Genomic DNA, 220,219 nt, shown 5'->3' on the forward strand with positions numbered 1-220,219 from the left:
ACCGGGTGCTCGGCGTGCTGGAGCTGGCCTCCTTCACGCCGTTCGGCGAGGTGCACCTCGACTTCCTGACGCAGCTCGTCGAGACCATCGGCGTGACGATGAACACGATCATCGCCAACTCCCGCACCGAAGACCTGCTCACCGAGTCGCAGCGGCTCACCCGCGAGCTCCAGGAGCGCTCCGACGAGCTGCAGCGCCAGCAGGAGGAGCTGCGCAGGTCCAACGCCGAGCTGGAGGACAAGGCGGCGCTGCTCGCCAAGCAGAACCGCGCGATCGAGATCCAGAACTTCCAGATCGAGCAGGCCCGCCGCACGCTGGAGGAGCGCGCCGAGCAGCTCGCGGTCTCCTCGCGCTACAAGTCCGAGTTCCTCGCCAACATGTCCCACGAGCTGCGCACCCCGCTCAACAGCCTGCTCGTGCTGGCCAAGCTGCTGACCGAGAACGCCGAGGGCAACCTGACCTCCCAGCAGGTCGAGTTCGCCCGCACGATCCACAGCGCGGGCTCGGCGCTGCTGCAGCTCATCAACGACATGCTCGACCTGTCGAAGGTCGAGGCCGGCCGGATGGACATCCACCCGATCCAGGTGTCGCTGCCGAAGATGGTCGACCTGCTGGAGGCCGCGTTCGCGCCGCTGGCGCAGGACAAGGGGCTGTCGTTCAGCGTGGAGGTCGAGCCGGACGTCCCGAAGGAGCTGCGCGCCGACGAGCAGCGGCTGCAGCAGGTGCTGCGCAACCTGCTGTCGAACGCGGTGAAGTTCACCCCGCGGGGCGAGGTGAAGCTGCGCGTCGCCAAGGCGCCCGTCGGGGTCGACTTCGACGACGACACCCTGCACGACGCGCATGACCTGCTGGCCTTCCACGTGGTCGACACCGGCATCGGCATCGCGCCCGACAAGCGCGACGTCATCTTCGAGGCGTTCCGGCAGGCCGACGGCACCACGAGCCGCAAGTACGGCGGCACCGGCCTCGGCCTCGCGATCTGCCGTGACATCGCCCGCCTGCTCGGCGGCGAGATCCACGTCGACAGCGAGCTGGGCAACGGCAGCACGTTCACGCTCTACCTGCCGGCCTCCTACACCGGCCCGCTGACCGCGACCGACGGCGGGGCGGCGCGCCGGCAGCTCATGACACCGCCGAGCGACGAGCCCGCCGCGGCGGCGCCCGAGCCGCCGATGCCGCTCGACATGCCGATGCCGGAGCTGGTCGAGCCCCCGATCGAGACGCCCGCCCAGTGGCAGGGCGACGACCCGCTGAACGGCGCCAAGATCCTCATCGTCGACGACGACATCCGCAACGTCTTCGCGCTGACCAGCGTGCTGGAACGACACGGCTCCACGGTCGTCTACGCTGAAAACGGTCGGGAGGGGATCGAGCAGCTCGAACGGAACGAGGACGTCGCGCTCGTGCTGATGGACATCATGATGCCGGAGATGGACGGCTGGGCCACGACCTCGGCCATCCGGCGCATGCCCCAGTTCGCTGATCTGCCGATCATCGCGCTGACCGCCAAGGTCATGCGGGGTGATCGCGAGAAGAGCATCGCCTCGGGCGCCTCCGACTACGTTCCCAAGCCGGTCGACGTGGACCGTCTGCTCGAACGCCTGCGCGGCTGGCTCAGCCGTGGGCGCGGACCCGCGTCCGACTCGTCAGCATCACCAGCCGAAGGGTCGTGATCTATGTCGGATCGTGCCAAGATCCTCCTGGTCGATGACCGCGAGGAAAACCTGATCGCCCTCGAAGCCATCCTCAGCTCGCTCGACCTGGTGCCCGTACGCGCCCGGTCGGGCGAGGAGGCGCTCAAGGCGCTGCTCAACACCGAGTTCGCGCTGATCCTGCTCGACGTGCGCATGCCGGGCATGGACGGCTTCGAGACGGCCGCGCACATCAAGCGGCGCGAGCGCACCAGGAACATCCCGATCATCTTCCTGACCGTGGTCGACAGCGCCCCCGACTACGCCTTCCGCGGCTACGCGGCGGGCGCGGTCGACTATCTCACCAAGCCGTTCGACCCGTGGGTGCTGCGGGCGAAGGTGTCGGTGTTCAGCGAGCTGTACAACATGAACAAGCGCCTGGCCGAGCAGGCGGCGCTGCTGCGCGACCGGGTGAGCGGCGAGCTGCCGCCCGGGGCCGGAGACCACGCGTCGGTGCTGCCGGAGCTGTCACGCCGGCTGACGGCCGTGGAGGACGAGCTGGCCCGTGTCCGCGAACTGGCCCGCAAGACCCAGGACCCCGCACTGGCCGCCCCCCTTGGAGACCTGGCGGACCGCGTCAACCACCTCCGCGCCGCCTTCGACGCCCTCTCCTGACGCGTGCGCCCACCGCCCCACCTCAGGGGGCGGCCGGGCGCGTGGTGGAGCGCGGCACCTCTCCGGATTCCGGGGTCCCGCTCACGGCCGCACATCCCAGAAGCGGTACGCGCACCATCGGCAGCGCGACTGCCCTTCCACGGCACGCACCGTTCCGAGCGCTGACAGCCGCGTGCACAGGGAAACGCGCGGCGCGGTGGGTGGAACCACGAGGCGGCGTGCCGCAAGAGCGCGGACGGCGAGGCAGACGGGTGTCCGGCTGGGTGAGGGTCAGTTGCGGGCGCGTTCCAGCGCGTCCCAGAAGCCACGGCGGAGGGCGTGGCGAACCTCGTCGTGCAGGAGGAAGTCGATCGGGAGCGAGGAGCCCTGAAGAAGGCGTGCCTCCAGGTCGGACGGCATGCGGGGTTTGCGCGCCAGCACCGCCTCCAGCCACAGCGCCGGGGCGTCGCGGGCCACGGACTCGCCGAAGTCGTGTCCCTCCCGGTGGGCGGCCTTGACGGCGTCGGCCAGAGTGGTGGCCCCCGCCGTGGCGGCGGAGGGAGGGACGACCGGGGCGGGCTGCGGCCCCGTGTACGGCCCCGGCTGCGACGGCTGGTAGGCCCCGCTGTTCGACTGCTGGTACGAACCCGCGCTGGACGGTGAGGAGAACTGGCCGGTGCTGGGCGACTGAGCCTGCACGGGCCCGGTGACCGGCGCCGACGACGGCGCGTTGGTCTGCGGCTGCTGCAGCTCACCCTGGTAACCGCTGTACGACGGCAGCGCCGGAGGCGTGGACGGCTGCCCACGCAACGGCCCGTCGGCGTCGGACCCGCCGGGCAACTGGCCGTTCGCTCCCGACACCTGGCCGTTCGCGTGGGACCCACCGTAGGAGGGCACGTTGCCGCCGGGTGACGCCGAGTTCGCGCCGGACCCGCCATAGGAAGGCGCGGGTGACGCCGAGTTCGCGCCCGACCCGCCGTAGGACGGCGCGGGTGACGCCGAGTTCGCGCCCGACCCGCCATAGGAAGGCGCGGAGGACGGTGTGTTCGCGCCGGACCCGCCGTAGGAGGGAACGTTCGCGCCCGACCCGTCGGATGATCCAGCGCCGGACCCGCCGTACGAAGCCGAGCCGGACCCGCCGTACGAAGCCGTGCCGGAACCGGCGGAGGACGGTGTGTTCGGCCCGCCGTACGACGGCGAGTCAGGGCCCGAGCGCGGCTGGGCCGCCGAGGAGGAACCGGCCGCGTGACTGCCGGTGGACGACGGCGCCGGCGGCAGGGACGGCTGCGCCGCAGGCAGCGAGTGGGTGGCCTGGCCGTTGCCGATCGGCTGGTGGTGCCCGTTGGACGCCTCGGAGACGCCGGTGACCAGGCTGACGTACGGCCGCAGGTGGGGTGCCCCCAGCTCCACGAGGTCGTCGCACTCCTGCCGCAGCGACCGCGACACCGCCCAGCTGCCCTCGGCCGCGATGTTGATGACGGTCACCCGGATGCCGAGGTCCTGCGCGTCGCAGACGACCTGGGCGAGGTCCTCGTCGCCGCTGACGACGACCGCGTCGCAGATGGCGTTGTTGCGGGCGAGCGTCATGAGGTCGCGGTGCACCTGGGCGTCGACGCCCTCGCGCCGCCCCGGGCGGATGCGCGACAACCGCAGCTTCAGGCCCGGAATGTCGGCGAGCGCGTCGTGCTCGGGAGTGCGGCGGCCCTCGACCGTCGCTTCGTACCAGTAGCAGCGCAGCAGCGGCAGCGCGGTACGCTCACGCGACAGGTTGGTCATTAACTGGAGCAGCCCCGGATAGTCCCAGGACACCGCCTCGCGATGACGTGTGCCGTGTACGGCCAACGCCCCGTCAGCCAGCAGATAGCCAGCGTCCACGAACAGCGCACAGCGATCCACTGACACCGCCCCTTTCCTGATGGTCCGACCTTGCTGGCTCTGCACCGTCAGAGACCCGGACTCGGCGGCCCTCTCTCAGGGTAATGAAAGCGGGTGATCGTGCGAGGGTTAATCCCGACGATTCGACCCTCACGCACCGAGCCGCCAGACCATTCAGGCCGACCGTACCAGTTTGTCCCGTTATTGGTCACTGCCGGGCTCGCACGCTCACGGCGGCCGCGCCGAACAGCACGACGTCCTTGTTCGTGGCGATCGTGAGGCCGGGATCGACGCCCAGCTCGGCGCTCACCGTGTCGACGTCGACGCCGAACGAGAGCTCCCTCGCGCCGCGCGCCGAGCCGTCGAAGACGTTGGACGCCTCGCGGTCGCCGCCCGACGGGGTGAGCGGGCCGGAGCCCAGCGAGACCTTGTCGCCGCCGAGGTCGGCGTCGCCCTCCCACGTCACCAGCTCGACCCGCGCGGGCGAGGCGGCCGGCCGCAACCCGCCCAGCGGTACGTACGCCCGCCGCCCGACCACCGTGCCCCCGTCGAGCACCACCGCCTGGCTGTACGGCTCCGCCGGATCGGTGACCACCAGCACCAGGCTCCACCCGGCATGGCGTGCGACCCCCTCCACCATGGGCACGTCGGCCGCCCACCACGTGCCGTCGGCGCGTACGCCTCGGGCGAGCTCGCTCACGTCGGCGAACGCCTGGTAGACCGGCCCGACCGGCAGCTCGCGCACCTTCACCTCGCTGGGCCGGACGGTCAGGTAGGTGCGCAGCCCCGGCGGCCGGACCCTGATCGGCCCCGCCTCCGCGCCGGTGGCCGACCAGTAGAGCCCGGCCCACACGACCTCGCCGCCCTTGGGCACGGACAACACCGCCGAGCTGGAGGACTCGGTGAAGGGGTGGTCGTCGCGGTCGAGCGCGAGCATCGGCCACAGGTCGTTGTCGCGCTGCTCCCCCTCGCGCCGCCGCGCCTCGCGGCAGCCCGCCTGCTCGTCGGGGCAGCTCAGCAGCGTGTTGCCGATCGCCCGGACGGCCACGCTGCCCTCGGTGGCGAACCTGGCGGGCGCGCCGGTCGCGCGTACGCCCTGCTCGGCGCGGGCGCGAAGGCGCAGGGGGCCGGCGGTGACGCGGACGACGGGGCCCGCGGCCTGCGGGGCCGCGCCGGACACGAGCACCCGCAGGTACACGGCCGTGGCCCGCCCCGCGGCGAGCGGCTCCCTGGCACACCGGGCGCCGCGACCGGACGGACGGCACTGCCAGCCGTCGACCGTGCCCACCGCGCCGGAGACGGCGGCGCCGGGCCCGCGCAGCACGGACGGGACGAACGTCACCCCCGGCGGCAGGTCGACGTGGGCCGCGACCTTCGCGCTGGCCGCCTCGCCGTGGTTGCGCACGCGGATGGCGACGATGCCGGGCCGGGCGCGGACGAGCGAGCCGAGCGGGTCGATCGTGACGCGCAGCCGCGCACCCACCGGCCTGGCGGACGTCGCCTGCCGGTCCTTGCCGCCGGGCGCCGGCACCGGAGAGGGCTCCTCGACCGGCAGCGGCACGGGCACCGGCACGGCCGACGGGGCCGGCAGCGCGATCGGCGGCCCGACCGACGGCTCGGCGACCGGCTCCGCGTCGGACCACCACTGGACGCCCCCGGCCACGGCCACCGCCAGGACCGTGCCGCCGGCCAACACCGCCTGCCAGCGCCGCGGCGCCCACCGCAGCCGCCGCAGCGCCCGCAGCGGCCGACCGGCCGCACCGCCCGGGCCCACCGCCCTGGCCAGCGCCGCCACGTAGCCGCTGAACAGGGGCCCGGCGATCAGCGGCCCGACGATGACGCGCAGCCCGCGATCGACGTCGGTCACCTCCAGCAGCACGCCGTGGCACTCCTCGCAGGCGTCGACGTGCTCGTCGAGCGCCTTGGCCTCGCGCCGGGCCAGCCCGCCGCGCACGTAGTGGCTCATCCGGCCGAGCACCGTGCGGCACTCCGGCGGCGTATCCGGCCGCAGATACAGCCGTACGTACGCCTGCCGCAGCCCTTCCCGCGCCCGGTAGGTCAACGCGGCCACGCCGTTGGCCGACAGCCCGAGCATCGGCGCCGCCTGCGCCGGCCTGGCGCGTTCGACCTCGGCGTGCCACAGCACCGCCCGCCACCGCTCGGGCAGCGACAGATAGGCCCGGGCGATCGGCGAGTGCTCCAGCCCGGCCAGCGCGGGATCGACGAACGGCGCCGTCGGGTCGTACCGCTCGATCTCGCCCGTGGGGTGGGCGGCGATGCTGGACCGGTCGTGCACCGTGCGCCGCACGATCGTCAGCAGGTACGTGCGGAACGCCGACTCGGGGCCGCCGCCCCGGCACACCAGGTCGAGGATCTTCGTGAACGACTCGGCGACGACGTCCTCCACCTCGACCCCGCTGACGAGCTGCCTGGCCATGGCACGCGCGGCGGCCACGTGGCGCTCGTAGAGCTCGCCGTAGGCAGCGGCGTTGCCCGCCTGGACCGCGTGGAGCAGATCGGCGTCGCTTTGCGGAGTTTCGGCACTCATAGTGACCTAACGATGACGCGGGGTTACCCGGGTCATCATTCCGCAGTCATCGCCATGGCTAAACCGCGAGCGCGTCTTTACCTGTGGGATGCGGCCGTGACCAGGACTCTAAGCTTGGTGCCATGACGGATCGCGACAACCTGCTGGCCGAGATCAAGAAGAAGGCCATCGTCCACGGCAAGGTCACCCTCTCCTCGGGCCAGGAGGCCGACTTCTATCTCGACCTGCGGCGCATCACGCTCGACGGCGTGGCGGCGCCGCTCGTCGGCGGGGTGATGCTCGACCTGACCGCCGACCTCGACTACGACGCGGTGGGCGGGCTCACGTTGGGCGCCGATCCGGTGGCGGGCGCGATGTTGCACGCGGCGGCCGCGCGCGGGCGGGCGCTCGACGCGTTCGTGGTGCGCAAGGCGCAGAAGGCGCACGGCATGCAGCGCCGCATCGAGGGCCCCGACGTCAAGGGCCGCCGGGTGCTGGCCGTGGAGGACACCTCGACGACGGGCTCCTCGCCGCTGACGGCCGTGGAGGCGCTGCGCGAGGCGGGCGCCGAGGTGGTCGCCGTGGCGACGATCGTCGACCGGGGCGCACGCGAGCGCGTCACGGCGGAGGGCCTCGAGTACCGCTGCGCGTACACGCTGGAGGATCTCGGCCTGTAACAGGCCGCTCAGTCGGGGGCCCGGACGGTGAAGGACTCGCGGGCGCCCTCCTCGCCGGGCTCGCGGAGCGTGCCGTTCTCGGTGACGTGGACGGTGCTCGCGTCGGCCAGCACGACGTCGAGCTCGGGCTCGTGGAAGCTGACCTCTTCGCCCCTGCTCATGTCACGGTGCTGCAGCACGTCGCCGCCGGGCACGCGTACGGTGACGAGCGGGCAGGTCTCAGCCACGCACTCGATGCGCACGGTGGGCTCCTGAGCGCTCTTCTCACTGGCGGGCGCCGTGGCCGGTTCACTGGCGGGAGCCGAGGTGCGCTCGCGTGCGGGCTCCGATTCGCCGAGCCTGCCGAGCACCTCCCGGCCGCCGATGACGAGCAGCGTCACCGCGGCCCCCACCGCCAGGACGGCGAGGGCTAATCGGGCAAGACCCATCGGTTCTGACTTGTGGCGTCCCACAGGGGGCAGCGTAGCGGGTGAAGATCGACCCGGGGGGTCAGAGCGGAGTGTCGGTCCCGGTCGGGACGCGCGCCGACACCGCCGCCCGGCGCTTCTTGACCACCTCGACGAGGATCGGGATCAGCGAGACGAGGACGATCAGGAAGACGCCCGGCAGGATGTACGTGTCGATCTGCTTGGGGTCGACCTGGTGACCGAGGAGGTTGCCGACCAGGATCAGGCCCTCGACCCAGACGACGCCGCCGACGACGTTCCAGAGCAGGAAGCGCTTGGCCCTCATCTCCAGCACGCCGGCGACGGGGTTCATGAACGTACGGACGATCGGCACGAACCTGGCCAGGATCACCGCCTTGGCCGGCCCGAACCTCTCGAAGAACTCCTCGGCCCGCAGCACGTGCTCCCGCTTGAACAGCCGCGAGTCGGGCTTGTCGAACAACCTGCGGCCGAAGCGCGCGCCGAGGAAGTGGCCCAGCTGCGCGCCGGCGACCGCGCACAGCGGCGTGCCGATGAGCAGCACGGGCAGCGACAGCGGCGTGATGCCCATGCCCTGGGCGACGGACGACGAGCTGAAGATCCCCGCGGCCACGAGCAGCGAGTCACCCGGCAGGAAGAACCCGAGCAGCAGCCCCGTCTCGGCGAAGATGATCGCGAGAACGCCGACGGTGGCGAACGCCCCCAGAAGGGTCAGCCACCAGGTCGGATCGAGGAGATTCACCAGCCAGTCCACGGCCGCGAGACTATCCCGTGGCCGTGAGCAGGCCCGGGACCGCCCCGGCGCGCGTCGGCTCTACCACATGGGGTAGACACTCGGAATACTGGGCCTGGCCCCAAGCCGTAACTTCTCAGGGAGATGATCATGCCCATTGCGACTCCAGAGGTCTACGCAGAGATGCTCGACCGGGCCAAGGCCGGCGGATTCGCCTACCCGGCGATCAACGTGACGTCCTCCCAGACGCTGAACGCCGCCCTGCGCGGCTTCGCGGAGGCCGAGAGCGACGGCATCGTGCAGATCTCCACCGGCGGCGCGGAGTTCCTCTCGGGCACCACGGTCAAGGACATGGTCACCGGCGCGACGGCGCTCGCCGAGTACGCGCGCGTGGTGGCCGCCAAATATCCGGTCACCGTGGCGCTGCACACCGACCACTGCCCGAAGGACAAGCTCGACGGCTACATGCGGCCGCTGATCGACATCTCGCTCGAACGCGTCTCCAAGGGTCTCGACCCGCTGTTCCAGTCCCACATGTGGGACGGCTCGGCCGTCCCGCTGGACGAGAACCTGCAGATCGCCAGGGAGCTCCTGGAGAAGTGCGCGCGGGCCCGCATCATCATGGAGATGGAGATCGGCGTCGTCGGCGGCGAGGAGGACGGCGTCGTCGGCGAGATGAACGAGAAGCTCTACACGACGGTCGGCGACGCGATCGACACCGCCGAGGCCGTGGGCCTGGGCGAGCACGGCCGTTACATGCTGGCCGCCACGTTCGGCAACGTGCACGGCGTGTACAAGCCGGGCCACGTCAAGCTGCGCCCGAGCGTGCTGAAGGACATCCAGGAGGCCGTCGGCGCGAAGTACGGCCAGGACAAGCCCTTCGACCTGGTCTTCCACGGCGGCTCCGGCTCGTTGCTCGAGGAGATCCACGAGGCCATCTCGTACGGCGTCGTCAAGATGAACGTCGACACCGACACCCAGTACGCCTTCACCCGGCCGATCGCCGACCACATGTTCAGGAACTACGACGGCGTGCTCAAGGTCGACGGCGACGTCGGCAACAAGAAGACCTACGACCCGCGTTCGTACGGCAAGGCCGCGGAGGCCGGGATGGCCGCCCGTGTCGTCGAGGCGTGCCAGAACCTGAAGAGCGCTGGGACGAAGATCTCATAGCCACTTCGGCGGCCTGGCGGGTATGACTGGTGCTATGGAAAACCTTCTCGCCGGGCCGCCCCCGACGCATCTGCCGGAGCTGCCCGAGGCCAGGGAGTTGCTGGACTCCGGAGTCAAGGCCGCCGACGTGGCCGCCCGGTTCCCCGCCTACCCCGCGGCCTGGGCCGCGCTCGCGGAGGAGTACTTCGCCCAGGGCCATGCCGTGACCTCCTACGCCTTCGCCCGCACCGGCTACCACCGCGGCCTCGACCAGCTCCGCCGTAGCGGTTGGAAGGGCCACGGCCCGATCCCGTGGGAGCACGCGCCCAACCGCGGGTTCCTGCGCTGCCTGTACTCCCTGGCGCGCGCGGCGCAGGCCATCGGCGAGAAGGACGAGGCCGAGCGCTGTCTGCAGTTCCTGAAGGACAGCACGGAAACGGGTTACGACGCGCTGACCAAGGGTTAGCCCTGAATGACCACGTTCGGGTAGTCTCTCAACGCAAGAGCCCCTGTCGCACTTGCGTCAGGGGTTTTCGTTTTGTGCTCGGGAGACTGAACCATGCCGGCTGCCGTTCTCGTGGGTGCCCAGTGGGGCGATGAGGGCAAGGGCAAGGCCACCGACCTGCTCGGTGGCGACGTCGACTACGTCGTCCGCTATCAGGGGGGCAACAACGCGGGTCACACCGTGGTCATCGGTGACCAGAAATACGCGCTGCACCTGCTCCCCACGGGGATCCTGTCGCCGGAGGTGGTACCGGTCATCGGCAACGGCGTGGTGATCGACCCTGGCGTGCTGCTCAGCGAGATCGACGGGCTGGCCGCCCGCGGCATCTCCGCCGAGCGGCTGCTGATCTCCTCCAACGCGCACCTGATCATGCCCCACCACAAGGCGCTCGACAAGGTGACCGAGCGTTACCTGGGCAAGGCCAGGATCGGCACGACCGGGCGCGGCATCGGGCCGGCGTACGGCGACAAGATCGCCCGGATGGGCGTGCGGGTGCAGGACCTGCTCGACCCGGGCATCCTGGCCAAGAAGATCGAGGTCGCGCTGACCGAGAAGAACCAGGTGCTGACCAAGGTCTACAACCGGCGCGGCATCGAGCCCGCCGCGGTGCTGGAGGAGTACCTCGCCTACGCCGAGCGGCTCAAGCCGCACATCGCCGACACCTCGCTGGTGCTGTCGAAGGCGCTGGACGAGGGCAAGTTCGTGCTGCTGGAAGGCGGCCAGGGCACGCTGCTCGACATCGACCACGGCACGTACCCGTTCGTCACGTCGTCCTCGCCCACGGCGGGCGGGGCGTGCGCCGGGGCCGGCATCCCGCCGAACCGGCTGACGAAGATCATCGGCATCCTCAAGGCGTACACCACCCGCGTCGGGTCGGGGCCGTTCCCGACGGAGCTGACCGACGAGATGGGCGAATGGCTGCGCCAGACCGGCGGCGAGTACGGCGTCACGACGGGCCGCAACCGCCGCTGCGGCTGGTTCGACGCGGTGATCGCCCGCTACGCGACCCGCGTCAACGGCGTCACCGACTACTTCCTCACCAAGCTCGACGTGCTGTCGGGGCTGGAGAGGATCCCGGTGTGCGTGGCGTACGAGGTCGACGGGGTGCGGCACGACGAGATCCCCATGACGCAGACCGACTTCCACCACGCCAAGCCGATCTACGAGGAGCTGCCCGGCTGGCAGGACGACATCACCGGCGCCAAGTCGTTCGATGACCTGCCGCGCAACGCGCAGGCGTACGTGCGGGCGCTGGAGGAGATGAGCGGGGCGCCGATCTCCGCCATCGGCGTGGGCCCGGGCCGCGATCAGACCCTGGTGATCCGCTCGCTCGTCTGAGCCCGGTGGGCTCTGCGGTATTCGGTGGGTGAGCAGCCCACGTGCCGCTTGAACACCCCGCGGAAGGCCTTCGCGCTCTGGTAGCCGGAGCGCGTGGCCACCGCCTCCACCGGCAGCGCCGACGACGTCAGCAGCGACCGGGCGTGCCGCATGCGCAGCCCGGTGAGCTGGCGCAGGAACGTCGTCCGGCGTTCCGCGGCGAACAGATGGGCGATGTGGAACGGGCTCGCCGAGACGGCCTGAGCCACGGTGGTCAGCCGCAGGCCAGGGTCGGCGTAGTGGGCGGCCATGTAGCTCTCGGCCATGGTCAGGATGTCGCGGGCGGACGCGGGGATGAGCCGCGTCAGGATCTCTTCCACCCAGATCCGTAAATATGAGCGTTCGTGGATGGAGTTCACCGCCACGAGCTCCGAGATCGGCAGCCGGGCGCAGGCGTCCACCCAGTCGGTGCAGCCGCTCGCCAGCCTGCGCCGGTTGACCAGGTCCACCACGAACAGCAGCTCCCCGACGAGCCACCGGTGCAGCGTCGCCGGGTCGAGGTCGCGCTCCTGGCTGCAGCGGTCGACCCAGCCGGCCAGCAGGGCCGCCGCCGCCCGGCGGTCGCCGGCGTGCACGGCCCGCGCCAGCTCCGGCTCGATCCGCACCGGCGGCCCACCCTCCGGGCGGTCCCCCTCCGGCGCCGTGATCACCCGGTCGCCGCCCAGCACCAGCTTGTAGGCGTTGGTACGGCGCGCGTCCCGCTCCGCCTCGGCCAGGAGCCCGGGGCGTCCGAGGCTGACCGTGGCCGTCAGCTCCCCGGCCCGCCCGATCCGGGCGCGTACGTCCTCGGCCAGGGTGCTCGCGCGGTCCATGAGGCGGCGGGGGTCGGGCCCGGTCAGGACGACCAGCCACTCCTCGGGCGGCAGCGCGACGCAGCCGGTGACCTCGCGGATCGCACGGTCGGCGCGCTCCAGCTGCGTGCGCGCCCACTGGGATCCGCGGGCCCTGGACAGCGCCATGTAGTCGTCGATGTCGACGAGCACACCAACCGCGTACTCCATACGGCCAAGAGTAACGCTGGTTTAGGCAGACCGAAATACCACTTCGTTGACGAGTGTGCCGACTCCGGCCACGGTCGCGCGCATGACGTCGCCGTGCTTCAGCGGCGCGATCCCGGCGATGGTGCCGGTCGCGATGAGGTCGCCGGGCAGCAGCGTCATGCCGTCCGACAGGTCCGCGATCAGCCTGGGCACGCCGAACACCATCTGCTTGGTGTTCGCCCGCTGGCGTACCTCGCCGTCCACCTCCAGCGTCAGCTCGACGTCGTGCGGGTCCGGCACCTCGTCCACCGTGGCCAGGTACGGCCCCGCCGGAGCGAACGTGTCGAACCCCTTCGACTGGTCCCACGGCTGGTTGCGGGCGATGTTCGTGAGCTGCAGGTCCCTGGCCGTCATGTCGTTGAGCACGGTGTAGCCGGCGACGGCCTCCCGCCAGCGCTCCTCCGGCAGGTCGCGGGTGACCGAGCCGATCACCACGGCCAGCTCCACCTCGTGCTCCAGGTGGCGGGTGCGGGCCGGCGCGATCACCGGCCGACGGTGTCCGGTCAGCGCGGACGGCGGCTTGAAGAACAGCACCGGGTCGGGCGGCACCTCCAGGCCGCTCTCCTCGGCGTGCGCCACGTAGTTGAGCGCCAGGCAGCAGACCTTCGTGCAGTTCGCCACCGGCGGCTCGAACAGCACCTCGGCCTCCAGGAGCAGCTCACCCGCCGCCGCCCACCGCCGGTCCGCCTCCTCGGTCAGCCGCTCCAGCCCGTAGTGGCCGAGCATCGCCACCGGGTCGTCGCCGCCCTCCAGACCGGTCAGGGGCAGCAGTTCGCCGCCCGGCCGCCAGGCCACCACTTCCACCGGATCGGCGGCCGTCCGCCGTACACGCCCGAGAAACATGCCTCAAAGCCCACCAGCGGCGGGTGTACGGCCACAAGGCCCCTTCCTTGCGATGCCGACCCCGTCCTTGCGGACTTGCTCGCCGGTCGCTTGTGGGCGGGCCGCGCGCGCCGCTTGGATGGGCGCCATGACGCGGACCTTGGACGCCAGCAGCAACATGTACGCGGACGCGCGGCGCTACCTCGCCGGGGGCGTCTCCAGCGACGCCCGCCGGGTCGACGGAGTGCCGCTCTTCGTCGACCACGCGAAAGGCTCGCGCCTGTGGGACGTCGACGGCAACGAGTACGTCGACTACGTCCTCGGCCAGGGCCCCTCGGTGCTGGGGCACTGCCCGCCCGAGGTCGTGGAGGCGGTGGCCGCGCAGGCCGCGCGCGGCATGGCCTATTCCGCCCAGCACGCCGCCGAGGTGCGGGTCGCCCAGCGCCTGTGCGCGCTGGTGCCGTCTGCCGGGCGGGTCCGGTTCAACACCGTCGGCTCCGAGGCCGTGCACGCCGCGCTCCGGCTCGCCAGGGGGTACACCGGGCGCGAGGCGATACTCAAGTTCGAGGGCCACTACCACGGCTGGCTCGACCCGGTGCTGTTCAGCGTGCATCCCGCGCTCGACGCGGCCGGCCCGGCCGACGCGCCGGCGGCCGTCCCCGGCACGGCGGGACAACAGCGCGGTCACTCCGACGACCTCGTCGTCTGCCCCTGGAACGACGTGCCCGCGCTGAGCAGGCTCATGGAGCAGCACGCCGGGCGGCTCGCCGCGGTGATCATGGAGCCGGTGTTGTGCAACACGGGCGCCATCGAGCCCGACCCCGGCTACCTGGAGGAGGTCCAGCGCCTGTGCCGCGAGCACGGCACGCTGCTGATCTTCGACGAGATCATCACCGGGTTCCGGCTGGCCCCGGGCGGCGCGCAGGAGCACCTGGGCGTCACGCCGGACCTGTCGGTGTTCGGCAAGGCGATGGCGGGTGGCATGCAGGTCTCCGCGCTCGTGGGGCGCGCCGACGTCATGGACCACATCTCGACCGGCAAGGTCGCGCACGCCGGGACGTTCAACTCCCATCCCGTGGGCATCGCCGCCGCCGAGGCCACGCTGCGCGTCCTCGACGAACGCCGCGACGAGGTCTACGGCACCCTGTACGCCCGCGGCGCCGAGCTCATGGAGGGCCTACGTTCCGCCGCCGCGAAGGCGGGCGTCCCGATGCTGGTGGACGGCCCTGGCCCGGTGTTCCAGACGTACCTCACCGAGGCGTCGTCGGTGCGGAACTACCGGGACTTCGCGGCCACCGACCGGGCCGCGATGACCCGGCTGCACGCGGCGCTACTCGACAGGGGCGTCAACATGGTGCCGCGCGGGTTGTGGTTCATGTCGGCCGCCCACACCGAGGCCGACGTCGCCTTCACCGTCGACGCGTTCGCCGACGCGCTTGGCACGCTTTGACCGCTCGGTGGAGATCACCAGCGCTACGCCGACGAGGATGATCAGGCCGCCCGCGACGACCTGGATCGTGACGGGCTCCGACAACACCAGCGCGCCGAGGGCTACCGCGACGGCCGGGTTGACGTAGGCGTAGGTGGAGACGAGCGAGATGGGTGCGTGGCCGAGCAGCCACGCGAACGACGTGAAGCCGATCAGCGAGCCGACCAGGATGAGGTAGACCAGGCCCGCCCACGAGCGGCCGCTGATCGCCGTCAGGTCGAGCCGCTCGCCCGTGACGAAGCCGAGCAGCAGCAGGCCGAGGCCGCCGGCGAGCATCTCCACGGCGCTCGTCGCGAAGGCGTTGGCCGGCATCGCGATGCGGGCCGACAGGAACGAGCCGACGGCCCAGGTCAGCGCGCCGAACAGGATGATCACGATGCCGACCGTGCTGCCCGCCTCACCTCCGGTCAGCGACAGCGCGGCGACCCCCACCAGGCCGACGAGGACGCCGGCCAGCGTCAGCGGCTGCGGCCGGTCGCGTACGGCGAACCTGAACACCACCAGCCACAGCGGCACGGAGGCGACGAGCAGCGCGGCCAGGCCCGTCGAGATGTGCTGCTCGGCCACGGCCACCATGCCGTTGCCGAAGGTCAGCAGCAACAGCCCGACCAGCGCGGCCCCGAAGAACTGCCGGCGCGTCATCCGGAACGCCTCCCGGCCGGAGCGCACCAGGAGGAACCCGCCGAGCAGCGCGGCCGCGGTGAAGAAACGCATGGCGCCGGAGAACATCGGCGGGATCGTCTCGACGGCGAGCGCGATGGCGAGATAGGTGGAGCCCCAGACCACGTAGACGATGGCGAGAGCTCCCCAGACGGCGGGAGTCACCTTGGCGTCAGGGGCGTTAACGGTCATGACTCGTGACAGTAGCGCCGCGAGGTGACAGTTCGCCGGTCGATTTCAGACCTTGAGATGACGAGGCGGCATACGCGGCGTACGAGCCTCGGCGAGAGGGACCCTCACCCGTGCCCGGCCGGGCCGCCGAGCACGGCCACAGGGGCATTTCAGGGGCGCGGAAGAGGTGTCCGGGAAGCGGGCACCGGAACGGATGTGGTGCCCCCGTCCGAATCGCGTCGATCGGGGGCAGCGGAGAACATACCCCTCTCCGCCCGCGTCAACCAACACGTTGACAAAAGTCAGTGCGATAGCTCCCCGAGGGCCCGCCGTCCTTCGGAAGGGGGAAGACAGGACGGCGGACCCGGAACGGGGCGGCGGCTCGTCAGCGTGGACCGAGCTTCTCCACGATCAGCCGGTAGAGCTGCCGGGGCCGCCCCGGCTGAGGCGTGCGGTTGGGCGGTAGCGGCCACGCGAGCCCCTCGTCAACCAGCGTGCGCAGCAACCGCCGTGCCGTACGCGGCGTGACGCCCAGCATCTTGCCCGCGCCTTCGGCGTCGACGACCGTGTCGCCGCCCTCCAGCTTGGCCGCCAGCCGGGCCAGTACCTCGACCCCCTTGGGCTTGAGCGCCGTCGCGCCCGTGGGTGGCATGCGGGGCGCCGGGATGAGCGCCCGGCCCTCCCTGTCGACCGCGAAGCCCTGCGCCTGCTTGCCCGCCTGGGTGCGGGCCAGCGCGGCGCGCGCGTGCGACTCGGCGTCGTGGGTGGTGCGGCCCATCCCGACGCCGACCTCGACCGCGAGGCCGAGCTCGTCCCTGATCCGGCCCGCGAACGGCAGCACCCTGAACCCGTCGGTGGCCGCCGCGATGGATCCCCGCGTGGCCGTGACCAGGTAGCTGTGATCGTCGATGGGCCAGACCGTCGCGTTGATCCGGTTGGCCTCCTGGACCAGGAGCCGGTGCAACGACAGCCGCAGTTCGTCGCGCCAGTAACGCGGCGCGGCCCGGCGTACGGGTTCGCGCAGCGTCGGGACCTCCACGAGGACCACGGTGAGCTGCGACTCCTCCAGCCGGTGGTGCGCCCCGAGCAGCGCCGCGGTGTGCAGCGCCGTACGGACCGCCGCCGACGTCGGCCTGATCCTGATCGCCGGCACGCCGGATGCGTGCAGGCGTTCGGCCACCGCGGGCAGGCACGTCAGGGCTCCTGTCGTGGCGCCCTGCCGCACCAGCCGTTCGTGGTAGGCCGCGATCGTGCCGGTGGCGCCCGGCTCGTCGCGGCTGTGCACGTCGGAAGCCGGGATACCGAGATCGGTGTACGCCTCCTCCACGTCCGCCCGGCTCACCACGTCGATGCTGACCCGCTGGGGGTCGATGCGCGTGTCGATCGCGGCCTTGGCCAGCGCCGCCACCAGTGCTGCTCCGCCGAGTTGCACGTACGTCGCGGGCATCGTCAGCACACCTGATCGCCGGGCCAGGTCGTAGGGGACCGGGCTGGCGAACAGACATGCGTCGACGCCGGGACCGAGCCGCGTCACCTTGTCGGGGGCCTCCTGCTCATCGCGATAGGCGGCCGCAACAAGGCGACACGGCAGCGGCGCCGCGGCATGACCCATCAGCATCACCCGCTCGACCAGGTCGTGGGGTCCCACCACGCCAATGGTGAGGTCCGGTGTCATGGCGCCCGGGCGTGACACTCGGGGAGTTTCTTCGGCCCTCTCGACCAATGTTCGTCCCATCCTGCCGTCCGTTGCAGTGCTCTCTTTTGGAACGATCGCTCGCGGGGGCCGTAATGTCACGCCTGACTTTTCCGGAAAGTCGTTCTAGTTGACCGCCCGAGAAGATGTCCTAGCAGCTCAACGCGGTTTTTCTCGCCTTTTTCAGTGCTCGGAAATCTCTCGTGTAATGTCCGCGCCGAGTGCACGCATTCGCGCTGCAAGATGTGCGTGGCCGCGGTCGATGAGGTATCCGGAGTCGATCACGGTCTCGCCTTGGGCCGCCAGGCCGGCGAGCACGAGAGCGATGCCCGAGCGAAGGTCGTGGGCGGTCACCTCGGTGCCGGTCAACGGCGTGCAGCCGCGGACGATCGCCCGGCTGCCGTCGACCTCGACGTTGGCGCCCATCTTGTTGAGCTCGCCGGCCAGGGCGAACCTGCCGTCGAAGATGCGCTCGTGGATGTAGCTGGTGCCGTCGGCGAGCGCCGCGACGGTCATCATCGGCGACTGCAGGTCGGTGGCGAAGCCGGGGTAGGTGTCGGTGATGATGTTGATCGGCCGCAGCGGGCCCTCGCACCGGACGTGCAGCACCGCGCCCTGGCTCTGGAACTCGACGCCCATCTGCTCCAGCTTGTAGCGCACGACGCCGAGGTCGAGGCCGGTGCCGACGAGGCTGAGCTCGCCGCCGGTGATCGCCGCGGCCATCGCGAAGACGCCGGCGTCGAGCCGGTCGGGCATGACGGTGTGCTCGACCGCGTGCAGCTCGTCGACGCCCTCGACGGTGATGAACCCGGTGCCGCCGCCGCTGATGCGCGCGCCCATCTTGGTGAGCATGTCGATGACGTCGAGCACCTCGGGCTCCAGCGCGGCGTTCTCGATCACGGTGGTGCCCTTGGCCAGGGCGGCGGCCATGATGAGGTTTTCCGTGCCGGTGTGGGACGGGGTGTCGAGATAGAGGGTGGCGCCGGTCAGGCCGGAGGCCTTGACGTGGATGACGGTCTCGCCCTCGTCGACGATCGCGCCGAGGCGCTTGTAGCCGAGGTAGTGGAAGTCGAGGTTGCGGCTGCCGAGGTTGCAGCCGCCGACGCCTTCGACGATCGCCTCGCCGAGGCGGTGCAGCAGGGCCGGGGTGAACAGCACCGAGCCGCGGAAGCGGCGGGCGATCTCGGCGGGCAGCACGGGGCTGCTCATCCGGGAGGCGTCGATGACCAGCGTGCGCTCTGACTCGTGCAGCTCGACGTACGCGCCGACGGCCTCGGCCAGCTCGACCGCGCGGCATACGTCTTCGATGATCGGCACGTTGCGCAGGACGGTGCGGCCCTTGGGGGCGAGCAGAGCCGCACCGATCATGGGAAGCACGGCGTTCTTCGCGCCCTGGATGAACGCGGTTCCACGCAGTGCGTTGCCACCGCGCACGCGGTAACGGACCATTCGTGCGGCTCCTTGGAAATCAACGGTGAGGCTCGATCGGGCCAACAGTAGCCGCTCACACCACCTGGCCCAGCCGAATCATCCGCTAAAGGGAGCCCCCGTGATGCGTTCATACGCTTCCAGGTATCGCTGCCGCGTGCGCTCTACCACTTCGTCGGGAAGGCGAGGTGGGGGGTTTCCAGAGGATTTGTCCCATCCAGATTCGGGCGAAAGTAGCCAATCGCGCACAAATTGCTTATCAAAGGAATGCTGGGTGCGGCCCGGACTCCATTCGTCGGCCGGCCAGAACCGCGACGAGTCGGAAGTGAGAACCTCGTCGCCCAGCGTCAGCACGCCGTCCGCGTCCCAGCCCAGCTCGATCTTGGTGTCGGCCACGATGATGCCCCGCTCGCGGGCGATCTCCGCCCCGCGCATGTAGACGGCCAGCGTGATCTGCCGCAGCGCCTCGGCCGTCTCCGCGCCGACCTCCGCGACGACCCGTTCGTACGCGATCGGCTCGTCGTGCTCGCCCATCGGCGCCTTGGTCGACGGCGTGAAGATCGGCTCGGGCAGCCGGGAGCCGTCCTCCAGCCCCGGCGGCAGCTGCACGCCGGAGACCGCGCCCGTCTCGCGGTACTCGTTGAGCCCGCCGCCCGTGAGGTAGCCCCGGGCCACGCACTCGACCTGCACCATCCGCAGCGGCCGGCACAGCACGCTGCGCAGGTCGTCGCCGGGGGCCACGACGTGGTTGGGCACGACGTCCTTGAGCTGGTCGAACCACCACAACGACATCTGCGTGAGGATCGCCCCCTTGTCGGGGATGTCGGGCTCCATCACGTAGTCGAAGGCCGACAGACGGTCGGAGGCGACCATCAGCAGCAGGCCGTCGTCGGTCTCGTAGAGGTCTCGCACCTTGCCGGAGTGCACGTGTCTCATCGGGCGATGTCCGTCCTGTGGTGGGAGCCGCGCAACTCGATGCGGGCGGCGAGATCGTAGGCGGCCTGGCGCGCGCTCTCCTGGTCGGGCCCGTGGCCGACCACGCTGAGCACCCGCCCACCGTCGGAGACCACCTCGCCGTCCTTCCTCCTCGTGCCGGCGTGCAGGACGTACGCGTTGTCCGCCGCCCGCGGCCCCCTGATCACGTCGCCCTTGACCGGAGCGGCGGGGTAGCCCTCCGACGCGATCACCACGGTCACGGCCGAGCCCGGCTTGAAGACCGGGTCGAGGCCCAGCTCGCCGGTCGCGCAGGCCATCAGCAGCCCGCCGAGCGGCGTCTCCAGCCGGTCGAGCAGCACCTGCGTCTCGGGATCGCCGAAGCGGGCGTTGAACTCGACCACCTTCGGCCCCTTCGCGGTCAGCGCCAGCCCCACGTAGAGCACCCCCTGGTACGGCAGCCCGCGCCGCCCCAGCTCGGCGATCGTCGGGTGCACGACCTCGCGCATGACCTGCTCGGTCAGGCCCTCGGGCGCCCACGGCAACGGCGTGTAGGCGCCCATGCCGCCGGTGTTGGGGCCCTCGTCGCCGTCGAGGGCGCGTTTGAAGTCCTGAGCGAGCTGGAGCGGCACGGCCGTGCTGCCGTCGCAGAGCGCGAACAGCGACACCTCGGGCCCGTCGAGGAACTCCTCGATCACCACCCGGTCGCACGCCCGCGCGTGCGCCAGCGCCTCGGCCCGGTCGGTGGTGACGACCACGCCCTTGCCGGCGGCCAGCCCGTCGTCCTTGACGACGTAGGGGGCGCCGAACTCGTCGAGCGCCGCCGCGGCCTCCGCCTCGGTGGTGCACGTCATGGACCGGGCGGTCGGGACGTCGGCCGCCTGCATGATCTCCTTGGCGAACGCCTTGGAGCCCTCGATCATGGCGGCCCCGCTGGACGGCCCGAAGCAGGCGATGCCCGCCTCGCGGACCGCGTCGGACACCCCCGCGACGAGCGGCGCCTCCGGCCCCACCACGACGAGATCGATGTGCAACCGGGCGGCCAGCGCGGCCACCTGCCCGGGGTCGAGGGGATCGACGGGGTGCACGGTGGCGACCTCTTCGATGCCCGGATTGCCTGGGGCGCAGTGGAGCTCGCTGACCTGGGGATCGAGCTTGAGTGAACGGCACAGGGCGTGCTCACGCCCTCCGGAACCAATGACTAGAACGCGCACGCGCTCCATTCTCGCAGGCCCGCCGCACGCCACCCGCCCAGGCCGCCCGTACAGCACGGGATGCCGGAATAAGCGACAACCTTTGTGGAGTTCCACCTGAGCGCACCTCTCCCGACGAGTATCGTCGGATCCGTTCACCCGCCCGTGGTAAGTTTGGGCGGCTTTGCGGCGTCTCTTAGCGATTGGAGGTGGTCCGGGATGAAACCTGGTGATCCCAGCAGTACGTGGTCCGTCACGTACACCCCAGTTACCCCCGACCACTCCAATCCGGCAGCCTGATCGTGCCTCCACGCATGTTTGTTCGATTGAGGTGATTTTTTCATCGCGCGTGGAGCGTGCCAGGTCGGGCGGAAAGGGACTGCCATGCGCTCGTCCACGCTTTTCCGTCGCATCAACCGCCACCCCGTGCCGTCGCGTGCCGCTCACCAGCTGACCAAGCCGTTGCGAGATGTCCGGCTGCCCCCCGTCGACTCGGTCGTCGAGTTCGGCGCCTACGTCGAGGGCAGGAAGGTGAGCACCCCCGGCATCGCGGAGGCCCTGCGCCTCGTACGCGAGCACAACAGGGACGCCGAGGGCCCCAACGCGTTCGTCTGGGTGGGCCTGCACGAGCCGGCCGCTCCCGAGGTGGAGTGGCTGTCCGGGGTGTTCGGCCTGCACCCGCTGTCCGTCGAGGACGCCGTCAAGGCCCACCAGCGCCCCAAGGTCGAGCGGTACGGCGACTCGCTGTTCATGGTGCTGAAGACCCTCGCCTACCTCGACCACGGCCCGTCCGACGGAGAGATCATCGCCACCGGCGAGATCATGGTCTTCCTCGGCGTCGACTTCGTGGTGACCGTGCGCCACGGCGCGCACTGCCCGCTCACCATCGTCCGCGAGCGCCTCGAAGGCGACCCCAAGCTGCTGAGGCGCGGTCCGGCGGGCGTCCTGCACGCCATCGCCGACCACGTGGTCGACCAGTACCTGCAGGTGGCCGACCTGATGCAGCTGGAGCTCGAAGAGGTCGAGGCGACCGTGTTCGCCGACGTCAGCTCCCGCGACATCAACCGCATCTACCAGCTCAAGCGCGAGATGCTGGAGATGAAGCGGGCCGTCACGCCGCTGCTGTCGCCGTTGTCGGCGCTCCCCCAGCGCCGCGTCATCCCGTCGGAGATGCGCGAATACTTCCGTGACGTCGGCGACCACCTGTCGCGGGTGTGCGAGCAGGTGGAGTCGTCCAATGAGCTGTGCAGCTCGATCCTGCAGGCCGCGCTCGCCCGCTCCAACGCCCTCGCCAACGAGGACATGCGCAAGATCTCGTCGTGGGTGGCCATACTGGCGGTGCCCACGATGATCGCCGGCATCTACGGGATGAACTTCGACTTCATGCCGGAGACCAAGCAGGTGTGGGGCTACCCGGCGGTGCTGGCCGTCATGGTGACGGCCTGCGTACTGCTGCACCGCGGCTTCCGCCGCAACGGCTGGCTCTGAAGGTCAGACGCCCACGGGGCGCAGCGGGGCGACGGGCTCGGGGAGCTCCAGGCCCCGCTCGCGCCAGAGCTCGCGCATCCGGTCGGGGTAGTCGGTGACGACGCCGGCCACTCCGAGGCCGAGCATCCGGACCGCGAGCGCGGCGTCGTTGACCGTCCAGACCGCCACGTCGAGCCCGGCGGCGGCCGCCCGCGCCATGAACCGCTCGTCGACCATGACGTGCTCGGGCGAGAGCGTGGTGGCCCCGGCCTCGCGCGCCGCGGCGGGCACGTCGTCGCCCACGCCGTCGTTCCAGTGGAGGGTGTCGGGCTCGATCAGGGCGAAGCGACGGGTGCCGGGGGCGAGCCGGGCCGCGTGGCCGATGACGCGCCAGTCGAAGCTGAGAATCGCGGCGTTGCCGAGCCGGCCGTGCTTGTCGAGCTCCTCGACCACCATCTCGGTGAACATCGCCGGGTCGGCCGTCAGCTGCGGCCGGGTGGGGTCGGACTTGAGCTCGACGTGCAGGCGCACGCCCTCGGCCTCGTAGGCGTCGACCAGGCCGAGCACCGCGCCGAGCGTCGGCATGCGGGTCTCGGGCATCGGCACCTGCGTCAGCGCGAAGGGGTCGTCGGGGTGGCGCGGCAGGCGTACGCCGACGTCGAGCGTGCGCAGCTGCGCCAGGGTGAGGGCGTTGATCGGCTTGCCGACGTAGGGGTAGAGCGGGTCGCCGGCGTGGACCGGCCCGCGATCGGCGCTGGTGACGGCCGAGACGGTGAGGTCGTGCGTGAGCACGAGACGGCGGTCGGCGGTGAGCGCGACGTCGAGCTCGAGCGCATGCACGCCCAGCTCCATCGTGCGGCTCATCCCCGGCAGAGTGTTCTCGGGCCACAGGCCGCGAGCTCCTCGGTGACCATGAATCTCAACGCGCACACCGAGGACCCTACCGGGCGCGGGGCGCGTCAAGGCAGTGCCACGCCGCATCCTTTTTATCCTGGTATGCCCCGTCGGCGAATTTAGGGCAGACCATAGGCTGTCCTCCGTGACGGAGGTTCTCAAAACCGCCCATTCAATGACAGTCCAGGCATGGGTCGATGGCTGGGTCGTCTCCCGCCACACCCCCAGGGCCGTACGCGAGCCGTGGGGGCTGCGCGTGGACGTGGGACTGCCGGGGCACGTGGCCCGGCACATCGTGCCCTGTCCGACGCCCGAGCTGCTGGCCCGCCTGACCCGGGCCGTCACCGCCCCCGGCACCTGGCTCAAGCTCTGCGGGCCCGCCGAGGCGGTCGCTCCCCACCTGCCGCCGGCCTGGTCGGTGAAGGAGCAGGAGTACATGATGGTCACGCGTTCGTTGTCGCGCGCCCTGCCGCGCACTCCCGCCGGTTACGTCCCGGCGGTCACCACCCGGGCCGGCGTCACGGTCGCGCGGTTGCTGACGGCGGGCGGCGAGGTCGCCGCGCGGGGCCAGATCGCGCTGGCGGGCACGACGGCGATCGTCGACCAGGTGGAGACGGCGGCCGGGCACCGCCGCCGCGGCCTCGGCAGCGTGATCATGAAGACCCTCGAGGCCGCCGCGGTCTCCCGGGGCGCCCGCAGCGGCGTGCTGGTCGCCACGGACCAGGGCCAGGCCCTCTACGCCACCCTCGGCTGGACCCTCCACTCCCTGGTGACCCCCGCCCTCCTCGCCTGACCCGCCGGCCCGTCGCAGGTCAGCCCGCGATGAGGCGGTACGGCTGGCGGGGGCGGCCCGCCTGGGCGGACTTCACCGGGGGCAGCGCCCAGGCCAGGCCCTCTTCCACCAGGTTCTGCAGCACCCGTCGCGCGCTCCGCGGCGCCACACCCAGGATCTCCGCGACGATCTCCGCGTCCACGACCATGGCCTCGGGATCCTCGCCGAGCGTCTGGACGAGCCGGTCCCTGATCTTGACCGCCTTGGAGTCGGCGGGCTCGCGCACGACGTCGGCCGGCCCCCGCCGGCGCATGGGCAGGGACACCGCGTTCCCATCACTGTCGATCATGAACGCGGCCGCCGCCTCCGCCGCGCGGGCGCGTTCGAGCGCCGTCACGGCGTTCGCGTCGGCGTCTCTGGCGGTGTGGCCGAGCCCCAGACCGACCTCCACCTCCAAGCCGACGTCGGCCCGCACCCGGTCCATGAACGGCGCCACCCTGAACCCGTCGGTGGCCTGCGACAGCGCACCCACCGTGGTGGTCACCACGTAGGTGTTCTCCTCGCGCGGCACCACCGTGGCGCCCATCAGCCGCGCCTCGGCCAGCAACGCCCGGTGCAGCCGCAGCTTGAGCTCCTGCTGCCAGTAGTTGCCCGGACCGGAGTGGCCGGGCCGGACGGAGGCCGCCAGCGACACCAGCACGATCGCGAGCTGCGCCTCCTCCAGCCGGTTGCCGGCGCCGAGCAGCGCCGCGGTGTTGATGGCCTGCCGCAACGTGCTCGTGGACGGCATCATGCGCAGCACCGGCACCCCGTCGGCCTCCAGCCGGGTGGCGACCGTGCGGACCGTGGTGAGTGCGGCGGTGGTGGCGCCCTCGCGGTGCAGGCGCTCGTGGAAACCGATGAAGTCGCGCACGGAGTCGGGCTGGAGGTATTCGGACACGTGCACCGCCGACATGGGCACGCCGATCTCGTCGTACGCCTCGGCGACCTCGTCGGGGACGATGGAGTCGATGCTCACCCTGGCCGGGTCGACGCCGTGGGCGAGCACGCCGCGCAGCAGCGTGGCGTACAGGCCCGACCCGCTCACCGGGACGAACGTGGCCGGGACGCTGATCTCGCCCGACTGCCGGGCGAGGTCGTATTGGAGCGGTCCGGTGAACAGCACGGCGTCGATGCTGCCCATGATCTTGCTGAGCTTCTCGTGCGTCTCGTTCTCGCCCGCGTGCGGCGCGCCGACGAGCCGCAGGGTGCCGGCCGTCGGCAGGGTCGCCCCGATGTGCACGATCTGCTCGACCAGATCATGAGGACCGACCACACCGATCGCGATCTTGGATCGAAGCCGCTCCACGTCACGCCCCTCGTCCGCCGAGCAACCCGGTGACGGTCCCCCCGAGCACCGCTGCTCTTTCCTCTTCCGTGAGTTGTGAGAACAGTATGCGGCCCAGCGACATCCGTAGATCGATGAAGGGGAAGTCGGAGCCGTACACCACGCGGTCCTGGCCCACCTCACGCACCATCCGCACGATGTCCGCCCCCGAGTTGTACGAGCCGCACACCTCCAGGATGACGCGTTCGTGCCGCTTGGCCACCTCGATGGCCTGGTCGATGCCGAGCGGCGTCACCCCGGAGTGCCCGGCAAGCACGGTCACGCCGGGATGGCGCGCGGCCACCTCGTCCACGTGGTGCAGGTCGTTGTACGGCGAGCCGCTGTAGGTGTGCGTGAGCACCGGGAACCGCGACGCCGCGGCGAACTCCCACACCGGCGCGTAGCGGGCGCCGGTGAGCGGGTAGTCGTGCAGGTCCGGATGGATCTTTATCCCGGCGAACCGGGGATCGTCCCCCCAGCGGGCCAGCTCCCCCTCCGGGTCCTGCCAGGGGTTGACCGTGAGGTAGCCGCTGAAGCGGTCGGGGGCCTGGTCGACGATCGCCGCCGTGGCGGCGTTCCCGGCCGCGGCGTCGAGCTGGATCGCGAGATGACTGGAGAGCACCGCGTGCGCCACCCCGCACCGGTCCATGACCCGCAGCATCCCCGCCGGGTCCGGGTCGGGGATGAAGAACACGCTGTACGGCCCCGCGTGGGCGTGCGCGTCCACGATGCGCGTCACGGTCTGCGGCCGCCGTTCCCACACCGCCTGTGCCAGCCGGTTCATGCCGCTCTGACCTCCTGCCCGATCAGCCGGCGGAGGTTGCCCCCGCCGATCGCCGCCACCTGGGCGTCGTCCAGCTCCGACCAGAGCAGCCGGGTGACCGCCTCCGCCGGATCGCGGTACGGCGCCCCGGTGCCGAAGACGAACCGGCCCGCTCCGAACCGTTCGACCAGCCATTCGAGCCCTCGGTGGGAGGACAGGTCGGCCAGTCCGACGTACACGTTCTGGGCGCGGTCGAGCACCCCGGCGATCTGCCGCAACATCCGGTATCCCGCGCCTCCGACGACGATGCGCAGCCGCGGATGCGCCCGCGCGACGGCCTCCGCGACCGGCCAGCCCGCCTGCCCCGCGTCCACGAGCAGCGGCAGCCGTACGGACGACAGGGCGTCCAGCACGGGGGCGACGTCGGGGCCCGCGAGGTCGTAGCCGTGGTCGGCGGGGAAGGCGCGCACGGCGCGGACCCCGGCGGCCACGGCGGCCTCGGCGAAGCCGGCGCCGATCTCGCCGCAGGTGTCGGGCAGCAGCACCCAGCACGGGCTCAGCCTGGGCTCCTCGGCGACGAGGCCGAGCAGCCCGCGGTTGCCGCGCGCGGGGTCGTGCAGCCAGGAGGTCATGTTCGTGACGAGTGCCCCCGAGACGCCGACGCGGTCCATGGCGGCCAGCAGCTCGGCCGCTGTCCCGCCGCCCACGTCGCGTCGCGGGTGGCGGCCCAGCATGGCGTCCGCGTCGATCAGGACCGGCAGGTCCTCACTCATCGCCGCCCCAGTGCTGGGAGCTCTCCCCCCGGCTCCAGCCGTACGCGCTGAACGTGTCGGTGGTGCCGTCGATCGTGACGCCGGACTCGGTCACGGTGACCTCGGGCGGTTCACCGTGGAAGGGGACGATGGCGACGGTGAACCTGCCGTCGCGTCTGCGCAGTCCCAGCGAGTGGATCTCGCCGTACTCCGCGGTGCGGGTCCGCTGGTCGGGGATGCGGGCGGGACCGTTCCCGTGGACGACCTCGTCGGGCGGGCCGGCCGGGACGACGAGGACGCGCCCGCTGACGTAGCCGGAGCCGTGCGGCCGCCACGGCTCCAGGCCGTGCAACTGCCAGATCGCCTCGGCGTCGATCGTGTCGGTGACCAGCCAGTACGACGGCTCGTCGCGGACGAAGACGATCCTGCGGTCGTGCCGCCGCGCGTAACCGTGGTGGTGGCCCGCGAAGACGTCGGCGTGCTCGCCCGTCACGAACAGGTCGAGCTCGGCCCGCCGGTCCTCGGTGTAGTCCTGGCCGGGCACCAGGAGCGTGTTGTGGCCGCGGGTGGCCTGGTACCAGTCGTAGTAGCCGGGGTCGTCGTACGACGGCGGCCCGCCGGCCTCCCAGGCCAGCGGCCCGTCCCGGTCGGCCAGCACGAAGTCGAGCGCGGCGTGGTGGCTGTGCGGCTCCAGCTCGTGACCGACGTACGGGCCGTAGTTGACGACCGCGTACAGGCCGGCGCTCCGCATGACCGCGTACGCGCTGGCGGCCAGCAGGTGGGAGCCTTCCGGCACGGCGACCTTCGGGCCCTTGGCGAGCAGCTCCGCCGGCCACACCACGCCGCTGTCCTGCAGGTGCGGGACCCAGCCGCCGGGCGCCTCCAGCGCGGCCAGCCACGCGTGCATGGCCGCGACCTTGGGATGCTCCGCGATCTCCGGGTCCAGCGCCACCGCGCGTTGCAACGACTCCAGGACCATGACGTGGTAGCCGGGCGAGCGCTCGTGGTGGCCGCCGTCGGCGCGCACGTCGCGTTCGAGGTGGTCGAGGATGCGCGCCCGCGCGACCCCCGCCCACGAGGCGGCCTCCGGGAGCTCCGGATAGAGGGTGGCGGCGTGCAGCAGCTCGCAGGCGCAGACGAACTGCCAGTTGCCGTGCCGGAACTCGTCGTGCTCCTCCGCCGCCCAGCGGGCGCCGCCGATGACGGTCTTGAGCATGCGCGCCCAGCACCCGTCGCTGAGCGCGGGCTCCTCGGCGAACACCGCGAGCGCCGCGTTGACGTGCATCGAACGGGCCCAGACGCCGAGGGAGTACCAAACGACGTCGAGCCCAGGCCAGTCGCCCTCGACCTGGTCCCTGGTGTCGTACCAGCGGGTGAAGAGGCGGTCCCACTCCTTGGCGTACACCGGGTCGCCCGTGCGGGCGTAGGCGGACACCAGGGGCATCATCCAGCGCAGGTAGTGGAAGCCGTACAGGCGGGAGCGGCCGCGGCTCCTGTCGAGGAAGTCGACCTCCTGGCCGATGAGGGCGTCCGCCGCCTCGACCTCGTCCCTGCCGAGGTCCCACAGCGGCTTGGGCCGGCGCCAGTGGCGGGTCTCCGCGACGCCGGCGGCGCCGAGCGCGGCCAGCAGGTCCTCGTCGCTGATGTGCCGCATGCGCGTCTCGTGGACGTGCGGCGGCTTCTCCACGTACGTCACAGCGTCACCGGCCGCCCGGTCCTGGCCGACTCGTGCGCGGCGGCGAGCACGGCGGTCACCTGACGGGAGCTCTCCACCGGGATGAGCGGCTCGGCGCCGGTGCGGGCGCAGTCCACGAAGTGGTGGATGGCGTCGCGGTAGGCGCCGGCGGGCTGACCGTGCACCACGCGCTGCAACATGTTGCGCGGGTAGCTGTAGGCCTTGGCGGTGGCCACCTGGATGTTCTCCTTCTGGCGGTCGAGCTGGATCACGCCGTCCTCGCCGGCGACGGTGACGTAGCTGTCCACCGTGGTGGGGAAGGTGTTGGGGTAGATCCAGGCCGACTCGAAGGTGGCGACGGCGCCGCGGCTGTAGCGCACCTGGATCTGCATCGCGTCGGGGGTGTCGATGCCCATGCCGCGCAGTTTCCCGTGGCGCGCGGTGGCGAACACCTCCACCGCCACGTCGTCGTACAGCCAGGTGACCAGGTCGATGTCGTGGCTGGACAGGAACCACGCGCACGTCGTCCGGTCCGCCCAGCCGATCATCTCGGTGGGGACGTAGATGGTGTCGTTCTTGCGCGCGTAGCCGACGACGGGCTCGCCGATCAGCGCCATCTGCTCCTTCGCCTGCGCGTACGCCGGCACCCAGCGGTGGTTGAACAGGCACATCGCCACCACGCCCGCCGCCCGGATCGCGGCGACGGCCCTGTCGGCGTCCGCCACGGTGGTGGTGAACGGCTTCTCCACCAGGATGTGCAGGCCGGCCTCCGCCGCGGCCACCATCACGTCGGCGTGCAGGTGGTCGGGCGTGGTGACCGACACGGCGTCGACCGTGCCGGAGGCGATGAGCGCGTGGTGGTCGGGGTAGACGGCGGCGTCGCCGAGCGGCCTGCGCGAGACCGCGGTGACCTCGGCGTCCGGGTGCGCGGCCAGCACTTCCGCGTGGCCGCGCCCCATGATGCCGGTGCCGACGATGCCGACCCTCAACTTAGGCAGCAAGGGCTTGGTTCCATTTCTCTTCGGCTGCGTCGAGCGCTTCCTGCGCGCTCTGGCTTCCCTGCAGGAAGCCCCTGACCTCCTCCAGGAAGTACTCGCCCAGCTCGGCGTCCTTGTCGGTGCCGAGCGGCTTGTACTGCAACTGGGGCAGGCCCTTCACGATCACCTGGCGGGCGGTGGCCATCGGGTCGCCGCCGGCGGCCTCGGTGAAGAACGGGTCCTTGGTCGAGGAGATCGTCGAGGGGTAGATCGGCACGATCTTGCAGAAGGCGAGCTGGTTGACGCCGTTGGTGAAGAACTTGATGAACTCGGCGGCGGCCTTCTTGTTCGTCGACGCCTTCGGGATGGAGAACGCCTGCTGCGCCAGCAACAGGTAGCCGCCGGCGTTCATCTTCACCGGCTCGGTGACGGCCAGGTCGTCGTAGACGTCGGGGGCGTTCTTCTGCGTGTTGAGCAGCTCGGCGGCGTTCGCCATGGGCTTGAAGGCGACCTGGCCGTTGTCGAGCGACTGCGGCAGCGCGCGGACGTCCTTGGAGATGGCGCCGGGCGCGATGCCCTTGCCGTCGTAGCTCTTCTTGAACTTCTCCAGCAGCGTCACGGCCTCGGGCGTGTTGAAGGTGGCCGTCTTCCTGTCGGCCGACAGCGGCTCGATCCCGTAGTAACGCAGCACGTTGACGTCGGGGATGCTGTTCATGCCGTGGACCTCGGTCTCCTGGTAGACCTGGTCGGCCAGCGCGAGGGCCTCGTCGAAGCTCGCGGGCGGGGCCTTCTCGTCGAAGCCGGCCTTCTCGACGACGGACTTGCGGTACATCGCGACGGGGGCGCCACCGTTGTACCACGGCACCGCGTAGAGCTTGCCGTCGAAGCGCAGCGGCTCGACCAGGTTGGGCTGGAAGTCCGCGAGCGCGGCCTGGTCGAAGTAGGCGTCGAGGGGTTCGAGCGAGGGCGTGAAGCGGCCCAGCTCGACGGAGTTGACGTTGACGGCGTCGGGCACGTCGCCGCTGGCCACGGCGGCGAGCAGCTTGGTCGCGCTCTCGGCGCCGGGCACGTCGACCCAGTTGACCTTCACCTTGGGGTGTTGCCGCTGGTACTCGGCGATGAGGCCGGTGATGTAGTCGCTGTAGTTCTTCTTCAGGTTGATCGTCCAGAACTCGACCTCGCCCTCGAAGGGCTGGCCGGCCGAGGCGGTTTGGGGGGCGCTGCTCGTGGTGGTGCCCGGCACGCATCCGGTGGCGAGGGATAGCGCGAGCGCACATGCCAGTAAGGCTCGACGAGACATGGACGAAACCTCCTCTTAATATGGCCGTCCTTTATCTCACTTTCGGCAGCGTGACAGTCTTTCGCAGTATTCGTCAATAGCCGGGCACTCTTGACCTGACTGGGCACCGATTATACGCTCCCTCCAAATTATGGCCGTCCCTTATCACTGCTTAGGATGGCACTAAGGATGTGATGCCTGTGGCCGCCACCCGGATGCCCGGACAGCGGTGGTACACCCCCTATCTGTTTGCGCTGCCCGCCCTCGTCCTGTTCGGGGTGTTCTTCGCCTGGCCGGCCGTCACCGCCATCCAGCTGTCGGTTCTCCACTACGACGTGGTCTCGCCGCCCACGTTCGCCGGGATGGACAACTTCACCCGCATGCTCGGCGACGAGCGCTTCTGGAAGTCGCTGCTCAACTCGCTGCTCTTCCTCATCGGGATGTTCCCGCTGCTCGTCGTGCTGCCGCTGCTGCTCGCCGTCCTGGTCAACCAGAAACTGCCGGGCATCAGGACGTTCCGGATGCTCTACTACCTGCCGGTCGTGACCTCGATGGTCGCCGTCGGCGTGGCCTGGGAGTACGTCTTCCACCAGCAGGGCGTGCTCAACTGGATGCTCACCGCCTTCGGGCTGCTCGACCAGCCGATCCAGTACCTGCTCGACCCCTTCTGGGCCCTGCCCGCGCTGGTGCTGGTCGAGGGCTGGAAGAGCATGGGGTTCTACATGATGATCTATCTCGCCGGCCTGCAGACGATCCCCACCAGCCTGTACGAGGCCGCGAAGGTCGACGGCGCCGGCGCCTGGGTACGGCTGCGCCGCATCACCGTCCCGCTCATGGCGCCCTACATCGCGGTGGCCTTCACCATGGAGATGCTCGACTCCATGCAGGCCTTCACCTCGATCTACGTCATGACCAGGGGCGGCCCGCAGGACGCCACGCTCACGCTCGGCTACTACATCTGGTCCGCCGCGTTCGAGCACTACGAGATGGGCTACGCCAGCGCCATGGGCCTGGTGCTCTGGGTGCTGATGATCGGCATGGCCGTGCTCAACCACCGGGTCAACAAGGGACAGGCGGTGGTCGCGTGATCCTGCGCAGAGCCGGGACGTACATCCTGCTGACGGCGATCGCCCTCGCTTTCGTCGGGCCGTTCCTCATCCTGCTGTCGGCCGGGCTCAAGCCCTCCCACCAGGCCGTCTTCTCGTTCCCGCCCGACGTCATCCCCAGGCCGCCCGTGCTGGACTGGGTGATCGAGGCGTGGACGGCCATCCCGTTCCCGCAGTACATGTGGAACTCGGTGATCTACGTCGCGATCACCGTGCCGGCGTACCTGATCGTGTCGGCGTTGTGCGCGTACCCGCTGGCGCAGATGCGGTTCAGGGGACGCAACCTGATCTTCTTCGCCATCCTGTCCACGATGTTCCTGCCCAGCGAGGTCATGCTGATCCCGCGCTTCATGGTGGTCTCGCAGCTCAGCATGGCCGACACCTTCGCGGGGGTGATCCTGCCCGGCATCCTGTCCGCGTTCGGGATCTTCCTGCTCCGCCAGACGTTCGCCGGGGTGCCGCGCGAGATCGTGGACGCCGCCCGCACGGACGGCTGCCACGAGCTGCGCATCTTCTGGCACGTCATGCTGCCGGCGGCCAGGCCGACCCTGGCCATCCTCGCCATCTTCGGCTTCATCTCGGTCTGGAACAGCTTCCTGTGGCCGCTGGTGGTGCTGAAGGACTCCGCCAAGTATCCGATCGCCCTGGGCGTCGCCTACCTCGCCGGCATCACCGGCACCGACGTCCGCTCCCTCGCGGCCGGCACGATCCTGTCGATCGTCCCGGTCGTGGTCGTCTTCATGCTCATGCAACGGCACGTTCTCGAAGGAATGCGCGGCGCGGTGAAGGGCTGACGCCCGCGCGGAAGGAGAAGCACCCGATGTTGACACGCAGGCAGTTCGGCTTAGGAGCGCTCGCCGCCGGCGCGCTCGCCCTGGCGCCGGCCACCCGGGCCCTCGCCGACGGATACGACTACACCTCCCGCGAGACCTTCGACCATTTCGACCGCACCTGGTACGCCGGCACCGGCGGGGAGCAGGCGGCGGGCACCAACGAGCACGGCGGGCTGGCGTGGGGCCAGTCCTACGCCCTGGCCGGTTTCGTCAGGATGTACGAGACCTACAAGGACACCCACTACCTGGACCGGGTGATCGAGACCGTCGACCAGATGCTGGCCAACCGCGACTCCGAGCGCGGCGTCACCGACTACAAGGGCCGATCGCTGCCGGCCTGGCGCGCCATGCATCCGTACACGCTGGGCAAGGTCACGCTGAACGACGCCGACGGGCGGCCGGCGCTGGAGGTGCGCAGCGCGGTGAGCTACGCCGACCTGACCACCGTGACCGTGCGCTCGGGCACGTCCGAGGGGCGGTTCACGCTGGAGGTACGCGGCAGGACCGGCACCACGTCGACCTTCGCCGACCTGACCATGGACCCGGCCTCGCCCGACTTCGCCCCCGACCGCATCCTGGCCGCGTATCCGTCGTCCATGCTGGTCACGGCCAAGGCGCTGGGGGCCGGGGTGCCGGCCGCGGGCAGCACGCCGCTGGTCTCCCAGCCGGTGGTCTTCACGGTGCACACCGGGATGATCACGTGGGGCATGGCGTCGTTCGCGCGGGTGGTGTTCGGGACGCCGACGCTGCGCTCTGTCCCGAAATATCGTGCGAAAGCGGAGGAATACCTTCAGGCGGTGCGCGACGCCGCCGCCGCGCACGACGACGAGTGGCGCCAGACCGACGACGGGTACGGCTACTTCGTCTGGAACAAGGGCACCCCCCTCGCCTACGACGGCACCGAGCAGCCGACCAACCAGTTCCTCGCGCTCGGCCAGACCTACGCCGAGATCTACGCCGCGACCGGCGACCGCTTCTACGGCGACCGGGTGCGGGCGCTGGCGCGCACGTTCGCCCGCGAGCTCAAGCCCAGCCCGAACGACGCCTACACCTGGTCGTACTGGCCGACGTTCGGCCACACCTACCGCGGCTTCACCAAGAGCCAGGAGATCTCCGAGTTCACCCCGTCGGGCAACGGCGCCCGGCAGATCGAGGACCTCAGCCACGGCGCCATCGACGTGGAGTTCGCCGTCCTCGCCTTCCGCAACCAGCTCGGCTTCAACGGCGCCGACATGGTCCGGCTCGCCCGCGCCTACACCAGGAACATGGCCACCACCGACCCGCAGGGGGTGCCGACCACGACGCTGCGCGTGGACGGCACCGGCGGCTTCGCGGCGGCCGGCCAGTATCTGCAGGCGCCCCGCTGGATGGCCCTGGCTCCCTGGGACGAGGCGCTGCACCCGCACGCCCTGTCCGTCTACGTCGGCCGTGATCTGCAGGTCGACCAGGGCTCCCACCTGCTGGGCGTGGCCTATCTCAACTGGGGCGCGCGCCGCTGACGCCGGCGGGCCCGGGCGCTCAGCGCGTGATGAGGCGGTACGGCTGACGGGGGCGACCCGCCTGCGTCGGCCGCACCGGGGGCAGTGCCCAGGCCAGGCCCTCCTCCACCAGGTGTTGCAGCACCCTCCTGGCGCTCCTGGGCGCGAGGCCGAGGATCTCGGCGACGGTCTCGGCGTCGACCACCACGCAGCCGGGGCCGAGCCGCTCGACCAGCCGGTCGCGGATCCTCACCGCCCGGGAGCCGGGCTCCCTGGCCCCCCGGCGTCCGGGCTCCCTGACCGTGCCGGGGCTGCCGCCCGTGCGAGCGCCGGCACGCCCGTGCGCGGGCAGCGGCAGCGCCACGCCGTCGCCGTCCACCAGGAACGCCGCCACCCCCGCGGCGCGGGCCCGGTCGAGCGCGGTCGCGGCGTGGGCGTCGGCGTCCCTGGCCGTGCCGCCGAGACCGAGGCCGCACACCACGTCGAGACCCACGTCGGCGCGCACCCGGTCGACGAACGGCGCCGTCCGGAAGCCGTCGGTGACCCGCGACAGCGCCCCCGCCGTGGTGATCAGGGCGTAGGCGTGCTCCTCGCGCGGCACGACCGTGGCGCCCATCAGCCGCGCGTCGGCCAGCAGCGACCGGTGCAGCAGCAGCCTGAGCTCCTGCTGCCGGTAGTCGCCGGCATCGGCGGGGCCCGGCCTGGCCACGGGCGACACCAGCGCGATCGCGATCTGCGACTCCCGCGCCCGGTGGCCCGCACCGAGCAGCGCGGCGGTGTCGATGGCCCGGCGCACCGTGCTCGCGGCGGGGGTCATGCGCAGCACCGGCACCCCGTCGGCCGTCAGCCTGGTGGCGACGGTGCGGACGGTGGTGAGGGCCGCCGTGGTGGCGCCCTCCCGGTGGAGACGCCCGTGGAAGCCGGCGAAGCCGCGCACCGAGTCGGGCCCCAGGTATTCGCGGACGTGCACGCCCGCCGTGGGCAGGCCGATCTCGTCGTACGCCTCGGCGACCTCGGCGGGCGCGATGGAGTCGATGCTGACCCGAGCCGGGTCGACGCCCTGCCCCAGCGCGCCGCGCAGCAGCGCCGCGTAGAGCCCGGCCCCGCTCACCGGCACGTACGTGGCCGGGACGTCAAGCTCGCCCGCCTGCGTGGCCAGGTCGTACTGGAGCGGGCCGGTGAACAGCACCGCGTCGACGCTGCCGGTGATCTTGCTGAGTTTCTCGTCCTGGGAGGCGCTCACCAGCCGGAGCGTCGCCGCCGTCGGCAGGCCCGCACCGACGTGCACGATCCGCTCCACCAGATCGTGCGGGCCGACCACCCCGATGGCGATCCTCGATCGCAGCCGCTCCACGGCACGCCCCCCGAGACCGTTCCTCAGCCGTTGCGGAACGCGTCCGCCGCCCGGAGCAGGACGTCGTTCGCCTCCGGGGTGCCGATCGAGACGCGGACACCGTCGGGCGGGTACGGCCGCACGGCGACGCCCGCGGCGGCGCACGCGTCGGTGAAGGCGAGCGTGCGCTGCTCGTCGTCGAAGCGCAGCCAGACGAAGTTCGCCTCGGTCGGCGGGACCGTCCAGCCCTGCTCGACCAGCGCCTCGCGCACCCGCGTGCGCTCCTTGACGACCTGCTCGACCCGCTCCAGCAGCTCGTCCTCCGCCTTCAGCGAGGCGATGGCGGCGGCCTGGGCGAGGTGGTTGACGGCGAACGGCACGATCGTCTTGCGGACGGCCGCCGCCACCGGCTCCTGCGCGATCATGTAGCCGACGCGCAGCCCGGCCAGCCCGTACGCCTTGGAGAAGGTGCGCAGCACGACCACGTTGGGCCGGTCGCGGTAGAGGGTCAGGCCGTCGGGGACGTCGGCGTCGCGCACGTACTCGTGGTAGGCCTCGTCGAGCACCACCAGCGTGTGCTCGGGCACCCGGTCGAGGAACTCCGCCAGCTGCGACCGGCGCGCGGCGACGCCGGTGGGGTTGTTCGGGGTGCAGACGAACACGATGCGGGTGCGGTCGGTGATCGCCTCGGCCATCGCGCCGAGGTCGTGCTCCTCGCCCGCCAGCGGCACCCTGACCGACGTCATGCCCGCCAGGTCCGACAGCAGCGGGTAGGACTCGAACGACCGCCAGGCGTACACCGACTCGGTGCCGGGATCGGCGACCGACGTGAGCAGCTGCTGCACGATCGTGACGGACCCGGGGCCGAGCGTGACGTGGCCGGTCGGGACGTCGTGGCGCTCCGCGATGGCCTCCATCAGCCGCATGCTCGTCGGGTCGGGATAGCGGTTGACCTCGCGCGCCGCTTTGGCGATCACCTCGACCACGGAGGGCAGGGGCTCGTAGGGCGACTCGTTGGAGGACAGCTTGTACGACCGCCCGCCGGCCGGCGCGGCCACGGACTTGCCCGGCTTGTAAGGGGCCACGGTGTCGAGGATCTTGCGGAAACGAGGCATGGCCTAACCATAAAAGGAGCGGCTCGGTGCGGCATCACCCAGGTGGGCCGCGGGCCCGGGTCAGTCTCTGAGGCTGCGCAGCATCGGCGGGTGGAGCAGCTCGGCGGGGCCGCGGCGGTAGAGCTTGGCGGGCCGGCCGCCGTCGCGGGTCGTCGTCTCGCCGGTCTCCACCAGGAAGCCCTCGGCCTTGGTGACCTTGCGGTGGAAGTTGCGCGGGTCGAGCCGGCGGCCCCAGACGATCTCGTAGACCCGCCGCAAATCGGCCACCGTGAACTCGGGCGGGCAGAACGCCGCCCCCAGCGAGGTGTACTCCAGCTTGGCACGGGCGCGTTCGATGCCGTCGAGCATGATGCGGCGGTGGTCGAAGGCCATGACGGTCAGGGCGTCGACCGGCTGCCAGCTCATGTGGGCCTTCTCCGAGGCCGGCAGGTCGGGGGCGAGACCGAGGTAGGCGACGCTCAGCACGCGCTGGCGGGGGTCGCGGTCGGGGTAGCCGTACGTCTGGAGCTGCTCCAGGTGCACCGGCGCCCCCGGGAGGCCGGCGCGCTCGGCGAGGATGCGGTGGGCGGCGGCCGGGAGGTCCTCGTCGAGCTGGATGAAGCCGCCGGGCAACGACCAGCGGCGCAGGAACGGCGGGCTGTCGCGCCGCCACACCAGGGCGCTCAGTGCCTGGTTACGGACGGTGAGCACGACCAGGTCGACGCTGACCGGGACGCTCGGGACCATGGACGGCACGTTACACGGACCTCCCACCACCGGCGAACCACGCGATCAGGCGGCTCAGGTGAGGATGCGGACGTGTAACGGCTCGGTGCTCTCCTGGCCGGACGGCAGGCGCACGCTGATCCGCACCCACTCCCCGGTCTGCACCTGACTCCAGTCGAACGGCACCCACGCGGTCGCCATGCCCTCGGGCAGCTCGCCCTCGATCGGGTTCTCGTCCAGCCAGCCGACGGACGCGACCACCAGCTCCTTCGTGCCGCCCGACCACTGCAGGGTGACGGTGCTGTCCTTGAGGTTGTAGCCGCGCACCTCGACGCCGTCCTGGACGTCGCGCGGCGTGCGGATGGCGTCGACGGCGATCGGCCGCTGCCAGTCCCGGAGGATCTCCGTCTCCAGCGACGGCTCGCCGCAGGTCATGAAGTCGCTCCACATGTAGGAGACGATCTTCTGGACGTATCGCCCGGCCATCGTCACCGCCTGGTCCAGGCGCTTCTTGTCGGTCTTGCCGCGCGTGCCCGTCGGGGCGCACGGCCGGTCGCCGGACGGCTCGAACGCCTCCACGTTCGCCCACAGCTGCACCTGGTATCCGGCGTCGAGCAGCTCCTGCCGGGCCGCGGCCATCTCGCGGTAGTAGTCGCGCGTGGACCCGTGGTAGGCGGTGTCGTACGTCGCCTCGCCCACCACCGGCCGCAGCCGCTCGTCCACCTCCTGGTCGCGCTCGTCGGGCCAGAACAGGCCGACCTTGCCGGTGCCCCGGCTGTCCTGCGGCGCGATGATCCCGACCCCGGTCTTCACCAGGGCCTTGAACCCCTCGGCAACCTGCCGGGGCGTCCGGCCGAAGGCCACCCGTTTGCGCGCGTCGAGGTAGGGGCTGATCAGGATGGGCTTGCCGGGGAGCTCCTGCTCGACGATCGTGTGCTGGTCGGAGTAGACGTCCAGCGTCGGATTGTCCGCCAGCGTCTCCGACATCTGCACCTCGAACGGCTGGTAGACCCCGCCGAGCGAGGGGCGGTCGGCGAAGCGCACGCCGTAGTCCTGCAGGATGCGCCGCGTCAGCGTGGTCAGCGTGCCGAGGTGGCGCGGCTCGGCCTTGGTCGGCGTCCTGGAGTCGCGGGGGGCCAGCGGCAGCGCGGGGAAGACCCGCATGCCGAACTGGTCGCCCAGGTCGAGCAGTTCGCCCAGGCTGTCGTTGGGCGAGCCGGCTATGAGGATCATGTCGTACGAGTCGGGCTTGCCGGTGAAGTCGCAGGTGGCGTCGTCGGAGCCGTCGGGCTGGGTGAGCAGGCGGTAGTAGATCCGCTTGCCGATCGGGATGGCGTGCTCCATCTCGGGGCAGCGGAACACGTCCGGGCCGAACGACTCGTCGGTCCTGTAGACGTACATGCGGCCGATCCGGTTCTTCGGATTGGCCTCCTTCAGATCACGCATGGCGGCGTCGTGGCAAGTCAGGCCGTCCTCCTCGCACGCCTCGTAGAGGGGGTCGACGGTGCCGTCCTTGGCCAGCACCTCCCCGTCGTCGGAGACCGTGCGGTACTGCAGGCCCCAGCCGATCCGGATGATCGTGTCGCCGCCGACGCGGTGGATCTCCTGGAGCTGCTTGCGCCAGGTGCACGGGTTGGACGTCGGGGTGATCCAGTAGCCGGTGACGGCGTAGGGGGCGGCCTCACCGGTGTCGAACGTTCCACAGGGGTCGGTGAACTCGCTCACCCGAGGGGTCGGGAACGTCCTCGACGGCGTCGGCGCCGCCTTGGAACCGGCCTCCTTCGCGGGCTCGTCGGACGAGTCCGGCAGCACGATCATCACGGCGGCCACCACGGCCGCCACCACCGCGCCCACGACCAGGAAGAGCCAGCGCACGTTCAGGAAACCCAACCGCCCTCGTGTGATTCAGTGCTTGACCCCGGCCCAGGCCTCCAGCTGGGAGACGAACCGCTTCGCGGAGTTGGGCCAGTGATGGTTGGCGCGGGCGGCCGCGTAGCCACGCGCGCCCTGGGCCTGCCGCTCGCGTACGTCGTCGCGGAGCGTCAGCACGGCCTGCGCCACCGCCTTCGGGTCCTGCCAGGGCACCACGACGCCGCTCTCGTAACGCTCGATCAGCTCGACCGCGCGGGGCGACGGCGTGGTGATGACGGGGATGCCGTGAGCCATGTACTCCACGATCTTCGTGGGCATGGAGTGCCGGTAGTTCGGCTCGTCATGCAGCAGCGACAGCCCCGCCAGCGCCCCGTCGAGCCGCTTGAGCGCCTCGTCGTTGGGCATGAAGTCGCGCCACTCCAGCAGGCCGTCGTGCACGGCCTGGTTGAGCATCGGACGGCTCTGCTGGTCGGCGTAGCCGATCAGCTCCACCGTCACGCGGTACGGCTGCAGCAGCCGGGCCACCTCGACCGCCTCGAACACGCCCCTGGCCCTCGACAGCCAGCCCAGGTAGACCACGCGGTCGTCGCCCGGGGGCGTCACCGAGTCGGGCACCCAGGTCTCGTTCGGCACGATGAGGTGGGCGTGCTTGAACCGGCCCGCGTACGCGGTCTCGGCCAGCAGCAGGTGCATGTGGCGCTCGGCGGTGCCCTCCAGCAGCCGGGCGAGGAAGCGCACGGGCGGCCGCAGCGGCGCCGGCAGCCACGGCTTCAGCGACAGCGTGGCCGGGGTGTCCTCGTGGACGTCCCACACCACGGGCGGCCTGTTGCGCACGCCCCACACCGCGAACAGCAGCTCGGGGTCGTGGATGAGGACGAGGTCCACCTTGTCGCGCATGCGCTTGAACAGCCGGCGCGCGGCCCACACCGCGGCGACCCGCTTACGCTGGGCGGCCCGCGGGAGATCGACGCCGGTCACCCACGGCCGGGGGACGACGCCGTGAGCCGTGTAGGACGCGGCGTACGTGACCTCATGACCGGCATCCACGAGGGCACGGATCTGCCTGTGCAGAATCCTCGCGTCCTCGGGGTTATGCACCACCGTCATGACGAGCACGTGCACTGCGCGCAGCCCTCCGTCGCTACAGCCGCTCGACGCGTTCACCCTCGGCGAGGACGCCGCGGGTGTCGAGCACGAGCCTGGCCTTCGCCTCGACCATGTCGAGGTCGAAAGCGGCGTGCTGCTGCAGGAGCAGCGTCACGTCCGCGTTGATCACGGCCTCGGCCAGATCCTCCTCACGCGGCACCGGGGTGCCGTCCACCGACCACTCCTTGACGTACGGATCCACGAACGAGAGCTCGGCGCCCAGCTCCAGCAGCGCACGCGCCACGGGAAGAGCTGGGGTCTCACGCTCGTCGGCGATGTCCGGTTTGTAAGTGACGCCGAGCATAACGACCTTTGCGCCGTTCACGGGCTTCTTATGCCGGTTCAGCAGCCGCTGCACTCGGTTGACCACGTACGAGGGCATCCGCTCGTTGATCTCCTGGGCCAGCTCCACGAACCGGAACGGGTAGCCCAGCTTGCGCACCGTGTACGACAGGTACGACGGGTCGACGGGGATGCAGTGGCCTCCGACGCCCGGCCCCGGCAGGAACTTCTGGAAGCCGAACGGCTTGGTCGCGGCGGCCTCGATCGACTCCCACAGGTCTATGCCGAGCTCGTCGCAGAAGATCGCCATCTCGTTGACGAGGGCGATGTTGACGTGCCGGTAGGTGTTCTCCAGCAGCTTGGCCATCTCGGCCTCACGGGTGCCGCTGACCGGCACCACCTGCTCGATGAACTGCCCGTAGAACGCCTTCGCGCGGTCCCGGCAGGTCGCGGTGTAGCCGCCGACGACCTTGGGCGTGTTGCTCAGGCCGAACTTGGGGTTGCCCGGGTCGATCCGCTCGGGCGAGAAGGCCAGGTGGAAGTCCTCGCCGGCGACGAGACCCGAGTCGCTCTCCAGCGCCGGCCTGACCACCTCGTCGGTGGTGCCGGGCCAGGTGGTCGACTCCAGCACGACGAGCGTGCCCTTGGTGAGGTTGCGCGCCACGGTGCGGGTGGCGCCCTCCACGGCCGACAGATCGGGACGGTGGTCCTCGTCGAGCGGGGTGGGCACGCAGATGACGATCGTGTTGCTCCTGCTCAGCACGGACTCGTCGAGCGTGGCGCTGAACCCGTTGGCCAGCATGTGATCGAGGTCGGCGTCGGTCAGGTCATCGATGTAGGACTGCCCGGCGTTGAGTGCCTCGACCTTGACGGGGTCGACCTCCACGCCGACGACCCGCAGACCGGCAGCCACCGCCTCCTTGGCGAGCGGCATGCCGACGTAGCCCAAACCGATGACAGCCAAGTCGATTTCTGTCACAGCTGTGCCTTTGGGAGCCGGAAACAACACTTCATGGTCGCAAAGGTTATCTCAAGTCCACCTAGCTCACGCCTAATGCGACCGAACCCGTCATGAGAGACAGACAACATGGAGGTCAACGATCCGTAAGCGATCGGTAGAGAGCTCGGTAGGTTTCGGCGACGCGGCTCCACGTGCGCTTCGCCGCGACCTCCGCGCGCCCGGCCTCGCCCATCTCAGCGCGCCTGGCGGGGTCCTCCCGGAGCCCGGCGAGCGCCTTGGCGAGCGCGGCCGGATCGCCCGGCGGCACCAGCAGACCGGCGCCGTCCGAGCCGACGAGCTCGGACAGGGCGGGCAGATCGCTGAGCACGACGGGCTTGCCGAGCGCCATCGCCTCAACGGGTTTCAATGGCGTAACGAGTCGGCATACGCGCAGATCCTCGCGCGGGCAGGCGAAGACGTCGATCGCGTCCTGGGCCTGCAGAGCCTCGTCGGGGCCGACCCGGCCGGGCAGGATCGCATCGCGCAGGCCCAGCTCGTCGACCAGCTCCAGCAGGTTCTCGCGCTCGGTGCCGTCGCCCACGATGAGCACCCGCACAGGCGTGTGGTCGTCGCGCAGCAGTGCCGCCGCCCGCAGCAGGGTGGCGAACCCCTCGTAGGCCACGATGCTCGACACCGACCCGACCACGAGCTCGTCGTCGCCGATCCCGTACGCGCGCCGGAACGACGCTCCGTCGTAGTCGGCCGTGAGCAGGGAGTCGTCGACGGCGTTGGGCGCCAGGTGGATCTTCTCCCTGGGCACGCCGCGTTCGACGATCTCGGTCGCCATGGTCTCGGCCAGCGTGACGACCGCGTCGGCCTCGCGCATCAGGAACGCCTCGCGCTCGCGCTGGAGCAGGTGACGCTGGCTGCCGACCCTGATCGGGTCACGCGAGGCCCAGGTCTCCTCCAGGAAGCCGCGCACCTCGTAGACGAACGGGGTGCCCGTGCGGTCGCGCACGGCGTGGGCGATGGAGCCGTTGCGGTGGTCGGTGGCGGCGTGCAGGATCTGCGGGCGCAGCTCGGTCACGATCCTGGTGACCGCGTCGGCGCCCCTGATGATGCGCCCCTGGGTCTCGAACGGCATCTCGCCGTGCCCGTCCGGCAGCAGCCGGTGGTAGGGGATGCCGTCGATCTCCTCGTACGGCGCCGCGTCGGCGTGCCCCTGCAGCATCGGCCAGCCCCAGCTGGTCACCACGTGCGGGTCGATGCCCGCGGCCTTCTGCGAGGTGACGATGCGGTGGGTGCGCACGGTGTAGCCGGCCTGCGTGTACGGCAGCGCGTTCGTGACCACGTGCAGGACGCGGTCCTTGACCCGGCTGAGGATGGCGACCTTGGGCGCGGGCGGGATCGGGTCGGGGCTGATCGCGGCCAGCTCACCGCGGTAGTAGGCCGCCCTGCGCTTGACGAACGGGTATTTGGTGTGCGCCTCGAGCAGCTCGGCGGCCTCAGTGACGCGACCGGCGTCCCAGGCGAGCTTGGCGTCGTTCCACGGGCCCTTGACCACGCGCATGCCGAGCTTGCGGACGATGCGCCGCGCCCGGCGGGCGGTCGGCCAGGCGACGCTGCCCACGACGGGACGCAACCGGGGCGGGAGCGCCTCGGCCGCTGCCTGGGCCACGCGGACCGGGTCGGACTTCACCTTCGTCGCGACCACGCGGGAGACGATGATCGGGTGCCGGGCGAAGCCCTTGAGGAGCCCGGCGACACCGGCGCGGGCGGACTTCGCGGAAACCCTGCCGGGGGCGCGGGGGGAGTCTTGACGACTGGCGTCGGATGCCACGCCGTGACCGTACCATAGGCAACGTTTTTCCCCTTCCGCTATGAAAGGCGAGGTCAATGAGGGAGAACCCCCTGGTCCTGCACGTTCTGGGAGCTCGTCCCAATTTCGTGAAAGCGGCCCCGGTGGTGCGAGCACTCGGTGAACTCGGCGTGCGGCAGGGCATCATCCACACCGGTCAGCACTACGACGCGCTGATGTCCGACGTGTTCTTCGCCGACCTCGGCCTGCCCGAGCCGATCGCGAACCTCGGCGTCGGCTCCGGCAGCCACGCCAAGCAGACCGCGGCCCTCCTCGTCGGCCTGGAGGAGGTCGTCCAGGAGCACGAGCCCGACCTCGTCGTGGTCTACGGCGACGTCAACTCCACGCTGGCCGCCATCCTCGTCTGCGCCAAGCTCGGCGTCCCGACCGCGCACGTCGAGGCCGGTCTGCGCTCGTACGACCGGGGGATGCCGGAGGAGGTCAACCGGGTCGTCACCGACGCCCTGGCCGACCTGCTGTTCGCGACCTCGCCGGAGGCCCTCGCGTACCTGGCCGCAGAGGGCGTGCCCGCCGCCAAGGTGCACCTCGTGGGCAACCCCATGATCGACAGTCTCTTCGCGGCGCTGCCGTCGCTCGACCCGGCGCCCGTGGTCGAGCGGCTCGGCCTGCCGGCCCGCTACGCCGTCGCGACGCTGCACCGGCCCGCCAACGTCGACACCGCCGAGGCCGCCAAGGAGCTGGTGGACGCGGTGCTGGAGGTCTCGCGGCGGGTCCCCGTCGTCGTGCCGATCCACCCGCGCGGCAAGGCCCGGCTGGCCGCGGCCGGGCTCGTCGACGGCGAGACGGTCAAGGTCGTCGACCCGCTGGGCTATGTGGACTTCCTCTCCCTCGTGCGCGGCGCCGCCCTGGTGGTCACCGACTCCGGCGGCGTGCAGGAGGAGACGACCATGCTGGGCGTCCCGTGCCTGACCGTCCGGCCCAACACCGAGCGGCCGATCACGGTCACGCACGGCACCAACCGCCTGGTCACGCCCGCCCTCCTGCCCGCGGCGGCGGACAAGGCGCTGGCCGACGGAGCCGTCACGCCGGCCGGCGAGCTGCCGGTGCTCTGGGACGGCAAGGCCGGGCCGCGCATCGCCACGGTGATCTCCGCCTGGCTGAAGGGCGACAACCTCGCCCCTGCCTCTCAGGCCGAACGCCAGGAATAGCGGCCGAAACCGCCGTACTATGACATACCTCCGCTAAGCGATAGGCGTATCACCATGGCCGAAACCCCCGAAGAGCCCACTTTCCAGCGGCTCGGCCCCGTCAACTGGCTGCCCGAGGATCGCAAGCTCGTCGAGCGGTACGAGGCGGAGCTGCGGGAGCTGCGGCGGCGGCTGGAGATCGCCGAGGCCAAGGCCGCGTACGCGAGCTGGAAGCTGGAGGCCACGCAGGCCAAGCGGACGTACAAGCTGGGCGAGGCCCTCGGCTCGAAGAGTCCGGGGAAGATCGTCGAGGCGGTCCGGTCGAAGCAGAAGGCGCCCAAGCCGCCCATCCCCGTCACCGAGGCGATCGAGGCGGCCAACCACCGGCCACCGCTGGTGGAGGTGCCGCCGGTGAAGTGGCCGGCGGGGCCGGTCAACCGGCCCGACCTGAAGGTCGCGGTGATCCTGGACGACTTCTCCAGGATGGCCTTCCGCTACGAGTGGGACCAGATCGAGTTCGGGCTCAAGGACTGGCCGGAGATCTTCGCGGAGAAGCGTCCCGACCTGCTGTTCTGCGAGTCGGCCTGGCACGGCAACCAGGGCCGCTGGCGCTATCAGATGACCGGCACCAACGCCCCGAAGGAGCCGCTGCGCGACCTGGTGGCCTGGTGCAGGCAGGAGGGCATCCCGACGGTCTTCTGGAACAAGGAGGACCCGCCGAACTTCGACTTCTTCATCGACACGGCGAAGCTGTTCGACTACGTGTTCACCTGCGACGGTGACATGCTGCCGAAATATCGGGAGATTTTGGGACACGACCGGGTGGACGTGTTGCAGTTCGCCGCCCAGCCCCGCGTGCACAACCCGATCCAGCAGAACAAGGGCCGCCTGCACGACGTGGTCTTCGCCGGAATGTACTTCCGCGACAAGCACCCCGAGCGCCGCGAGCAGATGGAGACCGTGCTCGATCCCGTCAGGGAGCTCGGCCTGCACATCTTCGCCCGCAACGGCGAGGTCGACGAGAAGTACGCCTGGCCGGAGAAGTACCGGCCGCACATCGTGGGCGAGCTGCCCTACGACCAGATGCTGGCCGCGTACCGGATGTACAAGGTCTTCTTGAACGTCAACTCCGTGCTCGACTCGCCGACCATGTGCGCGCGGCGCGTCTTCGAGCTGTCGGCCTGCGCGACCCCCGTCGTGTCGGGGTGGTCGCGGGCCATCGAGGAGACGTTCGGCGAGCTGCTCCCGATCGCGCGCGAGCCGATCGAGTCGTACAACCAGGTGCTGCACCTGCTCAACAGCCCCGAGCTGCGGGCCAGGATGGGCCACCTGGCGATGCGCGAGGTGTTCGACAAGCACCTGTTCTCCCACCGGGTGGACCAGATCCTGCAGGACCTCGGCCACCGGGTCGAGCCGCGCTCACGGTCGATCTCGGTCGTGCTGCCCACCAACCGCGCCGCGCAGATCGAGCACGCGATCTCCTCGGTGGCCAAGCAGCTCCATCGCCCGCTCCAGCTCGTCATGGTGCTGCACGGCCTCGACATCGACCCGGTCGTGGTCGCCGACAAGGCCCGCATGGCGGGCATCACCGACGTCGTCGTGCTGCCCGCCGACGCCTCGCTGTCGCTGGGCGCCTGCATGAACCTGGGCATCGCCGCCGCCGAGGGCGAGCTGATCGCCAAGATGGACGACGACAACCTCTACGGCGAGCACTACCTGTCGGACCTGGTCAGGGCGTTCGACTACTCCGACGCCGAGCTGGCCGGCAAGGGTGCGCACTACGCGTACTTCGAGGGCGGCAACACCACGATGCTGCGCCTGCCCGGCCTGGAGCACCGCTACTCCTGGCTCGTGCAGGGCGGCACGTTCCTCGGCAAGGCCGACCTGTTCCGCTCGTACCGCTTCGCCGACATCACCCGGGGCGAGGACACCCACCTCGTACGGCGGCTGAAGGAGGACCGCGTCAAGATCTACTCGGCGGACCGCTTCAACTTCGTCTACTGGCGCAGCGCCGACACCTCGATGCACACCTGGCAGGCCGACCACATCAAGCTGACCAGGAACGCTCAGTTCGCCTTCGTCGGCCGCCCCGATGACCACGTGCTCATCTGACGAGCGCTAGGCGGTCGCCTTCGCCAGGTTCTGGTCGGCGAGGCGGGCCAGCTCGTACAGGCCCTGCGGCTTGACCTGCTGTCCGACCACGAGCATGCTCATGACCACCGCGCCGCGCCTGATCATGACCGAGCCGATCTGGGCGTTGTTCTTCTCGCCCGCGGCCGTCGTGAGGTAGGCCTGCGACTCGTCGCCCTTGACCGGCATCTTCAGGGTGCGCGTCCGGTAAGTGACTTTCGTGCCGCCGACGTCGGCGGTGTAGCTGGCGCACTGCTTCGGCAGCGGCGCGGGGAAGGCCGGCGCCGGGAGCGACACCACGGCCTGCGTGATCGAGCCCCGGTCGGCGGAGAACGCGACCACCGCGGCGGGCGACTTCGCGACCTCGGGCCTGGCGGCGTCGAGCTGGGCGGCGCCGGCGCACTCCGGGCGCTCGGCCTTGGCGTGCCGTAGCGCCTCCATCCCCTGCTGCGTCGACTTGAGCGAGCCGAACGCGCCCACCTCGGGGCCGTACGCGATGCTCATGCCCTTGGGCACCGGCAGCAGGGCGGCGCGCAGCTTCGCGGTCTCGGCGGCCGACGGCTGGGCCGGGGTGGCCGAGGCGGCGGGTTCGGGAGCTTCTCCCGAGGAGCATCCGGCGAGGACGAGGGTGGTCAGAAACACGCCGGAAACAGCCTTGCGCATGGCTTCTCCAATTCGACTCTGGCGGCTCACTCTTGCGGCATTGTGCAAAACGCTAGAGGACACGGAGAGTAACGGGCTGGACAACGCCGCTATTCGCGTAATTCAACGGCTTCACGAACGATTTCCGTTTTGGCGTGCTTATTGCCGCACTCCACGCGGCGACTCGCCTGCTCGAAGCCGTCCCCGCCCTCCTGCCGCTCTCCCTCCATCCCGTGCGACAGAACGGCTTGTCGGGGCGTTCTCCGCGGCGGACTGTAAAGGCGGATGTCAGAAACGACAGGGCATTCCTCGTAACAGGTCACGCAAAATGTCGTCGAACCGCTGCGCGTCCATGCGCGGCTTTTCGCCCGGGCTGCTGATGATCGCGCCATGAGCTTGACTCCGCGCGATCTCGGGCTGGATCGCCCCATTTCTCGCCGGGATCTCTTCGACGGGATCGCCCTGGCCTCCCTCGGGAGCGCCCTTGGGCCCGTGCCGGCGGCGAGGGCCGCGTCCACGCCGTTCGCCGTACGAGGGGACACCGCCGAGGCGCTCAGTGTGCCGCACGCGCTGCGGGACGGCCGTTTCTGGGAGCACGCGGGCGCGCCCGAGCCCACCGGGGAACGCTACGACCTCGTGGTGGTGGGCGGCGGGCGCGCCGGGGTGAGCGCGGCCAACGGGTGGCTGCTGCGCCACCCGTCGGCGCGCGTGCTCGTGCTCGACAACCACGACGAGCTGGGTGGTCCGCGCCCGCCGGTGCGGGCCGCGGGGCCCGACGCCGTGATGTGCGACGCGGAGAGCTTCGGCGCCGACACCCTGGTCACGACGGCCTCGCCCGGCTGGATCGGCAGGCTGCCGATCGCCGAAGCCGCCCGGCGGGACCTGCTCAGGTTGCACGAAGAACCGCCCGACTGGTTCCCCGGGCTGAGCGCGGAGGCCAAGCAGGAGCGGCTTGCGGAGCTGACGTACTCGCGGTTCCTGCGGGAGGTGTGCGGGGCGCACCCCGACGTGGAGCGGTTCTGCCGGACCATGCCGAGCCGCGACTGGGCCTACGACGCCCGGGCGTTCGGGGCGATCGACGCCTGGGGCACCGGTTACCCGGGGTTCGGCGGGCTGGGGCTCGACCGGGACAAGCCGTCCCGCTACAACTCGCCCACCGTGCGGCGCGACTGGCACGGCGAGGAGCCCGCCGCCGCTCCCGCCCTCGACGGCCGGGCGCTGCTGCGCCTGTCGAGCCCGGTCGTCTCGGTACGCGACGGCGTCAGCGCCGCCACCGTCGGCTACTTCGACGGCGACCGGGTCGGCACCGTCGAGGCCGGGGCGGTGATCCTGGCGTGCTGGAGCGCGGTCGTGCCGTACCTCGTGCCGGAGCTGCCCGAGGAGCGGCGGCGGGCGCTGCGGCAGGTCGTCAGGGTGCCGGCGCTGCACACCACCGTACGGCTGCGCGACCCGGGGGCCTGGCGGCGGCTCGGCGTCGAGCGGGTGCGCTGGACGGGCGCGTACTGGTGCGCCACGGAGTTCGCGCCGCCCGACTCCGTGCGGCTGGTGGCCACGCCGTGCCGGTCGGAGCTGGGGCCCGACGCGGGCTCCGCGGCCGGCCGGCGGGAGCTGATCAGGACGCCGTACGACGTGCTGGAGCGGACGATCCGCGACCAGCTGGCCCGGCTGCTCGGGCCGGTCGGCTTCGACCCGGCCGGGGACATCCTGGAGATCACCGTGAACCGGCGGGGGCACGCGTACCCGCCCGAGCACTGCCGGCCCTGGCACGCCTACCACCCCGACGGGCCGTTCCCGGCGGACGCGGCCCGCGGGCCGTTCGGCAGGATCGCCATCGGCGGCTCGGACTCGGTGCCGGCGGCCCGCGCCGACGCCGCCGTGCTGGCCGCGCACAGGGCCGTGGCGGAGCTCGCCCGGTGAGCACGGGGAGCTCGGGAAGCACGGGAACTCCGGGCAGCTCGGGAAGCACCGTGAGCAGCGTGAGACGGCCGTGGTTGCGGATCTTCCTGACCGGGCTCGTCCTGTGGGTGGCCAGCGTGGTCGTCACGTCCTGGACGCTCAACCCCAACCTGGTGCCGACCGTGGTGCTGCTCGGCAGCTTCCTGGTCCCCGTGACGTTCGTGGCCTGGGCGTACGGGCAGGGCCGCTCCCCCACCGTGACGGTGGAGCGGATGTTCGTCGCGTTCGTGGTGGGCGGCGTGCTGGGCGTGCTCGGCGCCTCGCTGCTGGAGAGCTGGCTGGTGCGGCCGTCGATCGTGATGTTCCTGCTGGTCGGCCTCATCGAGGAGGCCGCCAAGCTGGCCGCGCTGATGGTCGTCACCCGGCACGCGGTCAAGCGCTCGATCCGCGACGGCGTGGTGCTCGGCGCCACCGTCGGCTTCGGCTTCGCCGCCTTCGAGAGCGCCGGGTACGCCTTCAACGCCCTGTTCACCTCCCACGGTCTGTCGCTGGGCCAGCTCGTCGAGACCGAGGTGCTGCGCGGCATCCTGACGCCGGTGGGGCACGGCCTGTGGACGGCGATCGCGGGCGGCGCGCTGTTCGCCGCGGGCGGACGGCTCACCGGGCCCGTGCTGCTCGCCTACCTCGGCGTCTCGGTGCTGCACGCGCTGTGGGACTCGATGAGCGCCATCGCGATCGCGATCACTCTGGTGCTGACCGGGCGGCCGTGGCAGTTCGCGCAGCTGCGGATCGGCCGGGTGCCGGACGTGACCGCCTGGCAGGTGCACGTCTACACCGTGGTGACCTGGTCGGGGTTCGTGGTGATCTCGCTGGTCGCGCTGGCATGGCTCTGGGGGACCCTTGTCCGGGATCGCCGCCGACGGCAGATGTCGTCCCAATAATCACGGTAATGAACGCCTTGCTCCCACTGCGCCGGACACTTAATCGGTGCTAGTCTCCTGTGCGATCTTCCGGAGGTGTATTTACACAAGGTGTGGAAATGCCCCCGACTCGAGGTTGGGACATGGGCTCGCGAAACCGGTCAATTCGGTTCAAGATCTTCTTATTGCTGCTGCTACCCCTCCTGTCTCTGAGCGCGCTGTGGGGTTTCGTCCTGAACCTCACCATGGACGACGCCCGGTCCCTGCTCCGCGCGAACACCCTCTACGAGACACTCGGTGTCGCCTCCACCGACCTGGGATTGCAGCTGCAGGCGGAAAGGGTCCGCTCCGCCGAGACGCTCGCCACGCGTGAGCTCACCGAGGTGCTCGGCAGCCAGCGCGCCCGCACCGACCAGTCCGTCGCCGAGTTCGAGCACGCCGTCTCCGAAGCCGGCGACGCCGTCGGCGACGACCTGCGCGCCCCGCTGGACAACCTCCGCACCTCCCTCGGCCGCCTCGCGTCGATCAGGGACGACATCGACACGGGCGGCGGCTCGCGCCTGTCCGGCCTGCACGCCTACAACCGCCTCCTCGACGCGCTGTTCCTGCTGTCCGACGACCTGGTCCCCGTCTCCGACCTGGCGATCTTCCAGCAGGCGTCGTCACTGCACACCATGGGCCTGGCCAGGGAGTACATCGCCAGGGAGCACGCCCTCGTCGTCGGCGCGCTGGCCGACCGGCGACTGAGCGAGGCCGAGACCACCGCCTTCGCCGAGTACGCCGCCTCCAGGAAGTTCCTGCACGCCCGCGGCCTGGCCGGGCTCGACGTGCCGCTGCGCAGGCCGTACGAGGAGGTCTTCGCGAGCGAGCCGTTCATCGTGTTCACCGCCATGGAGACGCGCATCGTCAGGACCGGCACGACGCCCGCCGCCGACGCCTGGCAGCAGACCCTCGACGACCTCTCCTCCCGCCTCGACGACCTCGGCGCCGACACCGCCGGGGCTCTGGCCGACCGTACGTCGGAGGCCGCCACCGGCACCATGGTCAAGATCGCCGTCGCCGGCGGCCTCGGTTTGATCGCGGTCCTCGCGTCGATCATCATCTCGGTACGCTTCGGTCGACGCCTGGCCGGAGAGCTGGCCGGGCTGCGTTCCGCCGCGGTGGAGCTGGCGCAGCGGCGGCTGCCCGACATCGTGGCGCGGCTGCGCAGGGGCGAGGACGTCGACGTGCGGAAGGAGGCCAAGGCGATCAAGGTGCGCGGTTCCGCTGAGATCACCGACGTGGCCAGGGCCTTCGGCTCCGTGCAGCGCACCGCCGTGAAGGCGGCGGTCGGCCAGGCCGCGCTGCGCCGCGGGGTCGGCCAGGTCTTCCTCAACCTCGCCCGGCGCAAGCAGGGCCTGCTGCACCGCCAGCTCGGGCTGCTCGACCGCATGCAGCGGCGCACCCACGACCCCGACCGGCTGGAAGAGCTCTTCCGCCTGGACCACCTGACCACCCGCATGCGGCGGCACGCCGAGAGCCTGATCGTGTTGTCGGGCGCCGCACCGGGGCGGGCCTGGCGCCGGCCGGTGCCCATGATCGACGTCGTCCGGGCCGCGGTCGCCGAGGTGGAGGACTACACCAGGATCGCCGTCACGTCCATGCCGGACGGCGCGATCGACGGCGCCGCCGCGGCCGACGTCACCCACCTGGTGGCCGAGCTGGTCGAGAACGCCACCATCTACTCGCCGCCCGACACCATGGTGCAGGTGCGCGGCGACCGGGTGAGCAACGGCTACGCCATCGAGGTCGAGGACAAGGGTCTCGGCCTGTCGGCCGCCGAATACGGCCAGGTCAACGCGCTGCTGGCCGCACCGCCCGAGTTCGACCTGGCCGACAGCGACCGGCTCGGCCTGTTCGTGGTCGCCACGCTGGCCGGGCGGCACGGCGTCAAGGTGCAGCTGCGCCGCTCGCCCTTCGGCGGGACGCTGGCCATCGTGCTGGTGCCGCGCGCCCTCATGGCCGAGACCACAGAAACCGCCGAGCCCGGCGAGCCCGCGCAGACCCGCGAGCCGGGCAGGACGACCCAGAACGGCGACGGCAAGGCGGTGCTGCCGAGCCGTACGCGGAAGAAGGCGCTCGCGGTCGTGTCCTCGGGCACCCACGCCGGGCTGCCCAAACGGGTGCGACAGGCCCACCTGGCGCCTCAGCTCAGGGAACAGCAGCCCGAGCCGGAGCAGGAACAGGCCGAACGCTCTCCTGACGAGGTACGCGACCTGTTCTCCGCGTTCCAGCGGGGAACCCAACGCGCCAGAGAAGAAGCCTCCGAGGAGGGGCCCATGAGTAAGGGGGACGCATGAGTGTGCCGACCACGAACAGCGGCGAGCTGAACTGGCTGCTGGACGACCTGGTCACCCGGGTCGCCGCCGTGCGCCAAGCGGCCATCCTGTCGACCGACGGCCTGGCCGTCGGATATTCGAAAGGACTGTCCCGCGAGGACGCCGAGCACCTGTCAGCGGTGGCGGCCGGTTTCCAGAGCCTGGCCCGCGGCACCGGCCGCCATTTCGGCGGCGGCGACGTGCGCCAGACCATCGTGGAGATGGAGTCGGCGTTCCTGTTCGTCACCGCGGCCGGCCAGGGCACCTGTCTGGCCGTGGTCGCCGACGCCACCGTGGACGTCGGCCACATCGCGTACGAGATGGCGATGCTGGTCAAGCGCGTGGGCCAGCACATCACCACCAATCCACGCGCAGGGGCGTCATGAGCGATCGCCCGCAGTGGTTCGATGAGGAGGCGGGACCGGTCGTCCGGCCCTATGCTCTCATCCGCGGACGCACGCGCTCTTCCGGAGACGCGTTCGACCTCGTGGCGACCGTGCGCGCGATCGGCGACCCGCCGGACGACCTCGGTCCCGAACAACGACACATCCTGCGGGCAGCTCAGAGCCCGATCTCGCTGGCCGACCTGGCCGTCGAGCTCGACCTGCCCGTCGGCGTCGTCCGGGTGCTGCTCGGCGACATGCGTGACCACGGTCTCATCTCGGTGACGTCGCCCACGGCAGGAGGGGCGCGGTCGAATGAGCGCATTCTCAAGGAAGTGATCAATGGACTCCGTGCTCTCTGAGGACCCCGTCGCGCTCAAGATCCTGATCGCGGGCGGGTTCGGCGTCGGCAAGACCACCCTGGTCGGATCGATCAGCGAGATCAGGCCGCTGCGCACGGAGGAGGTGCTCTCCGACCGCGGGATCGGGATCGACGACCTCGACGGCGTGGAGTCCAAGACCACGACGACCGTGGCGATGGACTTCGGCCGCATCACGATCCGCGACGGGCTGGTCGTCTACCTGTTCGGCACGCCCGGCCAGGAGCGGTTCTGGTTCATGTGGGACGAGCTGTCCTACGGCGCGCTCGGCGCGGTCGTGATAGCCGACACCCGGCGGCTCACCGACTGCTTCCCGTCGGTCGACTACTTCGAGCAGCGCGGCACGCCGTTCGTCGTGGCCGTCAACTGCTTCGACGGCGCCGACCAGCACAGCGTCGAGGACGTCCGCATCGCGCTCGACCTCGACGACGACGTCCCGGTCATGCTCTGCGACGTGCGCCGGCGGACCTCGGCCAAGGAGGTCATGATCGCGCTGGTGGAGCACTCCCTGCGGACGCTGACCTCGGCCAACTAGAGCGCGCGCAGGCCGTTGATGACCTCGCGGAGCAGGCTCTCCGACGGGGCGGCGGCCTTGTCCCGCGGCGGGCGCACCGTCACCAGGCCGTGCTCCAGCACGTCCCCCAGCAACACCCGTACGACGCCGACCGGCAGGGCCAGATCCGAGGCGACCTCGACCACGGGCCTGGCCTTGCCCGCGACCAGGTTCAGCAGCCGGCGGTGCTGAACGCTCAGCTCGGCCTTGGCGGAGACGGGCGAGCCCGTCGAGACGACGGTCGCCAGCAGGTCGACCTCGGCGGAGGCGGACCTCGTACGCCCGCGTGCGACCGCGTACGGCCGCACGACGGGCCCCGCCTCCTCGTCAACCCACTCGTGCTCGCGGCTCACTGTTCAGATCCCCCATCCTGGTCGCTGTCCTGCCGCCCGCGTTGCCAGCCTGACTGGAGCGAGGAGAGCAGTGCCCTGGCCTCCTCCGGCGTACGTTCCTCGGCCGGCACCGCGGGCGTCGGCGCCTGCTTGAGCCGCTGCGACAGCCCCGTCTGCCGTTCGCGGCGGGGCAGGCCGGCCTGCTGCGGCACGGCCTGTCCCTGAGCCTCGTTCTGGGCCTCGGTGTCCACGAGGTTCTGGACCTGCGCGGCGGCCCGCCTGCTGGTACGGATGCGGCGGGGCAGATCGCCCGGTCCGGTGGTCTCGGCGTGGACGACCGACACGGAGATGGGCGTCAGGTCCATCGGCTGCGTCGGCGGCGCCATCAGCTCCACCAGCTCGGCCGGGACGAGCACGATCGCCGTGGTGCCCCCGTACGGGGAGGGCTTGAGCGTCACCTTGACGCCGTGCCGGGCGGCCAGCATGCCGACCACCGCGAAGCCCAGCCGCTCGGTCTGCGCCGGGTCGAACTCCGGCGGGCTGGCCAGGCGGGCGTTGACGGCCTTGAACGTGGCCTCGTCCATGCCCAGGCCGCGGTCCTCGATCTCGACCGCGAAGCCCCTGCCGACCATCTCGCCGCGCACGGAGACCTCGTTCTCCGGGGACGAGAACGACGCGGCGTTCTCGATCAGCTCCGCGAACAGGTGCATGAGGTCGGCCACCGCGCTGCCGGGCACGCCGACCTCGGGCATCGGGTAGACCCTGACCCGCGTGTACTCCTCCACCTGGGCGGCGGCGCCGCTGAGCACGTCCTCGACGGGGATGACGCCGCGCCATCTGCGGCCCGCGGAGCCGCCCGACAGCAGCACCAGGCCCTCGGCATGGCGGCGCATGCGCGTGGTCAGGTGGTCGAGCTTGAACAGCCGCTCCAGCGCCTCCGGCTCCTCCGTCTGGTGCTGCATCTCGTCCAGCAGCCTGAGCTGGCGCTGCAGCAGCGACTGGCTGCGCCGGGCCAGGTTGCGCAGCGCCTCGGAGACGCCCTCGCGGAGCCTGGCCTGCTCGACGGCCGCGTCCACGGCCGTGCTCTGCACGCTGTCGAACGCCGCCGCCAGGTCCGCGACCTCGCTGGTCGGCTTCTCGCCGACCTGGATGGGCGGGGCCTCGGCCGCGATGTCCACGGTCTCGCCCTGGCGCAGCTTCGTCACGACGTCCGGCAGCCGGACCTCCGCCAGCTCCAGCGCGCTGCGCCGCAGCGCCGCCAGCTCCTCGGCGAGCCGCCGGCCGACGCGGATGGAGACGACGACCGAGAACGTCACCGCGATCAGGCCGATCAGCCCGGCCAGGACGGCCCGCACCACGATGCCCGTGCCGGCCGGCTCCATCCTGGCCAGCAGCTTGTCGCCGGTGCCGTGGACGGCTTCGCGCAGCTCCGTCTGCACCTGATCGGCGATGCCCCGCCACAGGTCGACGTCCATCGGCCGGCCGCCGATGTAGCCCTCCAGGAGGTTCTCCATGGTGACGTAGCGGGGGGAGTAGTACAGCTTCTCGAAGGGGGTGCGCAGCTCGGCGTCGAGGTTGGCCAGGGCCTTGGGGAAGAGGTACGTCCTGGTGCCGTCGATGCCGGCCAGCAGGTGGACGTCGCGCATGCCGGCCCGGCCGTTGGAGGCGATGACCAGGGCGTGCTCGCGGGCGAGCAGCTCGCGTACCTCGTCGGCGGCGATCAGGCCCTGCGCCTGCAGCGACAGCTCCAGGTCGGTGCTCATGGTCAGCCGGGAGTACAGCAGGTGGATCTCATCGGTGATCTTGGCGTACTCGGTGACCAGGTCGCCGGGGGTGAACTCCCGGTCGTCCACCTTGGCCCTGATGTCGGGCAGCCGGTCGACCGCCTCCAGCACGGTCTGGAGCTGTTTGCGCATGTCGGGGGTCAGGGCCGCACGGGTGTCCGCCGACTCCGCGTGCTGCCGCAGCGTCGTGCCGGTGGCGTCCACCGAGGCCCTGGCCCGGCCCAGCGTCTCGGCGTCGTCCTGGACGCCGGCGATCCGTTCGGCCGAGGCCAGGCGCTCGGCCTGCAGGTTGGTGACGAGGTCTTCCGAGGGGTCGATCACACCGGTCCAGATCGCGTCCACCTTGAACAGGTTGAGCGCGTCCCCCAACGTGGTGCTCGCGGCGAAGCCCCAGAGACCGATCAGGGAGACCAAAGGGATGACGAGCAGCGTCGAGATCTTGAATCTGATGGATCTGCCCGATGCCATGACACCTGCTCCCGGATAGAAGATCGCGGGAGAGAATAGCACCCAAACTACTGGTTTTAAGATCGACTAGCGATAAATCTGTGATATGTCGGGAAATTTGCGGTTGTTGTGGTGCTTGCGGCGCTCTGTCGCCACGTGACTCTGACCAGCCACGCGGCCAGCACGACGAGCAGGGCCACCTCGGCGCCGAGGAGCAGCCGCTCGACCAGCCCGATCAGCACCCGGTCGCCCGGCAGGGCCACGTACGTGATCGCCAGCAGGCCGAACCCGCCCGCCAGCGCCACCCACTCCACGACCCGCGCCACCGGCTTCCACACGGCGTCCGCGCCCAGCCTCGGCACCAGCAGCGCGCCGGCGGCGGGCAGGCTCACGAAGGCGGCGACGGAGACGTACCGGTGGATCTGCGCGGCCAGGTCGAGATCGTGGCCGATGGGTGTGGTCGGGATCACCGCGGCCACCACCAGGGCGCCCGACCACACCATCAGCAACCGCTCCGGCATCCCCCGTACGGGCGCCCCCGCGGCCCGCAGCCCCGCCAGCAACACCAGCGACCCGATCCCGAGCACCGCCATCGCCACCTCCGTGACGCCCCCGCGGTCGGCCACGGCGTACTCGCTGACGGTGACGTTCATGGGGTCGAGGTAGGGGTCGGGATCGAACTGCCCGACCAGCACGCCGACCACCGAGAACAGGATCGAGGCGCAGGCGATCAGGGGGAAGAGCCTCTTGACTGCGGTCATGCGCCCACTCTGTCGCCGATCACCCCGGTCTCACATCGGGCCCCGCCCCCGACCGATCCCTGACCGAACCCTGACTCTCTCTCCTGCGTCTTCCCTTATGAACTCTCCCGCTCCCCCGCGGCTTCCCTTACGGACTCTCCGCCCACCTGCGGCACCGCACGGACCTCTCCCCCTCGGCGGCGTCCTTCCTTTACGGCGGAGCCCGGTGGGCACCACCCACCGACGCGGCTGACCGACCCTCCAGGGAGACGCTCACCGGCCTCACCGCCGCCCCCGCCGCGACGACGCCCCCTTGACCGCCTCCGGGGTTCTGGCGCGCGGTGTCGGATCGTGGCTGCCCGCCTCCTAGGAATATGGCGGCCTGTTCGTGTTCCCGGCGCGGGACGAGGCTGGAGCCGCCCCTGAAGTCGATCAGGGGCGCGCACAACCGACTCATCCGAGGAGCACGCCATGGGCATCACCCTGGACTGGAACCAGCCGGGCGGTGAGGAGGGACGTCATGAGATGCGATTTCCTCTCGTCGGTGGTCGAGGGCTCAGCGGGCGTCGTCGCATGCGGTGGCGACGGACTTGGCCTGCCAGGCGGCCAGGTCGTGCAGGAGCTGGGCGATCGTGACCTGCCGGCGTTCGACGGCGTCGCGGCCCAGTGCCAGGTGCCCCGGCAGCTTGTCCTGGCAGGTGACCTCGTAGATCAGCGCGGCGCCCTTCACCGGGTCGCCGAGCTGGGCGTGGTTGGCCTCGCCGGCCCAGTCCAAGGTGTCGTGGGCGGGAGTGCCGTCGTAGGCGTCGATGCGCTGGGAGGCGATCGACAGCGAACTGGTGTCGAGGAAGTCCGTGCGGAAGACGCCGGGCTCGACGACCATGCACTGAATCCCGAACGGCGCCAGCTCAGCCGACAGCGCTTCGCTGATGCCGGCGACGGCGGACTTCGTGGCCGCGTACATGCTCACTCCGGGTTCGCCCTCGAACCCGGAGCGGGACCCGATGTTGACGATCTTGCCGCGGCCCGCGGCGCGCATCACCGGCAGGACGGCGCGGGTGAGGTTGATCAGCCCGAAGACGTTGAGGTCGAACAGGGCACGCGCCTCGCCGTCGGTGATCTCCTCCAGCGCGCCGAGCAGACCCCGGCCCGCGTTGTTGACCAGCACATCGATGGTGCCGAAGCGCCGGACGGCCGCCTCGACGGCTCGGTGGACGTCCTCGCCGCGGGTGACGTCGAGGGCGACACCGAGCACCCGGCCGGACTGCCGGAGGTCCGCCGGCAGACCGTCCGGGTCGCGGACCGCCGCCACCACGGCATCGCCGCCCGCCACGGCGGCGCGAGCGATCTGCAGGCCGAGGCCCCGGGAGGCGCCGGTGATGAACCACGTGGACATGTGCATGCTCCTTCGTACTGATGAGAGAAAGGACCGGAGCTTGGTCGCGGGGCATGTGCCGCCTCCCGGCCCGATTTCCACTGAACCAGCGCTGAGCAGCGAAAAAGGCCCTCAAAAGGGCCTAAGCGATCGGGGGAAGAACTGGGCCACCCTCACGAACCGTCGCCCCCCGAGAAGAAGCGAGACTGGGTGGTATGGATCGTGACCACACCAGCAGCCCGCTGGCGGCCTTCCTGCGCTCGGCCCGCGCCCGGCTCAGCCCGCACGAGGCCGGACTGGACGAGCCGGTGCTGGGACGGCGCCGCGTGTCCGGACTGCGGCGCGAGGAGCTGGCCAGGCTGGCCGGGGTGAGCGTCGACTACTACACCCGCCTGGAACAGGGCCGCAGCCGCAGCGCCTCACCCGAGGTGCTCGACGCGCTGGCCACCGCCCTCCACCTCGACGACGCCGAACGCGAGCACCTGCACACCCTCGCGCGCCCGATGCCCGCCCAGCGCCGACGGCGCCCGCGTCCGCAACGGGTCCACCCCGCCACCTGGCGGCTGCTCGACACCCTGGAAGCAGCGTGCCGGCCCGCCTTCGTTCTCGGCCGCCGCCTCGACGTCCTGGGCCACAACCGGCTCGCCGGACGTCTCATCACCGACTTCCGCGCCCTGCCCGCCGCCGAGCGCAACCAGGCGCGCTTCGTCTTCCTCGACCCCCACGCCCGCGATCTCTACGGGAACTGGCCCGCCGTCGCCGCCGACACGGCCGCCATGCTCCGCCGTGACGCCGGCCGCCACCCCGACGACCCCGCTCTCGGCGCCCTCATCGGAGACCTGTCGATCCACAGCGAGGAGTTCCGCCGCTACTGGGCCGACAACAAGGTCCACCAGCGCACCACCGGCAGCAAGGACTACCACCATCCCCTCGTCGGCGATCTCACCATCACCTACCAGGCCCTCACCCCGGCCGACGACCCCGACCAGACACTGTTCGTCTACGACACCGAACCAGGCAGCCCCTCAGAGCACGCCCTCCGCCTCCTCGCCCAGTGGACCGACCGCATCCCTGCCGACGACGCCCATCCCGGCTCGCCAAGCGCCCCAGCCGCCTCCCGTCCCCCCAACGGCACACCTCGACCGTGAATCGGCCACTCGTCGAGGCCGAGCTCGACCGTCACATGCCCGAGCGCGCGAAGATGCGCCCCGGCGACACCGACGAGTTCCGTACGGCGTGGCCGTCCTGGAGCGGCGGGCGCGGCACCGGTGGGAGCCGCCCTGGGACGAGGTCCGTCCAGGACGGTGGGCGCCCACAGACGAAGGCACCCTGCACCGGTGCCTCACCGCCCTGGACGCAGCGTCTGGAGCTCCACGACGGGCAGGCAGTCGCCGCCCGCCTGCCCGCGTGACCCGTCGCCGACGCGTGGCCGCAGCGGGCTCCGGCGGTTGATCTGCCGCCGGGCCCGACGAGCGGGGCACGGTCAGTCGAGGATGTTCTGGGTGGCGCGGGCGTAGCGGGCGCGGATCTCCGGCAGCGCCTCGCCCTCGTACCTCTCCGTCTCCTCCGAGCGCCACTCCGGCGTCGTCACCAGCGTGGCGGCCTGGAACGCGGCGCCGTTGGCGACGTACTCGGCAGGCGGCGGCACCATGATCGAGACGCCGAAGATCGTCGGGGCGATGCGCCGCACGGCCTCCGAGCGGGCCGCGCCGCCGATCAGCAGCACCCGCTCCGGCGTCAGCTTCAGGGCGTCGAGCCCGTCGGCCAGGCCGCACAGCATGCCTTCGACGGCCGCCCGCGCCAGGTGGGCCGGGGTCGAGGTGGCCAGCGTGAGCCCGTGGAGCGAGCCCGTCGCGGTCGGCCGGTTGGGGGTGCGCTCCCCCTCCAGATACGGCACCAGCGTGAGCCCGCCGGCCCCGGGAGGCGCCTGCAGCGCCAGGTCGCTCAGCTCGCCGAGCCCGACCCCGGCGATCCGCGCGGCGGCGTCGAGGACGCGGGCCGCGTTGAGCGTGGCCACCAGCGGCAGGAACCGCCCCGTCGCGTCGGCGAACCCCGCCACCGCGCCCGTCGCGTCGGCGCTCGGCGACGGCGCGACCGCGAACGCCGTGCCGGACGTGCCGAGCGACACCACCACGTCACCGGGGCGCGCGCCCACGCCGAGTGCGGCGGCCATGTTGTCACCCGTGCCCGGCGCGATCAGCACCGCGCCCGATCCCCCGGCCACCGCCGCGGCAGCCTCCTCGGCCGGCCCGAGCACCCGGGGCAGCAGCGGCGCCGTCCCGAACGCGACCTTGAGCAGGTCCGTACGGTACGCCCCTGTCGCGGGCGACCAGTAGCCCGTACCCGAGGCGTCACCCCGGTCGGTCACCAACTGGTCGAGCGGCGGCCGCGGCGCGTCCTGCCACGCCTCGACCCCGAACGGGATCCCGGAGGCCAGCGCGCCCATCAGCCGCCACGTGAGCCAGTCGTGCGGCAGGCACACCGCCGCCGTACGCCGCGCGTTGCCGGGCTCGTGCTCGGCCAGCCAGCGCAGCTTCGTCACCGTGAACGAGGCCACCGGCACCGAGCCGACCGCGTCGGCCCACGCCTGCGGGCCGCCCAGCTCCGCGACCAGGTCGTCGGCGGCCTTGGCGGAGCGGGTGTCGTTCCACAGCAGAGCCTCGCGGACGACCTCGCCGGACTCGTCGAGGCACACCATGCCGTGCTGCTGGCCGGCCACGCTCACGGCCGCGACGCCGTCGAGCCCGCCCGCCTCCTCGAAGGCCCGCAGCAGCGCCGTCCACCAGTGGGACGGGTGAACCTCGGTGCCGTCGGGGTGTGGGGCACGGCCCTGCCGCACCAGTGCGCCCGTCTCCGCTTCCCGAATGACGACCTTGCAACTCTGCGTGGAGGAATCGACCCCAGCGACAAGCGTCACGGACGTACTCCTAACAAGTGGCCCAGCACCAGCCGGATGGAATGCCAGAAATGGTATCCGCGCCCGACACGTCCCCACAGCCCCGTGGGACCGGATGGAGGCGATTGTCCGTTGCAGTGGAAGCTGTCGGTGCTCGCGTCGGCGTTCCGGCTGAGTGGTCGGATCACGCTGTCGATGCCGATCTTGGTGGTACGGCGTCCTCCGGAGCGGAAAACTCCGTGTCCGGCCCCGTTCCATGCAACCCGCGTCCGGGCCGGCGGCATCTCCTCTGGTGTGAAGCCATCTATCTGGGAGTCCCATGAGCCTTGATGAGGAGTACACCGCCTATGTGAGAGGCCGGCTGTCCTGGTTGCGGAAGATCGCTTACTCGTTGTGCCAGGACTGGCACCGCGCGGACGACCTGGTACAGACAGCGATAACGCGGCTCTACGTCAAATGGCGCCAAGCGCGGGCGGCAGACGACCTCGACGCCTACGTACGGGTGATTCTGGTCCGGGTCTTCCTCGCCGAACAGCGAAGGGGGTGGTTCTCGCGGGTACGGCTGACGTCCGCGACATCCCACCAGCCGCTCGAAAGCGGTGACCGGGACATGGCCATGGACATCCACCGGGCCCTCGCCGCCGTCCCTCCGCGCCAGCGCGCCACCCTCGTACTGCGCTTCCATGGCGATCTGAGCGTGGAGCAGACCGCCCACGCGCTGGGCTGCTCCACAGGAACCGTCGCCGTCCGCCACAGCCACACCACGGCCCACCTACAAGGGATTCGCGGAGCTGAAGAGGAAGTATCCCCCCAAGGGAAGGATCGCCTCTGTGCCACCGCTCGTCATGTGGCTGAGCGACGCGCCCCGCAAGAACGAGCTCATGCTGTGCGAGAGCGGGCCGAACGGTGGCTCCTGCGCCGGATTTCCTCCACTCGCCCCCGACGAGTTCGCCCGCACGCAGGGCAAGCTTCGCGGTACAGACGTCTGGTTCGGCGTGGCCAAGGACAACGTTCACGGGGTGACGGCTGTCACCGAGGAGGGGGCGAAGCTTCCAGCGAACCTCACGCGAAGTGTCGGAGCGGGGCTCGGGCTGTGGGCCGTGGAGTATCCCTCGGGAGCCGACGTGCGAAGGATCGTCGTCACCGGCGCAAGAGGGGAGACCCTGGAGCGGATCCCGGCCCGGTGACGAGCCTGACGGTCCGTCTCCGGATCGGGTCTCGATGGCCCACCGACAACACGACTGAGCGACTGCGCCTGAAACCGCCGGATCAGGATGACGTGAACGACAACGTCATCCGTCAGGGACAGCGATCGTCAGGGGAGGGTGGGGCACGCCTCGATGCTCCCCTGACGATCAGAGGTTCACAAGCCCGAAGGATCGCGCCCCACGCTGATCTCCTCGGCGATCTTGCGGATCTCCGTCACCTCGAGGCCGGGAGCCTTGGGCAGTTGGCGTTGCAACGCCTCCATCACCACGGGCACGGGCTGACCGGCGAACCGGCCGGCGATGCCGTGGACCGCCCTGAACAGAGCCTCATCGGTGTCGTGCATCGGCCTCTCTCCTTGGTCGGGTACCGGCAGAACGCTACGGCCTGCGGGCGACACTTTCACCGCTTCGGCTCCCGCGTGTTCCATGCCACCGGGCAAAACCGGTAGCCGCTCTCGGCGAAGTAGTTGAACGCTCATATAGTTGAGTCCGGGGATTCCGTCGAAAGGGGCAACCATGCCTGTCCAGCGACTCAACCACGCGGTCCTTTACGTCCGCGACGTGGAGCGCAGCGTCGCCTTTTACCGCGAGGCGCTCGGCTTCGAGGTCGTCATGGGCATGAAGGGCGCGGCGTTCCTCCAGGCCTCCGGCTCGACGAACGACCACGACCTGGGCCTGTTCCAGATCGGCGAGGACGCGGACCCCTCGCCGGCCGGCCGCACCTCCGTCGGCCTCTACCACCTGGCGTGGGAGGTCGACACCCTGGCGGAGCTGGAGCGCGTGGCCGCCAAGCTCACCGAGCTGGACGCCCTCGTCGGCGCCTCCGACCACAGCACGACCAAGGCGCTCTACGCGCGCGATCCCGACGGGCTGGAGTTCGAGGTGTCGTGGCTGGTGCCCGCCGCGCTGCTGACCGACGAGATCATTGCCGGCCGCACCCGCATCCGCCCGCTCGACCTGGACGCCGACAAGCAGCGGTACGGCGCCACCACCCGGGGCGGCATAGGCGTCTCCGTCCCGGCCTGAAGTACCGTGGAGGTATCGACCCCTCCGTCCGCGGAGGACTCCACGGCTGACTTCCACGGAGAACGGTCATGCCAAGCGATCCAGATCACGTGCTCGACGCCATCGACGGCGTCGTCGACGAGTGGGAGACGCTGAGCGCAGACGCCATGCGCTGGGCGCCTCCGGAGAACAAGAGCCCCACCATCCTGACCGAGGTGAGCGAGATCTTCGGTCCGCTGGTCAGCGCGTTCTCGCAGGCGTTGCGCCCCGTGGGTGACGCCGTGGAACGCGTGATCGAGTCGTTCGAACGCGACGACGACCGGCGGCTCTAACCGGTGGTGCGCCGGCGCCGGGCCCGGCGCGGGTAGGCCTTCGCCGTCTCGGCCAGGCGGGCGGCGTGCTCAGCCTGCTTGCGCCAATGGCCGTAGGCGTCGCCGCGCTGGGCCAGCCGGTCGAGCTCGCTCATGGTCGCCAGCGGGATGAACGCCGGCTCGGCGTCGCGCCACGGCGTGCCGGGCAGCGGCATGAACGTGTGGGTGTGGATGCGCGCGCCCAGCTCGGCCAGGTCGCCGGCCAGCTGGAGCGACTGCGCCTGGTCGTCCTGCGACTCGCCGGGCATGCCGAAGATGAAGTCGACGTTGGGCCGGAAGCCGTGCTCGACGGCGATCCTGACGGCGTCGCGTACCGGAGAGGTGTCGTGGCCGCGCCCCGAGGCGGCCAGCACCCGGTCGGAGCCCGACTGGGCGCCGATGATCAGGTTGTCGTTGGCGACGTATCGTTTGAGCAGCCGCATCGCCTCGGGCGTGACGTGCTCGGGGCGCACCTCGGAGGGGAAGCTGCCGAAGAAGACGCGGCCGTGCGGCGGCAGCTCCTCCTTGACGCCCGCCAGCAGCTCCTCCACCTTGCCGAGGTCGGGGTCGGGCCCGGGCGAGCCGTACGAGAGCGAGGTCGGGGTGATGAAGCGCACGTCGCGCAGCCCCCTTCCCACCAGCTCGCGCACGTGGGCGCGGACACTGGCGACCGACCGGTGCCGGAACTGCCCGCCGAACATGAACGGCGTCTGGCAGAAGCGGCACGTGTAGCGGCAGCCGCGGGTGATCTCGATCGGCCCGCTGCGGCCGGCGAACGACGGGAAGGCGTCGAGCGGCAGCTGCGGCGCCGGACGGGTGCGCAGGGCGACGCCGTCGGCGTCCTTGATCGCCAGGCCCGGCACCGTGGTGAGCGGCTCGTCCTGCCGCAGCGCGCGGACGAGGGAGACGATCGTCGACTCGCCCTCGCCGATGCCGGCGAGATCCCAGCCGGAGTCGAGGACCTGCTGGGGCTCGGCGGTGGCGTGCACGCCGCCCGCGATGTGCAGGCCGCGCCCGCCGCTCAGCTCTCTGACCACGGCCAGCTCGGCGGCCATGGCCTCGGCGTCGGGCGAGTAGAACGACCAGAGCACCAGCACGCGGTCGGCGTCCGTGGCGAGGATGTGGCCGGCGGTCTCCTCGGCGGTGGTGCCGAGCCGCAGCTCGTGCTCGACCCCCGCCGTGTCGAGGGCGGCGAGCAGCGCATGGACGCCGTACGTCACCGCCTTGCGATATCGGACCACCACACAGACCGCCAGTGCCACGTCCGGCAGCGTAGCCGAGGCGGCCGACTAAATTTGACCTCATGATCGGACTGGGGACGTTCATGCGCCACGTCCACGAGCTCATGGACGGCGCCATCGCCGAGGTCTACGCCGAGCACGGCCTGCCGGAATACCGGCCCCGCTTCTCACCCGTGGTCCGCACGCTGGTGGCGCACGGCCCGATGTCGATCGGCGACCTCGCTCGGGCCATCGGCGTGACCCATTCGGCGGCCAGCCAGACCGTGGTCCAGATGCGCCGCAGCGAGTTCGTCATCCTGGAGAAGGGCTCCGACGCCCGCCACCGCATCGTCCGCCTCACCGCCAGGGCGGAGGCGGCGCTGCCGCTCATCGAGGCCGAGTGGGCGGCCACCGAACGCGCGGTGCGCGAGCTGGACGCGGAGCTGCCCGTGCCGCTGGCGCAGGTGCTGACGGCCGCGGCGGAGGCGCTGGAACGCCGTCCTTTCCGCGCGCGCATGGGGCACATCGAGCTTTAGACTCGCTGGTATGACCTGGCGACATTGATGCATAACCAGGGGCCGGCGCGGGGCGCGCGGGCCTCCGAGGCGACGCGAACTCGGAGTCCCCACTCGTCCCCCTGGAAGGCCTCATGCTTGTCGCGTCGCTTTACGCTTATGCGTTCCTCAGTGAGTTCATCCTGCTCTACCCGGTGTACACCCTGCTGTTCACCGACACCGGGCTCTCGGTCGCGCAGACCTCGTCCCTGTTCGTCATCTGGTCCGTGACCGGCATGGTCCTGGAGGTCCCGTCGGGCGCGTGGGCCGACGCGGTCTCCCGCCGCCTGCTGCTGTTCCTGGGCCCGCTGCTGGCCGGTCTCGGCTTCGCGGTGTGGCTCCTGTTCCCGTCCTACTGGGCCTTCGCCCTGGGGTTCGTGCTGTGGGGCGCCGAGGGCGCGCTGGTCTCGGGCGCGTACGAGGCGCTGTCCTACGAGGAGCTCGAACGGCGCGGCCAGGCCCACCGGTACGCGGGCGTCATGGGCCGGGCGACCTCGCTCGGCCTCGTCGCGAACGCGGCGGCGATCGCTCTGGCCACCCCCGTCATGGCGGCCGGCGGGTACCCGGTCGTGGGCGTGGCGAGCGTCCTGGCGTGCGTGGCGTGCGCCTGCACGGCGCTGACGCTCCCCGAGCACCGCTCGCGCGGCGCCGCCGGCGAGGGCCGCTACCTGGCGGTGCTCAAGGAGGGCGTCACGCTGGCCCGCGCCGACCGCCGGGTGCTGCACGCGGTGCTGCTGGTGGCGTTCGTGACGGCGATCTGGGGGGCGCTGGAGGAGTACGTGCCGTACCTCGGGGTCGAGGCGGGCGTGGCCAAGACCGCCATCCCGCTGGTGATCCTCCTGGTGTGGCTCGGCGCCACGGCGGGCGGCCTGCTGGGAGACGCCGCGCAGCGGATGCCGCCGCGCGCGTACGCCCTGATGCTCGCGCTCGCGGCGGCGGCCATGACGGCGGGGGCGCTCAGCGGGCATCCTGCCGGGTTCGTCCTGATCGCCGTGGCGTTCGGCGGGTTCCAGCTCGCCGGGATCCTCGCCGACGCGCGGCTTCAGGAACGGATCACCGGCTCGGCGCGGGCCACCGTGACGTCACTGGCCGGGATCGGCGGCAACGTGGTGACGCTCGGCGTGTACGCGGCCTACGGGGCGGCCTCGCCGTACGCCTCGCACGGGGTGACGTTCGCGCTGCTGACCCTGCCGTACGTGCTGGTCGCGCTTTTTTCGATGAGTTCCGGACGGCGGCGTGGTCTGCACATCGAACGAGAGAAAGGAATATCGCCATGACCCGACCCGTCCTCGGCGGCCTGCTGCTGTCCAGCACCGACCCCGAGCGGCTGCGCGCCTGGTACGTCACCGCCCTCGACCCGGAGCAGAACACCGACGTCGGCGGTTACGGCGTGCTGAAATTCGGGGAGGTCTTCCTGTTCATCGACACGCGCGCCGACATCGGGGACAAGAACCCCGAACCCGGCAGGATGATCATGAACTTCACCGTGGACGACGCCCAGGCCGTCGCCGCGCGCATGGAACGCGCGGGCGTCTCGTGGCTGGCCGAGCTGGAAGACCGCGACGGCAGCCTGTTCGCCACCGCGATCGACCCGGACGGCAACTACGTGCAGATCATCCAGCTCAGCGAGGAACACCTGAAGGAGATGTAGACGATGTTCGCGACGACGAAAGCGTTCAGCGGGTTCTCGGTCGACGACGTCGCGGCCGCGACCGCGTTCTACGGCAAGACACTCGGCCTGCGCGTCTCGGAGGAGCACGGGATGCTCACGCTCCATCTCGGCGGCGGCGCCGACATCCTCGTCTACCCGAAGGGCGACGCCCACGTGCCGGCCGCGTTCACGGTGCTCAACTTCCCCGTCGACGACATCGACCGGGCCGTGGACGAGCTGACGGCGCGCGGGGTGCGCTTCGAGCGTTACGAGGGCTTCGCCCAGGACGAGAAGGGCATCGCCCGCGGCGACGGCCCACCGATCGCGTGGTTCACCGACCCGGCGGGGAACGTCCTGTCGGTCCTGCAGGAGTGACCCTCTACGGACGGCCGCCCGGCGGCGATCGACCAGGTCGCCCGCCGCCGGGCGGCCGTTCGGATGATCCAGCAGCCACCCGGCGAGCGGCCCGGACCCGGGCAGCAGCGGCATACCGCCGGCGAACGTGCTTCGGCGTCGTACAGCCGGGAGAGCACGGTCGTACACTGGCCGACCATGAGCGCCGCGCACGAGGAGCTGCACCGCCTGGTGGATCGGCTGTCGCCCGCCCAGGCCCGCCGCCTCCTGCGGTGGGCCGAGACCGAGCTGGCCGGCCTCCCGCACGACGGGCCCGTACGCCGCCGCCTGTCCATTTCGGGCATCGGGGCGTCCGGTGACGGCCATCTTTCCGAACGGGTCGAAGATCTGCTGGCGGAGCGGTTCAATCGGTCGGTGTGACTGCTGTTCTTCTTGATACAGGACCGTTGATCGCGGTGGTCGATCGCGACGACGAGCATCACGTGTCGTGCGTCCGGCTGCTGCGAACGCTCGACGGACCGCTGCTGCTCCCGTCCACGGTGCTGATCGAGGCCGGTTGGATCATCGACCGGCACCTGGGGGCGTCCGTCCACGCGGAGTTCCTCGACCAGGTGACCGACGAGTTCGAGCTGGTCAACCTGATCCCGCAGGACGTCCACCGGATGGCCGAGCTCGTGCAGCTCCACAAGGGCCTCGACTCGGCGGACGCGTCCGTCGTCGCCATCGCCGAACGGCTGTCGGTCACCCACATCGCCACCCTCGACCATCGCGACTTCTCCCAGATCCGCCCGCGCCACGTCCCGTCCTTCACCCTGCTGCCGGACGTACCCTCGTCCTGAAGTGGTGGCCTCTGATCGCCGCCGGCGCGGCGGGGGCCATCACGGCCCGGCCACCGTCTGCGCCCCGAGCCCGCTGGAAGGCGTCGACGTCGTACTCACCGCCCGCCGACGACCGCACCCCTCTGGTGACCGCCTTCCGGGAACTCGCCCAATCCCGCCTCGACCACCGCACCTGATGTTCGGCGCGTCATGACCCCCATATCGGCCTGTGCATAATGGGCGGATTGCGTCCCGCAACGGACGGATCCCGGCCCGCTTCCCCCCGATCGGTGGACCCCTTGCGCATCCCCCCGCGACCGTCCCCTGAGTGGTCCTTCAACCCGCCACCGGGATGGCCGACCCCGCCTCCGGGCTGGGTCCCCACGGCGGTGTGGAGCGGCCCCGAGCCGGGCTGGCCCGCGCCACCGCCCTACTGGTCGTGGTGGACGAGACCGGAGCCCTGGGCCGCTCCACCCCGCTCCGGCCAGGCCACGGCATCGCCCTCCGCGCAAGCCCGCAGCACGGCCATGTGGACCCACCTCGGCGCCCTGCTCCTCGACGTCGGCGGCCTGCTCACCTGCGGCGTCAGCTCGCTCCTGCTCTGGATCCCGCCCCTGGTCATCCTGAACGGCCCCAGCGGCACGGACCCCTTCGTCCGGCGCCACGCCCGCCAGTCGCTCAACTTCGCCTTCACGGAGCTCATCGCGGCCGCCGTCCTCGTCATGACCGTCTACACCAGCGGAGGGCTCGGCGCCCTGCTCGCCATCCCGCTCGTCCTGGTGATCTGGATCGCGGCGATCGTCTTCCGCATCCTCGCCATCACCACCGCCACCCGAGGCACCCCGTACGACTACCCCGTCTCCATCCCGTTCCTGCGATGAGAGACCCGGGCATCAGGCGGCGATGGGAACATCCTCGATCCGGCAGCCGGCGACACGAGGCCGGGTCCGCGCGACGGCGCGCCGACGAAGTGGCTGCGCCGAACGGGATCGAGCGTCTCGTCTCGCCACCCCGCCCATGAGGCTGTCACGTGGTCGACTTCCCCTTGGCTCTCCAGGAGAAAGACGCAGGCGTAGGGGAGATCGACGCTCGGGGTGAGGCTCTTCATCGCCGGTCACTGTGCGGCAGCTCCGTTCCGGGCGCCACATTCCCCTGGCGACCATGACGGCATCGGGTCAATCCGGAACCGCCACGGGCGGTACGACCTCGATGACGCGCGCTGTTCCGGCGGGTGGTCGCATCTCGTGCATGGTGATCAGGTCGCCGGGCGCGAGGTGTCGCCAGTGCTCGAAGGTCAGCGGCAGCAGGCGCACCGGCCTGCGGTCCCCCGGTTCCAAGGGGTCACGGCCCTCGACCCAGACGACGGCGATGTCGAGCACGGGTTCACCCCGAGGTGTGCGACGGCCGAGGTCCCACATCGGGCGCAGCACTCCGCGGCACGGCACGGGTCTCGTGCGCCCTCCCGCCTCGGGGCTCATGAGGCGCAGCTCGGCGAGAACGGCGCCATTGCGCGCCTCGCAATACCGCCATTCGCACCACTCGGCGTCGCTGTGCAGCCACATCCGGCGTGCCGCGCCGGCCAGCAGGCTCCAGAACTCGGGCGGATGAGCATGCGCGTCGCCCAGGTCTTCGAGCAGGAGCAGAGCCGTCTCCCATTCGTCGTGCTCCAGACACTCCAGAACGTCGGCCGCGCTGACGCCGGCGTCGGTCCGGACACCGGGAGGGCAGAGCAGAGCGGCCTTGTGCAGCGGGAGGTCCACGGTGTGATGGTGTCCGGCCACGGAGGAGTCACGCGTTTCCCGGGATGACATAACGCGTATGTGGAGCTCGCAGCCATTCGGCGCTGATTTCCTCGCCCGTGACTCGCCCGACGATGACAAGGCACGTCGTGATCATCTGCGCGACGGGGGAACCTTGAGCCCCCGGCATCTCCCAGTCCGGCTCCAGCGCCAGCCCTTCCGTATAAGGAGACAGGGCGGCAGGAATCATCGTCATGGCGGAATTCACCACGACATCCGCGTCCTGGGCGTAGTAGACGCGGTGGCCGCTGCCGCCGCTCCATCCGACGCCGATGGCCCGGCCCCCGTCACGGGACAGGGATTCCAACGCCCAGGGCTCCACCGCGTCCGACCACTGCAGCTGCAGCGTCAACGTCCAGGCGCCGCACTCACCGATCAGCAGGATGCCGTCGTGGTCGCCGGGTATGTTCTCGCCCTCGAAGCCAACAGGGAGATCGGCGAGTGTCACCTCGGTCGCGCTGCCGGGATCGGCGCCGAGCCGGCGGGCGACCTCCCCTACGCCGACTCCTTCGGTCCACACGGCCGCCAATCCGTCGATTGCCGGCCAGTGGGATTCGAGCAGGTCGTACAGCTGCTGCCGCGAACTCATCAGCAGTGCGTCCTTCCTCCGGACGAAGAAGCCGGAAACTTCTCGCTTCTTCGATCATCCCAGCCTGTCGACCAGACGAACCAGCTGAAAAGGATCACGAGTTCGGAGTGTGATCATGGCATTGACGTCTTTGGGTCCGGCGTACAACCGTCTGTGGTTGGCGACGGCGTTGTCCAACCTCGGTGACGGAATTCGCATGGCGGCTCTGCCGTTGCTGGCCGCCGCGATGAGTTCGGACCCGGTCGTGGTGGCCGGCGTGGCCATCGCCGGGCAGAGCCCGTGGTTGATGTTCGGGTTGTTCGCCGGAGCCATCGTCGATCGTTATGATCAGCGCCGCCTGACGACCCTCGTCGACGTGGCGCGTGTCCTGCTGCTGCTCGTCCTCGTGGCCGCACTGGCTCTCGGCTTCGCCACCATCGTCCTGGTGTACGCGGTGGCGTTCGCGTGCGGCGTCGGAGAGACCCTGCGCGACACGGCGACCGCCACGCTCCTTCCTCCCCTGGTCAAGGACGCCGACCTCGATCGAGCCAACGGCGGCCTGGTCAACGCCGAGGTGGCGGGCAACGAGCTGGTCGGGCCACCGCTGGGCGGCTACCTGTTCGGTGTCGCGATGGTGCTGCCGTTCGCCGTCAACGGCAGCACGCTGGCCTTGGTGGCGGCGCTGATCTTCAGCCTGCCGGATGTCTTCGCGAAGAAGGCCCCGCCCTCCGGGGCCAGGACACGGATATGGGCTGACACGCGTACGGGCCTGCGGTGGCTGGCGCGTCATCGGCGACTGCGCGCCCTCGTCATCTTGGGCGGCCTGTTCGCGTTGATGGACAGCATCTGGTTCCCCATTTTCGTGCTCTACGTCGACCAGGTCCTCGCCCTGCCCGCGTGGGCCTACGGCGCCCTCCTCGGCGTGGGCGCCATAGGTGGTCTGGCCGGCGGCTTTCTCGCCGCACGCGTCACGCGCGTGATCGGATCCACGGCGGCTCTGACGGGCTGTCTCGTCTGCGCCGCCGCCGGACAACTGATGCTCGCCCTCACCACGTCAGTCCCTGTCGCCGCCGCCGGGCTGGCCGCCACGAGCGGCGCGTTCGGCGTGTGGACGGTCGCGGCCCGAACGCTCCGCCAACGGCTCACACCACCTGAACTGCTGGGCCGAATCAGCAGCGCATCGATGACCATCGTGATGAGCACGGCTCCCGTCGGCGCTCTCGCCGGCGGCCTCATCGCGACCGGCTGGGGACTGACCGCACCGATCCTGATCGGCGTGCCCGCACTCGCAGCGGCTGCGCTCGTTTGCTACCTGACATTCCGCGAGCATGGATGACGGCGACCCGCGCGCGAAACCGACTTCCAGGCAGCGAACCACAGTCGACGGTCAGAGAAGCGCCGGCTCCACCCTGCCGGTGAACCGGCCGCCCACTTGGTTTGCCCATCCAGGAACGATGGCCCGGCTGTGCCCGGACACCAGGTCGTCGAGGTACGGGAGAGCGGCCCGCACCCCGCCCGTGAGCAACTGATATCGGCGTGGGCGGCGCTGATTACAACATAATGCCTTTCTGGTATCCACGGGTCGATGACACCAGGATGAACGGCCATTTCCGAGAGGTATTAAGGAAAACGCACACTATGCTCCGGTGTGATGTCTTCCCTGCATGTGAATAGCTTGTCCTGCCGATAGGCCGAAGCGCCCTGACCGGCCTGCGAATTCCCAGCGACGCCCGCGCTCATCAGCGTGCCGGCGGATTGCACGACCCTTCTTGCGTACCGATGACTAGCAAGAAAGACCATCATGGAGCAGAAAATCACTCTGCGCGTCGACGGAAAAGAGCGCACGCTCACCATTGACACGCGTACGACATTGCTGGACGCACTGCGCGAACGCCTCGGCGTCACCAGCCCCAAAAAGGGCTGCGACCACGGGCAGTGCGGGGCGTGCACGGTCATGCTCGACGGCCGGCGGGTGACCAGTTGCCTGGTGCTCGCGGTGGCCAACGACGGTGCCGAGGTCGTCACGGCCGCCGGTCTGGCGCATGGCGACGACCTGCATCCCGTCCAGCGGTCGTTCATCGCCGAGGACGCCTTCCAGTGCGGCTACTGCACGCCCGGCCAGATCGTCTCCGCGGTCGCGATGCTGCGCGAGGCGGAGGAGGGCTGGCCGAGCGTGGTGAGCGAGGACCTCGACGCCGACCGGGTCGTGCTCGACCGCGAGGAGATCGCCGAGCGGATGAGCGGCAACCTGTGCCGGTGCGCGGCGTACGTCAACATCGTGTCGGCGATCGAGAAGGTGGCGCGATCATGAAGCCTTTCGCCTACGAACGCCCCGTGGACGTGTCGTCGGCGGTCACGACGGTGGCCGGCCGCCCCGAGGCGAGCTTCCTCGCGGGCGGCACGAACCTCGTCGACCTGATGAAGATGGAGGTGCTGACGCCCGAACTGCTGGTCGACGTCCGGCACCTCGTCTCCCGTCGGATCGAGACGCTGCCCGGGGGCGGCCTGCGGATCGGCGCCGGTGTGTCCAACAACGAGCTGGCCGCCGACCGGCGGATCCGGCGCCGCTACCCGGTGTTGTCCCAGGCGCTGCTCGCGGGGGCCTCGTATCAGCTGCGCAACCTCGCCACGGTCGGCGGCAACTTCCTGCAGCGCACGCGCTGCCCCTACTTCCGCGACGTCACCATGCCGTGCAACAAGCGGGAGCCCGGCACGGGCTGCGCCGCCCGCGACGGTCACCAGCGCGACCTCGCCGTCCTCGGCGCCTCCGACTCCTGCGTCGCCACGCATCCGTCCGACATGGCGGTGGCCATGGCCGCGCTCGACGCGGTCGTCCACACCGTCGGGCCTGCCGGCGAGCGGTCGATCCAGGTCAACGAGCTGTACCGGTCGCCGGCCGACGGGCCCGAGCGCGACACCGTGCTGGAGCGCGGCGAGCTCATCACCGCCGTCGAGCTGCCGGCCTCGCCGGTGGCGGCCACGTCTCGCTACCGCAAGGTGAGAGACCGCGCCTCCTACGCCTTCGCGCTGGTGTCCGTCGCCGCCGCGCTGGAAGTGCGGGACGGCTCCGTGACCGAGGTGCGCCTCGCTCTCGGCGGCGTGGCGCACAAGCCGTGGCGGGCGGCCACGGCCGAACGCGCGCTGCTCGGCCGGCCCGCGACCGAGGCGAACTTCCGCGCCGCCGCCGAGGCGGAGCTGGCCGCAGCGCAGGCGCTGGCGGGCAACGCGTTCAAGGTGCCGCTCGCCCGCAACACCGTCGTCAGCATGCTGCGCACCCTTACGGAGGAGGCATGACCAGCGTGAACGAGACCAGCGAGCCTTCTCGCCGAGCCGTGCTCAAGGCCGGGGTCGGCGGTCTGGGCGCCGCCATGTTGCCGTCCATGGCCGAACCGGCCCACGCCGCAGGCCCGGCCACGGTTCCGACCGCCGTGGGTGGTGGCGCCCCCGGCGGCATCGGCGCGGCGCTCAAGCGCGTGGAGGGCCCGCTGAAGGTACGCGGAGCGGCCACGTACGCCTTCGAGTGGCCGGTCGAGAACCCGGCTTACCTGTATCCGCTGCTCTCCACGATCGCCTCCGGCCGGATCACCGCGGTCGACGCGGACGACGCGCTGGCCGAGCCCGGCGTGATCGGCGTGCTGACCCATATGAACGCTCCCCGACTGGCCTGGGCCGACGAGCCGGAGGTCGCGCTCCTGCAGTCGGACAAGGTCGCCTACCACGGGCAGATCGTCGGCGCGGTCATCGCCGACAGCATCGAGACCGCTCGGTACGCGGCCGGACTGGTCAAGCTCGAGTACGCCACGGAACCGGTCGACGTCGACCTGCGGGCCGACCGCGACGACCTCCGCAAACCCGAGCACGCCCAGGGCTTCGGCCAGCTTCCCGGGGACCTCATGAACGGCTCGCCCGCCGACACGGCCGTCGGCGACTTCGCGGCCGGGATGGCCTCGGCGGTCCACCGGGTGGACGCCACCTACACGACCCCCGTTCAGCACCACAATCCCATGGAGCCGCACGCCGCCGTCGCTGCCTGGACCGACGACGAGATCACGCTCTACTGCGGCTCGCAGGGCGTCTCCACCCCTCAGGAACTGCTGACGAGGGCATTCGGACTGCCGCCGGGGCGCCTGCGGCTGATCTCTCCGTACGTCGGCGGCGCGTTCGGCTCGAAGGACTTCTCCGCGCTGTGGGGCACGCTGGCGCTCATGGGTGCGCAGCTCGTCCCCGGCCGGCCGGTGAAGCTCGCCTTCACCCGGCAGCAGATGTTCACGCTGGTGGGCCACCGCCCGGCGTCCATCCAGCGCGTCCAGCTCGGCGCCGACGCCGCCGGCACGCTCGTGGCGATCTCGCACGACGCCGTCCAGGAGACGGCCAAGGCCAAGCAGTACGCCGAGCAGACGGTGCAGGCCAGCCGGTCCATGTACGCCGCGCCCAACCGGCGGACGAGCACGCGGATCGCCCTGCTGGATGTCCCCGTTCCGACGATCATGCGTGGTCCCGGTGAGGCCACGGGCATGTTCGCGCTGGAGTCGGCGATGGACGAGCTCGCCGTCAAGCTGGGCATGGATCCGATCGAGCTCCGCCTCCGCAACGAGCCGGAGACCCATCCGGAGACCGGGCAGCCGTTCTCCAGCCGCCACCTGGCGAAGTGCTTCGAGGAAGGCGCCCGCCGGTTCGGCTGGAAGCACCGTGACAAGAAACCACGGGCGCGCAGGAAGGACGGCTGGCTGATCGGGACCGGCGTGGCCGCCGCGACCTACCCGTCGCCCCGCCTGCCAGGTAGCACCGCCTCCGCCCGCCTCGACAAGAACGGCCGCTACACCGTACGCATCGCCGCCGCCGACATCGGCACCGGCACCTGGACGACGCTCGCCCAGATCGCCGCCGAGGCGCTGGGCGTCCCCATCGACCGCGTGACCCTCCAGATCGGCGACTCCGCATACCCGCGTGCGTCCAGCGGAGGCTTCTCCTCGGGCATGAACAGCTGGGGCACGACGATCTACGCGGCCGCACGCGCCCTGCACACGGCCCTGGACGAGAACGGCGGCGCGGTCCCGCCCGAAGGACTGCAGGTCACGGTCGGCATGCCCGACGACCCGAAGCTGAAGCAGTACGAGTTCGGCAGCTACGGCGCCCAGTTCGCCGAGGTCCGGGTGCACGAGGACACCGGCGAGGTACGCGTGCCGCGCCTGCTGGGCGTGTTCGACGTGGGCCGGGTCATCAACCCGGTGACAGCCCGCTCGCAGTTGCTCGGCGGCATGACCTGGGGCCTTTCCATGACGCTGCACGAGGAGACCGCGATCGACCACCGCTACGGGAACTTCGTCAACAACGACCTGGGCGGATACCACTTCGCGGCCAACGCCGACGTGGGCTCGATCGAGGTGCACATGCTGGGCGAACGCGACTCGCACATCAACCCGATGGGGTCCAAGGGCGCGGGCGAGATCGGCATCATCGGCACGGCGGCGGCCATCGCCAACGCGGCCTACGACGCCACCGGCATCCGCGTCCGCGACCTCCCTCTCACCCTGGACAAGCTCCTCCGTTGACCATGGGAGTTCGCTTCGACGCCCGGGCGCTCCATATGCCACGGGAAAAGCCCGCCAGCCGCAATCTCGACAAGACCGCGCAGCATGGAGGTCGCCGTCAAGTGATGACCACCTCAGCGACGAAGCCATTGACGGAACGGTCGTCGTCCGATGCCGACAAGAACCCGGCTGCGCAACCATCGACATAGCGACCGGAAATGCAAATCGGCCATTAGTCGACGACTTTCATCCACAACGACATAACTCGCGACCAGTACGAGGAGGAACCTTATGGATTTCCCCCAGCCCCTCGGACGACACACCGACAGTGTCGCGTCGCACACCCCCGCCCGAATGGCGCGCCGGACCGCTGCGGTAGCCGCCGGCCTGATCCTGACTTCGGCGCTGGGGCTGCACACCGACGTGGCCCAGGCGCACCCCGGCCACCCGGGGCGTTCCACAGAGCCGACACCCGGCGCGACCGCGCCGGTGTACACCCACGGCTGGAAGCCGCTGAAGCCCATAGCCGGCGGCCCGCGGCAGGAGCACAGCGTCGCAACGATCGGCAAGGACGTCTACATTGTTGGCGGCATTCGGCCCGACGAAGCCGGTGGGGTCACCACCGTCCCCGATGTGGAGGTCTACGACACCCGGCGGAACACCTGGCGCCGGGCGGCTCCGCTACCGGTGGCCATGAACCATCCGAACCTGGCGGCGGTCGGCGGCAAGCTCTATGTCCTCGGTGGCCTGTCCGGCGGTGCTTCTTGGCAGGCGCTGCGCGACAGCTATGTCTACGAACCCACGAAGAACACGTGGACCCCGCTGCCCCCGATGCCCGAGGGCAGCGAGCGAGGGAGCGCCGCCGTAGGCGTGTACGGCACGCGCATTCACCTCGCCGGCGGCATGCGCACCCTGACCCCCGGCCCCGGCGGCCTTCAGGACACGGTGGCCACGGTCGACACCTACGACATCACCACCGGTCGCTGGTCCAGCCTGCCTGACCTGCCCGAGGCCCGCGATCACGTGGGTGGCGCGGTCATCGACCACACCCTGTACGTGCTCGGCGGCCGCGACCGAGGCCAGCTCAATGTGCGTGACACCGTCTACTCCCTCGACCTGCGCGGCGGCCGGTGGGTCGAACGCGCCCCGATGCCAACCCCGCGTGGCGGTATCGCGGCCGCCGCCGTCAACGGGGTGATCTACACCTTCGGCGGGGAGGGCAACGTGGTCGACGGCGTGCACACCGTCTTCGACCAGACAGAGGCCTACGACACCCGCCGCGACCGGTGGCTGCGGTTGGCCCCCATGCCGGTGCCACGACACGGAACCGCAGCCGCCACTGTCGGGGACACCATCTACATCCCCGGCGGAGGCAACCGCGCCGGCGGCGCCCCGATGGATGTCAACGACGCCTACCGTCCCAGCATTCGCTGAGCCCATGGCCCTGGTGCCGGTCCACGGACCGGCCGGTACCAGGGCCGACAGAGGGAATGCCTGACTCGGCCGCGAACTCGGCAGTGAAGACGCCCATGACATCGTCGGTACCGAGGTGGCAGACCTCGGTCGGCGGCCATTCCGCCGGGCTCCCGACGGCCATCCACACGGCCTTCTCCCACGAGCACAACCTGATCGCGTCCGGAGGTCGCTCTCCGGGTCTTGGGACCAGGCGATATCGACGCGGGTGAGTTTTTCTGCCGACGAGGCTCGACCAGCGTGGGCGATCGGTCACGTCCACCGCCGCCGACCTGCCCGGCTCCTCGATCATCCGCAGGTGAGCGGTCATCGGCTCAGGGAAGACTTCAACCCCGAAGTGGTCGAAGCTGCTGCTCCACCGCTTTTCTGCTGTCCACGACGCCGTTGCTATGACGCCTCGAAGATCAATAGGGCCTCTCCCGAGCTCTTGGAGAGGCCCAGTAGACCCGGCATCGATGACTTCCGGGCGCCAGCGCCGTCTGAAGCACTGACGACAGGCCACAGAGGCCGCGGCCACGCGCGCTGCGGCCCGGGACACGCACGTCCCCTAGCAAGCACGGCCCCCAGACGACGCGAGACCACGGAGTTCTGATCATGAGGAAGCTGATAGCGACAGTGTTCAACTACTCCCTCGACGGCTTCCTCGCCGACGAGGGCACCGAATTCTGGAAGTTCTGCTTCGACCTGCCCGAGAACCGTGAGCCCGACACCCCTGCGCATCTCGACTTTCTCCAGAGCGCGTACGCCCACCTCATGGGTCGCACCGCTTACGAGAGCATCGCCGAGTCCATGACGACGTCCACCGACCACCCGTTCGCCGACATCCTGAACGCCGGGCGCAAGGTCGTCTTCTCCCGGACCCTGAAGACGGCCGACTGGGCCAACACCACTATCGCCGCTGGTGACACGACAGAGGAGATCGACAAACTCAGGCTGGACGGCGACGGCCACATCGTGGTCTGGGGCGGAGTCAGCCTCTGGCGGTCGCTCATGCGGCTCGACCTGATCGACGAGGTCCAGCTGAGCATGTTCCCCTACGTTGCGGGCGAGGGCACCCGGCTGTTCGACGGCGTCCCCAAGTCCTACCAGCTCGACCTGGTCTCCAGCACCGCCTCCAGCAACGGGATCGTATATCTGCAGTACCGGCGACACCGCTAGCCCAGCGACCGGACATGCACAACGAGCGGCAGTCCGCGAGCCCCGCCACCAGTCTGAGCGTTCACGACCCGACTCGAACCAACCAGCGACGCCGGCGGCATCGCCGCGATCGACAGCGGCAAGTAGACACCGAGGCTCAAAGCCCATTACTCCTCGGGGCATTGCCCGCGTTTCCGGTGATCCAGGGTGAGGAGCGAACCCTGCGTACGGTGTCCAGCCATGTAGTGGCGATCGTGGTGCGGCGGCGTGGCACGTTTCGGCCGGTACGGCGGGCGGCACGCGGTGCCCGGCCCGGCATCCCGCCGCCGTCCGGGATCGGCCCCCAGGCCGCACGCCCGGACGGCGGGCGGGCGGAGGACCGGGGGTACGGCGGCGCGCCGCGCCGCCGCTCGACAACGCGAGGCACACCGCAGCCACCCTGTTGATAGAGCAGGGCGTCCACATCCGAGTCGCCCAGGAGATCCACGGCCACACCCGGGTCACCACCGAGCGCTACACCCACGTATCCACACCTCTGATGCGCGATGCGGGGGAACGGCTGGCCTCCGCTCTCTGGGGAGATCCGTAGGCGTTGCAACTAAGACTGCAACCATGGCGCCCGTGAAGATCAGAAAGGTCCTCTCCCCGAGTTCGGGAAGAGGGCCCTTCGCCTGCGGAGGATCGGGGATTTGAACCCCGGATGGCCGGTAAGACCAAACCGCATTAGCAGTCCCCTAAAGGCAATGACCGACCATTGCCGAACAAGATCCTCTGTTTCTAATCCTGCAGCTCACAACGGTTTACCAATGCCATTTATGACCGCCCAAGACTGACGATTGCCGGTCTTTATGGTCCGGCAATGGTCCGGCACGCTATCGTCATGGTCCACAACGAAAGCGGGCCCGCCCGGTGCGCGAACACCTGACGGACCCTTGATCATCACCTGTGACACCAGGAGGACGATCCAATGCCGCAGTTTACTGCGATGCCGAACGCTGCCGTCGGCACTTGCCGGCCATGGTGCGCCGATCACGTCGACGCCACCCCGCGCGGCCGCCAGGCCGACCCGGCCGACCAGCTGTGCCAGCGCATCCGGACCTCGCCGGCGTACGGCGAGATCCTCATGACCCACAGCGCCGGGCAGGGCACGACCATCGCGCTCTACAACACCCGCGAGGAACTCACCCCGGCCGAGGCCGAGCAGCTGGCGCACGCACTGCTGCAGGAGGTCGCAGCCGCCCGCGCTGCCAGCTCTGGCTGCCCCAGTCCCGGGCAGCACGTGGGCGCTCCGGGGCCAGCCCATAAGCTCGGCGAGTGCTGACCTTTGCATTCGACGTCGGAGAGACCATCGTCCGTGACGACCGCTACTGGGCTTCCTGGGCTGACTGGCTCGGCCTCTCCCGCCACACGGTCTCCGCGCTCGTGGGCGCCGTGGTGGCTCAAGGGCGGGACAACGCAGACGCCCTTCGCTTGCTGGTCCCTGGCATTGACCTCGACGCCGAGTATGCAGCTCGTGAAGCGGCCGGCCGCGGCGAGCGCATCGAGGAGGAAGACCTGTACCCGGACGTGCGTCCGGCACTGGCTGCGCTGCGAGCAGCCGGGCACCGTGTGCTCATCGCCGGCAACCAGACCGCCCGCGCCGGCGAGCTCCTGCGCTCCCTTGATCTGCCGGTCGACGGGATCGCCACGTCGGGCGAGTGGGGCGTCGCAAAGCCTGGCCCTGCGTTCTTCACCCGCTTGACCGAGTACGCCGAGACTACGCCGGACCGGATCGTGTACGTAGGCGACCACCCGGCAAACGACGTCACGCCCGCCAAGGCCGCCGGCCTGCAGGCCGCACACATCCGCCGCGGGCCATGGGGGCACCTGTGGGCCGAGCACCCGGTCGCCGCCGCGGCCGACTGGCGGATCAACACGCTTACCGAGCTGACCACCATCTCGGGCTAACTCTGGGCAGGTCAGTGACCAGCTCGCTACAGTCCGAGAAGAGCCTCGTACTGGAGTCCTCATGCCCTCAGCGCCTCACGGCGGGCTAGGCCGGCGCATCGCCTATTACCGGAGCGTCGCCCGTCTCACGCAGCAGCGGTTGGCCGACGCCGCCAGCATCCACATCGGCACACTGCAGAAGATTGAGCGCGGAGCCCGGGGCGCCAGCGACAGCATCGTGGAGTCGATCGCCGCCGCCCTCGGCGTCGACCCGTCTCTGCTCATGGCGGACCGCGCCCAGGCCGGCTCTCGCATCCACGCGGCCATCCCCGCCATGTCCGCAGCCATCGCCGCCTACGACGTGCCCGATGACGGCCCTGTCCGGCCAGTGCCGCAGCTGCGCGACGCCGTCACCGAGGCCGTGACGTGGCGGGTGGGCGCCCAGTACGTGCAGATCGTCCGTCGCATGCCGGATCTCCTCAGCGAACTGTTCCGTGCCCTGCAGATCGCGCCTTCCGAGCAGCATGCGGAGATCGCTCGGCTGACCGCGTCAGCTCTGCGAAGCGCCGACGCGGTGGCCTACAAGTTCGGCGCCTACGACTTGAGCGCGAGACTCATCGACCTCATGCGCTGGGCCGCCCAGCAGGCGAACGATCCGATCCTCTCGGCCGCGTGCGCCTACGTCCGCACGGAGACCTTCTTTGCCGCCGACGCCCACGGCCAGGGCCTGCGTGCTCTGGTCGCCGCCATCGACCAGGCCGCGCCGCCGGCCGATGTGACAGCCACAGCCGCGCTCGGAGCGCTGCACATGCGCGAGGCCGTCATCGCCGGTCGCGGTGGCGACGTCGACGCCGCAGACCTGCACCTTGCCGAGGCCCGCAGGCTCGGCGACCAGGTGCCAGAAGCGGTGTACGCGGGCACTGCCTTCGGGCCTCACTCCGTACGCATCCACGAGGTGTCCGTCGCCGTCAGCCTGGGCAGCGAGCACGTCAACCGCGCCCTCGAGATCGCACGCGAGTGGGCGCCCCCGGGCGAGCTGCCTGCCGAACGACGCTCCGGCTTCTACATCGAGCTGGCCCGCGCCCAACTCTGATCGTGGCTCCCCGACGACGCGTTCGAGAGCCTCAAAGTCGCCCGGAAGATCGCGCCACAGCACACCCGCGATCATCGCTGGGTGCGTGAGGACGCCGCGACGCTGCGCCGGCTGAAGCGCGCCGACGCCGAAACCCTCACCAGCTTCGCCGAATGGTGCCACGCCACCTGAGGTAACCCACGCTGGGTCACTTACATCGGCGCAAGCCCTGCACCATCTGGACTGTCACGACGACGGCCACAGATGGGATCGCTCATGACGACGTCAGTGCCGCCTGCGCCGATCCCCGTGCGCGACACGATCAGCATTGCGCGCCTGCACGGCTTGGCCTGCTTGTACTGCGGCGCAGTGAACAAACTGCAGCCCGCCGGCGAGGTGCTGCACCGAGGTCGGTCCTGGCCCGTCGTCGCCTGCGACACCCACGTCCATCGCTCTGCGCCCCTGGACCGGACGACGTCACCGCCGGCCCAGGGACTTGATCAGGAAGTGAGGTCCTGACCCATGACCGACCATATCTCTGGACACCGGGACGGCCGATGAGCGTTCAGGCCGACGACGTCCTTTTCGCCTGGTCCGCACGTGATCACAGTGGCGAGGGTTCATGCGGTGTCACGGACGAGCCCGGGCTCGCCGAGAAAAGGCTGCACGCCGCACTCGACGCCCTCCGTCCCGGTGCTGTCGGGGTTGTCGAACTGGTGCGTCTGGACTGGGACGCCCGCCAGCCGTCCTATGTGCACGGCGCCGTTGTTCTTCGGTCCCGCCGCAAGGCACGAGGGCCCGGGATCTCCGCCGTGGTGATCGGCCGTGGCTGAGGTTGTGGAGAATCAGCGCGACCGTCTGCTGCATGCGCTGGAGATGACGTATCCCGGCTGGAACATCACCGTCGAGGACGGTTGGTGGATCGCTGAGCTGTGCGGGCCGCTGACGCCGCAGCTGTCGAAAGCTGGCGTTGTCCTGTACGTCAGGCGCACTGACGGCGTGGCGCTCGGCGCCGCGCTGTCACAGCAGGCGGCCCGGCGGCACAGCGTCGGACCCTGCACCTTCGTATAGCGGCCCGGTCGGGCGGACGGCCCCCGCCCGCGTGCGCCTACCCCATGGATACCGCCGGGCCGGGGCCGCTCCAAACGTCCGGCCGGGATTCCCACGTCCCGGCCGGACCAGGCCCCCCGCGACGCTTCTCCGGGCGATGCGGGGGGCCGCCCCACAGATACGCCCCTCACCGTCCCGTTCCTGTCCCTGTCCCTGTCCCTGGAGACCATCGTGATCAGCGCGACGAACGAGTACGTGCACAGCGACGTTCATGAGACGGTCGCGCACCACCTGGGCGACGGCCGGTGGGTTGTCTCGGACATGCCCGGCCTGCTCATCGACCGGCCCGCCGCCATCCGGCACGTCATGTGGAAGGAAATCGAGAGGGGCAGACAGATCATGTACGAGCAGGCCCGCGAGCCGTTCACACCCGAGAGAGCCCGCGCGAAGGTTCAGGCGCTGCTGGCCGAGGCCCGAGCGGTGCTCGCGGTCGGCGGCCCCGTAACCGACCCGTGGCTCTCGGCCCGCATGGACGAGGCGAACTATCGACGAGGTCCTCGTCGGTGCCCCTTGATGCTGCGATCACAGGGGAGGCTACGCCGCCTTACCAGGGCCAGGGCACGGCCGAGCAGTCGGCTGGGCGCAGTTGTCCCTTAAACCCGCCACTCGTAGATCTAGTGTCCGATATAGCAATTCGGGTCTTTGGGCAACAATTGCCCTAATCTCCGACTGCGCGAAATTCGGGAAGGGTACTTCATGTCTGGGCAGGTATCTATGCGAGCGGAAAGCTGTAAAAGTGCAGCAGAACCGCGCATGCATTGACTTCCTAGCCAGACAGGAGGAAATAGCATGGCGAAGCCGATCTTCGCATCATGGGCGCATGGCGTCAGCGCCGAAGTGGAACCGCCACATGATCCCGCCGGACACGATGTGCCCATGCAGCCCGTACTGAAGACGGGGGGTGGCGTAACCTTCACGATTCCGGCCAACACAGGCGTATGGGTTCACATGCCGGTTGCGAGCCCAGTTCATATTCCACAGAATGGCGAGAAGCGAGCCCAGGTCGGAAAGGTGATGCTGCTTTTCGATGCTCGCCAAACGAGTTCGCTCATGCAGATCAAGGTCCATGACGGAGCGTCTCCGGTATGGGACAGCTGGGAAGCGCTCGGGAAAAAGGATATCGCAGTGAGCGGCGAGCATCTGCGGCTCGGCGACGTCAACAGCTTCTTCCCGGGCGATAAAGACGTCCATGTCGGAATCAACATCGCCGCACGCTTTGCCGGCGGCGAGATTGACAGTGCGGTCTACATCGCCGGCTTCGGTGCGGACTTCGTCTACCCACAGTAGATACTCGCCGCGAAGGGGGTGTGAGCCGTACAGCTCACACCCCCGTCGTTTAGCTTCTGCGCCGGCTTTACGCCTCCGAGGTACAGGCCCGCACCCCGATAAGGGGTCAGGTACGCCCTAAGGCGCCCGCTGCTGGCGAGCCTTCGTCTCCTAGCCGATCACAGGATCGCGTTCGCGCAGGTCAGTGTCAAGCATCGCCGCCGGGCATGTCGGCCGACCCGCCTCCGTTGAGCAGCGCCAGCACATCGCCGATCCGGTAGAGCGGCCGGCCGATATCGTCGGCGCCGCGTGAGACGATGCGGCCGCGGTGCGCGTAGCCGCGGATCATGCTCGGCGTCAGGCCCGGCCGGAACGCGTTCAGGGCACGGGCGATCTCCGTAGCGGTGCCGAGGTGATCGGCCACCTGCCGCAGCAGCCACCGCTCCCGCGCCGTCGCGCTGTGGGTGGCCCCGCACGACCGGCACCGGAAGAGCCGGTCACCATGCCGCACATACAGGTCAGCCTCGCACTCGTCGACGCCGCACGGCCCGGCGTACCAGGTCGCCGGCGGCCGGTCGATCGCGCGTCGAGCCTGCCGGATCGCGTCGCCCAGCTCGTCGATCGCCTCGACGAGCGCCTGATGTCCGAGCAGCGCGGCCCGCTGGCGCAGCAGCCACCGCGCCAGGCCGGCCAGCGTGTCCGGTGGGTGGGACGCGGCCGCGGTGCGCCCACGTGCACGACGCATGGTGGCAGACGCGGCACAGCGGCCCGACGCGGGTCTCGTCGACCGCCAGCGTCCGATACCAGCCGACCAGCGCCGAACGCAGGACGCTCATCGCCTGGCGGGCGCGCTCGTCGTACGGCAGCGGCGCCCGCCGGACGGTGAGCCCCACCGGCCTCAAGAGCGAGTCATCCTGGCGGACGGTCGCGCTCGACAGCGCGAACATCGCCCTGTTGTCGAGCTGGCGGGCGCAGCAGGCGCGCGAACGCCTGGCGGCCGGCGCCGACTGGGTGGACACGGGACTGATCTTCACGACGCCCGAGTGGGGAGGCTCTGCCTGAGGAGTACGTCTCCGAGCGATTCGCCGCGATCATCGCCGCTGAGAAGCTGCCGCCGATCCGGTTACATGATCTCCGGCACTGCGCGGCCACGCTCATGCTCGCGGCCGGCGTCGACATGAAGGTGATCAGCGCGACGCTCGGCCACTCGCGCCACAGCTTCACCGCAGACGTCTACACGTCCGTGGTTCCGGATGTCGCGGCGGAAGCGGCCGAGGCGACGGTGGCGATCATTCCGCGGGCCGGGAGAGCATGATCATTAGCGGAATGGTCCGGCAATGGTCCGGCATGGGTCAACTGAAGATCAAAGAGCCCTTCCCCGGAATCTCGGGGAAGGGCTCTGACCTGCGGAGGATCGGGGATTTGAACCCCGGATGGCCGGTAAGACCAAACCGCATTAGCAGCTCGGATCTCGACCGTCCCGGTCGGTTCCACCTGGACCAATACGCTTGACCGGTCCATTCGGAACGGCATGGGACAGCGGTGAACTGCAACCCGAACTGCAACCCGACCCGAGGGCCTCAACCGTCGTAGTCTTCGAACTCCCACTCTCCGATCCGGCCGATCTTCTTGGCGAGTTCGCCCATGTCGGAGCCTCCAGCACTGCTATCCGGTTGCTCAGCCACCTGGCCACCTCGGCGGGATACAGCTCGGGCACGAAGAGCCAATGGCGGCCGATGAGAAAGGGATGCTGCTGCAGCTGATCGGCGAGGGCCGATGGGGTGCAGACGGTGAGCTGAAACCGTTCCTCGCCCGGCTGGCCACGTCGGTCTCACCTGACACCGGATGTCGGTCTCGTTCGACACCAGCATCGATGGGGGGCGTGCCGGGTGTCGATGTGCGTCGGCACCGGGGGTAACGCGGCAGTACCAGTCCTGACTTATATAAGTCGGATCTGGTACTCTTCTGGTTCGTGCACGCGTTCGACATTCTCGGCGACCCGGTGCGCCGGCGCATTCCGGAGCTGCTCGCCGAGGGTGAGCAGACCTCTGGGGCGATCACGGACGTGATCCGGGCTGAGTTCGCACTGTCCCAGCCGGCTGTTTCCCAGCATCTTCGCGTTCTGCGTGAGAACGGGTTCGCGTCGGTCCGGGCCGAGGGGGCTCGCCGGTTCTATGCCGTCGACCCGACGTCGCTAAGCGAGGTTGACGTGTGGTTGGACCGGTTTCGCGGGTTCTGGGATCAGCGTCTCGATGCCCTGGGCACTGAGTTGGCCCGAGGCAGGCGTGCATCCCGGTCCCGGGCTGGCCAGCAGCCTGACACGGCACCGACGTCGGCAAGGCCGATCCGCCAGTGAAAGGAACATGACATGAAGGACGTGCTGGACGAACTGGCCGCTGCGCGCCGGACGATGGGCACAGCGACCCTGCCCGCCGGTGACGCGTACACGATGGAGTTGCGGCGTCGCTACGACGCGCCGGTCGACGACGTGTGGAACGCCATCACCGACCCTGAGCGGCTGGGCCGTTGGTTGAAGTCGGTCACCGGAGACCTGCGGCTCGGCGGGTCGTTCGAGTTGGACGGCGGTGAGCACGGGGAGATCCTCCGGTGCGAGCCGCCGCGTCTGCTGCGGGTGTCCTGGCTCTTCGGGCCGGACGCCGACGAGTGGCCGGGCACGAGCGAGGTCGAGGTGCGCCTGTCCCCGGGCCCTGCCGGGGACACCGAGCTTGAACTGGTCCATGCAGCGGCCGTCGGGGAGCCCATGTTCCCGACCTACGGCCCCGGTGCTGGCGGTGTGGGCTGGGACCTGCATCTCCTCACCCTGACCCGGTTCCTGGCAGACGGCGAGACCCTCGATCACGAGGAGTTCCAGACCTCGCCCACGGGGCGCGAGTTCGTGCGGCGCAGCGCTGCGGCATGGGGCGAAGCTCACCTGGCCGCCGGTGGCGATCCGGATCACGTGGCGGCCGCCGTCAAGGCCACCACCGCGTTCTACGCCCCCGGAGGGAACGCTTGATGAAGTACACCACCTCGATCGAGATCGCCCTGCCGCGGGAGAAGGTGCTCCAGATGCTCGCGGACCCGGCGCACATGCCGAAGTGGCTGCGGGGCCTGGTGCTGCACGAGCCGGTGGACGGAGCGCACGGCCAGCTCGGCACCACCTCGCGAGTCGTGTTTCAAATGGGGAAGCAGAGGATGGAGGCCACCGAGACCATCACGCGCCTGGAACCTGAAGACCTGCACGCCATCCCCAGTTCTGTCGTCGTGCACTACGACCGCGAGATCGCCGGCGAGGGCATGTGGCAGGCCCAGCGCGACCGGCTGATCGCAGCCGGTCCGGACACCACGCTGTGGGAGAGCGAGAGCGAATTCCGGTTCGACGGATTGCTGGTGCGACTGGTGGGGCTGGTAATGCCTGGCTCTTTCCGCAAGCAGTCGCAGCAGCACATGGAGGACTTCAAGGCGTTCGCCGAGCACGGGACGGACGTCCGCCAAGGGACGAACTGATCTGCCACTGAGTTGGGTCTGAGCATCATGGCTCGCGCACCCACCTCACGCGTCGACCTGTACGCCGCGATCCGACGCGACGCCAAGGCGGGGTTGTCCAAGCGCGCTCTGCAGCGCAAGCACGGTGTCGGGGAGAGGATCCCGGCTTGACCGTTACCGGGATGTCATCGACGGCTGGCTGCGAGACGACCTCGACGCACCGAGGAGGCAGCGGCACACCGCGAAGAGAATCTTCGATCGGCTGCTGGACGAGCACGACGCTGCCGGGGTCGTGTCGTACGGGATGGTGCGCGACTACGTCGCCACCCGACGGCGTGAGATCCGCATCGAAGCCGGTCGGGAGCCGGCGAACACGGCAGGGGCGGGTGATCAGTTCTCTGAGAGCGTGTTTGAGAAGATCATCATGGGCGTCGACCGTAGAGATAGAGCCGCTCACCAAGGACGAGGCTCGGCGCATCCTGGATGTGGCAAGAAGCCGCAGGAACGGTGCCCGCTGGTGCGTGGCCCTGGCTCTCGGCCTGCGCCAGGCTCTCGGCCTGCGCTGGTCGTACATCGATCTGACGACCGGCGAGATTCGGGCATGGTTCCAGATCCAGCGGGCGGAGTGTGGCAGCACGGCTGCGACGATCCACACGCCTGTGGAGAGAAGTGGCACCGGAAAGCCTGTAAGAAGAACTGCAAAGATCATCGGCATCTGCGGACCTGCACGGCGAACTGCAAGAAGCGCGCCCACACCTGCTACAGACGTCCCTGCCTGAAGGACTGCACCAGCCATGCGGACAAGTGCCCCAAGCGGTCCGGTGGCGGCCTCGTCCTCCGGCAACGCAAGGGCAAGAGCAAGCTCACCCTCCAGTGTCCACCCGCGCTCCTGGCTCTCCTAACGGCCCACAAGAAGGTGAAGGCGAGGGATCGGTGGACCGACCATGACTTGGTCTTCACGACGCAGCACGGCGGGCCGATCGAGCGTACAGAGGACTGGAAGCAGTGGAAGTCCATCCTCAAGCAGGCCGGCGTACGAGACGCCAGAGTGCACGACGCACGGCACACCGCCGCGACCCTGTTGATAGAGCAGGGCGTCCACATCCGCGTGGTTCAGGAGATCCTCGCCACACGCGGGCGACCACGACGGAGCGCTACACCCACGTGGCGACTCTCCAGATGAGGGACGCCAGCGACCGCATGGACGCGGCCCTGTGGGGCTCGGCCTGAGGGGCAACTGCAACCCGAACTGCACCCCTGACGCCTCAGGAACGACGAAGGCCCTCGACCCGACGAACGGGCGAGGGCCTTTCACCTGCGGAGGATCGGGGATTTGAACCCCGGATGGCCGGTAAGACCAAACCGCATTAGCAGTGCGGCGCCATAGACCTGACTAGGCGAATCCTCCTGGAAGCCTTTGGTGGCTCAGGACAGAGTACCGGCCTTCTGGCGAGGCGGCAAAGCGATCGCGCCCGCCGCCTTCGCCAGGTGTCATCAACAGCCTGTGGGTAACCACCTGTGGATGAACGCCCGCCCAGCTGAGACGGGCTTTCTGGCTGTGGATAACTCAGGCGGCCGGGTTGGCCTCGCCCTCGATCTCGATCTTGATCTTCTTGCCCACCAGGACGCCACCGGTCTCCAGGGCCTGGTTCCAGGTCAGACCGAACTGCTCGCGGTCGATCTCCGTGGTGATCGAGAAGCCCCACACCTGCACGCCCCACGGGTTGGTGCCGACGCCGCCGTACTCGACGTTCAGCTCGACCTCCTTGGTGACGTCGCGGATGGTCAGGTCACCCACGACGGTGAAGTCGCTGCCCGAGTGACCGACGACGCGGGTGGTCCTGAAGGTGATCTCGGGGAACTTGTCGACGGACAGGAAGTCGTCGCTGCGCAGGTGGTTGTCGCGGTCCGGCATGCCGGTCTCGATGGTGTTCGCCTGGATGGTGAGCTCGGCGCTCGACTCCAGGGGGTTCTCGCCGACCGTGACCGAGCCGCTGAAGCCACCGAAGTAGCCGCGCACCTTCGTGAACATCATGTGCTTCGCGACGAAGCCGATGTGCGTGTGCGTCACGTCGATGTTGTACGTGCCGGGGGCAGGGACGGTCAGGTTCTCCCAGGTAAGGGTGCTCATGGGGTTCTCCTCAGGGGAAGTCGGCTCAGTTGGATGTCTGCGGCAACAACTTTCTACACGAGGAATATTCCCCCCGTCAACCAACGTCGGGTACGCTGTGGATGTGCTGAACTTGGACGACCCCCGGCTCACCGCCATCGGACTGCTGGTTGAGGTGCATGCAGGCTTGATGGACAGGTTCCAGCCCGTTCTCAACGACGCCGGCCTGTCGGAGATCGACTTCGAATGCCTCATCCGCCTGGCCCGTTCCTCCGGTCACCAGCTGCGCATGAGCGACCTGGCCGCCCAGACCGGCCTGTCCACGAGCGGGGTGACCCGAGTCGTCGACCGGCTGGAGCGCGACAACCTGGTCGTCCGCGAGGCCTGCTCCACCGACCGCCGGGCCTCGTACGCGACCCTCACCCCCACCGGGCTGGAACGGCTCGAGACCGTCCTGCCTCAACACCTGGAGGACATCGACGACTGCTTCACCGGCCAGTTGGAGGGGCCCGAGCTCGAGCGGTTCCTGGCCAGCCTGCGCAAGATCCGCGCAGTCGTCCGCCCCTGCGCCACCGCCGGCGCGACCGGGGACGAGGTCAGCGCGGCAGACCCAGCGCGCTCCTGAGCTTGGCCATCGCGCGCGAGACCGTGCTCTTCACCGTGCCGACGCTGATCCCCAGCGTCTTGGCGATCTCCGGCTCCGTCATGTCCTCGTAGTAGCGCAGGACGATCGCGGCCCGCATGCGCTCGGGCAGCTCCTGCAGCGCCCGTTCCAGCGCCTCCTGCACCTCGGAGGTCACGTCAGCGGTCGGCGCCGCGTGGCCGGCGGCCACCTCGGGCAGCTGGTCCGACGGGTACTCCTCCAGCTTGCGCCGCCGCCACTGCGAGATGTTGATGTTGACCATGGCCCGCCGCACGTAGCCGTCCAGGGCGTTGCGGTCCTCGATGCGGTCCCAGGCCAGGTACGTCTTGGTCAGCGCGTTCTGCAGCAGATCCTCGGCGTCCAGCGGGTGCCCGGTGAGCTGGTGCGCCGCACGCAGCAGGGCAGGACCGCGCGTCAACACGTACTCGCGGAACTCGTCTTCCCGGCCGGTGGTCTGCATCGTGGCCAGAATCGCAGCTTGATGCCCCTTTGGCCCCGAACCACAATTCAGGTTTCGGCCCGCCCACGACAAAGGTCCGTCTAGGTCGGTGGCGGTTTGTACGCCGCCGGGAGTGAAGTCCCTTCCCCCAGGATGCGTATTTTGCTCTCGTCTGGGCCGCTAAGGTGTGGGCCGCCCCCAAGTCGTGTGAATCTGGTATCCGACGAGGGAGGGGCGGATGGGGTATCCGAGCGTTGAGCGCCGCCGGGTGCTCGCGGCAGCCGCACTCGGACGCGAGAGCGGCGTCGAGGGCCCTGACCCGGGCAGCGGCGAGCCCCTGCGCGCGGTCGTCGGCGAGATCCTCGACGTCAGCCCGCACCTGATGACCATCGAGACCCCCGACGGCGCCCAGGAACGGCTGGTCATCGCGCCGTGGGCCACGGCCTGGCACGGTGGCGACACCGCCCCGGCCGACCTGCCCGTCGGCGCCATGGTGATCATGCGGACGCTGCGCGACGGCCGGGTCGTCGATCGCGTCTGGGCCGACACCACACGCCTGACCGGCACCATCCTGTCCGTCGAGGGCCGCAGGGACCTGACGGTCGAGCTCGACTCCGGCCCGCACCGGGGCCACCGTACGATCGTCATCCCCTACCGGGCGTCGGGACGGCTCCAGGTGCGCCATCCCAAGTTCGAGCCCGGCTACCTGTTCGACGCGATCGGCGTCCGGCGCGACGGCGCGAGCCTCGCCCTGCTGCCCGCGACGTCACAGCCCGCCTACCCGGCGCGTTCTGTGCCGCCCCCGCCACCGGCGTACGCGGGGATGCAGTCGCGCATCGCGGGCACCGCCACCTGGTCGGACACGTTCGACGAGGAGGAGCGGGGCGCGGCGTACCCCATGCTGGAACGTTCTGACACCGGCTGCACCCAGGTCGGCGTGTCGTGCGCGGGCCTGCCGTACCTCGCGGTCGGGTCCCTGCTTCAGGTGAAGAACGTCTGCTCCGACCGCACCGCCAACGTGCCCGTGGTGGCGTGCGGATGTCTGGCGGGGCGGTTCTGCGACCGCTGCGTCGAATGCGACACCTCTCCGCGGGGCCGGATCGCGGAGCTGTCGCCGTCCTCCTTCGTGGAGCTGGGCGGCGACCTGGTCAAGGGATGCTTCAACGCTCAGATCGGATTGGGGTGACACGCGCGTGCTGACCTCGCAGCTCCCGCTTCTGATCGTGCTGCTCGTCCTCGGCACGATCGCCAAGGTGTCCACCGTCGTGTCCGGGCGCGAGCCCGGCGCGCTGTCGCGCCTCGGACCGGCGGTGCTGGTGCCGGGGCGCATGCAGGTCCCGGCGTTGCTGGCGTGTGCGGTCGGCGAGCTGGCGCTGGCGGCCGGGCTGCTGGTGACGACACATCCGCTCTTCCGGTGGGGGACGGTCGCGTTCTTCGCGATGTCCACGTACGTGCTGCTGGAGCTGCGCAGGCGGCGGCCCGACGCGGGCTGCGGCTGCTTCGGCGAGGTGAGCTCGGCGCCCGTCGGCGTGCGGTCGATCGGCAGGACGGTCGTGCTGACCGGGATGGCCCTGATGACGGTGTGGGCGCCGGTGACCGGGTGGGCGGCCGTCATGCGCCCCTCGTGGATGTACGTGGCCGCCGGGGTGGCGCTGCTCGCCCTGCTGTCGCCCGAGATCGAAGAGCTGGTCGACCGGCTGCGTTACCGCGCGCCGTGCGAGCAGCGGCCGGGGCCGGCCGAGTCGGTGACGCTGGCCAGGCTGCGTTCGAGCGGCACCTGGCGGGCCTACCAGGCGGAGCTGGCCACCACCGAGCCGTACGACAGCTGGCGCGAGCTGTGCTGGCGGTTCTTCGCCTTCCGCAACCGCGACGAGGACGATGTGGTCTTCGCCGTCTACCTGAGCGGGCGGCGCCCGGCGGTGCGGGTCGCGGTGGTCGGCGGGGCGGACAGCGGGTCTCTGCCGCAATATACGTCCGTATCGGCCTGACGCTAGACAGGCCGATACTTCGATCGACAGGCAGCGCGATACAGCTCTATTGGGCTGTCTAGCTTCCCCACTAGACAGCCCAATAGAGGTCTAGGGGCGCCGCTCAGACGGGCTGAGCGCGCAGGAATTTCCCGAAATGCGGCACCGTGAACGCGATCAGGCCGCGCTCGGCGCTGTAGATGAGCCCTTTCTTGATGAGGCTGTCGCGGGCGGGTGAGAGGCTGGACGGCTTGCGCCCGAGGGCGTCGGCCACCTCGGAGGTCGGGACCGGCTCGTCGCCGATCTGGGCCATGGCGTGCATGTAGTCGCGCTCGGCCGGCGTGGCCCGCTCGTAGCGGCTGCCGAAGAACCCGACGGCGAGCTCCTGCTCGGCCTCCGGCGCGGAGACCTTGACGTCTTCGATGGTGATCGGCGTACGCGGCGCGAGGTCCCAGGCGACCTTGCCGTACGCCTGCACGAAGTAGGGGTAGCCGTCGGCCGCCTCGTAGAGGGCGTCGAGCGCCTCCCGGGTGAACTCGACGTCTTCCTCGCGCGCCGGCAGGATCAGCGCGAGGTCGGCCGCCTCCCGGTCGAGCTTGTCGATGCGGGCGTAGCGGAAGAGCCGCTCGGAGTAGCTCTTGCTGGCCGACAGGACGCTCGGCAGGTGCGGCAGCCCGGCGCCCACCACGATCAGCGGCCCGCCGGTCTGCGACAGCTCGTGGCAGGCGGCGCAGAGCGCGGAGACGTCGGCGGGCGGGACGTCCTGCATCTCGTCGATGAACAGGGCGATGCCGACGGCCAGGTCGGTGGCGACGGCGGCGGCGTCGACGAACAGCTCGGTGAGGTCGATCTCCAGGTCGCCGGAGTCGGCGCGCCCGCGGCTGGCGGGCACCTCGATGCCGGGCGACCAGTGGGAGGTGCCCTTGGCCGCCGCCGGATCGCGCATGGCGAACGCCTTGAGCACCCCGAGGAACTCCTCGATGCGCTCGGGAGCGCGGTGGCGGGGAGCGAGCTCACGGATGGCCATGTGCAGCGCCGCAGCCACGGGACGCCTGATCGACTGGTCGGGCCGGGCCTCGATCTTGCCCGTGCCCCACAGCCGCTGCATGGCCATGGACTTGAACGTGTTGAGCAGGACGGTCTTGCCGACGCCGCGCAGCCCGGTCACGACCATGCTGCGCTCGGGACGCCCACGGGCCACCCGCTCCAGCACGACCTCGAACTGCTGCAGCTCACGATCGCGCCCGGCGAGCTCCGGCGGACGCTGCCCGGCGCCGGGGGCATAAGGATTGCGCACAGGGTCCACGCTCTGCGACTCTATTGCCGGATATAGCGGCCGTCTTAGATTTGGGAAGAAAGCGCTACGGCGTGTCCGAGCAGGGGCGGTCGCGAGCACCGTCATCGAACACACCCCTCTCCACCAGGCCGAACCCTTGTTCGAGTCGGATGCCTACGACTGTAGCGCGGACTCGAACACCCATGCGATGTTTTCGGGTAAAGATCTTTGCAACAGCCCGGCTCCGCCGAGCGTCTCGGTGATGTGGAGTTCGAGGATTTCGTGCGGGCGCGCGGCTCGGCGCTGCTCCGGTACGGCTACGTGCTCACCGGCAACGCCGACGACGCGGCCGACCTGGTGCAGGAGGCGCTGCTCAAGCTGAGCGACGCCTGGCGGCGGGTCCGCAACAAGGACAACCCCGAGTCGTACGTACGCACGATCATGGCCAGGCAGCACGTCAGCTGGTGGCGCAGGCGGCGCAGGGAGCACCTGACGGACGACGTTCCTGAGGGCTCCTACACCGACGAGCACGCGTTCGGCGAGCTGTGGAAGGAGCTGGCGGCGCTGCCGCGCGGGCAGCGCGCCGTGATCGTGCTGCGCTACTACGAGGACCTGCCGGACCAGGAGATCGCGCAGATCCTCGGCATCTCCCGCGGAACGGTACGCAGCCAGGCGTTCCACGCGCTCAACGCGTTGCGCGTCAAGCCTGCGGTGTTCGAAAGGGGACGGGCGTGAGGACAGAGGACGAACTGGTCGGGGCCCTGCGGTCGGCGGCCGACCGCGCTCCCGGCGACGAGAGCCTGCTCGCGGCGGTCGCGCGCCGCAGACGGCGCAGGACCCGCCGGCGGGTGAGCGCGCTGGCCGCCGCGGCGGCGGTGGTCGTGCTGGGCATGGGGGTCAGGGCCGTCGTGTGGGGCCCGGCCGAGGTCGACTCGGTGGCCCCGGCCTTCCTCGCGACCCGGTCACCGGTGGTGCCGCCGCCGACCGGTGTCGGGTCACCGCCCACCGTCACGGTGGCACCGCCCCCGCAGCCGGTCGGCACCGTGCCGCCGCCTACCGCGTCCGTGCCCGTGGAGGAGCTCTGGCCGGGGGCGTACCTCACGATGCCGGCGCGGGACGCCGACGGCCGGACGCGCCGTCCGGTCATGGGGCTCAGCACCTCGGAGGTGCTGCTCGCCGCGTCCGGGCCGGGCGAGAAGAGCAGCCGGCTGGAGGTGTACGACTCCGTCACGGGCGAGACCCGCGTGGTCACGACGCCCTGGACCGACGGTCCACTCGTCCAGGTCGCCGCAGCCGACGCCGAGCACCTCGTCTGGACCTCGTACAGCGAGAAGGACGGCACGGGCTTCCGCCGGATCTGGGCGGCCCCGCTGCCCGGCGAGGCGAAACTGCTCGCCACGCTCAGCGGCCCGGGGACCGACATCGACATGATGCAGCTCGACGGCGACCACGTCACGTGGTCGGAACGCTCCCGTGGCGGCGTGTGGCGCCTGCCCCTCGCAGGCGGCACCCCGCAGAGGCTGCCCGGCAGCGACGGCCTGCACCTGGTCGACTGGCCCGTGGCCGGCGACGTGGCCGCCGACCCCGGACCGAGCGTCCGCAACCAGACGCTGATCGCCGACCTGGACGGCGGCACGAAGACGGCGGTGGCCGTGCCGCCGGGCGCGAAGGGGCTGCGGTGCGCCCGCACCTGGTGCACGGGACACGACGACAAGGGTGGCTTCCTCCAGCGCTTCGACGGCACAGCCGTGACCCGCCTCGACGCCCTGGGCGTCTCGAAGACCTTGGCCCAGGCTCCGGCGCTCGACCGGTTCGTGTACGTCGCCGGCGGCGTCTACGACATCGCCACCGGAAAGGTCGCCTCGATCGACGCGGTCGACGGCGCCTGGTTCGCCGACGGCGGCGCCCCGGGACCCGGCTCGATCCTCTACTGGGAGAACGAGCGCGGCACGCTGGAGGTCCTGAACTTGGCAGCCGTCCCGCCCGCGCAATAGCGTTTCCGGCCATGCGGACCTTCGCGAATGTTCAGGAGCTCAAGGCGGCCGTCGGCGAGACGTTCGGCCCGACCGAGTGGCGCACCGTCACCCAGGAGCAGGTCAACCTGTTCGCCGACGCCACCGACGACCACCAGTGGATCCACGTCGACGTGGACCGCGCCAAGGAGGGCCCGTTCGGCGGCACCGTCGCCCACGGGTACCTGACGCTGTCGTTGCTGCCGGCGCTCATGTTCTCGCTGGTCAAGGTCGAGGGCATCGCCATGGGCGTCAACTTCGGCCTGAACAAGGTCCGTTTCCCGAGGCCGGTGCCGGTCGGCGCGCGCATCAGGGCCGTGGGCGAGCTGACCGACGTCAAGGGCACTCCTGCCGGCTACCTGTCCAACCTCAAGATGACCGTCGAGATCGAGGGCGAGAGGCGCGCCGCCTGCATCGCCGAGACGCTCGTCCTGTACGTCCCCGCCGAATAGATCTCTCCGGCGTGCGGCAGAAGCCGGCCTCACGTGATCCCTGGCCTCGTGGAGGAATTCGACGAGCCCGCCCAGACCCGGGGCGACGCGCTTCTCCGGTACGGCCACGTCCTGTCCGGCGCCATGGAGGGCGCGGCCGGCGCCGGTTGCCGCTCAGCGTGTACACGCAGGGGCCTTCGGCGGCCGTCGTGTACGACCTGGGCACGGGGCGAGGGCCGGGGTCAGCGCGTCAAGGCGCGTGGCGGCCGGCGGCCGTCACAGGATGATCGCGGCGAGCGCCGCCAGGCCGATGAGTCCGAGGTAGGCCAGCACGAGCCGGGTGTCCCGGAGGAAGCACTTGCTCCGGGTCAGTCCGGCTCGCCGCGCCTTCCAGTACCCCGCGAACCCCAGCGCCGCGAACCCGAGCACCGCCCACGGCCCGAGCAGCCAGGCGAGCAGCGCGACGGTCGCGTACACGCACAACCGCAGCGGGTCGTACGGCTCCTGCTTCATGCGATCACCCTTCCTGGCTCCGCGGCCACCGCCGACAGACGCTGGCGGGACAGTTGCGGCCAGGCCTGCACGGCGCAGAACGGCGCGCACTGGTCCTGCTCCGCCCGCGTGCCGACGTGCACGCAGCATTGCGTGAGACGTTCCTCGATCATCGTGGAGACGTCCATGAACGGCTTGATCGTCAGGCGCACCACCCGCTCGCCCAGCATCCGCCGGAGCTTCTTCCTGCGGCCCGGCAGGGCCGCGGAGGCGAGGGTGAGCAGGGTGGAGACGCCGAGGTCGCAGTTCTCGCAGATCGTCCGCCACAGGTCGCCGATCTGCGGGTGCGACAGCGACGACTGCTCCGACAGCAGCCCGAGCAGCGACTCCTGCACGGCCAGGCGCAGCTCGCGCGGGATCTCGCTGTCGGCGATGCGGTTGGAGACCAGACCCAGGTGCTCTTTGAGGCGGTCGTGGCCGATCAGCCCGGTGAGCGAGCGCCACTGCCCGCCGTCGTCGCGGATGAGGTAGCCGACCGAGCAGCAGTGCGGGTGGGAACAGGGCAGGGCGGTCAGGTCGCGCCAGGTCACCAGGCCGCCGGTCTGCGGGCCGAGGCGCTTGAGCACGCCGGTGTGGGTGAGACGGTCCATGGGGTCGATCGCCCCCGACCTGCCCGAGCCGAACTGCGGCTGCAGCGACACACCCCCGACGTAGGGGGTGTCGAGGGCGAGGCGTACGACGTCGCCGATCTCGCCGTCGTTGACGCCCTGAGCCGCGGTCATGACGAGCGTGGTGAAGATCTCGCGCTCGGACAGGCGGCGCAGGGCATCGGACTTGAGACGGGTCAGGTCGCCGCCGCGGTGGTGGCGGGAGGCGTCGGCGCTTCCGTCGTACTGGAGGTAGACCTCGACGCGCTCGCGATGCTCGGTGAGGAGGTCGAGCAGTGCGTCGTCGCGGGCTACGAGGACGCCGTTGGTGTTGATCAGGATGCGGGTGACCGGGCGGTCGGCGAGCTCGGCGAGAAGGGTCTTGAGCTCGGGATGCAGGGTGGGCTCGCCGCCGCTCAGCATGAGGACGTCGAGCTTGCCGTTCTCGCGTTCGAGGCGCTGGTCGACGTTCGCGAGGATGTCGGGCACGGGGACGATCCCCGTGAGGTCGGGTGAGCTGTCGGCGAAGCAGGTGGGGCAGCGCAGGTTGCAGGCCTCGGCGATGTCCTCCAGGAGGATGCAGGTGTGCTGCGTCTGCATCTCGGGCAGGCCGCGGAGGTAGGCGGCGGGGATGGGATCGTAGTTGCCGGCGAGGTCCGGGAGGTGCCGCTTGGTGGGGGCGGTCCACTCTTCCAGATATTCGAGGATTTCTGGATCTTCGTCGTACAAAGTGCGGATAAGTCCGTGTTTGCGGCAGCCGCGTTCCAGCCACACGCGGCCGTCGCGCTCGGCCAGGTAGCCGCTCAGCCGTTCGACCTGCTCCAGGTCGGCGCCGTGACACTGCGGGCAGAACGCGTTGACGTACCGGAGAATGCGGTCGCCCCGCAGACCCATCCCTGCGCTCATGTCATGACCTTTCGCCGAAAGAGGGGTTGGTAGTAGCCGCGCCGCCAGCCGTACCCGAGCCTGACGGTGAGCAGCAACATCCCCGGGATGAGGAACCACTGGGGGCGGGTGAGGTCGAGCCAGACGGTCTCGTTGGCCCTCGTGAACTCGACCAGGAAACGGAACACCGCGTACGCGGCCACGTACAGCGTGAACAGCTCCCCCGGCTGGGTGAGCCGCCGGCGCGCCCACATGAGCGCGGCGAAGGCGGCGAGCTGGAAGAGGATCTCGTAGACGAACGACGGGTGCATGGCCTGGCCGGTCAGGCAGCCGGGGCATTCGGGGGTGGTGGGCGGGGCGTGCACGCCCCACGGCAGGTCGGTGGGGCGTCCGGGCGCCTCGGTCAGGTGGCAGCCGATCCGCCCGACCGCCATGCCGAGCGCCACCGCGGGGGCGAACAGGTCGCCGGTGCGTTCCTTGTAGCCGATGATCCGTTTTGCGACGAGCACGCCGACGTACGCGCCGGTGAGGCCGCCGAGGATGCTGCGGGAGCCGTACAGCCACAGGTCCTGCGGATCGAGCGTCTCCAGCCAGCCCGCCAGCCGCATCCCGATCGCTCCGCCGACCAGCGCGCCGGTCACCGCGACGAGCGACTGCTCGTTGAGCGCCCCACGCCTTCTGGCCTCCCGCACGAACACCACGGACGCCACGAGGACGCCCAGGCCGACGAAGATCTCGTGGTAGGGCATCAGCCGTACAGACCCGGGTTGAGGCCGGTGCAGAACCCGACGGACACGATGGACCACGTCGCCCATCCGATCATCAGCCCCAGCCCGAGCCCCCGCGTCCAGGACCCACGGACGAAGCACAGGACGATCCCGGCGACGGGGCCGACGACGATCAGGACGACCGCCATGAGAAGGGCGGGGGAAGGACCGTCGCCGGTCCAGCTCATGCCGCTGGCGAGGACGGCTACGACGAGGATGACGTTGAGCACGCTGTAGAGCCCGAGCCCCGCGAACAACATCCCCACCAACGCCTCGGAGCGCCCCTTGGCGGCCGGCCCCCCACCGGCCCTCGGCCCATAGGGGGCATCCCCACCGAACCCCGAACCCCTCGCATCCGAACCGAAGGTGCGACCTCCCTCAGAGGGTGACTTCATCCCATACGGCGCGTCGCCCCCCAGGCCCGGATCACCTCCAGAAGACGCATACGACCCAGCCCGCGAATCACCCCGACTGGCCCCATACGACCCCACACCCCCCGGCCCAGAACTTCCCGAATCCTGACCGAAAGGCCGATCGGCCCCAAACGGCGCATCAACGCCATAGTGCGACTCACCCCCGAACGACCGCCCGAGGCCATGGGTAGGAGTGGCCCCGGACGACGGCCTGGCATCGTAAACCGAGTCGGCCCCGGACTGCGACCTGGCACCGTAAGCCGAGCCGGTCCCAGACGACGGCCTGGCTTCGTAAGCCGAGCCGGCCCCGGACGACGGCCTGGCTTCGTAACCCGAGCCGGCCCCGGACGACGGCCTGGCTTCGTAACCCGAGCCGGCCCCAGACGACGGCCTGGCACCGTAAACCGGATCGGCCCCGGACTGCGACCTGGCGCCGTAGGACGGGTGAGCCCCTGACGAGGGATTCGGGTCATAGGACGGGTTGCCCCCGGGCGACGGATCCGGGCCGTGGGGCGGGTTGGCGCCACGCCCATGTTCTCCGCGAGGCGGATTGGCACCCAGCCGTGGCTGCACGTGGGGGGCCGTCGGCGCGTAAGGCGGCCGCGCGTCCGACGGCCCACCGTAGGGCCACTGCGGCCGAGCCTCCTCCCCCCGCTGCGGCTCCCCCACCTGCTCGTACGACGCCTCCGCCCGCCCACGCGGTTGCCCCGCCACCCCATACGACCGCTCCGACTGCCCGTACGACGGCTCCGGCCGCCCATACACCTGGCCCGGCGCCATATACGGCCGCTCCGACTGCCGGTGTGGCAGCTCCGACCCCTCATACACCTGACCCGGCGGCCCGAACGACCGCTCCGACTGCCCGTACGACGGCTCCGGCCGCCCATACACCTGGCCCGGCGGCCCGTACGGCCGCTCCGACTGCCGGTGTGGCGGCTCCGACCCCTCATACACCTGGCCCGGCGGTTCGAACGTCGGCTCCGACTGCCCGTACGTCGGGCCTTGCCCGAATGCGTTTGACCGCTCCGACTGCCCGTATAGGTCGGGGCGACTCGGCGGCCCCTCCAGCCGACCGAATTCTTCCTGCGGCTGACCAGGCCGCCCTTGTGCTTGACCGGGTTGCCCCTGCGGCCGGAGCTGCGCCTCGCGTGACCCGCCAACCTGCTCAGGCGCCCGGCCTGGCCCCTCGCCCCTCGCCCTCGGAGGCGCCTGGCTGATCGTCGGATACCCGACCGGCGGCAGGAAGGTCGGCCGCGGCGACGACCGCCCCGAACCAGAAGAACCGGGACCAGCAGACCCTGAACCTGAAACCGCCGAATCGCCAGCCCGCGGACCCAGCGATCCAGAACCCTCCGAACCAGCGAGCCCCGCACCAAGCGACCCAGGACCACGCGAGCCCGAAACACCCGACGCGGGCTCACCCGAATCCGAATCCAAACTCGAACCGGGGCCTCCCGAAGCCTCTGAACCGTGACCGCTCGGGCCGGAGTCGCCCGAAGCCCCTGAACTGGGACCGCTCGGGCCGGAGGCCACCGAACCACCTGGACTCGAACCACCTGCACCCGCACTCGAACCCGTGACTGCATCCCCCTCGGCCCTCCGCACGTCAGAGGGTTCCGAGGCGGAGGGCGCGGGTGGCGGGGTGACGGATTCGCCGGTTGGCGGTGGCAAGAACTCCGGCCTCCCGACCGGCATCCCGACCGGCCCCGACCCAGGTTCCTCCGGCGACGACGACGGCGAGCACGGCGAAGAGGACGACGGCGGAGGGTCCGGCGGTCGCGGCGATGTGGTCATGGACGCGGTCTACTCCCTGGTCGCGATCAGGCTAGGGACCGAGGATCGACATTCGATCAACGGCTCCGATCCATCCCCTGCCCGCGCCGACAACCGGCGAAATGCCAGACACCACACCTAGGTGTACATCTCCGGATTAATCCCCGTACAAAACCCTGCCGACACGATCGACGCCAACGCCCACCCGATCATCAACCCCAGCCCCACCCCCACGGACCAGGACTTCCGCAGCACCACGAGCACCACCCCGGCGACGAGCCCCAGCAGCGCGAGAAAACCCGCGGCCACCCCGATCGCCACCGTGGACTGCAGGCTCAGGGCGACCAACCCGACGAGCACGTTGACGACGAAGTACGCGAAGAGCCCGGCGAACGCCGTGCCGACCACCACCCCCGTCCGACGAGGCGGTTCAGCAGGCCCAGAAGGCGGCGAATGACTCACGAGGCACACACTACGGGCCTATATCCCCTCCGAATAGTAATCGGAGTAGTAAATCGCCGCCTGCACCCGGCTCCTCAATCCGAGTTTGTTCAGCACCCGGCTGACATGCGTTTTGGTCGTCGCCTCGGCCATCTCGAGCTCCCTGGCGATCTCGGCGTTGGACATTCCACGCCCGATGCACGCCAGCACCTCACGCTCCCGAGGCGTCAGCCCGTCCGGATCGGCGACCGCCTCTCGACGTACGGGAGCGCCCTCGGCGAACGCCGCGATCAGCCTCCGCGTCACGCCCGGCGAAATGAGCCCGTCCCCGCGCGCCACCACACGTACCGCATGAACCAGCGACTCGGCATCGGTGTTCTTGAGCAGAAATCCCGCCGCCCCGGCCCGCAACGCCCCGAACACATATTCGTCGACATCGAACGTCGTCAGAATCAGCACATCACAAACTCCCGCCAGCTCTTTGGTGGCCGAAATGCCGTCGAGCCGCGGCATGCGCACGTCCATCAACACGACGTCGGGTCGCAGCTCACTGGCCATGGCCACGGCCTGCTCACCGTCGCCGGCCTCGCCCACGACCTCGATGTCATCGGCGCCGTCGAGGATCAGCACGATCCCGGCCCTGACCGCCGCATGGTCGTCGGCCACCAACACCTTGACGCTCACTCACCACACCTCCATCAAGCCCGCTCCTCCACCGCGGAGGCCCGCTCCACGTCCCCTGGCTCACGACGCGCTTCGCCACTCGTGCGCCGGCCACGACCTCCGTCACCGACCCCGAACACCCACGTCGCGCCTTTGGACGCCCGCGCCTCGGTCGTCTCCTCAGCCGTCGGGAGGTCAGCCAGAACCCGCCATTCATCGCCGCTCTTCCCCGCCTCGAAAAGCCCGCCGACCAGCGAGGCCCGCTCCCGCATGCCGATCAGCCCGGCTCCCGCCCCGGGCAGCCCGGTCCGCCGCTCGCGGAGCGCATTCACGACCCGGACCAGAACCCGTTCTTCCTCATAAGAAACGAGCACGGAAACCGGCGACTCCCCATGCTTGAGCGCGTTGGTGAGCGCTTCCTGCAGAATCCGATAGCCCGCAAGATCGACGGATGCCGGCAGCTCGCGTACCGTGCCCTCGACCCGCACGTCGGCGGCCGGCCCGGCCCGCCGCACTCTTTCGACCAGCGTCTCGACGTCGGCGAGGCGAGGCCGCATCGCCCCTGCGCTCCCCTCCGCCTCGTCGCCCTCCTGCCGCAGCAGGCCGATCATGGCCCGCATCTCGGCCATGCCCTTGACGCTGTTCTCCCGTACGGATTCCATGACCTTCCTGACCGTCTCCCGGTCGAGATCCTTACGGGAGAGCGCGGCCGTGGACTGGATGGCGATGGCGCTGAAATGGTTGGCGATCATGTCGTGGAGCTCGCGCGCCATCCGTGTGCGTTCGGCCGTGACGGCCGCCTGCCGATCCAGCTCGGCGAGCCTGGCGACCTGCTCGGCCCGCGCGCGTTCCACCGCCGCCCGGTCGCGGTGCTCGCGCAGCACGACGGCGGTCGTCACCGGCGTGACGAGCACCAGCCCGGCCTGCACGCCCGCGACGGCCAGCACCCGCCAGTCGGACGCGACGAACCCCGCCACGGCCCCGGCCGCCACCGCCAGCACGGATGTGACGCCGAGGAGTATCCGAGCGAGGGGCGCCGGCCCGTAGAGCGCGGCGGCGTACAGATTGTCGGTGAAAATGAGGACCGTGCCGAGCGACGGCCCCACGAAGCCGTCCACCACGATGGCGAGCACGCCGAGCCCCAGGGAGCCCAGCGGAGCCCGTTGCCGCAGCAGCACCCCCACGCAGGTGATCGCCAACGGCACCCCGAGCACCCACATGGGAACGTCACGGTGGAGGTAGGCCCCACCCGCGATCAGCACCGCTCCCACCGCGAAGGCCAGCACAGCCCACAGCACGACCCGGTTCATGACCCCATCCCACCATCTCCGGGCCGTGCTGCACTCCTACGAACGTCCGCCTGTGGATACACCTTTCGATGTATCCACAGGCTGGAGAACTGCCGGGCGAGACGCTCATCCCTGACTCGCCGATCAGAGATCTCGCCCCGCCGGCGATCTTTCTTACCTCCGCGGCGGATAAACCTCCACCCGGAACGGCGGCCTCCGTTTCGCGCTGTCGCCCACTCGTTGCAACCATGTGCTCACAGAAAGTGGGACTCCGGCGCCTCCAGAGCCGACCCCCTCCCAACTGCCGCAAAGGTAGGAGTACGTGAACATAGAGGCCGAGATTCGCGATCTGAAACTCCGTATCGCGGCCCTCGAAGCCGACGTCCCTCCCGGCAGCGGAACCTCCGCACGCCGCAGGGCTCGAACGCGACGTAGGCACACCATTCCGGCACACAACTGCACCCGTCAGGAGGACCCGCCCGCCGGCACCCTCAGAGCGCCGGCCCGCGGCGACGACCTGAGGGCCCAGATCAGATTCCTCCAAGCCGAGGTGAACGACGACCTCTCGGCCCTGAACGTCGAGATCGGCGGCTTCCGGCGCCAGGCCAACGACCACTTCGCCTCAGCCCACCACACGGCCCGGGCGCACCACGACTCCCTCCACCGCGCCCTCACCGACCTCACCCACCTGGTCGAACGCCTCATGACCCGCCTGGACGCCTGACCGCCGGGCGACCCGATCCACCCCGGCCACCCCCGTCGAGGGCATCCGCCCAGCTCACCGCCTCAACCCTCCGCCATCACCCAGCCAAGATCGCCCCCACGACCTCCCGATTGCCGTTTCTGGTTCGAGGCACTCGCAGAAACCCGCTATGCTTGCTTAAGCACCGAGCGGCCGTAGCTCAATGGATAGAGCATCTGACTACGGATCAGAAGGTTACGGGTTCGACTCCTGTCGGCCGCGCACAGCACCAAGGCCCGCTACCAGGGAAACCTGGAGCGGGCCTTTTGGTTTGTCCGGATGATCTCGCTGACAGGGCCTGCTCGCCGATGGCCTCGGCGAGGATGCCGGCCGCCGGGGCTTCCGCCGTACGCACCGCGTGGGCGTTGACCCGGCGTGGCCGAGGCTGGCCCCTGCCTGATCCGCCTCGTGCCACGGGGTCCGGTCAGGGCCCCGTGGCCAGCTGCGCAGGACGACATCGGATCAAGCGGCGTCGAGGGCCTCGGTGATCTTGCGGGCCATCTCCGTCATGGTGGGGCTGGGCTCGCCCTGCTGGGGGCGGGAGGCTGCCGCGACGGCGACGATGACGGTGCTGCGGAAGTTGTCGGCCTCCGCCGGTGACTGCTTCTTGAGCAGGCTCATGGCTGCGGTCAGGGCCGGCAGCACCTGGTCGGCGAGGTCGGCGACGGTCTTGCCGTACTTCACGCCCTTGGGGGCCTTGGCGAGCACGTGCCCGACCGGGCCGGTCGCGGAGGTCAGGGCGATGGAGCCTTCGGTGGCGACCTTGTGGGCCGAGCCGGCGGCGCCGGCGGCGGACATCAGGGAGACGGCGCCCCACGCGGCGGTCCGCAGGGTGAGCTTGTCCTGGTCGGTAAGGGTGACGGACATGGTGGTGTGCTCCTTCGAGTTGAATGACGGACGGATGGTGGAAAGCGCTGACGGCCGGGCGTCTCGGCCGGTCGGGTTCGTGGGTTGGGGCGGGTCTACCGGGCGCGGGCCTGGTGTCAGTCGTCGATCGCCTGGTAGAGCGTGGTCCAGAAGTCGTTCATCAGGTGCGCCGGACTCGGAACGGAGTAGCCGAGCTGGCAGAGCAGGATTCCGGTGAGCTGGTTGGCCGGATCGGCGTAGGCCGAGGTGCCGCTGCCGCCGTCCCAGCCGAACTGGCCGATCGGCGCGTAGTCGCCGCGGTAGGTGCGCACCGCCGTCCCGAAGCCCCAGCCGCCCTGCTGGCCCTGACCGAAGGAGATGTGCACGTTGTTGACCGCCATGGCGGTGCGGGGGGCGTTCTGTTCGGGGGTGAGGCGGTTGGTGGTCATCAGCTCGACGGCGGGCCGGGACAGGATCCGCCTGCCCTGGTGGGTGCCGCCGTTGAGGAGCATCTGGAAGTAGGCGTGGTAGTCGTCGGCGGTGGAGACCAGCCCGCCACCGCCGCCCTGGAACGCCGGCGGCCGGCTCCACCGTCCGTCCTTGGGCTCGTCCCAGGTGAGGAACTCCCCGGTCTGCGGGTCGGGGGCGTACAGGGTCGGCAGCCGGTCGATCTTGTCAGCGGGGACATGGAAGCCGGTGTCCTTCATGCCGAGGGGCTCGAAGATGCGCTCACGCAGGAACTCCTCGAACGACTGGCCGGTGACCCGGGCCACCAGCACGCCTACCAGGTCGTTGCTGATGTGGTACTGCCAGCGCTCGCCGGGCTGGTACTGCAGCGGCAGCGCGCCCAGGCGGCGCATCCACTCGTCCGGCCCCGGCTGCGGCTCCGGCCCCGAGGGGGTGAGGTTCTGCTCGAAGATCGCGTTCATGATCGGGGTGCCCAGCGAGGTGAAGTCCATGCCGAGCCCGAAGGTGGAGGTCAGCACGTCCCGCACGGTGATCGGCCGGCGCGCCGGAACGGTGTCGTCCAGCGGGGCGTCGGGCCGCGTCAGCACCTGCCGGTCGGCCAGTTCCGGCAGCCACGCATCCACCACGTCGTCCAGTCGCAGCCGGCACTCGTCCAGCAGTACCATGGCCGCCGCGATCGACAGTGGCTTCGACGTGGAGGCCATCCGGAAGATCGTGTCCCGGCGCATCGGCGCGCCACCGTCATGGCGCATCGTCCCGATCGCTTCGACGTGCGTCTCACCGCCCCGGCTGACCAGGGCGACCAGCCCGGGAATCCGCTTGGACTCGACATGCCGTGCCAGCACCTCGCGCAGTCTGCGCAGCCCTGCTTCGGAGAAGCCGCTGTTGTTTTGCACCATTATGAAGCTCCTTGCCGTTAAGCGTTCGATCTGCGAAACCCGTCCCGGCTTGACCTCTTTGGCCGCGGCGAGCCGTTCATGTGCTCCACCATCGCCGACCGCGCTGATACCGGGCTGTCACCGTCCTGACGCCGCAGCTGACACGCGACGGGAGGCCGCCCGCTTGGTCCGCGACCTCGGCCCACCGGAGCTGTGAAGGGAGCATCCGCGACATCGTCCCTCGCCCGGGAACCGCACATCGGCCGCACCGCACAGCGACTGGCCAGGCCCGGAAACCAGCCGGTCGTCCAAGATCCACGAGCCGCTGTTCAGTCGTAGGATCTGCATATATGTGGCGTTGTCGCCGACCGGACATTGCGGTAGGGAGTTTCCGTGAACCAGTCCGTCCCGTACGACAAGCAGGAACAACTGCAGCAGATCCAGAGCGGCCTCATGCAGAACGAGCACATCATCGCCGTCTATGACGCCATCGGCGCGGGAACGGGATTTCTGGGACTCACCGACCGCCGTGTGATCATCCAGGACAAGTCCTTCATCGGCAAGACGGTCGCGACCAGCATGTGATCGCGACCGTCTCCCAGCGCTGACGCCCTCGCGACCTCGGCCGAACGACCGGCCGCGACCCCGCCATCACGGAGAAGCCTCAGATGCAACAGCGAATGACCGCCCTTGTCGCTGAAGCTGGGTATCGCACTGACGAACCGATCGTGGTCGGGACGCAGAAGCACGGGTCTGTCATCCAGCTGGCCCAAGGGCTGACGGTCACGACGCCTGCCTACGTCGCGTCGCTGTCGAAGCAGATGACCGCGGCCTGCGCGGCGCTGCTCGCCCAGGATGGTGCTCTGGACATGGAGTCGCCTTTGTCGCGGTGGCTGCCCGAGCTACCGGCATGGGCCGAGAGCATCCGTCTGCGGCACCTCGTCCATCACACGGCGGCTCTCCCCGGTGATGCCCAGATCGACGCCATCATCGGGAGCGGTACGGACCGGACCGGCGCAGGCGTCATCGAAGCACTCACCCGGTTCCCGAGCCTCGACCATCAGCCCGGAGCTCAGCACGTCTATTCCAACGCCGGATACGTGTGCCTGGCCGCCGTCGTGGAGCGAGTGGCCGACCAGCCGCTGCCCGATCTGGCGCAGCATCGCCTCTTCGCTCCGCTGGCGATGACCGGCACCCGTTACTGGCGAGGACCCGAACCCAGGCCCCCAGGGGCTGTGCCGCTCGTCCCCCCGCATCCGGCCCCACTGTCCCTTGGCGACGGAGGGGTATGGAGCACCCTCGGCGATCTGCTGCGATGGGGCCAGGCGCTCAACGCCGACGAGCTCGGCATCTCCACTCTCATGGAGACTCCGGGACGCCTCGATGACGGAACGCCGATCGACTACGCCTGGGGCATCGGCGTCCGATCACATGCCGGACACCGGGTCTTCCGTCACGGAGGAGGCTGGACAGGGCTGCGTGCCCAACATGCCCGAATACCCGACCTGGGCCTGAGCGTGGCTCTCGTCGCAACGAACGACCACACCGAACGCCGGGTCACACTCCTGAACAGCCTTCTCGATGAGGTGACGAAACCAGCCGCGACTAATCGTGCTGCCGGCGCACCATCTCGGTGATCCAGATGGGCGCGAACGGAGACGTGCAGCCCGGGGAAGTCGGGTAGTCCTTGAGCACCTGCAGGCGCTCACCGATGTCGAGAGCACGGGCGCGGTGCTCGGCGTGCTCGATCCCGATCTGAGCCAGGCAGTTGTTCATCGCCCACTGCAGGCGATCCGGGGCGTCTTTCATCTCCGCCTCGATGACGTCGAGCAGTCCCGCGAGGTCGAGGCCCTCGGGCTTCCTCGTCACGCGTTCGGCGGTCAGCGCCCAGCCGGCGCTCGCCACCGCCGGATCCGGATCGGCGAACCAGACCAGGCGCAGCTCTTCGGCGTGCGGGTTCTTCTTCACCACGTAGTTCACGAGCCAGTCGTGCACCTTGGGTGTGCGTGCCTCGCGCACCATGACGTCCAACTCGTCACGCTCGAACGCCTTCGGGCGGCAGATCAGGAGCGCCAGCAGTCTCGCCGCGGTGTCATCGGTCTCCCAGAGCCGGCACGCGAGTTCCTGCTGCGTCTTCAGCCGCTTCGCGAGCGCGCGCAGCTTGCTGAGGTTCACACCGTGATCGTCACCGTGTTTCTCGTTCACCTCGCGTATCCGCGGGTCCTCGAGCGCGGCCAGCTCGGCCATCACCTCGGCCACCGTCGTCTCGGCCACCTCAGCCTCCTGTCGCTTACCTGCGGATGCAGCCTACGGCGGAAGTCGGCACGCTGTCGTACACACCGGTTCGCCGGCCACCTTGGGAAGGGTAGGGCAGGGGTCTGACAGCCGTGGGATGCGTGGGGCATCCCACGGCGTCCGCCGAGACGGCGTCAGACCGGCACGGGGCCGGGGTCAGAGGGTGAGGACGATCTTGCCGCGGGTCCGGCCTGTCGCGCTCAGGCGCCACGCCTCGGCCGCCTCGGCGAGCGGCAGTGTCTTGTCCACGTGAATCGTCATCTTGCCCGCGTCGATGAGCTCGGCCAGGGTCGCCAGGTCCGCCGCGTCGGGGCGGACCCAGATGATGTGGCCGCCGTGCTCCTGGACCCGTCCCGCGGCGATGGACACCACACGATCGGCGCGCCGGGCCAGCGCCAACGACACGTCCACCGCCTCGTCACTTCCGACGAAGTCGAGGGCGGCGTCGACGCCTTCGGGCGCCAGCGCGCGTACCCGGTCGGCCAGGCCCTCCCCGTAGGCGACCGGTTCGGCGCCCAGTGAGCGCAGGAAGTCGTGATTGCGCTCGCCGGCGGTGCCGATGACGCGGGCGCCGAGCGCCGCCGCGATCTGCACGCCGAGCGATCCCACACCGCCGGCCGCCGCGTGGACCAGTACGGTGTCACCCTCCGTCACCCCGGCGCGCTTGATCGCCTGGTACGCGGTCAGCCCGGCCAGCGGCACCCCCGCCGCCTGCTCCCAGGTCGCGGAGGACGGCTTCCTGGCGAGCATGCGCACGTTCGCCGAGACGAGCTCGGCGTAGGTGCCGTTCTTCGCCCAGTCCTTGCGCGCGTAGCCGTAGACCTCGTCGCCGACCGCGAACTCCGGGGAGTCGAGCCCGACGCGTTCGACGACGCCGGCCACGTCCCAGCCGGGGATCAGGGGGAAGCCGGTCTCCATGATGGGATCGAGATAGCCGGCGGCGAGCTTCCAGTCCACGGGATTCACGCCCGCGGCCTTGACCCGGATCAGCACCTCGCCGGGCGCGACCTTGGGCTCGGGAAGGTCGACGACACGGAGATCGTCCGCCGAACCGAACTTATCCAGAACGACCGCTTTCATATCGATGAACTCCGCTCTGCTGTCATTTCCGGCCCCGTCGTTCGACACGACCGGACACCGCCTGGCCAGCGTATGTGCTGGAGCGGATCAAGCAACGGAGCGGTGCGGGGTGACACCCGGGAACAGCTCGCCGAAGCCCATGCGGTCGAGGAACTTCTCCTGGGCCTCGAACAGCGCGTGGTTGAGCTCCTCGACGCCGGCGTCGGTGAAGTCGACCACGCTGCGGAAGGGCCGGGTGCCCGAGGGCAGGGCGAGGATGCGGGTGATCTCCTCGGCGACGGCGACCGGATCGGCGTCGGCTCCCTGGAAGAGGGTCTCGGTGGCCTCTTCGTTCCGGTCCACCATGTCCCCCAGAACGGCGGCGTAGTCCTGCGCGACCCGGGTGTCGCCGGCGTGGTCGGCGTTGGGGAAGTGCGAGGTGCCCTTGGTGAACGGGCCCGGCATCACGATGGTCGTCTCGATGCCGAACCGGCCGACCTCGTACCCGGTGACCTGCGCCAGGATGTCGAAGGCCGCCTTCGAGGCCACGTACGGGCCGAGGACCGGCGGCACCATGACGGAGGATGTGCTGCCGACGTAGAGCAGTGTGCCGTAGCGGCGGGCCCGCATGTGCGGCAGCACCGCGCGGTTGACGCGCTGCGCGCCGATGACGTTCACGTCGAACAGGCTTGTGACGTTCTCGGCGGTGAACGCCTCCACGTAACCGACGAACAGGTGGCCGGCGTTGTGGACGACGGTGTCGAGCCGTCCGGTGGTGTCGATGACGGTCTTGACGGCGTCGTCGACGGATGCCTGGTCGCGGACGTTGAGCTCGACGATCCGCAGGTCGAGCCCGTCGCGCCGGGCGAAGTCGAGCAGCTCGCGCGCATGGGCGGCGTTGCGTCCGCCGGGGTCGCGCATGCTCGCGTGGACGGTGTGGCCGGCGGTGGCCAGCGCGCGGGCGGTGAGGTTGCCGATCCCGCTGGAGGCGCCGGTGATGAGGACGACTGAGGACATGTTCTGCTCCCTGGTTCGAGGGCGGGCCACCGCCGTGGCGCGCGGCGGCCCGCCGGGCGTTCAGTTGCCCGTGGTCAGCACCATGCGGAAACGGACGTCGCCGCTGACGGCCCTGGTGAAGGCGGCGCCGGCCTCTTCCAGCCGCGCCTGCTCGGTCCACGCCCGCACGCCGGTCTGCGCGGCGAACCGGAGGGTGTCCTGCGTGTCGATCGAGCTGCCGGAGAAGTGGCCGTAGACCCGCTTGCCTCCGTGGCCGAGCTGGAAGATCGACGCTTCGACCTTCTCCATGCTGAGCCCGGCGAGCACGAGCTCGCCGTGCAGCCCCAGCCCGTCGATGGTCGCCGACGCGGCCGCGGCCGAGGAAACCGTGGAGAGCACGACCTTGGCCCCGCCGAGCGCCTGCAGCTCCTTGGCGACGTCGGCGGTGCTGTTGTCGATGTAGTGGCTCGCGCCGAGTCGCCGGGCGAGCTCGGCCTTGTCGCCGCGCGCGATGGCGACCGTCTCGAAGCCCATCTTCGCCGCGAACTGCACACCGAGGTGGCCGAGCCCGCCGAGGCCGAGGACGGCCACGGTGTCGCCGGGCCGCGCGGCACTGCGGCGCAGCGCGTTGAACACGGTCATGCCGGCGCACGCGAGCGGAGCCGCCTCGGCGGCCGTCAGCTCGTCCGGGACGGCGGCCAGGGCCATCGCCGGAACGACGACGGAGTCGGCGAAGCCGCCAGGGTAGCTGACGCTCGGGACCTGCAGTTCCTCACAGTAGATCGCCTCACCGGTACGGCAGGCGTAGCAGTGGCCGCAGCTTCCGCCGTACCAGCCGACGGCCACGCGGTCGCCGACGGACCAGCCGGCCACGCCCGGCCCGACGGCGTCGACACGGCCGGCGATCTCGTGACCGAGGGTGAGAGGAAAGGTCACGCCCGGGAAGTGGCCGGAGCCGACCAGCATGTCCGAGTGCGTGCAGATGCCGCACGCCTCGACGGTGACGCGGACCTGGTTGACGCCCGGCTCGCGTACGGGCTGCTCGACCAGGGTGAAGTCGGCTCCGGGCGCGGCGAGCCGCATCTGCCGGTTGACAGTGATGGACATGGATCCCCCATGGTGGTCGGTGTGAAGCGGGGCGGCGTTGCCCCGGCGACACCATCGTCAGCCGCCGGCCGGACGGGAACCAGGCTCTGCCAGAGCGTGGGTACGAGGCGGCTGCCACACCACGAACCGCCCTGTCAAGGCTGGTGGCTGGGCTTGACGAACCGTGGCTAACCGGCGGCCATGGGTGTTTCCTGGTAGTGACGTAAGGAGGGGCGACATGGATCAGAAAGAGTTGTCCGACTTTCTGCGGAAGCGGCGTGAGGCGCTGCAGCCGGAGGACGTCGGCCTGCCCCGCGGGCGACGCCGGCGCACTCCCGGGCTGCGCCGCGAGGAGGTCGCCGCGCTCGCGGTCATGTCCCCCGACTACTACAGCCGGCTGGAGGGCGGCCGGGGGCCGCAGCCGTCGGAGCCCATGCTGACCGCCATCGCGCGGGCACTCCATCTGACCCTGGAGGAACGCGACTACCTCTTCCTGCTCGCCGGCCACGGCATACCGGCGCGGTCCACGCGTACGGACCACATCAATCCCGGGCTGCTGCGCATCCTCGACCGGCTGGAGGACACTCCGGCCATGGTGATGAACCGGCTCACCGAGACGCTCATGCAGACGCGGGCCCATGTGGCCTTCGACGGCGACCACAGCCGCTACACCGGTCAGGGACGCAGCGCGATCTACCGGTGGTTCGCGGGCGACGACGACCGGGCCAGGTATCACCCGTCCGCGTGGGACCTGCACAGCCGCACTCTCGCCTCCATGCTGCGCTCCGTGCACGCCGTGGACGGCCCGGCCTCACGGGCCGGAGCGCTGGTGCGCACGCTGCTGGGCACCAGCGAGGAGTTCCGCCGTCTGTGGGAGGGCCACGAGGTCGGCGTCACGCACACCAACGTGAAGCGGTTCCGGCACCCCGTCGTCGGTGCGCTCGAACTGCACTGCCAGATTCTGAACGACTCCGACCAGCAGCAGACGCTGCTGGTCTTCACCGCCACCCCGGGAAGCGAGAGCTACGAGAAGCTCCGGCTGTTGTCGGTCATCGGCAACCAGCAGCTCGCTGGGGAAGCCCCGGCGCCCGTGCACGGGGTGCCCACCCTCTGATCGGGCCACCAGCGGCTGCTCGGGGAGTCCGGTCAGCCGCACCCTTCCTCACCTACGACGACCTGCGGAAGACCGTCCTGGAGCAGTTGGGCGCGAGTACGCGTCAAGCCGCCCACGAGCCGGTCGCGCCGCTGACGCGAACCGGCCCGCGAGAGCCGTGCGGCGGCTCAGTTCGCTGACAGCGGGACCTCGACGCCGCTGAAGGTGTTCGCGGACGCGTCCGCCACGGTGACCGGGCCGTCGGTCCGGATGCCGAAGTGGTCGTTGCCGAACGCGTTCCCGCTGACCTTGATCGTCAGAGGGTCCGCGGACGTGACGAGCACACCGGTGGTCCGATCCCCCTTGGTGTTGTTCGTGCCGATGGTGTTGGCGCCCCCGATGACGTTGCCGGTGAAGTCCTGGCCGGCGGCCAGGCTGCGCACGCTCACCCCGGCGCCGGCGTTGCCGCTGAGGATGTTGCCGCGGACGATGTTCCCGTGCACGGCGCCGCCGGCCGCCGACGACGTCAGGGTCACCCCACCGCCCCCGTTGCCGGTGACGGTGTTCGTCTCGACCGTGGTGCCGTACACCCCGGCCTTGCCGCGGCCGGCGAGGAGGATGCCGTCGCCGAGCGGGTTGTCCTGCACGGAGTTGCCGGCGACCACGTTGTCCGCGGCCGGCCCCGCCTCGTCGCTGATGACGATTCCGGCGGCGTTGCCGCGGCTGGCGTTGTTCACCGCCTTCGAGTGGGAGCTGCCCATGAGGTGGATGCCGCCCCGGTTGTTCAGCACCACGTTCCCGACGACGGAGACGTTGTCCACGCCCCTGACGAGGATCCCGTCGCCGGCGGCGTTCTGCACGGTGAAACCGGCCACTGTGACGCCGGGGGCGCCGATCTCGATGCCGTTGGGCCGGCCGGTGGCGTCGATGACGACGTTGCCGTTCACCTCCAGCGAGAGCGGCTTGGTCACGGCGACGCCCTCCTTGTAGGTGCCGCCGCAGACGACGACCCGGCCGCCCGAGGCGACCGCGCGGACGGCCGGGTCGATCGAGCGGAACTTCGCGGTGCCGCAGGAGGTGTTCGCCCCCGTGTCGGTGCCCGTCTGCGACACGTACACCGTCCGCGGAGCGGGAGGCGCCTGCGGGAGGGAGAAGGCGTACAGCTTGTCGTTCGAGCCGTCGAACGGGAAGCCCATGGCGAGCGTCTGGTAGCCGGAGCCCCAGTAGAGCGAGCCGTCGACGATCGCCGGGCCGCCGACCACGGAGCCGCCGCTGGGGAAGGCCCACTTGACGGTGCCGGTGGCGCCGTCGAGCGCGTACATGTTGTCGCCCTCAGGGCCGAAGGTGCCTCCGTACAGAACGCCGTTGGCGGCGGAGACGAAGCTGAAGACGAGCCCGCCCTGCGGGTCGGCCGTCTGCCAGAGGATCTTGCCGGTGGCGGCGTCGAGGGCCGCCCAGAAGCCCGCCTTCGTCGTCGTCTTCACGCCGGTGGCCGAGGTGATCGTGGTCTCGATGCCGTCGGAGTTGGTGACGGCGGCGTAGATGCGGCTGCCGTCGGTCGCGGAGCCCCACTCCAGACCGCCGGCCAGGCCGCCGGGGCCGACCACCGTCCGCCAGACGATCTCACCGGTCGCCGGGTCGAGCGCCCAGTAGATGCCGCTCTTCTGGCCGATGCCGAGCAGGTCCCTCGACTTGCCGTCGATCACCGTGGTGAACAGGTTGGGCGCCGACCCGAAGTCGAAGTCAGGGCCGAACTGCTGGTCGCCCGTCCACGTGTCGGCCGTCAGGGTGTGCGTCGCCCACCTGATCGCGCCGGTCTTCCCGTCGAAGGCGATGACGGCGTCGATGTGGTTGTCGGGCGACGGCTGCTCACAGCCTGTCTCGTCCGGCTCGGCGCACACGCCCTCCGGGGTCGTGTAGTTGTTGCCGGTGGCGGCGTAGACGAGCCCGGTCCTCTGGTCGACCGCCGGGGTGCTGCCCCAGACCGCGCCTCCGGTGTAGCCCTCCGGCACGGTGTACGTCTTCCACAGCAGCTTGCCGGTGGCCGCGTCCAGGGCCACCACGCTGCCCCGGAAGGTCGGCTCCTCGGGCAGCGCCTCCGACTTGGAGGAGACGCCCACGTACACGACGCCGTCCGACACCACCGGAGAGCCGGTGATCATCGCTGCGGGGGTGTCGTCGACGACGGTGCTCCAGCGCCGCTCGCCGGTGAGCGCGTCCACGCCGAAGATGCGCGCGCCCGACAGGGTGGGGCTCTGCAGCCCGCCGTCCCCCAGCACCAGCAGGCCGTTCCAGTACGCCGGGCCCGACCGCGACACGTCCCCCTTGACGCCCGTGTAGTCGCTGACCGGTCTGGTCCACAACGCGCGGCCGGTGGCCGCGTTGACCGCGCTCAGGTTCCCGCCCCAGTCGGGCGCGTAGACCACGCCGTTGACCACGGCCGGAGAGGCCGAGACACTTCCCTTCGCCGTGAACGTCCACCGGTTGCGCAACGTCCCCACGTTGGCCGGCCCGATCGCGGTCTCCGTCGCCGCGTAGTGGGTGTTCCTGACGTTCTGCCCGGCGGACGTCCAGTCCGCCACCACGGGAACCCCGCCGGCGGCCGCTTCGGCGGCCCCCGGCAGTGCCACGGCGGCCCCTGCCAGCGCCAGGCCGGCGGCCAGCCTGCGCAGCCGCCCTCGCCGGGCACGGCTCGTTGTCGTCACTTGTGCTTCCCCCTCAAGATCATGCGACTTGCGGGAGGTAGTAGAGCGCAAAGGTGGGCGAAATATCCGCGTATTTCTACCTTGTAGAGCCCATGACCTCCGTCACGGAACCCAGGGGCGGGCGGGAAGCGCCGTCTCCTCCCCGGCCTCCACGAACCAGGCGTTGCGGTCGGGAAGGACGCTCACGACGTCGTGCAGCCGGGTGCCCACGTAGTGGAGGGCGACGCCGTCTTCCGTGGCGTAGCCGGCCGGGAGCTTCCCTTCGCGGACGAACCGGCGGAAGCTCGACCGCCGGGGCTGCTCGCCCAGGTCGTCGTGGACGCCGTTGCTGAACGGCAGGAACCCCAGCCCGTCGTCCAGCGCGTCGAGCTCGTCGCCGAAGGAGTCGGTGACGCCGCCCCGGTGCCAGCAGAGGCTGCCCGCGCTCTGGCCGGCCAGCACGACACCGTTCTCCCAGCACTCGCGCAGGATCTCGTCGAGCCGGTGCGCCCGCCAGACCGCGAGCAGGTTCACCACGCTCCCGCCGGAGACGAAGATCACGTCCTGGGCGAGGAGGTGGGCCCGCACGTCGGCCACGTTGGGCTGCGTGAACAGCTGGAGGTGCGACAGATCGGCGCCGAACGTCGCGGCCCGCGCCTTCCAGCCGTCGATGTACTCGCGCGAGTCGCCGACCGCCGTCGCGACGAGGCACACCTTGGGCCTGCGCACCTCGGCCAGCCGCATGGCCTGCCAGATCTGCACGCCGACGTGCCGGAAGCCCTCCGGCGGATACAGCACCCCTGAGCAGGCCAGGATCTGCGGCTCCCGGCTCACGGAAGGAGCGCTTCGACGAGCGAGGCGGCGGTGGCCCGCAGCCGCTCGGGGTCCTGGTAGACGCGTTCCATCACGACGATGCCGCGCGTCATGGTGATCAGTACGCGCGCCGCCTCCTCCGGCGGGATCGCGAGCCGGGCGCGGGCCTCCTCGGTCGAGATCCGTTCGCGCAGCAGCCGCTCCATGCCGTCGATCAGCTCCCGCAGCGCGCCGCGGATGCGCTCGCCCTCGGCCTTGGTGTCGATCGCGGTCTTGGTCGACAGGCAGCCGCGGGTGGGCACGCCCGTGGTCATGGACGTGATGGTGAAGTCGAAGAAGTCGCGCAACGCCTGGTCGACGTCGGGATGGGCGAGCGTGCGGGCCACCTCTCCCAGGAACTCCTCGGCGTAGCCCTCGAAGACGCGCAGGAACAGCGTCTCCTTGTCGCGGTAGGCGTTGTAGAGCGAGCCGCGCAGCACCCCGGAGGCCGTCGCGATGTCCTGCATCGAGGTCGCGCCGTAGCCCTTGAGCCAGAAGACCTCGCGGGCGCGCTCGAGGGTGCGCCGTTCATCGAATTGCCGCTGTCCGACCATGTCATCGAGCCTATGACTTGTTTGACACACTCGTCAAAGTATGTAAGCCTGACAAGTATGTCAAGGGTGTCAAAGATGCCCTGTCAGCTGGCCGTTCGCCCTTTTCAGGAGCCTCCTATGAGCTCTTCCCATCTTGATCTGCAAGGCCGCCGCACCCTCGTCACCGGGGCGGGCAGCGGCATCGGTCGCGCGCTCGCGCTCGAACTGGCCGCCCGCCACGGCCACGTGGTGCTGGCCGGCCGCCGCCCCGGCCCGCTCGCCGAGACCGCCGCCCTGGTCACCGAACGCGGCGGCACCGCGCACACGATCACCGCCGACCTCACCGCCGAGGGCGAGCCCGAGCGCGTGGTCCGCGAGGCCGCCGCCGCGCTCGGCGGCCTCGACGTGCTGGTCAACAACGCCGGGAACGTCCGGGCGGCGGCGCTGGAGGACATCGACGTGGCCGACATCGAGGCCATGATCCGGCTCAACCTGCTCGCCCCGATCCTGGCCACCCGGGCGGCGCTGCCGTACCTGCGGGAGGCCGGCGCGCGGCACGGGAACGCCGCCCTGGTCGGCATCGCCTCGGCCTCCGGCCTGGTCGGCACGCCGTTCTACGCGCCGTACGCGGCCACCAAGGCCGGGCTCACCCGGTTCGACGAGGCGGTCCGGCGCGAGCTGTACGGCAGCGGCGTGCACGTCGCCACCGTCTACCCGGGCCCGGTCGACACGCCCATGATGGCGACCACCCAGGCCGGCGCGGACCTCGGCTACGACCTGCGCCCCGTCGACGCGGTGGCGGCCGAGATCATGCAAGGGCTCGAACGCCGCCAGATCGACATCAACACCCAGACGCCGGAGCGTCGCAAGATGGAGGAGCTCAACGCCCGCGACCCGCTGGCCCTCGACGCCTCCATCGGCTCCAGGCTGGGCGAGCTGCGCGCCGCCGTCAGCACGCACCGCAGCATCTAGACAGCGCCGCGACGTTCTGTCACCATTCGAGACATGATCACGTTTGGAGGCGGCGCCGCCTCTCTCCGGTGAGCGCCATGGTGCGGCACGAAGCCGCCGCTATCCGCGAACAATGGCTGGGCCGCGCGCTCTCGACGCGCCCCACCGACCGTCCCGCCGCCGAGGCGGCCATCTCCGGGCTCTACCGCCTGATCGGCCTGTCCCCGCCGCGTTTCCACTGGGTCGCCTCACCCGCGGCCGCCCTGGAGACGATGCCACCGGGGGCGGCCCACTCCGAAACCGTCCAACGCCTTGACGCCTGGCCGGTGCCGACCCGGCTGCGCGCGCTCAGGGCGGAGCTGTGCGCGGGCGTCGACCTGCGGATCGAACGCGAACGGCAGCCGGTCGTCCAGGAGCTCCACCGGCTCCTGTGGCTCCCGCTCGGCCGGTCGATCGACGCCTGTCTCCTGCCGGCACTCAACCCGAGGACCGGCCGCTGGTACGAGGCCCAGTCCGTCTCCTGGATCGCCCATTACGACGCCCTGCGCCGTGTCGCGGGGGTGTCGTTCACCGCCGCGCAGCTCCGCGTGTTGGCACTGTGGGCCCGCGCGGCGGCGTCGTGCCACTGGTGGTGGCCCAGGCAGCACGTCTGCGTCGTCTCGGAACGGCCCGTCGCCCTGCACACGGAGGAGGGTGGCGCCCGCCTGCACAACCCGGACGGCCCCGCCCTCCGGTACGCCGACGGCTGGCGGATCCACGCCCTGCACGGCACCCGGGTGCCCGGCTGGGTGCTCACCGATCCGACGCCCGAACGCATCGCCGGCGAGCCCAACGTCGAGGTCAGGCGGAGCGCGATCGAGCGCCTCGGCTGGAGCGCGTACGTCGAGCTGGCCGGGCTGCGGCTGGTCGCCTCCGCCCCCGACCCCGGCAATCCGGGCTTCGAGCTGCGGCTCTACGACACAGGCGGGAGCAGCAGGGTGCTCCTGGCCGTCAACGGTTCACTCGAACGTGACGGGAGCCGCAGGCAGTACGGCCTCACCGTGCCCCCGTACCTCGGCGACCCGGTCGCCGCCGCCGGCTGGACCTACGGGTTGTCGGCCGATCAGTACTCCCGGCTCCTACGCAGAACCTGAAGGTGATCACATGACTGACATGTCCGTGCTCGACCAGGTCGAGCAGTCGTTGCGCATCCCCGTCCTGGAGGGCCTGCAGGCCCAGGGCGACCTCATCGTCATCCCGGTCCCCGGCCCGATCGACCCGCCCGGCGCCCGCTGGGTCCGGGTGCCCCCGGAGGGCGTCGAACTGCTGCGCGGCGGCGCCGGCGGCAACACGCACATGCTCGTCGCCGAGCCGGGCACGTGCCGATGGACCCCGCACCGGGCCGACTGGCAGGACCTCGGCGTGTTCACCGCCTCGGCGGAGGTCTATCTGCTGCACCCGGAGCACGGCGCGCTGGGCTGTGCCCCCGGCACGTATGTGGTGCGGCGCCAGCGCGAGCACGAACGCGGCGGCTCCCGGCTGGTGGCCGACTGAGGTCAGCCGAGCCCGTGGGCCTGGGCCAGCAGCTCGGCGGAGCGGATCCCCGCCTTCCTGTCGGGCGAGGAGAAGGCCACGATCAGCTCGTCCGCCCCGGCGTGCCCGGCGAACCAGTCGATGTACGCCTTGACCTCGTCGGGGTCGCCCACGGCGGAGTATTTCGCCATCTGGACGATCTGCTGACCGGCCGGCGACTCGAGGATCATGTCGGCCTCCTCGGTCGTGAACGTGCGCCCCCGGCCGAGGAACCGCGTCACCCGCTGCCGCTTGGAGGCCAGGAACTGCTCCTGCGCCTCCTCGCGGGTGTCGGCCGCGATCACGTTGAGCGCCGCGATGACGTACGGCGCGTCGAGCTGCGCCGACGGCTTGAACTCACGCCGGTAGAGCGCCACGGCCTCCTCCAGCGCGCCGGGCGCGAAGTGGGAGGCGAACGCGTACGGCAGGCCGAGCGCGGCGGCGAGCTGCGCGCCGAACAGCGAGGACCCGAGGATGTACAGCGGCACGTCGGTGCCCTTGCCCGGCGTGGCGTGCACCCCGGGGATCAGCGTCTCGCCCGTGAGGTAGCCCTGCAGCTCCAGCACGTCCTGCGGGAAGGAGTCGGCCGACGACGGGCTGCGGCGCAGCGCCCGCATGGTGTTCTGGTCGCTGCCGGGGGCCCGGCCGAGGCCGAGGTCGATGCGCCCGGGGTGGAGCGTCTCCAGCGTGCCGAACTGCTCGGCGATGGTCAGCGGCGAGTGGTTGGGCAGCATGACGCCGCCCGCTCCGAGGCGGATCGTCCGGGTGTGGGCGGCCACGTGGGCGATGAGCACACTGGTCGCCGACGAGGCGATGCTGTCCATGTTGTGGTGCTCGGCGTACCAGATCCGCAGGTAGCCCAGCTCCTCCGCCCGCTGGGCCAGCGCCACGCTCGCGGCGAAACTGTCACCCGCCGTCTCGCCCTCGCCGATGAACGCCAGATCAAGGATGGACAGCGGCAGAGCCATGTGTACGCGCCTTTCGCAGAGCCGGTTCGACCTGGCATATGCCAACAGCAGCGGACACGCCCTTATTTCACGCCGTCGGCCAGGCACGCCTCGAAGACGGCGGTCAGGCGGTCGACGTCGGACGGGGTGGGCTTCTGGGGCCCGACGCGGCGGCGCATCGCGCCGATGCCCAGGAAGACCGAGGCCGCCATGCGGGCCCGCGAGGGCGCGTCGGGCCCGGTGAGTTTGTCCTCCAGCGGGTTGAGCACCGCCGTGATCATCCGCTCCCTGGCCGCTCCCTGCACCTCCGGGTGGCCGGCGAAGCGTTCGAGCGTGCGCAGGATCGGGCTCTCCGGCGGGTGCTGCATGCGCTCGGCCGCCCATTCGGCCAGCCGGCGCGGCAGGCAGTCGCTGTCACCCTCGAAGAGGGTGGCGAAGGTCGGCTCACCCTGCAGCACGGCGGCGAACAGGCCGGCCTTGGAGCCGAAGTAACGGCCGACCAGCGCGATGTTGGCGTCCGCCGCCGCCGCGATCATGCGCACGGTCACCTGTTCGTAGCCCTGCTCACTGAACAGCTCGCGGGCGGCCTGCAAGATCCGCTCCCGGGTGGCCTCGCGGTCGCGCGGCCTGGCCTCCGTCACCTGGGGACTCATGCCCGCACTCTACTCAACGAACCCCGACTTACCGTGCGGCTAGTAAACGGGCGTATACTCAACTCGGATAATTTTGCAAGAAGGGGATGTGGTGTCTTGGTAGCCCAAGCGCAGGCCGCATCCCCCGCGAAGCGGCAATACACCCACCGCGAGATCCTCGAGGTCATGTCCGGGCTCATGCTCGCGATGCTCACGTCGATGATCTCGACTTCGGTGGTGGGCACGGCACTGCCGACGATCGTGGGGGAACTAGGCGGTCAGGACCAGTACTCATGGGTCGCGAGCGCGACCATGCTGACGATGACGGTGTCCACGCCGTTGTGGGGCAAGCTGTCCGACCTGTTCGGCCGCAAGCTGCTCTTCCAGACCGCTCTCGGCCTGTTCGTCGCGGCGTCCCTGGTGGCGGGCCTGTCCCAGAACATGGGACAGCTGATCGCCGCCCGTGCCGTCCAGGGCCTGGGTGTCGGTGGCTTGTCGGCTCTGTCGCAGGTGATCCTGGGAGACATCGTCTCCCCGCGCGAACGCGGCCGCTATTCCGGCTACATGGGCGCCGTGTTCGGCATTTCCACCGTGGCGGGGCCGCTGCTCGGCGGCTTCATCGTCGACGCCAGCTGGCTGGGGTGGCGATGGTGCTTCTACGTGGTGGTGCCGTTCGCCGTGGTGGCGTTCCTGGTGATCCAGAGGGTTCTGCGACTTCCCCCGGTCAAGCGGAACACCTCGATCGACATCTGGGGTGCCACGACCATCACCGCCAGCGCGAGCGGGCTCATGCTGCTGCTGACCCTGGGCGGCAACGAGTTCGAATGGAACTCGTTCTGGACGTACGCCCTGTCGGCCTTCAGCCTGCTCATGCTCGCCGGTGCGGTGTTGTCGGAGCGGACCGCGCGTAACCCGATCCTGCCGCCGCGGCTGTTCCGCAACCGTACGTTCGTGCTGACCAGTGCCGCCTCGCTGTTCGTCGGCATGGCGATGTTCGGCGCGATGATCTACCTGCCGCAATACCTGCAGATCGTCAAGGGCCTCAGCCCGACCAACTCGGGCCTGATGACGCTGCCCATGGTGTTCGGGCTCTTCCTGTCCGGCGTGATCTCCGGCAAGATCGTCACCGAGACCGGCAAGTGGAAGATCTTCCCGGTCATCGGCATGTTGCTGGTGGCCCTGGGACTCTTCCTGCTGTCCCGGCTGCACGTCGACTCCAGCCAGTGGGTCATCGGCTTCGACGTGGCGGTCCTCGGCGTCGGGCTCGGCATGTCGATGCAGATGCTCATCCTGGCCGCCCAGAACGGCTCGGAGATGCGCGACATGGCGGCCACCACGTCGGGCGTGTCGTTCTTCCGGTCGCTCGGCGGCGCCGTCGGCGTGGCGGCGTTCGGCGCCATCCTGAACAACCGTCTCAAGGACGAGATGGCCGAGATGCTCAAGGCCGCGCACATCGCGGTGCCCGGCGGCGGCTCGGACATCAAGCTCGGCAGCCCCGACGCCATCCAGCACCTACCCGGACCGATCAAGAACATCGTGCTGGAGTCGTTCACCCGGGGCCTGGAGACCGTGTTCATCGTGGGCGTGCCCATCGCGCTGCTCGGTTTCCTGGCCGCGCTCTTCCTGAAGGAGCTGCCCCTGCGCGGCGGGAACACGCCCACCGCGCCCGCGCCGAAGCCGCTCAGCAAGGACGACCTGGTCCTGGCCGGGCTGCTGCTCGAACTCATCGCCCAGCGCGTCGAGCGGGTGAACGGCGAGCGCTCCGCCCTGCTCACCGCGGTCGCCAAGATGGCGCCGCCCGACGATCGCCCCGAACGCGAACGGGCCTGGACGGTGGCGCAGACCGTCCTGCGGCCCACATCACGGGCGCTGATCGCGCAGGCTTCGCCACCAGAAAAAGACCTCGTATCAGGAGGAATCTCGTAATGATTCGCAAGTTCGTAGGCGCGGTCGCCGCAGCCCTGGCCGTGCTGGCCGGACTGTGGCTGATGATCGCACCCTTCGCCCTCGGTACGCAGCCCGAGGACGCCGACTGGACGAACGCCACCCAGACCGAGTTCTTCACCGGTCTCGGCGTGGCCGTCGTCGGCCTCGTGGGCGTGATCGCTTTCGTGCTGGCCATTCACGAGACCTTGGTGGTGCGCGGACTGGTGGTGCCGAAGCCCAAGGCGGAGCCGGAGCCGGAGCCGGAGCCCGAGCCCGTCCCCGTGCAGCCGCAGGCGTCCTCCGCCGAGCTGGCCACCCTGCTCGCGCCGCTGGTCGAGGCGCTGCGTGAAGACTTGAACACCCCCTCGCGCCCCGGCGGCGAGCACCGCCAGAACGGCAGGGGGTCCCTGGTCGGAGTGGAGGAGACCCGATGAGAGCCAAAGTGGGCATCACCGCCCTGGTCCTGCTGTTCCTCGGCGGCCTCTGGCTGGTCGCCGCGCCGTTCGCGGTCGGCTACCAGCCGCGCGGCGACGAGTACGCCGACGCGACCGTCAACGACCTGTGGGTCGGCGGCGCACTCGCGGCGCTCGGGTTCGTGGCCCTGGTGATCTACGCGGCCGACGTGCTGCGCGAACTGGCCTCCCGCGGCAAGCACGCGGACGTCTGACCCGGGAAGTGCCGTGTTCGGCATCGGCGAGGACCCCCGGTGGGAACCGGTGTCAGGCCGGCGCCCCAGTGGGCGGTTCGAGATCGGCAAGGACGGAGCCGGCCTGCTCGTCGTGGGCTTCGACGGATCGGGCCCGAGCCGCAACGCGCTCGCGTACGCGGCCGGGCTCGCCCGCCGGGACGACGCCGCGCTGCTCGTCGCCTTCGTGGAGTCACTCAACAGCGCCACACTGTGGTTCTTCGCCGGGTCGCCGGTCATCCCCGACTCGGCCACCGACCTGCGCGACGACCTGCGGGAGGAACTACGCGGCGCCGCGGTCCCGTGGGCGTTCGTGAGCATGCGCGGTGAGGCGGCCCGCGAGCTGGAGACGCTGGCGAGCACGTACATGGCGGACGCGATCGTGGTGGGGCGCTCGCGTTCGCCGTGGCGGCACTCGGTGGCCGCCACCCTGGCCAAACGGGCCCGTCGTACGGTGCTGATAGTCCCTTGACCTGGCCGGACGTCGCATATGGTGGCTAGATGAAACGTACAGCCGCCCTGGCGTTCGCGGTCATCGCGTCCGTTGCGTGCGGCGCGGCGGGTCCGGCCGCCGCACCACCCGCGACGGCCGCGCCCGCGGCGCCGCAATCACCGACACCCGAGCCGACCACCGGCTCGCCGACCACCGCGACGCCGAGCCCGACGGCTCCGCCCACGTTCAGCGCGAAGGTCTCGCGGGTCTCCCGCGACCGGCTGCCCTACTCCTGGCGGCCCGGCTGCCCGGTCCATCACCGGGATCTGCGCCTGGTCACACTGACCTACTGGGGCTTCGACGACAAACCGCACACCGGCGAACTGGTCGTACGCGAGAACGTCACCGACGACATCGTCACCGTCTTCAGGAAGCTCTACGACTGGCGCTGGCCGATCTATCAGATGAAGCTGGTCGACGCCTTCAAGGCCGACGACTACGACTCCATCGACGCCAACAACACCTCGGCCTTCAACTGCCGCCAGGCGACCGGTTCGACCAGCTGGTCGAACCACGCGTACGGCGAGGCCATAGACATCAATCCGCGGCAGAACCCCTATGTCACCGCGGACGGCGACACCGCCCACGACAATGCGAGAAAGTTCACCAAGCGCCCGGCAAAGGGTAAAGGTGTAATCAACCCGGGTGACAAGGTGGTCAAGGCCTTCGCCCAGGTCGGCTGGGAGTGGGGCGGCTACTGGTCAGGCACCAAGGACTTCCAGCACTTCAGCAAGGGCGGAGGCTGAGAGGAACGCGCTCATGGCTGTTCAGGACGGCGACGGCTGGACCGAATGCGCCCAGGGCCACCGGCACTGGGGCGTCCACGGTGCGTCAGGGCTGCTGCTCGTACACCATGACGAGGTCGGCATGCCGTACGTGCTCATGCAGAAACGCTCCTGGTGGAGCCACCACGGCGGCACCTGGGGGCTGCCCGGCGGAGCACGCGACAGCCACGAGGACGCCGTGGCCGGCGCGCTGCGCGAGGCCCGCGAGGAGGCCACGCTCGGCGGCGACGGATTCCGGGTGCAGGGCGTCTACCTCGACGACCACGGAGGGTGGGCGTTCGAGACGGTGATCGCCGAGTCGGACGAGCTGCTCGCCGCCGCTCCCGCCAACAGCGAGAGCACCGAGATGCGCTGGCTGCCGCTGCCCGAGGTCGCCGAGCGCCGCCTGCATCCGGGGTTCGCCGCCAGCTGGCAGCACATCCAGGGCGCCCTCAAGCCGGAGACCATCGTGCTCGACGTGGCCAACATCGTCGGCGCGCGGGCCGAGCACGGCTGGTGGCGCGACCGGCTGGGCGCCGCCACCCGGCTGCTGCGCGACGTCGCCGGGCTACGGCTGGAACACCCGGTGCTGGCTCAGTGGTATCCGCGAATCGTGGCGGTCGTGGAGGGCGCGGCCAGGACCGCCCCCGACGTGCCCGGCATCCAGGTCGTCGCCGCCACCGGCAGCGGCGACGATGCCATCGTCGACGTCGTACGCCGGGCCAAGCCGTGGGAGCGCGTCCTGGTCGTCACCGCCGACAGGGCGCTGAAGGAACGCGTCGCCGAGCTGGGCGCCGAGACCGCCGGCCCCAAGTGGCTGCTGGCGAAGCTCGGCTGACCGTACCTCCTCGCCACCACAGCCGCTATCGTGGTTTCCGCACACGGGAGGGTTCGCATAGTGGACGAGTGCAGCCGCCTTGAAAGCGGCCAGGTCAGCGATGGCCTCGTGGGTTCGAATCCCACACCCTCCGCTCACTCGCGCAGGGCGGTGAAACCGTCCCCCACGCTGGCGGCCAGCTGCAGGTAGGCGTCGCGCGTCGCCTCCTGGAGGCGGTCGAGGTCGATCTCCGCGCCCTCCTCCAGATGCGGGTCGTACGGCACCCGCACCACCGCGCGGCACCTGGCGGCGAAATGGGCCTCCAGCTTCTTGATGTCGACCGCGGACTTCGACCGGGGCCTGACGCTGCACAACACCACGGTGGCGTTCTTCACCAGGTCGCCGTAGTGGTGGGCCTCCAACCAGTCGAGCGTCGCCGAGGCCGCCCGCGCGCCGTCCACCGACGGCGAGCTGACCAGCACGATCTGGTCGGCCATGCCGAGCACGCCGCCCATGGCCGAATGCAGCAGGCCGGTGCCGCAGTCGGTGAGGCAGATGGAGTAGAAGTTCTCCAGCACCTCGGCGACGGCCTGGTAGTCGGAGCCGCTGAACGCCTCCGAGACCGACGGGTCGCGATCTGAGGCCAGCACCTCCAGCCGCGAGGGCGCCTGCGAGGTGAACGCCCTGATGTCGACGTACCTCTTGACCTGCTCGCGCTCGTTGAGCAGGTCGCGCACGGTGGCCGAGGTCTCCAGGGCCAGCTTGTCGGAGAGCGTGCCGCGGTCGGGGTTGGCGTCGACGGCGATCACGCGGTCGCCGCGCACCTGTGCCAGCGTGGCGCCCAGACCGACCGTGGTGGTGGTCTTGCCCACGCCGCCCTTCAGGCTCAGCACCGCGACGCGGTGGTGGCCGGTGGTGACGGGCGTGCGGGCCCTGGTGATCAGCTCGCGCCTGCGGCGCACCTCCGGCGGCTCGCCCGGCTTGATCCAGCCACCGGACGCCTTGTAGACCATGCGCCGCCACCCCTTGGCGGGGGCGTTGCGGCGTCCGCGCAGGAGGGTGTCGGGGTCGAGGCTGTCGACGGTCGGCCGGCCGGTGACCGGGGGGCGCGGCGGTGCGTTGAACACGTGGACCGGGGCCGGTCGGTGGCGCGGCGGCGTCGGCGGGATGTCGCGGTCGGCGGGCCGCCACTCGGGCTGCTCGCTCGCCTGCGGACGCTCACCCGGCCGGGGCCGCTCGCTCGCCTGTGGACGCTCAGCGGGCCGTTCGTGCAAACGCTCGCCCGGCCCCTCGTGCAGACGCTCGCCCGGCCCCTCGTGCGGGCGTTCGTGCGGGCGTTCGGACGACTCGGTCGGCTCCAGAGACTCGACCGGTCGCGGACGTTCCTGCGCCTCCATCGGCTCGGGCCGCTCCTGCGGACCCGTCCAGTCCGTCCCACCCTGCGGGCCTGTCCACTCCGGCCGCTCCTGCGGGCCCGTCCACTGCGGGCTCGCCTCCGGGCTCGACCACCGCGGGCGCTCCTGCGGCGGCTCGGGCCACGGGGAACGTTCGCGCGACTCGGGCTCCGGCGCGGCGGCGCCCGGCCAGTGCGGCAGGTCGGTGCGCGGCAACGTCTCGGAGGCCTCCGCCCACTGCGGCGGCTGCGACGGCTCGGCCGGCCGCTCCTGCTCGGGCTCCGGCTGCTCCGGCCACTGCGGGACGCGCGGCTGGATCTCATCCCGCGAGGACCGTTCGCCGTCGTCCCCGGACGGCTCCTCATCCGCCCGCGCGGGCTCGTCGCCGAACCACGACGGCGGCGCCTCGGCGGCATCCTCCGGCTGCTCGGCGGCGGGCTTGGGCGGCGTGAACGACAGCCGGTAGGTGTCGGTGTCGTCGGGCCGCGGCAGCGGCTTCAGCGGCGCGAGGAACGCGTCGTCGGACGAGCTCCGCGGCGGGAGCTCGTCCCTGGCGACCGCGCGGGTCTCGTCGGCGTCCTCGGCGACGTCGTCCCCGGCGTCCCGCCCGGTCGCGTGCACCGTCTCGTGCCCGGTCGCGTGCACCGTCTGGTGCCCGGTCTCGTGCGCGGGGTCCTGTGCGGTGTCGTGCACGGAGTCGGCCGCGGCCCGGAACAGCGGCGGGGGCGGCGTCTCCGGCGGGGTCACCAGCCGCCAAGGATCCTTGGGGTACGGCGAAGCCACCGGCTCGTCCGCCGACGCGGAAGAGGCGCCGACGGAGACGGGCGTCGTCTCCTCCGTCTCCTTGATCGCGTCGAGCCAGGCCAGCTGTTCCTCGAGAGATTCTTCTCGATCGTGTCTTGCCACCGTGTTCCCCCTCGGGTGGGTCTAAAGGGGCAGCAAATACCTTGCAGGGTAACGCCATCACTTACCGTGCAGCCCGGCAACTCACCACTTCTTTGCCCGGCTACCGTGGTTCGCATGCGAGCCATTGAGATCGCCGAGCCCGGCGGACCTGAGGTGCTGAAGTGGCGCGAGGTGCCCGAGCCGCGCGTCGAACGAGGAGACGTCCTCATCGAGGTGACCGCCTCGGCGGTCAACCGCGCGGACGTCCTGCAACGGCAGGGGTTCTACGACCCCCCTCCCGGTACGTCCCCCTACCCGGGGCTGGAAGTCTCGGGGGTGGTGGCCGAGGTCGGGGCCGACGTCGAGCAGTTCAAGCCGGGTGACGAGGTGTGCGCCCTGCTCGCCGGCGGCGGTTACGCCGAGCGCGTAGCGGCGCCCTGGCAGCAGGTCATGCCGGTGCCGGAGCGCGTGCCGCTGCGCGAGGCCGCGGGCCTGCCCGAGGTCGCCTGCACGGTGTGGTCCAACGTCTTCATGATCGGCCGGCTGCGCAAGGGCGAGACGCTGCTCGTGCACGGCGGGGCCAGCGGCATCGGCACGTTCGCCGTCCAGCTCGCCAAGGCGCTCGGCGCCCACGTCGTCACCACCGTCGGCTCGGCCGAGAAGGCGGAGCGGGTCAGGGCGCTGGGCGCCGACGAGGTGATCAACTACCGCGAGGAGGACTTCGCCGACAAGGTACGCGCCGACGTCATCCTCGACATCATGGGCGCCAAATACCTGGCGGGCAACGTCAAGGCGCTGAAGACCGGCGGCCGGCTCGTCATCATCGGCCTGCAGGGTGGCCGCAAGGCCGAGATCGACCTCGGCGCCATGCTCGCCAAGCGGGCGGCCGTGCACGCCACGACGCTGCGCGCCCGTCCGGTCGACGACAAGGGCGTCATCGTCCGCAGCGTCGTCGACAACGTCTGGCCGCTGGTCGGGGCGGGTGCCGTGCGTCCTGTGGTGCACGCGGAGGTGCCCATGGCGGACGCCGCCGAAGCACACCGAATGTTGGATTCCGGAGAACACGTCGGCAAGATCCTGCTAGTACGGTGAGTGTTATGAATGCTGAGGACAACAACACCCCCCACATCGTGGTGGTAGGCCCTGACTTCCAAGGTCAGGGCGATGACGGCGAGGAGGATCGCTCGGTCACCAACCTGGTCGAGCAGCCCGCCAAGGTGATGCGCATCGGCAGCATGATCCGGCAGCTTCTGGAGGAGGTCCGCGCGGCCCCCCTCGACGAGGCCAGCCGCAAGCGGTTGAAGGAGATCCACGAGTCCTCCATCAAGGAGCTCGAGGACGGCTTGGCGCCGGAGCTGGTGGACGAGCTGGAGCGCCTGTCGCTGCCGTTCACCGAGGACAACGGCGCGCCGCCGAGCGACGCCGAGCTGCGCATCGCGCACGCCCAGCTTGTCGGCTGGCTCGAGGGGTTGTTCCACGGCATCCAGACCACGCTGTTCGCCCAGCAGATGGCCGCCCGTGCCCAGCTCGAGCAGATGCGCAGGGCGCTGCCCGGTGTGGCGCAGGGCGACGAGCAGCGCCCGCCGCACGGCTCCGGCCCCTACCTGTAGAGCTCCTCGATCACCCGGGCGACGCCGTCGTCGTCGTTGGTCGCGGTCACGTGATCGACGGCCGCCAGCACGTCGGGGTGGGCGTTGGCGACCGCGTACGACGTGCCTGCCCAGCTCAGCATGGGCAGGTCGTTCGGCATGTCGCCGAAGGCGACGCTCTGTGCCTGCTCGATCGCGTGCTCCGCGGCGAGCGCGGCCAGAGCGGTCGCCTTCGTCACGCCCTGGGCGCTCATCTCGACGAGCCCCCTGCCGGAGGAATGGGTCGGGGTCACCAGGTGGCCGACGAGCCCGTGCACCATGGCCAGCAACTCGTCCGGGCCCATGGCCGGGTGACGGGCCAGCAGCTTGGCGCACGGACGCCCGGTCAGCGAATCGCCACCGGACACCGCGGCGAGCAAATCTGACTCGTGCGCAAAACCGGCTTCGTACTCGACCGAAAATGCCAGATCCGGCACGTTCGCTCTTAGCTGAGCGACCACTTCCTCGAGCACCTCCACGGTGATCAGGTGCGATTCCACTATCTGTTCGCTATGGAGGTCGTAGACCAGCGCTCCGTTCGCGCAGATGGCGAGCCCGCGGTGGCGTACGGCGCCCGCGACGCCGCCCATCCACCGGGGCGGACGCCCGGTCACGAACACGAGCATGCTGCCGGATTCCTCGACCTGGGCGAAGGCGGCGGCCGTACGGGGAGACACGGTTCCGTCTGTGCGCAAGGCGGTTCCGTCGAGGTCGGTGGCCACAAGACGCGGCGGGGGAAGGCTCTGCATAACAGGTTCCAGTTTGCCTGGTGATGCCGCATGACAGAAATCTTCGTAGGGACGGGAACACCAACGCGCCAGAATGGTGTTAGATGTGATGGCGTTGTATTAGCTGATCCCGTAGTGAAAACCAGCATGACTTTGTCTGAGCCACCCCGGGTGCTTGCTGTACGACACACCGGGACTCACGAGGTGTGGGTCCCATAGATTCATCATCCTGAGGGAGAGCTTTTATGGCTCAGGGAACCGTCAAGTGGTTCAACGCCGAGAAGGGCTTCGGCTTCATCGCCCCGGACGGCGGTGCGCCGGACGTGTTCGTGCACTTCTCCGAGATCGTCGGCAGTGGCTACCGCAGCCTTGAAGACGGCCAGCGGGTCGAGTTCGAGATCACGCAGGGCCAGAAGGGGCCGCAAGCCTCTCAGGTACGCGCCATCTGACCTGTAGTAACGGCAAGACAGACCGGAGTTCGCGGCCAGCGGGCTCCGGTCTTTGCATGTCTCGGACCGGTCACGGCCCGAACCGACCGCCGCGGCGGGCCGTCAACCTCTGCATGAGGTACGCCTGGTTATGCCACCCCGTGACCGTGGCCGGGGTGGTCGTGCTCCTGATCAACGACCATCTGCTCAAGCAGACCTGGCCCGGGTTCGTCACGGGCAAACTCAGCGACGTGGCCGGGCTCCTCGTGGCCCCCGCCCTCCTGGCGCTGCTCCTCCCCCGCCGCGCCGATCTGGCGGCCACCGTGCTGACCGGAGTGGTCTTCGCGCTCGTGAAAACGACGGAGACGGGCGCGGACCTCGCCTCCCAGGTCTGGACCTTCGTGGGCGGCCCTTCGCGCGTCCTGGCCGACTCCAGCGATCTTCTCGCCCTGCCCGCGCTCGCCCTCGCCTGGTGGGTACGCGGGCGCGGCACCGGCCCGGACCGCCGGCACGTGATGATCGTCACGATGCCGCTGGCCGTCCTCGCCGTCACCGCCACCTCCGCCGCGCCGGGCCACCCCACGGCCGTCGCCGTGGAGGAGCACGACGGCCGGATCACCGTCCGCACCGACGCCTCGTCCGCCTGGCTCTCCGAGGACGGCGGCCGCACGTGGAACCCCACCTCAGGCGCCGATGACGGCAAGGCGCCGCGGACCGCCCAATGCGTGCCGTACCAGGCCACGCGGTGCTACCGGGTGGCCGCGAACCGGATGGCCGTGGAGCAGTCGGACGACGGCGGCCACACGTGGCGCCCGTCGTGGGCGGCCTCCCCCGACGAGCTCGAACGGCTCAGCAGACAGTACGGACCCCACGACAGGCTGGAGTCCGTGGCCCTGGCCGTCCAGCACCGGCCGGAGGGCCACGTGGTGGTAGTCGCGAACGGCGCGGACGGCATCCTGGTCCGCGACGCGTCAGGCGATTGGCGGCGCGTGGGCCTGCCCGGCGCCGAGCCGCCCGAGGTGGACCTGGCCCTGGAGCGGGACGTGGCGCTCTTCCTGGCCGCCTGTGTGCTCTTCGGCGGGGTCGGGGCGGGTCTGCGCCGCCACGCGGGCGTCTACACCGGCTTCGCGGCCGCCGCCTGCGTGTCCGTGCCGGTGGTCGCCGGCGACCCGTTCGACCCCGGGGGGTTCCCCGCCGACGTGGCCGGCTTGGGCGGGCTTCCGTTCCTCGCGGCCTTGCTCGCGCTCCCGGTGAGCGGCGCGGTGTGCCTCGGGTCGGCGATCGCCGGACGGGCCCGCGCCGTGCCGGTCGCCGTCGGGACGCTGGGCGCGCCGCTGGTCTACCTGAGCGTCTACACGCCCTTCCAGGGCTGGGCGCAGGGCACCCCGGACAGCCATGCGGCGGCCACGGCGCTCGCCGTGCTGCTGACCGCCGTCGTGCTGCTGGCGGGCGCCGCCCTGGTCAGGAACGACGCCCGCCGCGCTCACTTGGCGGGCACGAGCACGTCGAGCCCCACGTAGGGGCGCAGCGCCTGCGGGACCACCACGGAGCCGTCGGCCTGCTGGTGGTTCTCCAGGATCGCCACGATCCAGCGGGTCGTGGCGAGCGTGCCGTTGAGCGTGGCCAGGTGCTGGGGCTTGCCGTCCTTGTCGCGGTAGCGGACGGCGAGCCGCCGGGCCTGGAACTCGGTGCAGTTGGAGGTCGAGGTCAGCTCGCGGTAGCGGCCCTGGGTCGGGATCCACGCCTCGCAGTCGAACTTGCGCGCGGCCGACATGCCGAGGTCGCCGGCCGCCGTGTCGATGACGCGGTAGGGCACCTCGATCTTGGCCAGCATCTCCTTCTCCCAGGCGAGCAGGCGCTGGTGCTCCTCGTGGGCGTCTTCCGGACGCACGTAGGAGAACATCTCGACCTTGTCGAACTGGTGGACGCGGATGATGCCCCGGGTGTCCTTGCCGTACGAGCCCGCCTCGCGGCGGAAGCAGGACGACCAGCCCGCGTAGCGCAGCGGCAGGTCGCCGCCGTCGAGGATCTCCTGGGCGTGGTAGCCCGCCAGCGACACCTCGGAGGTGCCGACCAGGTAGAGGTCGTCATCGGGGAGACGGTAGATCTCCTTGTCGTGGGCCACGTGGAAGCCGGTGCCCTGCATGGTCTCCGGCTTGACCAGCACCGGAGTGATCATCGGGACGAACCCGGACTCGATGGCCTGCTGCATCGCCATGTTGAGCAGGCCGAGCTGCAGCCGCGCGCCGACGCCCTTGAGGAAGAAGAACCGCGAGCCGGACACCTTGGCGCCGCGCTCCATGTCGATGGCGCCGAGCGCCTCGCCGAGCTCCAGGTGGTCTTTCGGCTCGAAGTCGAACGCCCTGGGCTCACCGTGCGTCTCGAGCACGACGTAGTCGTCCTCGCCGCCGGGCGGGGCGCCCTCCTCGACGAGGTTGGGCACGCTCTGGAGCAGCTGGTCGAGCTCGGCGCCCAGCTTCTCCGCCTCGGACTCGGCCGCCTTGACCTGGCCCGCGAGGTCCTTGGCCCGCTGGAGCAGCGCGGCCTTCTCCTCGCCCTGCGCCTTGGAGACCGACTTGCCCATGCTCTTCTGCTCGGCGCGCAGCGACTCGAACGAGGTCAGCGCCGATCGGCGACGCTCGTCGAGGTCGAGCAGCGTGTCGACGACGGTGTCGTCCTCGCCGCGGGCACGCTGCGACGCCCGTAGCCGGTCGGGATCCTCACGAAGGGTACGCAGGTCAATCACAAAGAAAAGGCTACCGGCGTACCGACGCGCCCCGCCCCCCTATTACCCCCGCGACACATCCGTGATCCCGGCGCGCCGCCGGCAGGGGTGACCGGTCAGGCCACGGACAGACGGAAGCTGGAAAGGTTCCCCCGCCTGTCGCGCACGTGGTCGCCGGGTTGTGTCTCAGACCTGGCCGGCGCGGACGCGCGCCAGCCAGTCGCCCGCCTGGGCGAACTCGGCGTCGGTCGTGCCGCGCTTGACCTGCGGCGCGATGCCGTCGGCCCGCGGATAGCTGCCGAGGAAGCGCACCTCGCCGGCGATGCGGTGCAGGCCCGCCAGGGCGTCGCCGACCCGCGCGTCGGCGACGTGGCCCTCGAAGTCGAAGTGGAAGAAGTAGCGCCCGATGCCGTCGCCGGTCGGCCGCGACTCGATGCGCGTCAGGTTGACCCCGCGTACGGAGAACTCGGTCAGCATCTCCAGCAGCGCGCCCGGGTGGTCGTCGGCCAGGAAGACCACCAGCGAGGTGCGGTCGGATCCGGTCGCCTCGGGCAGCGGCCCGCCCGGACGGCACACCTTGACGAACCGGGTCACGGTGTCGGTCCTGTCGCCGATGTCGGAGGCCAGCTCCACCAGCCCGTAGTGCTCGCCGGCGATGGGCGCCGCGATGGCCGCGTCGTACGGCGAACCCGGCAGCGAGACCTCCTGGGCCGCGGCGGCCGTGGAGGGGGCGGCCACCACGACGGCGTCGGGCAGCTCGCGGGAGACGTAGGCGCGGCACTGGGTGATGGCCGCGGGATGCGTGTAGACCCGCTTGATGTGCGGCATCTCGGTGCCCGGCCTGGCCAGCAGGGAGAACCGCACGGGAAGCAGCAGCTCGGCGTTGATCATCAACGGCTCGCCCCACGCGAACTCGTCGAGCGTCGTGGTGATCGCGCCCTCGACGGAGTTCTCCAGCGGGACCACGGCGCCGTCGGCGTCGCCCGCGCGGGCGGCGTTGAGCGCGGCGCTCACGGTGGCGCACGGCAGCCGCTCGGCGGCGGGGTCGAGGAGCCTCAGGGCCTCTTCGGTGAAGGTCCCTTCCGGTCCGAGATAGGCGAGTCTGGGCATGGGTCCAGAGTAACCGCAGGTCGGGGGCGCATGTCGCCGTTTTCGCCCTACAGCGTCCTGGAAATACGGACCGTTTCGGTCGGCACACCCTTCTGCCGGCCGGTCACCCTTCAGGAGAGCCGGTCACGCGCCGCGGATCGTCGCCCAACCCCCTGGCCTCACAGCGTCTCGGCCGCGCGGCAGGCGACCACCGGTCCGAGGCCGAGCCTGGCCGCCCGTACCGCCTCTTCCTCCTCGGGGGACAGCGGTTCCTCGCCCTTCCCGCCCACCACCGGGCGCACGTACGTACGGGTCTCGCTGCGGCCGTTGATCGAGGTCAGCACGATTCCGTCGCCCAGGCCGTTGATCATCGCGATCGAGAACGACAGCCGCCCGGTCATCTCCGCGAGCGCGTCGTAGCGGCACACCGCGACGTCCCTGACGGCCTTGAGGTCACCCGGGGCCTCGGAGAGCTGCCGGGCCAGCATGCGCCGGCCCTCCTCCACGGTGGCCCTGGCCTCCCGCAGCGCCAGGCAGCCGATCAGCACGCCGCTGACCCCGATGACGAGCCCCACGATCAGCCATACGGTAATGAGCACAGCACGCAGGGTAACGTCCCGGTCAAGCGATCTGCCGCCGTTTCGGCAACCAGGACACCAGCAACCACACCAGGGCGAGGGCTCCCAGGCCGTACCCGTTCTGGACGATCTTGCCCAGCACCAGGCTGACCCCCGGGATGTCGGCGGCCCTCAGCGACACCCCCCACCACGGCACCGGCAGCACGTAGTACAGCCACACGCCCGCCGCCACGCGCAGCCGCACCGGGTCGCGGCCGTCGCCGACGATCGCGGCGAGCACCACGACCACCCAGGCCAGGTGGTGGATCCAGGCGACCGGCGAGAGCAACACCGCCATGAGCCCGACGAGCGCGACCGCGGTCATCGGATCGTCCTTCTCGTACGCGTCCCGCGCGCCCCGGAACCCGTACCAGGCGACCGCCGCCACGAGCGCCACCCAGATCGCGGTCGTCAGCAGGTCGGGCCAGTACAGCCGGATCAGCATGCCGCGCATCGACTGGTTGGTGGTGGCCGCGTTCGCGCCCAGACGTTCGGGGTCGAGCAGCGCCGAGAACCAGAAGCCGGCCGCGTCCTGCGGGATCACCGCGAACGGCAACAACGTGAGCACCGCCGCGGTGAACGACGCCATGAAGAACGTCCGCCACTGCCGCGTGACCAGCAGGTAGATCAGGAAGACGCCCGGCGTCAGCTTGACCGCCGTCGCCAGGCCGATCAGGAACCCGCGCGGCCACCACGGCTTCCTGGCCACGCAGTCGGCCAGGCACAGCGCCACCAGCAGGATGTCCACCTGCCCGAACCGCACCTGGTCCCTGATCGGCATCAGGTACGTGCACATCACCATGAGCACCGCGAACACCCACGGCGCGTACGCGCGCATCGCGTCCCTGCGCAGCGTCTCCCGGAACGCGAACCCCACGGTCACGGCCAGCGCCGCGAAGATCCCGGCCGTCCACACCCACTGCGCCGTCTCCCACGACATCTTGGCCAGCACCACGGCGATCATCGCCGCGACGGGCGGATACGTGAACGGCAGTAACTGCGGCGCCGGGGTGACGTAGTCGTACAGCGGCCGTCCTTCGAGCAGCATCTGCCCGCCGGTGCGGTAGACGTCCAGGTCGACCAGGCGCTGGTCGTCGGGGTTGGTGAGCCACATGTGCACGAGCGGTGCCGCGGCCGCCACCACGACGAGCGCCGCCACCGCCCACGCCCACCACTGCCGCCGTCTCACCTGCACCTCGCCACTTGTCACGATGTGGGACGTTACCGTGGCTGTTGTCGATCGAGGGCAAACACCGGGGGTCCCACCATGCCGAACGCCACACCGTACCCGTCCGAGGGACGGCACGGTCGGCACCCCTCCCACCTGCTCACCACCCTCGCCCTCATCCTCACAGTCCTGCTCGTCCCCGCCGCACCGGCGCTCGCCACCACGGCTACGGGCGACAACCCCCACACGACCGCGCTTCTTCACGCTGCCGGCCCCACGACCGACAGCACACCCGCGGCCGGACGTACCGCCGGCGGCACGCCGGCCGCCGCACGTGCCGGGGGGACCTCGGCCGGCGAACGTGCGCCGGAAAGGCGGGTGGCGTTGATCGGGGTGCCCGGGCTGGAGTGGAGTGACCTCGATGAGGCCGGCACCCCGGTCTTGTGGCGGCTCGTCGGGCAGGGGGCCTCGGGGTCGTTGTCGACGCGGGCCGTGCCGCCGCCCGAGCGCGGGATCACCTGTCCGACCGCCGGCTGGCTGACCGTATCGGCGGGGCAGCGGGCCGGGACGGAGGTGCGCGGCTGCCCTGAGCCCCCGGTTCCCCAGGCGTCCGGCGAAGGCGCCACGGTCCCGGGCTGGGCGGCGATGGCCGCGTACCAGGCCGAGACCGGCTACGACGCGCGCATCGGCACCCTCGGGCAACTCGTCGCGGACAACGGCGGCAAGGTGGCGGCCATCGGCCCGGGTGCCGCCCTGGCCGCCGCCGACAAGGCCGGAAATATCGCCAAATACGCTCCCACTCCCGAGGCGCTCACCGACCTGACCCCGTACGACCTGATCGTCTTCGCCGCCGACGACCTCGCCGACGCCTGGTTCCGCCGCCCCCACGACGAGTACGGCGTCCCCACGGCCCTCCCGGCGCCCGAGCGCCGAGCCGCGGTGGCCGAGGCCGACCGCCGGATCGGCGCCCTGATCGACCGGCTGCCTGCCGGCACCACGATCCTGCTGGCCGGCGTTTCCGACGTCACCCCCGACGCCCACCTCCACGTGGCGCTGGCCACCGGCCCGTCCGCCGCAGGACAGCCGTTCCCGTACGGCCACCTCACGGCGACCTCCACCCGCCAGGACGCGCTGGTCACCATCACCGACCTCACCGCCACGACCGTCCAGCTCCTGGGCCTCGACGCGCCACGCGAGGTCGTGGGCCGGCCCTGGCAGGCGGGCGGCCCGGCACCGGGAACGCCGTCCGCGACGGTGACCGAGCTGGCCGACGCCGACCTGGCCAGCAAGGTGCTGCGCGAGGTCCGCGGCCCGTTCTTCACCGTCCTGGTGACGGTCCAGCTGGTGTTCTACGCCCTCGCCGCCCTGGCCCTCCGCCGCCGCCGTACGACATCCGCCCCCACGAACCGCGAGGAGCCCACCGCAACAGGAGCCGCCGCAGAACCGGGACCCGGGACGACCGCCCGGGACACCCACCCCGCCGGACCCGGTGCGACGGCCGACGCACAACCCGCCGGAACCGGTGCGGCAGCCGACGCGCGACCCCCCGGAACGGGGACAGAGGGCACGGCGGGCGCTTCCACGGTGCTCAAGTCGGTCCAGGCCGTCGCGGTGGTCAGTGGGGCGACCGCGATCGCGACGTTCCTGGCCCAGCTGGTGCCCTGGTGGACCTTCCCGGTGCCGATGCTGTCGGTGATCGTGACGATCCTCGCCATCGCCGGCCTCATCACCGCCGTCGCCTTCGCCGGCCCGTGGCGTGCCCACGTGCTGGGCCCGTTGACCGTGGTCGCCGCCGTCACGTCGCTCGCCCTGCTGCTCGACGTCATGACCGGCTCCACTCTCCAGGTGAACGCCGTGACCGGCTACGAGCCCGTGACCGGCGGCCGCTTCTACGGCTTCAGCAACATCGCCTTCGCCGTCTACGCCACCGGCACGATCCTCGGCCTCGCCGGAGTGGCCCAGTGGCTGCTCGGCCGGGGCGTGTCCAGACTCGTGGTCGTCACGGCCTGCGGCGCGTACGGCGCCTTCGCCGTCTTCGCCGACGGATGGCCGTCGTGGGGCGCGGACTTCGGCGGTGTCCCGGCCTTCGTCGTCGGCCTCGCCGTCTTCCTCATCCTGCTCTCCGGCAGACGCGTCTCCCTCCTACGGCTGCTGCTCGTCGGCCTGGCCGGGGCAGTGCTGGTGGGCGCGTTGTCGGTGTTCGACTGGCTGCGCCCTGACGACCAGCGCACCCACCTGGGCAACTTCGTCCAGCAGATCATCGACGGTCAGGCGTTGACCGTCGTCGGCCGCAAGTTCAGCGCGATGATCGGCGTGACCGTGGGCAACCTGCCGCTGACGCTGCTCTCGCTGGTCGCGCTGGCCTTCCTCTTCCTGGTGCTGGCCCGGCCGTCGCGCTGGGGCGCCTCGGCGCTCGGCCAGGCCTACGCGCTGGCCCCGACGCTCAGGGCGGGCCTGTTCGGCGCGCTCACGTGCGCGTTCGTCGGCTTCCTGATGAACGACTCCGGCATCGCCATCCCCGCTATGGCGTTGACGGTCGCGGTGCCGCTGACGCTGGCGGCGTGCGTACGCGCCCTGCAGCTCGCCACGCCCACACCACCAGCGCCACCGTCAGGGCGAGCAGCACCCAGGCGAGCTGAGGCCTGACGACCTCCCTGAGCCAGGCGAGGTCGACGGGCTGGCCCTCGACCCGGGCGGGCAGGTACGCCAGCGACAACACCATCAGGTGCGCCACCACGAATGCGTCCACCGCCGACGCGCCCACCAGCGCCAGCAGCCCGAGCGCCAGCCCGTCGTACCAGGGCAGCACGTACGGCGTCGCGAACACGTACGCCACCACCAGCCCGGCCGCCACCACCGGAGCGCCCAGCCCGGCCCCGTCGCGCCGGGAGGCGAGCCGGAGCAGCGACCACGCGACCAGCGCCAGCACCAGCAGCGAGCCGACCTGGATCTCCCCCCGGTAGGCGCTTCCGGTGCCCACGATCGACTGCAGCCACCCCTGGACGAGCTTCCAGAACGACGCATGCGAGATCGACTTGGACGTGCGGGTGATCGGCGCGATCGCCTCGGGCCCGACGATCGCGTATCCCACGACCACGACCGCGACCGCGCACCCGGCCATGAGCGCCAGCCTCCCCGGCCGCCGCCGCAACTCCCAGGCCGGCCCGAGCGCCGCGAGCCCGGCGTTGACCTTGACCGCCACCCCGAGGCCGAGCAGCACACCTGACCCCACGGGCCGGCTCCTGGCCAGCAGCGCGGCGACCATGCAGGCGACGGCCAGGGTGTCGACGTGCATGCCGGCGACGAGCTGGTAGAGCAGGAGGGGATTGGCCGTCCACAGCAGGGCGGCACGCAGGCGGCGGACCGGGTCGTCCCGGGTGAACCGGTCGATGAGCAGCCCCGTCACGATGAAGGCGGCGGCGTTGAACAGCGCCAGCACGAAGATCGTCAGCCGCACCGAGTCGCCGCCGGCCCAGCTGGCGACCGCCTGCAGCGCGGTGGCCACGGGCCCGTACACGCTCGGCTCCTCCCGCCACGGGTCCTCGACCGCGTCGGCGACGGGATCGCCGGCCAGGTCGACCGCCCCATGCGTGTACGGGTCAAGGCCGAGCGTCACCATCCGGCCGTAGGCGGCGTAGTTGAGATGATCACCGGACCCGGACGGCGGCAGAAAGGCGAGCACCCCGGCGACCGCACATCCGGCGGCCACCAACCACCGCGCCGGCCCCGAGTCACGCGACGAACGGCCCGGCAACCCTCCGGACGGGCCACGAACACCGGCCAACGCACCCAGCAGGCCAAGCCCGCCGATGACGATCGCCACCGCCGCCATCCCCACCACAAGGTACGGATCGGGATCGGCCCCCAAGGAGTACGGAGGTTGCCGGCCGGGCCCGCTCAACGCGGGCACCATCGCCGACGGCCCCAGCAGCCCGATGAGGATCGTCAGCAGCATCGACGCGCCGATCGCCACCATGGCCGCCCCGACGAGCCGGCCACGCGCCCGGGGGTGCCGCGTCTCCGAAGTCACCGCACGATTCCAGCACACCCACAGGCCCTCTCACCCCACCCTGTGGACAACCAGCACCCCGCCGCATCAGAAAGCCTCGCTCGCCCACACCCTGTGGATGACCAGCAGCGGCGCCCGCACCTGAGAAGACTCCCCGCGCCGCAGGTCCACGCCTGTCGGCGCGAGGAAATTCGTGTTCCGCTCGTGATCCGCTGCGATCATGATCGCTGACCATGAAAAGGACGATCACGATTCTGGCGGCCTGCAGCGCTGTACTGGCAGCCGCCGTTCCCACGCAGGCGGCGTCCAAGGAACCCGTCCGAGCGCTGGAGGCCAAGCTGGCGCCCGGACACGGCGTGCGCTTCACCGGAACGACCACCTTCGGCGACGGCACCGAGGAGCGTCCGGTCCAGAAGCGCAAGGGAACCTTCGCGTTCGGCAAGAAGGGCGTCGAAGCCTTCGACGTCACGACCGAGCGTGATCAGCTGCGCGAACGGGTCATCAAGATCGGCGGCATCGGCCACTTCTGCGACATCGATCCACACGGGGCACCGAAGGGCAAGATCTGGTACAGGTACCCCCGAGCGAAATTCGGGCTCGACGAGCAATTCTCGTTCTACGGGCAGGTCATCAGCCCAGCCGAACCGGCGACCTTGTCCGCTCTGATCGAGAACGGAGACCTCAGCGCCGACACGATCACCGGCACGATCACCGTCGCAGAGCTCAAGAAGGTCTCGCCCTGGTTCGCCCTCTCGATGGCGAGCGAGCTGGGCGGCGGCACGGAGATCTCCTACACGCTGACGCTGACGTCGGCGAACCTGGTCAGCAGAGTGGAGAGCACGTACAGACTTCCGGATCACCGTGTGGTCCACGAAGACGATCAGGGCATGACCGTTCACGCCGACACCCGCTACAGCGGCTGGGGCGACAAGGTCTCGATCAAGGCGCCGGATCCGGACACGGTGGGCGACAAGATCGAGGGCCTTCCCAGGCTGCCGGGTTCATACAAGCTGCGATCCTGCCAGGCGACCTGAGCAACATGCCGAGCGCGGGGTGGGGTGCGTCAGCGTTTGGGCAGGAATTTGTCCAGGTTTCGGACGACCACCGGCTCGCGTACGGCCAGAGCGCGGGCGACGTCGCGGAGTTGCCTGGCCCGGTGGAGCTGGGCGCGCCAGTCGGTGCCGGTGGCGCGATGGGCCATGTCGACCTCGACCTCCACCACGCGGAACCCCTTGCGCAGCAGGTCGATCGTCAGCGCCGTCTCCACCCCGAACCCGTGCGCCAGCGGCCGGGCCGCCTCGAAGGCCGCGCGGGTGAGGCAGCGCTGCCCGTTGAGTGGCTGGGCGGCCTCGAAGCCGGTCGCCCTGCGGATGCCCTCCTTGGACAGCCGGACGACTAACCCATGGCCGCCGAGCTTCACCCTGGTGGTGAACATGGCGATCGTCATGTCGGCCGCTCCCGAGCGTACGGGCTCGATGAGGGGCGCCGCGGCCTGGGCGGTGTCGCCCAGGTCGGCGTCGAGGAAGAGCAGGTGGCGGGAGACGCCGCCCTCGTCGAGGAGACGTACGGCTTCGGCGCCCGTCTCCATCGCCGCGGCCTTGCCCCGGTTGCGGCTGTGGCGCACCACGCGGGCTCCGGCCGCGCGCGCCACCCTGCCCGTCTGGTCGGCGGAGCCGTCGTCGACGACCACGACGAGGCCGACGCCGGGAAGGGCCGCCGCCGCCGTCACCGTGGCCGCGATGCGGTCGGCCTCGTTGGCGGCCGGGATCACGACCGCCGTGTCGCCGTTGCCGCTCATCGTCGCCCTACCTCCGCCCGAAGACACCTCGTCCATGATCCCGCAACTGTCACGACTTCTCGCTGATGAGGAACTCCTTCGGCACCTCGTCGTGCACGGTGAAGACCGAGTCGAGCCCCGTGACCTGCAGGATCTTGCGTACGGCCGGCCGTGGCGCGGCCACTTCGAGCGCCCCTCCCCGTTCCTTCATCCGCTTGAGCGCGGACAGCAGGACGTTCATCCCCGTGGAGTCGCAGAAATCCACGGAGGACATGTCGATGACCACCCGGCTGGGCCCGTCCTGCAGCAGCCGAGTGAACTCGGACTGCAGGTGGGGCGCCGTATAGAGGTCGATTTCTCCGGTGATGGCAACGAGTGCGCACCCGGCTTGTGATCGAGTCGAGACCTTGAGCTCCACATGGGCAGGCTAGCGGCGCGAGCGCTTCCGGTCACGTTGTCACGCCGATAGGGGAACGGCGGGTTTTTGTCCGGCGTTTGGGCTCCAAGGGAACGGAGAGTACGCGAAGCTTGACAGCGTGACACCGGAACCGGCACCGCTTCACGGCGAAGGAGGGGCTGGGGCACGCCCGGCAGGCCCCGGATCGATGAACGCAGACAGACCCGAAGATCCTCAGCGCCAGGGCCTCCGCGAACTCCTGGAGACCATCCTCGTCCACACAGAGAAGGCCACGTCATGGCATGACCAGGCAGCGCGCCTGCGTGGCCTGGTCAACCGCGACGGCTACGTCCCCGTCCACGCCCGGCTCCAGATCGAAGACCTCGAGTTCCTCGCCGGGGCGCGCACCGAGCTGCTCAGGTTCGCCGAGCTCGGGCTCAGGCTGCTCGACCTCCACCAGCCACGCGACGCGGGGGGCATCACGAGCGACGCGGCCCACCCCATCCTGCGGTGCAGGAGCTGCATGTGGCGCTGGCCCTGCCCGACATTTCGTGCAATGTCGGAGTCGTTCGGCACGCCACGCGACCTGCCCGACTCACTCCAGGAGAGCGCCTGACCCGCCCAGCGGCAGCCGGATCTCGAACCGGCACCCGGGCCCGTCGTTGACGACGGCGATCTCACCGTCGTGCGCCTCCACGATGCCCTGCGCGATGGCCAGGCCCAGCCCGGCCCCACCGTCGGCGGTCGGCGTACGCGCCGCCTCCCCCCTGAACGCCACCTCGAACACCCGCGGCAGGTCCTCCTCGGGGATCCCCCCGCAGCAGTCGGTCACCGACAGGCAGGCCTTGCCGTCGTCCACCCCGGCCCGCAGCACGACGGTCCGGTCCGACGGCGTGTGCCTGATGGCGTTGACCACCAGGTTGCCGAGGGCCCGGCTCAGCGCCCCCGCGTCGGCCTCCACCGGCACCGCGGGAGACGCCTCCGCCGTGAGCACGACGCCCTTGGCCCGGGCGAGCGGCTCGGCGCCGGCCAGCGTGTCGGCGACCAGGTCGGCCAGCCCGATCCTGGCCCGCGACAACCGCAGCGCCCCGGCGTGGATCCGCGACAGCTCGAACAGGTCGTCCACCATCCCCGACAGCCGCTCCACCTCCAGCTTGATCTGCCGGTGGTAGCGCCCGACGGTCTCGGGGTCGGTCACCACGCCGTCCTCGAGCGCCTCGGCCATGGCCCGCATCCCGGCCAGCGGGGTGCGCAGGTCGTGGCTCACCCACGCCACGAGCTCCCGCCGCGCCCCTTCCAGGGCCTGCTCGCGCGCGTACGCCTCCTCCAGGGCGTTGGCGATGGTCTGCAGCTCGGCGGGCAGCCCCCGCGGCGCGGCGAACGGCATGTCGCGTACGGCGGCCACCAGCCGCCTGCTCTCCCCGACCACCCGCTTGGACAACACGAACGCCACCCCGAGCCCCACGAGCCCGCCCACGGCGACGACGCTCAGCACGAAGTCCTTGATCGGCCCTTCGATGATCATCTTCATGATGATCGCCACGACGCCGGCCAGCGTGGCGGCCACCGCGACCACCACGACGACGGCCAGCATCACGCCGATGGACTTCGTCCGCAGCCGGCCCATCACCCAGATGCCGGCCAGCGCCACGACCAGCCCGAGCCCGGCCGTGACGGCCACGACCGTCGGCAGCTCCCCCGCGGCCACCGCCGGCGGCATGGCCATCAGGAAGCCCCTTCCAGGGGCTCGTACCGGTAGCCGACCCCCCACACCGTCACGATCCTGCGCGGCGCGGTCGGGTCGGGCTCGATCTTCTCCCGCAGCCGCCGCACATGCACGGTCACCGTGGAGGAGTCGCCGAACGACCACCCCCACACCTGGTTGAGCAGCGCCGAGCGGCTGAACGCCTGGCGCGGGTTGCGCATGAGGTAGGCCAGCAGGTCGAACTCCCTGGCCGTCAGCAGCACCTCGGCCGCCCGTAGGCGCACCTCGTGGGCGCCGACGTCCACCACCAGGTCGCCGTCGCGCAGCACGCCGGTGCCGCCGGTGACGGAGGCCCCGCGCGCCCGCCGCAGCACGGACTGCACGCGCAGCGCCAGCTCGCGCGGGCTGAACGGCTTGGTCACGTAGTCGTCGGCCCCGGTCTCCAGCCCGACCACCCGGTCGATCTCCTCGCCGAGCGCGGTCAGCATGATCACCGGTACGGGCCAGCGTTCCCGCAGCTTCCTGCACACCTGCAGGCCGTCGATCTTGGGCAACATGAGGTCGAGCACCATGAGGTCGGGCGGGCTCGCCAGCGCCCTGCGCAACGCCTCCGCGCCGTCGCCCACGCACTCCACCTCGTGCCCGTCGCGTTCCAGATAGCGCGCCACGACCTCGGAGACGGTGGGATCGTCGTCGACGACCAGGATGCGGGTGTTCACCTCTTCACGGTACGGCCGGGTCAGGCGAAGGTGACGAAGACGTCATTGCTTCGTAAGCCTCACAGATCATGCCCCGAGGACGTACGGTGGCGTCATGGGTAGAGTCGTCATGCTCGTCATCGGGGCCGTGCTCGGCCTCTTCGTGCTGTTCACCTTCGTCATTCCGATGGTGATGTGGTTGCTCAAGATCGCCTTGATCGTGGGTGTGATCGCTCTGCTCGTCTTCGTCGCGGTCACCGTGATCAGCAGGTCGTCGCGCTCTTGACGCAGTTCCTGTTCGATCCGTGGCTGCTCGGGATCACCATGATGGCGATCCTGCTGCTGGTCACGTGGGCGGCCGTGTCGCTGCCCGTCCCCGGCGGGGAGTCCGCGGGCTTCCCGCTGGCCTACGCGCGCCGCACGGCCTTCCTGCCGCGGCGCGATCCCGACGCGGCGGGCCGGCCGCGTCCACGAGCTCCCTAGCTCGGCCCCGCTTTCGCCGAAAAGCGGGGCTCCTCGCGTGAGCCCCTTTCCCACGGACCGAGGAACCAGGGCTCATGATCGATTCTCTTGTCACGCTCGTCTTCACGTTGTCCGGCGGCGATGCCGCGCTCGGCATCGTGCTGTTCACGCTGGCCGTACGGCTGGTGCTGCTGCCGCTGAGCGTCCGCCAGGCCCGTGCGGCGAAGATCCGCGAACGGCTCGCCCCGAAGCTGCGGAAGCTGCGTGAGCGCCACGGCCGAGACCCGCAGCGGATGTCGAAGGAGCTGTCGGCGCTCTACGCCGCGGAGGGCGCCTCGCCGTTCGCCGGGTTCCTGCCCGCGCTGGCGCAGCTGCCGTTCATGTGGCTGATGTACCGGGTGGCCACGCATCCGACGGCGCTGGCCGGGCACGACCTGTTCGGGGCGCCGCTCGGGCAGCAGGTGGCAGGGCTGGTGGCGCATTACGGTCTGTTCAGCACCCCGGTTTTGGTCTTCGGCGTGATCGTGGCGCTGGTCGCGGCGGTGGCGTGGCTGTCGGCCCGGCAGATCAAGGTGACGGAGGAGCAGCCGGAGCTGATGCGGCAGATCTCGAAGCTGCTGCCGTACGGGGCGGTGGTGGCGACGCTGGTGCTGCCGCTCGCGGCGGGGCTCTATCTGCTCGTCTCCACGGCGTGGGCCACAGGCGAGCGGGCCGTGCTCGCTAGCCGGCCTCTCTGAGTGCCGCCACCTGCCCGTTCATCGACTGCGCCGGGGCGGGCAGGATGGCCCAGACGGTGGTCGTTTCGCCATCGTGCCTGACCCCCCAGCTCTCCGCCACGTACTCCACGATGCCGAGCCCCCGGCCGCCGAGCGACGAGAGGGTCGGGCGGCCCGCCCTGGGCTCGGTCGCCGCACCCCCGTCGCTGACCGCCACCTCGATGTGGTCGTCGCTCCGCAGCCAGGCGACCCGCACCATGCCCGACGGCAGCGGATGCGCGTGCCGCAGCGCGTTGCTCAGCAACTCGCTCACCACGAGCACCGCATCATCGATGGCGGTGGAGAAGACCCCATTTTCCTGCAGGTCAGTGCTCAGACGCTGGCGGGCAACGGCGACGCTGGACGGCGCGTACGGCAGCAGCACCACGCTTGACACACCCACCTCCCCGTTCACCTGTGCCCCCCGCGGGAACACTCCCCGGTACGACCGAAATGCCCCGTTACTCAATCCCAGAAACCGCATCTCGATCACAGCTTGTACACATTGGACGATAGGTCAGCTCAACTGTGACCACCTCGTTACCGCATCGGTGTGTCGGATCGGATAGTGGAAGCGCATCTGAGAACGAGCCGCATCCTCGTGCCACCCCCCGGTCGCGGATGAGCACTGACATCTCCCCCCTGTGCTCTGGCCAGGCTGCGGACGATGTAGAGACCGAGCCCAACTCCACCAAACCTTCTCCTGTCCCCGCTGTCCACCTGCACGAAACGCTCAAAGATACGCTCTCGGTCAGGTGGGGCGATACCGACTCCCTCGTCGTCCACCACCACGACGACGTCGCCGGCTTCGGGCCAGGCCGCCACGCTGATCAGCCCGCCCTTCGGCGAGTACTTGAACGCGTTCTCCAGCAGCTGCCCGAGCACGATGTCGGTGGCCAGCGCGTCCCCCAGCACGTACGGCAGCCCGTCGGGCACCAGCACCTCGACGCGGTGCCGGTCGGACAGCTCGGGCAGCCCCAGGGTGGCCCCCTCGATCCGCTCGGCCAGGTCGAACGCCTCCATGCGCACCTTGAGCTCGTCGGCCCCGGCCCTGGCGCCCAGCAGCAGGTGGTCCATCAGCTCGCCCAGCGAACGCGACCGCTCGGCGATCGTGCGCACGGCCGAACGGCGCTCGCCGTCGCTCATCTTGTCCCAGCGCGCGTCGAGCGTGCCGGCGAAGCCCCGCACGATCGTGATCGGCGTGCGCAACTCGTGGCTGGTGGTGGCGAGGAACAGGTCCTTGGCCTCCTCCAGCTCCTTGGCCGCGGTCACGTCGCGGAAGTCGACGACCAGCTCGCCCGTCTCCTCGATGCGGGCGCCCACGACGTCGAGCCAGCGTCCGCTGTCCAGCTGGTAGGTGACCTTCTCGCCCACCTTGGGCAGCGGGAACGGCGGCGGGCCGCCGACGACGGCCTCGGCGGGCAGCCCCGTCAGCCCTGCGGCGGCCGGGTTCCAGCGCACCACGCGCCCGTAATGGTCGAGCAGGGCGATGCCGTCGGCGCTGGCGTCGAACACGGCCCGTTCGTGCGCCCGCTGGCGTACCGCCTCCTGGTAGGCCACGGCGTTGCCGACGGCGATGCCCGCGTGGCCGGCGAGCAGCTCCAGCAGCTCCAGCTCCAGGTGTCCGGGGATGCGCCGGGCGAACAGCGCGTACAGAGCGCCGTACGGCCGGCCGCCGACGGCCGCGAGGCCCAGCGCGATGGTGTGCAGGCCGTCGAGCCGCGCCCACACCAGGTCGTCCAGCCCGTCGGACTCCAGCAGCACGGTCTTGCCGGTGCGTAACAGCTTGTCCACCAGGCTCGTACGCAGGTCGGTGGTGATGCCCCTGAGCGCCTCCGGCAGCCGGTACGTGCTCACCAGCCGCAGGCGTTCGCCCTCGATGAGCACGAACCCGCCGGCGTCCGCCCCGGTCAGCTCGGTGAGGCTGGCCGAGATCCGGTCGAGCACGGCGGGCAGCTCCAGCTCGGAGTTGATGTCGCCGACCACGTCGGTGAGCCGGCGCACCAGCCTGGCCCGGCGCGCCATCCGGTGCCGGGCGAGCTCGTCGGCCCGCGCCGGGTGGTGCACGAAGACGTACCCGGCCACGGCGCTGCCGAGGCGCAGGGCGCCGATGTCCACGCGGACGTCGAGCACCGTGCCGTCGCGGCGCAGCCGCTTGGTGTGCAGCGACACGGGCTCGCCGGTGCGTACGCGCTCCAGCACGGCGTTGTGCTCGGCGGTCAGCTCATCGGGCACGATCGGCGCCCGGCGCCCGAGCATCTCCTGCGCCGGGTGGCCGAACATGCGCTCGGCCGCATCGTTCCACACCAGAACGGTCTGGTCGCGGTCGAGCGCGACCACGGCGTTGGGTGAGCTGGCGAGCACCGCGCGGGCGATCTCCTCGTCACTACCGGCCCATTGGTCCCCCACACCTCCATAGTGCCCGTGGCGCGGTGGGTGCGTCGGGCGATCCGTCCGATACGCTGCGGTCACGGTGATTCTCGACGGGTGGGGAGGGTGAGGGGAATGTCGAGTTCCGATCTCGATGCCCTGCTACGGGTGACCTCCAGCACCTATCGGGGAGTGAGGCCGCCCGCCATCGCGTTCGGCGCCTATGACGGCGCCGTGGGCCGGCTCGTGCTAGCGGTGACCGGCAAGGGCATCGCGGCCTGCAGCTTCGAGGCGGAAAACGATGTGTTCGAGCTGATCAGCAGGCATATGGGCGATTCCATCGGGCCCGACCCGCGCCGGCTCGACCCGGTGCGCAGAGAGCTCGACGCCTACTTCTCGGGCCGGCTGCGGGCGTTCGCCACGCCGGTCGACCTGACGCTCGCCACCCCGTTCGCTCGTACGGTGCTGCAGAAGACGATGGCCGTCCCCTACGGCACCACCACGACGCTGGAGGAGATCGGCGAGAGCATCGGCCGGCCGCGCGCGCTGCGGGCGATCGGCAACGCGCTGGCCTCCAACCCCGTCTGCGTGATCGCCCCGTGTCACCGGGTGGTGCGCGCCGACGGCTCGCTCGGCGACTACGCCGGAGGCGCGGCCGCCAAGCAGCACCTCCTCAACGTCGAGCGGCGCGTCTCAGCGGGCAGCTGAGCGGCGCTGCCGCACCAGGCCGATCACGGCGGTCACGAGTGCCGCGACGACCGCGCCGCCGAGGGCGCCGTTCATCCACGGCTCGCGGGTGAAGCCGATGGCATCGCGCAGGCCCGCCCAGATCTGGTCCCACCCGGCGACGGTCGGGGTGGAGGTGGTCAGCCAGTACGCGACGAAGCCGAGCGCCCACGGCACCAGCATCGACCAGCGCGAAGGCGCGTCCTCGGCGGTGTTCCACGAGCGGGAGCCGCCGAAGAGGAAGTACTCGACGGCGAGCACCGCGAACATCGGCACGAACACCGCCCCGATCACGCCCAGGAACGCGCCGTAGGAGTTGACGTCCACCACCAGGGCGATGCCGACGGTCAGCACGCCGATGGCGACGGAGAAGACGCGCCGGTCCACGCGCGGCATGAGGTTCTGCAGCGACATGGTGGTGGAGTAGACGTTGGCGAACGACTGGTCGGTCTCGCGCAGCGTCAGGACGGCGAAGAACAGCACGCCCAGCGGCACCGCGACGAACGTGCCGAACACCGACGTCGAGTCGGCCGCCACCGCCTCGGCTCCCGCGATCGCGACCGCGTACACGCCGAGGCCGAGGCAGGCCACCTGGGCCAGCGTGTAGCCCCCGACCACGCCGGTGAACGCGGCCTTGCTCGACCGCGAGTGCCGGGCGAAGTCGGCGGCCATCGGCACCCACGACACCGACAGCGCGATCACGTAGTCGACCGCCGGCGCGAACGCCTCCCACGAGCCGCCCGTGTACGGGGGCGCGTCGGAGATCATGTGCCAGGCGAACCAGAGCATCGAGATGATCACCCCGATGGTGACGTACCGGCGCAGCACCCGGATCGCGCCGAGCGGCCAGATCGTCAGCGCGGTGGTCAGCACACCCGCCACGATCACCCACGCCTCGTACGGGATCCCGCCGAACATCGCGTTGGCCGCCTTGGCGATCACCCACAGCTCGAAGGCGCCCCAGCCGAGCATCTGCACGATGTTCAGCACCGTGGGGACGTACGACATCCTGGCCCCGAACAGCCCGCGCAGCAGCACCATCGCGGGCTGTCCCGTCCGGGTGCCCGGGATGGCCGACAGGCCGACCATGGCGGTGCCGATCAGGCTGCCGATCACGGTGGCGAGGAGCGCCGCGCCCAGCGAGAGCGGGACGCCGTCGAGGGGGTCGATCAGGAACAGCGCCCCGGAGAAGCCGAGCAGGCTGACCCCCAGGTTGGCCCAGAGCGCACCCTGGTCGAGCACGCCCAGCGTCTTCGGCGGCCGTCCTTCGAGGGTCAGGGGGACTTCTTCGACGCCGTGCGTCATCGCACACTCCCTACGCCGGCATTACCCGGACAGGTTCGTGCGGTCGGCGACAGCGCTCAGTCGCCCTCTCAGCCTGGTAAGCCCCAAGCTCCCGCGTTGACAGGTATGGCAAAGCCAGGATCAACCCGGCTTTACGCCCCCATGATGCCCTAACCCTTCACCAGACCGCCAGACCGCCCCTCGACGGAGCGGGCCAGGGTCAGCGCGGCGCCCCTCTCCCGGGCTCAGGCGACGAACGGCGGCTGGCCGGTCTCGCTCTCCATCGGACGGCTCGCCGCCTCCCACGACTGCATGCCGCCCGCCACGTTGACCGCGTCGCGGCCGAGCTGGTTGAGCCACGCCGCCACCTGCATCGACCGGCCACCCACCCGGCAGACGACGTAGACCGTGCGGTCGGCGGGGACCTCGTCGAGGCGGCCCTGGATCTGCGTCATCGGGATGTGGACGGCCTGCGGCGCGTGCCCTGCCAGCCATTCTTCCTGCTCACGGACGTCGAGCAGGTAGGCGTCGTCGGGGAGGGCGTTGGCCTCGATCTCGGGAACGGTCATGTCTCCATCATCTCGCGCCGCGCGTCGTAGTCGGCACGCGCCGCCGCGATCTCCCCCCGGTGCTCCTCCGTCCAGGTGACCAGCGCCTTGATGGTCTGGTGCAACGTACGGCCGAGCGGCGTCAGCGCGTAGTCGACCCGTGGCGGCACCACGGGGTGGACCGTGCGGGTGACCAGGCCGTCGCGTTCGAGCTGGCGCAGGGTGACGCTGAGCATGCGCTGGCTGACGCCGTCGATCTCGCGGCGGAGCTGGGTGAAGCGCAGGCTCTGGCAGTCGAGCAGGGCGATGACCAGCAGCGACCACTTGTCGGCGATGCGGTCGAGGATCTGCCGGACCTCGCAGTCCTCCCGGGTGTCCCACTGACGGGCGTCGTAGTCGTCGTCCACGGTGCTTTCGCAGTAACTGAGTGACCTTAAAGTGCCGTCTTCCACGACATTTCATACTGGCCCATGATGTGGACGGTTACAAGAGATAACCGACCTGCCGAAAGGTAACCGTGATGCCAGTTTCTGCCCGTTCTTGGGGCGTACTCGCTGTTCTGTGCGGAGCCATCTTCCTTGAGGGCATCGACGTGGCCATGCTGAACGTCGCCCTCCCCTCCATCCGGGCCGACCTGGGGCTGTCCACCGGCATGCTGAGCGGCGTCGTGAGCGCGTACGTGCTCGGCTACGGCGGGTTCATGCTGCTCGGCGGCCGGGCGGCCGACCTGCTGGGCAGGCGGCGGATGTTCCTGCTCTGGCTGGTGGTCTTCCTCGTCTTCTCCGGGCTCGGCGGCTTCGCGGACGAAGGGTGGGTGCTGCTCGTGGCGCGGTTCGTCACGGGGGTCGCCGCCGCGTTCATGACGCCGGCCGGCCTGTCGCTGATCACCACGACCTTTCCCGAGGGCCCGGTGCGCAACCGGGCGCTGCTGATCTACGCGGGGACGGCCGCGGGCGGGTTCGCGCTCGGCCTGGTGATCGGCGGCCTGCTGACGGCGTTCGGCTGGCGCTGGGTGTTCTTCGCGCCGGTGCTGATGTCGGCGGTGATCCTGGCCGCCGCCATCCCGTTGCTGAGGAAGCCGGACGGCGAACGGCCCGCCGCGGGCGGGTTCGACCTGACGGGCGCGGTCCTCGTCACGACCGCGATGATGCTGCTGGTCTACGGCGTCGTACGCCTGGAGCACCCGGCCGACGGGTGGCCGCTCACCGTCGCCGCCTTCGCGGGCGGGCTGGCGCTGCTGGCGGCGTTCGTCGCCGTGGAACGCCGCGCCGCCCATCCGCTGGTGCGCCTGGGCATCTTCAGGTCGAAGGCGCTGGTCCGGGCCAACGTGACGGCCGCCCTGCTCACGGCCTCGTTCTTCGGCTTCCAGTTCCTGGTCACGCTCTATTTGCAGGAGTTGCGCGGCTGGTCCACCATCCAGACCGGCCTGGCGATGCTGGCCGCCGCCGCCGACGTGGTGCTCGCCCCCATCCTGACCCCGTGGCTGGTCAACCGGTACGGCAACGCCAAGGTCGTGTTCGCCGGCCTGCTGTCGGGCCTGCTGGCCTACGCGCTCTTCCTCGGCGTCGGCCTGGACTGGGTGTACGCCGCCATGCTGCCGTCGATGCTGCTGATCGGCCTGATGTTCGCCTTCGTCTACGGCCCGCTCACCATCGTGGCCACCGACGGCATCGCCGAGCACGAGCAGGGCCTGGCCGGCGGTCTGATCAACTCCTCGTTCCAGTTCGGCGCGGCGCTCGGGCTGTCGGCGGTGACGGCGGTGAACGTGGCCGCCCTGGGCGCGGCGACGGGCGCCGAGGCCGGGCTCGCCGCCATGCGGGCCGCTCTGGTGGTGCCGGTGACGGCCACACTGCTGGCCGCCGTCATCGCCGCCGTCGGCCTGCGCGCGCGGGCGCGCGCCGCGGAGCCGGTGCCCGTACGGGCCTGACGACGCTACTTGAGCAGCCGGGACAGGCGGCGGTCGGCCAGCGGCTTGCCGCCCGTCTGGCAGGTGGGGCAGTACTGCAGCGAGGAGTCGGCGAACGAGACCTCGCGGATCGTGTCGCCGCAGACGTCGCACGGCTGGCCCGTGCGGTTGTGGACGCGCAGGCCCGACTTCTTCTCGGCCTTCAGATCCTTGGCCGCGAGACCCTGGGCGCGCTCGACCGCGTCGCGCAGGGTGGTCACGATGGCCTCGTGCAGGTCGGCGATCTGCGCGTCGGTCAGCGTCGCGGCGATCTTGAACGGCGACATCTTCGCGGCGTGCAGCACCTCGTCGGAGTAGGCGTTGCCGATGCCCGCGATGATCTTCTGGTCGCGCAGCAGGCCCTTGATCTGGGTGCGGTTGCCGCCGACGATGCGCTTGAGCGCCTCGACGGTGAAGGACTCGTCGAAGGGGTCGGGGCCGAGGGCGGCGACGCCTGGCACATCATCCGGATTTTTCGTGACATAGACGGCGAGACGCTTCTGCGTCCCCGCCTCCGTCAGCTCGAACCCCGGCGCGAGCCCCTCCTCGTCGGGCGCCAGCCGTACGCGCACCGCCAGCGGGCCCTTGCCCGGGCGGACGGGCTTGGCGCCCGAGAGGTCGTCGCGCCAGCGCAGCCACCCCGCCCGGGCCAGGTGGATGACCAGGTGGAGACCGTCGCAGTCGAGGTCGAGGAACTTGCCGTGCCGCGTCACACCGGTGATCGTCAGCCCGCCGAGCGCGGTCACCGGCGGGTCGAACGTCTTGAGCGCCTGGATCGCGACCACGTCGACGCCCAGGACCGTGCGGCCCACGGCCCGCTCACGCAGGAAGTGGGTGAGCGACTCCACTTCGGGAAGTTCCGGCATGTCCCCAGAGTACGACCGTTACCGGGGCACGTCCCAGAACGCGAGCTCGTGCGCCATCCCCTCCGTGAACAGTGCCTCCGCCCGCTGCGGGTCGGGATCGGCCTCGTCGATCATCTGCCCGATCCGCGCCGCCAGCGCCGCGAACCCCGGGTCGGCGTACGTGTCCACCCAGGCGCGGTAGCGCGGCTCGGCGGGCGGGTTCTCCGCCAGGATCCGCCCCAGGTTCGAATATCCCCACATGCACGGATACAGCGCCGCGAGCCCCTCTCCGTACGACGCCGCCGACTCCAGCAGGAACCCCGTGTACGCCGCGCACGCCGGCCCCTTCACCGCGCCCTCCAGGTCGGCCCCGAACTCGGCCGACATGCTCCGGTGCAGGCTGAGCTCGTCGTGGTACGTCGAGTGCGCCAGGTCCACCAGGTCGCCCAGGTGCGCGTCCGGCGCCTGCCAGGCCAGCCGCGCGAACACCCGCACGTAGTCCAGCAGGAACAGGTAGTCCTGCTCCAGCCACGACCGGAACACCGGCTCGGCCAGGTCGCCGCGGGCGATCCCGGCGACCGTCGGGTGGTCGAGCTGGGCCTGGAGCAGCGGGCGCCCGATCGCGTGCAACTTCTCCGAAATGGTCATGCCTGGGAGGTTAATGTCGAAGCATGATGGTGACGATCGCGGAAGAGCTCCTCCTGCTCGCCCTCAGCGAGGACAAGGGCAAACCCCTCGTGAGCACGGCGCAGCTCGACCCGGCCCTCGCCGGCGCGCTGCTCGCCGAGCTGGCCGTCCGGGACCGGGTGGAGCTGTCGAACAAGAAGGTGACGGTGAAAGACCCGTCCCCGGTAGGCGACGACGAGCTCGACGCCGTGCTGTCCCGCATCGTCGCGCAGGAGAAGGAGAAGAGCCCGGTCTGGTGGGTGCAGAAGCTGCAGGCGGGCAAACAGCGCCGGCGTCTGCTGTCGAGGCTGGCGGCCTCGGGCGTGTTGTCGGAGGAGCGCGGCAAGGTGCTCGGCGTCTTTCCCGTCACCCGCTGGCCGGAGGCGCATCCGGGTGTCGAGGCCGACGTCAGGGAGCGGGTGTCGGCCGTGCTGGCGGGCGCCGCCCCTGACACCCGCACGGCCGTGCTCATCTCGGTCGCCAACGCGGCGAGCATCGTCCGCAAGGCGTTCCCCGGCGCCGACAAGGCCCGCGTCAAGGAGATCGCCGAGGGCGCCTGGGCGGCGGACGCGGTCGCCAAGACCATCGCCGCCGCCACCGCCGCGGCCATGACCGCGGTCATGGCCGCCACGGTCACCACCGCGGCGAGCTGAACGGGGGATGGGTCGCGCGGCGCGGGGCCGCGCGGCCCCGGTCAGGTGGCGTCGAGAACGTCCTGCGGCACCGGCTTGTCCTCCTTCAGGGCGTTGAAGATCGCCAGCGCCTTCGTGCGGTCCCACTTGACCGCCGTGCCGCCGCCCGGGATGACCTCGTTGCCCCCGAACGGCACCACCGTGGTCACCGGGCTGTCGCCCATCGCGAGCCCCAGCGAGAGCATGTTGAACGCCCCCGTGCCGGAGTCGACCTCGACCGCGTCCGTGGCGCTCATGGCCAGCGGGATCGAGGTGAACGGGTTGAGCAGCACCCCCGGGCTGGCGGCCTTCTTCACGACCGCGCCGAGGAACTGCCGCTGCCGCTTGGTGCGTTCGAAGTCGGGCAGCGCGCCGCCCTTGCGGGTGCGTACGTAGCCGAGGGCCTGGGCGCCGGTGAGCTCCTGCGTGCCCTTCTTGAGCTTCAGACCGGCCTTGGGGTCGTTGACGGCGGCCCGTACGTTGATCTCGACGCCGCCGATGGCGTCCACGATGTCCACGAAGCCGGCGAAGCCGATCTCCATGTAGTTGTCGACGTGCACCCCGGTGACCGTCTCGACGGTGCGGACCAGCAGTCGCGGGCCGCCGATGGCGTAGGCGGAGTTGAGCTTGTCGCGCCCGCGGCCCGGGATGGTGACGGCCGAGTCGCGCGGCAGGCTGACCAGCGTCGGCCGGTCACTGCCCTCGGGGATGTGCAGCAACATCATCGAGTCGGTGCGCTGGCCGGCGGCCCGGCCGGTGGCCAGCTTCCTGCGCTGCGCGGCCGTCAGGCCCTTGCGGCTGTCGGAGCCGACGAGCAGCCAGTTGGTGCCCGGCGTGTCGGCCGGACGGCCCTCGTAGTCGTCGAGCACGCCGTCGATGCCCGCCAGCCTGGAGTCGATCCAGAAGAACATGCCCACCGCGGCCACGAGCAGCACCACCACCAGCCCGGCGATGATCTTCACGATGGTTCCGCCCGACACGCGCTTACGCGGCCCCCGCGGCTCCCTCGGCTCGTCCCGCCGCCCTCTGAGCGGTTTGACGGGCCCACTGCCCGAGCGCTGCTTGCCGTACACGCGCGATCGGGCGCGCGACGGCTCGCCCGGCGGCGGCTCGGGGACCTGGGAGGCGGCGGGGAGCTTGTGCGTGGGCGCCCCCGGCCCTCCCGACGGCATCCGGTGCGCGGGCGCACCCCCCGAACGCAGGCCGTCGCCGGGCCGCGGTGGCAGCGGGCGGCCGTCGCCCGGCGAGCGCATGGCTCGCGTCCGGTCGTCCTCAGACACTTCGCCTTCTCCCCTTCGCTTTGTCATAGACGCTACGTCCAAACCCCAGCAGTGAAGACGCTCGGCCAAGGTTTTGCCACGGAAAAGTACGCGGAACGGGCGGACTGTGACCCCGGAAACATAGAGGCCACCCCCGTCGTTACGGTTATGGACGACCTCTATCGAAGGGATGATCGTGTCCGCTCCGGACCCGTGGAGTCTTTGCCCGTGCTCAGGCACGGGTTCCTCTGAGGGCTCACTGCGGTGAGCGCCTATCTCGGGCTGCTGGCCCTTATTCTCCTCACAGCCGCGACGGGCTACTTCGTCGCCCAGGAATTCGCCTTCGTCGCCGCCGACCGCGGGATCCTGCGCGAGCAGGCCGCCGCCGGTGACGCCGCCGCTGAGAAGGCCCTGCGGGTGACCTCCCGCCTCTCGTTCATGCTCTCCGGCGCACAGCTCGGCATCACCGTCACGGCCCTGCTGGTCGGTTTCCTGGCCGAGCCCGCCATCGCCGTACTCGTACGCCCCTGGCTGACCGACATGGGGCTGCCCGACTCCGTGATCACGGGGCTGTCCGTGGCCATCGGCGTGTTCGTGGCGACCGTGGTGCAGATGGTGCTCGGCGAGCTGGCCCCGAAGAACCTCGGGATCGCCAGGCCCGAGCGGGTCGCCAAGTTCCTGGCCGGCTCGACGCTGGTCTACCTCGCCATCGCCGGCCCGGTCATCCGGATGTTCGACTCCGCCGCCTCCGGGCTGCTGCGGCTCGTCGGCATCGAGCCGGTCGAGGAGGTGGAGCACGGCGCCACGCCCGAGGAGCTCTCGCGCATCATCGCGGAGTCCAGCCGGGCGGGCGAGCTGCCGCCGAAGCTCTCCGAGCTGCTCGAACGCGCCCTGGAGTTCGGCGACCGCACGGCGGAGGAGATCATGGTCCCTCGCCCGCGCGTGGTGACCCTGCGCGACTCCCAGACCGTCTCCGACCTGCTCGACGCCATGCGCGAGTGCGGCCACTCCCGTTTCCCGGTGCTCCGGGACGACGGCGACGTGGCGGGCGTCACGGGCGTGCGGGAGCTGCTCGCGGCCGGCGTGGACCGCGGCCCGATCAGTGCCGTCACCCGCCCCGCCCTGCTGGTGCCCGACTCTGTCCCGCTCCCGGCGGTCCTCGACCGCATGCGGGTCGCCAAGGACGACATCGCCTGTGTCATCGACGAGTACGGCGGCCTGGCCGGCGTCATCACCATCGAGGACCTGGCCGAGGAGCTGGTCGGCGAGCTGGTCGACGAGAACGACCCCGAGCCGGCCGGCGCGGTGGAGCACCCCGGCGGCGTCTGGGAGGTCCCGGCCCGGCTCCGGCTCGACGAGGTCGAACGCGCGACGGGTGTGGCGTTGCCGGAGAGCGACGACTACGACACCCTCGCCGGTCTCGTCCTGGCCAGGCTCGGCCGCATGCCCAACCCGGGTGACACGGTGACCGTGCCGCTCGCCCCCGACTCCGACCCGTTCGCCGAGGACGAGGAGGAGCACATGGCGCAGCTCACGGTCATGTCGCTCAACCGCCGCGTCCCCGAGTGGGTGCGGGTCGCCCCGGTCCAGCAGCACGCGGAGGCGCGCCGATGAGCCTGATCATCCTCAGCGTCGCGCTGCTGCTCTTCAACGCGCTGTTCGTGGCCGCCGAGTTCGCCTTCGTCTCCTCGCGGCGCCACCGCCTGGAGGAGATGGCGACCGGCGGCAACCGCATGGTGAGGCTGGCCGCCAAGTCGGCGGTGGGCGGCGGCCGCAAGCTGTCGCTCATGCTCGCGGGCGCCCAGCTGGGCATCACCCTGTGCACGCTCGGCCTGGGCCAGGTGACCGAGCCGGCGATCGAGCACTACCTGGAGCCGGTCTTCGCCGCGGCCGGGATCCCCGAGGCCATGCGGCTGCCCATCGCGCTGACGTTCTCGCTGGCGCTGGTGACGTTCCTGCACATGGTGGTGGGCGAGATGGCCCCGAAGTCGTGGGCGCTCACCCACCCGGAGCGGGCGGCGCTGATCCTGACGTTCCCGTTCCGCGCGTTCACCACGGTGATGAGCCCGCTGCTCACGACGCTCAACACCCTGACGAACCTCATCCTGCGCCTCTTCGGCGTCCAGCCCAGAGACGAGCTGGCGACGACCCGCACACCGCGCCAGCTCGCGATGCTGGTCGGCGAATCGGGCCGGATGGGCCTGCTGGACCGCGAGGAACACGACCTGCTGACCAGGGCCCTGCGCCTCGACGACGAGGGCATCGAACGCCTCATGATCCCCATTGCGCAAGCCGTGAAGGTCTCCTCCACAGCCGACGCAGCCCAGATCAGGTCGACGGCGGCGACCAGCAGACACCTGCGACTCCTGGTGGAAGGCCCACGAGGTGTCGAGGGAGTCCTGCACGCCCGCGAGGCTCTCCTGGCGCCCACAGGAAAGGCCCGCGACTTCGCCCGCCCCATTCCCAGCTTCGCCTGCACCACGCAGGTCCCTGAGGCGGTGACGGCCCTCCAGGAGGCGAGATCCCACCTGGCCCTGGTGACCAATCAGGACGGCACGGTCATCGGCATGGTGAGTCTCACAGATCTGGTGGGCGAGCTCCTCGACACGAGGGCCGCATAAGTGTGAGGCAAAACACAGGCCCGGAAGGCACGCAAGTCACCATAAAGCACCTTGCAACCATCCGGGCCTACCCTCCAAAGGCCCTACCCCAGCACAAGAACTCCCCGAAAGAAGAAGCCTCCCCTTGCGCCGGCCCCCACACTTCGCCACTGTGGGTCTGCAACAGGGACGTACGACAACCCAGAGCCCGACCAGCACAAGAGCAAGACCAGGGACACCGCCGCCCGGCGACAACCGCACCCGGCAACAATCACCCGCACGACGAACAACCGACATACGGCGAGCAACCGATATACGGCGAACAACCGGACGCACGACGAGCAACCGAAACCCGGTTGTGACGGGGGTCCGGGGGCTTCGCCCCCGGGAGCGCAGCGTCCCCCCTGGGGGTCCGGGGGTCATCCCCCGGGAGAAATGACGAGGGGACCCGAGGGAGCAAACCTGAAAGGTTTGCGACCAAGGATCCCCAGTCACCGAGTGGGCGAGGAGGGATTTGAACCCTCACGTCCTTTCGGACACACGGACCTGAACCGTGCGCGTCTGCCGTTCCGCCACCCGCCCTTGTGGGTGCGGAAAGAAGACTAGCACGGAACAGCCAGTGGTACTGAACCCGGATACGATCGCATAAGACACGGGAGCGGAGGAGCTGGGCGCGACCGCCGACGAGCGCCAGGGAGACCGTTACGTGGAACGAGCGGAAACCGGGCGCCGGACGCGTCTGGGGGCCGCGATCATATGCACGGAGGAAGGGAGGTACCCGGTGGGAGTCCTTCAGCGCTTCGAGCGAAGGCTCGAAGGCTTGGTTGAGGGGGCCTTTGCGCGGGCGTTCAAATCTGACCTTCAGCCGGTCGAGGTCGCCAGCGCGGTTCAGCGGGAGATGGATGAGCGTGCGGCAATCGTGGCTCAGGGTCGCACGCTCGTGCCCAACGACTTCGTGGTCGAGCTGTCCACGACCGACAGCGAGAGGCTCGAGGTCTACGCCGACAGCATCAGCCACGAACTGGCCAACCTCGCCAGGGAGTACGCCAAGGAACAGGGCTACTCCTTCGTGGGACCGGTCCGGGTTCGCTTCGAGACGGCCGGCGACCTGGCTGTGGGCTTGTTCCGCATCCGGTCGGGGGTCATCCGCGGCGCGACGGTCGAGCAGGACGAGATTCGCCAGCCGGCGAGCGACCTGCCACCGTCGAGGCCTAACGCTTTCAACGGGCGGCCGCGGCTGCTCGTCTCCACTCAGGACGATCCGCAGGGCGACCGCTCCTACGAGCTCACCACTCCGGTGACCTTGCTCGGCAGGGGCACCGACTGCGATCTTCGTCTCGTCGATCCGGGAGTCTCGCGGCACCATGCGGAGCTGCGCGTCGAGGGCCAGACGGTGGCCCTGGTCGATCTCGGATCCACGAACGGCACTTTCGTCAATGGCCAGCCGGTACGCAGGATCGAGCTCCAGAACGGCACGCGAGTGACTCTGGGACGCACGACTCTGGTGTTCCGGCGCGATTAGGGGTAGACAAACGGTCCATGTCCGAGCTCACGCTGCTGCTGATCCGGCTCGCTTTCCTGGCGGTGCTGTGGTTTTTCGTCATTGCCGCAGTCGGCGTGATCCGGACTGACTTGTTCGGCTCACGCACGGCTCCCGCGGCGGGTGCCCGCAAAACGGGGAAACCCGCCAAACCCGTGGCCAAGCCCAAGAGCAAGAAGGGCGAGCCACGCCAGCTCATCGTTACCGGTGGCCCTCTGCAGGGCACCACCATTAACCTCACGGAGCAGCCCATCACCATAGGCCGGGCCAACGACGCCACGCTGGTAGTCACGGACGACTACGCTTCCAGCCGGCATGCCCGGCTCTTTCCCCAGGACGGTCAGTGGATCGTGGAAGATCTCGGTTCGACCAACGGCACGTATCTCGACCGCTCGAAAGTCACCCGCCCGACCCCGGTGCCGCTCGGTGTTCCGATCCGCGTCGGCAAGACAGTCATTGAATTGCGCAAATGACCATCGCACTCCGCTACGCCGCCCGCTCGGACGTCGGCCTCCTCCGCGAAGGAAACGAGGACTCGGCGTACGCCAGCGGCCGCCTGCTCGCCGTCGCCGACGGCATGGGCGGGCACGCACACGGCGAGGTGGCGAGCTCTGTCGCCATCGCCGCCATGGCCTCTCTCGATGAGGCCCTACAGGGTGGTGACCTGCTCAACACCATCGAGGCAGCGGTACGCGACGCCAACCGCAGGCTGCACGAGATGGTGGGGCGGGATCCCAGCCTCAAAGGCATGGGCACGACTCTCACGGCCATGCTCTGGAACGGCACCCAGGTCGCCCTGGTGCACGTCGGCGACTCGCGCGCCTACCTGCTCAGGCGCGGGGAGCTCTACCAGATCACCCATGACCACACGCTGGTGCAGCAGCTCGTCGACGACGGGCGCATCACGCCGGAAGAAGCCGCCACGCATCCGCAGCGTTCGATCCTGCTGCGCGCGCTCGACGGCAGCGGTGAGGTCGATCCCGACCTGACGCTGCGCGAGGCGCAGGTGGGCGACCGCTACCTGCTGTGCTCCGACGGATTGTCGGGCGTGGTGAGCGCGGAGACGCTGCACGCCACGCTGACCAACATCGACGATCCGGAAGAGGTGGTCCGCCAGCTCATCGACCTGGCGAACCGAGGTGGCGGTCCCGACAACATCACCTGCGTGCTGGCCGACGTCCTGGAGATCAGTGATGAGCAGCAGGTGCCCGCCGAGGCCGCCGTCGTCGGCGCCGCGGGCATGACCCGGCTGCACGGAAACCCGCAGGAGACCCAGCCGGGGCGAGCGAGCGCGGTGACCGCACCCCAGCCGGTGCTCACCGACGACGACGATGACCTGGACGAGCCGGTCGCCAAGACGTCCCGGCGGCCGGTCAAGCGTCGTCGCCTGTGGCCCGTCCTGGTCACCGTGCTCGGAATCGGCATCGTCGGCATCGGCGCCGGCGGTTACTTTGGATACCAGTGGACGCAGGACCAGTTCTTCGTCGGTGCTAGGGGCGACGAAGTGGTCGTGTTCCAGGGGATCAAGAAGGAGGTGGGGCCGTTCCAGCTCTTCGAGGTCTCCGAGCCCACGGGCAGGCAGCTCTCCCAGCTGTCGGAGGCGGACCAGGCGCTGATCAGGAGCGGCATCCCCGTCACCACCGTCGACGAAGGGCTGACAAGGATCAACAGCTTGAAGTTCCAGGATGAGCCCGACGAAGCAGAGACCGCCGCGGAGCCGGACGCGTCACCGACGCCCTCGGCGTCCGCTTCCGCCACGAAGACGAAACAGCAGCAGTAGATGAGCGAAGTCGCTGTCTCCCCCGTCCCGATGCCGGCCAAGCGGCGCGGGGCCCAGCTGCTCATGCTCGCGCTCGCGGTGGCCATCGTCATGGGCGCCTACGCCAACGTGGGGCTGGCGATCGACGGCCAGATCCCGTCGGGCATGCTGACGTACGGGCTGAGCCTGGGCGGGCTGATGCTGGCCGCCTACCTCGTGCTGGCGAAGTTCGCCCCGTGGGCGGATCCGCTGATCCTGCCGCTGGTGACGGTGGTCAACGGGCTCGGCCTGGTGATGATCTACCGGCTGTCGGAGTCCGACTCCGGGACCGGCAGACTGTCCTCTCCCACCAACCAGCTGATGTGGACACTCGTCGGCATCGTGCTGTTCAGCCTCACGCTGATCTTCCTGCGCGACCACCGCGCCCTGCAGCGGCTGACCTACACCGCCGGCGCGGTGGGGCTGTTCCTGCTGGTCTCGCCGTTGATCCCGTTCATCGGCCGGGAGCTCAACGGCGCCCGCATCTGGGTCGGTGTCCCTGGCGTGCCGGCGGCCCAGATCCAGCCGGCCGAGTTCGCCAAGCTGGCGCTGGTCGTCTTCTTCGCCGGCTACCTCGTGGCCAAGCGCGACGTGCTCGCACTCGCCAGCCGCCGGCTGCTCTTCATCGACCTGCCGCGGGCCCGTGACCTCGGCCCGGTGCTCATCATCTGGGGCGTCAGCCTCGGCGTCCTGGTGATGCAGAAGGACCTGGGCTCCTCGCTGCTGCTCTTCGGCACGTTCATCGCGATGCTCTACATCGCGACCCAGCGCAGCTCGTGGGTCATCATCGGCGTCCTGCTCTTCGTGGGCGGCGCGATCCTGGCCGGCATGGTCTTCGACCACGTCTACCAGCGCTTCGAGGTCTACCTCAACCCCGAGGATCCCGCGCTGTTCGACCGCGAGTTCGGCGGCAGCGCCCAGCTGATGCAGGGGCTGTTCGCCCTGGGTTCCGGCGGCATCCTCGGCACGGGGCTCGGCCAAGGGCACCCCGAGCTGGTCCCGCTGGCGTTCTCCGACTTCATCTTCAGCGCGATCGGCGAGGAGCTCGGGCTGACCGGGCTGATGGCGCTGCTGATGGTCTACGCGCTGATCGTCGAGCGCGGCCTGCGCACCGCGCTCGCGGCCCGCGACCCGTTCTCCAAGCTGCTGGCGGGCGGCCTGTCGTTCATCCTGGCCTGGCAGGTCTTCATCATCGTCGGCGGCGTGACGAACCTCATTCCGCTGACCGGCCTGGTCACGCCGTTCATGTCGCAGGGCGGCTCGGCGTTGCTGGCTAACTGGATCCTTATCGCACTCTTGGTACGCATGTCAGACGCGGCCAGGCGTCCCCCGCCCCAAGCGATCCAGAACGAAGGACTGACACAGGTGTTCCAGCGATGAATCGCACTCTGAAGCGCATAGCCGTGGCCTGCCTGGCCATGTTCGCGCTGCTGATGGTCAACGTGAACATCAAGCAGGCGGTGCAGGCGGAGGATCTGCGGACGGACGCGCGTAACACCCGCAACTTCTTCGAGCGTTACTCCATCGAGCGCGGCCGCATCACGGCGGGCGGGAAGGTGATCGCGCAGTCGGTCGAGACCGACAGCACGAACTTCAGGTTCGTCAGGCAGTACCCCGACGCCAAGCTCTACGCCCACGTCACCGGGTTCTTCTCGCCCGAGAGCGCGAGCGCGATCGAGGCGTCCGAGAACGACCTGCTCGACGGCTCCAGCGCCGACCTGCTGCTGCGGCGGAGCATCGACCTGTTCACCGGCGAGCCGACCAAGGGCGCCAACGTCGAGCTCACGATCGACCCGCGGGCGCAGAAGGCCGCCTACGACGCGCTGCGCGCGAGCGGCAAGCGGGGCGCGGTGCTGGCGCTCGACCCGAGGAACGGCGCGATCCGCGCGATGGTCTCGCTGCCGACGTACGACCCGACCGAGCTGTCCGGGACCAACAAGAGCGAGGTCTTCTCGCGCTACGACGAGTTGGCGCAGGACAAGAGTCAGCCGCTGCTCAACCGGGCGATCGGGCAGACGTACCCGCCGGGGTCGACGTTCAAGGTGGTGACGACGGCGGCGTTCCTGGAGGAGGACTCCTCGCGCGGGCCGCAGACCAACGTGGACGCGCCACAGAACCTGCCGCTGCCCAACACCACCATCAGCCTGCCCAACTACGGCGGCTCGGCCTGCGGCAGCGGCCGGGTGACGCTGGTGTACGCGCTTGAGCAGTCCTGCAACACGCCGTTCGGCAAGATCGGCATGCAGGTCGGCTTCGACGCGCTGAAGGAGCAGACCGAGAAGTTCGGCATGGGCACGCAGATCGGCGTGCCGATGTCGGTGGCGCAGAGCGACTTCGGCGCCGACTACGACGACGCCGCCCTGGCCATGGCCTCCATCGGCCAGCGCGACAACCGCATGACGCCGCTGCAGATGGCCATGATTGCCGCGGGCATCGCCAACGACGGCACGGTGATGAAGCCGTACCTCGTCAACAAGATCACTGACGCCAAGGGCGACACGATCGACGAGGCCGACCCCGAGGAGCTGTCGGAGGCCGTCAGCTCCGAGACGGCCGGCAAGCTGCGCGACATGATGGTGAGCGTCGTCGCCAACGGCACTGCCAACCTGGCGCAGATCCCAGGCGTCCAAGTAGCGGGCAAGACGGGCACCGCGGAGACCAGCAACGGACAGCCTCCGCACGCCTGGTTCATCTCCTTCGCGCCCGCGAACGACCCGCAGGTGGCCATCGCGGTCATCGTCGAGTCCGGTGCGGCCAACGTCGGCGCGGAGGCGACCGGCGGTCACACCGCCGCGCCGATCGCGAAGGCCGTGATGGAGGCGGTGCTGAACAAGTGAGTGAAGGTAACCTGCCGGGTCATGCGGCTTCGTAACCGCTACCTTCTGATCTCCCGCATCGCCGCCGGCGGTATGGGAGAGGTGTGGCGCGCCCGGGACGAGCTGCTCGGGCGCGAGGTGGCGGTGAAGATCCTGCGCAGCCACATCCACGCCGACCCCACGTTCCTGGAGCGGTTCCGCAACGAGGCGCGCATCACCGCGGCGCTGGCCGACCCCGGGGTGGCGCAGATCTTCGACTACGGCGAGGAGAGAGACCTCGCCTTCCTCGTCATGGAGCTCGTGCACGGCGAGCCGCTGTCGGCCATCCTGGCGCGCAACGGCGCCCTGGGGGCCGAGGTGGCGCTCGACGTGGTGCACCAGACGGCCAAGGCGCTGGACGCCGCTCACTCGGCCGGCATCATCCACCGCGACATCAAGCCGGGCAACCTGCTGGTGACGCCCGACGGCGTCATCAAGGTGACCGACTTCGGCATCGCGCGGGCCTTGGAGGCGGCGCCGGTGACGCAGACCGGCACCGTCCTCGGCACCGCGCAGTACGTCAGCCCCGAACAGGCCCAGGGGTTTACGCTCACCCCCGCCACCGACCTCTATTCGCTGGGCGTGGTGGCGTACGAGTGCCTGTCGGGCCGGGCGCCGTTCCAGGGCGACAACCAGGTGGCGATCGCACTGCAGCACCTCAACGAGCCGCCGCCGCCTCTGGGCGTCGACGTGCCGGGGCCGGTGCGCGAGCTCGTGCTGGCGCTGCTGGCCAAGGAGCCGGGGCAGCGCCCGCCCACGGCGCTCGCCGTGGCCGACAGGGCGTACGTGTTGCGGGAGTCCCTGGCCGAACGGGGCGCCGACCTCAGCATGTTCACCGACCCCGGCGGCTTCCGGGTCCGAGAGCCCGACCCCGGCGGGGTTCTGGGGCGCGAGCCCGACCCCGGAGGATTTCTGGGACGCGAGCCCGGCCCCGGCGGGGTTCTGCGGCACGAGCCCGGCCCCGGGGGATTCCTGGGGCGCGAGCCCGATTCCGGGAATTTCCGGGTTCGCGAGCCCGACCTCCGCGACGAGCAGGAGACCGACAACCTCGAACCGGCCACCACGCTGCACCGACAGGCGGGCGGCCGGCGTCGCAGGGGCGCGAGGACCCTCGCGCTGGTGGCCACGGCGGGCTGTGCGGCGGCGGTGGGGCTGTCGGCCATCACCTTCGCGAACCCGCAGCCGCCGCCCAGGCCGCCCGAAGTGGCGGAGCCGTCGGAGTCGAAGGTGGTGCGGACGCCCGATCAGGTGCGGCCGACGAAGACCAGGGCACGGACTCGGCGCCCCGCGGTGGTTCCGGTGAAGTCGCCGAAGCCTATACCCTCGCGTTCGGCTACGGTAAGCAAGTCGGCAACTCCCACCAAGAAGCCGACGCCAACGCCGGCGCCGCCCACCCGGACCCCTACACCCACTCCGACCCCTACGCCCACGACGACACCGACAACTCCGACACCTACCGCCTCGCCGGACCCGGGTGACACAAACCCGCCCAAGGAGGAGACGTGATGCGCCATGGGGTCGATGATGGACACCGGCGGCCCCCCGCGCGGCCGGTACCCAAGATGAACGGTAAGGGACAGTGCAGGAAATGACTCAGCCTCGGCTACTCGGAGGTCGTTACGAGCTCGACGGTGTCGTCGGGCGCGGCGGCATGGCCGAGGTGTATCGCGCCCGAGACATCCGGCTGGACCGCATAGTCGCGATCAAAACCCTCCGCTCCGACCTGGCGCGCGACCACACCTTCCAGGCCCGGTTCCGCCGTGAGGCGCAGTCCGCCGCCTCCCTGAACCACCCGGCCGTGGTCGCGGTCTACGACACCGGTGAGGACGTCACCGACGGCACCCCCGTGCCGTACATCGTGATGGAGTACGTCGACGGCCGGACGCTGCGCGACCTGCTGCGCCAGGATCGGCGGCTGTTGCCCGAGCGTGCGGTGGAGCTGGTCGACGGCATTCTGCGGGCGCTCGACTACAGCCACCGCGGTGGCATCGTGCACCGTGACATCAAGCCGGCCAACGTGATGATCACGCGTGCGGGCGACGTCAAGGTGATGGACTTCGGCATCGCGCGCGCGATGGCCGACTCCGCGGCCACGATGACGCAGACCGCGCAGGTGATAGGGACCGCCCAGTACCTCTCGCCGGAGCAGGCGCGCGGCGAGCGGGTCGACGCGCGCAGCGACATCTACTCCACCGGCTGCGTCCTGTACGAGCTGCTGACCGGCCAGCCGCCGTTCACCGGCGACTCCCCGGTCGCGATCGCCTACCAGCACGTCCGCGAGGAGCCGATCCCGCCGTCCCAGATCGACCCCGAGATCCCGGCGTGGGCCGACGCCATCGTGCTCAAGGCCATGGCCAAGGATCCGGCGCATCGCTACCAGAACGCGGGCGAGATGCGCGCCGACATCCAGCGGGCGATGTCCGGCATGCCGGTCGACGCCCAGACGATGGCGATGACGGGCAACTACGGCCAGGGCACGCGCACGATGAACGCGGCGCAGATCCCGATGCCCACGGGCCCGGCCACGCAGCGCACCACCGCGGTCCCGCCGTACGAGTACGACGAGGGCGGCGGGCGCGGCGGCCGGCGGCGGGCGTCCGGCGGCGGTGGCGGCAACGCCGTCAAGACCGCGCTGTGGATCATCATCCCGCTGCTGATCATCGGTGGCTTCATCACGGCCGGTTACCTGGTGTTCGGCAACAAGGACACCCCCGTCGACACGGCGGTGACGATCCCGCAGCTCGAGACGCAGGAGCGCGCCTTCGCCGAGGAGCAGCTGAAGAACCTCGGCCTCAACGTCCAGGTGGTGCAGGAGGCGAGCTCCGAGGTCGAGAAGGGCATCGTCATCCGGACCGACCCGGCCGCGAACACCAAGGTCGCCAAGGGCGATCCGGTCAAGCTCGTGGTCTCCAGCGGCCCCAAGAAGGTCGAGGTGCCCGACGGGCTCGTCGGCATGCCACAGGCCGACGCGATGGCCCAGCTGGAGGAGGCGGGCCTGCAGGGCACGGTCAAGACGCGCACGTCGTCCAAGACCCAGGGCACGGTCATCGCCACCGACCCGAAGGCCGGCGAGGAGATCGAGGAGGGCGGCACGGTCACCCTCTTCGTGCCGAAGCAGCTGAGCGAGGTGCCGAGCGTCGTCGGGCTCACCGTCGAGGACGCCACCAGCCAGATCAAGGGCGCGGGCTTCAAGACGCGGGTGTCGCCGCAGCCGAGCGACCAGCCCGAGGGCACGGTCATCCAGCAGAACCCGCCCGAGGGCACTACGCAGCAGCCCGGCACGACGATCACCATCGTGGTGTCCACCGGCCCCGAGGACACCGCGCCGCCGCCCACGAGCGACTTCCCGACGGAAGGGGAGCCCGACTTCCCGCCGGACGACCAGCAGCCGGACTTCCCGCCGGACGAGGAGGAGACGCCGCCGAGCGACGACAACCCGATCGGCGACGGCTTCTGATGACCCGCTGACCGGCACGAAAGGGCCGCCCGTCCCCGTGAGGGGGTGGGCGGCCCTTTTCGTGCCGGCGAATGAGAGAACGCCCCCGCCGCTCGGGGGCAACGGCGGGGACGCTCACTTGTACGTCGCTCGCGGGGGGAGGTTTGTTACAGGATTCGTCGCAGCCAATTTCCGAGCAACCAGTGTCCGTGTTCGGACAGGACCGACTCGGGGTGGAACTGGACGCCCTCGACGGGGGCCAGGCGGTGCCGCAGGCCCATGACCACGCCGTCGCCGGTGCGGGCGGTCACCTCCAGCACGTCGGGCACCGTCTCGGGCCGTACGGCCAGTGAGTGGTAGCGGGTCATCCGCACGGGCGAGGGCAGGCCTTCGAAGACGCCCTTGCCGTCGTGGTCGACGGCGCTCGTCTGCCCGTGGAAGAGCTCGGGCGCGCGGGAGACGGTGGCGCCGTACGCGACGGCGATGGCCTGGTGGCCCAGGCAGACGCCGAGCAGCGGCAGGCCGGTCGCGGCGGCGTGGTGGACGAGGGGGACGCTCACACCGGCCGCCTCGGGAGTGCCGGGGCCGGGGCTGACGAGGACGCCGTCGAAGCCGTCGGCGTCGCTCACGCGCACGTCGTCGCGCGGGCGCACGTCGCAGTCGGCGCCCAGCTCGCGCAGGTACTGGACGATCGTGTGGACGAAGCTGTCGTGGTTGTCCACGACCAGCACGCGGGTCATGTGCGTAGGGTCACCTCGTCGAGCGTCACCGCGGGCTCCAGGAGCGGGAACACCACGTACCACAGTACGGCCCCCACGGCGGCGACCAGCACGGCGGCCATGAGGATCCTGGTGGGCGGGCGGCCGGGCAGCTTGCGCCAGATCCAGAGATACATGTCACTCCTTGCGCGGTTCGGTCTCCTTGAGCACGCCGTAGACGAGCAGGCGTTCGGCGGCGGAGTACTCGGGGTGGCAGGTCAGCAACGTGATGAAGGCGCGGATGGGGTGGATGTCCGGCTTGCCGGGCACGGGGGCGAGCACCTCGACCTCGTCGGGGGTCACGACGTCCTGGGAGGTCACGCGGTAGGTGTAGCGGGCCTCGCGGGCCTCGATGATGATCTCGTCGTCGCGTTCGAGCTCGTCGATCTCGTTGAACGGCGCCGCGTACGTGGTGCGGTGGCCCGACAGGACGAAGTTGCCGATCCGGCCGGGCAGGGCGGTGTCGGGGTGGTGGCCGGGGCCCTTCTTGAGCTGCTCGGTGCCGACGCCCTCGACCACGGCGTACTCGTAGTCGTGGCCCAGCTTGGGGATGCGCAGCAGGGCGACGGCCGAGCCGAGCTCGATCCGGTCCAGGCGCCCGGCCTCGGCGGCCGCCCTCTTCTCCGCCAGCTCCCGCTGCAGCAGCAGCTGCTGGCTCCGGGTGTAGGACCCGGTGCCCCAGAGCAGGTAGGCGCAGAACAGCATCAGGATCAGGCCCGCGGTGATGCTCGTCTCCCCCACGGCCCGCAGCATGACCCGCATTCGATCAGGGTATGCGGGCAGTACGCGGCCACCCGGGGATCGCCATGTCATGCGCGTGGCGACTATCCTGGGCCACGCTTGAATTACGCTTAACGAAGAGCCTGTGGACGATCCGGATGCCCAGGCCCTCAGCAGGAGTTACCCAGTGCCCAAGTCCAAGGTTCGCAAGAAGCCGGTCTACACCCCGCCGGCGAAGTCGCAGCAGGTCAAGGTCAGCCCGCGCTGGCTCGCCCCCACGATGGTCGTGTCGTGGATCATCGGCATCCTGTGGATTTCGATCTACTATGTCGCCCCGCAGGCGCCCCTCCTCGGCGACCTCCAGAACTGGAACCTGCTCATCGGGTTTGTTTTCATCATCTTCGGTGTGGTGCTTTCCACCCGCTGGCGTTAGTTCTTTCCACAGTCTTTTCCACAGGCTGGGGAAGAAGCTCAGCTCAGCATGCTGAGAATCGCTGGGACGCGGACCAGGACGAGCACCACCAGAAGGGCCAGCGCTCCAGCGATCGCCAGCGTCTGCCACAGGGCCCTGTTGGCCTTGGGCGCGTAGGCGAGCGCTGCGGCGAGCCCGGCTCCGACGACCAGGCCGCCGATGTGGCCGGTCCAGCTGATGCCGGGCACGAGGAAGGTGATCACCAGGTTGATCACGATGAGCACGGCGATGCCGCGTACGTCGAGGTTGAGTCGTCGGCCGACCACGAAGATCGCGCCGAACAGGCCGAAGATGGCGCCGGACGCGCCCACCGAGGGCTGGGTGATCGGATCGAGCCAGAGGCCGAGCACCGAGCCGCCGAGCGCGCTGATCAGGTAGAGGGCCACGTAGCGGACGTGGCCGAAGGCGCGTTCGAGGTAGGGGCCGACGACGTAGAGGGCCCAGGAGTTGAACAGGATGTGGAAGACCCCGCCGTGCACGAACGCGGCGGAGATCAGCCGGTAGTACTGGTCGAGCGCGGCCACGCCGGCCGGCCACATCGCGAGCTCGGCGCTGACCTGGTCGCCCGTCAGGTATTGCGCGCCGAAGACCAGCACGTTGATGACCAGGATGGCGTACGTCACGTAGGGCGTGCGGACGACATTGCCGCCGAAGGTGGACCTGGCCTGGCGCAGGCCGCGGTTGCCCTCGGCCACGCACTCGGGGCACTGGAAGCCGACCGCGGCGTCGCGCATGCAGTCGGGGCAGATGGGCCGCTCGCACCGCTGGCAGCGGACCCAGGTCTCCCTGTCGGGGTGGCGGAAGCAGGTCGGCGTCGCCTCAGCGGGCTGCTCGGGCTGTGGGGGCGGGCTCGGCGGCTGGCTGGTCATGACCGAAGCCTATGGCGTACGGGGGCGTGCTGCGTGTTCCGCGCGCGCCGGCCCGCCACGCCCCTGGCGCAGGGGCGCGGCGAGCCGGAAGGGGCGTGTCAGCCCTGGACGCGGTCGATGGTGACCGACTCGATGACGACGTCCTCCATCGGGCGGTCGCGGCCGTCGGTGCGCGTCTTCGCGATCGTGTCGACGACGTCCTGGCCCTCGACCACCTCACCGAAGATGGTGTGCTTGCCGTTGAGGTGGGGCGTGGGCGTGACCGTGATGAAGAACTGCGAGCCGTTGGTGCCCTTGCCGAAGCGGATGCCGGCGTTGGCCATGGCCAGCAGGTAGGGCCGGTTGAACCAGAGCTCGGGGTGAATCTCGTCGTCGAACTCGTACCCCGGGCCGCCGATGCCCTGGCCGAGCGGGTCACCGCCCTGGATCATGAAGCCGGGGATGACGCGGTGGAAGATCGTCCCGTCGTAGTAGCGGCCGGAGCTCTTCTCGCCGGTGCCCGGGTGCGTCCACTCGCGCGTGCCCTCCGCCAGTTCGACGAAGTTGCGCACGGTCTTCGGCGCCTTGGTGGGAAAGAGCTCGACCTTGATCGTGCCGTGATTGGTCTGCAGGTTTGCGATCAGCTTCTCAGCCACGAGACAGCTGCCCCCCTCTATATACAGGGTTGAAATATGGTGTTTTGAGGACTATGGCGCTCTGGCCTACCCGGCCATCCTCCCATGAGTCGCCATGATTGAGCCGCCTTGTCCAGGGAAGGTCAGGCTCGGGGCCCCAACGACAGGGGAGGTTGTCGTGTCCCTGACACAAAGAAGAGGCCGCGTGGTCATCGAGGTTCCGGCCACGTGGATGGGTCGCATGAAGACCCGGGCCGTCCAGACCGGCCATCGAATGGCGCCCATGGCGGACCAGGCCAGAACGGCCGCCGCCCAGCGCTTGGAAGACGCCCGATACTGGGCCGCGCCGCGGCTGGAGTCCGCGGCTTACGGGTTCGAGCACCAGGTCGCGCCGAAGGTCAGCACCATGCTGACGGACGCGGCCAGGAGGATCGATCCCACCCCCGCACGGTCACGGCGATGGCCGATGTTCGCTCTGCTGACCGGCCTCGCGGTCGGGACGATGGGCTACATGTTCTACCGCCGTAACGCCCAGCAGTGGACCGAGCACATGAAGGACTCCGCCTCTGATGCGTCGCGCTGGGTCAATGAGAAGACCGGCCAGACAACGGAGTCCACGGACCGGATGGCGACCAACGTGTCACCCAAGGCGGAGGAGACATCTCGTAAGATGTCGTGATTTCGCCTGGGAAGCGCGCCCCCGACGGACCGGGGGCGCGCTTCGTTGTCCTCAGGCGCGTACGTCCCTCTCGATGCGGGTCAGTCCCTCCTCGAACGCCGCGCGCGTACGGTCGGCGAAGCCGATGAAGAAGCGGTTGGCGAGCGGGACGCCCCAGCGCATCCACCGGGCCACGTCGTAGACGCGGTGCACCACGCGCGTGCCCTCGGGGTCGGGCTCGACCGACCATTCGCCCCGGTACCACCAGCCGCCCTGGTAGGCGATGGTGTGGTCGCCGGCGACCGTCCAGCCCGGATTGCCGTTCACCAGGGCGCGCCAGACCTGCTCGACGGGCGCCGTGACGACCCCCGTGACCTCCGTGATCAGTTTCATGGCCGGCTCACCCGGGTGTTCTGGAACGAGGCGAAGCGCCAGCCGTCCGGGGCGCGTACGGCGGTGAGGGTGATCACGGAGGCGCGGCTCGGGTCGGGGACGCCGTCCACGGAGGAGCCGCCGCCGGTGACCACCAGGGCGACGTCGGCCGCCAACGGCCTGATCCGCGGTTGCGCGCCGCCCTCCGCCAGCTTGATCGGTGTCCTGAACAGCTGACGGTGGGCGTCCTCGATGGCCTGCCTGCCCTTCAGGTGCAGGCCGAAGAACGTGATGTAGTCGGCGTCCTCGGTGAACAGCCCGGCGTAACCGGCGGCGTCGCCGGCGTTCCAGGTCTCCGTCATCCGCTCCAGCAGGCGGACGATCTCAGCGGACATGCGCGGCGTTCCTTTCGTCGCGGCGCCTATCCTGTGAAGGCGAGTTCGGGCAGGGCAGGCGCCTTGTTCGATTGCGGCCGCCGGGGTGTTGGCGCACCCCGGCGGCCTTTCACATCTCGACCGTGACCTCCCAGTCGAGCTCTCCCTTGTCGAGGCGGTCGAGCACCCCTCTGATCCAGTCGAGCTCGGCCGTGTAGAGCGCCCGTTCGGCCTCGACCTCCAGCGTGAGGATCGCCGGCAGGCCCTCGTCGGCGAGGGCGCGCATGTGGGCCTCCATCCCGGCCACGAGCCCTTCGATCGTGGCCGCGCGGGCGCGCAGGGCGCGCTGCGCCTCGGGCAGCGGCAGGCAGCCGATGAGCGAGACCGCCGCCACGAACACGCGCCGGTCGGGGTCCGGATTCTCCAGCAGCTGCCGCAGCCGGGCGCGCAGCTCCGCGCGGCCCTCGTCGGTGATCTCGTAGACCGTGCGCTCGGGCCTGCGACCCTCGCGGCCGGTGCCGGCGGGGGCGATCAGCTCGTCCCCTGCCAGGCGTTCGACCGCGTGGTAGAGGCTGCGCGGCAGGCCGGTGATGTAGTCCTTGTGCGTGTCGAGGATGAAACGGTGCAGCTCGTAGGGGTGGCTGGCGCGGACGCTGAGCAGGGCCAGCACGGTCAGGCCGACCAGGTCGTGGCGTCTCGCCATAGCGCCTCCTTCTATATTGCAAAACGCACTATATGAGGATGCGCCGCCCCTGTCGAGGGTTCGGCGGTGGTCAGGCGTCGAGCTGGCGGAAGGCCCGGACGATGGCCTGCTGGGAGACGTCCTCCGCGTACGGGAACCGGCCGATCAGGTCGCGCAGGCCCTCGACGTGGGCGCGTTTGGCCAGGTCGGCGACCAGGGCCAGCTCGTCGTGCTGCGCCCACGCGTACGCCCGGTCCACGACCGCGCCGTGGCCCGGCACGATCACGTCCTCCGGCATCTCGGCCAGCATCGCCGCGAGGGTGGCCGGCCAGTCCAGCGGGTAGGAGTCGGCGAACGCCGGCGGCGCCCCCTCCTCCACCAGGTCACCGGCGAACACCACGCCCGCGTCCGGCACGTGCACGACCACGTCGTTGCTGCTGTGCCCGAGCCCGAAGTGGCGCAGGTGGACCATCCGGCCGCCGATGTCGAGGCTCGCCGTGACCGCGAACGTCTGGTCGGGCGGCACGATGGCGACCTCTTCCAGCTCCTCACGCCGCTCGGGGCGGTATTCGATCATGTTGGCGCGCTGCTGCTCGCCGTGCGACTCCAGCTCCTCGGCGCACCGGACGTGGCCCCAGATCTCGGCGGGGCGGAAGAGCGCGTTGCCGAAGCAGTGGTCGAAGTGGGCGTGGCTGTTGACGACCGTCCATGGGCCGGGGGTGATGGTCCTGACCGCCTCGATGAGGTCGGCCGCCTCCCGGTGCGAGCTGCGGGTGTCGATCACCAGGCAGTGTCCGTCGTCGCCGACGACCAGCCCCGTGTTCATGTCGAACGACCGATGCCGTCGGACGTAGACCCGGTCGCCGACCTCGTGCCACGCGTCGTACATGCTAACGAACCATACTTTTAGGATCGGTCTATGGCATATGACTTCCAGGTCGTCATCGACACCGGTGACCCTCATCCGCTGGCCGACTGGTGGGCCGACGCGCTCGGCTGGCGTGTGGAGCCACAGGATGAGGCGCTCATCCGGGAGATGATCGAGAAGGGTTACGCCGGTGACGACGACACGACCGTGCACAACGGCGCGCTGGTGTGGAAGTCGGGCGCGGCCATCCGGCACCCCGACGGCCTCGAACGCGCTCCGCGCGTGCTGTTCCAGCTCGTGCCCGAGCCCAAGCAGGTCAAGAACCGCGTACACCTCGACATCCGGGTCGGCGCGGGCAAGATCGACGACGAGGTCGCGCGGCTGACCGCCAAGGGCGCGAAGGAGCTGCACCGGGGTCGCCAGGGGCCCAACTGGTGGGTCACCCTCGCCGACCCCGAGGGCAACGAGTTCTGCCTGTCCTGATCAGCCCCGCAGGTACGCCAGCACCGCCAGCACCCTGCGATGCCCGTCGGCCGCGGGCGGCAGATCGAGCTTCGTGAAGATGTTGGCGATGTGCTTGGCCACGGCCGCGTCGGTGACGTAGAGCTCCTTGGCGATCGAGGCGTTCGACCGGCCCTCGGCGATCAGGCCGAGCACCTCCTGCTCGCGCGGGGTGAGCCGGGCCAGCGGGTCGCGCCGGCGGCGCAGGAGCTGCCGCACCACCTCGGGGTCGACGACCGTGCCGCTGGCGGCCACACGGTCGAGGGCCTCGACGAACTCGCGTACGTCGCCGATGCGGTCTTTCAGCAGGTAGCCGATGCCCGCGCCGGCGCCCGACTCCAGCAGCTCGGCGGCGTACGTCTGCTCGACGTACTGGCTGAGGACGAGCACCGCCAGGTCGGGGTGGCGTTCGCGCAGCTCCAGAGCCGCCCGCAGCCCTTCGTCGGTGAAGCCGGGCGGCATGCGCACGTCGGTCACCACGGCGTCCGGCCGGTGCTCGGCGACGGCCTCGACCAGGGCGGGCGCGTCACCGACCGAGGCCACGACGGTGTGGCCGAAGCGCTCCAGCAGCCCGACGAGGCCCTCCCGGAGCAGGACGGCGTCCTCGGCGATCACCACGCGCACGGGCTCTCCTCCTTCGTCACGGGCACGGGATCTCCATCCGGACGCGGGTCGGCCCGCCCGCCGGGCTCGACAGGGACAGTCTCCCGTCCACCACGGCCAGCCGGTCGGCCAGCCCGGTCAGCCCCGTTCCCTTGCCCGGATCGGCGCCGCCGACGCCGTCGTCGCGTACCTCGACGACCAGCGTGCCGCGCTCGGCGCGGCCGGTGACGGCGGCGCGGGTCGCCCGGCTGTGCTTGGCGACGTTCGCGAGGGCCTCGCTGACGACGTAGTACGCGGTCACCTCGACCGGGGCGGGCAGCCGGCCGGGCAGCTCGACGTCCACGTCCACGGGGACGGGCGAGCGTCCGGCCACGTCGTGGACCGCGGCGGCCAGGCCCCGGTCGGTGAGCACCTGGGAGTGCACGCCCCTGATGAGCTCGCGCAGCTCGGCCAGCGCCTGCTTGGCCTCGTCGTGCGCCTGCCCGACCAACCGTCCCACGGGCGTGTCCTCCGGCAGGTCCAGCCGGGCCATGCCGAGCGACATCGACAGCGAGACCAGCCGCTGCTGGGCGCCGTCGTGCAGGTCACGCTCGATCCTGCGGCGTTCCATCTCGAACGCGTCCACCAGCCGCGCCCGCGAGCGCAGCACCTCGGCCAGCTCGGAGCTCTGCGGCGCCAGCATCGCCCGCGCCATCGCCCCCCGCGCCCCGCCCCACGCGGTGATCGTGTACCCGGCCACCGGCAGCAGCAGCACGCCCGCGACGCAGGAAGCGACGCTGACGATCGCGACGATGTCGGTCTGCACGACCGGGGTGAGGATCAGCAGGAGCGGCCCGATGACCGTGAACGCCAGCATGATCAGGTCGATCCACCACATGGCGAGCACGGTCATGACCGCCAGCCCGGCCTCGCGCCTGCGCCTGTCGGGCGCTTGCGGCACCGGCACGCCGTCCACCAGGCGCAGGCGCAGCCGTTCGAAGCGGGCGACGAGCGGGATCGACAGGGCCAGCACCACGAGGCCGGCGAGCACGCCGAGCGGCAGGGCGACGAGCCCGGCGCGCACCGCGGCGGCGGCGGTCAGCACCGCGGCCACCCCGGGCACGACGCTGGCCAGCAGGTACGCCGCACTCCGCCAGGGCCACGCCGAGCCGAGGAACGGTAGGGGGCGCCTGGTCAGGGCTTCCAACGCTGTCCTGTCGCGCACGATGCGACGCTATCCGCCGGCGGTCGGGCCTGGCAGTAGTGCTAGGTGGAGGTTTCCCGGTGAGCCCCGTACCGGGGGCACGTCGTCGGATTCACCCGCGAGCGGTCGGTTCGTGCCGCCGGGTCTCTCTCTTCTGTCGATGTGGCCCGCGCCGGCGGCCGGGTCGGCGACCTCCGCGAGCGGCCGGCCGAGTCGCGGGCCGAAACACTCGAACCCGGACTGCCGCTCCACCAGGGCCGCCACCTCGTGCAGCAGCCCGCCCCCGGCGCGCCTCCTCACCGTGGGTCCGGTACCGGACGCTCAGGTCCCGATTTCTCCGGAACGGAAGGCGAGGCCATCGAAGTCGCCCGAGCGCCGCCATTGGTCGATGTAGCCGAAATAGGCCATCGCGCCGTGCGGGTAGCCGACGTTGAGGCGGCCCTTGAGCCCCGGGTCGCGGCCTTCGTTGTTGTAGTAGCCGGGGGTGCAGTCGGGGGAGCCCAGGAGCGGGCCGGCGCCCGACAACAGCAGCTCGACCCAGGCGTCCTCGGCCTCCTTGGTGGGCTCGACCTCGGCGTACCCGTGGTCGAGGGCGTGCCTGACGGTGACGGCGATGGTCCTGCCCGCCTCCGTCAGGTTGTGCGGGATGTTGGAGATCAGGTTGGCGCCCTGTGTCGGCTGGACGATGAAGGCGTTCGGGAAGCCGTGCACGTGGACGCCGTGCAGCGTGCGCATGCCGTCCGCCCAGTGCTCCGACAGCCTGAGCCCGCCGCGCCCCACCAGGTCGTAGCCGGCCCGCCGGGTGTAGTCGGTGCCGACCTCGAAGCCCGAGGCGTAGATGACGCAGTCGACCTCGTACTCCCGGCCGGCCGCCACCACGCCCTTCTCGGTGATGCGCTGCACGCCCTTGCCGTCGGTGTCGACCAGGTGGGTGCCCGGCACGTTGAACGCCTGGAGGTATTCGTCGTGGAAGCAGGGCCGCTTGCACAGCTGGCGGTACCAGGCCTTGAGCCGGCGCGCGGTGTCGGGGTCGCGGACGACGGCGTCCACGCGGGCGCGGATCTCCTCCATCTTCTCGAAGTCGGCGTCCTCGAACGCGGCCCGCATCGTCTCCTGGCTCAGCTCCGCGGGCGGGATGGCTCTGATGCGGGAGCGGAAGCGGCGGGCGATGTCGGTCCAGCCGTCCATGACCAGGTCCTCGTCGGCCAGGCCGCCCGCCTGGTTGGCGGTGAAGTTCTCCAGCCAGCGCTGCTGCCAGCCGGGCGTCACGGTGACCTCGGCGAACCACTGCGGGTCGATGGGGCGGTTGTCGCGCACGTCCACCGACGAGGGGGTGCGCTGGAAGACGTACAGCTCCTGGCAGGCGCGCGCGAGGTGCGGCACACATTGGACGGCCGTCGCGCCCGTGCCGATGATGGCCACCCGCTTGTCGGCCAGCCGGTCCAGCGGGGCCCCGGACGGGTCGCCGCCCGTGTACGCGTAGTCCCAGCGGCTGGTGTGGAACGAATGCCCCTGGAAGGAGTCGATGCCCGGGATGCCGGGGAGTTTCGGCACGTGCAGGGGGCCGATGCCCATGGCGACGAACTGCGCGGTGAACGCGTCGCCGCGGTTGGTCCTGATCGTCCAGCGGGAGCGCGCCTCGTCCCAGGTGAGGTCGAGGACCTCGGTGTGGAAGAGCGCGTTGTCGTACAGGCCGTAGTGCTTGCCGATGCGGCGGCAGTGCTCCAGGATCTCGGGGCCGTGCGCGTACTTCTCGGTCGGCATGTGACCGGTCTCTTCCAGCAGCGGCATGTACACGAACGACGCCGTGTCGCACTGCGCGCCCGGGTAGCGGTTCCAGTACCAGGTGCCGCCGAAGTCGCCGCCCTTCTCGACGATGCGCACGTCCTCGACGCCGGCCTCCTTCAGCCGCGCCCCGGTGACCAGCCCCGCGAACCCGCCGCCGATGAACGCGACCGTCACGTGGTCGGTCTTCGGGGCGCGCTCGGTCACCGGCGTGTACGGGTCGTCCAGGTAGTGCGCGAAGCGGCCGGTGAGGCGGATGTACTGGTCGTTTCCGTCCGGGCGCAGTCTCTTGTCGCGCTCCTCGCGGTACTTCCTGTGCAGTGCCTCTTTGTCGACAGTGGCCATGCAATCCCTCCGAGCTCGGGGGCGGGTGGCTCGCGCAATTTCAGAATGTCATTCGGAATTCCCTTCGGACAAGCCTTCGGATTCTGTCGGTGGCGGTCGGCATCCTGAGCGCCGTGCGCATCCACCTCGCCGGCCGCCGGCGCTCCGCGGCCTCGCTCGCCAGGGAGTTCCCCGGGGCGATCGTCATCGACGTGACGTCGAGGGCGGAGCAGCCATGGGTGCGGCTGAGCCCGTTCTACCCCCACGGCGACATCCCGGTGCCGGGCGGCCCCGGCCTCACCGGGCAGTCGGCGGAGGGCGTCTGGCAGGCGCTGAAGGTGTTCGAGAGCGCCGACGTCGATCTCGCCAAGCTCCGGGTGACCACCATGCGCGGGCTCAAGCGCACGGTCAAGGAGACACGGGCCCGTGCTGGGCCACCGGTTCGGGGGCGAGCTGCTGCCCTACGAAGAGGCCCGGCGGCGCATCTACCCGCCCGCCTACCACTGGGTCCTGGAGCACAAGGCCGCCGACGTGGTCGAGCGGGTGCGGGAGCTGGCTCGCGCGCAGGAGGTCGTGTTGCTCGACCACACGACCAACGGCGACGTCACCGACCTGACGACGCCGCTCTCGCACGCGGCTCTCGTCCGGCTTCACCTGCTGGGTGAGCGATACAGCCACTATTGTGGTGGCCCGTCCTGAGATGTCACGAGGAAGCGGGTTCACGGTGGCCCACCGCGCACTGGTCATCGCCATGGTGCCCGCTGTCGGGCTGCGCGTGCTCGCCGTGCTCGGCTTCCCGCCGGCCATCCTGTTCTACGGCGACTCCTTCGCCTTCCTGAGCGAGGAGCTGAAGCCGGGCACGACCCGGCCGTCCGGCTACTCGCTGCTGCTGGCGCTGCTGCGCCCCGCCCACAGCCTGACACTGGTGACCGTCCTGCAGCATCTGCTGGTGCTGGGCCTCGCGGTGGCGATCTACGCGCTGCTGCGCCGCCGCGGCCTGCCGGGCTGGGGGGCGACGCTGCTGGTCACGCCGCTGCTGTACGACGAGTTCCTGATCCTGCTGGAACACATGATCATGGCGGACGCGATCTTCATCGTGCTCGTCACGGCCGCGGTCGTGCTGCTCGTCTGGCGCGTCACGCCCGCGACGGCCGCCACCGGCGGCATGCTGCTGGGCCTGGCCGGCATCACCAGGACGGTCGGCCTGCCCCTGCTCATCCTGGCCGCCGCCTACCTGCTGCTCCGTCGGTACGGCTGGCGTCCGCTGGTCGCGCTGCTGGTCGCCGGGGCGATCCCGCTGGGCGCGTACGCCACGTGGACGAAGGCCGAGAAGGGCAAGTTCGCCCTCACCGAGGCCGACGGGAACTTCCTGTGGTCGCGGACCATGAGCTTCGCCGACTGCGACGTGATCAAGCCGCCCGAGCGTCTCGCCGTGCTCTGCCCCGACATGCCGGTCGAGCAGCGGCCGTACCCGCCTCACTGGTTGTGGGAGAGCTTCTCGCCGCTGCTCAAGGTGCCGGGCACGGCCCAGCGCAACGAGCTCGCCGGGGAGTTCGCCCGGGAGGCCATCCTCGCCCAGCCGGGCGGCTACCTGGGGGCGGTCGCGACCGACCTCACGCAGCTGCTGCGCTGGGAGCGCACGGCTCCCGACGAGAAGACCCCGTACAAGTTCCCCTCCTCCGAGCGGCCCATCAACGAGTCGGTGCGGGGGGTGGCGGAGTCGTACGAGGCGGGGCCGGCCGCGACGCGGGTGGTGGAGCCGTTCGCCGGGTGGCTGCGGGCCTACCAGCGCTTCGGCTACGTGCCGTTCCCGCTGCTCACGCTGGCCCTGGTGGGGACGCTGGTCGCCGCCCTGGCCAGGCGGCGGTGGGACGCGCTGCTGCCGGGCCTGGCCGCGCTCGCGCTCGTCGCCTCGCCGCCGTTCCTGGCCGCCTTCGACGTCCGGTACGTGATCCCGGCGATCCCGCTGATCTGCCTGGCGGTGGGGCTGACCCTGGGCGGGCGTGCGCCCGCCGCCGGCAGGCACGCGGCCGACAAGGCCGAGACGGTCGACGTGGGCTGACCTTACCGACGGTCGAGCGCACGCCCGAAACGGCCGACGAACCGCCGCTGCCACGGGGTCTCGACGGCGTGCGGGGAGTAGTGCTCCCGCACGTACGCCACCGCCTCGTCGTTCGGCACGCCGTCGAGCACGGCGATGCAGGCCAGGGCGGTGCCGGTGCGGCCGCGCCCCCCGTGGCAGGCGACCTCGACGCGCTCGCTCTCGGCGCGCTCCCACGCCTCGCGCAGCGCCCGGGCGGCTTCCTCGCGGTCGGAGGGCAGCCGGAAGTCGGGCCAGCGCACCCAGCGGTGCTCCCACTCCACCTCGGGTGGCCGCTTGCCCAGCAGGTAGAGGGCGAAGGCCGGAAGCGGGCCGTCGGGCAGGGGGTGGCCGAGGCCGCGGCCGCGGACGAGACGGCCGGAGGGCAGGCGCAGCACCCCCGCCGCGGTGGGCTCCCAGAGTGCGTTCATGCCCGGGAGCGTAGCCTTCCGGCCGGGGCTCGTCCCAGGGTGATCGCTCAGAGCCGAAGCCGCCGCCTCCCGGGGCGTGCGGGCGTCCAGAGACCAGAGGCACGCGCCCTCGACCCAGATGCTCAGGCGTTCAGCGGCGAGAGGCGTTTCTGCGGCGTTCAGAGGCCGAAGGCGCCGCCCTCGACGAGGATCAGCACGCCGAGTGCGATCAGGACGACCGGCAGCAGGACGTGACCCCAGCGGCTCAGCGCGCGGGCCACGAACGGCCGGGTGGCGACGAACCTGCCCGCCAGGCACCAGACGGCGACCAGCACCAGGAAGACCGCCGCGTACACGGCCACGTCGCCGAGCCCGCCGGCGGAGGTGGCGAAGACCGGGACGTACACGCCGATGTTGTCGCCTCCGTTGGCGAACGTGACGGCCGCGACCTCCATCGCCCCCGGCCCGCCCGCCGGCGCCGTCTCCTCGCCGTCGTCGCCGTCCCGCCACCACCGCCAGGCCGCCTTGACGCCCAACGCCAGCGGCAGCAGCCCGAGGTACGGCAGGACGTCGTCCGGCAGGAAGGTGGCGCCGAACGCGGCGGCCACGGCGACGACGAGGATCGCGGTGAAGCCCGCGTACTGGCCGAGCACGATCCGCAGCGCGCCGCGCCGCCCGGCGGCCCGCGCGAAGAACAACGCCAGGAGCACGATGTCGTCGATGTTGGTGACGGCGAACAGGGCGGCGGCCTGCCCGACGATGCCCCCGTGCACGGGTTCCTCGATCACGACGACCATCATGGACCGCGTCAGACGAGGAAGAGCAGGACGGCGGCGAGCAGGACGACGACGGCCGTGGCGAAGTGGATGCCGAAGGCGGTCGCCTTGGTGCCGCCGTGACGCAGCACGATGAGCGTGTCGGCGAGCGGCACGAGGGCGACGACGAGCATGAACCACGCCTCGGCCCGCAGGCCGGCGAAGACCAGCAGGGCCAGGCCGAGCAGGCCGAACGTGAGGTCGCGCACGCCCTTGATGGCCAGATAGGCGGCATCGCCGTCCGGCTTGGCGGGAACGCCGTAACCCGCGGCCGACGGCCGGGGCACGAGCAGGAACCGCGCGCCGATGAAGATGATGAACAGGTTGAGCAGGACGGCGAGCGCGTAGGCGGTGACGAGCATGGCGTTCTCCAATAGCTAGCAGCGCTAGATTCTGGAGCGAGGCTAACATAGCTCCGGCAGGTTCTCTAGCGTTGCTAGGATCGCCATCATGTCGATCCAGGCGCGCCGGAGGCGCGAGAGGGCCGAGCGCGAACGACTGATCGTCACGGCGGCCCGTGACTTGCTCGAATCCGAAGGCTGGGACGCCGTGACCACACGCCGGCTGGCCGACAGGATCGAATACAGCCAGCCGGTCCTCTACAGCCACTTCAAGGGCAAGAGCGCGATCATGGCGGCGGTCGCGACGGCCGGTTTCGCCGACCTGGCCGTCGAGCTGCGCGCCGCCCGCGTCGCCGCGGGCGAGCCCAGGCAGGCGCTCGCCGCCGTCGCCGCCGCGTACGCCGGGTTCGCCGAGCGACACCCCACCCTGTACGAGGCGATGTTCACGCAGCCCGTCGACCTGCCGTTCGGCAGGCCCGACACACCGCCCGCGCTGCGGCAGGCGTACGAGGAGCTGCGCGAGGGGCTGCGCCCGTTCACGCGCGAAGACAACGTGGAGACCCTCACCGAGACGTTCTGGAGCGCCCTGCACGGGCTGCTCGTCCTCAGACGCAGCGGCCGGCTCCCCCGCGACGACCACGAACGGCGGCTCGCGCTCCTCCTCGACCGCTTCGCTACGTGAGGAGCGTGTAGTCGAGCAGGGTCGGCGGCCAGAGGGCGTCATCGCCCGCCATGGCCTGCGGCTCGTACGTGTGCAGCTCCAGCGCCAGGTCCTCGGCGCACCAGTAGGACGCGTCGGGGTGCGCGTCGGGGCCGTCGCACCACAGCCTGCGCTCGCGGTGGATCACGTACACGAAGTAGGTGTACGACTCGACGTCGCGGTGGGCGACGCGGGCGCTCTCCAGTGATTCGTGCACCTCGTAGACCAGGCCGGTCGAGCCGTCCAGGAAGAGGGACCAGCTGTCCAGGAAGTCCAGCATGAACAGGGCGCCGAGGTCGCCGGGCAGGCCCTCGCAGGCGAGCAGTTCCGCCGCGCTTTCGGCCCACCACTCGCTCATGGGCACGGCGAAGCGCCGGTCGTCGCCCGTGAAGCCGGTCTCGTGCACGCCCTTCCCGGGCAGGCCGATCTCGGTCAGGAACCGGCGGGTGGGCTCGTGGGTGATCGCCGGGTGGAGCTCGTCGTGCCTGACCACGCCGGCGGGGCCGTAGAGGCCGAGCAACAGGTCGCGGGTGACCCGGGTCTTCGGGCGGCACAGCGGGAGCGGCGGCCGGGGAGCGCCGCGTTCGTGCCGGGGCAGGTGGCGGGAGACGTACTCGGGCGGGGGCAGCTCGTCCGCGACCGGCCAGCCACGCATGACGGCCGCCAGCTCGGCGTGCGCCTCTTCCGGCGGCGCGACGGCCTGAGCCAGGGCGGGGAGGTCGATGACGTACGCGGGCAGGCCCGGCTCGGCCAGGGGCAGGCGGGCCGCGGCCTCCGCCACGCCGCGGGCGGCGGCCTCCGGGTCGTGGCGGTGCCGGCCGCAGTGCAGCAGCCGCCAGGTGTACGGGCCGATCGGGGCGAAGGCGAGAGCCAGCGTGCCGGCGGCGGCGCGGGCGTCCGGTGACAGGCCGTCCAGCCAGGCGTGCGCCACCCGTTCCGATAGGGGCATGTCCGGACCCGGGTCGGCGCCTTCGGCGCGCGCGGCGAAGGCGGCCAGGCCCGGTGACGGGTAGACCTGGTCGGCGGTGAACGGGGAACGTGCGGAGCGCTCGGCGGCGTACCAGGCGGTGAAGGCGTCGCGGTCGGTGCTGCTCGGATCGTCCAGATCCAGGACGAACACCGGCTCCTCCGGGTCGATCACGGCAGCCGCGTCGCGTCCTTCCAGCAGGAGGCGGGCATGGCGGTCGGCGGCGAGGGGCCGGACGAGGTCGGTGAGGACGCGTTCGGGGTCGGTGCTGCGGTGGAGGTCGGCCAGCGTGACGAGCGCCGGCTGGTCGAGGCCGGCCAGGTCGTCGATCTTGAGCTGCCCGGCCACCTCGGCCACGGCCTCGCCGGCGTCCATCCCGCGCAGGCAGACGGCGGCCTCGCGCGGGTCCGGGTAGCCCGACCAGCGCCAGAGCGTGGCGTGGTTGAACCAGGCCAGCAGCCGGGTCTTGCCCGAGGCGGGCGAACCCGTGACGACACAGATCCGCGGCCCGTACGGGTCGTCGCGCCAGCGCAGCAGCGCCTCGGCGGCGGGCGCCCGGCCGGCCGTGGGCTCGCCGCGGATGCCCCGGTCGGGACGCCGCTCCACCCAGGCGGGCATGTCGCCGGCCAGGTAGTCGGGAAGCAACGGCGCTCCGACGAGCCGCCGGGTGAACAGCACGACGACCGCGTGGGCCTCCGCCATCCGCTCCGCGCCGACGGCCCATCTCTCCCGGACCTCGGTCACACAGGTCTCGCCCTTGTGCCGGATCAGGCGCATCGTGTCGCCGTCGTGCTCGTCGGCGAGGTCGCGGAGATCCTCGAAGTACGACTCCTGGATCTCGCCCAGGACGCGGACGTGGTCGCGCAGTTTCCGCGCCTTCGGATGGTCGCCGAGCTCGGCCAGCACGCCGTCGAAGTGGCCGAGCCGCACGTCCGGCCAGGGCAGGCCCACCACCTGGAACGCGCCGGAGAGGTCTGGGGGAAGGTCACGCGGTACATCCATGGTCCGGACGACCCTATCGCGGCAACCTGGGTTGACGCAGCCGAGGTTCGTCAACCAATATTGACGCACTGGAAGGAGGCTCCGCATGACCAACCCCGTGGACGAGCTCGTACGCCGGACCGCCGAACGCCTGGCGGCCCGGCGGAAGGGCGCGGTCGTCGTCGGCGCGGCGCACGGCGACCTGACGGCGACGTACGGCGCCGACCCCGGCACCCTGTTCGAGGTCGGCTCGATCACCAAGACATTCACCTCGCTGGCGCTGGCCCGGCTGGTGGTACGCGGCGAGCTCACCCTCGACCGGCCCCTGCGCGACCTGCTGCCGGCCGCCGTACCGCGCCGCGACGGCCATGACATCGAGCTGGTCCACCTCGCCTGCCACACCTCAGGGCTGCCCCGGCTGCCGAAGGGGCTGATGCCGCGCGCCCTGTGGCAGACCGCCGACCCGTACGCCGGATGCACCGAGGCGGTGCTGCTGGACGGTCTGGCCCGGACGCGGCTGCGCTCCACACCCGGACGCCGCTTCCGCTACTCGAACCTCGGAGCCGGACTCCTCGGCCTGGCGCTGGCCCGGCACGCGGGCGTCGGCTACGACGAGCTGATCCAGGCGGAGATCTGCCGCCCGCTGGGCCTGACCGACACCCGGGTGACCCTCACCGGTGAGCACGCTTCCCGGCTCGCGCCCGGCCACTCCGCCTTCGGCCGGCCGCGTCCCGGCTGGCGGCTGGCGGCGCTCGCCGGGGCGGGCGGCCTGCACTCCACGGTGCCCGACCTGCTGCAGCTCGCCCGGGCCACGTTCGGGGAGGCTCCCGAGGAGCTCGTGAAGGCCGTCGCCCTCACCCGCGGCACCGGCCACCGCCTGGGCCGGGGGAGCACCGCGCATCCGGGCTGGTTGTCGATGACGCGGGCGGGCGATCGGGAGGGGCCGCGTTTGTTGTTCCACAACGGCGGCACCGGCGGATACCGCTCACTGCTGGCCGTGATCCCGGAACGCCGTGCGGCCGTCGCCGTCCTCAGCGCCGACGCGCGCGCGGTCGACCGCACCGGCCTGGGGCTGCTGGCCCAGCTGGTCTCCTCCTAGAGGGTCACGTACCGGCGGACGACCGGCCCCAGGTAGTCGACGTGCGGACCGTCGAGCTCCGCCAGCTCGGCCGGGGAGCGGACCAGGGCGATCCGGTCGAACTCGGGCTCGCAGCCCCGTGCCGTCTCCGAGGCCACCAGGGCGGCGAACCGTTCGCTCAGCACCGACGCCGGCAGGGGCGGGGCCTGGAACACCGCGCCGACGTTCCCCTTCTCGCCGCGCGAGACCAGCCACAGGGTCAGCTCGCCGGGATCTGCCACCACGCCCGTCTCCTCCACCAGCTCACGGGCGGCGTGCCGGCGCAGCGCGGCCAGGTCGAGCGGCTCGCCGCCGGCCGGCGGCTCGACCGTTCCGCCCGGCAGCTGCCAGCGGCCCGGAGCCGCCGTGGACGCCGACATCCGGCCCGCGACCAGGGACCCGTCCTCCGCCGGCTGCACGATCGACACGAACAGGGACGGCAGCCACGACGCGGCCCCGGGCACCCGGCGCAGGGCGTAGTAGCGGTAGGTCGTACGGGCCCAGGTGATGACCAGGTCGCTCCGCCCCTCCCGGTCCAGCCTGGTGCACGAGGCCACCGGCCCGTCGAAGAGGAGCGGATTGTCCCGTACGGACGCCTCCCACACGCGGTTCATGGCCGCCTCGTCCTCGGGCGACACGTACGGCGGCGGGCCTTCGACCAGGCGGATCCCGCGAACGTCCAGCAGCTCGACGCCGGAGGACTGCAACAGTTGTTCGGTCACCGGCTCATGCTCGCCGACGACATCGCAGGTCGCCCGGGACTCGACCGTCTGTGTCCCGGGGCACGACCGGCTTTTGGTATTTGCCCGAGGGCGCCGCCCGGCCCGGTACGGCCGGGCGGCGCGAGCGCTAGACGAGGCGGGTGACGAGGCCGGTGTCGAGGGAGTAGTAGGCGCCGACGATCTTCAGCTGTCCTCGGGCGATCCGGCGGGCGAGCAGTCTGTTCGCCTTGAGCTCGGCCACGACGCCGGTCGTGTTGAGCCTGATCATCTTGTCCACCTTGCCGCCCGCGCGCTTGTACGCCGGGCGCAGGGCCTTGACGATGTCCTGCAGGCTCCCCGGGAGCCGCTCGCCTTCGCTCAGCGCGTGCGCGGCGGCTGACACCGCGCCGCAGCGCTGGTGGCCCAGCACCACGATCAGCGGGACGTCCAGCTCGGCGGGGCCGTACTCGATGGCGCCCGACACGAGCGGGTCGATGGTCTGGGCGGCGCTGCGCACCGTGAGGAGGTCCCCGAGGCCGGCGTCGAAGACCATCTCCGGGGGGACGCGGGAGTCGATGCACGACACGACGGTCGCGTACGGCTCCTGCTTCTCGGCGACCTCGGCCCGTCTGGCGAGGTCCTGGTGCGGGTGGAGCACCTCGCCGGAGACCCAGCGGCGGTTGCCCTGCCTGAGCTGCGCCCAGGCGTCGTCGGGGGTGCGTCGCCGGGTGGCGGAGGCGGGTACGGCGGGGGCGCCTAACAGCAGGCCGGCGGTGAGAAGCCCGGTGGTGCGGAGGATTGCGCGACGGGGGACAATCTTCGCAGTCATGGAATTCAGTATGGTGTATACACCACCGACTTCTTGGCATATTTCTGTCATGTCGCAATGACGACGCTCCTACCCCTGGTGGACCGTGATCCGCTGCTGGGATTCTCCAACCTCGACATGGTTCATCCGGGGAGACGACGATGCCGCGAGGTTGGTTAGGCGCGAGAACACGCCCCTGGGCGAAGGCGCTCGGCGCCGGCACGCTCGCGGCGCTGCTGCTGGGCGCACCGCTGCCGGCGTACGGAGCGGAACCCGCCCAGGCCCGCGCGGTGGGCACCGTCACGCTGGTCACCGGCGACCGGGTGTCGGTCTCCCGGCAGCCGGACGGCACCCACCTCGCCACCCTGCTCCCCCGCGACGGCGGGAAGCCGCAAGGCGCGGTCAAGGTGGTGGAGCGCGGCGAGGACGTGTACGTCATCCCGGCGGAGGCCCAGGCCCACGTCGTGGCCGGCGTGCTCGACCGTGAGCTGTTCAACGTCACCGGCCTGCTCGCCGACGGCCACGGCGACGGCCCGACCCCGCTGATCGTCGCGTACGACGAGGTGCCCGGAGCCCGAGCCGCCGAGCAGGCCCCCGCGCACAGCACCCGCACGGCCACCCTGGAGAGCATCGACGCGGTGGCCGTCGAGGTCCCGGCCGGCGAGGCCGCGGCGTTCTGGGCCGGCCTGCGGGGCTCGCTGGACGCCGGCGCGCGGCAGGCGGCCCCCGGCGTCAAGCGGGTCTGGCTCGACCCGACGCTGGAGGCCGATCTGGCCGAGAGTGTCCCGCAGATCGGCGCTCCGGCCGCGTGGAAGGCGGGGTTCGACGGCGCGGGGACGACGGTCGCGGTGCTCGACACCGGCTACGACCCCGCCCATCCCGACCTCGGCGGCAAGGTCCAGGGCTCGGCCGACTTCACCGGCTCCGGCGTCGCCGACCGCCACGGCCACGGCACGCACGTGGCCGCCACGGTGGCCGGCGGCGGCGCCGCGTCCTCCGGCACCCACGTCGGGGTCGCTCCCGGGGCCGGGCTGCTGGTCGGCAAGGTGCTCGGGGACGACGGCAGCGGCCAGGGCTCCTGGCTGATCGAGGGCATGGAGTGGGCGGTGTCCCAGGGCGCCGACGTGGTGAACATGAGCCTGTCCACCGAGGCGACCGACGGCACCGACCCGCTGAGCCAGGCGGTCAACGAGCTGAGCGCCCGTTCCGGCGCCCTCTTCGTCGCCGCGGCCGGCAACACCGGCCCGGATGAGCTCACCGCGCGTTCCCCGGGTGTCGCGGACGCGGCGCTGTCGGTGGCCGCCGTGGACAAGTCCGACGTGCTCGCCGATTTCTCCAGCCGCGGCCCGCGCCTCGGCGACCACGCCGTCAAGCCGGACCTCGCCGCCCCCGGTGTCGGCATCGTGGCCGCCCGGGCCGCCGGCACCGGCCTGGGCACCCCGGCCGGGGAGGCGTACACCTCGGTCTCCGGCACTTCGATGGCGGCGCCGCACGTCGCCGGGGCCGCCGCGATCCTCAAGCAGCGCCACCCCGACTGGACCGGCGAGCGGATCAAGGCCGCGCTGGCGGGCTCCGCCCACGAGGTCCCCGGCACCGTGTACGAGGTCGGCGCCGGGCGGGTCGACGTCGCCCGCGCGGTGGCCCAGACGGTCACCGCGAGCCCCGCTTCGCTCAGCTTCGGCCGGCACCCGCACGATTCCCGGGACCCGGTCACGCAGACGATCACCTACCGCAACGACGGCGGCGCGGACGTCGCTCTCTCGCTCGCCGTCACGACCGACTCCCCGGCCGGCCTGTTCACCCTCGACCGGAGCACGCTCACCGTGCCGGCCGGCGGGACCGCCGAGGCGAGGCTGAGGCTGGATCCGGGGCTCGCGGAGTCGGCGACGTACGGCGGCCGGGTCACCGCGACCGGCGACGGCGCCGTCGTCCGCACCGCCTTCGGGGCGCGCAAGGACCCCAGGATGGTGCAGGTCACCGTCGAGGGCATCACCCAGAACGGCTCCCCCGCGGCCGGCGGCAGCTCGGTCGACCTGTGGAACCTGGACACCGACGCCTGGCTGACCGGGCTGTTCGGCGGCAAGGGCGGCCCCGGGCCCGCGGTCGTGTCCGTTCCGGTCGGGACGTACAGCGTGACGAGCGCCCTGTGGACGCTCGACGACTCCGGCGCGTACGGCAGGGACGTCGCGCTGGTCGCCGAGCCCGAGATCGAGCTGACCGAGGACACCCGCCTCGTCCTCGACGCCCGCACCGGCTCGCCGCTCAACCCGATCACCCCCGACCCGACGGAGGCTCGAGAGCTCACCCTCGGCTACCACCGCGCCGCCGGCGAGCACGACTTCTCCGTGCACTACCTGATGGACCGGTACGTTCGCCACGCCTACGCCGTGAAGACCGAGCCGGTCGGCCGGGGCGACTTCGAGGTGTCGGCGCACTGGGAGCTCTACGCCCCCGAGTTCACCATGAAGCTCGCCGGCTCCACGCTGGAGGCGGAGTACGCCATCGACTCGCCGCGGATCGACGGGCGGCACCGGTACGTGCTCGCGGACGCCGGGCGCGGGACGCCCGAGGACGTCGCAGGCCGGGACCTGCGCGGCCGGCTGGCCCTGGTGCGGCGCTCCGCCGACGTGAGCGTCGCGGACCAGGTCAGCACGGTCGGCGAGGCGGGCGCGGCCGCCGTGATCATCCACCACGACCGTCCCGGTTTCCTCATCACCCAGGTGGCCTCCCCGATCCCGGCGTTCACCGTGGAACAGGCGGTCGGCCAGGAGCTGCTCGCCCGCGTGGGGTCCCGGCTGGAGATCACCGGAATCCCGGACAGCCCGTACGTCTACGACCTGTTTCCGTACTACGCCGGGCGCGTCCCGGCGAAGATCGAGCGGCGGGTCGAGCACCGGGACCTCGCACGGACGACGGCGCACTACTACGGCGGCACCGGGCGCGGCGCCGAGGTGAACTTCCCGCACCGGCCGTACGACAGCTACATCATCCGGCAGGCGCAGGAGGTGGCGATCCCGTCCACCCGCACCGAGTGGACCACCGCCGGCGACGGCGTCGTGTGGCGGCCGTTCACCTGGCGTACCGCCGGCCAGGACGGCGGGCTGCTCGGCTCGCCGCGGTCCTACCGGGCGGGGCAAAAGCGGACCGAGGAGTGGTTCGCCCCGGTCATGCGGCCCGGGGTCCCGGAGGTGCTGGAGGACGACGACGCGCAGTGGGGCCTGCCGGGCTTCCGCGAGGGTGATGCGTTCACCGTCATGGTCCGGAACATGCTCGACGGCGGCGACCACTTCTCCGAGCGCGAAGGTGAGGCGCGGGCGCGCCTCTACCGCGACGGCGAGCAGGTGGCCGAGCGGGACGCCCTGGAGGGCACCTGGCCGGCGGCCGCGGAGCCGACCCGCTACCGGCTCGAACTGGACGTCCAGCACTCCGAGCCCTGGTGGGAGCAGGCCACCCGCACGCGCACCGTGTGGGGGTTCGACTCCCGCCGGCCCGCCGAGGGCAAGCGGGAGGTCCTCGACCTGCTGCAGATCGACTACGACGTGCCGGCCGGCCTGGACGGGGCCGTCCCGGCGGGCAAGCCGGCCAGGCTCGGGCTGCGGATCTACCCGCAGACGCACCCGGACGCCCTCGTGAACGCCGCGGTGAAGGTGTGGACGTCCCATGACGAGGGGGCGAGCTGGCAGCAGGCCCGCAAGGTCAAGCAGGCCAAGGACGGCTCGCTCGACGTGACCGTCACCCACCCGAAGGGCGCGAAGTCGGTCAGCCTGCGCGTCGAGGCGGTCGCGCGTGACGGCGTCTCCATCGACCAGACGGTGATCCGCGCGTTCGGCCTCTCCTGACCCCCGGCCGCCCCTGACCTTCCCCCATGGGGCAGGGGCGGCCGGTTTACCCGCGGAATGGGCGATCTACCTCGCCGTACGAGCAAGTTGGCGGAAGCCAGGTCGGCTCCCGTCCATGAACACGGCGAATTACGGATACATCCGACTCGGAGGCTGTTTTCCGAGGTCGCGCCGGTTCGCGGCCCGCGTGAAGGGCGCGTTCCATGGCTGTGTACGCCTACCGGTGTCCGCACTGCTCCGCGATCGAGGTCGCCTTTCCGATCGGCACCGCACCCGCCGCGGTGCCGTGCCCCGGCTGCGGCGCGTCTTCGGCCCGGACGTTCTCGGCGCCGATGCTGACGCGTACTCCGGCTGCCCTGTCGGCTCAGTCGCGGCGTGCGGAGCGCAGCGCCTCCGAACCGGAAGTGGTCACGTCCCTGCCGCGACGCCGCGCTCCAGGCCCGGTGGCCGCCCATCCCGCCGCTCGCCGCCTGCCGCGTCCGTGACCGTCCCCGCCTCGCCGCGCCGAAAGGAATCCAGCCGTGCCTGAGCTGATCTTCCCGCTAGACTCGACCAAGAAGTTCACCGACCAGGCCAAGGTCGGGCACAACCGCTGGCATCCCGAGATCCCGCCCGTGGCCTGGGTCAAGCCCGGCGACAGCTTCCGGGTGCACTGCCGGGAGTGGTTCGACGGCGCGATCCACAACGACGACTCCGCCGAGGACGTCCGCGACGCGCCGCTGACCACGGTCCACGCGCTGAGCGGCCCGTTCGGGGTCGAAGGGGCGGAGCCGGGCGACCTGCTCATCGTCGACATCCTCGACCTGGGCCCCATCCCCCAGGAGGACAGCGGCCCGCTGGCCGGTCAGGGCTGGGGCTACACCGGGATCTTCCCCACCAGGAACGGCGGCGGGTTCCTCACCGAGCAGTTCCCGGACGCGTACAAGGCGATCTGGGATTTCTCTGGCCAGAACGCCACTTCGCGCCACATCCCGAGTGTGTCTTTCACCGGGATCGTGCACCCCGGGCTCATGGGCACCGCGCCGTCGGCGGAGCTGCTCGGGAAGTGGAACGCGCGCGAGGCGGCGCTGATCGCCACCGACCCGCGGCGGGTGCCGCCGCTGGCCCTGCCACCCGAGCCGCAGGACGCCGTCCTCGGGTCCGTGCCGCAGTCCGAGTTCGACCGGGTCGCCGCCGAGGCGGCACGTACCGCACCACCTCGGGAGAACGGCGGCAACCAGGACATCAAGAACCTCACCAAGGGCTCCCGCGTCTTCTACCCCGTCTACGTCTCCGGCGCGAACCTGTCGGTCGGCGACCTGCACTTCTCGCAGGGCGACGGCGAGATCACCTTCTGCGGCGCCATCGAGATGGGCGGGTTCATCGACCTGCACGTCGACCTCATCAAGAACGGCATGCAGACGTACGGCGTGGGCGAGAACGCGATCTTCATGCCGGGCCGCGTCAACCCGCAGTACAGCGAATGGCTGGCGTTCTCCGGCGTGTCCGTCACCCTGGACGGGGAGCAGCGCTACCTCGACTCGCAACTGGCCTACCAGCGGGCCTGCCTGCACGCCATCGACTACCTGACGACGTTCGGCTACAGCCCCGAGCAGGCGTACCTGCTGCTGGGCGCCGCGCCGATCGAGGGCCGGCTGTCCGGGGTGGTGGACATCCCGAACTCCTGCGCCACCGTCTACCTGCCGACCGCCATCTTCGACTTCGACGTCCGCCCGAACGCCTCCGGTCCCGCCCGCGTCCCCCAGGGCACCACCGCCCCGCACGCCAGCTTCACCTGACCGGGGAGGTCACGACGGATAGGGAACGGTCTCGCGGGCCGAGTGGAGCGCTCCCGCCCACCAGGCCAGCTGGTCGAGCAGCGTCTTGGCGTACCCGGACGCCTGCGGGTCGAGCGGGAGACCGTCCTGCCAGGCGGTGAAGTAGTTGGGGAACGCCAGACCGTCGCGGATCGTCACCGCGTGCAGCTCGGTCAGTACGTTCTCCAGGTGCAGCACGGCATGCCGGCCCCCCGCCGCGCCGCCGTAGCTGACGAAGGCGACGGGCTTGGCCGTCCACTGGGTGAAGTGCCAGTCGATGGCGGCCTTGAGCGAGGCGGGGTAGCTGTGGTTGTACTCCGGCGTGACGATGACGAACGCGTCGGCGCCCGCCAGGGCCGAGGTCAGCGCCGCCATCCCGGCCGGGCGGGGGTAGCTCTCGCCGGCGTACTTCGGCGACTCGGCCGGCAGCGCCAGCGGGATCTCGACCTCCGCCAGGTCCACGACCTCGACCGTGAATCCCCCGTGCTGACGGGCCTGGTCGGCCACCCACGACGCCACCACGGGACCGAACCGGCCTTCCCGTACGCTTCCGACGACGATCACGAGCTTGTGCTTGTTGTCCATGCCCACCACCATCGGGCGTCGCCGTGGTCACAACCAGACCGCGCTCAGGCTGGCCCCCGCAGGGCCACCTCCAGCCCTCCCGCGAGCTGAGTACGGCGTCGTAGGCTCATGGCATGGGTACGCCGTTGGGTGACTTCATCCGGGCCAAGCGCGACAGTACGCAGCCGGACGTCCTGGGCCTGCCGGATCACGGCCGCCGCCGATCCCCCGGTCTGCGACGTTCCGACGTGGCCGCCAGAGCCGGTGTCAGCGTCGAATACCTGACCCGCATCGAGCAGGGCCGCGACCGCAACCCGTCGCCGGCCGTGGTGAACGCGCTGGCCGACGCCCTCAGCCTCGACCCCTCGGAACGCAACCACCTGCGCTATCTCGCGAACATCGCCGGCGGTGCGTGCGCGCCTCCCGGCCGGCCCGCCCCGCCGCGCCGCGACATCCGGCCGTCCGTCCTGGAGACCCTCCGCCTGCTCGAACCGGGCATCGCCGTGGTGGCCAACCGGGTGGGCGACATCCTCGCCCACACCCGCGGCTACGAGCTGCTGATGAGCGGGACGGGCCTGCTCGACGCCGACCAGCCGAACCTCACCCGCTACGTCTTCACCGACCCCGCCGCCCGGACGTTCTTCGCCGACTGGGACGCCGTCGCGGACGAGCAGGCGTTCGACCTGTGGCACGCGCCCTCGATCCATAACTTCGAGTGGCTCACCGCCGAGCTCACGCCCGTCGCCGGCCCCGACTTCACCCAGCGCCTGAACCGCCACCACGTGGTCCCGCAGCGCGGGGTCCTGCGGCTCAACCACCCGTCCGGTCACGAGCTCCGCCTGCAGCGCGAGACGCTGGAGCTCTCCTCGGACGCCCAGCAACTCGTCGTCTTCCTCCCCGCCGACGAAGCGACCGCCCAGATCGTCGAACAACTCCGCCGCCCCACCCACCTGCGCGCCGTCCAGTGAACGGGCCGGCCATAGCGTGACGGCCGCGAGGAGGCGCAGGTAAGGGGCTTGCCATACTTGCGCGCATGACGACGCCGGCCATCCAGACGTCCGGCCCCCTCTGGCGGGGTCTGTTGCTGGTCTGCCTGGCAGGCGTGGTCTGGGGCACCATCGGGCCCACGGCTCAGGTCGTGCACGACGCCTCCGGGCTTTCGGCGCTGACGATCGGCGCCTACCGCGCGATCGCCGCCGTCGTCGTGCTCGTCGCCGCCGCGGCCATGATGGGCCGGCTGCGCGCGTGCGTGTCGCTCGGCCGCCGCCACTGGCGTCGCGTGAGCGCCGTGGGCGTGCTGACCGCCGCCTTCCAGCTGCTCTTCTTCGTGGCCGTCCTCTGGGCCGGAGTGAGCGTGGCGACCGTGGTCAGCCTCGGCTTCGCCCCTGTGCTTCTGCTGGTCATCGGCAGCGCGCGACGCCGCAGCCGGCCGTCCGCCGGTCAGGTCCTCACGGCCGCCGTCGCCCTGTTCGGGCTGCTGCTCATCAGCGTCGCGGGGGGAACCGCCGAGGAGGCGCCGCACCCCACTCTCGGTGTCCTCGCCGCCCTCGCCTCGGGTGCCGCGTACGCGCTGTCGGCGGAGTCGGCCGCGCCGCTGACCCAGCGACTGGACACGCTGACTCTCACCACGGTCACCATGTCGGTGACCGCGGCGGCCCTGGTGCCGGGCGGTCTGCTCGTGGCGTACGCCCGCGGCGAGCCGCTCATGACCGGCGACACCGGATCCTGGCTGCTCATCGTCTACCTCGGGACCGTGACGATGGCCCTGGCGTACGCGCTGCTCTACGCGGGCCTGCGGACCACGCCGAGCGGAGCGGCGGTCGTGGCCACGCTGCTGGAACCCGTCACCGCCGTCGTGATCGCCATCGTGTTCCTGGGCGAACGGCTGACGCCCGCCGGTCTGGCGGGCGCCCTCCTGATCATGGCCGCGATCGCCACTCTGGGCCGCCGTTCCGGAGCCGCGTCGAGCCGGCCTACTCGTCCTCGGCGAAGACGACCTCGCGCCGCTTCCGGATCGCCGGCAGGACGGCGATGACGAGCGCCGCCACGGCCAGGCCCAGGAGCACTGCGGAGATCGGCCGGGTCACGAAGACCGACGGGTCGCCGCGGGAGATGATGAGCGCCCGCCGCAGGTTCTCCTCGACCAGCGGCCCGAGGACGAAGCCGAGCAGCAGCGGCGCCGGCTCGCAGCCGCACTTGATCAGGACGTAACCGAGGATCCCGAAGAAGACGATCGCGTAGACGTCGTACGCGTTGAACCCCAGCGAGTACGTGCCGATCGCGGCGAACAGGATGATCATCGGGAACAGCACCTGGTACGGGATGCGCAGCATGCGCACCCAGACGCCGATCAGCGGCAGGTTCAGCAGCACGAGCAGCACGTTGCCGATCCACATCGACGCGATCAGGCCCCAGAACAGCTCGGGTTCGTCGGTGATGACGTTCGGGCCGGGGGTGATGCCGTGGACGATGAACGCGCCGACCATCAGCGCCATGACCGGGTGGGCGGGCAGGCCCAGGGTGAGCAGCGGGATGAACGACGTCTGCGCGGCGGCGTTGTTCGCCGACTCGGGCCCGGCGACGCCCTCGATGGCGCCGTTCCCGAACTCCTCCTTCCGCTTCGAGATCCGCTTCTCGACGGCGTACGAGGTGAACGAGGCCAGCACGTGGCCGCCGCCGGGCAGCACGCCGAGCGCGGCGCCGAGACCGGTGCCCCGCGCGATCGGGCCGACGATGCGGCGCCGGTCCTCGCGGGTCGGCCAGAGGTTCTTCACCTTGCCCACGATCGCCGTGCGCGTCTGCTCGTTCTCCAGGTTGCGCAGGATCTCGGCCACGCCGAACATGCCGACGGCGACCGACACGAAGTCGATGCCGCCGTACAGCTCGCGCTGTTCGAAGACGAACCGGGGCGTACCGGTGTAGATGTCCTGGCCGACCGTGCCGAACAGGACGCCGAGCGCGATCATCGCCAGGGCCTTGAGCGCCGAGCCGCGCGCCAGCGCGATCGACACGATCAGGCCGAGCACCACCAGCGAGAAGTATTCGGCCGGGCCGAACTCCAGCGCGACGCGGGCCAGCGGCGGGGCCGCGACGGCCAGCGCGACGGTGGCCACCGTACCGGCGATGAAGGACCCGACCGCGGCGGCGGCCAGCGCCGCGCCGGCCCGGCCCTGCCGGGCCATCGCGTGCCCGTCCAGTGCGGTGACCGCGGCGGACGACTCACCGGGCAGGTTGATCAGAATGGCGGTCGTCGAGCCGCCGTACTGCGCGCCGTAGTAGATGCCGGCCAGCATGATCAGGGCCGTCACCGGCTCGAAGCTGAAGGTGATCGGCAGCAGCATCGCCACCGTCGCCGTCGGCCCGATGCCGGGCAGCACGCCGACCGCCGTCCCGAGCAGCACTCCCAGGAAGCAGTAGAGGACGTTCTGGACTAAGAGGGCGGTCGAGAAGCCCAGCGCGAGGTTGTCGAGAAGTTCCATGCCTCAATCCGGATGCCGCGTCAGAACCCCAGCCAAGGGCCCCATAGCGGGATCTGCAGCTGAAGTCCGACGACGAAGATGAGCGTGCCGGCCACGGTCAGCCCGGCGGCCACGGCCAGGGCCGTGAGCGGCCGTACGCGCGTGCTGGCCAGCGTGGTGAGCAGGGCGGTCACCGCCGACGTCGGCACGAACCCGAGGCCGCGTACGGTGAATCCGAAGAACACGACCGCGAGCACGATGACGCCGACCGCCCGCCAGGGGATCGGCCCGAACGAGATCATCTCGCCGGCGACGAGCCCCTTGACGACGATCGCCAGCCCCAGGGCGGCCAGGATCAAGCCGACCAGCAGCGGGAAGGCGCCGGGGCCCATCCGCAGCGGGGTGCCCAGCTCGTAGCCGAGCGACCCTGCCACGAATGCGCCACCGATCAGGACGAACATTCCCCCGGCTAGCACGTCGGGGAAGGACCGGCGGCGCTCCACCTCAGGACGCCTTGACGCCGGCGTCGGCGATGACCTTCGCCCAGGTGCCGAGCTGCTCTTCGAGCTTGGTGCGGTGCGCCTGCGGGGTGGCGTCCTCGGCGGGGACCGGCGCGGTGCCGAGCTTGGCCATCTGGTCGATGACCTTCTGGTCGGCCAGCGCCACCTTCAGCGCCTCGGACAGCTTCTGGACGACGTCCTGCGGCGTGCCGGTCGGGACGTAGAGACCGTGCCACACGCTGACCTCCAGCTGGGGCAGCCCGGCCTCGGCCGTGGTGGGCAGGTCGGGCAGGCTCTTCACCCGCTCCGGCGTGGTGACGGCGTACGCCTTGACCTCGCCCGCGGAGATCTGGCCGCTGGTGTTGGTCGTCTGGTCGCACATGAAGTCGACCTGGCCGCCGACGAGGTCGGTCAGCGCGGGGCCGGTGCCCTCGTACGGGACCTCCTGGAGCTTGACGCCGGCGGCTGTCTGGAACAGCAGGCCGCACAGGTGAGAGGCGGCGCCGATGCCGGCGTTGGCCAGCGTCACGGTGTCGGCGTTCGCCTTCACATGGGCCACGAGGTCCTGGAGCGTCGCGGGCGCGAAGTCCTTGCGGGCGACGACCGTCATCGGCACCTCGGTGACGAGCCCGACCGTCTGGAAGTTCTCGAGCGGCGTGAAGCCCAGGTCCTGGTACAGCGCGGGCGCCGTGGACATGCCGATGTGGTGCATGAGGACGGTGTAGCCGTCCGGCTCGGCCCGCGCGACCTCGCCGGCGCCGACCGTGCCGCCCGCGCCTTCGACGTTCTGGACGACGATCTGGGCGCCGAGCTTGGCGGCCATCGGCTCGGCGATCAGACGGGTGACGGTGTCGGTCGGGCCGCCCGCGCTGAACGGCACGACGATCGTGATGTTCTGGTCCGGGTAGCCGCCTCCGGCGTCGCCTCCGCCGGTGGCACCCCCGTTGCCGGAACAGGCGGCGGCGAGCGAAACGACGCCGATCGCGGCGATCATCCGCGCGGCGGCCCGGTACCTGCTGGTCGTTCTCATTTCGCGGCCTCCTCGTCAGCGCATTCGCATTCGTCCGTGAGTGCGCGGCCTCAGTCTCGGCTCGCCAGGAGATGAATGGTGTCAGAGGAATCCCAAGGAATGCGGCAAATGTCAGAGGAATCCCAAGAACTGAAGGGCTAACGCTTGCGTCGATGCGGACCGTACAATCCGGTATGCGGATCACCATCATCGAAGATGACGACCGCGTGGCGCGGGGTCTGGTGACAGTTCTGGCCCAGGCGGGCTTCGAGGTCCACCGCATCGCCACCGCCGCGGAGGCCGTCCGTGCCGCACCGTCCGATGTGGTCCTCGTCGATCTGAACCTGCCCGACGGCGACGGTCTCGACGTGATCCGCAAGCTGCGCGACCGCCCGGAGACCGCCGTCATCGCCGTGACGGCGCGCTCGGAGGAGCACGAACGGGTCCGCGGCTTACGCGCCGGCGCCGACGACTACATCGTGAAACCGTTCGGCATCCCGGAGCTGCTGGCCCGGATCGACGCCGTCCTGCGGCGCACCCGGGTCGCCCGTGCCATGAGCCACCCCGACGAGCCGATCGTGCTCGGCCCGATGCGGATCGGCATCGGCACCCGCGAGGTCACCGTCGAGGGCGCGCCCGTGACGCTGACCCGCAAGGAGTTCGAGCTGCTCCTGCTGCTGGCCCGGCGGGCGCCGAACGTGGTGAGCCGCGACGTCATCCTCGACCAGATCTGGGGCGCGACCTGGGAGTCCTCCAGCCGCACCCTCGACACACACATCGCGGCGTTACGCCACAAGCTCGGGCCTGCCGTGGTCATCCGCACGGTGCACGGGGTCGGCTATCGGCTCCTGGCCGACCGGCCGGAGATGACCGGCTGACGCGCCGTGCACCGTCGCCTGCTGGTCGTCCTGGTGCCTCTCGCGGTGCTGCTCGTCGCGGCGCTCGGGGTGCCGCTCAGCGTCACCGTGGCCGAACGGGAGATGCAGGAGACGTACGTCGACCGGCTCAACGACGTCGGCCGGTTCGCGTCGCTGGCCGACACGGCGCTGTCGACCGGGCGGACCGAGGCGCTGCAGCTGGAGCTGGCGCGCTACCACGAGCTCTACGGCATCCCGGTCGCGGTGATCGACACGTCGGGCACGGTGCTGCTCGGGCCGGCCGGCGCGTACCAGGAGGCGGCGCGGGCCGAACCGGCGCTGCCCCGGATCGTGACCACGGCGCTGGCCGGGACAAGGTCAGAACCGTCCGGCGAATGGGCGCCGTGGGACGACTCCGCGCTCGTGGTCGCCGAGCCGGTGGGCCGCGACAGCGAGGTCGTCGGCGCCGTCGTGACGATCTCCGACCTGTCGAAGACGCGCCACCGCATCCTCGTGCGCTGGGCCCAGCTGGCCGCGCTCGGGCTGCTGCCGCTGGTCGCGCTGGTGGCCGTCGCCTGGCCGGTGTCGGCGTGGGTGCTGCGGCCGGTACGGGAGCTGGACGCGGCCAGCTCCCGCATCTCGCGAGGCGACCTCACGATCCGGGCGGACGCCGAGGCCGGCCCGGTCGAGCTGCGGCGGCTGGCGGAGTCGTTCAACACCATGATGGACGCGGTCGAGAACGCCGTGCAGCGGCAGCGGGCGTTCGTCTCCGACGCCTCGCATCAGTTGCGCAACCCGCTGACCAGCCTCCGGCTCGCCGTGGAGAGCCTGGAGCCGCATCTCGGCACGGGCGGCAACGGGCGGCAGGTGTACGACATCGCCGTCGACGAGCTGAAGGCGATGCAGCGGATGCTGAACTCGCTGCAGGCCATGGCGCGGATGGAGAGCATGCGGACGGCGTCGCCGGTGGATCTCGACGCGGTGCTGGCGACCCGGGTGGAGCGGTGGCGGGCGCTGACGGCGACGGCGGGGCAGACGCTGACGGTGGACGTGCCGCCGGGTCTGCGGCTGCTGGAGCCGCCCGGCGGGCTGGGCAGCATCCTGGACGAGCTGATCAGCAACGCGTTGCGGCTGTCGAACGCGCAGGTGGTGGAGGTGAGCGCCCGGGTCGTCCCCGCGGGCGCGGTCACGGGCGCGATCACGGGCGCGATCACGGGCGCGATCACGGGCGCGATCACGGGCGCGATCACGGGCGCGGTCACGATCACCGTCCGCGACGACGGCCAGGGGATCGACGCCTCCGAGCGGGCCCAGGCGCTGCGGCGGTTCTGGCGGTCGCCCCGGCACCAGAACGTGTCCGGCACCGGCCTGGGGCTGGCCATCTGCGCCGACCTGGTCGGGGCGGCCGGGGGCGAGCTGCGGCTGGAGGACGGCCTGTCGCGTCCGGACGGGTCCGGGCACGGATTCGCCGCCGTGGTCGCGTTGCCCGTCGTCCCGCGGGCGGCCTCGCCGTCCGACGCCCCGGCCGCGTCGCCGGTCTGAGGCGGCCGCGCGGGTCAGCGCTTGCGGTCGCGGAACCAGGCGGCCGCGCCCGGATGCAGCGGGATCGACGCGGTGGAGATCCCCGTACGCACGTTGATCTGCCATGCCTCGGGAACGTCTTCGGCTCCGTAGCGGCCGGCGGAGGTGATCGTGCGGGTGTGCGTGAAGACCGTGTCGGTGATGGCGTAGACCAGGTCGCCCGGCAGGTCGTCGCGTACGAGCAGCACGTTCGGCACGGCGATGGTGTGGGTGGCCGGGACGCCGGCGTAGGCGGTCGCGGGCACCATGGCCGGGGTGTAGGGGCCGGGGAACGCCGTGAAGAGCGCGTCCGCCCGGGTGTCCAGCGGGATCAGCCGGATCGGGTGCCGCTGCGCCAGCTCCGTGATGGCGGGGGTCGGGACGCCGGTCAGGGAGAACATCGCGTCGATCTCGCCGTCGCGCAGCGCGGCCGCCGACTCGGCCTGACTGAGGTAACGCACGTCGGCTCTCACCGGGCCGAGCCGCAGAACCCGCAGCGACGTGAACTCCGTGCCCGAGTCGCGGGCGCCCAGGGAGACGCGCTTGCCCTCGAGATCGCGGAACTCCTCGATCGCCGAACCGGCCATGACCACGAGATGCAGGTGACTGTCGTAGAGCCGGCAGATCGCCGACAGCCCCTCGGGCGCGCTGCCATCGGTCCTGATCAGCGCGTCCAGGCTGGTCAGCCCGAGGTGCACCTCACCGGCCCCCAGCATCCGGATGTTGTCGGTGGAGGCCCTGCTCGGCACGGTGCTCACCGTGGCGCCCGTCACCTGCTCGGTGATGTGCACGGCCAGCGCACCGCCGATGCGCCGGTACACCGCTCCCGCCGGCCCGGTGGCCAGCCGCAGGTGGACCTTGCCTGCCTCGGGCTGCCGGGAGCAACCGACGAGCAGCCCACCGGCGGCCAGCAGCACCGCCCGCCGCCGTAACTCCGGGTTCAGCACCATGCCGAGATGATACGGACGGCCGGTGGCGGCCCGCCGGGATCCGGCGGGCCGCCGTGCGCGTTGTGGAAGGTCAGCCGTCGACGTCCGGCGACGGGATGTAGCGGCCCGGCACCTCGGCCGGGGCCAGGATCTTGTCCTCACCCGGGTAGGGCGTGGCCCAGCCGTGCGCCTCGTACCACGTGAAGTGGTCCATCTGGTCGGGGTTGGCGTAGTCGGCGATCGCCTTCGGGCCGGTCAGGTGCTGCTGCCCCTTCCAGGCCTGCCACTGGTCGGCGACGTGCTTCTTGTCCGCGGGCACCTCCGGCGCCGGGGCCTGCTCCGGGGCCAGGCCGGCGTACTTCGCCGGCACGGTGTCCTCGCCGCAGGCCGGCGGGGTGGCGATGCCGTAGGTCAGCGGGATGCGGTTCGGCACCGCGGTGAACGGCGTGTAGTCGGGCTTCTTGGTGAAGACCGCGCTCATCGGGGTGGCGGCGCTGTCCTTCTGGTTCATCGGCTGCATGCCGAGGATCTGCTCGATGGTCCTGATCACGGTGATCTGGCTGTAGTAGTGGCTGTCGACCTTGCCGTGCTGGGCCCACGGGCTGATGATCTGCACCGGGCCGCGGGCGCCGTCGACGTGGTCGACGCCGTCCTGGGTGTCGTCCTCGATGACGAAGATCGCGCTGTCCTTCCACCACTTACTGTGGGAGATGGTGTCCACGATCTTGCCGACCGCCAGGTCGTTGTCGGCCACCTGGGCGACCGCGTTGACGGGCCCGCCGGTGTGGTCGCTGGAGAGCCACATCATGTTGAGGTTGGCCGGCCCGTTGGCCTCGAAGTCACGCTTCCAGATCTCGTACCGGTACAGGTCCGGGATGCCCGTGTCGAACTTCGGGTACGCGTGCACCGTGATGTCATTCAGCGACGGAATCGGCGAGGAGGTGTCCGTCTTGATGGCGGTGTCCTGCCCGGTCTCCTCCATGTTCTTGACGTCGCAGTAGTAGTCCTGCCACTTCGTGCCGGGCGGGACGGTCTCGAACATGGTGAACTCGCCGAAGTTGCGGGCCGTCTTCCCGGCCGCCTGGGCGCCGGTCCACAGGAAGCCCGAGCGCTGGTGGCCGAGCGCGTCGTCCTCCGTGTCGTAGCTGCGCTGGTACTCGCCGGCGCTGGACTCGGTGTACTCCGGGTCGTCGGCCTGCATCAGCCAGCTGTGCCCCTCGGCGGAGTTCGTGCCGATGTCGTAGGTGTTGTCGTAGAGCCCGAACTGCCGAGCCAGCGCGTGCTGGTTCGGCGTCACGTTCTCCCCGAACTGCGCCAGCTCGGGGGCGCCGTTGCCGCGCGGGTCGTCGCCGAACACCTGGTCGTAGGAGCGGTTCTCCTTGACGAGCAGGAAGACGTGCTTGATGGTCGAGGGGTCGCCGAGGCGCTTCGGGACCGGCTCGGCCTTCTGCTTGTTGCCGTGGGCCACCTTGACGGAGCTGTTGTCCCAGCCGTTCTGGAGGAAGACCTTGTCGGTGGTGCGGGCGATCACCGTGTCGTCCGGCAGCTTGAACCGCAGCAGCGTGCCGGTCGAGTCGTGGGTGCCGTGGCCGGTGGCCGGCTGGGTGCCGGGGCCCTTGGAGATGGTGCGCTCCGGGCCGCGCTCACCGATGCCGCGCATGTTCGTGACGAGCACGTCGCCGCTGACGGTGGTCACGCCCTCCGGGTAGTAGTCCATGGGCAGCAGGCCGACGTAGCTGACCGGCTCCTGCGGCGAGGTGTAGCGGTAGACGGCGAGCGCGTTCGCGCGGCCCAGGGTCACCAGGAGGTGGCCGTCCTCGGTGAGGGTCACCCCGTTGGGGTGGTAACCCACGGCGGCCGTCGGCCACGGCTGGGTCGCGATGGTCTGGACGACGGTGTCCGTCGAGGTGTCGATGACGGACACGTTGTCACTGTTGGTGTTGGTGACGAAGAGCGCCCCACCGGCGGCGTGCAGCGCGGTCGGGTGCAGACCGACGTCGATGGACGCGACCGCGGCGGCCTGGTCGGCGACGTTGATGACGCTCACCGTGCCGGTGGTCGTGGCGCCGGTGACCGGGTCGGCGGGAACCTGGGTGCCGTACGAGTTGAGCGTGGTGTCGCCGTCGGTCGCCCGGCGCCCGCCCTCGTTGCTCACGTACAGCTTGTCGCCGACCAGCACCAGGTCACGCGGCGCGTTGCCGACGTCCCAGCTGTGCCGGATCGCGCCGGTCGCGGGGTCCATGGCCACCACGCGGTTCTGGCCGTTGACGGCGGTGTACAGGGTGGAGCCGTCGGGCGAGAACACCGCCTGCGCGGGCAGCGCGTGCTTCGACCCGTCCGCCGGGATCGCGATCAAGGTCGGGGCGCCGACGGTGCCGTCGGCGTTCACCGGAAAGCGGCTGAAGCCGTCGATCTGCGGCATCCACAACGTCGAGCCGTCGGGCGAGTAGGTCGGCCCTTCCTGCCCCACGTTGTTGTTGGCGATGCGCAGGTCGGCGCCGGCGGCCGTGCCGGCCTGCTGAAGGATCTTGTAGTTCGTCAGGTCGACGATGGTGAGGGCGATCGACCGGTCGTTGGTCAGCGCGGCGAGGTGACGGCCGTCGGGGCTGACCGTGGAGGAGAGCAGTTTTCCGTTGTCGACGAGCAGGCGGTCACCGATCGACTCGATGGCCTGGTCGCTGGGCAGCAGCAGGCCCGCAGCCGTGGCCTGGCCGACCTGCCCGTTGCCGAACGCGTCGGTCGAGCCGTAGGCGATGCCCCCGCCGGCGACGACGAGAGCGGCGGTGCTAGCCGCGAGGAGGCGGATTCTGCGGCCGGTACGTCCGTGAAGAAACCCAAGAGAGGTTTCCTGGACGCGCCGGCGTTGACGCGTGACTTGCATGAATGGTTCCTTCTGGAGTGCTGACAAGCAGGTCGACGTCCCCGTCGAACTGCCAGAGGGGGTTGGGTGCGTCCCCGGTCGGGGTGCGCACCTGGAAGTAGCCGTTCACCTCCTTCGGTCCGTCGCCGTCAGCGACGTACCGCCCGTCCGCGGTGACGTCGAGCTGGTAGATGGCGCTGCCCACGGAGTCCACGCCGGGCAGGTGCCAGGAGACGACACACCGCCAGTCGTTGCCGGGCCCCTCGTCGGCGACGCGGACGCTGCCCTTGTCGCAGGACGCGGTGGCCCGCAACTGGGCCTCGGTGACGTCGGGCCGGCCGAGCTCCTGGGCCTGCAGCCGGTAGAGGTGGGCGTACGTGGTGGCGAGGGAGTCCTGCAGCTTGGGCCGCTCGATCCCGGAGCCGTGGGCCGGCGTCACGGCGGCGACCACCGCGAAGGTGAGCGCGACCAGGCCGGCCAGCGGCACCACCCCCGCCACCAGGACGCGCCGGCCGGACCCGTCGTAGGCCAGGTCGGTGAAGTCGCGGCGCAGGAACAGGCGGTAGGCCAGCGCGGCGGCGACGACCGCCCACACCAGGCTCACCACGAGCCCGATGAGAAGGGGCCCCGTCTGCGCCGGGCTGGTGAAAAGACCGCGCCAGGCGAGGAAGGCGTGGCTCGGCAGGGCCAGCTGCACGGCCACGGGCAGCGGGAGCAGCTGCGCGAGCTGCAGCACGAGGGCGAGAAGCGCGGGCATCAGCAGCCCCATCGGTGAGCGGCCGAGGGCCACCGAGCCGAGCAGGCCGACCGCGGCGAACGCCAGCGTCGGCGCCAGCACGCACGCCCACGCGAGCAGGACCGTGCCGGCCGCGTCCGCCGGGGCGAGGAGATGGCCGTCCAGTCCCACGAGCGGCCGGTTGCCGACCGCGACCAGGCCGCCGGCGATGCCCGACGCGGCCAGCCCCACCACGAGCAGCAGGATCACGCTGAGACTGGCGAGGCTCTTCGCCACGAAGATCCGCCGGGGTGAACGCACCGCCACGAGGAGATGGCGCCAGGTGCCCAGCCGGTCCTCCGCCGCGAAGACGTCCCCGGCGACCAGCGACGTCAGCAGCGGCAACGCCCAGCTGCACGCGAAGTCCAGCACCACCAGCGAACCCGACCAGCCGGTGGCGTGCATCCAGCGGCCGAAGACCGTGTCCGTGGGCAGCATGCTCTGCCGGCTCACCGCGGCCACGAAGGCGGCCGGGGCTATCCAGCAGACGAGCAGCAGCAGGCGGACCCGCCACTGGGAGAGCAGCTTGACCAGCTCGAACCGGTAACCCCGCATCATGGGCGCAGGCCGGGCCTGCGTCGCGGTCATCACGTGTCCCCCTCGTCGTTCCGTCCCGATACGTCGCCCGCCCCGGTCAGGGCCAGGAACGCGGCCTCGAGCGGCGTCACCACGGGCGCCAGCTCCCGGATCGCCACGCCGCCCCGCACCAGCCGCACCACCAGCTCGTCCAGAGCCGGCACGGGCCCGCGGACCACGAGCACGTCGGCGTCCGGCCCGCCACGACCCGGCATGACGCTGAGCCCGGGCGTGCCATCCGCCACCCGGTGGGCGACGGCCGGGTCGGAGGTGACCAGGCGGTAGTCGAGTTCGCCGCTCTCCGCGGCGAGCTTGCTCAGCGGCCCCGAGAAGACGACCCGGCCGGTGGCGAGGACCGTGACCTCGGAGCACAGCGCGGCGAGGTCGTCCATCCGGTGGCTGGACAGGACCACGGCGGTGCCGTTCGCGGCGAGCTCGGTGATGACGCGGTGCACGTGGCGCTTGCCGGCGGGGTCCAGGCCGTTGGCCGGCTCGTCCAGGACGAGCAGTCGCGGTGTGGTGAGCAGCGCGGCGGCCAGCCCGAGCCGCTGGCGCATGCCCAGCGAGAACCCTCGGATGCGGTCGTCGGCGACGTCGGTGAGCCCGACCTGCTCCAGTGCGCTGTCGACTGCGCTGCTGTCGGGGGCACTTTCGGGCGCACTTTCGGCTGCACTTTCGGCGGCGGGAGTGTCTCCGCGTAGTGACGCCAGGGCCGAGAGGTTCTGGCGCGCGGTGAGCGACGGATACAGCCCGGGCCCGTCCACGAAACCCGCGACGCCGTCGGGGACGGCGAGCGTCCGCCCGACCGGCGTACCGAGGATCTCCAGGCTGCCGCTGTCCGCGACCGCCAGGCCCAGCAGCAGGCCGAGGAGCGTCGTCTTGCCGGCTCCGTTCGGACCGACCAGGCCGTGGACCTGCCCGCTCGCCACATCGAGGTCGACGCCGTCGAGTGCGACCACATCACCGAAAGACTTCGTGATCCCGCGAGCCCGCACTACGGGGCTCCTCTGCATGGCGGTCTCCCTTAGCTTGACTAAGCAACAAGAGGAACCTAGGGATCATGGATTGCCTCAGGGAGGCGCGCAGTGAAACGTTCGCCAAACCCCGCCCATCCCGACAATTCGCCCATCGTCCTGAGGCCGGGCTCGACTGTTGACCTTGGACACATCGCCATGAACAATGGCGGCACCGAAGATCCACCCCTGAGCACCGGACGAGCCCCGCCAGAGGGTTGTCGTGCGTGTCGGCGCGGCCATCCGGTCCGACACTCAGCGAGGTCGTCTTGTCTGAAACGCCGGCGCCGACATCCTGGATACCTCGCGGACACCCCTTGTCGTGGGCGACGCTCGCGGTGACCACCGGCGCGATCCTGATGACCGCCGTGGACGGCGGCATCCTGCCCGCTGTCCTGCCCGCCATCCAGCAGGAGTACGCACTCAGCTCCACGCAGGCCGGGCTGGTCAACTCGGTGTTCTTCGGCGGCCTGATCGTCGGCGCCCTGCTGTTCGGCTGGATCTCGGACCGGATCGGCACCGGCTACCGGCGGACCTGGACCTGGAACGTCGCGATGCTGCTCGCCATCCTGGGCGGCGCCCTGACGTTCGGGTTGGCCGGCAGCTTCGCGGCGTTCCTGCTGCTGCGCATCCCCATGGGGATCAGCCGGGGCGGTTCCGAGCCGGTCAACGTGGCGCTGGTGAGCGAGTGGTGGCCCAAGGAGCACCGCGGCTTCGCCGTCGGCGTGCACCACACCGGATTTCCGCTCGGCCAGTTCCTCACCGGCGCCCTCATCGCCGCCGTCCTCGGGTTCGCCGGCTGGCGTGAGGCCTTCCTGCTCATCCCACTCCTGGGCATCCCCATCATCGTGGCGCAGGCGATCATCGGTACCAGACGCAACCAGGCGAAGGTCTACGACTGGATCGACCGCAGCGGCCTCACCCGTCCGCTGCCCGAGCTGTCCACCCGGCTGCCGGGCAGCATGCTCGCCCCGGTCAAGCAGGCGCTGAGCAACGCCAACGTGCGGTGGTCCGTCGTGTTGATCTTCCTGTTCCTGTGGGCCGAGGCGGGTGCGGTGACGTTCCTCGCCGTGCAGCTCACCCAGCAGGGCATGGGATTCGGCGAAGCCGCCTTCCTGTCGGGAGTCTCGGGGCTGACAGGGTGGCTCGGCCAGGTGGTCTGGGGTACGTGGTCGGATCACGCCGGCCGCAAGTTCGCCATCCGCTTCCTGGTGATCGGGTGGGCGCTGACCCTGCTGGCCATGATCTTCATCACCAGCGCGGCGACCGCGTGGATCATCCTGCTCGCGTGGGGGTTGTTCCGCAACGCGCCGTTCCCCGTCACGTACGCGTTGCTCATCGACTCGGTGCCGAGAGCGGCCGGCACGGCGATGGGCATCATGATCGGCATCGCTCTTGGGGTGTCCGGCGTCCTCGCGGCGGCGGCGTCAGGCTGGATCATCGACCAGTACGGCTTCACCATCCACTACATCGTGCTCGCCGCGATCTGCCTCCTCGGCCTGTTCCCCCTGTCCCGGATGACCGAGACCGTGGGGAAACACGCACCGGCGGCCGAGCAACAGACCTGACACCGGCCCGAATCCTGCGACAGCCCGGGGTGCGCAAGCACCTTCACCAGGCCGGCCGCCTTCCGGCTCAGCCCGGGAAGGCCGGGTCGCGGAAGAGGAAGTAGCCCAGGTGGTCCGCGTGCAGGTGCTGATGGAACCGCGCGGCCTTCGCCTGGGCGGTCTTGTCGGCGGTGACGGCCGTCAGCACGACGTACCTCTTGGTCGCGCCCGACCGGATCCTGCCGTAGACGTACGTGTCGAGCACCTTGTCGCGGCGCCACTTCACGGCCCGGGAGGAGTGCGCCAGATGCGTGGCCGTGGCCTTGGCGTCCTTCACCGTGGGAAAGGACATGATGACCTGGACCGCGGTGAGATGCCCCTTGTAGGCCGAGTAAGCCAGCTGCACGGCCCGCTCACATCTGTTCTCGGCCAGCACACCCTGCCTGTCGACCGGGGCGCAGGAGTCGTAGGTCCAGCCGCCCGCCCTCTCCGCCGTGAACGCGACGTCGCCCAGGCGGTAGTTCCAGTCGCCGAACTCGTCGTCGTCGATCGGTGAGCCGCGCGTTCCGTTCGCGCCGGGGCTCGGCTCGGCGGGCTCGGGGGTGGGCTCCCGCAGGGTCACAGCGGTGTTCGGCTCGGAAGGGTTCAGGTACTTGTAGACGCTGAACGTGAGGCCGCCCGGCAAGAGCACCGCCAGGATCGCGACCAGGGTGCCGGCCACACCGGGGTAGTCCCGCGCGCCGGACTGCCGAGGCTGTTCCATACCGCAATTGTGCAGCAGTTCAACACCTTGCGCCCCATCTGCCCCAAAAGCGACAGAAGTGGCGACTCATAGCGGGGAACCGTGGTCATCGGGACGGCAGCGAGAACGACCGACTCAGTCTCTTCCGTCTCTACGCTGTCCCGGTGATCGTCGAACAGCGCGTCTACTTCTTGATCCAGTCAGATGAGCTGGCGCCGGATCAGATCACCCGGCATCTGGGCGTCCAGCCGACTCGAACCGAGGTGAAAGAATCACGGCGTGGCGGCCGAAGTGGGCGCCTACTACCGCCACGGCACGAATGGATGACCGACTCCGGCCTTCCAGAGAACGCCTCACTCGGCGAACAACTGGAAGCCGTCATGAACCGTCTGGCCGGCGCCTGGGATCGGATAGGGGAGTTGACCGCCCGTAACGCGGACGCCACGTTGGTGATGCTCCGGTCGTTCGAGCCGGGACCAGGATCCAGCCCTCTCGGGCTCGTTCTCGATGAAGCAGCCTTCGGCCTCCTCCACAGGTCCGGAGCCCGCCTGTGGATTGATGAGTACGACTGCGAGATATCGGGCTGACGGCCCGGCAATCAGCAAACGAGAATTCGCCCGAGCCGGATTCCCGCACGCTGCAATTCGAACCGACAGCACAGGTGCTCAATCCGGCGTGGAACGATCCATAGGCGAGTTTCGCTGCAGGGTGAAAGCATCGTCGGACGATCCGGAAGGTGGAATGACGTGAGTGAGTTCGCGGTTCGGCCGAACGAGACGACGGTGCCGTTGATGCCGTGCGCGTCGGTGGAGGAGACCTTGGCGTTCTATGAGGCGCTGGGGTTCCAGGCGACCTACGAACAGCGCAAGCCTTATGTCTATCTGGCGCTGCGGTGGAGCGGATTCGAGCTGCATTTCGGCCCGGCGCCCAAGGGGCTCGATCCGGTCCGGGAGGAGTCCGGAGGCTGCCTGGTCATGGTCGACGCCGTGGCGCCGTACCACGCGGCGTTCGTCGCGGCGATGCGGCGGGCCCACGGCAAGGTGCTCAGTTCGGGCCTGCCGCGGATCACCCGCTACCGGCCGGGCGCGTCCCGGTTCACGCTGGTCGATCCGTCCGGGAACTCGATCACGTTCATCCAGCGCGACGAGCCTGCCGAACTGGAGTACGGCGGCTCGAAGAAGCTGACAGGCCTGGCCAGGGCGCTCGACAACGCCCGGATTCTGCGCGAGTTCAAGAATGACGACCTGCAGGCTTTCCGCGCGCTCAAGTCGGCGGTGCGCAGGCATGGCGCGGGCGCCCCGGTGGTCGAGCGGGCCATCGCCCTGTGCCACCTCATCGACCTGGCCATGGTCCTCGGCGAGCCCACCGATCCATGGGCCGCCGATCTGCGTGGTCTGGACCTCACCACCAGCGACAGGCAGCGCATCGAGTCAGAGCTCGGGCATCTCGCCGGGCTCCAGGAGTGGCTGCCCTGAAGAGGGAGGGCGCCGTCGTGGATCGCCGAGGACGAGCCCGGACCACCGGCTCCTACGCGCGCCACCAGGAGCGCTGACCGTAGTTGCTCCAGTCGTAGTGACCCACGCGGCCCTCGCCGATACGGAACTTGTAGCCGTCGAACCCGCCGCGGGCGCTGTAGCTGAACCGGAACTTACCGTGCCCGCCGGTCACCAGACGGCGGCCCTGGTGCCAGCCGCGGTCGTCGTGGTACCAGAAGTCCACGTAGGTGTTCTCACGGTCACGGTCACGGTCCCACACGTCCACGTCGAAGTAGTAGCGGCCGTTCGCGGCGTAGTAGAAGCCCTTGTAGTACGAACGGTGACCGCTCGACTCCCCCCGGCCGTAACCGGAGTAGCCCTCGAACCAGTGCTTGCTGAACGACGCCTGAGCGACCGACGCGGTCGTGGCGGTGGCCGCCTGGGCCGGGGCGGCGGCCGCACCGGCCACCACGGCGCCGGCCAGAACCGTACCGGCGAGAAGGCTACGAAGCTTCGACATGACATCCATCCCTGGCTGTGAGGAGAACCTCCGGAGCGATCTCTCCGGACGACCCTCAATCTAGGCAGCCGCGACCTGGCGTTCTGCGTACAAACGCACACAACAGCGCGAGCGTGCACAACGACACACACTGCGCCGGTCGGCTCGGCCGAGCGCCCTCAGCGGCTCGTGAGCGTGGGCAGCGCGAGCATCGAGACTTTCGACGCTGAGGGTCGCAAGCGTTCACAAGTGTTGGGATCCCCTACGCTCACCGCCACCATGTCCACAACCATTCCGCGAACTGGGAGTTTTCATGACGAAGCGCCTTTACGCGGCCGCCGCAGCCGTGCTGATCGTCACGGCGCTCGCGGGCGGGTGCGGACGCTCCTCCTCGGGGACGAGCGCGACCCAGGGCGCCGCGGCAGCCGAGGGCAAGACCGCCAAGGATCTCGTGCCCGCTGACGTACGCGATCGGGGCGTGCTCCGGCTGGCGACCGCCGAGGGCTACCCGCCGATGGAGATGTACAAGGAGGGCACCCAGGAGCTCACCGGCGTGGATCCCGACCTCGGCGCGGCCATCGCCGCGAAGCTCGGGCTGAAGTCGACCATCACCAACGCGGCCTTCGACGGGCTCATCCCCGGCCTGCAGAGCGACCGGTGGGACATCGTGCTCTCCTCCATGAGCGACACCGAGGAGCGCCGGGCCGCCGTCGACTTCGTCGACTACTTCAACGCGGGCGGGGCCGTCATGGTGAAGAAGGGCAACCCGGAGGGCGTCAAGGACCTCGCCGATTTGTGCGGCCGTACCGTCGTGCTCGCCAAGGGCAGCTCCAACCTGGCCATCGGCGAGAAGCAGAACGACAAGTGCGACAAGAAAATGACGATCATGCAGAGCGAGGACGCCCCCACCGGCCTGCTCAGCATCGACTCCGGCCGCGCGGCCGCCACCATCGTCGACTCCCCGGTGGCCGCCATGTACGCCGAGGAGACCGGCAAGTACGAGGTGCTGCCCGGCCAGTACGACGCCGGCCCGTGGGGCATCGCCATCGACCGGCGCGACACGGCCCTGCGTGACGCGGTGGCCAAGGCCATGCAGGAGCTGATCGCCGACGGCGGCTACCAGAAGATCCTCGACACGTACGGCGTGGCGGCCAATGCCGTGCCCGAGGTGATGGTGAACACCAAGCCGTGGAAGTGACCGAACTGCCCGTGGACGCGGTACGGCCGCCGCGCCCCGGACGCTGGCTGGCGGCGGCCGTGGCCGGGCTGTTCCTGGTCTGGCTGGCCTACACGATCATCGTCAACCCGAACCTGCACTGGGACGTGATCGTCGCCTTCCTCGGCGACGGCAGGATCCTCGGCGGGCTGTGGGTCACCATCCAGCTCACCGTGCTGTCGATGGCGATCGGCCTGGCCCTCGGTGTGCTGACGGCGGTGATGCAGCAGTCGGGCGACCCGGTGCTGCGCGGGGCCGCCGCGCTGTACACGTGGTTCTTCCGTGGCACGCCGCTGCTGGTCCAGCTGATCTTCTGGTTCAACATCGGACTGGTCTTCCCCACGATCGCGATCGGGGTGCCGTTCGGCGGTCCGAAACTGGTCGAGTGGCAGGCGAACGAGCTGGTCACGCCGTTCACCGCGGCGCTGCTCGGGCTGGCCATCAACGAGGGCGCGTACATGGCGGAGATCGTCAGGGCGGGCATCCGCTCGGTCGACCCCGGCCAGCGGGAGGCGGCGGAGGCCCTCGGCATGTCCCACGGCCAGGTGCTGCGCAGGGTGGTGCTGCCCCAGGCGATGCGGGTGATCGTGCCGCCGACCGGCAACCAGTTCATCTCCATGCTGAAGACGACGTCGATGGTGTCGGTCATCGCGGGAGCCGAGCTGCTGACCGTGGCACAGCGCATCTACCTGGGCAACTTCGAGGTCATCGCGCTGCTGGTGGTCGCGTCGATCTGGTACGTCGTGCTCACCACGATCGCCAGCGTCGGCCAGCACTTCATCGAACGGCGGTTCGAGCGCGGCCACGGCACGCTGCCCGCCAGGGTGCGCCGCAACCTGCGGCCGTTCGCCGGAGGTGGGGTCTAGTGGACCGTCCCATGGTGGAGATCCGCTCGGTGCGCAAGCGCTTCGGCGCGCTGGAGGTGCTGAAGGGCGTGAGCCTCGACGTGCCGGAAGGCGGCGTGGTCTGCGTGGTGGGGCCGTCGGGGTCGGGCAAGTCCACCCTGCTGCGCTGCGTCAACCGGCTTGAGACGATCGACGCCGGCCGGATCAGGGTGGACGGCGAGCTGATCGGATTCGAGGAGCGCGACGGCAGGCTGCACCACCTTCCCCCGGCGAGGCTGAACCGGCAGCGCCAGAACATCGGCATGGTCTTCCAGCGGTTCCACCTCTTCCCGCACCGCACGGCGTTGGAGAACGTCATGGAGGGGCCGCTGGTCGTCGGCGGGGTTCCCAGGGAGCAGGCGCGGCGGCAGGCCGAGGAGCTGCTCGACCGGGTCGGGATGTCCGACCGGGCCGGCCACTACCCCGCGCAGCTCTCCGGCGGCCAGCAGCAGCGGGTGGCGATCGCCCGCAGCCTGGCCATGCGCCCCAAGGTGATGTTGTTCGACGAACCGACCAGCGCGCTCGACCCCGAGCTGGTGCAGGAGGTGCTGGCGGTGATGCGCGACCTGGCGGCCAGCGGGATGACCATGATGGTGGTGACGCACGAGATGGGCTTCGCCCGCGAGGTGGGCGACCACCTGGTCTTCATCGACGACGGCGTGATCGTCGAGCAGGGCGACCCGCGTGAGGTGCTCGCGGACCCCCGCAACGAGCGCTTCCGCGCGTTCCTGGGACGGGTGCTGTGAGACTCGACCTGCTGATCCGTGGCGCGCTGCTGGTCGACGGCACGGGCGCGCCCCCGCGGACCGCCGACGTGGGCGTGGCCGGGGGGCGGCTGGCCGTGCTGCCCGCCGCATCGGGCGCGGACGCCCGCGAGACCCTGGACGCGGCCGGGCTGGCCGTCGCCCCCGGGTTCATCGACGTGCACACCCACTCCGACGGGATCGCGCTGCTCGGCGGCGACCGGGAGCTGGTGCGGGCCCCGGTGCTGGCCGGGGTGACGGCCGAGATCTGCGGCAACTGCGGCTCCGGGTTGTTCCCGGCGCTTCCCGGACGGGTGCCGGAGCTGCGCGCCGAGGCGTCCGTCGGCTTCGGCGGCGACGTCGGTTTCTGGGAGGACTTCGCCGGGTTCGCGGCGGCGCACGCCGCCGTGCCGCGCGCCAACCACCTCGCCTCTCTCGTGGGGCACGGCACCCTGCGCGCCGGGGTGCTGGGGTCCGTGGACCGTCCCGCGACCCCAGCCGAGCTGGCGACGATGTGCTCGCTGCTCGACCGGTCGCTCGCCCAGGGGGCCGCGGGCCTGTCGACCGGGCTGATCTACACGCCCGGCACCTACGCGGACACCGACGAGGTGGTCGCGCTGGCCAGGGTCGCGGCCCGGCACGGCAAGCCGTACGTCACCCACCTGCGCGACGAGATGTCACGGGTGGAGGAGGCCCTGGAGGAGGCCGTCGAGATCGCCCGCCGGAGCGGCGCGGCCCTGCACGTCTCGCACCACAAGACCGCCGGCAAGTACGCCTGGGGCCGCACCGAGCGGACCCTGCCCAGGCTGGCCCGGCTGCGCGCCGAGGGCTTCGACGTGACCTGCGACGTCTACCCCTACACGGCGGCCAGCACGCACCTGTCCGCGATGCTGCCGCCCTGGGCGTCCGACGGCGGCACCGCCGCGCTCACCGCGCGGCTGGCCGACCCCGGGCAGCGCGACCGGATGCGGGCCGCGATCGCCGAGGGCGTGCCCGGCTGGGAGAACACCGTGGGCAACGGCGGCTGGGACCGCATCGCCATCGCCCGCGCCCCCCGCCATCCGCACACCGAGGGCCGTACGGTCGCCGAACTCGCCTCCGCGCACGGCCGCGACCCCTTCGACGTGGCCGCCGACCTGCTGCTGGCCGAGCGCGGCGAGGTCATGATCATCAGCCACTCGATGGTGGAGGACGACGTGCGCCGGGTGCTGGCGGCGCCGTACGCGATGATCGGCTCCGACGGCGTGCCCAAGCCGGGCGGGCGCCCCCATCCGCGCTGGGCCGGCACGTTCCCTCGCGTGCTGGGCCGCTACACCAGGGACCTCGGGCTGCTCGACCTGGCGACGGCGGTGCGGAAGATGACGGGCCTGGCGGCGGAGCGGTTCGGGCTGGCCGGGCGCGGGACGATCGTGGACGGGGCGCACGCCGACCTGGTGGTGTTCGACCCGGCCACGGTGGGCGACGGCGCGACCTTCGCCGAGCCGCTGCTGCCGCCGAAGGGCGTGCACACCGTGGTGGTGGCCGGCCAGGTCGTGGTACGGCAGGGCGAGGAGACGGCCGCGCGGCCGGGAAAGGTCCTGACGCCATGATGATCGCGGTATCGGTGCCCGGCGAGATCGCGGTCGCCGACGACGTCGAGCTGCCGCTCGCCAGCGTCGGCAAGCTGCCGCTGCTGGCGACGGTGGCACGGGCCATCTGCTCCGGCACGCTCGACCCCGCCGAGCCGGTCGAGCTGCGCGACGAGAACCACGTGGGCGGGTCGGGGCTGCTGCGAGCCCTGTCGGGACGCCGGTGGCCGGTCGCCGACCTGGCCCTGCTGACCGCCGCGGTGAGCGACAACATCGCCACCAACGCGCTGCTGCGCCGCGTCGGCCTCGACCGGGTCGCCGAGGAGTCGCGGGCGCTGGGCCTGCACCGCACCCGCGTCCTCGACCGCATCCGCGAGCCGCGCCTGCCTTCGGACCCGCCCGCCTTCGCCGTCGGCACGGCCGGCGAACTGGCCAGATTCGCCGCCGCGCTCGACGGGCGGGCGGAGTGGACCCGGCTGATGCTCGGCTGGCTGGCGCACAACACCGACCGCGCCCTGGTCCCCGCCCTCCTGCCGCACGACCCCGAGGACCGCCGGTTCGCGGCGACGGTGCCGCCCGGCACGGTGTGGGTGGCCAACAAGACGGGCACCGACGACGGCGTACGCGCCGACGTGGGAGTGATGGTCGGCGACCGGCGCATCGGCTATGCCGTCCTCGCGTCCGGGCCGCCGGGAAGCGACCACGAGCTGGTCACCCGCGTGCGCGAGGCCGGTCTCGGCATCGGCCGCCTCGTCGGCGCCGTGCCGGCCGAGCCCCGCGCCTCCTAGCGTGCTCCCTGTCGGGGCCGCGCACCCACCTGCGGTGCGGCCTCAACCGGTGGCGCCGCGCAGGCGGCCGGCGGCGTCGAGGAGGTAGTCGAGGAACGACCGCAGGGCCGGGTTCGGGTTGGTCGGCCGTACGGCGGCGCCGATCCGGCGGTACAGCCGAGGGCCCTCCACGCGGCACACCTGCACGCCGGTGGCCCCATGAACGCCGAGGCTCGGCACCAGGGCGACGCCGAGCCCCGCCCTGACGAGGCCGAGGGTCACCTCGTAGTGGTCGCTGCGGCAGCGGATCCGCGGGCTGAACCCCTCCAGCGCGCTGGCCCGTTCCAGCACCGAGACGGGGGTGTCGGTGCCATAAGTGGTGATCCACGGCTCATCGGCCAGCTCCGCCAGCCGTACCCTGGCGTTCCGGCCGGCGGGGTGTCCCGGGGGCAGCACCAGGAGCTGCGGCTCCTCCAGCAGGGAGGTGATCTCCACTCCCTCCGGAGGCCGCCACGGATCCAGGGCGTGCTCGAACACCACGAGGACGTCGAGGGCGCCGCGTTCCAGGTCGGGCATCAGCTCGTGCGGCTGCCCCTCCACCAGGTCGAGGTCGACGGCGGGGTGGCGGGCCGCGAACGCCGACAGCGCCAGCGGCAGCAGCCGGTATCCCGACGAGGCGAAGAAGCCGATCCTGAGCTGACCGGCATCAGCCCTGGCCTGGGCCAGCAGGTCCTTCTCCGCGGCTTCGATGAGGTCGAGCACCTCCTGCGCCCGGGTGGCGAGCCGCCGGCCGGCCGCGGTGAGCCGCAGGCTCTGCGCCCCCCGCTCGACCAGGCCCACCCCGGCCTCCTCCTCCAGCCGGGACAGCTGGTGCGAGACGGCGGACGGCGATAGCCGCAACGTCCGTGCGGCTCCCGCGATGCTCCCCGTCCTGAAGACCTCCCTGAGCACCCGAAGGCGGTGACTGCTCAACACGGCGTCCAGTATCCCGCCCGGCTGCTGAACGCCTTGGCGCTGGACTCCCGGCAATTTGCGATGGAGGGGATTGTCGATGGAGTTCGCCTCGGGTGAGCGGCAGTGGCGGAACCTGTTGGGCACGCTCAGGGACGTGGTCCGGCAGGAGTTGGTCACCCGCCAGTTGGAGCCGTATCTTGCCGGCGAGCCGGCGCGCGTTCTGGATGTGGGGTGTGGGCAGGGCACCCAGGCCCTTCAGGTGGCGAGGCGCGGGCATCGGGTCACGGCGTTGGATTCCTCTCAGGAATTGCTGGACCAACTGACGGCCGCGCTGACGCCTGATCTTGCTGTCGAGGTGGTGCACGGCTCGGCTGATGAGCTGCCCGCCGGCCCCTTCGACGTGGTCTTGTGTCATGGCGTGCTGATGTACTTCGAGGATCCGGCCCCGGTCCTGCGGGCGATCGCAGCGGTGGTCAGGCCAGGCGGCCTGGTCTCTCTCCTGGTTCGCAACGGCGACGCGCTGGCGTTGCGGCCAGGTCTGCGCGGGGATTGGACGATCGCGCAGCGGGCCTTCGATGAAATGTCCTACGGCAATCGGATAGGGGTCACGGCGCGGGCAGATCGACGTGCTGACCTGTGGTCGGCGCTGGCTGAGCACGGACTGTCGGTCGAGGACTGGTACGGAGTCCGTGTGTTCACCGACCAAGCGCCCGATGACGCGC

Annotated in this window: 221 protein-coding genes, 4 tRNA genes, 5 pseudogenes and 1 riboswitch (2 of these 231 only partly in view); of the genes and pseudogenes, 121 read left to right on the plus strand and 109 right to left on the minus strand. The window is 70.6% G+C overall.

Annotation, left to right across the window (positions count from 1 at the left end; genetic code table 11):
- On the plus strand, positions 1–1,673 hold the final stretch of the coding sequence (locus ACIBP6_RS29450; RefSeq protein ID WP_397057147.1) for a HAMP domain-containing protein. 2,512 nt of this gene lie to the left of the window's left edge; 1,673 of the gene's 4,185 nt are visible here — the last part of the coding sequence; its start codon lies beyond the left edge, outside the window; its stop codon occupies positions 1,671–1,673.
- 3 nt (positions 1,674–1,676) lie between these two features.
- Positions 1,677–2,306 (plus strand): response regulator, encoded by a 630-nt coding sequence (locus tag ACIBP6_RS29455; RefSeq protein ID WP_397057148.1) that lies wholly within the window; start codon positions 1,677–1,679, stop codon positions 2,304–2,306.
- A gap of 270 nt (positions 2,307–2,576) precedes the next feature.
- Here ACIBP6_RS29455 and ACIBP6_RS29460 read toward each other — a convergent pair whose 3' ends face one another.
- Together ACIBP6_RS29460 and ACIBP6_RS29465 are read right to left on the minus strand one after the other, a co-directional pair.
- Positions 2,577–4,181 (minus strand): NYN domain-containing protein, encoded by a 1,605-nt coding sequence (locus tag ACIBP6_RS29460; protein WP_397057149.1) that lies wholly within the window; start codon positions 4,179–4,181, stop codon positions 2,577–2,579.
- A 187-nt stretch (positions 4,182–4,368) separates the two neighbouring features.
- Positions 4,369–6,708, minus strand: coding sequence for a zf-HC2 domain-containing protein (locus ACIBP6_RS29465; protein ID WP_397057150.1), 2,340 nt, complete (start codon positions 6,706–6,708; stop codon positions 4,369–4,371).
- A 122-nt stretch (positions 6,709–6,830) separates the two neighbouring features.
- On the opposite strand from ACIBP6_RS29465, the gene pyrE reads away from it, so the two are divergent.
- Positions 6,831–7,364: an orotate phosphoribosyltransferase gene (gene pyrE / locus ACIBP6_RS29470; protein ID WP_397057151.1), complete on the plus strand. Its 534-nt coding sequence runs from the start codon at positions 6,831–6,833 to the stop codon at positions 7,362–7,364.
- Positions 7,365–7,372: 8 nt separating this feature from the next.
- On the opposite strand, the gene ACIBP6_RS29475 is transcribed toward pyrE, so the two are convergent.
- On the minus strand, positions 7,373–7,816 hold the full coding sequence (locus ACIBP6_RS29475) for a hypothetical protein (RefSeq protein WP_397057152.1): 444 nt from the start codon (positions 7,814–7,816) through the stop codon (positions 7,373–7,375).
- A 37-nt stretch (positions 7,817–7,853) separates the two neighbouring features.
- Positions 7,854–8,543 (minus strand): DedA family protein, encoded by a 690-nt coding sequence (locus ACIBP6_RS29480; protein ID WP_397057153.1) that lies wholly within the window; start codon positions 8,541–8,543, stop codon positions 7,854–7,856.
- 129 nt (positions 8,544–8,672) lie between these two features.
- On the opposite strand from ACIBP6_RS29480, the gene fbaA reads away from it, so the two are divergent.
- The 3 genes from fbaA (at position 8,673) to ACIBP6_RS29495 (ending at position 11,517) form a co-directional block, all read left to right on the plus strand.
- Positions 8,673–9,695 carry a class II fructose-bisphosphate aldolase gene (fbaA, locus tag ACIBP6_RS29485; protein WP_397057154.1) on the plus strand — a complete coding sequence of 341 codons (1,023 nt, stop codon included), beginning with the start codon at positions 8,673–8,675 and terminating at the stop codon, positions 9,693–9,695.
- A gap of 34 nt (positions 9,696–9,729) precedes the next feature.
- Positions 9,730–10,140, plus strand: coding sequence for a DUF3151 domain-containing protein (locus ACIBP6_RS29490; RefSeq protein ID WP_397057155.1), 411 nt, complete (start codon positions 9,730–9,732; stop codon positions 10,138–10,140).
- Positions 10,141–10,233: 93 nt separating this feature from the next.
- The gene (locus tag ACIBP6_RS29495) at positions 10,234–11,517 is read left to right on the plus strand and encodes an adenylosuccinate synthase (RefSeq protein WP_397057156.1); all 1,284 of its coding nucleotides are present in this window, start codon (positions 10,234–10,236) and stop codon (positions 11,515–11,517) included.
- Here the strand turns inward: ACIBP6_RS29495 and ACIBP6_RS29500 are convergent.
- A complete protein-coding gene (locus ACIBP6_RS29500) occupies positions 11,487–12,557 on the minus strand; it encodes an AraC family transcriptional regulator (protein ID WP_397057157.1) in 1,071 nt (356 codons plus the stop codon). The genes ACIBP6_RS29495 and ACIBP6_RS29500 overlap by 31 nt on opposite strands.
- Before the next feature lie 21 nt (positions 12,558–12,578).
- Positions 12,579–13,439, minus strand: coding sequence for a fumarylacetoacetate hydrolase family protein (locus ACIBP6_RS29505; protein WP_397057158.1), 861 nt, complete (start codon positions 13,437–13,439; stop codon positions 12,579–12,581).
- 127 nt (positions 13,440–13,566) lie between these two features.
- Here ACIBP6_RS29505 and ACIBP6_RS29510 point away from each other — a divergent pair, with 127 nt between their 5' ends.
- Positions 13,567–14,868: an aspartate aminotransferase family protein gene (locus ACIBP6_RS29510; RefSeq protein ID WP_397057159.1), complete on the plus strand. Its 1,302-nt coding sequence runs from the start codon at positions 13,567–13,569 to the stop codon at positions 14,866–14,868.
- Here the strand turns inward: ACIBP6_RS29510 and ACIBP6_RS29515 are convergent.
- From ACIBP6_RS29515 to purD, 5 genes are all read right to left on the minus strand, one after another.
- The gene (locus ACIBP6_RS29515) at positions 14,749–15,759 is read right to left on the minus strand and encodes an EamA family transporter (RefSeq protein WP_397057160.1); all 1,011 of its coding nucleotides are present in this window, start codon (positions 15,757–15,759) and stop codon (positions 14,749–14,751) included. The genes ACIBP6_RS29510 and ACIBP6_RS29515 overlap by 120 nt on opposite strands.
- Before the next feature lie 364 nt (positions 15,760–16,123).
- The gene (locus ACIBP6_RS29520) at positions 16,124–17,413 is read right to left on the minus strand and encodes a GTP cyclohydrolase IIa (RefSeq protein WP_132610512.1); all 1,290 of its coding nucleotides are present in this window, start codon (positions 17,411–17,413) and stop codon (positions 16,124–16,126) included.
- Between the two features lie 201 nt (positions 17,414–17,614).
- Positions 17,615–18,880, minus strand: coding sequence for a UDP-N-acetylglucosamine 1-carboxyvinyltransferase (murA, locus tag ACIBP6_RS29525; RefSeq protein ID WP_397057161.1), 1,266 nt, complete (start codon positions 18,878–18,880; stop codon positions 17,615–17,617).
- 78 nt (positions 18,881–18,958) lie between these two features.
- Positions 18,959–19,795 carry a phosphoribosylaminoimidazolesuccinocarboxamide synthase gene (locus tag ACIBP6_RS29530; RefSeq protein WP_397057162.1) on the minus strand — a complete coding sequence of 279 codons (837 nt, stop codon included), beginning with the start codon at positions 19,793–19,795 and terminating at the stop codon, positions 18,959–18,961.
- The gene (gene purD, locus ACIBP6_RS29535) at positions 19,792–21,006 is read right to left on the minus strand and encodes a phosphoribosylamine--glycine ligase (protein ID WP_397057163.1); all 1,215 of its coding nucleotides are present in this window, start codon (positions 21,004–21,006) and stop codon (positions 19,792–19,794) included. Before purD ends, ACIBP6_RS29530 begins: the two co-directional genes overlap by 4 nt.
- A gap of 363 nt (positions 21,007–21,369) precedes the next feature.
- Between purD and corA the strand changes: the two genes are divergently transcribed.
- A complete protein-coding gene (gene corA, locus ACIBP6_RS29540; RefSeq protein ID WP_397057164.1) occupies positions 21,370–22,473 on the plus strand; it encodes a magnesium/cobalt transporter CorA in 1,104 nt (367 codons plus the stop codon).
- 3 nt (positions 22,474–22,476) lie between these two features.
- On the opposite strand, the gene ACIBP6_RS29545 is transcribed toward corA, so the two are convergent.
- Positions 22,477–23,433, minus strand: a complete 957-nt coding sequence (locus ACIBP6_RS29545) for a glycerophosphodiester phosphodiesterase family protein (RefSeq protein WP_397057165.1) — start codon at positions 23,431–23,433, stop codon at positions 22,477–22,479.
- 88 nt (positions 23,434–23,521) lie between these two features.
- Between ACIBP6_RS29545 and ACIBP6_RS29550 the strand changes: the two genes are divergently transcribed.
- The gene (locus tag ACIBP6_RS29550) at positions 23,522–24,139 is read left to right on the plus strand and encodes a GNAT family N-acetyltransferase (RefSeq protein WP_397057166.1); all 618 of its coding nucleotides are present in this window, start codon (positions 23,522–23,524) and stop codon (positions 24,137–24,139) included.
- A gap of 19 nt (positions 24,140–24,158) precedes the next feature.
- Here ACIBP6_RS29550 and ACIBP6_RS29555 read toward each other — a convergent pair whose 3' ends face one another.
- From ACIBP6_RS29555 to ACIBP6_RS29580, 6 genes are read right to left on the minus strand one after another with little or no spacing between them, the layout of a single operon-like run.
- A complete protein-coding gene (locus ACIBP6_RS29555; RefSeq protein WP_397057167.1) occupies positions 24,159–25,466 on the minus strand; it encodes a GTP cyclohydrolase IIa in 1,308 nt (435 codons plus the stop codon).
- A gap of 1 nt (position 25,467) precedes the next feature.
- Positions 25,468–26,268 carry an amidohydrolase family protein gene (locus ACIBP6_RS29560; protein WP_132610498.1) on the minus strand — a complete coding sequence of 267 codons (801 nt, stop codon included), beginning with the start codon at positions 26,266–26,268 and terminating at the stop codon, positions 25,468–25,470.
- Positions 26,265–27,020, minus strand: coding sequence for an amidohydrolase family protein (locus tag ACIBP6_RS29565; RefSeq protein ID WP_397057168.1), 756 nt, complete (start codon positions 27,018–27,020; stop codon positions 26,265–26,267). Before ACIBP6_RS29565 ends, ACIBP6_RS29560 begins: the two co-directional genes overlap by 4 nt.
- Positions 27,013–28,695: a heparinase II/III family protein gene (locus ACIBP6_RS29570; protein WP_397057169.1), complete on the minus strand. Its 1,683-nt coding sequence runs from the start codon at positions 28,693–28,695 to the stop codon at positions 27,013–27,015. The genes ACIBP6_RS29565 and ACIBP6_RS29570 overlap by 8 nt, the downstream gene beginning before the upstream one ends.
- Positions 28,692–29,675: a Gfo/Idh/MocA family protein gene (locus tag ACIBP6_RS29575; RefSeq protein ID WP_397057170.1), complete on the minus strand. Its 984-nt coding sequence runs from the start codon at positions 29,673–29,675 to the stop codon at positions 28,692–28,694. The genes ACIBP6_RS29570 and ACIBP6_RS29575 overlap by 4 nt, the downstream gene beginning before the upstream one ends.
- Complete coding sequence (locus ACIBP6_RS29580) at positions 29,665–30,894, minus strand: ABC transporter substrate-binding protein (protein WP_397057171.1); 1,230 nt, start codon at positions 30,892–30,894, stop codon at positions 29,665–29,667. The genes ACIBP6_RS29575 and ACIBP6_RS29580 overlap by 11 nt, the downstream gene beginning before the upstream one ends.
- A 230-nt stretch (positions 30,895–31,124) precedes the next feature.
- Here ACIBP6_RS29580 and ACIBP6_RS29585 point away from each other — a divergent pair, with 230 nt between their 5' ends.
- Genes ACIBP6_RS29585 through ACIBP6_RS29595 form a run of 3 tightly spaced genes read left to right on the plus strand, consistent with a single transcriptional unit; the run spans position 31,125 to position 34,368 of the window.
- The gene (locus ACIBP6_RS29585; protein ID WP_397057172.1) at positions 31,125–32,018 is read left to right on the plus strand and encodes a carbohydrate ABC transporter permease; all 894 of its coding nucleotides are present in this window, start codon (positions 31,125–31,127) and stop codon (positions 32,016–32,018) included.
- Positions 32,015–32,830 carry a carbohydrate ABC transporter permease gene (locus tag ACIBP6_RS29590; RefSeq protein WP_397057173.1) on the plus strand — a complete coding sequence of 272 codons (816 nt, stop codon included), beginning with the start codon at positions 32,015–32,017 and terminating at the stop codon, positions 32,828–32,830. The genes ACIBP6_RS29585 and ACIBP6_RS29590 overlap by 4 nt, the downstream gene beginning before the upstream one ends.
- 26 nt (positions 32,831–32,856) lie before the next feature.
- The gene (locus ACIBP6_RS29595) at positions 32,857–34,368 is read left to right on the plus strand and encodes a hypothetical protein (protein ID WP_397057174.1); all 1,512 of its coding nucleotides are present in this window, start codon (positions 32,857–32,859) and stop codon (positions 34,366–34,368) included.
- Positions 34,369–34,387: 19 nt separating this feature from the next.
- Here the strand turns inward: ACIBP6_RS29595 and ACIBP6_RS29600 are convergent, their stop codons facing one another.
- The 7 genes from ACIBP6_RS29600 to ACIBP6_RS29630 form a co-directional block, all read right to left on the minus strand.
- Positions 34,388–35,701 carry a transcriptional regulator gene (locus ACIBP6_RS29600; protein WP_397057175.1) on the minus strand — a complete coding sequence of 438 codons (1,314 nt, stop codon included), beginning with the start codon at positions 35,699–35,701 and terminating at the stop codon, positions 34,388–34,390.
- A 23-nt stretch (positions 35,702–35,724) separates the two neighbouring features.
- Entirely contained in the window at positions 35,725–36,795 is a 1,071-nt protein-coding gene (gene hisC / locus ACIBP6_RS29605; protein ID WP_397057176.1) for a histidinol-phosphate transaminase, read from the minus strand.
- A gap of 60 nt (positions 36,796–36,855) precedes the next feature.
- On the minus strand, positions 36,856–37,521 hold the full coding sequence (locus ACIBP6_RS29610) for an NUDIX hydrolase (protein WP_397057177.1): 666 nt from the start codon (positions 37,519–37,521) through the stop codon (positions 36,856–36,858).
- A 54-nt stretch (positions 37,522–37,575) separates the two neighbouring features.
- Entirely contained in the window at positions 37,576–39,390 is a 1,815-nt protein-coding gene (locus tag ACIBP6_RS29615) for a DUF4434 domain-containing protein (RefSeq protein ID WP_397057178.1), read from the minus strand.
- 15 nt (positions 39,391–39,405) lie between these two features.
- Positions 39,406–40,494 (minus strand): glycosyltransferase, encoded by a 1,089-nt coding sequence (locus ACIBP6_RS29620; RefSeq protein WP_397057179.1) that lies wholly within the window; start codon positions 40,492–40,494, stop codon positions 39,406–39,408.
- Positions 40,495–40,513: 19 nt separating this feature from the next.
- Entirely contained in the window at positions 40,514–41,764 is a 1,251-nt protein-coding gene (locus tag ACIBP6_RS29625; RefSeq protein WP_397057180.1) for a nucleotide sugar dehydrogenase, read from the minus strand.
- A gap of 130 nt (positions 41,765–41,894) precedes the next feature.
- Positions 41,895–43,580 carry a glycosyltransferase family 4 protein gene (locus tag ACIBP6_RS29630; protein WP_397057181.1) on the minus strand — a complete coding sequence of 562 codons (1,686 nt, stop codon included), beginning with the start codon at positions 43,578–43,580 and terminating at the stop codon, positions 41,895–41,897.
- A 56-nt stretch (positions 43,581–43,636) separates the two neighbouring features.
- On the opposite strand from ACIBP6_RS29630, the gene wecB reads away from it, so the two are divergent.
- Together wecB and ACIBP6_RS29640 are read left to right on the plus strand one after the other, a co-directional pair.
- Positions 43,637–44,767: a non-hydrolyzing UDP-N-acetylglucosamine 2-epimerase gene (gene wecB, locus ACIBP6_RS29635; RefSeq protein ID WP_397057182.1), complete on the plus strand. Its 1,131-nt coding sequence runs from the start codon at positions 43,637–43,639 to the stop codon at positions 44,765–44,767.
- Between the two features lie 54 nt (positions 44,768–44,821).
- Positions 44,822–46,858, plus strand: coding sequence for a glycosyltransferase family protein (locus ACIBP6_RS29640; RefSeq protein ID WP_397057183.1), 2,037 nt, complete (start codon positions 44,822–44,824; stop codon positions 46,856–46,858).
- 6 nt (positions 46,859–46,864) lie between these two features.
- Here ACIBP6_RS29640 and ACIBP6_RS29645 read toward each other — a convergent pair whose 3' ends face one another.
- Positions 46,865–47,539, minus strand: a complete 675-nt coding sequence (locus ACIBP6_RS29645; protein ID WP_397057184.1) for a hypothetical protein — start codon at positions 47,537–47,539, stop codon at positions 46,865–46,867.
- A 369-nt stretch (positions 47,540–47,908) separates the two neighbouring features.
- Between ACIBP6_RS29645 and ACIBP6_RS29650 the strand changes: the two genes are divergently transcribed.
- The 6 genes from ACIBP6_RS29650 (at position 47,909) to ACIBP6_RS29675 (ending at position 53,989) form a co-directional block, all read left to right on the plus strand.
- Entirely contained in the window at positions 47,909–49,435 is a 1,527-nt protein-coding gene (locus ACIBP6_RS29650; RefSeq protein ID WP_397057185.1) for a hypothetical protein, read from the plus strand.
- A gap of 50 nt (positions 49,436–49,485) precedes the next feature.
- Entirely contained in the window at positions 49,486–50,355 is an 870-nt protein-coding gene (locus tag ACIBP6_RS29655) for a PrsW family intramembrane metalloprotease (RefSeq protein WP_397057186.1), read from the plus strand.
- 164 nt (positions 50,356–50,519) lie between these two features.
- A complete protein-coding gene (locus ACIBP6_RS29660; protein WP_397057187.1) occupies positions 50,520–52,673 on the plus strand; it encodes a sensor histidine kinase in 2,154 nt (717 codons plus the stop codon).
- Positions 52,670–53,077 (plus strand): roadblock/LC7 domain-containing protein, encoded by a 408-nt coding sequence (locus ACIBP6_RS29665; RefSeq protein ID WP_132610458.1) that lies wholly within the window; start codon positions 52,670–52,672, stop codon positions 53,075–53,077. Before ACIBP6_RS29660 ends, ACIBP6_RS29665 begins: the two co-directional genes overlap by 4 nt.
- On the plus strand, positions 53,074–53,436 hold the full coding sequence (locus ACIBP6_RS29670) for a DUF742 domain-containing protein (RefSeq protein WP_132610456.1): 363 nt from the start codon (positions 53,074–53,076) through the stop codon (positions 53,434–53,436). The genes ACIBP6_RS29665 and ACIBP6_RS29670 overlap by 4 nt, the downstream gene beginning before the upstream one ends.
- The gene (locus tag ACIBP6_RS29675) at positions 53,417–53,989 is read left to right on the plus strand and encodes a GTP-binding protein (RefSeq protein ID WP_132610454.1); all 573 of its coding nucleotides are present in this window, start codon (positions 53,417–53,419) and stop codon (positions 53,987–53,989) included. Before ACIBP6_RS29670 ends, ACIBP6_RS29675 begins: the two co-directional genes overlap by 20 nt.
- Here the strand turns inward: ACIBP6_RS29675 and ACIBP6_RS29680 are convergent.
- From ACIBP6_RS29680 to ACIBP6_RS29695, 4 genes are all read right to left on the minus strand, one after another.
- Positions 53,986–54,360 (minus strand): DUF742 domain-containing protein, encoded by a 375-nt coding sequence (locus ACIBP6_RS29680; RefSeq protein ID WP_397057188.1) that lies wholly within the window; start codon positions 54,358–54,360, stop codon positions 53,986–53,988. The two genes, ACIBP6_RS29675 and ACIBP6_RS29680, sit on opposite strands and share 4 nt — an antisense overlap.
- On the minus strand, positions 54,357–56,591 hold the full coding sequence (locus ACIBP6_RS29685) for a sensor histidine kinase (RefSeq protein ID WP_397057189.1): 2,235 nt from the start codon (positions 56,589–56,591) through the stop codon (positions 54,357–54,359). Before ACIBP6_RS29685 ends, ACIBP6_RS29680 begins: the two co-directional genes overlap by 4 nt.
- Positions 56,592–56,647: 56 nt before the next feature.
- Complete coding sequence (locus ACIBP6_RS29690) at positions 56,648–57,331, minus strand: DUF998 domain-containing protein (RefSeq protein ID WP_397057190.1); 684 nt, start codon at positions 57,329–57,331, stop codon at positions 56,648–56,650.
- Between the two features lie 535 nt (positions 57,332–57,866).
- On the minus strand, positions 57,867–58,706 hold the full coding sequence (locus ACIBP6_RS29695) for an SDR family NAD(P)-dependent oxidoreductase (RefSeq protein WP_397057191.1): 840 nt from the start codon (positions 58,704–58,706) through the stop codon (positions 57,867–57,869).
- Between the two features lie 194 nt (positions 58,707–58,900).
- On the opposite strand from ACIBP6_RS29695, the gene ACIBP6_RS29700 reads away from it, so the two are divergent.
- Together ACIBP6_RS29700 and ACIBP6_RS29705 are read left to right on the plus strand one after the other, a co-directional pair.
- Positions 58,901–59,833, plus strand: a complete 933-nt coding sequence (locus ACIBP6_RS29700; protein WP_397057192.1) for a helix-turn-helix transcriptional regulator — start codon at positions 58,901–58,903, stop codon at positions 59,831–59,833.
- Complete coding sequence (locus ACIBP6_RS29705; RefSeq protein ID WP_397057193.1) at positions 59,830–60,096, plus strand: hypothetical protein; 267 nt, start codon at positions 59,830–59,832, stop codon at positions 60,094–60,096. Before ACIBP6_RS29700 ends, ACIBP6_RS29705 begins: the two co-directional genes overlap by 4 nt.
- A gap of 72 nt (positions 60,097–60,168) precedes the next feature.
- Here ACIBP6_RS29705 and ACIBP6_RS29710 read toward each other — a convergent pair whose 3' ends face one another.
- Positions 60,169–61,602, minus strand: coding sequence for a xylulokinase (locus ACIBP6_RS29710; protein ID WP_397057194.1), 1,434 nt, complete (start codon positions 61,600–61,602; stop codon positions 60,169–60,171).
- A gap of 298 nt (positions 61,603–61,900) precedes the next feature.
- Between ACIBP6_RS29710 and ACIBP6_RS29715 the strand changes: the two are divergent.
- Together ACIBP6_RS29715 and ACIBP6_RS29720 are read left to right on the plus strand one after the other, a co-directional pair.
- Positions 61,901–62,347 (plus strand): annotated as a pseudogene (locus ACIBP6_RS29715) (sigma-70 family RNA polymerase sigma factor); the annotation flags it as partial.
- Between the two features lie 64 nt (positions 62,348–62,411).
- Positions 62,412–62,768, plus strand: a complete 357-nt coding sequence (locus ACIBP6_RS29720; RefSeq protein WP_397057195.1) for a hypothetical protein — start codon at positions 62,412–62,414, stop codon at positions 62,766–62,768.
- A 176-nt stretch (positions 62,769–62,944) separates the two neighbouring features.
- Here the strand turns inward: ACIBP6_RS29720 and ACIBP6_RS29725 are convergent, their stop codons facing one another.
- The gene (locus tag ACIBP6_RS29725; protein WP_132615491.1) at positions 62,945–63,133 is read right to left on the minus strand and encodes a hypothetical protein; all 189 of its coding nucleotides are present in this window, start codon (positions 63,131–63,133) and stop codon (positions 62,945–62,947) included.
- Between the two features lie 172 nt (positions 63,134–63,305).
- Between ACIBP6_RS29725 and ACIBP6_RS29730 the strand changes: the two genes are divergently transcribed.
- Both ACIBP6_RS29730 and ACIBP6_RS29735 read left to right on the plus strand, forming a co-directional pair.
- Complete coding sequence (locus tag ACIBP6_RS29730) at positions 63,306–63,815, plus strand: VOC family protein (protein WP_397057196.1); 510 nt, start codon at positions 63,306–63,308, stop codon at positions 63,813–63,815.
- Positions 63,816–63,883: 68 nt separating this feature from the next.
- Complete coding sequence (locus ACIBP6_RS29735) at positions 63,884–64,126, plus strand: hypothetical protein (RefSeq protein ID WP_397057197.1); 243 nt, start codon at positions 63,884–63,886, stop codon at positions 64,124–64,126.
- Here the strand turns inward: ACIBP6_RS29735 and ACIBP6_RS29740 are convergent.
- On the minus strand, positions 64,123–65,406 hold the full coding sequence (locus ACIBP6_RS29740; RefSeq protein ID WP_397057198.1) for a TIGR04013 family B12-binding domain/radical SAM domain-containing protein: 1,284 nt from the start codon (positions 65,404–65,406) through the stop codon (positions 64,123–64,125). The genes ACIBP6_RS29735 and ACIBP6_RS29740 overlap by 4 nt on opposite strands.
- 41 nt (positions 65,407–65,447) lie before the next feature.
- On the opposite strand from ACIBP6_RS29740, the gene ACIBP6_RS29745 reads away from it, so the two are divergent.
- From ACIBP6_RS29745 to ACIBP6_RS29775, 7 genes are all read left to right on the plus strand, one after another.
- Entirely contained in the window at positions 65,448–65,900 is a 453-nt protein-coding gene (locus tag ACIBP6_RS29745) for a MarR family winged helix-turn-helix transcriptional regulator (RefSeq protein ID WP_397057199.1), read from the plus strand.
- 113 nt (positions 65,901–66,013) lie between these two features.
- Positions 66,014–67,195, plus strand: a complete 1,182-nt coding sequence (locus tag ACIBP6_RS29750) for an MFS transporter (protein ID WP_397057200.1) — start codon at positions 66,014–66,016, stop codon at positions 67,193–67,195.
- Positions 67,192–67,569 carry a VOC family protein gene (locus tag ACIBP6_RS29755; protein WP_397057201.1) on the plus strand — a complete coding sequence of 126 codons (378 nt, stop codon included), beginning with the start codon at positions 67,192–67,194 and terminating at the stop codon, positions 67,567–67,569. Before ACIBP6_RS29750 ends, ACIBP6_RS29755 begins: the two co-directional genes overlap by 4 nt.
- A gap of 3 nt (positions 67,570–67,572) precedes the next feature.
- Positions 67,573–67,944: a VOC family protein gene (locus tag ACIBP6_RS29760; protein ID WP_397057202.1), complete on the plus strand. Its 372-nt coding sequence runs from the start codon at positions 67,573–67,575 to the stop codon at positions 67,942–67,944.
- 177 nt (positions 67,945–68,121) lie between these two features.
- Entirely contained in the window at positions 68,122–68,343 is a 222-nt protein-coding gene (locus ACIBP6_RS29765; RefSeq protein WP_111184914.1) for a hypothetical protein, read from the plus strand.
- Positions 68,340–68,762, plus strand: coding sequence for a type II toxin-antitoxin system VapC family toxin (locus tag ACIBP6_RS29770; RefSeq protein ID WP_397057203.1), 423 nt, complete (start codon positions 68,340–68,342; stop codon positions 68,760–68,762). The genes ACIBP6_RS29765 and ACIBP6_RS29770 overlap by 4 nt, the downstream gene beginning before the upstream one ends.
- Positions 68,763–69,268: 506 nt before the next feature.
- A complete protein-coding gene (locus ACIBP6_RS29775) occupies positions 69,269–69,622 on the plus strand; it encodes a DUF4870 domain-containing protein (protein WP_397057204.1) in 354 nt (117 codons plus the stop codon).
- 294 nt (positions 69,623–69,916) lie between these two features.
- On the opposite strand, the gene ACIBP6_RS29780 is transcribed toward ACIBP6_RS29775, so the two are convergent.
- Positions 69,917–70,501: a hypothetical protein gene (locus ACIBP6_RS29780; RefSeq protein WP_397057205.1), complete on the minus strand. Its 585-nt coding sequence runs from the start codon at positions 70,499–70,501 to the stop codon at positions 69,917–69,919.
- A gap of 28 nt (positions 70,502–70,529) precedes the next feature.
- On the minus strand, positions 70,530–71,129 hold the full coding sequence (locus tag ACIBP6_RS29785) for a hypothetical protein (protein WP_397057206.1): 600 nt from the start codon (positions 71,127–71,129) through the stop codon (positions 70,530–70,532).
- A 115-nt stretch (positions 71,130–71,244) separates the two neighbouring features.
- Here ACIBP6_RS29785 and ACIBP6_RS29790 point away from each other — a divergent pair, with 115 nt between their 5' ends.
- From ACIBP6_RS29790 to ACIBP6_RS29855, 14 genes and pseudogenes are all read left to right on the plus strand, one after another.
- The gene (locus ACIBP6_RS29790) at positions 71,245–72,444 is read left to right on the plus strand and encodes an MFS transporter (RefSeq protein WP_397057207.1); all 1,200 of its coding nucleotides are present in this window, start codon (positions 71,245–71,247) and stop codon (positions 72,442–72,444) included.
- Between the two features lie 465 nt (positions 72,445–72,909).
- Positions 72,910–73,419: a (2Fe-2S)-binding protein gene (locus ACIBP6_RS29795; protein ID WP_397057208.1), complete on the plus strand. Its 510-nt coding sequence runs from the start codon at positions 72,910–72,912 to the stop codon at positions 73,417–73,419.
- Positions 73,416–74,402 carry an FAD binding domain-containing protein gene (locus ACIBP6_RS29800; protein WP_397057209.1) on the plus strand — a complete coding sequence of 329 codons (987 nt, stop codon included), beginning with the start codon at positions 73,416–73,418 and terminating at the stop codon, positions 74,400–74,402. The genes ACIBP6_RS29795 and ACIBP6_RS29800 overlap by 4 nt, the downstream gene beginning before the upstream one ends.
- Positions 74,399–76,660, plus strand: a complete 2,262-nt coding sequence (locus tag ACIBP6_RS29805; protein ID WP_397057210.1) for a xanthine dehydrogenase family protein molybdopterin-binding subunit — start codon at positions 74,399–74,401, stop codon at positions 76,658–76,660. The genes ACIBP6_RS29800 and ACIBP6_RS29805 overlap by 4 nt, the downstream gene beginning before the upstream one ends.
- A 270-nt stretch (positions 76,661–76,930) precedes the next feature.
- Positions 76,931–78,073, plus strand: a complete 1,143-nt coding sequence (locus tag ACIBP6_RS29810) for a Kelch repeat-containing protein (protein ID WP_397057211.1) — start codon at positions 76,931–76,933, stop codon at positions 78,071–78,073.
- A 633-nt stretch (positions 78,074–78,706) separates the two neighbouring features.
- Complete coding sequence (locus ACIBP6_RS29815) at positions 78,707–79,270, plus strand: dihydrofolate reductase family protein (RefSeq protein WP_397057212.1); 564 nt, start codon at positions 78,707–78,709, stop codon at positions 79,268–79,270.
- 406 nt (positions 79,271–79,676) lie between these two features.
- Positions 79,677–79,838: pseudogene (locus ACIBP6_RS29820) on the plus strand (tyrosine-type recombinase/integrase); the annotation flags it as partial.
- 396 nt (positions 79,839–80,234) lie between these two features.
- On the plus strand, positions 80,235–80,570 hold the full coding sequence (locus ACIBP6_RS29825) for a hypothetical protein (protein ID WP_397057213.1): 336 nt from the start codon (positions 80,235–80,237) through the stop codon (positions 80,568–80,570).
- Positions 80,564–81,196, plus strand: coding sequence for an HAD family hydrolase (locus ACIBP6_RS29830; protein ID WP_397057214.1), 633 nt, complete (start codon positions 80,564–80,566; stop codon positions 81,194–81,196). The genes ACIBP6_RS29825 and ACIBP6_RS29830 overlap by 7 nt, the downstream gene beginning before the upstream one ends.
- 61 nt (positions 81,197–81,257) lie before the next feature.
- Entirely contained in the window at positions 81,258–82,268 is a 1,011-nt protein-coding gene (locus ACIBP6_RS29835; RefSeq protein ID WP_397057215.1) for a helix-turn-helix domain-containing protein, read from the plus strand.
- A gap of 536 nt (positions 82,269–82,804) precedes the next feature.
- Positions 82,805–83,080, plus strand: coding sequence for a hypothetical protein (locus ACIBP6_RS29840; RefSeq protein ID WP_397057216.1), 276 nt, complete (start codon positions 82,805–82,807; stop codon positions 83,078–83,080).
- Positions 83,073–83,318 (plus strand): hypothetical protein, encoded by a 246-nt coding sequence (locus tag ACIBP6_RS29845; protein WP_397057217.1) that lies wholly within the window; start codon positions 83,073–83,075, stop codon positions 83,316–83,318. Before ACIBP6_RS29840 ends, ACIBP6_RS29845 begins: the two co-directional genes overlap by 8 nt.
- Before the next feature lie 210 nt (positions 83,319–83,528).
- Positions 83,529–83,954, plus strand: coding sequence for a hypothetical protein (locus ACIBP6_RS29850; protein WP_397057218.1), 426 nt, complete (start codon positions 83,529–83,531; stop codon positions 83,952–83,954).
- Positions 83,955–84,146: 192 nt separating this feature from the next.
- Positions 84,147–84,644 carry a hypothetical protein gene (locus ACIBP6_RS29855; RefSeq protein ID WP_397057219.1) on the plus strand — a complete coding sequence of 166 codons (498 nt, stop codon included), beginning with the start codon at positions 84,147–84,149 and terminating at the stop codon, positions 84,642–84,644.
- A 187-nt stretch (positions 84,645–84,831) separates the two neighbouring features.
- On the opposite strand, the gene ACIBP6_RS29860 is transcribed toward ACIBP6_RS29855, so the two are convergent.
- A complete protein-coding gene (locus ACIBP6_RS29860; protein ID WP_397057220.1) occupies positions 84,832–85,368 on the minus strand; it encodes a hypothetical protein in 537 nt (178 codons plus the stop codon).
- Here ACIBP6_RS29860 and ACIBP6_RS29865 point away from each other — a divergent pair.
- Both ACIBP6_RS29865 and ACIBP6_RS29870 read left to right on the plus strand, forming a co-directional pair.
- Positions 85,356–85,685 (plus strand): hypothetical protein, encoded by a 330-nt coding sequence (locus ACIBP6_RS29865; protein WP_397057221.1) that lies wholly within the window; start codon positions 85,356–85,358, stop codon positions 85,683–85,685. The genes ACIBP6_RS29860 and ACIBP6_RS29865 overlap by 13 nt on opposite strands.
- The gene (locus ACIBP6_RS29870) at positions 85,678–85,938 is read left to right on the plus strand and encodes a tyrosine-type recombinase/integrase (RefSeq protein WP_397057933.1); all 261 of its coding nucleotides are present in this window, start codon (positions 85,678–85,680) and stop codon (positions 85,936–85,938) included. Before ACIBP6_RS29865 ends, ACIBP6_RS29870 begins: the two co-directional genes overlap by 8 nt.
- Before the next feature lie 378 nt (positions 85,939–86,316).
- Here the strand turns inward: ACIBP6_RS29870 and ACIBP6_RS29875 are convergent.
- Positions 86,317–86,388: pseudogene (locus ACIBP6_RS29875) on the minus strand (hypothetical protein); the annotation flags it as partial.
- Positions 86,389–86,595: 207 nt separating this feature from the next.
- Here ACIBP6_RS29875 and ACIBP6_RS29880 point away from each other — a divergent pair.
- The 4 genes from ACIBP6_RS29880 (at position 86,596) to ACIBP6_RS29895 (ending at position 89,292) form a co-directional block, all read left to right on the plus strand.
- Entirely contained in the window at positions 86,596–86,979 is a 384-nt protein-coding gene (locus ACIBP6_RS29880; protein ID WP_397057222.1) for an ArsR/SmtB family transcription factor, read from the plus strand.
- A 12-nt stretch (positions 86,980–86,991) separates the two neighbouring features.
- Entirely contained in the window at positions 86,992–87,639 is a 648-nt protein-coding gene (locus ACIBP6_RS29885; RefSeq protein ID WP_397057223.1) for an SRPBCC family protein, read from the plus strand.
- Complete coding sequence (locus tag ACIBP6_RS29890; protein WP_397057224.1) at positions 87,639–88,130, plus strand: SRPBCC family protein; 492 nt, start codon at positions 87,639–87,641, stop codon at positions 88,128–88,130. Before ACIBP6_RS29885 ends, ACIBP6_RS29890 begins: the two co-directional genes overlap by 1 nt.
- Positions 88,131–88,710: 580 nt before the next feature.
- Complete coding sequence (locus tag ACIBP6_RS29895) at positions 88,711–89,292, plus strand: tyrosine-type recombinase/integrase (protein ID WP_397057934.1); 582 nt, start codon at positions 88,711–88,713, stop codon at positions 89,290–89,292.
- 135 nt (positions 89,293–89,427) lie between these two features.
- Here ACIBP6_RS29895 and ACIBP6_RS29900 read toward each other — a convergent pair.
- Together ACIBP6_RS29900 and ACIBP6_RS29905 are read right to left on the minus strand one after the other, a co-directional pair.
- Positions 89,428–89,517: transfer RNA gene (locus ACIBP6_RS29900), tRNA-Ser, on the minus strand.
- Positions 89,518–89,676: 159 nt separating this feature from the next.
- Positions 89,677–90,240, minus strand: coding sequence for a YceI family protein (locus tag ACIBP6_RS29905; protein ID WP_397057225.1), 564 nt, complete (start codon positions 90,238–90,240; stop codon positions 89,677–89,679).
- 103 nt (positions 90,241–90,343) lie between these two features.
- Between ACIBP6_RS29905 and ACIBP6_RS29910 the strand changes: the two genes are divergently transcribed.
- Positions 90,344–90,844: a MarR family winged helix-turn-helix transcriptional regulator gene (locus ACIBP6_RS29910; RefSeq protein ID WP_397057226.1), complete on the plus strand. Its 501-nt coding sequence runs from the start codon at positions 90,344–90,346 to the stop codon at positions 90,842–90,844.
- On the opposite strand, the gene ACIBP6_RS29915 is transcribed toward ACIBP6_RS29910, so the two are convergent.
- Complete coding sequence (locus tag ACIBP6_RS29915) at positions 90,816–91,322, minus strand: SigE family RNA polymerase sigma factor (RefSeq protein ID WP_397057227.1); 507 nt, start codon at positions 91,320–91,322, stop codon at positions 90,816–90,818. The two genes, ACIBP6_RS29910 and ACIBP6_RS29915, sit on opposite strands and share 29 nt — an antisense overlap.
- Before the next feature lie 217 nt (positions 91,323–91,539).
- Between ACIBP6_RS29915 and ACIBP6_RS29920 the strand changes: the two genes are divergently transcribed.
- Both ACIBP6_RS29920 and ACIBP6_RS29925 read left to right on the plus strand, forming a co-directional pair.
- Positions 91,540–92,487 carry a hypothetical protein gene (locus ACIBP6_RS29920; RefSeq protein WP_397057228.1) on the plus strand — a complete coding sequence of 316 codons (948 nt, stop codon included), beginning with the start codon at positions 91,540–91,542 and terminating at the stop codon, positions 92,485–92,487.
- 7 nt (positions 92,488–92,494) lie between these two features.
- Positions 92,495–93,289, plus strand: coding sequence for a MauE/DoxX family redox-associated membrane protein (locus ACIBP6_RS29925; protein WP_397057229.1), 795 nt, complete (start codon positions 92,495–92,497; stop codon positions 93,287–93,289).
- Between the two features lie 103 nt (positions 93,290–93,392).
- Here ACIBP6_RS29925 and ACIBP6_RS29930 read toward each other — a convergent pair whose 3' ends face one another.
- Positions 93,393–94,574: an ATP-binding protein gene (locus tag ACIBP6_RS29930; RefSeq protein WP_132615467.1), complete on the minus strand. Its 1,182-nt coding sequence runs from the start codon at positions 94,572–94,574 to the stop codon at positions 93,393–93,395.
- A 234-nt stretch (positions 94,575–94,808) separates the two neighbouring features.
- On the opposite strand from ACIBP6_RS29930, the gene ACIBP6_RS29935 reads away from it, so the two are divergent.
- Genes ACIBP6_RS29935 through ACIBP6_RS29945 form a run of 3 tightly spaced genes read left to right on the plus strand, consistent with a single transcriptional unit; the run spans position 94,809 to position 97,008 of the window.
- A complete protein-coding gene (locus ACIBP6_RS29935) occupies positions 94,809–95,279 on the plus strand; it encodes a SigE family RNA polymerase sigma factor (RefSeq protein WP_397057230.1) in 471 nt (156 codons plus the stop codon).
- The gene (locus tag ACIBP6_RS29940; RefSeq protein ID WP_397057231.1) at positions 95,276–96,538 is read left to right on the plus strand and encodes a hypothetical protein; all 1,263 of its coding nucleotides are present in this window, start codon (positions 95,276–95,278) and stop codon (positions 96,536–96,538) included. Before ACIBP6_RS29935 ends, ACIBP6_RS29940 begins: the two co-directional genes overlap by 4 nt.
- A gap of 11 nt (positions 96,539–96,549) precedes the next feature.
- Positions 96,550–97,008, plus strand: coding sequence for a MaoC family dehydratase (locus tag ACIBP6_RS29945; RefSeq protein WP_132615465.1), 459 nt, complete (start codon positions 96,550–96,552; stop codon positions 97,006–97,008).
- 255 nt (positions 97,009–97,263) lie between these two features.
- Here the strand turns inward: ACIBP6_RS29945 and ACIBP6_RS29950 are convergent, their stop codons facing one another.
- From ACIBP6_RS29950 to ACIBP6_RS29965, 4 genes are read right to left on the minus strand one after another with little or no spacing between them, the layout of a single operon-like run.
- Positions 97,264–97,500 carry a hypothetical protein gene (locus ACIBP6_RS29950; RefSeq protein WP_397057232.1) on the minus strand — a complete coding sequence of 79 codons (237 nt, stop codon included), beginning with the start codon at positions 97,498–97,500 and terminating at the stop codon, positions 97,264–97,266.
- Positions 97,497–99,032: a radical SAM protein gene (locus tag ACIBP6_RS29955; RefSeq protein ID WP_397057233.1), complete on the minus strand. Its 1,536-nt coding sequence runs from the start codon at positions 99,030–99,032 to the stop codon at positions 97,497–97,499. Before ACIBP6_RS29955 ends, ACIBP6_RS29950 begins: the two co-directional genes overlap by 4 nt.
- A complete protein-coding gene (locus ACIBP6_RS29960; protein ID WP_397057234.1) occupies positions 99,029–99,760 on the minus strand; it encodes a prolipoprotein diacylglyceryl transferase in 732 nt (243 codons plus the stop codon). Before ACIBP6_RS29960 ends, ACIBP6_RS29955 begins: the two co-directional genes overlap by 4 nt.
- Positions 99,760–100,047, minus strand: a complete 288-nt coding sequence (locus tag ACIBP6_RS29965) for a hypothetical protein (RefSeq protein ID WP_397057235.1) — start codon at positions 100,045–100,047, stop codon at positions 99,760–99,762. Before ACIBP6_RS29965 ends, ACIBP6_RS29960 begins: the two co-directional genes overlap by 1 nt.
- A gap of 1,786 nt (positions 100,048–101,833) precedes the next feature.
- Here ACIBP6_RS29965 and ACIBP6_RS29970 point away from each other — a divergent pair.
- The gene (locus ACIBP6_RS29970) at positions 101,834–102,106 is read left to right on the plus strand and encodes a hypothetical protein (protein WP_397057236.1); all 273 of its coding nucleotides are present in this window, start codon (positions 101,834–101,836) and stop codon (positions 102,104–102,106) included.
- Here the strand turns inward: ACIBP6_RS29970 and ACIBP6_RS29975 are convergent.
- The 3 genes from ACIBP6_RS29975 to ACIBP6_RS29985 form a co-directional block, all read right to left on the minus strand.
- On the minus strand, positions 102,103–102,375 hold the full coding sequence (locus tag ACIBP6_RS29975; RefSeq protein WP_397057237.1) for a hypothetical protein: 273 nt from the start codon (positions 102,373–102,375) through the stop codon (positions 102,103–102,105). The genes ACIBP6_RS29970 and ACIBP6_RS29975 overlap by 4 nt on opposite strands.
- 69 nt (positions 102,376–102,444) lie before the next feature.
- A complete protein-coding gene (locus tag ACIBP6_RS29980; RefSeq protein WP_397057238.1) occupies positions 102,445–103,089 on the minus strand; it encodes a response regulator in 645 nt (214 codons plus the stop codon).
- Positions 103,090–103,103: 14 nt separating this feature from the next.
- Positions 103,104–104,378 (minus strand): sensor histidine kinase, encoded by a 1,275-nt coding sequence (locus ACIBP6_RS29985; RefSeq protein ID WP_397057239.1) that lies wholly within the window; start codon positions 104,376–104,378, stop codon positions 103,104–103,106.
- A gap of 529 nt (positions 104,379–104,907) precedes the next feature.
- Between ACIBP6_RS29985 and ACIBP6_RS29990 the strand changes: the two genes are divergently transcribed.
- Both ACIBP6_RS29990 and ACIBP6_RS29995 read left to right on the plus strand, forming a co-directional pair.
- Positions 104,908–105,081 carry a hypothetical protein gene (locus ACIBP6_RS29990; protein WP_397057240.1) on the plus strand — a complete coding sequence of 58 codons (174 nt, stop codon included), beginning with the start codon at positions 104,908–104,910 and terminating at the stop codon, positions 105,079–105,081.
- Positions 105,082–105,248: 167 nt separating this feature from the next.
- Positions 105,249–105,321, plus strand: a tRNA-Arg gene (locus ACIBP6_RS29995).
- 240 nt (positions 105,322–105,561) lie between these two features.
- On the opposite strand, the gene ACIBP6_RS30000 is transcribed toward ACIBP6_RS29995, so the two are convergent.
- Entirely contained in the window at positions 105,562–105,966 is a 405-nt protein-coding gene (locus ACIBP6_RS30000; RefSeq protein ID WP_397057241.1) for a hypothetical protein, read from the minus strand.
- A 116-nt stretch (positions 105,967–106,082) separates the two neighbouring features.
- Positions 106,083–107,312, minus strand: a complete 1,230-nt coding sequence (locus tag ACIBP6_RS30005; RefSeq protein WP_397057242.1) for a serine hydrolase domain-containing protein — start codon at positions 107,310–107,312, stop codon at positions 106,083–106,085.
- A 372-nt stretch (positions 107,313–107,684) separates the two neighbouring features.
- On the opposite strand from ACIBP6_RS30005, the gene ACIBP6_RS30010 reads away from it, so the two are divergent.
- Both ACIBP6_RS30010 and ACIBP6_RS30015 read left to right on the plus strand, forming a co-directional pair.
- Positions 107,685–107,876, plus strand: a complete 192-nt coding sequence (locus ACIBP6_RS30010) for a hypothetical protein (protein WP_397057243.1) — start codon at positions 107,685–107,687, stop codon at positions 107,874–107,876.
- A gap of 83 nt (positions 107,877–107,959) precedes the next feature.
- Positions 107,960–108,928: a serine hydrolase domain-containing protein gene (locus ACIBP6_RS30015; protein ID WP_397057244.1), complete on the plus strand. Its 969-nt coding sequence runs from the start codon at positions 107,960–107,962 to the stop codon at positions 108,926–108,928.
- Here the strand turns inward: ACIBP6_RS30015 and ACIBP6_RS30020 are convergent.
- The 4 genes from ACIBP6_RS30020 to ACIBP6_RS30035 form a co-directional block, all read right to left on the minus strand.
- On the minus strand, positions 108,897–109,538 hold the full coding sequence (locus ACIBP6_RS30020; RefSeq protein WP_397057935.1) for a DNA alkylation repair protein: 642 nt from the start codon (positions 109,536–109,538) through the stop codon (positions 108,897–108,899). The two genes, ACIBP6_RS30015 and ACIBP6_RS30020, sit on opposite strands and share 32 nt — an antisense overlap.
- Before the next feature lie 204 nt (positions 109,539–109,742).
- On the minus strand, positions 109,743–110,666 hold the full coding sequence (locus tag ACIBP6_RS30025; protein ID WP_397057245.1) for an NADP-dependent oxidoreductase: 924 nt from the start codon (positions 110,664–110,666) through the stop codon (positions 109,743–109,745).
- 87 nt (positions 110,667–110,753) lie between these two features.
- Entirely contained in the window at positions 110,754–111,662 is a 909-nt protein-coding gene (locus tag ACIBP6_RS30030) for an SDR family oxidoreductase (protein ID WP_397057246.1), read from the minus strand.
- A gap of 60 nt (positions 111,663–111,722) precedes the next feature.
- Positions 111,723–112,748: an alcohol dehydrogenase catalytic domain-containing protein gene (locus tag ACIBP6_RS30035; RefSeq protein WP_397057247.1), complete on the minus strand. Its 1,026-nt coding sequence runs from the start codon at positions 112,746–112,748 to the stop codon at positions 111,723–111,725.
- 217 nt (positions 112,749–112,965) lie between these two features.
- Here ACIBP6_RS30035 and ACIBP6_RS30040 point away from each other — a divergent pair, with 217 nt between their 5' ends.
- Complete coding sequence (locus ACIBP6_RS30040) at positions 112,966–113,841, plus strand: helix-turn-helix transcriptional regulator (RefSeq protein WP_397057248.1); 876 nt, start codon at positions 112,966–112,968, stop codon at positions 113,839–113,841.
- 167 nt (positions 113,842–114,008) lie between these two features.
- Here the strand turns inward: ACIBP6_RS30040 and ACIBP6_RS30045 are convergent, their stop codons facing one another.
- The 3 genes from ACIBP6_RS30045 to ACIBP6_RS30055 all read right to left on the minus strand — a co-directional run bounded on the left by ACIBP6_RS30045 (position 114,009) and on the right by ACIBP6_RS30055 (position 117,910).
- Complete coding sequence (locus tag ACIBP6_RS30045; RefSeq protein ID WP_397057249.1) at positions 114,009–116,525, minus strand: outer membrane protein assembly factor BamB family protein; 2,517 nt, start codon at positions 116,523–116,525, stop codon at positions 114,009–114,011.
- Between the two features lie 102 nt (positions 116,526–116,627).
- Positions 116,628–117,338 (minus strand): Type 1 glutamine amidotransferase-like domain-containing protein, encoded by a 711-nt coding sequence (locus ACIBP6_RS30050; RefSeq protein WP_397057250.1) that lies wholly within the window; start codon positions 117,336–117,338, stop codon positions 116,628–116,630.
- Positions 117,335–117,910 carry a TetR/AcrR family transcriptional regulator gene (locus ACIBP6_RS30055; protein WP_397057251.1) on the minus strand — a complete coding sequence of 192 codons (576 nt, stop codon included), beginning with the start codon at positions 117,908–117,910 and terminating at the stop codon, positions 117,335–117,337. Before ACIBP6_RS30055 ends, ACIBP6_RS30050 begins: the two co-directional genes overlap by 4 nt.
- 117 nt (positions 117,911–118,027) lie before the next feature.
- Here ACIBP6_RS30055 and ACIBP6_RS30060 point away from each other — a divergent pair, with 117 nt between their 5' ends.
- The 3 genes from ACIBP6_RS30060 (at position 118,028) to ACIBP6_RS30070 (ending at position 120,373) form a co-directional block, all read left to right on the plus strand.
- Complete coding sequence (locus tag ACIBP6_RS30060) at positions 118,028–118,861, plus strand: SDR family NAD(P)-dependent oxidoreductase (protein ID WP_132611562.1); 834 nt, start codon at positions 118,028–118,030, stop codon at positions 118,859–118,861.
- A 77-nt stretch (positions 118,862–118,938) separates the two neighbouring features.
- Positions 118,939–119,973, plus strand: coding sequence for a DUF6745 domain-containing protein (locus ACIBP6_RS30065; protein WP_397057252.1), 1,035 nt, complete (start codon positions 118,939–118,941; stop codon positions 119,971–119,973).
- Between the two features lie 10 nt (positions 119,974–119,983).
- The gene (locus tag ACIBP6_RS30070; RefSeq protein WP_132611558.1) at positions 119,984–120,373 is read left to right on the plus strand and encodes a hypothetical protein; all 390 of its coding nucleotides are present in this window, start codon (positions 119,984–119,986) and stop codon (positions 120,371–120,373) included.
- A gap of 2 nt (positions 120,374–120,375) precedes the next feature.
- On the opposite strand, the gene ACIBP6_RS30075 is transcribed toward ACIBP6_RS30070, so the two are convergent.
- Together ACIBP6_RS30075 and ACIBP6_RS30080 are read right to left on the minus strand one after the other, a co-directional pair.
- The gene (locus tag ACIBP6_RS30075; protein ID WP_132611556.1) at positions 120,376–121,359 is read right to left on the minus strand and encodes an LLM class flavin-dependent oxidoreductase; all 984 of its coding nucleotides are present in this window, start codon (positions 121,357–121,359) and stop codon (positions 120,376–120,378) included.
- 62 nt (positions 121,360–121,421) lie between these two features.
- A complete protein-coding gene (locus ACIBP6_RS30080; RefSeq protein WP_397057253.1) occupies positions 121,422–121,991 on the minus strand; it encodes a TetR/AcrR family transcriptional regulator in 570 nt (189 codons plus the stop codon).
- 96 nt (positions 121,992–122,087) lie between these two features.
- Here ACIBP6_RS30080 and ACIBP6_RS30085 point away from each other — a divergent pair, with 96 nt between their 5' ends.
- From ACIBP6_RS30085 to ACIBP6_RS30115, 7 genes are all read left to right on the plus strand, one after another.
- Positions 122,088–123,896, plus strand: a complete 1,809-nt coding sequence (locus ACIBP6_RS30085; RefSeq protein WP_397057254.1) for an MDR family MFS transporter — start codon at positions 122,088–122,090, stop codon at positions 123,894–123,896.
- Positions 123,896–124,330 carry a hypothetical protein gene (locus ACIBP6_RS30090; protein WP_397057255.1) on the plus strand — a complete coding sequence of 145 codons (435 nt, stop codon included), beginning with the start codon at positions 123,896–123,898 and terminating at the stop codon, positions 124,328–124,330. Before ACIBP6_RS30085 ends, ACIBP6_RS30090 begins: the two co-directional genes overlap by 1 nt.
- On the plus strand, positions 124,327–124,563 hold the full coding sequence (locus ACIBP6_RS30095; RefSeq protein ID WP_132611548.1) for an SPW repeat domain-containing protein: 237 nt from the start codon (positions 124,327–124,329) through the stop codon (positions 124,561–124,563). Before ACIBP6_RS30090 ends, ACIBP6_RS30095 begins: the two co-directional genes overlap by 4 nt.
- A 13-nt stretch (positions 124,564–124,576) precedes the next feature.
- Positions 124,577–125,053, plus strand: a complete 477-nt coding sequence (locus ACIBP6_RS30100; protein ID WP_132611546.1) for a universal stress protein — start codon at positions 124,577–124,579, stop codon at positions 125,051–125,053.
- 29 nt (positions 125,054–125,082) lie between these two features.
- Positions 125,083–125,820, plus strand: coding sequence for a M15 family metallopeptidase (locus ACIBP6_RS30105; RefSeq protein ID WP_397057256.1), 738 nt, complete (start codon positions 125,083–125,085; stop codon positions 125,818–125,820).
- A gap of 13 nt (positions 125,821–125,833) precedes the next feature.
- The gene (locus tag ACIBP6_RS30110) at positions 125,834–126,676 is read left to right on the plus strand and encodes an NUDIX hydrolase (protein ID WP_397057257.1); all 843 of its coding nucleotides are present in this window, start codon (positions 125,834–125,836) and stop codon (positions 126,674–126,676) included.
- Positions 126,677–126,722: 46 nt separating this feature from the next.
- Positions 126,723–126,809, plus strand: a tRNA-Ser gene (locus tag ACIBP6_RS30115).
- 1 nt (position 126,810) lies between these two features.
- Here ACIBP6_RS30115 and ACIBP6_RS30120 read toward each other — a convergent pair.
- Entirely contained in the window at positions 126,811–128,955 is a 2,145-nt protein-coding gene (locus tag ACIBP6_RS30120; protein WP_397057258.1) for a MinD/ParA family ATP-binding protein, read from the minus strand.
- 114 nt (positions 128,956–129,069) lie between these two features.
- Here ACIBP6_RS30120 and ACIBP6_RS30125 point away from each other — a divergent pair, with 114 nt between their 5' ends.
- Complete coding sequence (locus tag ACIBP6_RS30125) at positions 129,070–130,026, plus strand: NAD(P)H-quinone oxidoreductase (RefSeq protein ID WP_397057259.1); 957 nt, start codon at positions 129,070–129,072, stop codon at positions 130,024–130,026.
- Positions 130,027–130,031: 5 nt separating this feature from the next.
- On the plus strand, positions 130,032–130,544 hold the full coding sequence (locus ACIBP6_RS30130; RefSeq protein WP_132611540.1) for a bacterial proteasome activator family protein: 513 nt from the start codon (positions 130,032–130,034) through the stop codon (positions 130,542–130,544).
- On the opposite strand, the gene ACIBP6_RS30135 is transcribed toward ACIBP6_RS30130, so the two are convergent.
- Positions 130,535–131,311: an HAD family hydrolase gene (locus tag ACIBP6_RS30135; protein ID WP_397057260.1), complete on the minus strand. Its 777-nt coding sequence runs from the start codon at positions 131,309–131,311 to the stop codon at positions 130,535–130,537. The genes ACIBP6_RS30130 and ACIBP6_RS30135 overlap by 10 nt on opposite strands.
- 224 nt (positions 131,312–131,535) lie before the next feature.
- Between ACIBP6_RS30135 and ACIBP6_RS30140 the strand changes: the two genes are divergently transcribed.
- Both ACIBP6_RS30140 and ACIBP6_RS30145 read left to right on the plus strand, forming a co-directional pair.
- Positions 131,536–131,739, plus strand: a complete 204-nt coding sequence (locus ACIBP6_RS30140; protein ID WP_091081014.1) for a cold-shock protein — start codon at positions 131,536–131,538, stop codon at positions 131,737–131,739.
- 113 nt (positions 131,740–131,852) lie between these two features.
- Positions 131,853–133,238, plus strand: coding sequence for a hypothetical protein (locus ACIBP6_RS30145; RefSeq protein ID WP_397057261.1), 1,386 nt, complete (start codon positions 131,853–131,855; stop codon positions 133,236–133,238).
- On the opposite strand, the gene serS is transcribed toward ACIBP6_RS30145, so the two are convergent.
- The 4 genes from serS to ACIBP6_RS30165 form a co-directional block, all read right to left on the minus strand.
- Positions 133,202–134,464: a serine--tRNA ligase gene (gene serS, locus ACIBP6_RS30150; RefSeq protein ID WP_132611534.1), complete on the minus strand. Its 1,263-nt coding sequence runs from the start codon at positions 134,462–134,464 to the stop codon at positions 133,202–133,204. The genes ACIBP6_RS30145 and serS overlap by 37 nt on opposite strands.
- A 165-nt stretch (positions 134,465–134,629) precedes the next feature.
- On the minus strand, positions 134,630–135,553 hold the full coding sequence (gene pheA / locus ACIBP6_RS30155; protein ID WP_397057262.1) for a prephenate dehydratase: 924 nt from the start codon (positions 135,551–135,553) through the stop codon (positions 134,630–134,632).
- 158 nt (positions 135,554–135,711) lie between these two features.
- Positions 135,712–136,131, minus strand: a complete 420-nt coding sequence (locus ACIBP6_RS30160; protein ID WP_397057263.1) for a DUF4446 family protein — start codon at positions 136,129–136,131, stop codon at positions 135,712–135,714.
- 22 nt (positions 136,132–136,153) lie between these two features.
- The gene (locus tag ACIBP6_RS30165) at positions 136,154–137,359 is read right to left on the minus strand and encodes a glycosyltransferase 87 family protein (RefSeq protein WP_397057264.1); all 1,206 of its coding nucleotides are present in this window, start codon (positions 137,357–137,359) and stop codon (positions 136,154–136,156) included.
- A 57-nt stretch (positions 137,360–137,416) separates the two neighbouring features.
- Between ACIBP6_RS30165 and ACIBP6_RS30170 the strand changes: the two genes are divergently transcribed.
- Positions 137,417–139,963 carry a hypothetical protein gene (locus ACIBP6_RS30170; protein ID WP_397057265.1) on the plus strand — a complete coding sequence of 849 codons (2,547 nt, stop codon included), beginning with the start codon at positions 137,417–137,419 and terminating at the stop codon, positions 139,961–139,963.
- Positions 139,964–140,093: 130 nt separating this feature from the next.
- Here ACIBP6_RS30170 and mptB read toward each other — a convergent pair.
- Positions 140,094–141,293, minus strand: a pseudogene (gene mptB / locus ACIBP6_RS30175) (polyprenol phosphomannose-dependent alpha 1,6 mannosyltransferase MptB); the annotation flags it as partial.
- 120 nt (positions 141,294–141,413) lie between these two features.
- On the minus strand, positions 141,414–141,548 hold the full coding sequence (locus ACIBP6_RS30180; RefSeq protein WP_397057266.1) for a hypothetical protein: 135 nt from the start codon (positions 141,546–141,548) through the stop codon (positions 141,414–141,416).
- Positions 141,549–141,559: 11 nt separating this feature from the next.
- On the opposite strand from ACIBP6_RS30180, the gene ACIBP6_RS30185 reads away from it, so the two are divergent.
- Complete coding sequence (locus tag ACIBP6_RS30185) at positions 141,560–142,360, plus strand: hypothetical protein (protein ID WP_397057267.1); 801 nt, start codon at positions 141,560–141,562, stop codon at positions 142,358–142,360.
- A gap of 29 nt (positions 142,361–142,389) precedes the next feature.
- Here ACIBP6_RS30185 and ACIBP6_RS30190 read toward each other — a convergent pair whose 3' ends face one another.
- Together ACIBP6_RS30190 and ACIBP6_RS30195 are read right to left on the minus strand one after the other, a co-directional pair.
- Entirely contained in the window at positions 142,390–143,124 is a 735-nt protein-coding gene (locus ACIBP6_RS30190) for a glycosyltransferase family 2 protein (protein ID WP_397057268.1), read from the minus strand.
- 49 nt (positions 143,125–143,173) lie between these two features.
- Positions 143,174–143,521, minus strand: coding sequence for an STAS domain-containing protein (locus ACIBP6_RS30195; RefSeq protein WP_111182883.1), 348 nt, complete (start codon positions 143,519–143,521; stop codon positions 143,174–143,176).
- A gap of 187 nt (positions 143,522–143,708) precedes the next feature.
- Between ACIBP6_RS30195 and ACIBP6_RS30200 the strand changes: the two genes are divergently transcribed.
- Positions 143,709–144,116, plus strand: a complete 408-nt coding sequence (locus tag ACIBP6_RS30200; protein ID WP_132614811.1) for a hypothetical protein — start codon at positions 143,709–143,711, stop codon at positions 144,114–144,116.
- On the opposite strand, the gene ACIBP6_RS30205 is transcribed toward ACIBP6_RS30200, so the two are convergent.
- Positions 144,096–145,226: a sensor histidine kinase gene (locus ACIBP6_RS30205; protein WP_397057269.1), complete on the minus strand. Its 1,131-nt coding sequence runs from the start codon at positions 145,224–145,226 to the stop codon at positions 144,096–144,098. The two genes, ACIBP6_RS30200 and ACIBP6_RS30205, sit on opposite strands and share 21 nt — an antisense overlap.
- Positions 145,226–145,924 carry a response regulator transcription factor gene (locus ACIBP6_RS30210; protein WP_132614813.1) on the minus strand — a complete coding sequence of 233 codons (699 nt, stop codon included), beginning with the start codon at positions 145,922–145,924 and terminating at the stop codon, positions 145,226–145,228. The genes ACIBP6_RS30205 and ACIBP6_RS30210 overlap by 1 nt, the downstream gene beginning before the upstream one ends.
- A 94-nt stretch (positions 145,925–146,018) precedes the next feature.
- Between ACIBP6_RS30210 and ACIBP6_RS30215 the strand changes: the two genes are divergently transcribed.
- The 3 genes from ACIBP6_RS30215 (at position 146,019) to ACIBP6_RS30225 (ending at position 147,102) form a co-directional block, all read left to right on the plus strand.
- Positions 146,019–146,189, plus strand: coding sequence for a hypothetical protein (locus ACIBP6_RS30215; protein WP_165969813.1), 171 nt, complete (start codon positions 146,019–146,021; stop codon positions 146,187–146,189).
- Positions 146,186–146,386: a DUF6412 domain-containing protein gene (locus tag ACIBP6_RS30220; RefSeq protein WP_397057270.1), complete on the plus strand. Its 201-nt coding sequence runs from the start codon at positions 146,186–146,188 to the stop codon at positions 146,384–146,386. Before ACIBP6_RS30215 ends, ACIBP6_RS30220 begins: the two co-directional genes overlap by 4 nt.
- Before the next feature lie 74 nt (positions 146,387–146,460).
- Positions 146,461–147,102, plus strand: a complete 642-nt coding sequence (locus ACIBP6_RS30225) for a YidC/Oxa1 family membrane protein insertase (protein WP_397057271.1) — start codon at positions 146,461–146,463, stop codon at positions 147,100–147,102.
- On the opposite strand, the gene ACIBP6_RS30230 is transcribed toward ACIBP6_RS30225, so the two are convergent.
- Together ACIBP6_RS30230 and ACIBP6_RS30235 are read right to left on the minus strand one after the other, a co-directional pair.
- The gene (locus ACIBP6_RS30230; protein ID WP_397057272.1) at positions 147,086–147,517 is read right to left on the minus strand and encodes an ATP-binding protein; all 432 of its coding nucleotides are present in this window, start codon (positions 147,515–147,517) and stop codon (positions 147,086–147,088) included. The two genes, ACIBP6_RS30225 and ACIBP6_RS30230, sit on opposite strands and share 17 nt — an antisense overlap.
- Positions 147,518–147,660: 143 nt before the next feature.
- Positions 147,661–149,529, minus strand: a complete 1,869-nt coding sequence (locus tag ACIBP6_RS30235; RefSeq protein WP_397057273.1) for a PAS domain S-box protein — start codon at positions 149,527–149,529, stop codon at positions 147,661–147,663.
- A gap of 96 nt (positions 149,530–149,625) precedes the next feature.
- Between ACIBP6_RS30235 and ACIBP6_RS30240 the strand changes: the two genes are divergently transcribed.
- Positions 149,626–150,198, plus strand: coding sequence for a methylated-DNA--[protein]-cysteine S-methyltransferase (locus ACIBP6_RS30240; RefSeq protein ID WP_397057274.1), 573 nt, complete (start codon positions 149,626–149,628; stop codon positions 150,196–150,198).
- Here ACIBP6_RS30240 and ACIBP6_RS30245 read toward each other — a convergent pair.
- The 3 genes from ACIBP6_RS30245 to ACIBP6_RS30255 all read right to left on the minus strand — a co-directional run bounded on the left by ACIBP6_RS30245 (position 150,184) and on the right by ACIBP6_RS30255 (position 152,455).
- Complete coding sequence (locus ACIBP6_RS30245; RefSeq protein ID WP_397057275.1) at positions 150,184–151,521, minus strand: purine-cytosine permease family protein; 1,338 nt, start codon at positions 151,519–151,521, stop codon at positions 150,184–150,186. The genes ACIBP6_RS30240 and ACIBP6_RS30245 overlap by 15 nt on opposite strands.
- Positions 151,512–151,626, minus strand: a riboswitch (TPP riboswitch). (Overlaps the previous gene by 10 nt.)
- A 119-nt stretch (positions 151,627–151,745) precedes the next feature.
- Positions 151,746–152,069 (minus strand): rhodanese-like domain-containing protein, encoded by a 324-nt coding sequence (locus ACIBP6_RS30250; RefSeq protein WP_132614825.1) that lies wholly within the window; start codon positions 152,067–152,069, stop codon positions 151,746–151,748.
- Positions 152,066–152,455, minus strand: a complete 390-nt coding sequence (locus ACIBP6_RS30255; RefSeq protein ID WP_397057276.1) for a winged helix-turn-helix transcriptional regulator — start codon at positions 152,453–152,455, stop codon at positions 152,066–152,068. Before ACIBP6_RS30255 ends, ACIBP6_RS30250 begins: the two co-directional genes overlap by 4 nt.
- A 113-nt stretch (positions 152,456–152,568) precedes the next feature.
- Between ACIBP6_RS30255 and ACIBP6_RS30260 the strand changes: the two genes are divergently transcribed.
- Entirely contained in the window at positions 152,569–153,975 is a 1,407-nt protein-coding gene (locus tag ACIBP6_RS30260; protein ID WP_397057277.1) for an MFS transporter, read from the plus strand.
- Positions 153,976–153,980: 5 nt separating this feature from the next.
- Here the strand turns inward: ACIBP6_RS30260 and ACIBP6_RS30265 are convergent, their stop codons facing one another.
- Positions 153,981–154,859: an Fpg/Nei family DNA glycosylase gene (locus ACIBP6_RS30265; RefSeq protein ID WP_397057278.1), complete on the minus strand. Its 879-nt coding sequence runs from the start codon at positions 154,857–154,859 to the stop codon at positions 153,981–153,983.
- Positions 154,860–154,877: 18 nt separating this feature from the next.
- Positions 154,878–155,486, minus strand: coding sequence for a TenA family protein (locus ACIBP6_RS30270; RefSeq protein ID WP_397057279.1), 609 nt, complete (start codon positions 155,484–155,486; stop codon positions 154,878–154,880).
- Between the two features lie 23 nt (positions 155,487–155,509).
- Between ACIBP6_RS30270 and ACIBP6_RS30275 the strand changes: the two genes are divergently transcribed.
- A complete protein-coding gene (locus tag ACIBP6_RS30275; RefSeq protein ID WP_397057280.1) occupies positions 155,510–156,157 on the plus strand; it encodes a GOLPH3/VPS74 family protein in 648 nt (215 codons plus the stop codon).
- A gap of 41 nt (positions 156,158–156,198) precedes the next feature.
- Here ACIBP6_RS30275 and ACIBP6_RS30280 read toward each other — a convergent pair whose 3' ends face one another.
- Positions 156,199–157,455 carry an LCP family protein gene (locus ACIBP6_RS30280; protein ID WP_397057281.1) on the minus strand — a complete coding sequence of 419 codons (1,257 nt, stop codon included), beginning with the start codon at positions 157,453–157,455 and terminating at the stop codon, positions 156,199–156,201.
- Positions 157,456–157,698: 243 nt separating this feature from the next.
- Between ACIBP6_RS30280 and ACIBP6_RS30285 the strand changes: the two genes are divergently transcribed.
- Together ACIBP6_RS30285 and ACIBP6_RS30290 are read left to right on the plus strand one after the other, a co-directional pair.
- A complete protein-coding gene (locus ACIBP6_RS30285) occupies positions 157,699–159,048 on the plus strand; it encodes a hemolysin family protein (protein WP_397057282.1) in 1,350 nt (449 codons plus the stop codon).
- Positions 159,045–160,055, plus strand: coding sequence for a hemolysin family protein (locus tag ACIBP6_RS30290; protein WP_397057283.1), 1,011 nt, complete (start codon positions 159,045–159,047; stop codon positions 160,053–160,055). The genes ACIBP6_RS30285 and ACIBP6_RS30290 overlap by 4 nt, the downstream gene beginning before the upstream one ends.
- A 478-nt stretch (positions 160,056–160,533) precedes the next feature.
- Here ACIBP6_RS30290 and ACIBP6_RS30295 read toward each other — a convergent pair.
- Positions 160,534–160,616: transfer RNA gene (locus ACIBP6_RS30295), tRNA-Leu, on the minus strand.
- A 199-nt stretch (positions 160,617–160,815) separates the two neighbouring features.
- On the opposite strand from ACIBP6_RS30295, the gene ACIBP6_RS30300 reads away from it, so the two are divergent.
- The 7 genes from ACIBP6_RS30300 to pknB all read left to right on the plus strand — a co-directional run bounded on the left by ACIBP6_RS30300 (position 160,816) and on the right by pknB (position 169,684).
- Positions 160,816–161,556, plus strand: coding sequence for an FhaA domain-containing protein (locus ACIBP6_RS30300; RefSeq protein WP_091081864.1), 741 nt, complete (start codon positions 160,816–160,818; stop codon positions 161,554–161,556).
- Positions 161,557–161,573: 17 nt separating this feature from the next.
- Complete coding sequence (locus ACIBP6_RS30305) at positions 161,574–162,047, plus strand: FHA domain-containing protein FhaB/FipA (RefSeq protein WP_132614841.1); 474 nt, start codon at positions 161,574–161,576, stop codon at positions 162,045–162,047.
- Positions 162,044–163,354, plus strand: coding sequence for a Stp1/IreP family PP2C-type Ser/Thr phosphatase (locus ACIBP6_RS30310; protein WP_397057284.1), 1,311 nt, complete (start codon positions 162,044–162,046; stop codon positions 163,352–163,354). The genes ACIBP6_RS30305 and ACIBP6_RS30310 overlap by 4 nt, the downstream gene beginning before the upstream one ends.
- Complete coding sequence (locus ACIBP6_RS30315; protein WP_397057285.1) at positions 163,355–164,752, plus strand: FtsW/RodA/SpoVE family cell cycle protein; 1,398 nt, start codon at positions 163,355–163,357, stop codon at positions 164,750–164,752.
- A complete protein-coding gene (locus ACIBP6_RS30320) occupies positions 164,749–166,209 on the plus strand; it encodes a peptidoglycan D,D-transpeptidase FtsI family protein (protein ID WP_397057286.1) in 1,461 nt (486 codons plus the stop codon). The genes ACIBP6_RS30315 and ACIBP6_RS30320 overlap by 4 nt, the downstream gene beginning before the upstream one ends.
- Positions 166,210–166,230: 21 nt before the next feature.
- A complete protein-coding gene (locus tag ACIBP6_RS30325; RefSeq protein ID WP_397057287.1) occupies positions 166,231–167,733 on the plus strand; it encodes a serine/threonine-protein kinase in 1,503 nt (500 codons plus the stop codon).
- A gap of 82 nt (positions 167,734–167,815) precedes the next feature.
- Positions 167,816–169,684 (plus strand): Stk1 family PASTA domain-containing Ser/Thr kinase, encoded by a 1,869-nt coding sequence (pknB, locus tag ACIBP6_RS30330; protein WP_397057288.1) that lies wholly within the window; start codon positions 167,816–167,818, stop codon positions 169,682–169,684.
- A 146-nt stretch (positions 169,685–169,830) separates the two neighbouring features.
- Here pknB and ACIBP6_RS30335 read toward each other — a convergent pair whose 3' ends face one another.
- From ACIBP6_RS30335 to ACIBP6_RS30345, 3 genes are read right to left on the minus strand one after another with little or no spacing between them, the layout of a single operon-like run.
- The gene (locus tag ACIBP6_RS30335) at positions 169,831–170,403 is read right to left on the minus strand and encodes an anthranilate synthase component II (RefSeq protein ID WP_397057289.1); all 573 of its coding nucleotides are present in this window, start codon (positions 170,401–170,403) and stop codon (positions 169,831–169,833) included.
- Complete coding sequence (locus ACIBP6_RS30340) at positions 170,400–170,558, minus strand: hypothetical protein (protein WP_397057290.1); 159 nt, start codon at positions 170,556–170,558, stop codon at positions 170,400–170,402. Before ACIBP6_RS30340 ends, ACIBP6_RS30335 begins: the two co-directional genes overlap by 4 nt.
- 1 nt (position 170,559) lies before the next feature.
- Entirely contained in the window at positions 170,560–171,183 is a 624-nt protein-coding gene (locus tag ACIBP6_RS30345) for a class E sortase (RefSeq protein ID WP_397057291.1), read from the minus strand.
- A gap of 145 nt (positions 171,184–171,328) precedes the next feature.
- Here ACIBP6_RS30345 and ACIBP6_RS30350 point away from each other — a divergent pair, with 145 nt between their 5' ends.
- Positions 171,329–171,574: a cell division protein CrgA gene (locus ACIBP6_RS30350; RefSeq protein WP_132614857.1), complete on the plus strand. Its 246-nt coding sequence runs from the start codon at positions 171,329–171,331 to the stop codon at positions 171,572–171,574.
- Positions 171,575–171,612: 38 nt separating this feature from the next.
- Here the strand turns inward: ACIBP6_RS30350 and ACIBP6_RS30355 are convergent, their stop codons facing one another.
- On the minus strand, positions 171,613–172,482 hold the full coding sequence (locus ACIBP6_RS30355; protein WP_397057292.1) for a rhomboid family intramembrane serine protease: 870 nt from the start codon (positions 172,480–172,482) through the stop codon (positions 171,613–171,615).
- A 98-nt stretch (positions 172,483–172,580) separates the two neighbouring features.
- Positions 172,581–173,117 (minus strand): peptidylprolyl isomerase, encoded by a 537-nt coding sequence (locus ACIBP6_RS30360; RefSeq protein ID WP_132614861.1) that lies wholly within the window; start codon positions 173,115–173,117, stop codon positions 172,581–172,583.
- A gap of 262 nt (positions 173,118–173,379) precedes the next feature.
- Here ACIBP6_RS30360 and ACIBP6_RS30365 point away from each other — a divergent pair, with 262 nt between their 5' ends.
- On the plus strand, positions 173,380–173,775 hold the full coding sequence (locus ACIBP6_RS30365; protein WP_397057293.1) for a hypothetical protein: 396 nt from the start codon (positions 173,380–173,382) through the stop codon (positions 173,773–173,775).
- 51 nt (positions 173,776–173,826) lie between these two features.
- Here ACIBP6_RS30365 and ACIBP6_RS30370 read toward each other — a convergent pair whose 3' ends face one another.
- The 4 genes from ACIBP6_RS30370 to ACIBP6_RS30385 form a co-directional block, all read right to left on the minus strand.
- On the minus strand, positions 173,827–174,147 hold the full coding sequence (locus ACIBP6_RS30370; protein WP_397057294.1) for a hypothetical protein: 321 nt from the start codon (positions 174,145–174,147) through the stop codon (positions 173,827–173,829).
- Entirely contained in the window at positions 174,144–174,521 is a 378-nt protein-coding gene (locus tag ACIBP6_RS30375) for an SgcJ/EcaC family oxidoreductase (protein ID WP_397057295.1), read from the minus strand. Before ACIBP6_RS30375 ends, ACIBP6_RS30370 begins: the two co-directional genes overlap by 4 nt.
- A 109-nt stretch (positions 174,522–174,630) precedes the next feature.
- Positions 174,631–175,203 carry a PadR family transcriptional regulator gene (locus tag ACIBP6_RS30380; RefSeq protein ID WP_397057296.1) on the minus strand — a complete coding sequence of 191 codons (573 nt, stop codon included), beginning with the start codon at positions 175,201–175,203 and terminating at the stop codon, positions 174,631–174,633.
- Between the two features lie 70 nt (positions 175,204–175,273).
- A complete protein-coding gene (locus ACIBP6_RS30385; RefSeq protein ID WP_397057297.1) occupies positions 175,274–176,071 on the minus strand; it encodes an MBL fold metallo-hydrolase in 798 nt (265 codons plus the stop codon).
- A 30-nt stretch (positions 176,072–176,101) separates the two neighbouring features.
- Between ACIBP6_RS30385 and ACIBP6_RS30390 the strand changes: the two genes are divergently transcribed.
- On the plus strand, positions 176,102–176,533 hold the full coding sequence (locus tag ACIBP6_RS30390) for a VOC family protein (protein WP_132614873.1): 432 nt from the start codon (positions 176,102–176,104) through the stop codon (positions 176,531–176,533).
- Here ACIBP6_RS30390 and ACIBP6_RS30395 read toward each other — a convergent pair whose 3' ends face one another.
- The 3 genes from ACIBP6_RS30395 to ACIBP6_RS30405 form a co-directional block, all read right to left on the minus strand.
- Positions 176,534–177,175: a response regulator gene (locus ACIBP6_RS30395; RefSeq protein ID WP_397057298.1), complete on the minus strand. Its 642-nt coding sequence runs from the start codon at positions 177,173–177,175 to the stop codon at positions 176,534–176,536.
- A gap of 16 nt (positions 177,176–177,191) precedes the next feature.
- Complete coding sequence (locus ACIBP6_RS30400; protein ID WP_397057299.1) at positions 177,192–178,358, minus strand: sensor histidine kinase; 1,167 nt, start codon at positions 178,356–178,358, stop codon at positions 177,192–177,194.
- A gap of 300 nt (positions 178,359–178,658) precedes the next feature.
- Entirely contained in the window at positions 178,659–180,467 is a 1,809-nt protein-coding gene (locus ACIBP6_RS30405; protein WP_397057300.1) for a flavin-containing monooxygenase, read from the minus strand.
- Positions 180,468–180,658: 191 nt separating this feature from the next.
- Between ACIBP6_RS30405 and ACIBP6_RS30410 the strand changes: the two are divergent.
- The 3 genes and pseudogenes from ACIBP6_RS30410 to ACIBP6_RS30420 all read left to right on the plus strand — a co-directional run.
- Positions 180,659–180,793: pseudogene (locus ACIBP6_RS30410) on the plus strand (DUF6939 family protein); the annotation flags it as partial.
- A 79-nt stretch (positions 180,794–180,872) separates the two neighbouring features.
- Positions 180,873–181,145, plus strand: coding sequence for a DUF6939 family protein (locus ACIBP6_RS30415; RefSeq protein ID WP_397057301.1), 273 nt, complete (start codon positions 180,873–180,875; stop codon positions 181,143–181,145).
- A 1-nt stretch (position 181,146) separates the two neighbouring features.
- Positions 181,147–182,508, plus strand: a complete 1,362-nt coding sequence (locus tag ACIBP6_RS30420) for a hypothetical protein (protein ID WP_397057302.1) — start codon at positions 181,147–181,149, stop codon at positions 182,506–182,508.
- A 2-nt stretch (positions 182,509–182,510) separates the two neighbouring features.
- Here ACIBP6_RS30420 and ACIBP6_RS30425 read toward each other — a convergent pair whose 3' ends face one another.
- From ACIBP6_RS30425 to ACIBP6_RS30435, 3 genes are all read right to left on the minus strand, one after another.
- Entirely contained in the window at positions 182,511–182,957 is a 447-nt protein-coding gene (locus ACIBP6_RS30425) for a protein-tyrosine phosphatase family protein (RefSeq protein ID WP_397057303.1), read from the minus strand.
- A gap of 158 nt (positions 182,958–183,115) precedes the next feature.
- Complete coding sequence (locus ACIBP6_RS30430) at positions 183,116–183,724, minus strand: cadmium resistance transporter (RefSeq protein ID WP_397057304.1); 609 nt, start codon at positions 183,722–183,724, stop codon at positions 183,116–183,118.
- A 20-nt stretch (positions 183,725–183,744) separates the two neighbouring features.
- Positions 183,745–184,113, minus strand: coding sequence for a DUF4267 domain-containing protein (locus ACIBP6_RS30435; protein WP_397057305.1), 369 nt, complete (start codon positions 184,111–184,113; stop codon positions 183,745–183,747).
- Between the two features lie 88 nt (positions 184,114–184,201).
- Between ACIBP6_RS30435 and ACIBP6_RS30440 the strand changes: the two genes are divergently transcribed.
- Positions 184,202–184,774 carry a TetR/AcrR family transcriptional regulator gene (locus ACIBP6_RS30440; RefSeq protein WP_397057306.1) on the plus strand — a complete coding sequence of 191 codons (573 nt, stop codon included), beginning with the start codon at positions 184,202–184,204 and terminating at the stop codon, positions 184,772–184,774.
- On the opposite strand, the gene ACIBP6_RS30445 is transcribed toward ACIBP6_RS30440, so the two are convergent.
- Complete coding sequence (locus ACIBP6_RS30445; protein ID WP_397057307.1) at positions 184,767–186,761, minus strand: SUKH-4 family immunity protein; 1,995 nt, start codon at positions 186,759–186,761, stop codon at positions 184,767–184,769. The genes ACIBP6_RS30440 and ACIBP6_RS30445 overlap by 8 nt on opposite strands.
- A gap of 85 nt (positions 186,762–186,846) precedes the next feature.
- On the opposite strand from ACIBP6_RS30445, the gene ACIBP6_RS30450 reads away from it, so the two are divergent.
- Positions 186,847–187,839, plus strand: a complete 993-nt coding sequence (locus ACIBP6_RS30450; RefSeq protein WP_397057308.1) for a serine hydrolase domain-containing protein — start codon at positions 186,847–186,849, stop codon at positions 187,837–187,839.
- On the opposite strand, the gene ACIBP6_RS30455 is transcribed toward ACIBP6_RS30450, so the two are convergent.
- Together ACIBP6_RS30455 and ACIBP6_RS30460 are read right to left on the minus strand one after the other, a co-directional pair.
- Positions 187,836–188,579 (minus strand): NUDIX hydrolase, encoded by a 744-nt coding sequence (locus ACIBP6_RS30455; protein WP_397057309.1) that lies wholly within the window; start codon positions 188,577–188,579, stop codon positions 187,836–187,838. The genes ACIBP6_RS30450 and ACIBP6_RS30455 overlap by 4 nt on opposite strands.
- Positions 188,580–188,706: 127 nt before the next feature.
- On the minus strand, positions 188,707–189,387 hold the full coding sequence (locus tag ACIBP6_RS30460) for a carbonic anhydrase (RefSeq protein WP_397057310.1): 681 nt from the start codon (positions 189,385–189,387) through the stop codon (positions 188,707–188,709).
- Between the two features lie 140 nt (positions 189,388–189,527).
- Between ACIBP6_RS30460 and ACIBP6_RS30465 the strand changes: the two genes are divergently transcribed.
- The 3 genes from ACIBP6_RS30465 (at position 189,528) to fmdA (ending at position 194,983) form a co-directional block, all read left to right on the plus strand.
- Entirely contained in the window at positions 189,528–193,205 is a 3,678-nt protein-coding gene (locus tag ACIBP6_RS30465) for a S8 family serine peptidase (RefSeq protein WP_397057311.1), read from the plus strand.
- 203 nt (positions 193,206–193,408) lie between these two features.
- Positions 193,409–193,690, plus strand: a complete 282-nt coding sequence (locus ACIBP6_RS30470) for an FmdB family zinc ribbon protein (protein ID WP_132617300.1) — start codon at positions 193,409–193,411, stop codon at positions 193,688–193,690.
- Between the two features lie 36 nt (positions 193,691–193,726).
- Positions 193,727–194,983 carry a formamidase gene (gene fmdA / locus ACIBP6_RS30475; RefSeq protein ID WP_397057312.1) on the plus strand — a complete coding sequence of 419 codons (1,257 nt, stop codon included), beginning with the start codon at positions 193,727–193,729 and terminating at the stop codon, positions 194,981–194,983.
- A gap of 9 nt (positions 194,984–194,992) precedes the next feature.
- Here fmdA and ACIBP6_RS30480 read toward each other — a convergent pair whose 3' ends face one another.
- On the minus strand, positions 194,993–195,586 hold the full coding sequence (locus tag ACIBP6_RS30480) for an NADPH-dependent FMN reductase (protein ID WP_397057313.1): 594 nt from the start codon (positions 195,584–195,586) through the stop codon (positions 194,993–194,995).
- Between the two features lie 113 nt (positions 195,587–195,699).
- On the opposite strand from ACIBP6_RS30480, the gene ACIBP6_RS30485 reads away from it, so the two are divergent.
- Together ACIBP6_RS30485 and ACIBP6_RS30490 are read left to right on the plus strand one after the other, a co-directional pair.
- Positions 195,700–196,533 carry a helix-turn-helix domain-containing protein gene (locus tag ACIBP6_RS30485; protein ID WP_397057314.1) on the plus strand — a complete coding sequence of 278 codons (834 nt, stop codon included), beginning with the start codon at positions 195,700–195,702 and terminating at the stop codon, positions 196,531–196,533.
- A 65-nt stretch (positions 196,534–196,598) separates the two neighbouring features.
- Complete coding sequence (locus tag ACIBP6_RS30490; protein WP_397057315.1) at positions 196,599–197,600, plus strand: DMT family transporter; 1,002 nt, start codon at positions 196,599–196,601, stop codon at positions 197,598–197,600.
- On the opposite strand, the gene ACIBP6_RS30495 is transcribed toward ACIBP6_RS30490, so the two are convergent.
- The 3 genes from ACIBP6_RS30495 to ACIBP6_RS30505 are packed head-to-tail and all read right to left on the minus strand — an operon-like array spanning position 197,539 to position 200,553.
- Complete coding sequence (locus tag ACIBP6_RS30495; RefSeq protein ID WP_397057316.1) at positions 197,539–199,044, minus strand: tripartite tricarboxylate transporter permease; 1,506 nt, start codon at positions 199,042–199,044, stop codon at positions 197,539–197,541. The two genes, ACIBP6_RS30490 and ACIBP6_RS30495, sit on opposite strands and share 62 nt — an antisense overlap.
- A 20-nt stretch (positions 199,045–199,064) precedes the next feature.
- Positions 199,065–199,526 carry a tripartite tricarboxylate transporter TctB family protein gene (locus ACIBP6_RS30500; RefSeq protein WP_397057317.1) on the minus strand — a complete coding sequence of 154 codons (462 nt, stop codon included), beginning with the start codon at positions 199,524–199,526 and terminating at the stop codon, positions 199,065–199,067.
- A 1-nt stretch (position 199,527) separates the two neighbouring features.
- Complete coding sequence (locus tag ACIBP6_RS30505; RefSeq protein WP_397057318.1) at positions 199,528–200,553, minus strand: tripartite tricarboxylate transporter substrate-binding protein; 1,026 nt, start codon at positions 200,551–200,553, stop codon at positions 199,528–199,530.
- 173 nt (positions 200,554–200,726) lie between these two features.
- On the opposite strand from ACIBP6_RS30505, the gene ACIBP6_RS30510 reads away from it, so the two are divergent.
- Both ACIBP6_RS30510 and ACIBP6_RS30515 read left to right on the plus strand, forming a co-directional pair.
- Positions 200,727–201,410 carry a response regulator transcription factor gene (locus tag ACIBP6_RS30510; RefSeq protein ID WP_397057319.1) on the plus strand — a complete coding sequence of 228 codons (684 nt, stop codon included), beginning with the start codon at positions 200,727–200,729 and terminating at the stop codon, positions 201,408–201,410.
- A 6-nt stretch (positions 201,411–201,416) separates the two neighbouring features.
- Positions 201,417–202,931 carry a HAMP domain-containing sensor histidine kinase gene (locus ACIBP6_RS30515; RefSeq protein WP_397057320.1) on the plus strand — a complete coding sequence of 505 codons (1,515 nt, stop codon included), beginning with the start codon at positions 201,417–201,419 and terminating at the stop codon, positions 202,929–202,931.
- 14 nt (positions 202,932–202,945) lie between these two features.
- On the opposite strand, the gene ACIBP6_RS30520 is transcribed toward ACIBP6_RS30515, so the two are convergent.
- From ACIBP6_RS30520 to ACIBP6_RS30535, 4 genes are all read right to left on the minus strand, one after another.
- On the minus strand, positions 202,946–203,899 hold the full coding sequence (locus ACIBP6_RS30520; RefSeq protein WP_397057321.1) for a TAXI family TRAP transporter solute-binding subunit: 954 nt from the start codon (positions 203,897–203,899) through the stop codon (positions 202,946–202,948).
- Between the two features lie 70 nt (positions 203,900–203,969).
- Positions 203,970–206,759 carry a bifunctional YncE family protein/alkaline phosphatase family protein gene (locus ACIBP6_RS30525; RefSeq protein WP_397057322.1) on the minus strand — a complete coding sequence of 930 codons (2,790 nt, stop codon included), beginning with the start codon at positions 206,757–206,759 and terminating at the stop codon, positions 203,970–203,972.
- Positions 206,665–208,101, minus strand: a complete 1,437-nt coding sequence (locus tag ACIBP6_RS30530; RefSeq protein ID WP_397057323.1) for an ABC transporter permease — start codon at positions 208,099–208,101, stop codon at positions 206,665–206,667. Before ACIBP6_RS30530 ends, ACIBP6_RS30525 begins: the two co-directional genes overlap by 95 nt.
- The gene (locus ACIBP6_RS30535; protein WP_397057324.1) at positions 208,101–209,048 is read right to left on the minus strand and encodes an ABC transporter ATP-binding protein; all 948 of its coding nucleotides are present in this window, start codon (positions 209,046–209,048) and stop codon (positions 208,101–208,103) included. Before ACIBP6_RS30535 ends, ACIBP6_RS30530 begins: the two co-directional genes overlap by 1 nt.
- A 371-nt stretch (positions 209,049–209,419) precedes the next feature.
- On the opposite strand from ACIBP6_RS30535, the gene ACIBP6_RS30540 reads away from it, so the two are divergent.
- Positions 209,420–210,670, plus strand: a complete 1,251-nt coding sequence (locus ACIBP6_RS30540) for an MFS transporter (RefSeq protein WP_397057325.1) — start codon at positions 209,420–209,422, stop codon at positions 210,668–210,670.
- A gap of 67 nt (positions 210,671–210,737) precedes the next feature.
- Here ACIBP6_RS30540 and ACIBP6_RS30545 read toward each other — a convergent pair whose 3' ends face one another.
- Positions 210,738–211,412: a hypothetical protein gene (locus tag ACIBP6_RS30545; protein ID WP_397057326.1), complete on the minus strand. Its 675-nt coding sequence runs from the start codon at positions 211,410–211,412 to the stop codon at positions 210,738–210,740.
- 143 nt (positions 211,413–211,555) lie between these two features.
- Here ACIBP6_RS30545 and ACIBP6_RS30550 point away from each other — a divergent pair, with 143 nt between their 5' ends.
- Both ACIBP6_RS30550 and ACIBP6_RS30555 read left to right on the plus strand, forming a co-directional pair.
- Positions 211,556–211,978, plus strand: a complete 423-nt coding sequence (locus tag ACIBP6_RS30550) for a DUF4279 domain-containing protein (RefSeq protein WP_397057327.1) — start codon at positions 211,556–211,558, stop codon at positions 211,976–211,978.
- 159 nt (positions 211,979–212,137) lie between these two features.
- A complete protein-coding gene (locus tag ACIBP6_RS30555) occupies positions 212,138–212,866 on the plus strand; it encodes a glyoxalase (protein WP_397057328.1) in 729 nt (242 codons plus the stop codon).
- A 52-nt stretch (positions 212,867–212,918) separates the two neighbouring features.
- Here the strand turns inward: ACIBP6_RS30555 and ACIBP6_RS30560 are convergent, their stop codons facing one another.
- Positions 212,919–213,386 carry a hypothetical protein gene (locus ACIBP6_RS30560; protein ID WP_397057329.1) on the minus strand — a complete coding sequence of 156 codons (468 nt, stop codon included), beginning with the start codon at positions 213,384–213,386 and terminating at the stop codon, positions 212,919–212,921.
- Positions 213,387–213,678: 292 nt separating this feature from the next.
- Between ACIBP6_RS30560 and ACIBP6_RS30565 the strand changes: the two genes are divergently transcribed.
- Genes ACIBP6_RS30565 through ACIBP6_RS30585 form a run of 5 tightly spaced genes read left to right on the plus strand, consistent with a single transcriptional unit; the run spans position 213,679 to position 218,564 of the window.
- Positions 213,679–214,563, plus strand: a complete 885-nt coding sequence (locus ACIBP6_RS30565; protein WP_397057330.1) for an ABC transporter substrate-binding protein — start codon at positions 213,679–213,681, stop codon at positions 214,561–214,563.
- Complete coding sequence (locus tag ACIBP6_RS30570; RefSeq protein WP_397057331.1) at positions 214,554–215,447, plus strand: amino acid ABC transporter permease; 894 nt, start codon at positions 214,554–214,556, stop codon at positions 215,445–215,447. The genes ACIBP6_RS30565 and ACIBP6_RS30570 overlap by 10 nt, the downstream gene beginning before the upstream one ends.
- A gap of 11 nt (positions 215,448–215,458) precedes the next feature.
- Complete coding sequence (locus ACIBP6_RS30575; RefSeq protein WP_397057936.1) at positions 215,459–216,211, plus strand: amino acid ABC transporter ATP-binding protein; 753 nt, start codon at positions 215,459–215,461, stop codon at positions 216,209–216,211.
- Complete coding sequence (locus ACIBP6_RS30580; protein WP_397057332.1) at positions 216,208–217,797, plus strand: amidohydrolase family protein; 1,590 nt, start codon at positions 216,208–216,210, stop codon at positions 217,795–217,797. Before ACIBP6_RS30575 ends, ACIBP6_RS30580 begins: the two co-directional genes overlap by 4 nt.
- Positions 217,794–218,564 (plus strand): serine hydrolase, encoded by a 771-nt coding sequence (locus ACIBP6_RS30585; RefSeq protein WP_397057333.1) that lies wholly within the window; start codon positions 217,794–217,796, stop codon positions 218,562–218,564. The genes ACIBP6_RS30580 and ACIBP6_RS30585 overlap by 4 nt, the downstream gene beginning before the upstream one ends.
- 42 nt (positions 218,565–218,606) lie before the next feature.
- On the opposite strand, the gene ACIBP6_RS30590 is transcribed toward ACIBP6_RS30585, so the two are convergent.
- Complete coding sequence (locus ACIBP6_RS30590; RefSeq protein WP_397057334.1) at positions 218,607–219,518, minus strand: LysR family transcriptional regulator; 912 nt, start codon at positions 219,516–219,518, stop codon at positions 218,607–218,609.
- A 76-nt stretch (positions 219,519–219,594) separates the two neighbouring features.
- Between ACIBP6_RS30590 and ACIBP6_RS30595 the strand changes: the two genes are divergently transcribed.
- On the plus strand, positions 219,595–220,219 hold the 5' portion of the coding sequence (locus ACIBP6_RS30595; RefSeq protein ID WP_397057335.1) for a class I SAM-dependent methyltransferase. It continues 113 nt past the right edge of the window; only the first 625 of its 738 coding nucleotides appear in the window; the start codon lies at positions 219,595–219,597; its stop codon lies beyond the right edge, outside the window.

It is taken from the genome of Nonomuraea terrae (assembly GCF_044465245.1).
Taxonomy (GTDB): Bacteria; Actinomycetota; Actinomycetes; order Streptosporangiales; family Streptosporangiaceae; genus Nonomuraea; species Nonomuraea terrae.

What these genes read in the sequence shown, in the direction of transcription:
- ACIBP6_RS29455 (WP_397057148.1), top strand. Translation starts at nt 1,677, where the DNA reads ATGTCGGATCGTGCCAAGATCCTCCTGGTCGATGACCGCGAGGAAAAC.
- ACIBP6_RS29465 (WP_397057150.1), bottom strand. Translation starts at nt 6,708, where the DNA reads ATGAGTGCCGAAACTCCGCAAAGCGACGCCGATCTGCTCCACGCGGTC.
- pyrE (WP_397057151.1), top strand. Translation starts at nt 6,831, where the DNA reads ATGACGGATCGCGACAACCTGCTGGCCGAGATCAAGAAGAAGGCCATC.
- fbaA (WP_397057154.1), top strand. Translation starts at nt 8,673, where the DNA reads ATGCCCATTGCGACTCCAGAGGTCTACGCAGAGATGCTCGACCGGGCC.
- ACIBP6_RS29490 (WP_397057155.1), top strand. Translation starts at nt 9,730, where the DNA reads ATGGAAAACCTTCTCGCCGGGCCGCCCCCGACGCATCTGCCGGAGCTG.
- ACIBP6_RS29495 (WP_397057156.1), top strand. Translation starts at nt 10,234, where the DNA reads ATGCCGGCTGCCGTTCTCGTGGGTGCCCAGTGGGGCGATGAGGGCAAG.
- ACIBP6_RS29500 (WP_397057157.1), bottom strand. Translation starts at nt 12,557, where the DNA reads ATGGAGTACGCGGTTGGTGTGCTCGTCGACATCGACGACTACATGGCG.
- ACIBP6_RS29505 (WP_397057158.1), bottom strand. Translation starts at nt 13,439, where the DNA reads ATGTTTCTCGGGCGTGTACGGCGGACGGCCGCCGATCCGGTGGAAGTG.
- ACIBP6_RS29510 (WP_397057159.1), top strand. Translation starts at nt 13,567, where the DNA reads ATGACGCGGACCTTGGACGCCAGCAGCAACATGTACGCGGACGCGCGG.
- ACIBP6_RS29515 (WP_397057160.1), bottom strand. Translation starts at nt 15,759, where the DNA reads ATGACCGTTAACGCCCCTGACGCCAAGGTGACTCCCGCCGTCTGGGGA.
- ACIBP6_RS29520 (WP_132610512.1), bottom strand. Translation starts at nt 17,413, where the DNA reads ATGACACCGGACCTCACCATTGGCGTGGTGGGACCCCACGACCTGGTC.
- murA (WP_397057161.1), bottom strand. Translation starts at nt 18,880, where the DNA reads ATGGTCCGTTACCGCGTGCGCGGTGGCAACGCACTGCGTGGAACCGCG.
- ACIBP6_RS29530 (WP_397057162.1), bottom strand. Translation starts at nt 19,795, where the DNA reads ATGAGACACGTGCACTCCGGCAAGGTGCGAGACCTCTACGAGACCGAC.
- corA (WP_397057164.1), top strand. Translation starts at nt 21,370, where the DNA reads ATGCGCTCGTCCACGCTTTTCCGTCGCATCAACCGCCACCCCGTGCCG.
- ACIBP6_RS29545 (WP_397057165.1), bottom strand. Translation starts at nt 23,433, where the DNA reads ATGCGGCGTGGCACTGCCTTGACGCGCCCCGCGCCCGGTAGGGTCCTC.
- ACIBP6_RS29550 (WP_397057166.1), top strand. Translation starts at nt 23,522, where the DNA reads ATGACAGTCCAGGCATGGGTCGATGGCTGGGTCGTCTCCCGCCACACC.
- ACIBP6_RS29560 (WP_132610498.1), bottom strand. Translation starts at nt 26,268, where the DNA reads ATGAACCGGCTGGCACAGGCGGTGTGGGAACGGCGGCCGCAGACCGTG.
- ACIBP6_RS29565 (WP_397057168.1), bottom strand. Translation starts at nt 27,020, where the DNA reads ATGAGTGAGGACCTGCCGGTCCTGATCGACGCGGACGCCATGCTGGGC.
- ACIBP6_RS29585 (WP_397057172.1), top strand. Translation starts at nt 31,125, where the DNA reads ATGCCTGTGGCCGCCACCCGGATGCCCGGACAGCGGTGGTACACCCCC.
- ACIBP6_RS29595 (WP_397057174.1), top strand. Translation starts at nt 32,857, where the DNA reads ATGTTGACACGCAGGCAGTTCGGCTTAGGAGCGCTCGCCGCCGGCGCG.
- hisC (WP_397057176.1), bottom strand. Translation starts at nt 36,795, where the DNA reads ATGCCTCGTTTCCGCAAGATCCTCGACACCGTGGCCCCTTACAAGCCG.
- ACIBP6_RS29610 (WP_397057177.1), bottom strand. Translation starts at nt 37,521, where the DNA reads ATGGTCCCGAGCGTCCCGGTCAGCGTCGACCTGGTCGTGCTCACCGTC.
- wecB (WP_397057182.1), top strand. Translation starts at nt 43,637, where the DNA reads ATGAGGGAGAACCCCCTGGTCCTGCACGTTCTGGGAGCTCGTCCCAAT.
- ACIBP6_RS29640 (WP_397057183.1), top strand. Translation starts at nt 44,822, where the DNA reads ATGGCCGAAACCCCCGAAGAGCCCACTTTCCAGCGGCTCGGCCCCGTC.
- ACIBP6_RS29645 (WP_397057184.1), bottom strand. Translation starts at nt 47,539, where the DNA reads ATGCGCAAGGCTGTTTCCGGCGTGTTTCTGACCACCCTCGTCCTCGCC.
- ACIBP6_RS29650 (WP_397057185.1), top strand. Translation starts at nt 47,909, where the DNA reads ATGAGCTTGACTCCGCGCGATCTCGGGCTGGATCGCCCCATTTCTCGC.
- ACIBP6_RS29665 (WP_132610458.1), top strand. Translation starts at nt 52,670, where the DNA reads ATGAGTGTGCCGACCACGAACAGCGGCGAGCTGAACTGGCTGCTGGAC.
- ACIBP6_RS29670 (WP_132610456.1), top strand. Translation starts at nt 53,074, where the DNA reads ATGAGCGATCGCCCGCAGTGGTTCGATGAGGAGGCGGGACCGGTCGTC.
- ACIBP6_RS29675 (WP_132610454.1), top strand. Translation starts at nt 53,417, where the DNA reads ATGGACTCCGTGCTCTCTGAGGACCCCGTCGCGCTCAAGATCCTGATC.
- ACIBP6_RS29685 (WP_397057189.1), bottom strand. Translation starts at nt 56,591, where the DNA reads ATGGCATCGGGCAGATCCATCAGATTCAAGATCTCGACGCTGCTCGTC.
- ACIBP6_RS29690 (WP_397057190.1), bottom strand. Translation starts at nt 57,331, where the DNA reads ATGACCGCAGTCAAGAGGCTCTTCCCCCTGATCGCCTGCGCCTCGATC.
- ACIBP6_RS29695 (WP_397057191.1), bottom strand. Translation starts at nt 58,706, where the DNA reads ATGTCCACGTGGTTCATCACCGGCGCCTCCCGGGGCCTCGGCCTGCAG.
- ACIBP6_RS29700 (WP_397057192.1), top strand. Translation starts at nt 58,901, where the DNA reads ATGGATCGTGACCACACCAGCAGCCCGCTGGCGGCCTTCCTGCGCTCG.
- ACIBP6_RS29725 (WP_132615491.1), bottom strand. Translation starts at nt 63,133, where the DNA reads ATGCACGACACCGATGAGGCTCTGTTCAGGGCGGTCCACGGCATCGCC.
- ACIBP6_RS29730 (WP_397057196.1), top strand. Translation starts at nt 63,306, where the DNA reads ATGCCTGTCCAGCGACTCAACCACGCGGTCCTTTACGTCCGCGACGTG.
- ACIBP6_RS29735 (WP_397057197.1), top strand. Translation starts at nt 63,884, where the DNA reads ATGCCAAGCGATCCAGATCACGTGCTCGACGCCATCGACGGCGTCGTC.
- ACIBP6_RS29745 (WP_397057199.1), top strand. Translation starts at nt 65,448, where the DNA reads ATGATCGGACTGGGGACGTTCATGCGCCACGTCCACGAGCTCATGGAC.
- ACIBP6_RS29750 (WP_397057200.1), top strand. Translation starts at nt 66,014, where the DNA reads ATGCTTGTCGCGTCGCTTTACGCTTATGCGTTCCTCAGTGAGTTCATC.
- ACIBP6_RS29755 (WP_397057201.1), top strand. Translation starts at nt 67,192, where the DNA reads ATGACCCGACCCGTCCTCGGCGGCCTGCTGCTGTCCAGCACCGACCCC.
- ACIBP6_RS29760 (WP_397057202.1), top strand. Translation starts at nt 67,573, where the DNA reads ATGTTCGCGACGACGAAAGCGTTCAGCGGGTTCTCGGTCGACGACGTC.
- ACIBP6_RS29765 (WP_111184914.1), top strand. Translation starts at nt 68,122, where the DNA reads ATGAGCGCCGCGCACGAGGAGCTGCACCGCCTGGTGGATCGGCTGTCG.
- ACIBP6_RS29775 (WP_397057204.1), top strand. Translation starts at nt 69,269, where the DNA reads ATGTGGACCCACCTCGGCGCCCTGCTCCTCGACGTCGGCGGCCTGCTC.
- ACIBP6_RS29785 (WP_397057206.1), bottom strand. Translation starts at nt 71,129, where the DNA reads ATGAGTTCGCGGCAGCAGCTGTACGACCTGCTCGAATCCCACTGGCCG.
- ACIBP6_RS29790 (WP_397057207.1), top strand. Translation starts at nt 71,245, where the DNA reads ATGGCATTGACGTCTTTGGGTCCGGCGTACAACCGTCTGTGGTTGGCG.
- ACIBP6_RS29795 (WP_397057208.1), top strand. Translation starts at nt 72,910, where the DNA reads ATGGAGCAGAAAATCACTCTGCGCGTCGACGGAAAAGAGCGCACGCTC.
- ACIBP6_RS29800 (WP_397057209.1), top strand. Translation starts at nt 73,416, where the DNA reads ATGAAGCCTTTCGCCTACGAACGCCCCGTGGACGTGTCGTCGGCGGTC.
- ACIBP6_RS29805 (WP_397057210.1), top strand. Translation starts at nt 74,399, where the DNA reads ATGACCAGCGTGAACGAGACCAGCGAGCCTTCTCGCCGAGCCGTGCTC.
- ACIBP6_RS29810 (WP_397057211.1), top strand. Translation starts at nt 76,931, where the DNA reads ATGGATTTCCCCCAGCCCCTCGGACGACACACCGACAGTGTCGCGTCG.
- ACIBP6_RS29815 (WP_397057212.1), top strand. Translation starts at nt 78,707, where the DNA reads ATGAGGAAGCTGATAGCGACAGTGTTCAACTACTCCCTCGACGGCTTC.
- ACIBP6_RS29825 (WP_397057213.1), top strand. Translation starts at nt 80,235, where the DNA reads ATGCCGAACGCTGCCGTCGGCACTTGCCGGCCATGGTGCGCCGATCAC.
- ACIBP6_RS29835 (WP_397057215.1), top strand. Translation starts at nt 81,258, where the DNA reads ATGCCCTCAGCGCCTCACGGCGGGCTAGGCCGGCGCATCGCCTATTAC.
- ACIBP6_RS29840 (WP_397057216.1), top strand. Translation starts at nt 82,805, where the DNA reads ATGAGCGTTCAGGCCGACGACGTCCTTTTCGCCTGGTCCGCACGTGAT.
- ACIBP6_RS29855 (WP_397057219.1), top strand. Translation starts at nt 84,147, where the DNA reads ATGGCGAAGCCGATCTTCGCATCATGGGCGCATGGCGTCAGCGCCGAA.
- ACIBP6_RS29860 (WP_397057220.1), bottom strand. Translation starts at nt 85,368, where the DNA reads ATGCGTCGTGCACGTGGGCGCACCGCGGCCGCGTCCCACCCACCGGAC.
- ACIBP6_RS29885 (WP_397057223.1), top strand. Translation starts at nt 86,992, where the DNA reads ATGAAGGACGTGCTGGACGAACTGGCCGCTGCGCGCCGGACGATGGGC.
- ACIBP6_RS29890 (WP_397057224.1), top strand. Translation starts at nt 87,639, where the DNA reads ATGAAGTACACCACCTCGATCGAGATCGCCCTGCCGCGGGAGAAGGTG.
- ACIBP6_RS29895 (WP_397057934.1), top strand. Translation starts at nt 88,711, where the DNA reads ATGGTTCCAGATCCAGCGGGCGGAGTGTGGCAGCACGGCTGCGACGAT.
- ACIBP6_RS29905 (WP_397057225.1), bottom strand. Translation starts at nt 90,240, where the DNA reads ATGAGCACCCTTACCTGGGAGAACCTGACCGTCCCTGCCCCCGGCACG.
- ACIBP6_RS29915 (WP_397057227.1), bottom strand. Translation starts at nt 91,322, where the DNA reads ATGCAGACCACCGGCCGGGAAGACGAGTTCCGCGAGTACGTGTTGACG.
- ACIBP6_RS29920 (WP_397057228.1), top strand. Translation starts at nt 91,540, where the DNA reads ATGGGGTATCCGAGCGTTGAGCGCCGCCGGGTGCTCGCGGCAGCCGCA.
- ACIBP6_RS29945 (WP_132615465.1), top strand. Translation starts at nt 96,550, where the DNA reads ATGCGGACCTTCGCGAATGTTCAGGAGCTCAAGGCGGCCGTCGGCGAG.
- ACIBP6_RS29950 (WP_397057232.1), bottom strand. Translation starts at nt 97,500, where the DNA reads ATGAAGCAGGAGCCGTACGACCCGCTGCGGTTGTGCGTGTACGCGACC.
- ACIBP6_RS29955 (WP_397057233.1), bottom strand. Translation starts at nt 99,032, where the DNA reads ATGAGCGCAGGGATGGGTCTGCGGGGCGACCGCATTCTCCGGTACGTC.
- ACIBP6_RS29960 (WP_397057234.1), bottom strand. Translation starts at nt 99,760, where the DNA reads ATGCCCTACCACGAGATCTTCGTCGGCCTGGGCGTCCTCGTGGCGTCC.
- ACIBP6_RS29985 (WP_397057239.1), bottom strand. Translation starts at nt 104,378, where the DNA reads ATGAACCGGGTCGTGCTGTGGGCTGTGCTGGCCTTCGCGGTGGGAGCG.
- ACIBP6_RS30000 (WP_397057241.1), bottom strand. Translation starts at nt 105,966, where the DNA reads ATGTCCGTCACCCTTACCGACCAGGACAAGCTCACCCTGCGGACCGCC.
- ACIBP6_RS30005 (WP_397057242.1), bottom strand. Translation starts at nt 107,312, where the DNA reads ATGGTGCAAAACAACAGCGGCTTCTCCGAAGCAGGGCTGCGCAGACTG.
- ACIBP6_RS30015 (WP_397057244.1), top strand. Translation starts at nt 107,960, where the DNA reads ATGCAACAGCGAATGACCGCCCTTGTCGCTGAAGCTGGGTATCGCACT.
- ACIBP6_RS30020 (WP_397057935.1), bottom strand. Translation starts at nt 109,538, where the DNA reads ATGGCCGAGCTGGCCGCGCTCGAGGACCCGCGGATACGCGAGGTGAAC.
- ACIBP6_RS30025 (WP_397057245.1), bottom strand. Translation starts at nt 110,666, where the DNA reads ATGAAAGCGGTCGTTCTGGATAAGTTCGGTTCGGCGGACGATCTCCGT.
- ACIBP6_RS30030 (WP_397057246.1), bottom strand. Translation starts at nt 111,662, where the DNA reads ATGTCCTCAGTCGTCCTCATCACCGGCGCCTCCAGCGGGATCGGCAAC.
- ACIBP6_RS30035 (WP_397057247.1), bottom strand. Translation starts at nt 112,748, where the DNA reads ATGTCCATCACTGTCAACCGGCAGATGCGGCTCGCCGCGCCCGGAGCC.
- ACIBP6_RS30040 (WP_397057248.1), top strand. Translation starts at nt 112,966, where the DNA reads ATGGATCAGAAAGAGTTGTCCGACTTTCTGCGGAAGCGGCGTGAGGCG.
- ACIBP6_RS30055 (WP_397057251.1), bottom strand. Translation starts at nt 117,910, where the DNA reads ATGGTCGGACAGCGGCAATTCGATGAACGGCGCACCCTCGAGCGCGCC.
- ACIBP6_RS30060 (WP_132611562.1), top strand. Translation starts at nt 118,028, where the DNA reads ATGAGCTCTTCCCATCTTGATCTGCAAGGCCGCCGCACCCTCGTCACC.
- ACIBP6_RS30065 (WP_397057252.1), top strand. Translation starts at nt 118,939, where the DNA reads ATGGTGCGGCACGAAGCCGCCGCTATCCGCGAACAATGGCTGGGCCGC.
- ACIBP6_RS30070 (WP_132611558.1), top strand. Translation starts at nt 119,984, where the DNA reads ATGACTGACATGTCCGTGCTCGACCAGGTCGAGCAGTCGTTGCGCATC.
- ACIBP6_RS30075 (WP_132611556.1), bottom strand. Translation starts at nt 121,359, where the DNA reads ATGGCTCTGCCGCTGTCCATCCTTGATCTGGCGTTCATCGGCGAGGGC.
- ACIBP6_RS30080 (WP_397057253.1), bottom strand. Translation starts at nt 121,991, where the DNA reads ATGAGTCCCCAGGTGACGGAGGCCAGGCCGCGCGACCGCGAGGCCACC.
- ACIBP6_RS30090 (WP_397057255.1), top strand. Translation starts at nt 123,896, where the DNA reads ATGATTCGCAAGTTCGTAGGCGCGGTCGCCGCAGCCCTGGCCGTGCTG.
- ACIBP6_RS30095 (WP_132611548.1), top strand. Translation starts at nt 124,327, where the DNA reads ATGAGAGCCAAAGTGGGCATCACCGCCCTGGTCCTGCTGTTCCTCGGC.
- ACIBP6_RS30105 (WP_397057256.1), top strand. Translation starts at nt 125,083, where the DNA reads ATGAAACGTACAGCCGCCCTGGCGTTCGCGGTCATCGCGTCCGTTGCG.
- ACIBP6_RS30110 (WP_397057257.1), top strand. Translation starts at nt 125,834, where the DNA reads ATGGCTGTTCAGGACGGCGACGGCTGGACCGAATGCGCCCAGGGCCAC.
- ACIBP6_RS30125 (WP_397057259.1), top strand. Translation starts at nt 129,070, where the DNA reads ATGCGAGCCATTGAGATCGCCGAGCCCGGCGGACCTGAGGTGCTGAAG.
- ACIBP6_RS30130 (WP_132611540.1), top strand. Translation starts at nt 130,032, where the DNA reads ATGAATGCTGAGGACAACAACACCCCCCACATCGTGGTGGTAGGCCCT.
- ACIBP6_RS30135 (WP_397057260.1), bottom strand. Translation starts at nt 131,311, where the DNA reads ATGCAGAGCCTTCCCCCGCCGCGTCTTGTGGCCACCGACCTCGACGGA.
- ACIBP6_RS30140 (WP_091081014.1), top strand. Translation starts at nt 131,536, where the DNA reads ATGGCTCAGGGAACCGTCAAGTGGTTCAACGCCGAGAAGGGCTTCGGC.
- ACIBP6_RS30145 (WP_397057261.1), top strand. Translation starts at nt 131,853, where the DNA reads ATGAGGTACGCCTGGTTATGCCACCCCGTGACCGTGGCCGGGGTGGTC.
- pheA (WP_397057262.1), bottom strand. Translation starts at nt 135,553, where the DNA reads ATGCCCAGACTCGCCTATCTCGGACCGGAAGGGACCTTCACCGAAGAG.
- ACIBP6_RS30170 (WP_397057265.1), top strand. Translation starts at nt 137,417, where the DNA reads ATGCCGAACGCCACACCGTACCCGTCCGAGGGACGGCACGGTCGGCAC.
- ACIBP6_RS30180 (WP_397057266.1), bottom strand. Translation starts at nt 141,548, where the DNA reads ATGATCGCAGCGGATCACGAGCGGAACACGAATTTCCTCGCGCCGACA.
- ACIBP6_RS30185 (WP_397057267.1), top strand. Translation starts at nt 141,560, where the DNA reads ATGAAAAGGACGATCACGATTCTGGCGGCCTGCAGCGCTGTACTGGCA.
- ACIBP6_RS30190 (WP_397057268.1), bottom strand. Translation starts at nt 143,124, where the DNA reads ATGAGCGGCAACGGCGACACGGCGGTCGTGATCCCGGCCGCCAACGAG.
- ACIBP6_RS30200 (WP_132614811.1), top strand. Translation starts at nt 143,709, where the DNA reads ATGAACGCAGACAGACCCGAAGATCCTCAGCGCCAGGGCCTCCGCGAA.
- ACIBP6_RS30205 (WP_397057269.1), bottom strand. Translation starts at nt 145,226, where the DNA reads ATGGCCATGCCGCCGGCGGTGGCCGCGGGGGAGCTGCCGACGGTCGTG.
- ACIBP6_RS30215 (WP_165969813.1), top strand. Translation starts at nt 146,019, where the DNA reads ATGGGTAGAGTCGTCATGCTCGTCATCGGGGCCGTGCTCGGCCTCTTC.
- ACIBP6_RS30225 (WP_397057271.1), top strand. Translation starts at nt 146,461, where the DNA reads ATGATCGATTCTCTTGTCACGCTCGTCTTCACGTTGTCCGGCGGCGAT.
- ACIBP6_RS30240 (WP_397057274.1), top strand. Translation starts at nt 149,626, where the DNA reads ATGTCGAGTTCCGATCTCGATGCCCTGCTACGGGTGACCTCCAGCACC.
- ACIBP6_RS30245 (WP_397057275.1), bottom strand. Translation starts at nt 151,521, where the DNA reads ATGACGCACGGCGTCGAAGAAGTCCCCCTGACCCTCGAAGGACGGCCG.
- ACIBP6_RS30250 (WP_132614825.1), bottom strand. Translation starts at nt 152,069, where the DNA reads ATGACCGTTCCCGAGATCGAGGCCAACGCCCTCCCCGACGACGCCTAC.
- ACIBP6_RS30260 (WP_397057277.1), top strand. Translation starts at nt 152,569, where the DNA reads ATGCCAGTTTCTGCCCGTTCTTGGGGCGTACTCGCTGTTCTGTGCGGA.
- ACIBP6_RS30265 (WP_397057278.1), bottom strand. Translation starts at nt 154,859, where the DNA reads ATGCCGGAACTTCCCGAAGTGGAGTCGCTCACCCACTTCCTGCGTGAG.
- ACIBP6_RS30270 (WP_397057279.1), bottom strand. Translation starts at nt 155,486, where the DNA reads ATGACCATTTCGGAGAAGTTGCACGCGATCGGGCGCCCGCTGCTCCAG.
- ACIBP6_RS30275 (WP_397057280.1), top strand. Translation starts at nt 155,510, where the DNA reads ATGATGGTGACGATCGCGGAAGAGCTCCTCCTGCTCGCCCTCAGCGAG.
- ACIBP6_RS30290 (WP_397057283.1), top strand. Translation starts at nt 159,045, where the DNA reads ATGAGCCTGATCATCCTCAGCGTCGCGCTGCTGCTCTTCAACGCGCTG.
- ACIBP6_RS30305 (WP_132614841.1), top strand. Translation starts at nt 161,574, where the DNA reads ATGTCCGAGCTCACGCTGCTGCTGATCCGGCTCGCTTTCCTGGCGGTG.
- ACIBP6_RS30310 (WP_397057284.1), top strand. Translation starts at nt 162,044, where the DNA reads ATGACCATCGCACTCCGCTACGCCGCCCGCTCGGACGTCGGCCTCCTC.
- ACIBP6_RS30315 (WP_397057285.1), top strand. Translation starts at nt 163,355, where the DNA reads ATGAGCGAAGTCGCTGTCTCCCCCGTCCCGATGCCGGCCAAGCGGCGC.
- ACIBP6_RS30320 (WP_397057286.1), top strand. Translation starts at nt 164,749, where the DNA reads ATGAATCGCACTCTGAAGCGCATAGCCGTGGCCTGCCTGGCCATGTTC.
- ACIBP6_RS30325 (WP_397057287.1), top strand. Translation starts at nt 166,231, where the DNA reads ATGCGGCTTCGTAACCGCTACCTTCTGATCTCCCGCATCGCCGCCGGC.
- pknB (WP_397057288.1), top strand. Translation starts at nt 167,816, where the DNA reads ATGACTCAGCCTCGGCTACTCGGAGGTCGTTACGAGCTCGACGGTGTC.
- ACIBP6_RS30335 (WP_397057289.1), bottom strand. Translation starts at nt 170,403, where the DNA reads ATGACCCGCGTGCTGGTCGTGGACAACCACGACAGCTTCGTCCACACG.
- ACIBP6_RS30340 (WP_397057290.1), bottom strand. Translation starts at nt 170,558, where the DNA reads ATGTATCTCTGGATCTGGCGCAAGCTGCCCGGCCGCCCGCCCACCAGG.
- ACIBP6_RS30345 (WP_397057291.1), bottom strand. Translation starts at nt 171,183, where the DNA reads ATGCGGGTCATGCTGCGGGCCGTGGGGGAGACGAGCATCACCGCGGGC.
- ACIBP6_RS30355 (WP_397057292.1), bottom strand. Translation starts at nt 172,482, where the DNA reads ATGACCAGCCAGCCGCCGAGCCCGCCCCCACAGCCCGAGCAGCCCGCT.
- ACIBP6_RS30365 (WP_397057293.1), top strand. Translation starts at nt 173,380, where the DNA reads ATGGCGGACCAGGCCAGAACGGCCGCCGCCCAGCGCTTGGAAGACGCC.
- ACIBP6_RS30370 (WP_397057294.1), bottom strand. Translation starts at nt 174,147, where the DNA reads ATGAAACTGATCACGGAGGTCACGGGGGTCGTCACGGCGCCCGTCGAG.
- ACIBP6_RS30375 (WP_397057295.1), bottom strand. Translation starts at nt 174,521, where the DNA reads ATGTCCGCTGAGATCGTCCGCCTGCTGGAGCGGATGACGGAGACCTGG.
- ACIBP6_RS30380 (WP_397057296.1), bottom strand. Translation starts at nt 175,203, where the DNA reads ATGGCGAGACGCCACGACCTGGTCGGCCTGACCGTGCTGGCCCTGCTC.
- ACIBP6_RS30385 (WP_397057297.1), bottom strand. Translation starts at nt 176,071, where the DNA reads ATGTACGACGCGTGGCACGAGGTCGGCGACCGGGTCTACGTCCGACGG.
- ACIBP6_RS30390 (WP_132614873.1), top strand. Translation starts at nt 176,102, where the DNA reads ATGGCATATGACTTCCAGGTCGTCATCGACACCGGTGACCCTCATCCG.
- ACIBP6_RS30405 (WP_397057300.1), bottom strand. Translation starts at nt 180,467, where the DNA reads ATGGCCACTGTCGACAAAGAGGCACTGCACAGGAAGTACCGCGAGGAG.
- ACIBP6_RS30420 (WP_397057302.1), top strand. Translation starts at nt 181,147, where the DNA reads ATGTCACGAGGAAGCGGGTTCACGGTGGCCCACCGCGCACTGGTCATC.
- ACIBP6_RS30425 (WP_397057303.1), bottom strand. Translation starts at nt 182,957, where the DNA reads ATGAACGCACTCTGGGAGCCCACCGCGGCGGGGGTGCTGCGCCTGCCC.
- ACIBP6_RS30435 (WP_397057305.1), bottom strand. Translation starts at nt 184,113, where the DNA reads ATGCTCGTCACCGCCTACGCGCTCGCCGTCCTGCTCAACCTGTTCATC.
- ACIBP6_RS30440 (WP_397057306.1), top strand. Translation starts at nt 184,202, where the DNA reads ATGTCGATCCAGGCGCGCCGGAGGCGCGAGAGGGCCGAGCGCGAACGA.
- ACIBP6_RS30445 (WP_397057307.1), bottom strand. Translation starts at nt 186,761, where the DNA reads ATGGATGTACCGCGTGACCTTCCCCCAGACCTCTCCGGCGCGTTCCAG.
- ACIBP6_RS30450 (WP_397057308.1), top strand. Translation starts at nt 186,847, where the DNA reads ATGACCAACCCCGTGGACGAGCTCGTACGCCGGACCGCCGAACGCCTG.
- ACIBP6_RS30460 (WP_397057310.1), bottom strand. Translation starts at nt 189,387, where the DNA reads ATGACTGCGAAGATTGTCCCCCGTCGCGCAATCCTCCGCACCACCGGG.
- ACIBP6_RS30465 (WP_397057311.1), top strand. Translation starts at nt 189,528, where the DNA reads ATGCCGCGAGGTTGGTTAGGCGCGAGAACACGCCCCTGGGCGAAGGCG.
- ACIBP6_RS30470 (WP_132617300.1), top strand. Translation starts at nt 193,409, where the DNA reads ATGGCTGTGTACGCCTACCGGTGTCCGCACTGCTCCGCGATCGAGGTC.
- ACIBP6_RS30480 (WP_397057313.1), bottom strand. Translation starts at nt 195,586, where the DNA reads ATGGACAACAAGCACAAGCTCGTGATCGTCGTCGGAAGCGTACGGGAA.
- ACIBP6_RS30485 (WP_397057314.1), top strand. Translation starts at nt 195,700, where the DNA reads ATGGGTACGCCGTTGGGTGACTTCATCCGGGCCAAGCGCGACAGTACG.
- ACIBP6_RS30490 (WP_397057315.1), top strand. Translation starts at nt 196,599, where the DNA reads ATGACGACGCCGGCCATCCAGACGTCCGGCCCCCTCTGGCGGGGTCTG.
- ACIBP6_RS30495 (WP_397057316.1), bottom strand. Translation starts at nt 199,044, where the DNA reads ATGGAACTTCTCGACAACCTCGCGCTGGGCTTCTCGACCGCCCTCTTA.
- ACIBP6_RS30505 (WP_397057318.1), bottom strand. Translation starts at nt 200,553, where the DNA reads ATGAGAACGACCAGCAGGTACCGGGCCGCCGCGCGGATGATCGCCGCG.
- ACIBP6_RS30510 (WP_397057319.1), top strand. Translation starts at nt 200,727, where the DNA reads ATGCGGATCACCATCATCGAAGATGACGACCGCGTGGCGCGGGGTCTG.
- ACIBP6_RS30520 (WP_397057321.1), bottom strand. Translation starts at nt 203,899, where the DNA reads ATGGTGCTGAACCCGGAGTTACGGCGGCGGGCGGTGCTGCTGGCCGCC.
- ACIBP6_RS30525 (WP_397057322.1), bottom strand. Translation starts at nt 206,759, where the DNA reads ATGCAAGTCACGCGTCAACGCCGGCGCGTCCAGGAAACCTCTCTTGGG.
- ACIBP6_RS30530 (WP_397057323.1), bottom strand. Translation starts at nt 208,101, where the DNA reads ATGACCGCGACGCAGGCCCGGCCTGCGCCCATGATGCGGGGTTACCGG.
- ACIBP6_RS30545 (WP_397057326.1), bottom strand. Translation starts at nt 211,412, where the DNA reads ATGGAACAGCCTCGGCAGTCCGGCGCGCGGGACTACCCCGGTGTGGCC.
- ACIBP6_RS30560 (WP_397057329.1), bottom strand. Translation starts at nt 213,386, where the DNA reads ATGTCGAAGCTTCGTAGCCTTCTCGCCGGTACGGTTCTGGCCGGCGCC.
- ACIBP6_RS30565 (WP_397057330.1), top strand. Translation starts at nt 213,679, where the DNA reads ATGACGAAGCGCCTTTACGCGGCCGCCGCAGCCGTGCTGATCGTCACG.
- ACIBP6_RS30575 (WP_397057936.1), top strand. Translation starts at nt 215,459, where the DNA reads ATGGTGGAGATCCGCTCGGTGCGCAAGCGCTTCGGCGCGCTGGAGGTG.
- ACIBP6_RS30585 (WP_397057333.1), top strand. Translation starts at nt 217,794, where the DNA reads ATGATGATCGCGGTATCGGTGCCCGGCGAGATCGCGGTCGCCGACGAC.